Here is a 224,853-nt window from a genome sequence, read left to right on the forward strand (position 1 = left end):
AATCTCCAGAATCTTTCTAAAAGGGGAGCTGTTCCCGCGCATCGATTAGATAGGGGAGTTCCTCGCGGGTCGAGCTGGTGCTTTCCAGTACAAATTCCACCCTGCGATTAAGACTGCGGCCTTCGTCCGTGTCGTTGGGGCCAAGGGGGCGCTGCGCGCCGTACCCCACCGCCGAAAGGCGCTCGATATCCACCAGTTCTTCCTGTATGAAAAATTTCAGGACACTTACGGCGCGCATCACGGAGAGATCCCAGTTGGACATCCCCTCGCTGCGAACGGGAGTATCGTCGGTGTGTCCTTCGATGCGCAGATTAAAAGGCAGCGGTTCGACCATGGCCGCCACCTTGCGCAGCACGGGATAGGCTTCGGTTCGCACCGTGGTGCTGCCGGGGGCGAACAGCACCGCGTCATTGACCCGCAGCACCACCGCGCCGCGATCTTTGACCAGGGTGATGTCGCGATCGAGCTTGAGACGCTGCAACTGCACAATAAGCCGCTTGTACACGCGTGAGGTGTAATCGTCCATAATGGGAAGAAATTCCACCACCCGCGGCTGGTCCACCGAGGTTTCCGTCTGGCTGCTCAACACCCCGAACGCCCCCTTGAGGGAACCCATCACTTCCTTGAACTTCATCTTGTCGAGCTGAGCCATGGACAACAGCAGAACAAAAAATGTCAGCAGAAGGGTGACCATGTCGCTGTAGGTCACCATCCACAAAGGAGCGCCCGCCGCGGCTTTTTTCTTCTTTTTTTTCGGTCCGCCGTTGTTCTCTTCAGACACGGTCTACCCCTTTTTCTTGTTGAAGAAACTGGCCCGATACTTGGGTGCGACAAAGGCGTGCAGCTTCTGCTCCATGATGCGTGGATTTTCCCCGGCGAGAATCGACTTCATCCCTTCGGAGATCAGAGTTTTCTTGAGAATCTCTGACTGGCTGCGATTTCTGAGCTTTCCGGAAACCGGCAGAAAGAAGACGTTGGCCATCACCGCGCCATAGAAGGTCGTCAGCAAAGCCATAGCCATCGCGGGGCCGATGGTGGAGGGATCATTCATGGTCTGCAGCATCTGCACAAGACCGATCAGAGTCCCGATCATCCCCATGGCTGGAGCGTAAGTGCCCATGGCCACAAAAATGTCCGCTCCCTCCTCGTGGCGCTCCATGATGTATTCGATCTCCCGGTCGAGCATCTCCTTCATGGCCTCCGGCTCTTGTCCGTCAACCGCCATCTGCACCCCTTTGATGAAAAAGGGATCCTTGATCTCAGAAATCACCGACTGCAGGGAGAGAATCCCCTCCTTGCGCGCCTTGTTGGAGTAACGGATCAAGGCGTCGATGGTGTCGGAGGGCTTCTCCTCTTTGTGGAAAAAAGCCTTTTTCAAGACCCCGAACGCCCGGGAGACCTCCTTGAAGGGATAGTGCACCAGCGTTGCGCCGAGGGTTCCACCGCTTACGACAATAAGGGCAGCAAAATCGATGAAAATCGTGATGCCGCTGCCGGACATGATCGCCATGATCATCAGTCCAAACGCAGCGATAATGCCGACAATGGTAGAAAGGTCCATGTGGGAAAACCTCGAGTTGGTCGTTTTCACGCAGCGCCGGGCATCTCAGGCGCCCGGCAGTCATTGATTGAGCAAATGCTGTGCCATGAATGATTATTTTTTAAAGAGATCAAAAACAGAGGGCGGACGCAGTCCGCCCCTACAATCGCCGTCCCCCGTAGGGGCGCATTGCATGCGCCCAGACCCAGGCCAGAATAACCACCACCAGTAGGGGCGAGGCGCTGCCTCGCCCGGGCGACCCACCGGGTCGCCCCTACGGGAAAATATTTCCACAACCGAATGGACCCAGGGGCAACCATGCCGCCCCATCACCGCCCGCAGGTGTCAAAAAAAGGGCCGTCCCTTCGGGAACGGCCCTCTATGTCAACTCCTTGACTCCTGCTTAACGCTTGAGGTTTATCAGTTCGGCCAGCAGCTCGTCGGTCGTGGTAATAATCTTCGAGTTGGCCTGGAAGCCGCGCTGGGTGGTGATCATCTTGACGAACTCCTGCGCCAGGTCGACGTTGGACTGCTCCAGGGCATTGGTGAAGATCTTGCCCAGCTCAGAACCCGGTACGCCAGTGCGAATATCGCCCGAAGCGTCAGTCGCCTCATAAAGGTTGCTGCCCGCCTTAGCCAATCCACCGGGGTTAGGAAACTTGGCCAGGGCGATCTGGCTGACTTTCATCCGCTCACCGTTGGAATAGTTGGCGGTCACCACGCCATCGCCACCAATAGCAATTTTGACCAGCGAACCGGCCCCATAACCGTCCTGGCCCTGGGAGATGACGATAGAATCACTGCTATATTGGGTCGTATTAAAAGAGAGGTCGATATTCTGAATATCTGCACCATTGTCCCATTCCAGGGCACCGGGGATAGTCGCGCCTGTTGCTCCCGCAAGCAGCTTCCCATTGATGTCAAACTGCAGAGTCCCGCTACCTACTAGCTCAAGAGCCCCTGGAGTCCCGCCAACAAGTTCGCCCCCATCGACTACCGTATTCCAATCCCACTCATTAGGGTTAGCATCAGACTTGGTAAAATAGGTCGTGACGAGATGAGTATTCCCTAACGAGTCATAAACCCGTGTGGAATTAGCATAATTTGAGCTTCCAACGGGGTCGGTCACATCAAATCCCCCCACAATGCCTTCAGCATTGGAGTCAAGATTTGTGGTCATGTTTATATTGGCGGTCTGCCGCGCCGGGATCAGAGTGCCAATATCTACCTGAATATCGGTGGGATCCCCCGCGGACAGGGTGCCATCATCCTGGAATGCCTTACCCTGTACGCGCAACCCTTCCGGATTGACAAGGTAACCGTTTTCATTGAAACGGAAGGCCCCCGCACGGGTATAAAAGGTTTCCTGTGAATCATCTGGCTTTACAATGAAAAAACCATCCCCCTCGATAGCCAGGTCGGTATTCGATTCAGTATTCTCAAAAGTTCCTTGACTGAAGATATTATCGACGATGGAAAGCTGAACACCGCGACCAACCTGTGAGGAGCCGCCGGAGCCGGAAATACTGGCCGACAACAGGTCGGAAAAAACCGTACGGCTCGACTTGAAGCCGACGGTATTGGTGTTGGCGATATTGTTGCCGAGTACGCTCATGGCGTTGCCGTTGGTGTTGAGGCCGGATACGCCGGTGTAGAGTGCGCTGTTGATACCCATGTGCTTTATCCTCCGTGGTGAGGGGCCGCCTCTGTCGGTCGGCGGCCCGCGAACCTCCTCGGTGAGGACCGGTTCGGTTGGTTATTATCGGCTTTGGGCTTTGGGCTTTGGGCTTATGCCTTCAGCCTTATGCCTTCAGCCTGCTATTATGCGATCACTGCGCTGTCGATGTTGGTGAAGACATTGCCGCGCAGGCTGTCCTGGTCGACGACGGTGACGACGGTGTTGTTCTTGACGCTGACCACCAGGGCGTTGTCGTCGAGCATGACCAGTGAATCGCGGCCGCCTTTGCTCTGCACCGTGTCGACGGCGGTCTGCAGCCGCACCATGTCGGCGTCGCTGAAGCTGATGCCGCGGCTTTCCATGCGGGCTTGGGCGTGGCGGGAGAACTGCAGTTCACCCTTGCCCTTGAGCTGCCCCTGGAAAACCTCGTCAAAGGACGGCCCGGATGGCCGCTTTGCGCCCTGCGCCCCCGGCGGCGGGGTCTGCCGCACCGGCGGAGCGACCGGGGGATTATAGATCCCGAATTTATCCGTCATCGTCACATCTCCCTGACGCTGGCGATGTGGCCGAGCTGAAATTCGCCCGCGTCGGATACCAGCCAGTGGCCGTCTCCGCGCATGTCCACGCCGCGAATGGTGCTTTTCACCAGCGCCTCGGACGACAGGGTTTCATCCTGAGCGTTGAGAGCCTTGACCACCAGCTGATAATCCCCTTCAGGCAGAAGCTTGTCGTCAAGACCGATACCGTCCCAGTCGATGAAATGCTCTCCTGCGGCAGTTTTCTGCACCGGGATTGACGCCTTGTTGACGCCGTTGCCGTCGATCACATGCAGGCTGACATCGGACGCTTCACTTTCAAGCCGATATCCCAATTTCATCGGATCACCGCTGAAGCGGAATTTTCCGTTGTCGGCGACGACTTCCTTGCCGATCAGGGAGAGCGCGGAGAGTCGCTCCATTTCTCCGGAGCTGGTCACGACTTCTCCCAGGTTTTTGTTGACTTCAAAAAGCTGCTCCAGCGAACTGAATTGGGCCAACTGCGCGGTGAACTCGGTGGGATCCTCAGGGTTCATCGGATCCTGATTCTGCAGCTGGGTCACGAGCAGAAGAAGGAAATCCTCCTTACCCATGGTGCCGGCGCCCATGGCCTGGGCAAAAGAGCCGGAAGCAGCGGCTGCTGCGTTGGTTGTATCGGTTATGGCGGACATGAAGATGTCACCTCCCTTGCTTAAATGTGGACACTGATACCCTGGCCTGCGCTCCTGGCGGAGAGAGCCGCCTGCCGTTCGTGTTCAACCACCGCTTCAGAAACCACGGGGCCCTGACTGAAACGACGCCCGTGCTGTTGCTCCTGCGATCCCTGGCCAAACAGGGTGTCGCGCCCCCCCGACTGGCGGGAGTCGAGACTGACCTCCACATCGTCGAGCTGCAGCCCCTGCTGCGCAAAGGCTTCGCGCAGGCGCGGCATGTGACGTTCCAGAACTTCCTGCACCTGGGCCGTCTGGGCGTGGATATGGGCTTTGATGCCGCCCTTTTCCATCACCAGCTCCAGCCTGAGTTCACCAAGCTCTTCAGGGTGAAGGCGCAGTGTCATCTGGCTGCGGTCTCCGTTGGCCTGCAGGTTGATACTGCGGGCCACCTGATCGAGCAGTTGGTTTTCCTGCATCAGCAGCCCCGAAGGTGTCTGAAACATTCCCGGCGCGGCAGGCGTCGGACTGCTCATGGTGGTGGACCGCGTACTGTCGAGGGTGAATTGCACGCTCGATTCATTGCCGGCAGAGGTTGCTGAAGGCAGCGCGGATTCCCGCGGGAAAAAACCTTCAAAATCCCGTTGACCGGCATCGCCCATACTGCCGCCGCCCAATGCGGCCGTCGGCATGGCGGAAGGTTGAGATGCAACCATCTGCACCCGGGGCTGATCCCCCTGGTTCTGGCCTTCTGCCCGAGGCTGAAAACCGAACAATTCACTGAAGCGGCTTTCCAGGTTTGCCGAACTGCGTCCTGTACTTACTGAGCGTAATGAAGCCGCCTGGGAGTCATCCAGTACCTGCTGGGTGGTGCGCACCGATGCCAAAACGCTCTCATCGGCCTGGCCGCGCCCACGCCGTAAAGCCTGGGTCAGCAAAGCTTCGAGTTCTGTGCGGGCCGGCATTTCCCGCCGCGCAACAGCAGGTTCCGTTTCAACGGAACGTTTCTGCACCTCCACGTCAAGATCCTGGCCCTGTCCCTGTTGAGATTCCCTGAAAGCCTGTTGAGACTGTGCCTGCTGAGGTTGTACCTGCTGAGGCTGTACCTGCTGAGGCTGTACCTGCTGAGGCTGTACCTGTTGAGGCTGTAGCTGTCCCTGCTGAGCCTGACCTTGCCGCTCTCCAGCCAGGAATTCGCCGGCTTTCTGCGAAATCGGGGCATTTTCCGCCTTCACCTCCGCCGCTACAGCGAAGTTTTCCAGCAGCGCGATCAGTTCATCCGTGTCAAAACGCCTGTCACTCCAAGCGTTTTCGAGCTGCGCCGCGCCCTCTTCACCCTGCAGCCACTGCAGAAACTGCTGCTGCTTTTGCGGTTGGTCCAGCCCCAGAGCGTCGAAGAGTGCCGCCAACAGATCTTCAGCGGCTTCTCCGGAAGGGGGTTCATTCCAGCCCAGTTGCTGCAGTGCGGCGAGAAAACCTTCTGCGCCCGAGCCGTCACCGATCACAGATCCCTGCCCCGCACTGCGGGGCGCAAACATTTGCGCAAAGTCGATTCCAAGCATGTTCATCTCTTTTTCACCTCCTTTCGCTTTATTTTCGAGGGATTTACCCCTCACGCCCCACCAGCTATTCCGCCAGTGAGGAATAAGAAACTGTCAGATCTGCCGCCGTTTCACGCTCCATCTCTTGCAGGATCTTGCCGGCGGACTTGCCTCGCATCCCTTCGAGAATGGCCACCGCAAGATCCTTTTCCAGGGAGGCGATGACTTCAGCAGCTTTGAAGGGGTCCATCTTTTCGTACATTTTGCTCAGCTCTTTGGCTTTACGGACCTCAGTTTCGTCTTTTTCGGTCAGCATCTGCGCCAGTTCGGCGCGTCGCTGCTCCAGGTCAGCGAGTTTCTTATCGACCTCCTCGCGCAGAGTCTTTAGCTCCATTTCACGTTGGGCAACTTTTTGCTCACGCTCCTGAAGAAGCTGCCGCGCCTCGCGCAACTCGGCAAGAATCCGGCGTTCTTCCACCGTCGCAGCACTGACAGCCGTAGAGTTCTCGTCAGCCTGCCCGATACGGTCGGCGGAACCAACAAACAGGCACAAAAACAGCAGAAACAGAATTCGCTTGGTCATCAGAATCTCCGGTGAAACTGAACCGCAATCTCGTCCAGCACCGCCGTTTCGCGACGCTTGAGTTCCTGTTGAAACTGCAGATTCTTTTTCTCTTTGAGTTTTTCGAGCAGCTTTTTGTCCCTTGCGGCGTCAGCCAGGGTTTCGCGCTTGCGCACGATCTGGTCCCGCAGCCGGTCCATACGATCTGCCAGGTGAGCCAGCTGCTCGATCTTGGAACTGATGCGGTGGTGATAGAGCAGCAGTTCGTCGGTACTCACCCCCTGCTGTTGCCGCGCTTCAAGGTCGCGATACAAGGCGCCGAGATCCTGTTCCTTCACCTGGATTTCCTCCATCAACTCGGCCTCTTTCTGCAGGCAGCGCCCGAGATCCTGTTTCGCCTGATCTTCCAGGGTCTGACGGTAGTTGAGAACGGGCTGAAGCTTGAACTGGTTTTTCATCCTGCACCTCATCTGAAAGCAGATAGCCACGAAGGCTCTAAGATCTCTAAGAAAGTCGAAAAATCAGCGTACTCTTTGCTCCGCCGACAGCGGGGGAGCAATCTCGCTATGCTCCTCCCCCCAGCGGGGGGAGGTTGGGAGGGGGGGGAAGCCTGTCTCAAAGCACTCCGGAGCTGCTGCCCCTACAGCCCCCACCCTAGCCCTCCCCCGCTGGGAGGGGATCAATCATTGGCTTTCTTGGCGCTCTTAGCGACTTTGTGGCGAATTAAAGATTTTCCAATGCATTCACCGTTCCAAAATCCGCCGTTCTCTCTCAGCGCAGTTCTTTGCGGCGATCGAGGACCAGGCCGGCCATATCTTCCACCGCGTCTTCGAGGGCGACCTTTTCGTCCATGCCCTGGCGCAGAAAATCGGTGACGGCATCGATGCGGGTCAGGGTGTAGTCGATCTTGGGGTTGCTGCCCTTGGCGTAGGCTCCGATATTGATGAGGTCTTCGGCTTCCTTGTAGGTGGCGAGAATTTCGCGGATCTGGCCGGCGTACTTGGTATGCTCGGCAGAGACGATGTCACGCATGACGCGGCTGGCCGAGGTGAGAATGTCAATGGCGGGGTAATGGTTTTTGGCGGCAAGATCGCGCGACAGCACAATGTGTCCATCGAGGATGGAGCGTACCGAGTCGGCGATGGGTTCGTTCATATCATCGCCTTCCACCAACACGGTGTAGAGCCCGGTAATGCTGCCCTGGTTGCGGAATGAGCCGGCTCGTTCCAGAAGTTTGGGGAGGGTGGCGAATACCGACGGGGTGTATCCCTTGGTGGTGGGAGGTTCGCCGATGGCCAGCCCCACCTCGCGCATCGCCATGGCGAAGCGGGTGACCGAGTCCATCATCATCAGCACGTTGGCGCCACGGTTGCAGAAATACTCGGCGACAGTGGTGGCGACAAAAGCACCGCGCATGCGCAGCAGCGGCGACTGGTCGGACGTTGCGACCACAACGACGGAGCGGGCCAGTCCCTCCGGTCCCAGGTCGCGCTCCATGAACTCCATCACCTCGCGACCGCGTTCACCGATCAGGGCGATCACGTTGACATCGGCGCGGGCGTGTTTGGCCATGGTGCCCAGCAGCACGCTTTTGCCGACACCGGACCCGGCCATGATTCCCATCCGCTGCCCCTTGCCGCAGGTCAGCAGGGCGTTGATGGCGCGCACGCCGAGATCGAGAGGTTCTTCGATCTTCTTGCGGTGCATGGGCCCGGGGGGAAGACTGTAGAGGGGCAGCTCGCGCTCGGCAGAGAGGGGCGGACCGTCATCGATGGGTTCGCCCATGGGACCGATGACGCGCCCGAGAAGTTCCTCGCCCACCGGCAGGGTGGCGCTCGGACGGCGCACCCGGATCAGGCTGCCGGGACCCAAGCCGCGAAGATCACCCAGCGGCATGAGCAGCGCCTGAGAATCCCTGAATCCGACGATTTCCGCCGGCACCGGCTCACCGCCTCCCAGAGGGGAGAGCTCGCACAGGGTACCCACTGAAGCTTCCGGGCAGTAACCTTCGACAACCAGCCCGACGATACGGGTGACCTTGCCGAGCACCCGCACCGACGGCACTTCGCGGATGGCATTGAGCAGCGCATCCATCAGCTCTCCTCGAGATGCGCCAGCAGACTGCGGCGGATCTCTTCCAATCGACTGTCGAGGGTGGCGTCGACCTGGCCGAGCTGACTCTCCACCACGCACCCGCCGCGGGTAATGGCGGGGTCCGTTTCAAGGCGGATATTTTTCAGCCCGCTGATGGCCGCCATAAATAGCGGCTTATTGTCGGTGACCACCGCCAGATCGTCGGGATGCACCCTGACCTGGTATTCATCGGTCTTGAGTGCATGGTGCATGGCCTGCTTCAGTGTTTCGAGCACGAATTCGGGACGGGTCGCGATTTCCGCGCCGATGACCTGCTCGGCGATAGCCATCACCAGCCGCACCATATCTTCGGTGCTGCGCCGCAGAGTCCCTTCGCGCAGGCGGCTGATCTCCCGCAGGGCTTCGCCCAGGGCGTCGGCGGCACTGACCAGGTTGGCTCCAGCCTCGGCCAGCGCCTCTTCACGTCCACGCTGGTAGGCCTCGGCCAGCTGCTCCTCGCTGATGCCCTGCGCTGCGGCTGCGCCGCCGGAGTCTTCGCCGCGCGGCGTTTCCACCACCGGGGCCCGCGCCACCATGCTCTCCTGCACGAAAGGGGAACCCCCGTTTTCACCGCCGGCATCCTGTTCGGCAAAGTCGACAAATCGCAGCGCCTTGAGCTGGCAGGTATCATCGATACGGAAGACCCTAGACAAGGGCATCCTCCCCGCCGCGGCCCGGGATGACCAGCTGGCCCTCCTCTTCGAGCTTGAGCGCGACCTGCAGGATGGCCTGCTGCATGGCCTCGACCTCGGAAACCCGCACCGGGCCCATGGCTTCGAGATCCTCCTGGATCATCTCGGCAGCGCGCTGGGAGATGTTGTTGAAAATCTTGTCCTTGACGTCGTCGGAAGCGGTTTTGAGTGCCATGGTGAGGGTATCGTTGTTGACCTCGCGCAGCACCATCTGCAGGGAGCGATTGTCGAGCTGCACCAGGTCGTCGAAGGTGAACATCTTCTTGCGGATGGTTTCCGCCATCTCCGGGTCGGTCGCCTCGATGGAGGCGAGAATGGCCCGGTCGCCCCCCTTCTCCAGGCGCCCGAGCACCTCCACCACCTTGTCGATGCCGCCCACCTGCTTCTGCTCTTTGCTGACCACCACGCCGATCTCGCGCTGAAGCGCATCCTCGATCTGAGCGATGACTTCCGGAGAGACCCGGTCGATACAGGCGATGCGGTACATGACATCGGCCTGCAGGTCTTCGGGAAGTTGAGACACGATCCGTCCGGCATGCTCCGACTTCTGGGTCGAGAGGATCAGGGCGATAGTCTGGGGGTGCTCGCTTTCCAGCAGGCTGGCCACCATGCGCGGCTGCATCATGGAGATCGTCTCGAGCGGGCGCCCCTCGGTGCCGGCGTTGACCTGATCGAGCAGGCTCTCGGCCCTTTCGTCGTCGCCCGAACCACTAATGGCGCGGCGCACGAAATCGTGGCCGTTGACAAACAGGCCGACGCTTTTGGCCTGCACACGGCGGCACTCTTCCATCACCTCGCGGGCGATATCGGCCGGGACATGATCGATGGACATCATGGCGCGGCTGATCATGCGCACTTCGAGATCTTCGAGTTCGGCGAAAATAGCGGCGGTGGCTTCCTCGCCGAGGCACAGCAGCAGAATCGCTGCCTTTTCCACGCCGGATAATTTGGAATACTGCATCACATCAACCTGCCGGAGGGTCTGTTTACAATCAATTTTCCTTGAGCCAGGTCTTGATCACCTGCGCCGGGGTCGCCTTTCCGTTAAGCACTTCGCGGCGCATGGCCCGCATGGGATCCTTGCCTTTGGCTCCAGGCAGCATAGGAGTTTCATCCTCCATTTCCGACTCAAGCTCTTCGACGGTCTTGTAATGCTCGACCATCTGCGCCTCTTCCTTGATCGAGCGCACCATGGGGCGTATCAGCAGGAAGTAGAGCAGCGCTCCACCCAGAGCCAGCAGGGCGTATTTGATCAGCGGCCAGTACTGCCAGAGCAGATCGATGGGGCCGGTCTCCTCCACGGGGACGTCGATCATGCCGTTCTCGAAGGGCATCGAAACCACCTCGATCTGGTCGCCGCGTTCCAGGTCAAGTCCCAGGGCGCTGGCCACCATGTTGCGGATCGAGTTGAGATCGTTGTCATTGCGGGGAACCGTGGCAGGCCCTTCGGCAGCCGGCGGGGCCGGTTTTTCACCGACCAGTACAGCGACAGACAAATTCTTGACACCGCCGACGGCCCCGACCGTGCGACTGATGACCTTGCTGATTTCGTAATTGACGGTCTCTTCACTGCGGCTGGAGTTGTTGCCGCCGCCAAACCCCATCTCGCCGCCATCGAGGTTGGCTTTGACGCCGGGGACGCCGCCCACAGCCGCCGAATCACTCTGTTCTTCGGTCACCTGTTCACTGCGCACGGCGGAACGGTCGGGGTCAAAAATCTCTTCGGTCTTTTCCACCTGAGAAAAATCGAGCTCGGCGGTGATTTTCACCATGGAACCGCCGGGGCCCAGGGCACGGTCCAGCAGCGCCTGCGCGCGCTCTTCCAGGCGCCTTTCCACCTGTTGCTGATAATCGAGCATCCCCGGCGTCATGGGGCCGTTGAACCCTTCGTCGCGTCGCTGGGTCAGGGTGCGGCCGCTGGAATCGATGACGGTGACGTTTTCGGGATTCATCCCTTCAATACTGCTCGCCACCAGGTGCACAATCCCTTGAACCTGGTTGTCGCTGGGAGTACGCCCTGCTGCCAGCCTCAAAATGACTGAAGCGCTGGCTTCTTTCTGCTGTTCGCGAAACAGGCGCTTTTCCGGCAAAGCCAGGTGCACCCGCGCCCCTTCCACCAGGGAGAGGTTGGAAATGGTACGCGCCAGCTCGCCCTGCAGTGCACGCTGATAGTTAACCTTCTGGGCAAAGTCGGTCATGCCGAAGCTCTGCTTGTCGAAAAGCTCAAACCCGATGCCGCCGCCCTGGGGAATCCCTGAAGCGGCCAGCTCAAGACGGACTTCATACACCTTATCGGCGGGCATGTAGATGGATTTGCCGTTATCCTCAATACGGTAGGGCAGATTGTTCTCCTTGAGCCACCCCACCACCGCCCCTGCATCACTCGGATCGAGGTTGGAGTAAAGCAGGCGGTAATCGGCATCGCGCGCCGACCAGATCAGCACCCCGAACAGCACCAGGCTCAGCAGTCCCACGCCGAGAAAGCTCAGCTTGCGCTTGAGCGGCCACTGCTGAATGACTTCAAGCAGGTTTTTCGGCGGTTGTGGTTTCTTTTTTTCTTCTTCGGCCATCGGCCAGATACCTCATGTCAAAAATGTGGGATCGCTTCGCGCGCTAGACTGTCGGACGGTGGTCCTCATTACACCTGCATGCGCATGACTTCCTGGTAGGCGTCGGTGACCTTGTTGCGCATCTGCACCATCAACCGCAGGGAGATGTCGGCCTGCTCCATCGAGATCATCACCTCGTGAAGGTTCTTGGCCTGGCCGGTATGCAGACGCTCCACCTGCCGGTCCGCCTCGACCTGGGCGTTATTGACCTTCTGCATGGTGTCCTTGAGCATTTCGCCGAAGCCGGGGCCGCTGTTTTTCTGCGGCTCAAGGGCGGGCTGGTTGAGATTCCTGAGATGGGTCAGCAGTGTGATGTCGTTGGGCATAATGGGATCACTTTCCTATTTCAAGGGCCTTGAGCGCCATGCGCTTGGCCGATTGCACCACGGTGACGTTGGCTTCGTAGGCACTGGTCGCCGACATCATATCGACGATCTCGTCCATCACGTTGATGTTGGGCATGGCCACATACCCCTGCGGATCGGCGTCGGGGTGGGCGGGGTCATAGACCATGCGGGGCGCCCGCTCGTCTGCGCTGATGCGCTGCACCTGCACCCCCTGAACCGCCCCCTTGAGGTTGCTGTCCAGTTGTTTTTCAAAAGCCGTGCCTACCGGACGGAAAACCACATTTTTCTTTTTATAGGGTCCGCCTTCCGGGGTGCTGGTCGTCTCCACATTGGCCAGGTTCGAGCTGATGGTATTGAGTCGCATCCGCTGTGCCTTGAGGGCGGAGGCGCCGACTTTCATGCTGGTAAAGATATCCATGGCCTGCTCCTCCTTAACGGCCGTCCTGGGCCGCGTACTTGAGAAGGCCCATCTTTTTGTTGAGCATCTGCGCTGCGGCCTCGAAGAGAATCTGGTTTTCCGCCAGTCCGATCATCTCCTGGTCGAGATTGACATTGTTGCCGTCACCCAGACCCGAGCGGTCGGGGGTGCGCATCACTTTGCCCTGCACCTGGTCGAGGCCGCCGCCCACCGGCAGATGCTGCGGGTGCGTGGTGGCCATCCCCTGGCCATCGCGGCCCACCGCGCCGGCCAGCGCATCCTCGAACTGCAGACGCGCCGGTGCGTATCCCGGGGTCTGGGCATTGGCGATATTGGAGGCAATGACATCCTGGTTCTGCTGGCGCAGATCCATGACCTTCTGCAGCAATTGACCCGTTTTGTCGAAAATTCCCAGTGTCGACATATAAAAACTCCTTTGACCGGAAAAACCGACACGCATTTTGATCCCACCGTGTGTCGATATTTTGACTTTAAAGGGAGAGTGACATCAGTTCGAGCATCTCCCGTGCCATCTTTTGCCACTGCTCACTATTGGCCTCATCGACCAGTCGCTGAAAAAGGTTAAGCGCCTGCTCTTTGCGTCCCTGCTGCTGCATGATCTGCCCGATTCGATACAGGGCCTGGTCGGCGGTCTCCTCCACGGCAACAAGCTGTTGGAAATAGGGCAGCGCTTCCCCGGGACGGTTGGACCGCAGCAGCGATTCGGCCAGCAGCAGCAGATCCCCCGCATCATCTTCAAGATCGAGTTCCGGGGCCAGACGCATAAGAGCGCTGGCCGCATCCTCATAACGGTTGACCTCAAAGCAGAGGCGACCGGCCCACAGATCAAGTTCGGGAGAGGCGGGGCGACCGGTGGCAGAGAGGAGGTCGGCGGCCTGCTCCCGGCGATTCAGTTCCATCAGCGCCCGGGCTTCGAAAAGCAGAACCGAAGCGCGATCCTCTCCTTCGGGATATTCCCGGGCGTACTGCCGGGCGTATTCGACTGCCAGACCGTGCTGGCCGCTGAGAAAGAGAATTCGCACCAGCGGAAGATACAAACCCCGCTCGCGCCCCGGCACCCGGTTGTTGTCCAGCATGAAGAGGTAGACGCGAGAGGCGCGCTGCAAAAGAGCCATGTCGCCATAGGCGCCCGCCAACCGTTCCAGAAAATCCCAGCTGATGCGACGATCAAGCAGAATCCGCCGGTGGCGCTCCACCATCACCAGAGCCTGCAGATAGTCTTCGTCGGCAATCATGTCCTCAATGACCCCGGGCAGGATCTCGCCCAGCAGCGCTTCGGCATGGGGACGCAGATCTCCACTGAAATGGTTGCGGACAAAATCTTCCAGCACCGTCACGCAGCGCCTGTGATCGCGATTGAGGTACAGAGCCAGGGCCTGCTTAAAGCGCGCCTCTTCCCGCAGGGCCCGCTCGGAGAGATTCTCCGCATGGTGGCCGTAATCCATCACCGCCCAGGCCAGCACTTTTTCGCCGCCGTCGAGCACCGCCAGATCAATCTGGCGCACGGCAGCACGCTGCCCGCCTCGACTTTCGGGAAAAGCCACCAGGATCCGGTCAAGCAGGCGGCGTGCCCCTTCGATATCGTCCCGCCGCAAAGCAGCCTGCACCTGGGCAAAATAAGCGAGCCCTTCATCCGGATGACCGCTGATCAGCTGCGCCAGTCGGGCGTAGGCCTCCTCGGCTTTCAGGTAAGCACCGCCGCGGTAAAGAGCCCGGGCGAAATGCTCCAGTGCATTCGGGTCACGCAAAGGGCCATACTGCTCCTCCATCTCCGCAAAAATTTCTGCAGCCTCTTTATTACGTTCCAATCCGGACAAACTGCAGGCATACCCGAGGCGCCGCAGAGCATCTGTCGTTCCGCTCAGATTGAACGAAGACAGGGTTTCATGGGCCTGATCATATTTACCCTGCGCCAGAAGCAATTCTCCCCGCAACAACAACAGGCGCGGGAGAAGAAAATCGTCTGTCTCGATCTGAGACAACGCCTGCTCCACCTCGTAAAGCCCCAGATAGGGGTCGCCATTGACGGCATGGCAGTAGCCGGCAAGATAGCGCGCTCTCAGGCGTTGTGCGCTGTCCGGGTAGTTTTCCACGAAGCGGCGCAGGGTGGCGCCGGCTGCTTTGGGGCGACCATCGCGCAGCAGGGCCTCGGCATAAAACACCAGGAAAGCCTCGCGCACCGCACCTTCAAGAGGTTTATCCAGCAGCGTCGCGGCACTCTGGCGCGCCTTCGCCCAATCCCCTGCGTCCGCCTCTGCTCGCGCCTCATTTAATGCAGGCGGCAGAGCCTTGTCGTCCACCCCGGCGGGCAACTGCACCAGGGGCATGGACGGCAAGGAAAATCGTGGCGCCAGCTCGAAGGAAAAAGGCGTCTCCCATTCCTTGAAAAACCTTCGCCAATCTTCACTGTAGGGCGAACCGGTCGATTTGGTCACCGTCGCGCCGTCCGCCCCAGCCTGAGAAAAGCCCGTAGTCTGGTCGACAATGGCAAGACGCTGCCCCCTCCCCCGTTCCGACCAGTCGACATGCAGCTGGACCTGCCCTTGGCCTGAATCATACCGGACCCGGGCATCGGTTGGCGGACGGCGAAACAGAAAGGACACCATCAGACCTTCGCGCCGGCTGATCAGTAGAGTGCGAATGAGACTTTCATCTTCGGGCAACTGGCGGAAGCCAGCGGCCACTTCAGTGCCTGCAAGCATCACATCGACTCGCTGCCCCGAAACAACAACCTCTGGTCGAACCGGCCCGGAAAGATCCATAAAGATGCGGGCCTGCTGGCGGCTCTGCTCTTTCTGCATCCCCCTCAGCATGACCTCTTGCGCAGCTGCCGTGACAGGCAGCATAGTCAACCAGATCAACAGCCAGATCAGAACTCGAAATTGTTTTTTCAAAAAATCCACCCCCGAACACCTTCTCGCTAAAGAAATCCTTTTCACTTTTCATGATGCAGTGATCGCCAACCCGCCCTCAGAATCGACGGAAGCGAGTCAGCTGGGAAAGAATTAAAAGCGAATTCCATGCCAACCCATAATCAAGAAAAAAACCGCCACCTGTCGGCATTTTGACAGCCACCAGGATCGGAATTTTGAATCCGTGTGGAGTGACGGGTGAAGAGAAAGGGCAGGTTTTCACTGGCAGATCTGCTCCTCACGCCTCACACCTCACACCTCACCTCCCCTATTGGCCCGTTTTCTGCTTTCATCGACGTGCATAGCACATGACAGCATTGTAAAAAATAGTAATTAGGTATTGCTAATTATAAAAAATTTTATTAACCTGAAGCCGCAACCTTTCGAATCTCTGCCGGGGCAAGGCCCCTTCAACCCGTCGGCGCCTGCGCGCCGACGTATGCAAGGAAGCCGCACATGAGCAACATAAGCGACGATCAGATTGAAATTCTCCAGGAGTTTGTCACCGAAAGCCGGGACATGATCGAACAGCTCGAACCGACCATTATCGAGTTGGGGCAGAGCTGCCACGACGCCCAGTGCTGGGAAACCCTTGGATGCCCGCAAACCGACTGCGCGCGCCATGGAAAGCAGATGCAATACCCTTGCTGGCTGCAGATGGGGAATATCGGCGATGGCAACGGCAGCTGCATCTACACCGAATCGAAACAGGACTGTCTGCAGTGCCGGGTGTTCCAGATGATCAACGGCGACGGCCCCACCATGAACGCCATCTTCCGCCTGTTTCATTCCATGAAGGGCAGCGCCGGGTTTCTGGAACTCAACCACATTACCCGCGCGGCTCATACGGCGGAAAATCTGCTGGACCTGATCCGCAACGGCGGCGTGCGCATGGAAGCAGAGCATGTCAACCTGCTGTGCTCCGCCTGCGATTTCGCCAAGGACGCTCTCGACTTCGTCGATGCCAATTTCTCCGACGAGGGGATGGCCGAAGACGCCGAGAAAATCTCGTCGCGCCTTGAAGCCGCAATCAGCGAAGCGAAACAAAGCGCCGCCGAACAACCAGGTGCCTGTCCCCCGGCTCCTCAACAGGAAGCGCCCCCCGCTGATACGCAGGAGGCGCAAGACGAGGAAGTCCTCGATTTCGAACTCAACATCACCCCCGAAATGCTGGAGAAGTTCGTCCAGGAAGCGGATGAACTGCTGCAGAACGCCGAGCAGGATCTGCTCAAATGGGAGGAGATCCGCGACAATCCTGATATCATCGGCGCCCTGTTCCGCAACATTCACAGCTTCAAGGGCAACTGCGGCTTTTTCGGCTTCGCCGAGATGGAGCGACTCTCGCACCAGATGGAGACCATTCTCGATGCGGTCAAATCCGGCCGGGATTTCGGCTCCAAGCCCGGCGATCTGATGCTCAACCTGATCGACGTGCTGCGCGACGCCATCGACGATCTGCAGAAAGGGGGCGCAGGCAGCGTTGCCGACCTCGAGCGCCACCTGGAGGAGCTGGGCGCCATTCTGGAAAGCGGCATCGACCTGGAAACACCCGAGCGCAAAGAGGAACCTGCCGAAGAAACCCCACCGGCGCCGCCCGAGCCGAGCGGCACAGCACCGCCGGCGGAGGAGAAAAAAACGCCCGAAGCAGCAAAACCTGCGGCAAAGCCCGCCCCGGAAGCGAAAGCCCAGCCCCAGCAGGCCAAGCCGCCGGCCAAGGCCCAGGCGCCGGCGCGGCGCCAGGACATCCGCGTCGACCTGGAAAAGCTCGACAACCTGATCAACCTCATCGGCGAGATCGTCATCGCCGAGAACATGCTGATCCGCAATCCCGATCTCGACGGGCTTGAGCTGGAGAACTTCCAGAAAGCCGGCCAGCACATGAGCAAGCTGGTGCGCGAGCTTCAGGAGATGGCGATGGTGCTGCGCATGATCCCGGTTTCGGGCCTGTTCCGGCGCATGATTCGCCTGGTGCACGACATCTCGCTCAAAGCCGGCAAGAAAGTGGAACTCAAACTCTCCGGCGAAGAGACCGAGATGGACAAGACGGTCATCGAGACCATCACCGATCCGCTGGTGCACATCCTGCGCAATTCCTGCGATCACGGTATTGAGCCGCCGGAAGAACGCCTCAAGCTGGGCAAGCCGGAAAAAGGCGTGGTGCGCCTGTCAGCCTGCCATGAAGAGGGCGAGGTGTGGATCACCATCGAGGACGACGGACGCGGACTCGATCGGGACAAACTTCTGGCCAAGGCGATCAGTAAAGGCCTGGTGGAGGGCGACGGCTCCGACATGTCGGACAGGGCGATCTACAACCTGATTTTCGCCCCCGGCTTTTCTACCGCCGACAAGATCACCGACATCTCCGGCCGCGGCGTCGGCATGGACGTGGTGCGCCAGAACCTGGACAAAATCAAGGGACGGGTCGAGGTCAACAGCAAGCCCGGCAAAGGCACGCGCATCAATCTGCGCATCCCGCTGACGCTGGCCATCATCGACGGCATGCTGGTGCGCACCGGACAGACCAAGGCGATTCTGCCGACGCTGGCGATCTGCGAAGCGTTCAGGCCACGGGGAGATGCCCTGACCATTACCCCGGATGGCGACACCCTGATCCGGGTGAGGGAGAGCTTCTACCCCGTACTTCGCCTTTACGAAGTTCTGGGCAAGCAGCCCGATTCGGAACAGATCACAGATGGCATCCTGATCACCCTGGAGAACCAGGACAACCGCCTGTGCCTGCTGGTGGATGAAATTCTCGGCCAGCAGCAGACGGTCATCAAGGGTCTTTCCGACTACATCGGCTCGGTACGCGCCGTTTCGGGCTGCACCATCATGGGCAACGGCGAAGTCTGCCTGATTCTCGATGTAGGCAGTCTTATGGAGATCAGTCACGGCGAAAGTCTGGCCGGGGCCTGAAAGCAGACGTCGGACATGTAGCTGCGGCAACTTGAGGTTCTCCTCTTTATCAATAAAGTCCGGAAATCAATGAGCGATCACTCTCCCTGCGCCCCGGTACGGTCGAAAGACGCCGCCCCTGCCACGGGCGGCGCCATGACCATCGGCGACGAAGAATTCAATCTGCTGCGCCGGCTGATCAAAAGCCGCTTCGGCATCAACCTCACTGACCAGAAGCGCTCGCTGGTGGTGGGGCGGCTGCAGAAGCTGCTGCGCGGCGAGGGGTTCGTTAATTTCAAGCAGTACTACGAATACCTGGTCAACGATAAAAGCGAACGGGGTCTGAGCGAGCTGATCAATCGCATCTCGACCAACCACACGTATTTCAACCGGGAAAAGGCTCATTTCGATTTTTTTCAGCAGACCGCCCTGCCGGCGGTGGTCGAGATGATGCGCCGCCAGAACAACCGCGACCTGCGCATCTGGTGCGCGGGCTGCTCGTCGGGAGAAGAGCCCTACACCCTGCAGATGCTGATGATGGAACATTTCGGCAGCGAGTATTCGAAATGGGACGCCGGCATCCTGGCGACCGACATCTCCGAGCGGGTGCTCTCCATCGCCCGCGCCGGCATCTACCCGCAGGAGCGGGTGGCGCAGCTGCCGCAGCCGCTGCAGAATAAATATTTCCGCAAGCTGCCCGACGGCAATTGCCAGGTCACTGAAGCGGTGCGCAAAGAGATCGTTTACCGGCGCTTCAACCTGATGAACGAGAAATTCCCGTTCAAGAAACCGTTTCACATGGTCTTCTGTCGTAACGTCATGATTTACTTCGATCAGCAGACACGCGAGGGGCTGGTGCAGAGATTCAATCAATCCACTGTCAACGGGGGGTATCTGTTCATCGGGCATTCGGAAACCCTCGGCCGCAATCACGCACTGTACCGCTATGTGATGCCCGCCGTTTTCCAGAAAGGGGCCTGAGAACCCATGGCGATAAGAAAAGTCCGTGTTCTGATCGTCGATGACTCCGCTCTGGTGCGCCAGATCCTGACCCAGGGTCTGTCCGGCGATCCCAACATCGAAGTCGTCGGCTCCGCAGCCGATCCCTACCAGGCGCGCGACAAGATCGTCGCCCTCAAGCCCGACGTCCTCACCCTCGATGTCGAGATGCCGCGCATGGACGGGGTGGAGTTTCTGCGCCGCCTGATGCCGCAGCACCCCATGCCGGTAGTGATGGTCAGCTCGCTGACCCAGAAGGGCAAGCAGATCACCATCGACGCGCTGGAAGCCGGCGCGGTGGATTTCGTCGCCAAGCCGACCTCCGACGTGGCGCGCGGGCTGCAGGCAATGATGCTGGAGTTGCGGGTCAAGGTCAAAATCGCCTCGACCGCCAACGTCGAGCACTGGAAAAACCGCCCGCCCGCAGGCGCTCCCCGCCCCGCCGTGGTTTCCAGCGGCGCGCTGGCTGAATCGACCGACAAGGTTATCGCCATCGGAGCCTCAACAGGCGGCACCGAAGCGATCAAGAAAGTGATCACCCGTTTTCCCGCCACCTCACCCGGAGTCGTGATCGTACAGCACATGCCGGCCGGCTTTACCCGCATGTTCAGCGAACGCCTCAACCAGCTGTGCGCCATGGAGGTCAAGGAGGCCGAACACGGCGACCGCGTCATGTCGGGACGGATTCTGGTCGCACCCGGGGAAAAACAGATGCGGGTGATTCGCTCTGGCGGATTCTACCAGGTGCTGTGCGAGCCGGGGGAAAAGGTCAGCGGCCACTGCCCGTCGGTGGACGTGATGATGCACTCGGTGGCCAAGCATGTCGGCCGCAACGCCGTTGCCGCCATGCTCACCGGCATGGGCGCCGATGGTGCCGACGGCATGAGCGCCATGCGCAAGGCAGGCGCGCGCTGCATCGCACAGGACGAAGCCACCTCGGTGGTCTTCGGCATGCCCAAAGTGGCCTTTGAACGCGGCGGAGCCGAACGACTGCTGCCCATTGACGACATCGGGCCGGCCCTGCTGCGGCTGGTAACAGAGAAGCGCGCATGAGTCTACTTGTTCTCGGCATCGGCGACCTGGGCGCCACTAAAAACCGCGACGACCTGGTGAAGACCTACGCCCTAGGTTCCTGCGTGGCGGTCGTCATGCTCGACCCCAAAACGCGCACCGTCGGCATGGTGCACTGCGCCCTGCCCGAGGCTCGCATCAATCCGGACAAGGCCAAGGAGCGGCCCGGCTATTTCGCCGACACCGGCATCCCCATGCTGCTGCGCGAGATGGCCAAGCACGGCTGCGACCCCTCAGGGCGCGGCTTTATCGTGAAAATGGCGGGCGGCGCGCGGGTCATGGACCCCAACGACACCTTCAACATCGGCAAGCGCAACCATCTTGCGGCGCGCAAGGCTCTCTGGGCGCTCGGCCTGGGCGCAGTAGCCGAGGATGTGGGCGGCAATTTCAGCCGCACTGTCACCGTTACGGTGCGCAACGGCGAGGTGATGCTCTCCTCGCCGGGCCGCCCGAACTGGAAATTGTAAAGGGACGCTTATGGAACCGACTACGGACCGCAAAGCGATCATCGAAGCCATCCAGAAAGCGCCCATGCTCTCGCCCAACGCATCGCGGCTGCTGCAGGTCACCTCGACCAAAGATCACGAGATGGCCGAAGTGATCGAGATCGTCAAAACGGATGCCCACCTCACCGCGCGGGTGCTCAAGATCGTCAACTCGGCGGCGTTTGGGCTGCTTTACGAGATCACCTCCATCGAGCGCGCCGTCAATTACCTGGGCGAACGCATGGTGGTGGGGCTGGCCATCGGCGATTGCGCCTCGCAGCTTTTTCAAAAGCCCATGGAGGGCTACGACGGTGCCAGGGGCAGCCTGTGGCAGCATGATCTGCTCACGGCCATCGCCTCACGCGAGGTGGCAGCTTACTGTACCGTACCCCTCAACCGCGATTTGGCCTTTACTGCAGGGCTGCTGCACGACATCGGCAAAGCGCTGATCTCCGATTTTCTCAAGGGCACCGCGCCGGACATGCTGCGTGAAATCGAGGAATCGCTGCTCAACGACTATGTGGAAGGGGAACGCGAAACCCTCGGCATCGATCATCCCGAAGCCGGCGCGGTGCTGGCCGATGCATGGAAACTGCCGCCGGCGCTGATTTCAGCGATCCGCCACCATCATGCTCCACGTGAAGCCGCTGCTGAACACCAGGCGCTGACTTATGCCGTGCATCTCGGCGATATTGTCGCCATGATGGCCGGCTGCGGCACCGGCGCCGATACGCTGCGCTATCACATGGATGAGTCCTATACCAGGCTGTTCAAACTCGATCAGGACAGTCTGTACGGCATCATCCTGACCGCTAACGAAGAATTCGAAAAGATCACCACCTCAATGGCCGAACTCAAGGAGTAAATGGCGTGGATAGAATTATTATCGCCGACGACTCGGAAACAGCGCGCATGTTCATCAAACGCTGCCTGGAAATCATCGGCCTGCGCGATGCGCAGTTTCTCGAGGCCGCCAACGGACGCGACGCCCTGCAGCTGGCCAAGGAGCAGTTCGCGAAAGGAGAGCCGGTCGACCTGCTGGTCTCCGATCTCAACATGCCGGTCATGGACGGCGTGACCCTGCTCAAATGGGTCAAAACCAGCCCCAGGCTGGTGCAGCTGCCGGTGCTGATCATCACCAGCGCAGGTAACCCGGCCAAGGAGCAGGAGCTTATGGAGCAGGGCGCACTCGCCGTTCTCAACAAGCCGGTATCGCCCGCCAACCTGCTCAAGGCTCTCGGCTCCATGATCGACACGGAGGATGGCTATGCCTGAGGCTGCACCAAAACTGCAAAAGGCCATGGAGCAGGCGGTCACCACCACCCTGGAAAACATGGCGTTCATGGAAGCGCGCGCGCTGCATAAGGACCACGACTGCCTCGGCTCTTCCCCGGTTTACTGCGCCAACCTGCTGGTGCATGACCCCATTCAGGGGGAGCTGGTGATGATCATGTCTGAAGAGCTGCTTAAACAGATCGCCGGCAATATCTACGCCCTGCCGGAGGAAGAGCTAAACGACCGGATGCTCGCCGACCTTATGAGCGAGCTGCTCAATACCATCGCCGGCATTTTTCTGACCGAGTTGCTGCCGAGCGACCAGACCTTCGGTATAGGCCTGCCCTCCATCAGCCGCGACGAGTGCCATGAACTCGAACCACCGGTGGAGCGCTGGCATTTCCAGATCGACGGCCGACATTTCTGTTTCAGCGCCGGGGGCAGCGCCTGGCGGAAGTTTGAGGAAGAGAACTGAATCTATAAACTCTCCTCCCACCAGCGGGGAGGCTGGGAGGGGGTGAGCTTTCACAACAACCCCCACCCCGGCCCTCCCCCGCTGGGAGAGGGAGAAAATCAAAAACATAACTCACTGCAAGGAGGATAAAACCATGGCAGCTAAAGTACTGATTATCGACGATTCCAACACCATGCGTAAAATCGTGCAGCGCTCTCTGCGCCAGGCAGGCTTCGAATTCGAAAAGATCCTCGAAGCCGGTGACGGCCAGGAAGCTCTCGGCCTGCTTGAAAATGAAGAAGTCGATTTCATTCTCTCCGACATCAACATGCCCAACATGGACGGCATCGAGTTCCTGCGGCAGAAAAAGGACAACGCCGCCATCAAGGATATTCCGGTGGTCATGATCACCACCGAGGCGGGCAACGACATCCTGGGCGAAGCCAAGTCTCTTGGCGCCAAGGGCAGCATCAAAAAGCCCTTCACTGCGGACCAGGTTCAGGACGTTCTTGGCGAATTCCTCTGATACTGCGGGCGGCTGCCACTGCGGCGCCGTCTCTCATACCTCTCTAACAACAGGAGTCGACCTTGGATCTGGCAAAAATCATTACGGATGCCACCCAGGAAATTTTCGAGACCATGATCATGGTGGAGGTCACCCCCGGTGAGCCCAGCAGGGAAAACGGGCAGACGCACTACTGCACCGTGTCGGGCATGATCGGGCTGGCAGGGCTTTTCAAAGGGATGATCGCCATCCACGCCCCGGATGAAGTGGCCAAATCGATCACCTCGAATTTTCTCGGGATGGATGTGGACGAAGTCAACGAAGACGTCACCGACGCCATCGGCGAGCTGGCCAACATGCTGGCGGGCAACGCCAAAATGGCCCTCAGCCAGAACGGCAAGGACATCACCCTTTCGATCCCCTCCACCATCTCCGGTGAGGAATACACTATTAGCTGCGCCATCGACACCGATCGTGTCGTGATGCCGTTTACCATGGAGCAGGGCAAATTCGTGGTGGAACTGCAGGTCGAAAAGCAGGAGTAAGGCGGTGAACTCGACGCATCAGACAACCACTGAGCCGAACGCCGACAAGAGGATTGACAGAACGTGAACTATGGTCAGATAATCGCCGATGCTGTCACGGATGTTTTCTCCACCATGCTGATGATAGAGGTCAGCCCGCAGGACGCCTGTGATCAGTCCATGCTCTTCATCCCCGCCGGCGCCTCGGGAATGCTCGGTTTTTCCGGGGATGTGGCCGGGATGCTCACCATCCACTGTCCTGAGGCGGTGGCGCTGAGCATCACCTGCGGTTTTCTCGGCATGGAGGTAAGCGAGATCGGCGAAGAGGTCAAGGATGCCATCGGAGAACTGGTCAATATGGTGGCGGGCGGCCTCAAAGACGGCCTGGCCGGGCAGGAGCGCGACATCAAGCTCGCCATTCCCACCACCATCGCCGGCCGCTCCTTTCGCATCTCCTCGAAGAGCGACGTGGGGCATCTGTGCCTGCCTTTCGACATGGAAGCCGGGCGTTTTTACGTGGAATTGAAATATAAATAATCAGTGAAGATCCCGCCAGAGGGATCGGGAAAGTTGCGTGAAAAAAGCCGTCGTTGACAGCGTTCTCAAATCCGCGATCGGCAAGCTCGCCGAGGAGATTGCCGCCCTGCTCGGCGAGGAGTTCAAACTCTCCGAACCGAACATGGCCGCGCTTTCCAAGGAAGAGTTTTTTGAAACTCCGCGGGAGAAGTGCGCCCTCACCCGGCTGAAAACCAGCGGCGATGCTGAAGGCGAGGCGGCGGTCGTCCTGCCCCTCAAAGACGCCATTCTGCTGGGCGGCACTCTGATCATGCTGCCCGATGACGAGCTGGCGGAAAAAGTCAAAAATCCCGACCTCGCCGGTGAAGAGGGCGACGCCTTCGGCGAGATCGCCAACATCCTCGCCGGCTCTATCACCTCGACCTTCGAGGAGATGTTCCCCAAAAAACTTCACTTCGTTAAAAGCGCCTGCGAAAACCTGGTTCCCACCAAGGTCGACATGGACTCCGACCAGCCCTTTGCGCCAGGGCACTACCACGTCACCGCCAGCGGAATGACCCTGGCCGGCAAAAAGCTCGGCAATATTGAAATTGTGCTCCCTTTTGCCCTGCTCGGCATGGAGCCGCCGCAAGGGGAACAGACCAAAGCGAAAACTGAATCAGGGGATAAGGCGCCGGAGAAGAAAACGGCCGCAAGCACCAGCGAGGAATCAAGCGCCGAAGAGCGGCAGGCTGCCGCCCGGGTCACCTCAGAGGCGCTGTCGGAAGACCCCGGCGCGGACGAGGAGAAATCCGACGTAGCCGCAAAAGAGCAGAACGAGCCGGAGGAGGTCGCGAAGGAGGAAAAGGAGGAGACGGCAGAGAAGCCGCAGCCTTCAGCTGAAAAGCCCGAGGCGGAGAAGAAAAAAGGGGTGCCGCGCAAGGTCGTCGACAATGTCCTCGACAGCGTTTTCAAAGAGATCGCCAAAGATCTCAGCGACCTGATCGGCAAGACCCTCAAGTGTGCCGGCCCCTCTTATCAACCGCTGAGCAAAGAGGATTATCTCGCCCTGCCGCGCGACAAGGGCGCGATTTCATTTCTTGAAACCAGCGGCGACGCAAAGGGCAATGCCTTTCTCATCGTGCGACAGAAGGACGCCATTCTGTTTGGCGGCACCCTGGTCATGCTGCCGGAGGAGGAGCTGCGCGCCAAGGTCAAAGCCTGCGATTTCGACGGCGAGGAAGGCGATGCCTACGGTGAGGTGGCCAACATCATCGCCGGGTCTCTCGCCAAAGTCATCGGCGAGCAATATCCGCGCAAGCTGCACTTCAAGCGCACCAAGGTCGAACCTTTCATCCCCACCAAGATCGACCCCGGTGGCAACGAACCCTTCGCTCCCGGGGAATACTATCTCGGCACCTGCCAGATGGCCCTCGACGGCAAAGCCCTGGGGGAACTCGATCTGCTGTTTCCACTGGGGATCCTCGACGTTCACATCGAGCAAGAAAAGCCGGCAGAGGCAGCTGAAGACCAGGGAGAAGGGGCTGCCGCTAAATCGGTCGCCGGCGATGGCGGGAAGAAAGCCCGCCCCGCATCCACCAGTTCATCATCCATCAGCGCCGACGACCTGGCCGCCCTGCAGGCGGCCGCCACCACAGACGAAGATGACGACAACCGGCCTGCCACCGTTCTGGTTCTGGCCGATAACAATGAAGCGGCCGCCCCCTTCAATGACGTACTGGCAGAGCATGGAATCACGCACCAGAGCCTGAGCTTCAAGGACAATATCAAGCAGTCGGTGCAGGGCAGAAATGTGACGGGGATTTTCCTGGTGATGGAAGAAGTCGGTGAACAGGGGATGGCCACGGCCATCAAAATAAAATCGGCTTTAAAAACCGGCACTCCGCTGATCATGGCCGGCCCCGCCTGGACCCGCAGCGCGGTTCTGCAGGCGGTTCGCTACGGCGCCTGCGACATCCTGGTCACACCGGCCAACTCCGAAGAAATCAGCGAAAAAGTCAGCCGCCATTTCGGCACGGTAACAGCCACAGCGGCGGCTCTGTAGATCATCCGGAACTCGCCGTGCAGGGCACTATTCACTTTTGCGGCCGAGGCTTCTGAACAGGCTGTCGAGCTGCTTTTTTTTGATTTTTTCCAGCAGGGTGGTGCGCTTGAGGTTGAGCAGCGCCGCCGCTTCCTTCTTGTTGCCGCCGGTACGGCTGAGCGCCTGCAGGATCAGCCGATCCTCAAAATCACTCACCAGCGCGTTAAAGTCGGCTTGATCCTCCAGCGGTTCCGGAATCGGGACTCCTTCACCGCGCCCGCTCAGGGCGACAGCCTCCGAAGTCGTCACCGCTTCTGCGGCCTGCTCCTCGGCCAGAGCCTCAAGGTTGAGCCCTTCCCGGTATTTCTCAGGCAGGTCGGCGGCCCGCACCAATCCATCGGCATGCAGGATCGCCAGGCGCTGCACCAGGTTTTCCAGCTCGCGCACGTTTCCGGGCCAGGCATAATTTTTCAATGCCGCCATGGCATCGGCGGCAAACCCGGTCAGCCCGCGCTTGCGCCCCCGGTTGTATACCTGCATGAATTTTTCAATCAATAACGGGATGTCGTCCTTGCGGTCGCGCAGCGGCGGAATCTGCAGCGGCACCACGCTCAGACGATAATAAAGATCCTCGCGAAAGGAGCCGGTCCGCACCGCCTCTTCAAGGTTGCGATGGGTGGCGGCCACAATGCGGACATCGGCTTTAATCGGTTTCAGCCCGCCCACCGGTTCGAACTCTTTCTCCTGCAGCACACGCAGTAGCTTGGCCTGCAAAGCCGGCTTCATATCGCCGATTTCGTCGAGAAACAGTGTGCCGCCCTCGGCATACTGGATGCGCCCCTGCTTCGATTGGGCCGCACCTGTAAAGGCGCCCTTGATGTAGCCGAACAGTTCACTTTCCAGCAACTCATCGGGGATCGCCGCACAGTTGAGGGGCACGAAGTTCTTGCCGCTGCGGGGGCTGTAGGCATGAATCGCCTTGGCCACCATCTCCTTGCCGGTGCCGCTGTCGCCCTGGATCAGGACTGTGCTTTCGCCATCCTCCGCCACCCGCTCGACGATCTCGAACAACGACTGCATCTGTGAAGAGGCGCCGATGATGCCGTGGAATCCTTCAGTTTTGCGAATTTTGGGACCGCGTTTTTCCTTATGAATGGCCAGGTCGTGATGCTCGATACTGCGGGCCGCAACAATCACCGCCTCGTCATAATGGTAGGGTTTGTTGAGATAGAAAAGGGCGCCGGCCTGCAGCGCCTTGACCGCCGACTCACGATCGCCGACAGGCAAAGCGATCACCGAAACCACCTCGGGGTTGCGGCGCAGCACCTCCTTGATCAATACGATGCCACGTCCTTCGGGAAACAGGTCGGTCAGAAGAAGGGAAATATCCTGGCTGTCCAGCATAGAGAGCGCATCTTCCGGAGAGTCTGCCTCCAGAACGAGGCAGTCGATCTCCTTGCGCAACATAACCGCGAGTGCTTCGCGGTTACGGCAATCACCGTCGACGAGCAGAATGGAACGCAATGCTCTCTCCCTGTTTACATAAATGACAGGGCCGCGACCATCGAAAAACAGACGGGCGAACCCCACCCCTGCCCAAATAAAAGCAATCATTGCCGCCCTAAAAAGGCGGCCTGCCAACCCCTTTGGGGGCACTCGCAAAAACTCAGCGGATGGCTAAGCAAAAATTTCGTCCGACAAGGCTTGGTGGTTTTTCAAGGGCGAAGGCATACATCAGCGATGTCGAGGTCCTGAAAAAAACGCAGTAACGCCGTAGGGCGAACTTTTTCCGACGCCATCAACCCCTTGAAGACCGGGGGAAAACACCACGGCGCGAGAATAGCATGAAGTCATTCTCTATTTCAACGAAAGGTGTCGGGAAAATGACTTTTTCAGCCCCTGCCGCCGGTAAATACCGCCTGGTCCAGAGTGCCCCGTGCAGTGATATTGCGAAAAGCCGTCAAACGGATGGCCAGGATCACCGTCAACGCCGTGCCGGCAAAGATCGCGATCATAATGGCAATCTGGTACTTGATGGCGGTCATGGGATTGCCTCCGCCGAGAATCACGCCGGTCATCATCCCCGGCAGGGAAACCAGGCCGACCGTGGAAATGGTCGCCACCGTCGGCGCCAGCGCGGCCTGGCAGGCATCGCGCACAAAGGGCAGCAGCGCTTCCCTGAGATTGGCGCCCTGGGAAAGGCTGAGCAGGTAGGCTTTTTCCTCTTTTTTCAGCGACTCGTAGAAGGTCCTGATGCCGATGATATCTGCGCGCAGGCAGTTGCCGAGAATCATGCCACTGATCGGGATAAGATACTGGGCATCAAGGGCGGAAGGCCCTTTCAGCACCACGAAGGCAAAGACCAGCAGCGGCACAATCGTACCCGCCACCAGTGCGATGAACAGACCGAGCCCCAGTCGCCGGAAACGTAGCCGACAGCCATTGACGATGGAGACATCGGCCACCCCGATCATGATCAGAACCCAGGCGCCGGTCAGCCAGAGATTGTTCAGATCGAAGATGAACTGCAGGTAAAAACCGACGAACAGCAGCTGCACCGTCATGCGCACCACCGCGACAAGAGTCTGCCCCATCATCGGCATGCGCAGCCATAACATGATTCCCAGTGGAATCGCCAGCATCAGGTAAGCTGACATCAGTCGCAGGGGGGTGATATCGATAATGCTCATGACGCGTCCCCTGTCAGGTTCTGCTGCATCCCGGACAATTCGATCAGGTCGTCGGCCGCCTCGATCCATTCCCGGTCGTGGGTTACGGACAACAGGGTCAGATTCTCCCTTGAAGAGAGAAGATCGATGACCGCCTGCTTGGCACCCTGGTCCAGCGCTGAGGACGCTTCATCCAAAAGAAGGATCTCGCGCTCAAGCAGCAGCGCACTGATCAGGGCGACGCGCTGCTTCTCGCCGCCGGAAAGCGAGGTGATGTCCTTGTCCAGCAGATGCCCGGGCAGATAGAGCTTCTCCATCAACTCAGGGGCACGCTCCATGTTGTCCTTCAGATGGCGGTTGTTCTTGAAAGTGAAAGGGTGGTTCAGGATCTGGCGCACCGTGCCTTCCCCCAGTTCCGGTTCCTGCGACACATAGGCCATGCGGGTGCGAAGTCGCCACACTGAGGAGGCGGTAAGCTCCTCTCCGAAAATACGGATGCTCCCTTCAGTCGGCGCGACAAATCCCAGCAGCGCCAGCAGCAGCGTTGATTTGCCGCTGCCCGACGGACCCACCAGGGTCGCTTTGCGCCCCCTTGCAAGACGCAGGCTGAGGTCTGAAAGAATCGTCTGGCCGCCCACCTGCACGCTCAGACGATCAATGTCGATCGCGATTTGTTCCACACGAGTCTCCCTGACAGCGGCTTTGCGGCGACCATCCCAACGCTCGCTTCCTTTCTCACAACACATTTCGTGATACCATAAGAACTTGAAAAATGCTAATTTCTTAAACTTCGATTTTGTATCGCCAGGAAGGAGTCAAAGCACGCGCCAAGGCTCAACAAAGGAGACCTCAGGATGACGGGCAGCAAAGCATTTAAATTCGAATCAATTGCTCTAGGTTTAATTTTCTTTCTCACCATCTCCCTCGCCGGATGCGGCACCCTCATCTATCCCGAACGCCGCGGGCAGAGCGGCGGACGCATCGACCCGGCAATCGCCATCCTCGATGGAGTCGGCCTGCTGGTGTTCCTGATCCCCGGCATGATCGCTTTTGCCGTCGATTTCGCTACCGGCGCCATCTACCTGCCCGGCTCATCCCACGCTGCGCTGGACGGCGACAAGATGACCATTATCGAACTTCCGGACTCGGACATGTCGCCTGAAGCCCTGCGGGAGATTATTGAAGAGCGAACCGGGTATCCCATCTCCTTTCACCATCCGCAACTAGAAGCGTACCGTGTCGAGAATGCGGAGGATATCAGGGTGCGGCTCGGGGTGAACTGAAAAAACCTGAACCGCAGAGACCGCGGAGGGCGCGGAGAAAAGCTTTTCAACACCAAGTCACCAAGAATGGCACTAAGACACCAAGAAAATCTTTTTTTTGCTATGAAAGCGCTAAAATTTAGGGGCGTGGAGGAAATCATGGGAAGGAAAAATCATACCAGGTTCTGCTTGCTGCTGCAGGCTTTCTCCTTTAGTATACATGTATAGCAAAGGAGGATACAATGCTTGCACTACGCCTTCCTGAAGACATTGAACGCCGCCTGGAGGCGCTGGCAAAACGCTCAGGCCGCTCCAAATCCTTTTACGCCCGCGAGGCCATCCTCGAACATCTCGATGACCTCGAGGCCGCCTATCTTTCCGACGAAATTCTCCAGCGCGTCGAAAACGGCACGGAACCAACCTACACCCTCGACGAACTGGAGCGTCAACTTGGCCTGGCGGATTGAAATTACGCGCACCGCCCGCAAACAGCTGACCAAACTCGATCGCCAGATCCAGGTCGATATTCTACGCTATCTGCGGGAGAAGATCGCAACCGATGATGATCCGCGCCGCTATGGCGGGCCTTTGAGAAGAGACCTCGCCGGGCGGTGGAAATACCGCGTCGGGAGCTATCGGCTGATCTGCGAAATTCAGGATGAAAAAATTCTGGTCCTTGTACTGATGGTCGGACACCGTGGGAAAATTTATGAAAGAACCTGACCCGCGGATTATACGACCTTGCCGAAGAAGGGAAACCCGCATGTTCAACAAAGTCCCCCGTGCAGAACTCGATGACCGCATGCAGCGCCTGCGCGCCCGCCTCGACCGTGACAGCCCCGACTGGCGTCTGCTGATCGTTGTCAGCAAGATCAACCAGTTCTACCTCACGGGGACCATGCAGGACGGCATGGTGATCATTCCCCGCGACGGTGAAGCGACTTATTGGGTGCGGCGCAGCCTGCAGCGGGCGCAGGACGAGTCGGAATTCGGTGATATCCGCCCGATGGGCAGCTTCCGCGACGCGGCCGCCGCTCTTTCACGATCGCCAGAGACGGTTCATCTCGAAACCGAGCGGGTACCGCTTGCGGCCTGGCAGCGCATCAATAAACACTTCCAATTCAAGCAGGTTGCAAACGCCGACCTTTCCCTGTCCGCCACCCGCGCGGTAAAAAGCCTTTATGAGCTGGAAAGAATGGAGGAAGCGGGACGCATCCACCAACGGGTTTTGGAAGAACGGGTCCCCGAGCTGCTACAGGAGGGGATCAGCGAAGCCGAATTCGGCGCGCGCCTCTTCCCGGTGCTGGTCGAGGAAGGACACCACGGCATCGCCCGCTTCGGCATGTTCGAGACGGAGATTCTGCTCGGCCACATCTGCTTCGGCGAAAGCTCCATCTACCCCACCTCTTTCGATGGCCCCGGCGGCAACTACGGCATGAGTCCGGCAGTGCCGCTGCTCGGCAGCCGGCAGCGCACCCTGAAACCGGGCGACCTTGTGTTTGTCGACATCGGCTGCGGCGTCGACGGTTACCATACTGATAAAACTCTAACCTATATCTTCAAAGGCGACCTGCCGCCGAATGCCGTTGCCGCCCATCAGCGCTGCGTCGCCATCCAGAACGGCACCGCCGCCCTGCTCAAGCCCGGCGCGGTGCCGGAGGAGATCTACGACACCATCACCCGTGACCTGGACGCAGACTTTCTCGACAACTTCATGGGCTTCGGCGACCGCCAGGCGCGCTTTCTAGGTCACGGCATCGGCCTGCACATCGATGAATGGCCGGTGATCGCCAAAAGCTTCGACGAACCGCTGCAGGAGAACATGGTGCTGGCCATCGAGCCGAAAAAAGGGATTGCCGGCATCGGCATGGTCGGCACGGAAAATACCTTTGTCGTCACACCGCGGGGCGGACGCTGCCTGACCGGCAATCACCCGGGACTGCTGGCGGTGGGATAAAAAAGGGATATAAAAAAGGGGACAGGCTGATATTCCGAAATAAAAATCAGCCTGTACCCTTTTTCTCTTTTGCTTCTGCTATCCACACCGCATCGTCTTCTTGCCTTCCTCGAAAAGTACTTCCACCTTGCGCGCACCCACGACCCGCTGAACCAGCCCCAGCCCGAAAACGGGATGATTGATCAGGGATTTGACCTTGTAGGCGCCCGTCATCGAATAATCGCGCGCCGCATCGCTGTTCATCGCCGGCCGCAGAGTTTCCCATTCCTTGCGCTCGGCCACTCTCGGATCGGCTTTTTTGCGTACTGACGGCTTCTTGGGCACACTGGGCGGACGATACTTGTGCTGACGCTCGCATTGGCCGCACTGCACCTTAAGAGGAGCCTCCTCCAGCAGAGTCACGATAACGTGCTCGGTATTTGCACGGCACTTGGTACAGCGCGCTTCGATGGGTTGACCAACAGCAATCTTTTTGTTCGGCATGGTACTTCTCCCTTGCTTTAAAAACTGGCCGGAAATTGTCCGGAAAACCAGGGAGATCGCTGGAATGCTCGGGCAAAATCGACGGTAAGCAGGCCGGGTTAAACCGATCTGCGGCGAGATATTCTTCCCAGTGCGAAAACGGCATCTCCACGAGGGAAGATCTCAACGGTGGCTGGGGGCGGGGTAACGGCAGGTGAATGCAATATTTTCTTATTATACACGAGGCGGGAGATAAAAGATAGCTCGCATAAGGGGACGCTGGTAACTTATGTAACTTTTGTCCCATCCCCTATTGCCCGCCTCTTGCGGATCGCTTTGATGACCGCAACGTGCGTGCGGCCGCTCATCCTTCCCAACTCCGTCAACGTAGCCCCGGCTTCTTTTTGCGCACGATCGAAAAATTGCGCTCGAGCGGCGCTTGCCCGTCTGCTGCGACCCGCGCCAAGGATTTCAGCCACCGCAACCCCTGTGCAGACCGACACTTGCGTCAAAATATCCTCAACCGTAATTTTCCCCTCGCTCTTTTCCAGCTTCTGACGCGCAAGAACCGCAGCCGTGAAGGCTTTGCCGCCCAGGATTCTGGCATCTCCACCGCCACCCGTCTGATTGACTCCGTGGGCGTGACCTAATTCCGACCGCTGTCCCTGCCCGATTCCGTCGGCGATAAAATCGCGGTAGGCAGCTACAGCCCGGCCAGGTTTCACAGAAAAACGTGACAGAACCTCCTCGACCTCCTGCCTCACCCGCATTCTCTGCCCAACCAAAGCGCCATGCCCGGCATAGGGGTAGCGCTCCAATTCCTCAAGACTTTCGACAGCACCTGCGCGGACCGGGTTAAGGTGAATGTACCGGACAAGTTCCAGAAAATACGTCTCTTCGTCAACGACGAGGCTTTTGTACCGGTTCTGAAAAAGATGGCCCTGCCGGTTGTGCCGAAGGTTGAACCGAACCGCATGGCCAGTCAGCAGACAGCGCATCATCGTGGACAAAGCCGTATCGGTCGGCTGAAGGAGCAGATGGAGGTGATTGGACAGAAGTGCCCAGGCATAAAGACGTGGCGCGTTAGGTTGGGCAAGAAGGTCGCTGAGTCGATCGAGGAAATTCTCGCGATCGGTTTTATCACGAAAGATCTCGCACCCCTCAATGCCTCGAGCCATGACGTGATGGAATAAGCCTGGGGCATGGATTCTCGGTTGTCGTGGCATGATTTCCCTCTAATTGCATAAAAATACAAAAAGTTACAAAAGTTACCTGCGTCCCGGGTGGTTCTGGTGGCTCATTATTCGGCCACCCACACCCGTTCCAGTTTCTGCTTCTCGGAGTCGTATCTGTAGACAAGGATCCCGTCACCGTATTGCTGCCCCATCACGAGGATGCCGGCCTCGGGGGCGGTGTCCATGGCGGCGTTGCGCACATAATCGCGCACCGCAGGCAGAGGGTTGCGGCCCAAATAGAGGTATTTCAGGGGCAGGGGGTTGTCGACGTGAAAAAGAACGGCGTAGGGGGAATTGGTGAGGAAGCGGAGATAGTGGTGCTGGTCGATGAATTTGATGGCGAGAGTGGCTTCGTTTCTGCCACCCAAATCTTCAGGGGTGGGAATAAGGCCACGCTTGTCACGTGTCCATTTTTCATAGTCCTCGGTGTTGTTTCTATTGAGGATTCCATGGTATAGGCTTGCGACTTGGTGAAGGAGTTTACCGGATTCGGCACTCCAGACAAATGACGAACCGCCCTCACATCCACTGACGACATATTGTCCATCGGGGCTCATGGTCGCGTTGGTTTTGGCAGAGTTGCCAGGCAACTTAAACAGCGGTTGGCCGGACGGCATTTCCCACACAACCACACCGGCATAATTGGAAAAGATCTGTTCGGGCTCAATTGGCGGTGTCTTTTGGATTGACTTATTATCTCGGGTGTCAAGGCCGCTTCCTGAAGACAACAGAAATTCCGCATCAGGTGACATGGTGAGGTTGAGAAGCTTGCCAGTGCCATAAAAGCTCGGTGAAGTGCCATCTTGCTTGATGGGCTGTAAATTTTCGCCATTGCCTGAAAAGACATTCCAATTGGCATCGCTGGCAACATACCTTTTGAGATCGGCACTCAATACATGGCCGTAAGTAGAAAAGTTCTCGAAAGATTTTAGAATTTCCCTGCCAAGGTTTTGGACATAAATCACATCATCGAGATCCTGCCAGATAAAAACATCTCGACCTTTCACGAAATAAGCGCTGTAGATATTGGAGTTTTCCGCGATCACTTCTTTGGTGCGGTTTTCAATATCCCAAAGGATCAAGCGGTTATCCTGATGAGAACTCACGGCATATCTGCCGTCCGCCGAAACACTCACCACCATGGGGATTGAAGGTGTTTCTTTAGACGCCAGAGTGTCCGGTTCACCTGGGCGACAACCTGTCAATTGCAAAAGCAGATAGATTGCAATCCAAACGCAGAAACGAATCATCAATACACTCCAAAACCTGTTGAATCGAGCAACAGAGTCATAATCCGGTCCTTGTAGACCTTCTCAAGCAGCAACTCACTCGGGACCTTCATCCCGGAATGATCGAACAACCAACGACTTTGGTTTACCGGGATCAGCTTGCCTTTGTCTCTCATATCCCTGACAAACAAATCCTTATCCATCTCAGGCCCCCCATACCCCATGGCCGGGCGCGGCAGCTTGATTTCATAATCAACGTGGGCCAGCGCCCGGAAGGTTTTCATGGCATCATCGGCGATTTCGCGGGTGATGCGGCGCAGGTAAAGCAGCGGCCCCAGAGCCGGCAGCAGATATTCATGGCGCTTGGGCACCAGGTGATCGGTAAAGAGGCCGTTGGTATCCTGGGCGATCTGCTCGTGCAGGGCTTGCTCGATTTTAGGCAGGTTATCCACAGTCAGGTTGTGCAAATAATGGGCGGGAACGCACCATGGCGCAAACATCATTTGCGTGACCGGCACGCCCGCCTGAGTCGCAACGCGATAAATCCCGCCGACCAAGCCGCTTGCCGCCTCGATCCCCTGATCCGCCGAGCGATTCTGATGCAGAGAGCCATCATCACGGTAGGGTCCCAGGATATTGTCCTGGTCGGAATAGAGCACCACGATCTTGCGCGCGGCGCGATGGGCGTGGATGAAGTTCCAGTTGCGCAGTACGCTGGTATCCCCGCCTGGGTCGTTGGACAGGGCCGTATCGGGCACAGCGGGTTGCCACATGAAGGCATGGGCGATGCACTCCCGGCGTCCGGGCATCTGCCCGAGGAGGTTCATGGCGACCAGCAGCACGCGATTGCCGAGGCTGTGCGCAATGACATTAACTGCGATACCTTCGCCAACCAGTTGATCGATCAGCCCGGCCAGGGCAAAGCCGGCCTGGTTGGCGTTGGTTTCGGCGGCCATGTAATCGAGATCGAAAACATCGCCGGACCAGGCCAGGTGAATCATTCGCGTGTATTTTTGATAATCGCTGCGGTCGAACTGCCCGGTGGCGCGGTTGAGGTTGTCTTCCATGTGAAGAAACCAGCTGTGGGCGCCGCCTCCATTGAGGCGCTTCAGGTCGATATCCGCATACAGATCGGGATGCCGTTCATGCCAGCGGCGATATTGGCCGTCGAGCAGTTTCTGATCACGGTAGGTGGTGGCGCACGTTTCGCCGTAGGCAAGGCGCACCGGCTTGGTCTGGTCGCGCAGGATGTCGTGATGCCAATCCCTGATTTCGACATTCCGGGCAAAAGTACCATAGGGCACGCTGAAGCCGTGAACGAAGAGGGTCGCGTTGTTGCCGTTCTGTCGGAAATAACGGATCTCATCTTCACTGAGCAGGTCTCGGGCATTGGGATCGGCTGCCGTCGAGCGGTCTTCGCGCACATTGACGACAACCGGCGGGGCAAGCTGTCGGGATTCAAGGTGATACTCGTTCAGAAGGCGCCCGGAGCGCCACAGCAGGTCGGAGCTTGGAGACATGCAGTGAAGAGACATGTTTACTCCTGTGCCTCGAAAAGGATCGCATCGCTTGCGCCGAGCAGCTGCCAGGGCCCGACAACAGCCTCATCAAAGCAGAGTTCACCCTGATGAATCTGCGTGGTCTGGCGCTGCCCGAAGCCATCGACAAGATGGTACTCGCGGCCCTCGGCAAGAGGCCGCCCTTGCCAATCCCTGGGGGTGAAATGGAGTCTTGTCGTCAGATGCAGGCTTGGGGAATTTTCGGAATGAATGTCGCCCACCCTGACATCGAAGAGATAGGTCAGGGGGCTGGGATCAAGGGCATTGGCGTCATGAATCAGATCGTCCTGCACCTGCGCCCCTGAACGACTCCAGGACAGGCGGTAGTGACCGAATCCATCGTCAAGCAGACAGTGCAACGCATCAATCTGCCGAAGCGAACCCTCTGCATCGCGTTCAAAAACGCGAACCTGGGCCGTTTCGCCACCCTGGAAGTTCTTGACTGTGAAGAAAAGATCAATCTCGCCGTCGCGCACGCTGAAGGTCGCTTCGGGTCCGTTGACGGCGAGCTTCTGGCCGCGCTGCATGTCGAAACACAGACGCCCTGCGCTGGTCATCTCCAGATTGCGTCCGGCATCAAGCTGCAGATTTTGCGTGGCTCTGTGCTGGTGATCGGTGTGAGCCTGATGGTGGATCTCGGGGCGCGGCGGCTGAGGCGGGCGCCATTGCGTTTCACGGGGGATCAGGGTGGTTTCGCATTGCAGGGCCAGATCGCCACCGGCAGCCTGCTCCCCAGCGCGCTGACTCATCCGCAGACTCAAGGCGCTGACCAGGTAATCGCCGCTGTACTGGGATGAGAGCCGCGCGGCATCCAGGCATAACACCTGTCCCGCACTTAAGTCTGCCACTTCCGCCTGGGCATGCAGTTCAAAGGAGTGCGCTCTCGATTCTTCAGCCGCGATACGCGCCAAATGCTGCGCTTCATCGAGATGATCGGCACCTGCGGCATAGCGGTAATGACGCAAGCGAGCGTTTTTGCCGCCTCCCGCCTGGGCATGCAGCGCCTGGGAGGGCTGCTGTCGGCTTTTTTCCTGCACTTCAAACTGATCGGCCACAAGCCTTCGGCGCACCTGCAGCGCACGGATGCCGCAGCTCTCGGGTTCCATCCCCCCGCCGGGCCGATATTGCAGCGGCGCACCGCAGCGCTCGGGAAGCTGCGCATTATGGTCACTGAAAAAGAGCTGCTCGCCATCGGCATCCGCCTCACTCCAGAAGAAGATCCCTTCCCTGGCCAGCAGGCGGGAGAGAAACTCAAAATCGCTTTCATTGACCTGCAGGCTCCAGGGGCGCACCGGATAATGGCGACTCAAACGCAGGCACAGGCGATCCTCTGCAATGCCGTGCCCCACCAGAACCGTCTCAATGATCTGCGGCACGCTCTGGTGCAGAAAGATGCGTGTATCGTGCTGCAGCCGCAGCCGCGCAAGAGCCGATTCCACGGTGAGTCTGAAGCAGCCACGGCCATCCGGGTGGGGATTTTGCTGTTCGAGGGCGGTGACAATACCGGCGATGGTGCGCGAGCATCCGTCGCAGCCGGTGAGGATGATTCGTGCCGGCAAGTCGAGAAGTTCGGTAGAGTGAAAACCGGGCGGGGCAAGAATATCGAGTATGTAGCGAAAAGGCTGGGATAGCCCCTCTGTACCCGACAGGGACAGAGCAGGCAGTTCAAGACCGCCCACCTCGACCGACAGGCGGGCGGCGTTAAAGATCGGTGACATGCGGTTCCCCCTCCAGGGATCAAACCATTTCAGTAAAAATCAGAGCAATCAGCGCACAAGGCCTCATTAATACCTTTGCAACGCGATAAAATCAAGAATTTTACTTATAAAGAGGGGAAAACAAGGTGCAACTGGCAAAGGGTTCAAGCAACGAGTAAACAACGTCATGCCCTTGCATGCCCTTGGGTAAAAATTCAAAGAGGCTCTGCAATAGCATAAAAAACCAAAAAATTCAGCTAATTATCAAAGATCGAACAACAAATTGCGATTGTAAACTCACGGATTCAGGGATAAGTGTCCTATAACCGGCGAAAAGTTACAAAAGTTACCTGCGTCCCTGGTGGTTCCTTGGGCTTTGGGCGTCCCGCGTCCCGTGTTTTTACCCCACTTTCTTGTTGGGCGGAGGTTCACTTCTGCGACTGCGGTCGCCGAGCACAACCACCGACGAGCTGCCTTGCTGGCGGCGGTCAGCCTCGACCAGAAAGTTCTGGTAGTTGGGATCCTTGAGATCTGGAGGGAGGTACTCAGGAACAATCTTGCGGAGCAGAGAACGGACGCGGGTCAGATCCAGCGCGCGTTCGGCCTGGTAAAGCTCCTCAATGAGGGCGGCCAACCTTTCCGAATTGCAGAAAGCGGCGCGGGCGACGCGGATCTTCTCATGGGCGGTCTGCGTGATGCCTTCGCCCGACAGCAGCAGTTCCTCGAAAAGCTTCTCCCCAGGGCGCAGACCGGTAAATTCGATGTCGATGTCTTCGTAGGGCGTCAACCCTGACAGGCGAATCAGCTGCTCTGCCAGATGCAGAATCTTCACCGGCTCTCCCATATCGAGCAGGAAAATTTCGCCGCCCTTGCCCATACTGCCGGCCTGCAGTACCAACTGAGTCGCCTCGGGAATAGTCATAAAAAAACGCGTCACTTCAGGATGCGTGACCTTGACCGGCCCGCCGGCGGCAATCTGAGCCTTGAAGATAGGGACCACGCTACCGGCGCTGGCCAGCACATTGCCGAAACGCACCGTCACGAAATTTGTCTTGCTGCGCCGGCTGAGGTCCTGAACATACAACTCGGCCGCGCGCTTAGTCGCCCCCATGATATTGGTCGGATTAACCGCTTTATCCGTGGACACCATCACAAAATTTTCCGCCTTGAACGCATGGGCGGCATCAGCCACGACCTTGGTGCCGCGCACATTGTTGTTGGCGGCTTCCGCCGGGTTGTGCTCCATCATCGGCACATGCTTATAGGCCGCAGCGTGAAAAACAACCTGCGGCTGAAACTCGTCAAAGATCGCCTCAACCCGGGCCCGGTAACGCACATCGCCGATAATGGCCACGATAGGGACATCAGGAAACTTTTCCGCCAGTTCCTTTTCGATGAAAAACAAGGGCGATTCGGCATTGTCGAACAGAATCAACTTCGATGGCTGAAAGCGCGCAACCTGCCGGCAGAGTTCACTGCCAATGCTGCCCGCACCCCCAGTCACCAGCACATGCTTGCCTTTAAGGAAACTTCTGACCCGCTCGACCTCGATCTGCACGGGTTCTCGCCCCAGAAGGTCTTCCACATCCACCGGACGAACCTGCTGTATCGTTACCCGCCCCTCTATCAGGTCTCCCACGCCAGGCAGGGTTTTAACAGTAACACCCGCTCCCTGGCACTGCTCGAGGATAGGCCGCAACTGCCGCCTGGTTGCCGAAGGGATCGCAATAATGACTTCTTTGACCTGGTGCATACGGCACAGGGTCTTTAAATCCTCCTGGCCGCCTAGAACGGGTATCCCTTGAAACCGCCTGCTCCTTTTTTCGGGATCATCATCAATAAGACCGACCACCGTTTTGCTGATATTGGGATTGTTGCGAAACTCACGCACCAGCATCTGACCGGCATTCCCGGCGCCGACAATCAGCACGCGATCACGATCTTTCAAATGGCGGTTCAGGGAGGGGAAATAATTCTCGCGGAACGCGCGCGTCAAAAACCGCACGCCACAGGACAGCAGAAAACAGAAGACCCCGTCCAGAATCAGAACCGACCGCGGCACTCCGGGCAAACCCTGGACAAAGACGACATAGAGCATAAAGGCCAGAGACGCCACGGCATTGGCTTTGAATACATCGATCACATCAGACAGAGAGACATAGCGCCACCAGCCGTGGCTTAAGCCGAAGCGCCAGAAGACAATGGTCTTGATGATCAGAAGCGGGACAAGAAGCTCAGAGAAAACGCGCCACTGTTCTGGTGGTATTCTGAAGTCGAAACGCAGCAGGAAAGCGAAGAGAAAAGAAGTGAAAATAATAGCGGCCTTAAGGCCGAGGATGATCAAACGACGCTTCTGCAAAACCCAACACCCCTCTTTAACATCAATCCAAAAAAGCTCGCGCCCCTGTGCTCACAGGGAAAAATACATGAAATATTATATTTTCTGCAGGATCTGTGAAGGAAAAACCTTCAGGAATCCAACGCTTAGAATAAACACAAAAAAGAAATCTGTCCACCGTTAAATTAGGGGGCGGATGAGGTCGCGATCGACGCGGCAACCCGCGCTTCGCCTCGCAGGCGGGCCCACAAAAGCCCAAGCCTCTCCCAAACAGCATGCTCGCTCATCTGCACATATCGCGACTGCGGCAGCCGAGCCCCCACATGGCTTTCGGAACGCCCGGCATCCACCAGAAAATCAGCAGGTCCCGGCAGCACATGAATTCCTTGCGATTGCAGTAAATTGACTGCACGCTGCAGATGAAAAGCAGAAGAGACCAGCAGCACAGTCTCGCCCTGCGGTATCAACTCCCCAAGGGCTTGCGCCTCCTCTGCCGTCGTTCGAGGCTTGGGCAGTATCACCATACGTTCCTCCGCCACCCCCCACTGCCGCGCCTGCCGAGCCATCAATTCGGCCATGGAGCAGCCTTTCGAGCCGCCGCTCATGACCAGTCGCGCTTCCGGCAAAGACTGCAACCAGTCGACACCAGCAGCCAGACGCGCCAGCGATGCCCGGGAAAGTACCGGAGTCGCCCCGGAAGGGGACGGCTGCAGACACCCGCCGCCCAGCACGGCCACCCATTGCGCCGAGGCCACGGCATCCTGCGTCGGCGGCTCAAAGGCAACCTCCAACGGTAACAGCAGCCGTTCGGGCAGCCAGGGCGTAGAGACCAGCAAAAGCAGCACAATCCCCACGGCCAGAACGCCCCGTCCCACAGCGAGCCAACGGCGCCTCATGGTCAACAGTAAGCCCATAAAGAGGATAAGGATGACGATGGAAAGGGGCATGAGCAGCCCACCGATCAACTTAGTTAAAAACATGGGGAAGTCTCAGGAAGGGACGCGGAACGCGGAACGCGAGACGAGGGACGAGGAATTCAAAGGCATTAAAATTCTCAGAAAAGCTTTTTGATTTTCCATCTGCGTAAATCAGCCTTTATCTGCGTTCAATAAAAAAGTTCTTAAAAATCCTGGTGAACGCAGATAAGAGCGGATGAACGCGGATAAAATCATAAGTCTGAATCCTCCGCTACCGCCGAAACCATAAACAACACACGAAAATGTGAGTCGCGCCTTTGACCTTCGCGTCCCGCAACCCTCGTCCCGCGTCCCTCGGTTATAAGATCTTCGCGTCCCTCATCTTTTCACCACTCGATCGCCAGCCCCCTTGCCGGTGACGGTCTGTATGATATACGCGAAATACTTGCCGACAGTCAGATCTTTAATCATTCTCGCATCGGTTTCCGCCAGCAGTTCCGGCGTCGACATGTCGATCCCGTTGACCTGCGCCAGCCCGGTGATTCCCGGGCGTACGTCGAACACCCCACGACGGGCGCGCTCTTCGATCAGCTCTTGCTGATTGAACAGGCAGGGCCGCGGGCCGACCAGGCTCATCTCCCCTTTAAGGACATTCCACAACTGTGGCAGCTCATCGAGTTTGGTGCGCCGCAGAAAATGCCCAAGCGGGGTAATCGCCGAAGCGCTGGCCAGATGGCTGGCAACGGAAGCCGTATCGGGTTTCATGGTGCGAAATTTAACCAGCACAAAAGGCTTCTGATCCCGTCCGACGCGCTCCTGGCGAAAGACAGGTGAGCCTGTGTCGAAAAAACCGATCAGGGTGATGAAAGCCAGGACGGGAAAGCCAACGATCAGACCAAAAGCCGAGAACATAACGTCAAATAAACGTAAAAGAAAATTCTGCATCAAACCCCTCACTTGGGAATAAATCTTGTCTCATATAAAAGCGCATAGTTAAGAAGAAATTAAAAATCCGCATTCTATTCCGAATTACAGTTTGATTCAATGGAAAAATGTTGAGGGGCGCGGGGCGAGGAACGAGGAATTCAAAATCATCAAGGTTTTCGCGTCCCGCAAACTGCGTCCCGCGTCCCTGGTTTTTAAGATCTTCGCGTTCCTATCCAAGTCGTTTAGCGATCCAGCCAGGGTTACGCCGGCAGTCAAGGACTGCACGCACACGAATGACGTCATCCTGGTCGATCCGATAATATACGGCGTAGGGGAATCTTTTTGCCAGCAGCCGATAATAGCCCTGATAAACAGTATGCACACCACCGTACAAACGAAGAGATTGAATATCTGACCACAAAGAGTCCAGGAAATACTCTCCCAAACCCGTTGACTGCCGCTCATAGAAGCGGTATCCGTCAACCAGATCTCCGATGGCTTCTGAAAGGACTTGCAATTTCACTTGAGCAGGTCACGCACGGCTTGCTTGGCATCCGCTATATCAAGAAATTGCGCTTTTCCTTCAGCAACCCGCTGCTCCCGCTCCCGCAAAACATCTCCATGCCAATCCGGCGAAGGAACGCTCTCCGGTTCCCTGGTAAGATCATTCCAGATTGTTTCTATCAACTGGAGTTTCTCTGATGCGGTCATCCGATCCAACGGAAGTGCAACATTCATCGCGCATTCTCCTGTTTTTAGTTGGCATACCTATCAATGGCAGAATATCACCCTATAACATTTCGGACAACTCAGGCGGGCAGCATCACGCCAAGAATCGCCAACAGGGGGGAAAGAAAAGAGGCGAGGAACGCGGAAGTCAAAGGCTTTAGAAATCCTCGGGGGTATTTTGATTTTCCATCTGCGTAAATCCGCCGTTATCTGCGTTCAACAGGATTTTTCGGTTTTTTTGTGATGAACGCAGTAGAGTCATAAATCCGGATTTTTGCGACCACATCCCCAAAGACAACGCAAGAAAATGCAAATCAAGCCTTTGACCTTCGCGTTCCGCAACCCTCGTCCCTGGTTCCACGTCCCTATTCCACAGCCCTCCGCAATCCCTCCTCCACACTCACCGGCGGCGTCCACCCCAACACCTTACGCGCTTTGGAAATATCCACCTGCAGGTTTCCACACAGACGCTGCGCCATGGCCTCCTTGCCGAAAAGGCGGGCACCGACCTTGAGAACCGACATGGGAACCGGAATCAGGCGCGCTGGTTTGTTCATGGCCTGCCCGACGCGACGCAGCAGTTCGGTGGTGGAGAGGTCTTCGCCGTCGGCAACGAGGAAGGTCTGGTTGGCGGCGGCGGGGTGGTCGATGCAGGTGATGATGAAGTCAACGAGGTTGTCGAGGGCGACCAGGCTGCGCTGGTTGTGGATGGAGCCGAGGGGCAGGGGGATGCCTTTGTTGACCCAACGAACCATGCTTGCAAAATTGCCTTTGACGCCAGGTCCGTACACCAGAGGGGGGCGGATGATGACAACCTCCAGCCCGGTTTCTTCCGCCACACTGCGCAGGCCTTCTTCCGCTTCATGTTTAGAGATGCCGTAGGGATCCTGAGGATGGGGTGTATCCTGTTCGGTGAAACAATGGGCCATCCCCTCTCCCAGCGGGAGAGGGTTAGGGTGAGGGAGAGTTTCTTCGCCGTTGACCTTGACGGTGCTGATAAAGACGAAGCGCTTGACGCCGGCTGAAGCAGCTTGCCGGGCGAAGTTAAGGGTACCATCAACATTGACGCGACGGAATTCAGCTAGAGGGTCACTGGCGGTGTCTTCCATGATATGAACACGGGCAGCTAAATGGACAACGGTGTCAACACCGTTCAGCGCCTGCCCCCAATCTGTGTCGGGCCCGATATCGCCAACCACAACTGAATTTGCCGTGGATGACGGCTGGCGAACCGCACAGCGCACATCACGCCCTTCTGCCAGCAACCGAGAGCAAAGTCCACGACCGACAAAGCCTGTAGCACCGGTGATTAAAATAACAGACATAACTCCATCCTTATTGCGTTGTGACAGCAGGCAGCAGAGCCTCACGCCCATTCGCTTCACTCACTCAAGCTGCGAAGGCGCAGAGAAAGCAAAGATTAAGTGGTGCCCTTTAGAATTGCGAGATTTGTTACCGATTGACATCGGAAAACACTATTTGTAAAATCAACTTATCACTCACACAAGGAAAATACCTAATGGACCTTACACTTTTCTTCCAGGAACAACAAAAGCTCCTCAAACAGGTCACTCTTGAGCCTAAGCGCTATCTCTATTCTCTCATTGATTGGAACCAGCGCCTCATCGGTATCATCGGCCAGCGCGGGGTCGGCAAAACAACCCTGATGCTGCAAGCCCTCAAAGAACAATACGGATCAAGTGATCAGGCCCTCTATATTAGTGTTGATAACCCGTTTTTCAAAACTATTTCGTTGTACGAATTTGCCATCCACTTCGAGCAGCTAGGCGGGGAAACTCTTTTTATTGATGAGGTTCATAAGTATTCGGAATGGTCCAGTCATTTAAAAGCCATTTATGACGGTACCCAGCTCAACGTTATTTTTTCCGGCTCATCCATGCTGCAAATTCACGCACAAGAAGCAGATCTTTCACGGCGTGCCATCATCTATCACCTCGCCAACCTCTCGTTTCGTGAATACCTTTGGCTCTCCGGAAACGGCCAATTTGCGGCAACAACACTGTCAGAACTCCTACATAACCACGTTGCTATTGCCAGCAACATCGCCGATCAGATCAAACCCCTCAAACACTTTCAGGACTATCTCGTGTGCGGCTGTTACCCGTTTATTAGCGAAGGGGCAGATACCTATCACATCAAACTGATCAGCATCGTCAACCAGATCCTTGAAAGCGACCTCCCTTACGTGACCCAGGTTCCCATAACACAAATAGACAAATTAAAGAAATTGCTCTACCTGCTCTCCGAATCAGCCCCCTTTGAACCCAATATCAGCAAACTCTCTGCCATGACGGACATTTCCCGAGTAACAATGGGAGACTACCTGCGCTATCTGGAGCATGCATCATTGCTTATCCGTATTCCCGGCAGCAACAAAGGTACCGGCAGAATCAGAAAGCCCGAAAAAATTTATCTTTACAACACCAACCTAGCCAATGCCATCAACAAAACACCCCACACCGGCACCAGCAGGGAAACTTTTTTTGTCAACCAGATCAGAAGCAGCTATTACAACAGCAGAAAACTCGTTGACAATTCCATCGTCCTTGGCCTGACAGGTGACTTTCTGGTAGACGGGACTTATACCATCGAGGTAGGAGGAAAAAATAAGGGGTTTGAGCAGATAAAAGGTATTGATAACGCTTATCTTGCCGTTGACAATATGGAGATAGGATTCAAAAACAAAATCCCTCTTTGGCTTTTCGGATTCTTATATTGATGATGCAGTCCATAGCAATCCTTAAGCAGGTGCCCTGAAGCACGATCAAACATCTATGCAACGCAATCTTTAAGTGGGTGTCCAATAGATCGCTATAGATCCGCTGGTGCAGATTGAAAATTTCTTTTCTTCCCCCCTTCAGCCTTGTGTTATTCTGTCTCTGTGGCTCAAATAAGGAGAAAACGATGGACCCACTCATCGAAGCCCACAGGCAAGAGATTCTCCGCCTGGCCAGAAAGCGAGGCGCAGAGCGTATCCGTGTTTTCGGCTCTATGGCAGCGGATCGCGCGACGGAGACCAGCGACATCGATTTTCTGGTCGAAATGCAAAAGGGAAAATCAGCTTTCGCACTTGGCGGTCTTCTTAAAGATCTCGAAGATGTCCTGGGCAGACCGGTCGACATGACAACTCCGAACGCCCTGCATCCCGCGATCCGCGACAAAATACTTCGAGAAGCTGTCGAGTTATGACCGACGCGGAACGCGATCAAGTCTACATTACGCACATGCTCGAATGTATAGAGCGCATCGAGCAGTACGCAACAGACACTGACAAAGAACGATTTCTCAAAGACACCCTGGTTCAGGATGCCACCCTGCGCGTCCTGCAGGTCATGGCTGAATCAAGTCAGCGGCTATCGGCCGAGGCAAAAGATTCTCATCCAGAGATTGACTGGCGCGGCATTTCCGGTTTCCGCGATATCCTTGTCCATGATTACCTTGGCGGAATCGACCTGGATCTGATATGGGCGGTCATCGAGACCGAACTGCCACAACTCAAAAAAACTCTCCTACAAATGCGTTGAAAATGATTCCACAACATCGTAAAGAATCCACGCCCACAGGACGTGGCTTTGTAGTTCGCCCCCCATAGGGGGGCTGGCCCTGCCCCCAAGGGGGCGGGCTGAAGTTGTGCCGCGGTCCTGTCCTCAATCTCCCAACTGAAGTTGCTCCATTTGCCGCTCTTGCTTGTCCTGATAGCGGACATACTTGCGTATCATGTCCGCATCCATGCCGACGGTATCAACGCAATAGCCCTTGGCCCAAAAGTGGTTGCCCCAATAGGGTTTCTTCCGCAAATGCCGAAACTGCTGAAACAGTTTCATCGACGTCTGCCCTTTTAACCGCCCCAGAAAGTTCGAGATCGACACCTTGGGCGGGATCATCACAACCAGATGGACATGATCGGGCTGAACATTCAACTCCACGACTTCACAACCGGAATAGCCACATATCGCATGAATACCTGATTCAACGGCCTCTTTCACTTTTCCCTGCAAAATCCGAAACCGGTACTTTGGGACCCAAACGATGTGATACTGGCAGTGCCATATCGAGTGTGATAACTTACGAAATCGGCTGCTCACTGTTTTCTCCTTTCTTTTCGATGTTGCGGCACAACTCGAAAGAAAGAATAACAGTGAGCGGCTTTCAGCCATACCCATTCGGGACCGGCGTAGCCAGTCCACATCACCACACCCACAGGGTGTGGGTTTCTACTTCAAACTAAAAGTAACATTATTGGGCACGTTGTAGAATTCCCTGAATAACACTGGCCAGACAGTGGACCGAAGATTTGGACAACTTGTTTAATGCCTTAAAGGGTGAGCCTCATTCACCCCGTGAAGTAAACGAGTAAACAACGTCCCCTGGGTCTTCCCCGGCTTTGTGTTATCATTCCTGTTGTTCCTTGACATGGTAACCACCAGTTTTCGGCGCACCCACAAATTCAATCAAACCCGCGTCGCGCAGTTCCTTGATCCAGCGTTCAAGCGTCCTCTGCGCCAGGTTCAAAGAAACGGCAATGTCATTGGCTTTGGCCCCCGGGTTACGCCTGATATATTCAAGCACATCTCTTACTCCGCCACTTACTCCGCCACTTACTCCGCCACTTACTCCGCCACTTACTCCGCCACTTACTCCGCCACTTACTCCCTCAACCTGCCGAAAGGTAACCAAAACGCCGCCGCCAACCTCCTCAACATTAAAATCCAACTCAGGATATTCCCGCAATTCCTTACGGATACGGATAAATCCACTTCCGTATTTCTCAATATTATTGGTGAGGTAGAAGGCTTCGGCGATCAGTTTGTTCCGGGTGCGTGACTGGTAGGAGTCGGTTTGCAGATCTTCAATGGTCAAGCCACCATAGAGCGTACCCGGACTGAAGAGGGTGATTCGATCGTCAAAAATTTTGATTTGGATATCGGAAGAATTACCGTAATCGCGATGCACTACGGCATTCAGAAGCGCTTCGCGCAGGGCCGGAAGCGGATAGGCGAAACGTTCCTTGCGCTGAAGGCCGCCATCGAAGGAGAACGCCACGCTGATGTGCGAAACGATGAATTTCATCGCCTGCTCGACCGCCTCGAACAGAGTATCGGTGATCTGGCGGTCGTCAATGATCATGCTCGGCGTCTTAAAGCGACCAATGTGGATATGGTGACGCAAAGGATTTTCAGCGAACAGCAGGAGGGCACCCCAGGTCGGCCGATTGTTCACGATAAATTTGAGCTTTTCCAGCGCCAGAAACGGAGAGCTATCCAGCATGAAGCGACCGGATTGATTGACCTTTTCGATAAAGGATTCAATCTTGCCAAGGGAAAGTTCATCCAGGCAAGCCTTAGGCGCTTCGTGGGCATCCCAGGATAGCTGCAACGACTGCATGTACAGGTCGGTAATTTCTGAAAGAGACAGTTGATGATTGGACGAGGCGATGCGTTTGAAATATTTTCCCCGGGTATTGACCGGCTTGACCGGATACTCACCCACGGTAATCATCACAATCGCTTTCCCCTCAAGGTCAATGGCCTCCAAATCTGGAATCACCATAGGGCTGGTCGCCGATTTGATCTGGCCCAGCCAATGGTTGAGCGTTTCCTTGCCCAGGGTTACACCACGCACCGCACCGTTATCCGCAACCCCGACAAAAACGCTCCCACCTCGTGAATTGGCGAAGGCAACGACCGTTTCGATGGTTTCGCGATCAAAGGACGCCTTGAATTCAAGGGCTGTAGATTCACCCTTTTTCAGCAAAGCAGCAATATCTTCAAGCTTTTTCATCGGGAAGCTCGCCAATCACCAGCCAAAAATCGTTACGAAAAACCAATTTCCATCCGCCCTTCAATCCAAAATCCAAAATGCCCCGTCCGCTTTCTCTTTTCGCCTTTGCGGCTTTGCGTGACAACGTTTTTCCTGGCTCAGCCCTCATCACCGCACCACAATTTGCTGAAAGACCAGACTCAGGAAAAAAGCCCAACTCACGCTGGTCAGAGTGCCGACCAGAAAATATTCGGCGAACGCCGTGCTGCCTTTTTCGCCTTTCATTTCCGGATGCCTGACAATCGATTTTGCCGCAAGCAGGAAACCGATCAGCTCAAATCGTCCGACCATCACGGCAACAAACACAAGGGCACGTTCGAGGATGCCGATATAACGCCCAGCCCTGGGCTATGCCCGGACGATCCGAATCGTCCAAAAATATGCCGCCCCTCCCCACAGTGTCACCACTCAAAGGGTGACCCGACAAAGGTCACCGTCTAAAGGTTGACATGGCGAGTGTCAACCTTTAGACGGTGACAAAGCTTTGATTATAAAGTCCATTCCACGGGAAAACTCATCCCAGTATGCGGCGCGCAGCCGCTTTTCAACACCCTGTTTCGTAATCCTTAATTCTTTCCCAATCGTTTCATATGTTTGATGTTGCAGGCGATATCGAATCGTCTCGCACTGAAGCGCAGTCCAGCGGGTCTCAATCGCCCTTGCCCACCGTCAGTTCGCCGATGCCGATGGCGGAACGAAAGGAAGGGGCGGGGCTGAGGCCGGAGGTACACAGCAGAGTACGCATCAGAACGACAAATGCATAAGCATCCTGTGGCCTTTGCAAAACGAACTGGAATTCGTCCCCTTGCACGACACTGAAGCTAAGAGGCGCATAAACCGCCTCGGGCAAAATCTCTCCAGCGGCCGCGGCAGCCTCTTTCAGCGCCTGATCCAGTCGTTGCCTTTGGTCACGCACTTAAGGCGCTAAGGCGCCAAGACAGGCTTTAGTTGAACGCAGATAAACCCTGACAACCCCGGATAAAAACGAAAAATTTGTCTTTAAACCCTTGAATTCATGCTTTTCCCTCAGCGTTCATCCCATTCATCAGCATTCAGAAAAATGCTTTGTGTTTCGAATAACCAGGTCGATCACCCTAATCCGTTCAACGGGAGAAGGTTTTTCCATTTCCTGAGCCAAATCCAACTTGGTGGGCATCCCCTGCTATACCTATACACCTTAACCTGGCCCCTCACTTGGGCAACGGAGTTGGTAATATCAGTCTGCTTCACAAAAATCCTTTAAATTCTATTGTTCGGGGAGTGGGAAACCCTACTTCCTACTCCCCATGAAAAAACATTCGTCCCTTTGCCGTTAGAATATATTTCTGGTCGGCTGCACGGGGCTTTTCAGGGTTCGTCATTGCCACCAGCCCGGCTTCCAGCGCGGGCCGCAAATATTCACTCCTGAAATGTTCCCGGTGCTGCAAATGCAATATATTCTGCAGCTCACGACGAGTTCTAGGCCGATCCAGGACTTTCAAGAGACGTATGACTTGCTCGGTAACTTGCTCGGTAACTTGCTCGGTAACTTGCTCGGTGACTTGCTCGGTGACTTGCTCGGCAGCATGGCGTAACTCAACCTTGAAAAACTCGCCCATCTCTTCAACAGCAACAGCAAGACCTGGATAATCCGCCAAGGCCTCTCTGATTCTCACAAAACCCGTGCCGTAGCGTTCGATGTCGCCAATCAGGTAGAACATTTCCGCCAGCAATCGGTTGCGCAAAGACGAGACATAATCATTCCGCTGCAGATCCTCGACACGCAAACGGCCGTACAGCTTGCCGGGATTGGAAATTGTAATTCGATCATCAAAAACCTTGATGATGATATCCGACGGGCTCTTGTAATCACGGTGCACCACCGCGTTTAAAACCAGTTCGCGCAGCGCCTCCAGCGGATACTGCCAGCGTTCAATCCGTTCGCGACTTCCATTAAAGGAATAAGAAAGGTTGATATGTTTCTTGATAAAGGTCAGCGCCTCATCGACAGCGACAAACAACGGCGACTTGATAACGATGTCGTCGATGATGGTCGCCTCTGATTTGAAACGGCCGATACGAATCGTGAAGTCAGGGTCGCCAAAGAGAAGGTTGCCGGCAATGGTGACTTTGCCGTCGCGGATGAGTTTAAGCTTAGCCAGGTTTGTAAACAAATCATCCTGGAGTGTCACCCGTCCTCGGCTGTTGACCCGCTCAAAAAAACGATTCAGCAAGGAAGGATCAAGGTCTGTCAAGGTTGCATGAGTGAGGCAAGCGTCATAGGAAACAGACAGTGACTGCTGCTGCAGATCCACGATCTCTTCCAGAGCCATGACGTGGTTGCTGTTATGCACCCTTCTGTAATAGCGATTTTTGTAGGAAACAGGCTTTATCGGGTATTCGCCAACCTCAAAAACAAGTACGGGCTTGCCTCCGCGCTTCTCGATCAGTACTTTGGGGATCAACTGCGGGTAAGTGGCATTCTTGATTTCGTTGACATAGCGTTGAACGGTTTCCGGACCGATATCCACTCCACAGGGCTTTTCATCATCCTCCATCCCGACAATGACCACACCACCATCGGTATTGGCGAATGCCACCAGCGACACGACAACCACTTTTCCGAAGCGCCGTTTGTATTCCGTTGTGAGGGACTCGGGCATAAATCAACCAAAAGTTGGCGAGAAAACATTGGTTTGAGCATCCGTTAGCCGGGAAAACCTATCGCGGACTCAAAATATAGGATGTCGCACAATGAAGCAAGTCCTTACAGGCTTTTCCGACGGATCAGGAGGCGCCAAGATTCAGCGCATCATACTACGGCGTGCATGGGCAACAACAAGTGACCGATGGTGGGGGGAGAGCACGACGAAACGTTCCCGCGTAGGACACCACGAACAAACAGCTATGCAACGCGGCCGAACACAGATCGGGCTTGCCCGACACCACGCAGATACCGGCACTGTCGCTGCTCGGCCAGCGCGGTCAGATGTTGCGCAGTCCCCACGGCACTACCGAAACCGCTCAGAAATTGATCGGCGGTTGCGAAAAAGGTGTCAAAATCAATGTTCAGGCGCGAGAGGATGGCAGGAGTGGTTTCGGGGATAAAACCGCGCTTGGCGGGATGGACGGCGCGTCCGAGCGCATCGACTAACTCCAGGTAGTCAGGCAAAGTAAAGGGAATGGCGCCGTCAACCTGGACCGACGGAGAAAAATCCAGCAACGGGGCCGGCTCAAGCTGGCGCAGTTCGCTTTCGGGACGGACGTGCTCTTGTCTGCGGCGCAGATCGGCGGCGGCTTTACGGACCTGCGCCGCAGGCGGCGTTCTTTTTTCCGCGGGGGAGGCCTCTTCTTCTGCCGTTTTAGGAAAAAGATCGGCAATGCGCCGGCGCACGGAGGTATGAGCGCTTTCTTCGGGCGTTTGCGCAAGTCCTGCGCGCACAGGGTTGAGATCGACATACGCCATGGCGGTCAGCAAGGCTTGATCGTCAAGCAGCGCTTGACTTTTGAAGCGCCCCTCCCAAAACCGACCAGTCACCCCGTCTTCAGCATTGGCCATGCGGGCAATGGTCTCATTGAGCACCCGCATAAACCAGGACAGGTCGTGAAGACGCTTGCGATAGGTCTCGGCCAGCGCAGCGATGTTTGACAACTCTGTAGCGCTGAGGGTGTCGCGCTCAGTGCCCAAATATTTCTGAACCAGCCCAGGCCCGGAAAATATTCGAGTCCACCGCGCTAGAACCTCCTCATCGCCCCACCCCGCTGCGCGCTCGGCATCGATGCGCACAACAATATGGTAGTGATTGCTCATAACGGCGTAGGCCGCCACATCGATGGCGAAAATCGAGGAGAGTTCGCAAATGCGGCTCTCGATCCAGCCGCGGCGATGTTCAAAGTTCTTTCCAGAGGAATAATCTTCCCCACACAGGTACGCACGGCGCACACAACGCGAGACAACGTGGTACCACGGCGTGTCGGAGAGGCTCACAAGGTTTGATCGGGGCATTGTCATGAAAAGAACCCTACTTGAGTTTAGGGGGAGTGTCAATCTTTAAGTGGGTGTCCTATAGATCTATAGGTGTCCTATAGATCTATAAACAACCGAAAACACACCCCTACCCCCAAACCTCGTCATGGCTCAGTGCTTCGCTGGGGTCGAAATCTTTTTCCCGCTCCGCAGCGAACTCTGCCAGCGCCCTGTCCTCACGCAGCTCGAGCGCTTCTTTCACCAGGTCGCGCATCAACATGGACATGGATACCCCTTCGTTTTCAGCCAGGTCATGAAGAGCGTTATAAACAGGTTTTTCCAAAACGACGTTGACTCTCGGATTTTTCGCGGGCATGTCGCACCTCCTTTTCACAAGTGTGTCACTAGTGCGGCATGAGGTCAATTGAAGATTGAAGGGGTGATCTCATCAGCCATTGCGAGTCCTTACTAGGCTGAAGGCTGAGGGCTGAAGGGAACCCCAGGTTCAAAATGTCTGCCCCCCATGGCGGCCACCAAACCCAAAGACGACACATGAAAATGCGAGTCGCACCTTTGACCTTCGCGCCCCTCGTCCCGAGTTTCGCGCCTCTCTGTCATCCCCCCGGAAAGTAAACGAGTAAACAACGTCCCCTGGGTCGGCCTTTAAGAATCTTTAAGTGGGTGTCCTATAGTGTCAAAAGAGTCTCATCCAGAGATTGACTGGCGCGGCCCTGCAAATGCGTTGAAAATGATTCCACAACATCCCAAAGGTAATATCGCTGGGCACGCCGGAGAATTCCTTGAATAACAATGGCCAGGCTGAGGGCCTCCTCGCAGTTTAATAACCCGCTTCTTTCTGATGCCTGAATGCCAGCACATAAACAACATCTGCGAGGTTATCGTAACGATAGAGCGCAACATACCCGGAATCACCAAATTCGATGAGCAACTCGCGTAAATCGAGGTCATCACCGAGCGGGCGGCCGATTTCAGGCTGTGAGATCAGCAGATCAAAGCGCTCGCGTATGGCAAGGGCGGCATGCGTCACAGCTTCGGGTGATTTGTTCATCAAGAAGCGCCGACACCGCTTTAATCCTCGGGCAGCACCCTCTGTGATAACTACTCGTGGCAATCAGGCAGCTCCGTTTCGTCTTCCGATCCCCAACGGCCCAACCAATCGCGCACCTCATCGCCGGTCAGGTGGCGACCGGTTTCCTGATAAGCACTCCAGGACGCATAAGCCTCCTGCTTAAAGCTCTCGCGCGCCTCTTCCCGCGCCACATACTGCTCGATGGCCTCACGCATAATCCAGTGAGATGATCGGCGACGGCGCTGCGCAAGGGAACGTATCCGCGCCCTGAGGTCATCATCAATCTTTATAGAGGTCGCCATGATTCTCTCCCTTATCAAGAAGTAATACCTTTTGATAAGGTAACATTATCCTCGACTTGAGTCGATCGCTATTCTCAAATTGAAGCTCGCCCCCACATAGCTTTCAACTCTTCCCCTCCACCACCCTCCTCAACCCCTCATCCACACTCACCGGCCACCCCAGAACCTCGCGCGCCTTGGAAATATCCACCGAGCAAACAACGTCCCTTGGATCTTCCAAGGTTTGATCGGGGCATTGTCATGAAAAGAACCCTACTTGAGTTTAAAGGGAGTGTCAATCTTTAAGTGGGTGTCCTTTAGAGTCGCATTTAGAGTCGCAGACAACCTGTTTAATGCCTTAAAGGGTGAGCCTCATTCACCCCGGGAAGTAAACGAGTAAACAACGTCCCCTGGGTCTTCCTGTAAACAGGTTTTTCCAAAACGACGTTGACTCTCGGATTTTTCGCGGGCATGTCGCACCTCCTTTTCACAAGTGTGTCACTAGTGCGGCATGAGGTCAATTGAAGATTGAAGGGGTGATCTCATCAGCCATTGCGAGTCCTTACCAGGCTGAAGGCTGAGGGCTGAAGGGAACCCCAGGTTCAAAATGTCTGCCCCCCATGGCGGCCACCAAACCCAAAGACGACACATGAAAATGCGAGTCGCACCTTTGACCTTCGCGCCCCTCGTCCCGAGTTTCGCGCCTCTCTGTCATCCCCCCGGAAAGTAAACGAGTAAACAACGTCCCCTGGGTCTTCCTATCGCGGACTCAAAATATAGGATGTCGCACAATGAAGCAAGTCCTTACAGGCTTTCTGGCAAGGCAAATTTGTTCTAATTGCATCCAGCAGCCGAGCGCCTGCTCCTTGTATTATCGGTCATTCGCAGGTAGTCGAAGACGGCGCGGGGGTTCATGGCGAGCATCCTCATTTTCTGCGCAACGCTGCCGACGCTTTTTGATTTAATCAGACCGACCGCGAAGCGTCGGAGCCGGGTGATGTTTTCCGGCCCATGGCCGGTGCGTATCCGGCTTCGGTCTTCGTCGTAATTCCAGTCAATGATGTAGTGGCAGCTGTTTTCTATGCACCAGTGGTTGCGATTAGTCTTGAGGATGCGCTGGGCGTCGGCCTGCTGCGGTGTGTGGCTGGTGATTCCGTAAACGGTTTCGGTTGAGACTTTCCCGCTCTTTTTGTTGACCCTTTCGCGTTCGACCATGAAAGCCTGACCGACGTGAGGAAAGTCGAGATAGTCGTTGAGCTCGGCGGTGACCCAGATCCTCCGCGTCTCGATCCGGCCATGGTCGGAGTCGACGGTGACAGCGTGAGGTTCTTGGCGGCCATGAAAATACAGGGTGAGGTCTTCGAGAAGCCGGGGCTGATTGCCTTTGACGGTGAAATGGTAATGGGCCTGCCTGTCTTCGACCAGGTAGCGGGCCAATCGGCGTTGCGTCAATAGGGCGTCGGCGCTGATGGTCTTGCCTTCGATGCTGATCGCCTCGAGCAAGGGGATGGCCATTTTGATTTCGTTCGTTTGCTTGACCTCGTCGCTGCCATCGTCTATCGGCAGGAGGCCGACTTTTTTTGGGTGTGGCAGGTTTTGGTCTCGTGGCCGATCGCGCTCATGATATGCGTCTTGCGGCCTTGCTCGTCGGTGGCGTTGCACATGGTCTTGCCGTCAATGGCGAGGCTTTCATCCGCGCCTGCGTAAGCCTCGTTCCAACGTTGAAAGCTGCGGTCGAGATGATCCGGATCGACCCTGATGAGGATATCGCGGATGATGTATTCGCTCGGGACAAGGTACTGCCCTTGTTTTTTACGGCATCCGAAGCGCTCGCGCGCCTTGGGGCCAAGACTTTTGGCCCAATCGGAAATCGCCTTGTACCCGCGCATCCCGCAAAGCGTCGCCCCGGCGGCAATGGCCAAAACGGTGGACAGCCGGTGGCGTTTCCCTGCGGCGCGGCGCGGGTCGGGGATGTCGGTGAAAAACTCTGGCAAGGATCGCATTTGATTGGCTGTCAACAACATTTTCACGTCTCCTGGACAATAGGGCGCCCCAAGCAGGGGGCGGGACAAGAGCGATTGGGCATTGGACTGCAGCGCACGAACAAACACCATCTTCGGGGACTGTGCGAGGTTGCTATAACCTTGACGGGTTCGGCGAAATCCCTTGGTCTGACCCAGGCATAGCCAATTGGCCGCCTTGTAAACCGTGCCTTGATAGCGCTGCGGATCGACAAAGGTCTCCATCAGCACAAGCGGATGGCCAAAGCGCTCCAGCCAGTCGCGCTGGATTCTTTGTTCGCACAGCGCCAAGACGCGCGAGCCCAGATTGGGCAAATGCCACTGCGGCAGGATCAGAAAACGGCTATTGTTGGCAACCAGCTTCAAGCGGTCATATTGGCGCCGATGATCCCAGCCAATCCACTGGTCGCGAACGGCGCACTTCAAGGCCGCAGCGGAAAAGCTCAGCAAAGCGACCCACTGCTGGCGCAATATGGCAACGTACCAGAGGGTTTCGCCGATCTTGGGCAGATCTCCCAGATAATGATGCGCTTGCATTGTCTCCCGATATCGGTCCTCCTCGAGGGCTGAAACGGGTCGTACATGGATTTCTTTCAGATTCACGACAGGGTCTCCAAGGGCAAAGGACGAACCCTTTATACCCCATCGGAGAACAAATGACCAGAACTTTATGCTGGGGCAAGGCTTAGAGCGTGTTCCCGGGAGGGAACAAATTCGCCCTGGCCCTGATTGCAAGGCAAATTTGTTCTAATTGCATCCAGCAGCCGAGCGCCTGCTCCTTGTATTATCGGTCATTCGCAGGTAGTCGAAGACGGCGCGGGGGTTCATGGCGAGCATCCTCATTTTCTGCGCAACGCTGCCGACGCTTTTTGATTTAATCAGACCGACCGCGAAGCGTCGGAGCCGGGTGATGTTTTCCGGCCCATGGCCGGTGCGTATCCGGCTTCGGTCTTCGTCGTAATTCCAGTCAATGATGTAGTGGCAGCTGTTTTCTATGCACCAGTGGTTGCGATTAGTCTTGAGGATGCGCTGGGCGTCGGCCTGCTGCGGTGTGTGGCTGGTGATTCCGTAAACGGTTTCGGTTGAGACTTTCCCGCTCTTTTTGTTGACCCTTTCGCGTTCGACCATGAAAGCCTGACCGACGTGAGGAAAGTCGAGATAGTCGTTGAGCTCGGCGGTGACCCAGATCCTCCGCGTCTCGATCCGGCCATGGTCGGAGTCGACGGTGACAGCGTGAGGTTCTTGGCGGCCATGAAAATACAGGGTGAGGTCTTCGAGAAGCCGGGGCTGATTGCCTTTGACGGTGAAATGGTAATGGGCCTGCCTGTCTTCGACCAGGTAGCGGGCCAATCGGCGTTGCGTCAATAGGGCGTCGGCGCTGATGGTCTTGCCTTCGATGCTGATCGCCTCGAGCAAGGGGATGGCCATTTTGATTTCGTTCGTTTGCTTGACCTCGTCGCTGCCATCGTCTATCGGCAGGAGGCCGACTTTTTTTGGGTGTGGCAGGTTTTGGTCTCGTGGCCGATCGCGCTCATGATATGCGTCTTGCGGCCTTGCTCGTCGGTGGCGTTGCACATGGTCTTGCCGTCGATGGCGAGGCTTTCATCCGCGCCTGCGTAAGCCTCGTTCCAACGTTGAAAGCTGCGGTCGAGATGATCCGGATCGACCCTGATGAGGATATCGCGGATGATGTATTCGCTCGGGACAAGGTACTGCCCTTGTTTTTTACGGCATCCGAAGCGCTCGCGCGCCTTGGGGCCAAGACTTTTGGCCCAATCGGAAATCGCCTTGTACCCGCGCATCCCGCAAAGCGTCGCCCCGGCGGCAATGGCCAAAACGGTGGACAGCCGGTGGCGTTTCCCTGCGGCGCGGCGCGGGTCGGGGATGTCGGTGAAAAACTCTGGCAAGGATCGCATTTGATTGGCTGTCAACAACATTTTCACGTCTCCTGGACAATAGGGCGCCCCAAGCAGGGGGCGGGACAAGAGCGATTGGGCATTGGACTGCAGCGCACGAACAAACACCATCTTCGGGGACTGTGCGAGGTTGCTATAACCTTGACGGGTTCGGCGAAATCCCTTGGTCTGACCCAGGCATAGCCAATTGGCCGCCTTGTAAACCGTGCCTTGATAGCGCTGCGGATCGACAAAGGTCTCCATCAGCACAAGCGGATGGCCAAAGCGCTCCAGCCAGTCGCGCTGGATTCTTTGTTCGCACAGCGCCAAGACGCGCGAGCCCAGATTGGGCAAATGCCACTGCGGCAGGATCAAAAAACGGCTATTGTTGGCAACCAGCTTCAAGCGGTCATATTGGCGCCGATGATCCCAGCCAATCCACTGGTCGCGAACGGCGCACTTCAAGGCCGCAGCGGAAAAGCTCAGCAAAGCGACCCACTGCTGGCGCAATATGGCAACGTACCAGAGGGTTTCGCCGATCTTGGGCAGATCTCCCAGATAATGATGCGCTTGCATTGTCTCCCGATATCGGTCCTCCTCGAGGGCTGAAACGGGTCGTACATGGATTTCTTTCAGATTCACGACAGGGTCTCCAAGGGCAAAGGACGAACCCTTTATACCCCATCGGAGAACAAATGACCAGAACTTTATGCTGGGGCAAGGCTTAGAGCGTGTTCCCGGGAGGGAACAAATTCGCCCTGGGCTTTCTGGATATTCGACAAACCGAGTGAGCCGGAACAGCCACGGCCCGAATCACACCATTTGACAGCGTTGTGTGGGCTTGAGCAGGGCACACCCCGGACAAAGTAGGGTTGTATCGATCCGGAATATCGGAGGGAGCTTGGAGGCGCCGGCTGGCCTGGCTTGCGAAATGCAACGGGCGGCGCCTTGCGGCTGTCTGCGTGGGGGCACTGAGACGATCGAGCCAAAAAGGGAATGCAGGGATGGGGCGATGGAAGTGGGGTGGCTGGCGGATTGGGACTATTCCTTAATCGCCCCGTACTTGCGCAGGATATCCGTTGTGGTTATGCTCTCCGGCACTCCTCGCGGTCTGACCACCGTTCTGCCGCAGAGAATGACGAGCTCATAGACCTCGAAGATGGCATAGCGCCCCTCGTCGAAGACAATGACCTTGTTGCCGTTGTCTTGACGGACCTGCTGCCGGTACTTGCGGATGCCGGTTTGCTCCCCGGCGCGCTCTTTTTTGTCCTGCTGCTCCAGCCAGGTGCGAAACGCCGTGGAGAGCGCCATGGTGAGCAGGGTGAGGTAGACATGAGCCCGAAACGCCCTGGCGGTATTCTTTGCCGGCCGCTCGATGAACCATGCCTGCTTCGCCTCCCGGAACAGGGCGTTCTCCATCTCGCTTCTGCGGTCGTAGCGATCGTAGGCACAAAGCGGCTTGGCGACCGCAGCGTTGGTGAGAATCACCATGGTGTCGCAACCGGGGTTGTTTCGGCAGTAGGGATCATCCACGACCACCACCGCGTTGATCGGATTGGCCGAGAAGTTTGCGGCATGTTCGTGGGAGCCGCTGCCGTGCTCGCCATAGAAGCCGGCCGAGGTGAGTCCGTCGATCCCGACCGCCTCCCAGCGATCGACCACGCTGGTCTTGTTCTTGCCGTGCCCGACCGAGCGGGTCTTCTGCCGGCTCTGGCGGACCCCGTTTGCAGCGCAGGCCAGGGCATCGGCATAGACCGCCATGTTCTTCTTGGCCGGGACATAGAAGTGGATCCCCTGCTGGTGCAGCCACCACCAGAAGGCGCCATCGGTAAACCCCCGGTCAAAGGCCAGCGACGACAAGGTGGCCTGCCCGCCGAGATTGCTCAGAGCCTGGGCGACCACCTCCCGGGCCAGGGTCACATCGGCGGTCTCGATGGTGGCAAAGCGCAGGGCCAGCGGCAAGCCGCTGACCGGCTCCCAGATCACCCAGATCTTGAACCCGAAGACCCGTTCCAGCACCTTCTTGATGCGCCCCTTGCGCAGGCGCAGCGTCGGCGGCTTCTCCTTGGAGACCATGCCGCAGCCCTCACAGCGCTGAGTCGACTGGATTTCCGAAGCATCGAGTGTCGCATGCACGGTCTTGGGAAAGAACGAACGAGCGGCCAGCACCGCCACCACCGTGTTGAAGAGCCTCTCCAGCGCGGAAGCCGCAATCGCTTGGATGTAGGTGGCAATCGAATCGGCGCAGACCGGGCCACGGATCGGGCTGCCCGGCTCGCTCTGTCCGGAGCCGTCCGGGCTATCGGCAGCCTCCGGGGAGGTCTCGGCGGTGGGCTTTTTACGCCCCCGCAGGCTCGTCCCCTCCAGAATCTCCCGGCCGTTGAACCCCACCAGGCGCATCAATGCCTGCGAGTGCAGAACCACCGGTTCGATGTGCCAATAGAACGCCAGGCCCGCGACGATGCGCATCAGATAGATGAGGATGACCGCAGGAAAGCGGACGGTCGTCGGGCGGCTGGAGACTTTCGGGTCAAGCTCCAGCAGGCGAGGCATGACCCCGATCTCTTCGAGGAAATAGAAGAACTCGTCGAAGAAGCCGGCGTCACTGAGGTGATAAACCTCCGGCACGTCCTTACCCGCCGCCAGATCCAGGGCAATGCCGGCCTGGTCTTTGGCGGCGGTCTGAAAGGAGAGTCGACGGGCGATATTTCTGGAAGCACGGTCGTGTAGGTTCATGGTTGGAACGCTAGCAGAAAATGGCGCGAAAAGCAAATCGGCAACATGCGTAAGTGGTTGTTTTTAAAAGATAAAACTGCTTCGAAATTCATGATCTGAGCGGTTTTTGGGCGAAACGCGCGAGGGGGATCGTGCGAGGCATCCAGGAGGGCCTACAGGGGAGCCCGGGGGTCGAGAAGGGCAATCCTGAAGGGCGCGGCGAAGAAGGCAAATTTTCGAAAAATGGCCCCTTCCCGGCCCGGTGTTGGATTTTTTTTTTGGATTCTGGTTGTCCGCTTACTCAAACGTGGATTAGGCAGACCGGGATAAGGCGTCAGCCGCCCCAGGCATGCTACGAGGTTTGCTGCTGGGTCGGGTTGCCGGAAACGCTTCGCTTATTCCGGCCTAAATTCCTGGAGCCGTGTAAATAACCAGTTTGGATTTTGTGTGCCGCTCTGGTTGAGCCAGTCCAGGGGCGGGCGAGTTTATCGAATATCCAGAGGCTTTTCCGACGGATCAGGAGGCGCCAAGATTCAGCGCATCATACTACGGCGTGCATGGGCAACAACAAGTGACCGATGGTGGGGGGAGAGCACGACGAAACGTTCCCGCGTAGGACACCACGAACAAACAGCTATGCAACGCGGCCGAACACAGATCGGGCTTGCCCGACACCACGCAGATACCGGCACTGTCGCTGCTCGGCCAGCGCGGTCAGATGTTGCGCAGTCCCCACGGCACTACCGAAACCGCTCAGAAATTGATCGGCGGTTGCGAAAAAGGTGTCAAAATCAATGTTCAGGCGCGAGAGGATGGCAGGAGTGGTTTCGGGGATAAAACCGCGCTTGGCGGGATGGACGGCGCGTCCGAGCGCATCGACTAACTCCAGGTAGTCAGGCAAAGTAAAGGGAATGGCGCCGTCAACCTGGACCGACGGAGAAAAATCCAGCAACGGGGCCGGCTCAAGCTGGCGCAGTTCGCTTTCGGGACGGACGTGCTCTTGTCTGCGGCGCAGATCGGCGGCGGCTTTACGGACCTGCGCCGCAGGCGGCGTTCTTTTTTCCGCGGGGGAGGCCTCTTCTTCTGCCGTTTTAGGAAAAAGATCGGCAATGCGCCGGCGCACGGAGGTATGAGCGCTTTCTTCGGGCGTTTGCGCAAGTCCTGCGCGCACAGGGTTGAGATCGACATACGCCATGGCGGTCAGCAAGGCTTGATCGTCAAGCAGCGCTTGACTTTTGAAGCGCCCCTCCCAAAACCGACCAGTCACCCCGTCTTCAGCATTGGCCATGCGGGCAATGGTCTCATTGAGCACCCGCATAAACCAGGACAGGTCGTGAAGACGCTTGCGATAGGTCTCGGCCAGCGCAGCGATGTTTGACAACTCTGTAGCGCTGAGGGTGTCGCGCTCAGTGCCCAAATATTTCTGAACCAGCCCAGGCCCGGAAAATATTCGAGTCCACCGCGCTAGAACCTCCTCATCGCCCCACCCCGCTGCGCGCTCGGCATCGATGCGCACAACAATATGGTAGTGATTGCTCATAACGGCGTAGGCCGCCACATCGATGGCGAAAATCGAGGAGAGTTCGCAAATGCGGCTCTCGATCCAGCCGCGGCGATGTTCAAAGTTCTTTCCAGAGGAATAATCTTCCCCACACAGGTACGCACGGCGCACACAACGCGAGACAACGTGGTACCACGGCGTGTCGGAGAGGCTCACAAGGTTTGATCGGGGCATTGTCATGAAAAGAACCCTACTTGGGAGTGTCAATCTTTAAGTGGGTGTCCTATAGAGTCGCATAGGGGGAGTGTCAATCTTTAAGTGGGTGTCATTTAGAGTCGCCATTAAAATCTTTAAGTGGGTGTCCTATAGATCCGCTGAATAACACTGGCCAGACAGTGGACCGAAGATTTGGACAACCTGTTTAATGCCTTAAAGGGTGAGCCTCATTCACCCCGGGAAGTAAACGAGTAAACAACGTCCCCAGGGTCTTCGTTGTCATGAAAAGAACCCTACTTGAGTTTAGGGGGAGTGTCAATCTTTAAGTGGGTGTCCTTTCAATCTTTACAAGGGAACGTATCCGCGCCCTGAGGTCATCATCAATCTTTATAGAGGTCGCCATGATTCTCTCCCTTATCAAGAAGTAATACCTTTTGATAAGGTAACATTATCCTCGACTTGAGTCGATCGCTATTCTCAAATTGAAGCTCGCCCCCACATAGCTTTCAACTCTTCCCCTCCACCACCCTCCTCAACCCCTCATCCACACTCACCGGCCACCCCAGAACCTCGCGCGCCTTGGAAATATCCACCGAGCAAACAACGTCCCTTGGATCTTCTCTAATCACTGGCGCTTTTCCATCAAAGGATAGACTTCCTTGCGGTGGCAGATGCCGAGGATAAGAATTTCGTCTCCCTCAACTTTGAACACGATCCGGTAATCCCCAACCCTGAGCTCCCAGTAGCCCCTAAGGGTTTTTCGCAGGGGTTCGCCATACTCCTGTGGAGCCACCATGAGGCGGGCCTCAACAGCCTTCCTTATGCGCTGGCGTATATCACCATTCAGCTTGGGAATATCGCGGGCCTTCACCTGGGGGTGGTAAACAACCGAAAACACACCCCTACCCCCAAACCTCGTCATGGCTCAGTGCTTCGCTGGGGTCGAAATCTTTTTCCCGCTCCGCAGCGAACTCTGCCAGCGCCCTGTCCTCACGCAGCTCGAGCGCTTCTTTCACCAGGTCGCGCATCAACATGGACATGGATACCCCTTCGTTTTCAGCCAGGTCATGAAGAGCGTTATAAACAGGTTTTTCCAAAACGACGTTGACTCTCGGATTTTTCGCGGGCATGTCGCACCTCCTTTTCACAAGTGTGTCACTAGTGCGGCATGAGGTCAATTGAAGATTGAAGGGGTGATCTCATCAGCCATTGCGAGTCCTTACCAGGCTGAAGGCTGAGGGCTGAAGGGAACCCCAGGTTCAAAATGTCTGCCCCCCATGGCGGCCACCAAACCCAAAGACGACACATGAAAATGCGAGTCGCACCTTTGACCTTCGCGCCCCTCGTCCCGAGTTTCGCGCCTCTCTGTCATCCCCCCGGAAAGTAAACGAGTAAACAACGTCCCCTGGGTCGTCCCGGAAAGTAAACGAGTAAACAACGTCCCCGGGGTCTGACAAATTTATGGATGACTGGTGCAAGCGAACCATGCGCTCGCGGATCGATCCGATGAAGAAGGTCGCCCGGATGCTGCGCTCTCACCGGGGCCTGATTCTCAACTATTTCCGGGCCAAAGAGCAGATTGCCTTGGGTGCCGTGGAGGGTCTCAACAACAAGGCGAAAGTGACCACGAAAAAAGCCTACGGTTTCAAAAGCTTTGAAGTCATAAAACTTGCGCTATATCATACACTTGGTGACCTGCCTGAACCTGTGGTCACCCATAGATTCTGCGGGTGAACCAATAAACGATTCAGCAAGGAAGGATCAAGGTCTGCCAAGGTTGTATGAGAGAGGCAATCGTCATAGGAAACAGACAGTGACTGCTGCTGCAGATCCACGATCTCTTCCAGAGCCATGACGTGGTTGCTGTTATGCACCCTTCTATAATAGCGATTTTTGTATCAAACAGGCTTTACCGGGACATCACCTTTTCTAGAAAGCGTTCAGCCAGAATTCTATAGTCGCGGTTTTCAAGGATCCATCTATGTCCTTTTTGCCCCATCGATTCTCGTTCATCAACCGATAGCTCCTTCATCTTTTTTATGCACTTGCACAAACTTTCTGGATCTTCGGCGTTACAATTGTAGCCAGCACCGCTCTCGCTGACTATTTCACCTGGAGCCTCAATAGCCGATATCACGGTCTTACCAGCCAGCAAATAATCATTTATTTTTGTTGGACTTACACCAAAACGAAAGAGAGGTTGTTTTTGTAAGCCGACATATGCCACATCTAACAAATCAAGAAACCCCTGAACTTGTTCCTTAGCTACAGAATCAAAAAAAAGAACCTGTTCTTTTAAATCTTTCTTATCTACATACATCTGTAAGTTCTTTTTTTCTGCCCCATCTCCAAGCAAAGCAACACAAATATCTGAATCTGCACATTGCTCAAGAGCTTTTACCAAAGTATGTAGTGAATTGGCTAAACCTATACGACCACAGTAACCTACTATAAACTTACCGTCTTTTTTCTTAGCTTCCAGGATACGTTTAATTTTACCATCCAAGTCAATTTTTGTTTTTGCTTCACCTAAATCCACACCATTAGGGATAAAAACGAACTTATCTGGCGCCATGCCATGTTGCAACATATAAGATTTTGCTCCGGGAAGAACACTGACAATTTTATCAGAATGACGGTATGCGTAATCTTCAGAGAATTGCATCATCCTAATAAATGGATTCCTAGCAGATGTCCCACCTAGCTCAATAAGTGTTAATGGCCAAAGATCACGAATTTCAAAGACCAGTCTGGCCGAGCTTTTTTTTGCCAAAGATTGAGAAGGAAAAATGCTGAAGGGATGGTGGCTGGAAGAAATAACAAGATCTAACTTTCCAAGCTTCTTACGTAAAAAAGGGGAATATGAGGCAATGGTAAAAGCGATAATATTAAGCACACGGCCTACGCGGCCAGCAGCGTTATACCTAGGAACCTTAAGCCATATATAACGGATTCCATCAATTCTTTCTTCACTTATTTGGCTATCCGGTTGTTGAAATCGCGTGTGAGCATAAGAGGCCGCAACAACCGTTACTTGGTGGCCCAACCGCACCCATTCGCGAGCCAGGTAATAATGACCGTAGACCATGCCGTGACGGGGCGATCCGGCAAAGTGCGCAATAAATACAATATTCATCAAATTCCTACTTGAAAGTTCATAATATGATCGAAAAGAAACCATAGATGAAAAGAATTATTACGAAAAAGCAAGCACTTCAACAATCTTATCAGCCGCTTTACCGCCCCCATAGAGTTCTTGGGTGTCCTGCACCTCACGGCCAAAGTTGGTTTTTACAGCCTCGATTATTTTTCGACTATCCGCCCCAACCAATTGGTTTGCGCCAATCGCCACCAATTCAACCCATTCGGTTTGATCACGCATGGTGACGCAGGGCTTTCCGAAGAAAAAGGCCTCTTTTTGAACCCCACCACTATCGGTGAGTACCAATTGGCAATGGTCCAGCAACCAGACCATTTCAAAATATCCGACAGGATCGATCAAATGCGCCTTCAGTTCCAGACCATGTTGAGCAATGAGTTTACGGGTACGTGGGTGCAGCGGCAAAACCACCGGCACCAGAGTCCCGTGAATCTGATTCAACGCAGCCACAATGGCAGCCAGGCGCTCGGGGTAGTCGGTGTTTTCGGCACGGTGAAGAGTAGCCAGAACAAATCTTTCGGGCAAATCCCCCGCAGGCGGTTCGGCCTTTTCTGTAAATAGCAGTGCTGAGTCCTGCATCACATCGCCCACCTGCAATACCTGAACGGGTTTGTTGGCAAAGCCTTCATTGTTCAGGTTCTGTACCGCGGCATCTGTTGGGCAGAAAAGCAGATCGCTGACCTGATCGGTGAGGATACGGTTGATCTCTTCAGGCATTTGCATGTTAAAGCTGCGTAGCCCCGCCTCGACGTGGGCAACAGGGACATGCAGCTTGGCCGCTGCCAGTGCTCCGGCCAGGGTTGAGTTGGTATCACCGTATACCAGCACTCGATCCGGCTTGTGCGCCAGCAAGGCCTTTTCAATCTCTTTCAGCATACGGCCGGTCATTTCACCGTGCCTGCCACCGTGAATATCCAGTTGGAAATCAGGGCGTGGAATATTCAACTGATTAAAGAAAATATCCGACATATTGGCATCAAAATGCTGGCCGGTGTGTAGCAGAATTTCTTCTAAACCATCGGTTTGCTGGATAGCCCGAGACACCACGCTGGCCTTGATAAACTGCGGCCGCGCTCCGATGACGGTTAGTATTTTTTTCACTATCCCTATCCCTTCAAAATTTGTTGGTAAAAATCCAAAAGTTTTTTCTCTTCAGCCTGCCAGTTGTATTTGTCTTCTATCGCGCGTCGGCCATTTTCTCCCATTTTCCGCGCTTCTTCTGGGTGCATTACCAGATAATCAATGGCCTCGGCTATAGATTTGGCATCAAGGGGGTCAACCAACAACCCACATTGATTACCTTCGATAATCTGACGCCATAAAGGAAAATCAGAAGCAATGACAGGAATTCCTGCACTCATGTACTCAAACATTTTATTAGGCTGAGCATCGAGGTGATTTGGCAATGGATGAAAAGTGACAACCCCGGCAACCGAACGCGATAAAACATCTCGCACACCGGCACGATTGACAAAACCATGGGCTTTTACCCTTTTCCAGCCAGGAGAATTTTTGACAGCATCCTCAGTGGTGGGGTTACCAAACTGACCACAAAGGTTCAGGGTGAAATCTGATTGCACCAACCCCATGGCATCGACCACCTCATGTATTCCTCGAATCTTTGCAATTCCTCCGACATAACACACTTCCGGTTGCTTATCGTCCCAAGAGGTCTGGCTCTCAAGTTCAGGCAACAGAGGAAAGTTGTTGATATCAACGGTTACAGGATTTATAGGCAAAAACTTGTCACGAATAAATGGTGTCGCGGCAATAATGCCATCCAGCTTGCGAGAGGTCCACTTTTCATATATGGCATAAATCTTTGAAATGATTTTAAGAGCTGTTTTATTCAGGTAGTGCTTACTCAACAGTTGCCGCGGAACATCCTCGTGCGAATCGAAGATCACCTTTTTACCTGCGTGTTTCAGTTTTATACCTATGGGAATCAACTCAGGGTCGTGCAAATGATAAAGATCGGCATTAAGCTCCAATGCTTTTTTATAGACACGCGCAGGTGCATTGCGGATACGATCCAGTCGACCCTTAGAGGCGCCAACATCATAAAAATGCACGCCATCACATGCTTCATCACCATTACCATCGGCTACCACCAAGGAAACGGTAAAACCTTGGTCAGCCAGCGACGTGCACTCTTTCAAAAAAATACGCGTGTCATAGCGGCTGTGAACAGAAGTTAGGTGAACAATATGGATCATCGTTGCGCTCTATTTTTTAAACGGAAATAGGCTTTCCCTGCAAAGGCAAACAGGCGTGTCCAAAGGTTCCCAAGGCCTTTCTCCCAAGCGTTGATAGTCTTTTCAATTTCAGGATCATTTACCCGCGCATTCAGCCACTTTAGCTGAGTTATTTGTAAGTTGTGATAGGAAGGCGTACAGAAATTGAGACCCTTTGCTTTTATCCTATCTTCATATAACGACCACCGTCCATGACACCAAATATCTATGTTTGTACAAACAGACAAAGATAGTTGGCGAAACAGGTCTTTATGTCGTTTGCTCTCAGTTATCTCAGCATACTCACCTAACCCAATTAAGGCATATAGAAATCCATTCAGCACATGAGTTGGATTTCTGGAGGGATACTCTTCTACGAAGAGTGAACCATCAGGCAGAAGAGACTGCACACCACCAGATCCAATACGAACAAAGAGAGGCTCCAATGAGAGCTTTGCATGTTTTAGATACTTTTCATCCCCTGTAATTTTATATGCTCTGATAAGGACACTAGCCGCCTCACCTTGCGCCATACTGGATATCCAAGGCGCTTTCAGATCAGACCAATCAAAGTGATACTCATAACGGGCATCCTCTATACCTAAAAACCAATCTGCGCATTTTAGGAAAATTTCGAAGCAGCTATCATAATTGTACAATGCATAACAATTAAAGTTGGCCAACGCGTAGGCTGCGATTCGGGTTGGATTATATTGCTTACCTACAGATTGATATAAACGATATGGCACACCATCTTTATCCTGAGGATGGTAATAAAAGCTTTCATCTTCTAATGTAAATCCCAAATCCAACGGATAAGGATAACCATTTCCAATACTAAGTTGAGAAAAGTCGTTTGTTGAAAAAAGATATTTCAATATATCTTTATATACTTTTGTGTAGAGCACTATAGATTCCTTTTAAAACTTTCTCCTGCTCTTCCCAGCAATATTTTTTTCGGGCGGCGAAAACATTCTGCTGAATGGCTGTGTAATTTTGTTTTAGAGAGGCCTCAACGGCTTTCCTAAAGCCTTCCACTGTGTTTTCTTGCGCAACAATGCCCACGCCCTCTGTTTCTACCAAACGCTTCATCTCAAACAGATTGGAGGTTAATACAGGCAAACCTGCCATCAAATATTCAAATATCTTATTAGGCGAACAATAACGATGATTTAGGCAAGTATCTTCATAAAACAAAATCCCATAATCAGCCGAACTAGTATAATTCAAGAGCACATCAGGGCTAACTGCAGGATAGAAAAAAATAGTATTGTGCTGTTCTGTTTTTTTTTGAATTAGGTTTTCAAGCGGTCCATAGCCCATGCACACTAATACGTTTTTATCCGATTCAAAACCTGAAAAGGATTCCAGCAACAGTTCAATGCCACGGCCACCTTTTAGACCACCTTGATATAAAAATATCACCTGGTCCGACCGGATACCTAAAGTATCTCTAAAAATATTATTTTTTGGCTGTTCATAATAAGCGGGACAATTCAATACCAACCCCGGCTTAAATATTTTATAAAGTTTGACATACTCATTAGCAATAGAATTGCTTACTGTGGTGATTTTTGCTGTGAAAGGAATAAAAAGGCGCTCCATCACTTTTTTTACAAATTTTTCAAAGCCGCTAAGGCCATCCATTTCAGTTTCATACTCATGACAGTCATAGACAATTTTTACATTTTTGTTCAAGATTTTTATCAGAACACCAATAGGTAGTGCATTAAGGTCATTGCAATGGACGATATCAACATTCCTATATCTCCATACTGCTCGAAACACGAATTCAACATATTTTAAAATCTGAATTGGCCTCCACTTGGGCCAAGGGCGCGAAATCAACTTAAGGCGGTGGGTTTTAACACCTTGAATAGAATCATGCTCTGACAGCCCAATATTATGCATTGCGACTACAGTAGGGTCATATCCAAAATGTAAAAGAGATTTGGATATCTTCAGGACTCGACTGTCATTGGTGAAGTCATTCAAAACAACGTTAGCAATTTTTTTCATTTACTAAATCCAAAAGGCTTAGATATAAAACCAAAGGTAAACCAAAGAACAGCCCAAGAGACACCTGTTGCCAGATTTGCAAAAAAAAGAATGTATAAGAAGATAAAGATCGAATAAAGCGCAATCATGCTTGACTGATAACCATATAAACACCCACCACTAACCCGACTACTTTCATGGCATAACTGCATCAGGACACTGGCGAACAGGGCTAATACAATTGTCAATCCAACCAAACCCAAGTTCGCCATTACATAGGGAAAGAAGCTATGCAGGGTGCGGCCAGAATCACCAGTTGTGAGGTAGGCCACGTTGATATTCCCTAGAAAAGGCGAATAACTCATCTGATTCGCGCCGGTTTCTAACAAAATTTCTATACGGCTGAGCAAGGAAGTGTTGCTGCCCGAACCGAAACCCAATAAACGCAAACTGGTAAGATCAAAGCCTGTTGCCCTAATGATAAGCACCAAGTGCGCAACAAAAAGGGCGAGCGCCACAACAGGCATTAGAGTGAGCTGCTTAACCAAGCGCTTCGACCAAGGTAGTGCTAACCTTTGCTTAAGATAGTTAAGCCAGATTGTCTTTTTGGGCAATATAAGGTTCATCACCAATGTGATGAGATACACACCCAGAATCACCGCTGTCGCGCTATTTGAGCCAAAGAGCTGGGATGAGACCAAAGCCATGAATGTTGATAAGGTGTAAACCCCAAGCCAAAAAAAGCAACTGGCAATGCGAACAACCTGCCCAATGCGCTTCAAAACCAGTTGAAGGTAAATAAAAGAGAAGATGATGCACAATATGGATAAAAAATTACCAGATCTTTGGTAGGAACCATCCACATCCAGCAGATAGAAGAGGTGCGGGTGCAAGCGTTGTGAAAAATTATAAAGTACCCACACCATCAAAGAGGCAAAAAGCATTATCACAAACTTGACAGCAAATAGTCTGTTACTGGGGGTCAAAATACTCTGGTAGCTCAAACCTAAAAAAGCACCTAATAGGTAAAACAGTAGCATACCACCGGTTGTTGCTATGGTGATTTGCTTTAGGTACTCCATATCACCCAGATCAATGATAATTCGGATCGCTACCCAAACTATCAACAGCAGGAACAGCATCAAGTGAAATCGAATATAGAGTTTTTTCTTTAGCCATATACACAAAAAAAGCAAGCTGGACAACCCGACATAAGCAGCCAACAAAGGCAAAGCGGTTCCAATTTCGCCCACATTGACAATATTAACATTCAGATAAACAAACAAGGCGAGTAATTGGAAACTTGCAAGCAGCAAAAGCGGTTTTGGGTATTTAATCCTTCCAATCTGCACGGTTCATTCATCCAATTTACGGCTCGTCAGCAGAATCTGTGTTGACGATCAGGTTTCAGAAACTTGCCAAGTTCGTGACATAAGTCATTTTCCATGGATTTTTATATAGTCTCAGTCAGCTTATCAGAGTGGCTAAACCCGGCACACTCCTTTTTCAGGCAAGATACAGCCTGTTATAGCGTTTTCAACTTTTTTACGAATGACCGATATAAAATTCCCTAAATCTTGGGATATAAAACACCAGCAACAACAAAATCGACACCACTAACGCAGGATAAAGCCCCCAATAGGAGAAAGACAGTACAGCAGATATTAAAGCAACCCCTACTTTAATTACTTCGGTTAAAATAACTAAAGAAAAAGATTTAAATTTAGCCCCAGATAAAAAAATAATACTATAACAATAAGAAATGTAGCAGAACGCACTAACAAGCGAAAAAGCTATTAATGTCCCCATAAAATCCAAATAGATGTAGCCTAGAAATACTACGGATAGTCTCACTAAGAACATACTGACTTGAAAAAAAAATCCAAGCCTTTCTTTTTCAAGAACAAAGTAAACGACACTTAGTGGTGAACTAATAAACTGGAAAAGAATCCAGGGTGTCATCCATCGCGCAATATCACCAGCCAATCGCCAGTCAGTGCCAAATACCAATCCAAATATTTCTGGAGCCAATAACATAAAAGCAGCGGCAGCTGGCAGTGAAACCTTTAGAAGACCCTCGGCAGCCTTCTCTACCTGAGTAGAAAAACCACCGCTTTGTTTTGCTTTTGCTAAATCAGAGAAATACACCTGTCCGATTGCACCACCTAAAACTGTCATGGGCAACCTAAGAATACGACTTGCCAAAGCATAAAGCCCTGCAGCACCTGCACTAAACAAGGCAGCAAACATGAGGGGCGGGAGCTGTGTACCTGCAGCATTAAACAACCCCGACCAAGTAGAAAATAGCGGGAACTGTTTATAGCGTTTGGCTGCTAGCCAGACGCCACCCCAAGACCAAGTGTTAAATTCTTGATGTTTTATAGCTGACCTGGCTAGTCGTAGGCTACCCATCCCCTGCCCACCTGCTTGACCAAACAGCAGTGCAAGACCACCCAGCTTATAACCGAAAAGCTGAACAGCCAAGGTTGCCAAGGTTTGGCTGATGCGAGTCCTGGCGATATCGCCGAAGGCTTTCGTGCGCACTGCCCAGTAGTTGAAGACCTTGTAAATGCCGGACAACAACACGCCGATAGGCAGTAGCCAAACAAATTGTGCCAGCTTAGGCGTATCCAGCGCATGAGCTATTTGTTGACCAGCAAGCAACACCATCAACACGGAAATACCTGTCATCAGCAGCACAACCAACAAGCTGAGTACAAGCACATTAGCGGCTTCAGTGTTACTTTCAGGCAGGGGAATCGCTAGCTCATAACGTAAACTGGCAATAACAGCAAACAGTGCCAACAAACCGGAATAAACGGCCAGTAAACCAAAGTCTTCCGGGGTATAAAGACGCGTCAGCAGTGGCGAAGCTAGCACCATAAGTGCTTGGGCACCTGTGGTTCCTCCCACCAACACACTCACCGAACGCGCAAATTTATTTTTTGGCAGGAGCCTTCTGACGCCCTCTCTAGCTCTAGCTATCAAGCACTGCCACACTTACAGCCTCTACAACCTTCACCTGGTCCCCTTCCTCAACGTACGGCCCCATGGGCAAGCTCACAATCCGTTGCGCCACATTTTCCGCCACAGGAAAATTCCCCGCCTTGTACCCCAAGCCCGCATAAGCCGTCTGCAAGTGGAGAGGTTTCGGATAATAAACCGCCGTCGGCACGCCAGCTTTCGCCAGGTGCTTCTGCAGATTGTCACGCTTTTCTTTGCTCGCCGTCAGAACTGAATACTGCGCCCAGGCGCTAGTGTGATCGTCAGGGATAAAAGGAGCTAAGACCCGTTGATTGTTAATCGTTGATCGTTGATCGATTAAATCGGCAAGCAGTTGTTTGTATGTGGCAGCTGCTTTTTGGCGTGCTCCAATTTCATCTGGGAAAATGTCGAGCTTAGGGAGTAAAATAGCGGCTTGGAGGGTGTCAAGGCGGCCGTTGATGCCGATGCGGACGTTGTCGTATTTGTCACCCCCCTTGCCGTGGATGCGGATGGAGCGCAGGGTTTCGGCCAGGGTATCATCGCTGGTAAATACCGCGCCACCGTCGCCATAGCATCCGAGCGGCTTGGCCGGGAAAAAGCTGGTGCAGGCGAGGGTGCTGAGGTTGCAGCTTTTGCGGCCTTTGTAGGTTGCACCGAAGGATTGGGCAGCGTCTTCGATCACTGTGATCGGGTGAGGAGCAACGGCCTCGGCAATTGCATCCATATCTGCGGGCAAGCCAAACAAACTCACCGGGATGATGGCGCGAGTATTTTCGGTGATGACAGCCGCAATTTTGCTGGGGTCAATGTTGAATGTACGCGGGTCGATATCGACAAAGACCGGGGTCGCGCCCACCAAGGATATCACCTCGCCGGTGGCGACAAAAGTGAAGGGACTTGTGATCACTTCATCTCCGGGGCCGATGCCCAGGGACATTAATGCCATCAGCAAGGCGTCGGTTCCGCTGGCGCAACTAATGCAATGTTTTGCACCGGTGAAAGAAGCAAGCTTCTCTTCCAGTTCAAAAACCTCCGGCCCCATGATGTACTGTCCGTGGTCCAGCACCCGCTTGATTGCAGCGTCGATCTGTGGACGGATACGATCCTGTTGCGTTTTGAGGTCAACAAAAGGAATGTCTGTCATTTTTTGTCCTTCTTATATTCACTGTAGGAACTTTGGCCAACTGACAGATCTTGCGGCAACGGCTCATCCTCAGCAACATCCAGGCAACGCAGCCGACCTTGCAGTTCCTGGTAGCGCAGACCGCTTTCCGGGCAAACCATGACGCCATTCTGATTGGAACCTTTCAGGACGTGCCCATGGCGGCTCATCCAGCCCTTTTGCTTTGCCGGAACGCCCAGCATAAGGGCATAGTCGGGAACATCGGCATGAACCACGGCACCCGCGCCAATAAAGGCGTAACGGCCGACAGTTATACCGCAAACGATCGTAGCGTTTGCGCCGATGGAGCATCCACGCCTCAGCAGGGTTTTTTCGTACAGAGAACGGCGAAGGACCTGCGAGCGCGGGTTGGTGACATTGGTCAAAACGCAGGAGGGGCCGAGAAAAACATCGTCCTCGATCTCCACTCCTTCATAGATGGAGATGTTGTTCTGAACTTTGACATTATTACCGATCCTTACCCGCGGCCCCACCATGCAGTTCTGCCCAAAAGAGCAGCCATCGCCAATTTCACATTCCGGGAGCACATGACAAAAATGCCAGATTTTGGTATTGGCGCCGATAGACACATTATCATCAATGTAAGAGGATTCGTGAACGAAAGCGCTCTGTGCTATTTTTTTCATTTTTCGACCTTTCGGCAGAACGGATGGTAATCACCAGTCGGTCCTACAGGTTCAAAATGACGAAAGTCATGCACTATCTGGATACAATCGCGCACTTCTTCCATACCAAACCCGTTTCCGGCAAGGATCTCTTCGTAACTGCGGGTATGCAGATCAGTAAACCCGCCGGAAAATTCAAAGTCATCTCCATCAACGGTAATAGAGCGGAAGGTGGTCTGTCCGTTGGCCGTTGCAATCTCCGGAAGATACTCAGCACTTACACTTAAAAACCACCGCACGCGGGCATGTTCAAGCTCAAGGTAGCCTGCAGCCACGTCGGGGTTGCGGATATGGCAGACATTTTTCTGCACGGGGCCAAAGACATAAGCGAGCATATCGAAGAAATGAACACCGATATTGGTGGCAACGCCACCTGATTTGTGCTCATCCCCTTTCCAACTGATATGGTACCAGCGTCCTCTTGAAGTAAGGTATGTGAGATCGACATCGAAAATTTTGCCGGGGTTGGTCTTCAACTGGTCTTCCACAGACTTCTTCAGGGCAATAATGCTGGGATGAAGCCGCAACTGCAGGATAGTATTAACTTTCCGGCCGCTTTCCTGCTCGATCTCCTGCAGGGCATCGATATTCCAGGGGTTCAGCACCAAAGGCTTTTCACAGATTGCGTCGGCATGCGTTCGCAGAGCGAAGCGAATATGCGCATCGTGCAGGTAATTGGGCGAGCAGATGCTGACATAGCTGACCTCTTTGCCGGCATTTTCCCTGCGCAACTTTTCAACATGACGATCGAAGCGCTCAAACTCTATAAAAAAGTTGGCTTGCGGGAAGAATGAATCCATGATCCCAACAGAATCACTCTTATCAACTGCAGCGACCAGATTATGACCGGTATCCTTGATCGCTTTCATGTGGCGAGGGGCAATATAGCCGCCGGCCCCTATCATGGCGAAGTTTTTTTGACTCATTCAACAATACTCCAAAAAGTTCGGCAAAGATCAGGGAGGTTGTTTGCTCGTGTGTTATTATACGACGCTAACACGCCAATTCTTCAACACTATTAACGAAACCAACATTTTATGTAATTCAACCAATTTTGTCTATCGGGAAATCTTAAACCCTCGGGACGCGGGACGAGGGATGAGGGACGCGGAAACCTTAAAACCCTGGGGCGCGGTGCGCGGGATTCGGGTCGCGAGGATCTTAAAGTTTTTGACTTTCTCGCCCCTCGTCCCGCGTTCCGCGTTCCGCGTCCCTTCGCCTCAAAATCCTGGTGAACGCAGATAAAGGCGGATTTACGCAGATGAGAACATTAAAACCAAATCTCAGGATAACACCTCAAAACCATGAAGTTTTTTTGGATACACCGTGCATTTTTATCAGTTTTATGCCTTTGACCTCATCTGCGTGCATCCGCTCTTATCTGCGTTCAAAAAAATGACCTTAAAGATCTTGAAAATCCTGGTGAACGCGGATAAAGGCGGATTTACGCAGATGAGAACCTTTCAAGCATGACACGCATTAAACATGGCCTCAATCAACCAAACAATCAGGGCTTTTCCAGAAAACAACTGATTTTATCATAAATTGCTTTTACAGCTTGCCGATACCGCGCGATGTCGCTCGGCAAAGGCCGGCCATGAGGCAACAGGCCGAAGTCCGAGGGGTAGCGGGCTTCAAGGTAAACCGTACTCAATTCGCCAAGAACGTCCTCATCACGGCCTTGCGGGGTCGGACCAAGCCAACCGTCTGTTTCTACTACACAATAAACCAAAAAAGACCGCCATTTCGGCCTTAAAGGCCCCATTTCCCCATCAAAATCAAGACCATCTCTCGCCCGTTCGCTGCGCTCTCTCCAGAGAGCAAAGCCGCTGAAGGAAATCCAATCCCAAGGTCGTGCAAACAATACAGGGAATTATCATTATGCGTTCAGCCGCTCGGGTAGCAAATCTGTAACAAGATGGTAGATTTCCTGCGCTGCAGAAAAAGCCTCCTGGTACTCCTCCAATTCTGGCTCAATATAATCACCCGGATAACGAAAGGCGACAGCTAATGGGGTCAGGATTCGTCCTGCCTGACGACAGGCAAGAAACCCCGTCTCGATTTCAGCGGCCTGGGATATCAGCACATCCAGATCGTGAGTTTTTTCAAAACGAATATCGTGAAAGACGAGAAATCCCTTGATGGCTTTCTCGCCCGCCTGCTGGCAATGATAAGCAGCGGTGTCCAGCAAAGGTGCAGGACCCTGCGCCAATTGCCGCGCTGAAAGGAGGTCCCTTTTGGCCTTAATGAGCCAGCCCTTTGTGAGATCGTCCTTAATGGCGTTCATAGAGAATTCGGCCTTCTTCCAACACCTGGCTTTCGAGGGAAGCGCGCACAGTGCGAAACCTCTCCACTTCACGGCGCGTTTTTACTAGAACATCTTTGGAAACCCCCATACCCTCAAGACAGGCCAAAGCACGGCGCATCCTCGCCAAGGGCCTCTCCTTACTGTCGGGAACGACAACGAATAAATCTATATCACTGTCTTCGGTAGGTGCCCCCCAGGCTTGAGAACCGAAAAGGATCACTTGGTCGGGGTTGAATTCCGCAACCAGCCGGCTGGTCATTTCTTTAAGCAGTTCTTCGTTGGCGTTTTTCATAAGTGGACCCATTGGGGACGTTGGGGACGACAGCAGGGACGTTGTTTACTCGTCAACCAAAGCGCCCGTCACTCGAATGAAGTCGACATCATCATAGGGGCCGCCGATAGATATCTTTTCGATGGCCTACCCGAATCACTTCGACAACAAGGACATCTTTCACGATGTTGTAAACGCAATAATTCTGGCAACAGCTTCCTTTGGCGGCTTTCGTAGCTCTTTCTGCGCCGACTGTTTCCAGACGATTTTATATGAGGCCATCTTTTTTCAGCTCTTCAACCACCTTTTCATGGGACACCGTCGGCTCCTTGCGCCTGTCAGCAACAGCTGCCAAGTCTTCGATGTCCTCAAGCAGTGCCTGAAAATCTACCAGCGGCAGGATGACAGAAAACCCGCTCCCCGGCTTCGTTGGTCACATATTGAGCATGCAGCTCTTTCAGGTCAACCATCGACTCACCTCTCACGGATTGTTATCAGAAACAAATGTGCTCAGCCTTCTTTTTTTTCAACGGAAAATCACCAGGGGCGCTGTTTACTTGTCAACCAGGTCAGCGATTGCGTTATGGAACTATCTTCTATAGATATGCCGTCTATGCCCTACGCGCAAGACGACAATGTCTTCACCCTCGATGTCAAAAATAACCCGATAATCACCCACCCTGAACCGATAGGTTCCGAGCTCAGCATTGGTTAACGGCTTGGCATGCCCCAAAGGATCAGCTTCGAACCGCAAAAGGGCTTTGCCAATGCGGGTTTTTACCTGCGGCTCAAGTTTTTGAATATCCTTAAAAGCTCGGTGGGTGTAAACAAGCCGGTAGCTCACGACCCGAAAACATCATTGTGACTTGCGACCTTACCTGCCTTGTATTCAGCCCTGGCTTCCCGAATATTGGTTAGATATTCCGGGCAGGTGGCAGCAAGCAGATCTTCAATGAATTCTTCCCGATCCTGCTTTTTCATTTTTTTAACCGCGTCGATAATTTCCTGTCGGTCAACTTCCATCTTCAAGGCCGTAGACATTAACGACTCCTTCCTTTGTGGGACCCATTGGGGACGTTGTTTACTTGTCAACCAGATTATCTTCCAGCCACCAACGCGTATCAGTCACTCCCCGCCTTCCTTCTCCCTCACCCGCCACCCTTTCCGATGCGCCTCGGTGTCGCGGCGGTGGGCGGCGAGGTCAGCGGCGACTGCAGTAACTCTCTGATCGATCTTGCCTATGTCCACCTTCAACTCAGATCGTGTTTCTTCCAGCTTTTCTGCCAGCATCTGCTGCCCTTCGACCACCAAGTTGAGTTTATGCTGGAAATCTTCGCGCTGAACGCCTATCTGGTGTCGGAACTCCTCGACAATCTCGCTGCGGAGTTGCGTCAGTTCCTGGCCGAGCTCAGCCCGGAAACGGCCCATCATGCCGCCCATCATTTCTTCGATTCGTCGAAACTCTCTTTCTTCCATGTCGCCTCCCCCCTCCTGAAGCCCCTGACCCTTGGGGTCGGACCAAGCCAACCGTCTGTTTATACAATTCAATAAACCAAAAAACCCTAACATTTCGGCCTTAAAAGCCCCATTTCCCCATCAAAATCAAGACGCTCTCAAGACGCAAAGAACGCGGAGAAAAACTTTTTGGTGAACGCAGATAAAGGCGGATTTACGCAGATGAAAACATTTAAACCAAATCTCAGGATAACACCTCAAAACCCTGAAACTTTAGCTGGGTACACGTTGCGAATTTATCGGTTTTATGCCTTTGACCTTATCTGCGTGCATCCGCTCTTATCTGCGTTCAAAAAAATGACCTTAAAGGTCTTTAAAATCCTGGTGAACGCGGATAAAGGCGGATTTACGCAGATGAGAACCTTTCAAGCATGACACGCATTAAACATGTCGTCAATCGACCAAACAATCAGGGCTTTTCCAGAAAACAACTGATTTTATCGTAGATTGCTTTTACGGCTTGCCGATACCGCGCGATATCGCTCGGCAAAGGCCAGCCATGAGGCAACAGGCCGAAGTCCGAGGGGTAGCGCGGGCTTCAAGGTAAACCGTACTCAATTCGCCAAGAACGTAAGAGCCCAAGGGGACGGTCTTGACTAATTGACTTAACGCAACAATTCGACGGTGGCACTGCTTACCTGCGAGAGCATCAACATATCAGTCACTCCCCTCCGTCCTCACGCACCCGCCACCCCTTCCGGTGCGCTTCGGTGTCAGCCCGGTGCTCGGTGAGATCAGCGGCGATTTGGTCGACCTTCTTTTCCAACCCGCCGATCCGCAGATCAAGCCGCGCCTCGACCACTGTCAGCCGGTGGTCAATTCCGTCCATGCGCTCATCCAGACGGGTCTCCAGGCGATCCATTTTCTGGGACAACATCTGTTGTCCTTCGCCCAGCAAGTCAAGCTTGTCTCCCAGAGATTCCTCCAGCGTGCCGATCCGCTGCGCCAGCAACTCATCGATCCGCCTCAACAATACTTCAGACATTTTCACCCTCCGCTTCGTTCGTCATTACAATTCGCCTAGAATTATTCGACAAGGGATCAGGCCAAGCGAACCAACGGTTTTACATTACAATCAACCGGCAAAGACCGCTATTTCGGCCTTATAAGCCCCATTTCAACATCAAAACCAAGACTGTCTCACGCCCGCTCGCTGTGCTCTCTCAAGACGCAAAGAACGCGGAGAAAACCTTTTGTTGAACGCAGATAAAAGCGGATGGAAGAAACCATAGAGAAACCATAGGGACGTTGTTTACTCGTCAACCAAAGCACCCGTCACTCGAATGAAGTCGACATTGTTATAGGGACCGCCGATAGATATCTTTTCGATGGCCTACCCGAATCACTTCGACAACAAGGGCATCTTTCACGATGTTGTAAACGCAATAATTCTGGCAACAGCTTCCTTTGGATGGACAGGGACGCTGTTTATTTGTTGACGCATTTCCAGTGATCCAACCTTGAAAACTTTTTCCATGCGACGGAAACACCAATACTTCAGCCCCATTAACAAAACATCCATTCTATGTGATCCAACCAATTCTGTCTATCGGGAAATCTTAAACCCTCGGGACGCGGGACGAGGGATGCGGGACGCGAAGACCTTAAAGACTTTGACTTTCTCGTTCCTCGTCCCGCGTACCGCGTCCCTTCGCCTCAAAATCCTGGTGAACGCAGATAAAGGCGGATTTGCGCAGATGGAAACATTACAATCAAAACAAAGGCGAACCAATAAAGTGGATGCGGGCAGCTGTCAATGTCTGACTCTCTTTTCGCGACAGCTTCTGAGCCGCAAATGAAATTGGACGGTCACCAGGCATCAGTTCCCGCGGCAAAATAAATCGACTCCAACCCGGTCGATATGTTCTTTGAATGCCGCGTCCTGCAAAAAGTGATACCCGACAAGATCCACAAAATAGGGCAATGTACTGTCATCCAGAGCGCTTTTAATGCGACGGATGACGTCTTCGCTCTTCAACCTGTCCATAATCGCCAGATCGATATCGCTGCCGGCGGCAAATGTTCCTTTGGCACGGCTTCCAAAAACGACAACCGTTTTGACCTCTGGATATTGGTCAAAAATTTCTCGCAGCGTCTGCATATCCCTTGCGGTGAGGCCAAACCGGTTTTTATCAGGCAAACTCATCGTAAGCTCTCGTCCTTTAAAAACTGGTACAGCTTTTTCAGGGCAACAAATGTTTGTTCACGCAGAATCTTTTCTGACCGTTCAAATTTTTCACCACTGTAATCGTGGGACAGTTCGTTTCTTATCTCAAGGCCGTCAATCAGCTCCTGGGCGTAAGAGATGTATTCTCCCTGCTGGGCCATGCGCAGGGTATCTTTGGGGGACGGTTTAAAAACAAAACCTTTTTCCTGTAAAAAGTCTTTTAATACCTTCCAGGCTAGATCAAGGGTAAACTCAAAGCGCTGGATCAGACCATTACGCTCCAGCTCATTCAAATTTTCCTGATTGATGGCTTCTTCAAGACGCAGATAGGCTTTCTCATAATTTGCGAACCTCTGTTGCCAACGAATATCTTTTTCGTCCATCACATTGTCCTCTTGAACATCCAGTTTTTGCATCGCTTCCGATAAGGGAGACTCATGCTTTTAGGACACATTCAACTGACTGTTTCACAGTAAAGATAACCGAAAATCCCCGCCATTTTGACTGTAAAAGTTCCATTTCACTGGCAAGATCAAGTCGGTCTCACGCTCTTATCCGCTCTTATCTGCGTTCAAGAAAATAATTTTTAAGATCTTAAAATCCTGGTGAACGCAGATAAAGGCGGATTCTCGCTGATGAGAATCTTTCAAACATGACACGCATTAAACATGTCCTCAATCGACCAAATAATCAGGGCTTTTCCAGAAAACAACTGATTTTATCGTAAATTGCTTTGACGGCTTGCCGATACCGCGCGATGTCGCTCGGCAAAGGCCGGCCATGAGGCAACAGGCCTAAATCCGAGGGGTAGCGGGCTTCAAGGTAAACCGTACTCAATTCGCCAAGAACGTCCTCATCACATTCGACCGCAACGCAACCCTGAACCAACTCGTTTAAGCGGACAAGGTCATGGGTGCGTGGCACTTTTTGCCCGTGTGCTTCCAATACCGCCTTAAGACTTTTTTCGGCACATTGCTGGGCATGGAAAGCAGCGATACTGGTCAAGTCGTCATCATCGGCGAGCTTTTCGACAGCGAGCAAATCTTCACGGGCCTTGGCCAACCATTCGTGCGCAGCGGCATTCATAGTAGCTCTTGCCCTCCCTCTCTAAGTTCTCGACTGAACGAGCTGTTAATCTCAATAAATTTTTGCCACTCCTTTTTGCTGTAAACCAAAAGATCCAGCGGCACGTCCCGATTTATATCAGCCACGCACTTTCGTACTTTTGATACGTTTTGCATCCTTTCGGCAAATGTGGTGGGCAACGTCTCATCATCAAGCACGACAACCAGATCGATATCACTGTCGGCATCAGGTGTCCCCCAAGCGTGGGACCCAAAAAGGATAACCTTATGAGGCCGTAATTGTCTTAGTCGGTTTTTTAAACGATCAATTATTTCTTCATGCTCAGGGTTCATCTGAACCTCCATCATGGTGAACACAGATGAAAACCATTAATTCTAATCATCGCCCTTCTCGCAGGGTCGGACCAAGACAACTGCTCGTTTCCAGGACACATTCACCCTTCTCGCAGGGTCGGACCAAGACAACTGCTCGTTTCCAGGACACATTCACCCCGAAGGCACCCTCGATTTTGCCTTAAAAGCCCCCTTTGACCAGCAAGATCAAAGCCACCTCACGCCCGGTCGCTACGCTCTCTCAAGCCGCAAAGAACGCGAAGACCTTAAAGACTTTGACTTTCTCGTCCCGCGTCCCTCCGCCTAAAAATCCAGGTGAACGCTGCCAAAGGCAGATTTATGCGGATGAAAACCCAATCGGCCCCTTGTGAAAAGCTCTTTTCATAAGTTTTTTTCTATAGCCTGGATAGCTTCGTAGAGCGTTGGCAAATCCTCCTGGACGACATTCCACACTATTTCTAAATCGACCCCGAAATATTCGTGGATGAGGAGGTTTCGAAAATCTTTGATGTCTTGCCATGCAATATGCGGGTAAGCCTTCTTGATCGAATCACCTAGTTTGCCGACAGCTTCGCCGATGATCTGGAATTCCCGAATAACAGCCGAGTGCCGCATGCGATCATTTTTAAAGGCATCGTAAGTGACGCCCTGCGTGTATGAAAGGATGGCTTCGGCAGCCTCTTTCATGTCGCGAAGGTATAATGACTCGGTGCGCTTAGACATAAACAATCTCTTTTTCAACGAGCTTTCTCGCCTCAGATTTTAACGCACTCTCGATCCCCAAATCGACCTTCCTGCCTAGTTCGTTTTCCAGGTGCCGCTTAAACGCCAAGAAGTTATGCAGATTTTTTTTCTCGGGCTCCATTTCGATCGCAATGTCGATATCGCTTCCTTCGGTCTGCTCGTTTCGGGCGTAACTTCCAAATATACCTATTTTATAAACTCCGTATTTTTCGTGAAAATCCTGTTTGTGAAGCTTGAAAAACGCAAGAATTTGATCTTCGTTTTTAACTGGCATGGGATCTCTCCTTTTCCCATGAGAGCGCTGATTATATTCCCAAAATCTGATTTTGACTTGCCCCTCAAAACCTTTATATTCTCGTAATAAGTCTTTTTCTGGTTCACGCTTTTGGCCCTATCTGCGCTCGAGAAGAGTGCGCACGCCCTCATAAACGGACTTTGCATAATCGGAAAACTTTTCGGCATCTGCCAAAGAGGGGCGGCCGCTCGGCAGCAGCCCCAACTCACCGGGATACCGAGCTTCAATATAAAGGGAGTCCAGGGTTTTCAGCAACGCAAGATCCATTTCCTGGCCTAGCACGTCTTCTATTCCGCCATATAATGTGATTAGATTGTGAATTTTTCGAGATTCAATCCCATGTTCTTCATACACTGCCTTAAAAACCTTCTCAATGCACTGCTGGGCATGAAAAGCAGTGATATGGGATAGGTGGGCTTCGCCGAGAATCTTTTCGATAACATCAAGATCGTCTTTGGCGGCTCGCAGCCATTCTTCAGTGAGCTTTTTCATACAAAACTTTTCCTTCGGAAGTAATTTTCCTGGAAAACATGCTTTGCATCTCGACGAATTTCCGGTGCATGGCTTTGGTATGAACAATCAGGTCAACCGGAATCTTTTTTTCAATGTCGATGATCGTGTTGGCGACTCGAAGATAAATGGCATTTTTCTCGGCAAAATTCGCTGGCAGGTAATCATCTTCCGTGACAACCAGCAAATCGATATCGCTTTCCGGGCCTGGATTCCCATACGCATGCGACCCAAACAGAATAATTTTATAGGGGTCAGCGTTCTTAAGCTTTTCGACCAATTGTTTTTTTAGAGCGTCAGTCAGCATCACTCTACCCTCCCAAACCAAGGGACGCGGAAATCTTTAAGGTTCTGACCCATCCCCTGAATCCCTTTTATCTCTGCAGAATATGCTTCTCTTTGCGCCTTGGCGGCTTTGCGTGAGGGCGTTTTCAAAAGCTGTCTCTCGCCCGGTCGCTGCGGTCTCTCAATCAGCCAAAAGATAACAGAGAGTTATTCGTCACAGCCGGTATCCAGCAACCTTTTGCCATGAACAACGGCAACAATGGTCACCACCGTCTCTTCGACCTGATAAATAATCCGGTAGTTGAATGCGAAAACTTCACGAAAAGCGAAATCCCTCATTTCAGGGACAACACGCCCCGTCATGGGAAACTGTACCAGATTCCTGGTCGCAGCGACGATCCTGGCGACAACGGTTCGCGCATAAAAAGGAGAGTCCTGCTCTATATATTCAGCAATCCCCTCCACGTCGGACAACGCCTGCGGGGACCATACTATTCGGTGAGCCACTTTTTCAAGCGGAGCTCCGCCTCCTCTTGGGAATAGGTTCCTTCTTCTTCGGCTACCCTCAGGCTATGTTTGATTTTTTCTAAAACATAAAGATGGTACTGAACATCTTCCAGCGAACAATTTTCGGGAAGCCGGTTGAGAAGGTCTCTGACCTCGTCTTTGGCGGTGTTCATTGTCGGTTATCCTTTCACAAATGAGAGGATGAACAGGGACGCTGTTTACTTGTTGACACATTTCCAGCAATCAAACTCCAAAAACTTTTTCCATGCACTGAAACATCAATTCTTCAGCCCCATTAACAAAACAACCATTTTATGTGATCCAACCAATTCTGTCTATCGGGGAAATTTTAAAACCCGGGGACGCGAAGACCTTAAAGACCTTGACTTTCTCGTTCCTCGTTCCGCGTCCCACGTTCCTCACCTTCCCTATATCTTATAATACCCCCGATACCATTCCACAAACCGCTCAACCCCTTCATCAATCGGCGTCGCGGGCTTGAAGCCGACATCCTGCACCAGGTCTTCTACATCGGCGTAGGTGGCGGGGACGTCTCCGGGTTGAATCGGCAGGAGGTTTTTCTGCGCTTTTTTGCCCAGGGCTTGTTCCAGGGTTTCGATGAGGTGCATCAGCTCGACCGGGCTGTTGTTGCCGATGTTGTAGTTGCGGTAGGGGGCGGCGCTGGTGCCGGGATCGGGGGTGTCGCTCGACCAGTCCGGGTTTGGGGTCGCGGTGTTGTCCGTCACGCGGACGACGCCTTCGACGATGTCGTCGATGTAGGTGAAGTCGCGCCGCATTTTACCGTAGTTGAAGACGTCGATGGGGCGATCTTCAAGGATGGCCTTGGTAAACAGGAACAGCGCCATGTCGGGGCGCCCCCAGGGGCCGTAGACGGTGAAGAAACGCAGCCCCGTGGTCGGCAGCCGGTAGAGGTGACTGTAGGTGTGCGCCATCAGCTCGTTGGCTTTTTTGGTAGCGGCGTAAAGCGAGACGGGATGGTCGACGTTGTGGTGAATGGAAAAGGGCATGCGCGTGTTGGCGCCGTAAACCGAGGAGGAGGAGGCGAACACCAGGTGCTGCACATCGTTGTGGCGGCAACCTTCGAGAATGTTCATAAAACCCACCAGGTTGCTGTCGACGTAGGCGTGGGGATTCTCCAGGGAGTAGCGCACCCCCGCCTGGGCGGCGAGGTTGACCACCTTGTCGAAACGCTCTGCGACAAAAAGCTTTTCCATGCCGGCGCGGTCTTCCAGGCTCATCTGCACAAAGCGAAAACCGGGCTGGCCGTCAAGCTGCGCGAGACGGGCCTGCTTGAGACTGACCTCGTAGTAATCGTTGAGGTTGTCGAGGCCGACGACCTGGTCGCCGCGGGCGAGGAGGCGGTTGGTAAGGTGGAATCCGATAAAGCCGGCAGCACCGGTGACGAGAATTTTGGACATTTGGGGGCTCCTTAGGAGATGGGACGCGGAACGCGAAAATCTTAAAGCTTTTGACCTTCTCGTTCCTCGTCCCGCGTCCCGCGTCCCTTTTTTTTCAAGACCTCAACCTCAAATTCGCCTTAATCTGCTCCCAGCGCTGCCGGTCTTCTCCCTCGAGATTGCGACCGAATTCGCGCATGAAGGCGACGAGCACGGAGAGGAAACCGACCGCAAAGGTGGCGAGGAGGACCATGAGGGCACGCTTGGGCTTGCTTTTGCGGTCGGGGGGAAAGGCTTCGTCAAGAACCTGAAAACGTGACGTATTTTTGGCCTCTTCGATCTTGGCCACTTCCAGCTGCCTGGTGAGCAGCTCGTAGAGCGTCTCCTGAACTTTGAAGTCGCGCATCAGACGGACATACTGCAGGCCTAGCTCGGGGACTTCGGAGGTGGAGATAAAGATATCTTCCGGCACGCGCTGGCCCTCGGGGGATTCCTCCAGGCGGCGGATCTGCTCCTTGAGCTGGGCAATACTTTCGCGCAGGGACTTGACCTGGGGGTTCTGTTCGGTCTGGTAGGAGAGCGCAACGCCGAGTTCCACTTCGCGGCTGGCGAGCTGCCCCCTCAGGCGGGAGATGGCTTCGATGATGGTCTGGACCTGCTCGTCGATCTTGATCGCCTTGTTTTCCTGCTGGAAATTCTTCAGGCGCTCTTCCGCGGTGATCAGGTCGGTTTCGACGACCGCAAGGCGCCCCTCAAGAAATTGGCGTTCACGCCCGGCGCTGTCGAGGTTAAGGCGCACATTGAGGGCCTTGAGCTCTTCCACGTAGGCGTTGGCCATATCGGAGGCCAGCCTCGGATCCTCATCATCGACGCTGATAGTGAGAATCCCGTCGGTCTTGCCAACGTTGAACTGGGCCTTGTCATTGAGGTTTTTATAGGCATCGGACCGGGTTTCCCACTCGAACCGCTCCATCAGGTCGAAGCGTTCGATAATGCGGTCGGCAATGGCGCGGCTCTGCAACATGCCGACATAAAGTTCCCCGGAACCGCCCCCGGCACTGATCCCGGCCATGGCCGCCAGCCCGCCCATATTGCCGAGCATGGAACTCAGCCCGCTGCTTTCTTTCTGCGGCGGCAGCAGCCGCGCGTTGGCGGTAAAGATGTTGGGCAGCGTCAGCGTGTAAATGCAGGCCAGGATAAAAGTCACGGCACAGGAACCGATAATCAGCCATTTATTCCTGACCAGCACCAGCAGCAGGTCGAGGAGGTTGATTTCGTCGTCTGGTTCGGGTGGGGCCAGGTCAGGGGTACTCTTAAAGTTTTTTTGATCTTCGGTCATGATGTTCTCGTGAGGGACGCGGGACGAGGGACGAGGAACGCGGAGGTCAAGGGCGTTAAGCGCTTGGTGCCTCGGGTTTCTCCCTTCGCATCACGGATTTCTGTTCTTTTTCGCTCGGATTAAGCCACCGAGCATAGAGGATATGGCCTCTGTTTCACTAATCCATTTTTTTCCCGTTTCTTTTTCAATGTAGGCGATATCCATGCCGATATAAATCTGAGTTCGTAACTCTCCGCATGAACCTTTTGAGTAAAGAAGAAATTTTACACACTCCGCCCGCGAAACTCGCTCCATGCCTTCGGCAATATTGGAGGGGATCGACAATCCGGATCGAGTAATCTGATCTTTGAAACCGTAGTCCTTCAGGCCGCTCAATTCTTTGTAAATATCAGCACTCAAACGGGCAGACCTTTTCCAAACTTCCAGATCCTCGAACCGCAACAATCACTCCATTTGAAATCAGGGACGAGGAACGCGGGACGCGAAAATCTTAAAGATTTTGACTTCCGCGTTCCTCGTTCCGCGTCACGCGTCACCGGGTTTAAGGTTTTCGCGTCCCTCGTCCCGCGTCCCGCATCCCGGCCTCTAAAATGACGCCACCGCGGCGGCGCCGAGGGCCATCTGGTAGATGATCTGGGTCAGGTCTTTGACTTCGCGCATGATATCGGTGCGCTCGTACTTTTCGGGGACCAGGATGGTGTCTCCGGGGTAGATCTGGGTGTTGTTGAAACCGCCGAGTACCCAGCGGAAGTTTTCGCGGTCCCAGCCGAGGCCGGCGCCGGCCTGCTGCTTGCTGTAGACGGTGCCGTCGGCACGCACGATGTACATTTCATCGCTGTCGGCGTTTTTCCTCGTGCCGCCGACCTTGTTCATGTAATAGGACACGGTCTTGCCGGGTGCGAATGCCAGGGTGGTCTGGTTGTAGACCTGGCCGAGCACGCTGACGGTTTTGGGATTGGCCGGGATGATGAGTGTATCGCCGTCTTTCAGCTCGATGTCGGCAGCACTGCCGCGCAGGGTGTCGAGGGGCGCGAGGTTGACCACCATGCGGCCGGTCACAGGCAGGTTCTTGAGCTTCTCTACCATCTGCTGGCGGGCGTTAAGCAGCGTCTCCGCCGACTTGATCTCTTCTGCGCTGAGCGCTCCGCTGGCGATATCGGAGGAGGCACGCAGGATCTCCTGCTCCTGCTCCAGGATGAGGGCATCGAAACGCTCGCGCTGGGTCTCGCGTACCTCTTCGCGGGTGAAGGTGGCGCCACGCAGATAAGCGCCCTCGGTAAATCCGCCGGCCCGCTCGATCAGAGAGGCGAGAGTTTCACCCTTGGCAATGGGGTATTGCCCCGGGAAACGGACTTCCCCCTGCAGTTCGACCACCGGCTTTTCGGCAAATTCCGGAATGCTGCGCACAAACAGGTGGTCATCGGGATGCAGCAACAGGTTGTGCTTGGGATCGCCTTCAAGGGCCGCCTGCAGGTTGATGGTCTGTCGGCTGGAGCGCATCCCTTCGGGAGCCGGTTCGAAGCGGGTCAGCTCCGCTTCCTGGAGGAAAGCGCCGCGGGCGACGTTGCCGCCTTCGATGACCAGGTCACGCACCCGCATCTCGTCAAAATAGCGGAAGGTGCCGGCCTCGCGCACCGCACCGGAGATTCTGACCGAGGCGGTATCTTCCATCTCCTCGCGGGAGAAAATCCGCACTTCGTCGTGGGCGCGCAGCTCGATGTTATCCTGCGGGTCGCCGGCCAGTGCACGGGCCAGGTTGACCGTCATCTTTTCAGGGGTGTACAGCGGCGGCGTCAGGCGCAGGATTTCAGCCGCCCCGGGATAATAATAGGGGAGCAGATTGTCATAGCGCACCAGCAGCTCGGACAGGCGCATCCCCTCGTGCAGCTGATAAAAGCCTGGGCGGGCGACAAACCCTTCAAGCCTCACGTAGCGGTTTTTCGCGGGAGAGATGGAATGGACCTGCACCAGGTCGCGATCCTGCATGGCGAACTCGAAGGGATCGATGTCGAGCCCGGTGGTATCAAGGTCAAGATCAATAACCTTGCGCCCCTGATGAGCAAGAACGCGCTCGATCTGGATTTTTTTGAGGTAGGCGGTGGACTGCAGACCGCCTGCCATCTGGAGCAGGTGGCGCAGCGTTTCGCCTTCCCTGAGTTCGTAAATGGCGGGGCGGCGCACATCTCCGGCGATACCGACCTGCGCGGACGCGATCGGCACATGAATAGTGTCGCCGGAACGAAGGCGCAGATCCTGCTTGCGATCGCCCGCCATGAAGAAATCGTAGAAATCAACATGGGCCATTGTCTGCCCCCCCCTCACCAGCTGCACGTCGCGCAGGCTGCCGTTGCGGCTGGGGCCGCCGGCCTGTGTCAGGGCATTGAGAATGGTGGACATGGAACTGACCGTGTAAGTTCCCGGATTTTCAACTTCCCCGACCAGGAAAACCTGGATGGAGCGCAGGCTGCCCATGGTGACGTTGATTTCAAAGTTACTGAAATATTTCGCCACCTGCCGCCGCAATGTTTCGCGCGCTTCGGCAAAGGTCTGCCCCCACAGGTTGACGGCACCGACGCGCGGCAGAGTCAGGCTGCCGCTGCGGTCAACAGTCACCTCGTAGTGCCCCTCAACGCCCCCCCACAAGTCGATGACCAGAGTGTCGCCGGGGCCGACTACGTAATCGGGACCGACCGGCGCCATGGGGTCAGGCAGAAAGGCAGCGTCATCCGTTTGGAAAAAATCGAAGCCGAACTGCTTTAGATCGCGATCAATGTCGCCGCCCTTGAGATCACGCGGCATCCAGGAAGAACGGCGCTGGTCCGTAAGTTCGAGAATCCGGCGACGCTCTTCCGCGTCGAGGGATTCAAGATAAAGCTGCTGGCGTCTTTCATCGAGCAGGTCGAACATCATGACTTTGTCGCGCAACGGCCATTCCGGCTCGCCTTCCTCTTTCGTCATCAGTTCAGCAAATATCTCTTTTCTACGCTGCTCTTCCTCCTGCTCCAAAGGGTCGGTGAGCGGTGTCGGGCGAGGCCCGCCGATGCGTCCTAAAGCTTCACCCAAAGGAACCGGTCCGCGTTGGAAAAGGGTCTCAACACGCGAGGGCTCCCGTTCTTTCCGCTCCTCCACTTGCGCCGGCGTCCGTGCATCCCGCGACGCTTCAGATGCGGCACCCCGCCGAGAGCTCTCGTCGCGTTGGTTTTCTCCGTTCACAGAATCTCGCCCAGCGGACGGCAATAGGGAACGAGTGTCGCGAGGAGCTTCTCTGGAGGCGTCAATCCGCCTCTGAAGGTCATCCCGATCAGCGGCTGCTGCCAGGGAAGGCGAAAAAAAACAGAACAGAAGGACCGCCAGGGTCAAAGGGAGAAAAAATTTCCGGGTGCTCATAAGCTCAAATCCACAGTCAGAAATGCCAGATGAAAGGTCTCGTCGCGTCCGGCGACAAACTCGAAGTTTTCTACGAAATCCACGGCATAGCGCCCACTGATGCGCAGCAGGCGGGAGGGCTGCCAGGCGATCTCCAACGCGGGCTGAAGGTGTTTTTCCCAAACGGGCTGATCGGCCCCGCGACGCTGGTAGTCCAGCTCGAGGCCCAGGGTCCACCCTTTGGGGAAATAAATGGATAATTCTGAGAAGAGGTCGGTGGCGCCGCCGCCCACATGGTGCCCCATGACGCGCTCGTCATAAGTATATCCCGAGCGATAAACAGAGTGGCGGTACCAGACGGAGTTCCGCCCTCTTTTTACCGTCAGGTCGGCGTATTCCAGTCGCAGGCTGGCACGCCCGCTGGGCTCAATCCGGGGCAGATACAGGCCGAGAAGCCAGGCTTTCTGGCTGATAAACCCGCCGGCCTCATCCTCGCCGCCCAGCTCGCCGTAGATCTCGGCGTTATAGGCAAAGGGCAGCAGAATCCGGCCGTCGAGGGCGGCGACGGAGTTGCTCGAATCCTCCTCGCCCTCGAGGTTTTTGCCGCCAAGGATGGTGATAAATTCGTCCAGGTCGATGCTGGGGCGCCCTTTGCCGCCGAACATGACGGTGCGCGAAGCGCCCAGCTCCACCCACGGCAACGGGCGGAAGTTAACCCGAGCACCGCCGAAATAAGGATCGGAGACGGTCCGGTTGTCATCAAGGCGGCTCCAGAAAACATCAAACCGAAAAGGCCCCAGGTACTTGAAAACCCACGGAAGCAGGGTCGGCGAAGGGTTGGTGATGCGCAGCATATCCTGCGGCTTGGCGTTGTTGGTCAACACCAGCGAACCATGGCGCCCCTGTCCCCACCACAGGGATTGACGGCCCACCGAAATCTCCAGCGGCCCCAGGGCCAGGGCGGCCTTACCTTCCAGCAGGCGCGAAGAGGTGCCCTCGTTGTCAAACTCAAACAACGGGCTGGCGGACAGCAGAAAACGGCTCCCTAAACGGGCCTCGCTGGCAAAGGAAACCAATCCGGCGCCATCCTCTTCCTGAGTGAGCCCGTCCCGATTGTAATCCAGGGCGAACTGGCGCGCATCGGAGCGAGGAAGAAAGGATGGATCACCGCTGCGATATCCCCCCTGAAGCCTCATGGAACGCAGCGGCTTTAAATAACTGCCGGTTGCAATATCCCCGGAGAGTTCCCGCAGCTCCGTGTCGAACTCGCGCCGCAATACATCCAGCAACTCCCGAGCAACCGGCGTGGCGGCAGTACGTTCGGAATTCTCCGCAGAACGAACCAGGCGGGCCGCCGCCAGGCGGGTGTAAGGGCGACTGCCTTGAAGGGAGGTCTCTATGTGACCGAGCCCTTCAAGCTTGTCGAGGGCGGGATAGATCCAGCTATCCAGGGGGATATTTGCAGAGGCCGTGGCAGCATGAACGGAGCCGGCGCAGAAAACCAAGGCAACCGTCAGCAGACATAAAACTTTTTTCACAACAAATAACCTTGCAGGATTTGGTGGTTCGTGGCAAGAAGGCGGAATGGAGTCACATTAAACAAACATAAAGTCTTTCTCAGAAGAGAAATAAGCTAGCAGACACTACAGTTCGTGTCAACGTCATTTTGCTTCGCAAATCCGGCGATTTTTTGCAGGAGATGCCGGAACTTACGCAAGGAGAAGATCTACCGTGCACCCTGCTTTCACACTCCACCATCACGGCGCCCGCGACGGGGTGACCGGATCCTGCCATGAGCTGCGCCTGGACGGTGGCGCGGGCATCCTGATCGACTGTGGCCTTTTTCAGGGCCGAGATGAGCGGGAACGGGGCGACGAGCGGCCGGAGATCGATTTTGAGATTGGGCATCTCAAGACGCTGGTGGTCACCCATGTGCATATCGATCATGTGGGGCGAATTCCTCACCTGTTGGCGGCGGGGTTCGACGGCCCGATCCTGTGCAGTGAGCCGTCGGCGGTGCTGCTGCCGCTGGTGCTGGAGGATGCGGTCAAGATCGGCTTTACCCGCGACCGGCGCCTGGTGGAGAAGTTCATCGCCCACATCAAAAAGCGCATCGTCGCCCTGCCCTACGGTCAATGGCACCCGATTGAGACCGGCACGGATGCGCCGAAACTTGCGATCAAACTGAACCCGGCCGGCCACATTCTCGGCTCGGCCTACGTCACCTGTCGCATCCAACCGGGGCTTTCCACCACAAACAACGGACAGCGGACAAAGGACAACCGCTACATCATCTTTTCCGGCGATCTGGGCGCCCCCTACACGCCGCTGCTGCCGACGCCGAAAGCGCCGTACCGGGCCGACCTGCTGGTTCTGGAGACCACCTACGGCGACCGGGTGCACGAGGGACGCAGGGAACGCCGCCAGCGCTTGCGGGAGGTGGTGGAGCGGGCGCTGGCGGATCGCGGGGTGATCCTGGTGCCGGCGTTCAGCATCGGCCGTACCCAGGAACTCCTATACGAGCTGGAGGAGATCATCCATCGCAACCGTGCGCGTTTTGCGGCCAAGGGGCTGCCGTGGGAGGAATTGGAGATCATCGTTGATTCTCCGTTGGCGTCCCGCTTTACCGAGGCCTACCGCGAGCTGCGCCCGTTCTGGGATGCGGAGGCGCGCGCCAGGGTGCGGGAGGGGCGTCATCCGCTGGCCTTCGAGCAGCTGACCACCGTAGACAGCCATTCGGATCATATGCACACGGTGAACTATCTGAAAAAACACCTGCGCCCCTGTATCGTCATTGCAGCCAGCGGTATGTGTGCCGGTGGGCGCATCGTCAATTACCTGAAAGCGCTGCTGGAGGAAGAGACTACCGATGTGCTGTTCGTCGGCTATCAGGCGGCGGGGACGCCGGGGCGCGACATCCAGAAATACGGCCCACGCAGCGGCTACGTGGTGCTGGACGGGCGCCGCTACGACATCCGCGCGCAGGTTCACACGCTGAGCGGCTACTCGGCCCACGCCGACCGCAAGGATCTCGTCAATTTCGTGCGCCGTATGCGCCACAGACCGCAGAAGGTGCGGCTGGTGCATGGCGAGGCAGAGGCGAAGGCGGCGCTGGCACGGGAGCTGGAGGCGTTGGGCGTCGATGTGGATTAAAAGCTGGCGGTAAAAACCGCCCCCCCTCCCAACCTCCCCCCGCTGGGGGGAGGAGAAAGCATTTCCCACATTGACCGGCCACATCTCACTCTTTATAATGTCAGAAAAAGTCAACGACATTCAAGGAGAGTTTCCATGTCTCAAATCACTGCCCGCCTCCCCGATGAAACGGTTTCTGCACTTGACCGCGCGGCGAAGAGTCTGCACCGCACTCGCGCCGACATCATCCGTCACGCCATCGAAGCGTACCTGGAGGACTTCGATGACCTGAGCCTGGCTGTGGAACGCTTGCGCGACCCCTGCGACGAAACCGTGAACTGGCAAGAGGCACGCCGTGCACTACTCGCTGACGATTAAGAGAAGTGCCCTCAAAGAAATGCAGGCACTGCCCAAGGCGGATCGCACCCGACTCGTGGCAGCGATCGACGCACTGGCTGAAAATCCTCACATCGGCAAACTGCTCAAAGGAAATCTTTCCGGTCTGCGGCGCCTTCGCGTGGGGGCATATCGGGTGGTGTACGAAATCAACGAGGATCAGGTCAGAATTCTCGTGCTGCGCGTGGCTCATCGCAAAGAAGTTTACCGATAGAGGAGGACCTTCCCCCCTCCCAACCTCCCCCCGCTGGGGGGAGGAGCAGATCCTTCCCCCTCTCCCAGCGGGAGAGGGTTGGGGTGAGGGAGTCGAAGGGAGAGGGTTGGGGTGAGGGAGTCCAAGGGAGAGGGTTGGGGTGAGGGAGCGAGGAGCTAAGTTAAATGACTCTGGAGAAGCTTGCGCAGCACTGAAGAAATCCGCCCCCGATCGGCGCCCACAAGTGCCCCGGCTTTTCTCAGGACAAGTTTCTCATCCAGAGTAAAGAGCTTCATCCTGACGATGGAGGGAGCCGGCAGGCCGGCTGCATCCAGATCCTCGATTTCAACATCGAGAGGCCAGTCGGAATTTCTGGCGCTGGTAATCATTGCCATGACCGCCTGGCCGACCGGCCGGTTAAATATCGCGGCATCAGATAGAATCAGCGCCGGACGCCGTTTTGTGGTCGCACGGTCGGTAAAAGGAAAAGGCACGACCACGACATCGAATGCCTCATAGATCATGATAGGCCTCTTCATCCGCGGAGGATTCCCATTCGGTCAGCGTGCCTTCCAGCGCCTGAGTAAAGGCCAGATCAACGGGGCGGGCCTTGCGCAGGGTGATGTGATCGTTTTCAATGTCGAAAGCGATGGCATCACCGGCGTCCAGTTGCAGAGCACGACGGACGGGTTCGGGAATGGTCGCCTGGTATTTTGAGGTTAGCTTGCTGGTCGATGTCTGCATTGTTGAACCTCCATAGAAGAAGGTGCGTTCCAAGGAACACACAGGTCATACTACCATTACCTCGGCCGTTGGGCAAACCTCCCCCCTCCCAACCTCCCCCCGCTGGGAGGAGGAGCAAACCTTTCCCCCTCTCCCAGCGGGAGAGGGTTGGGGTGAGGGAGCGCAAGTGAGAGGCGCGGAGTGAGGGAAAATACCGACTTATGCGTTGAAGATTACTCATTTTGCCGCTACTATTGAGTGGTTTCGCCGAATCCGGCCCTTCGCCCACAAAGAATCCACCATCTGCTCTGACTCATATCGAGGTTTTTTCATGATTGTCCCCGTCATCCTGTCCGGCGGAGCCGGAACCCGTCTATGGCCCCTGTCACGCGAACTTTATCCTAAACAACTGCTGCCGCTGGTGGGCGATCACACGATGCTGCAGGAAACGGTTCTGCGCCTTGACGGGCTGGCTGATCTGACGGCACCGCTGGTGGTATGCAACGAGGCCCACCGCTTCATGGTGGCGGAGCAGCTGCGCCAGGCCGGACACCCCGCCTCCACCATTATTCTGGAGCCGGTAGGGCGCAACACCGCACCGGCTGCCGCTGTCGCGGCCCTGCGCGCCATGGCTGAAGGCGATGACCCGCTGCTGCTGGTGCTGCCGGCCGACCATGTGATCGAGCGGCCGGAGGCGCTGCGGCAGGCGGTCAGCCTTGGGGTCTCGGCGGCGGAGGAAGGGCGGCTGTTGACTTTCGGCATCGTGCCGACCGCGCCGGAGACGGGGTATGGGTATATCAGGGCAAACAACGAACAACGGACGGCGGACAACGGCCAGGTCTTCCCCGTCGCCCAGTTCGTCGAAAAACCCGACCGGGCCACCGCGGAACAATACCTGGCCGCTGGCGACTACTACTGGAACAGCGGCATGTTTCTATTCAAAGCGTCGAGCTTTCTGCGCGAATTGGTAAAATTCGCGCCGGAGATGATCGCGTGCTGTCGGGAAGCGCTGGATAAGGCGCAGATCGATCTCGATTTCACCCGACTCGATGCCGAGGCCTTTGCGGCTTGTCCGAGCAATTCCATCGACTATGCGGTGATGGAGAAGACGGCCGATGCAGCGGTCATTCCCCTCGATGCCGGTTGGAATGACGTGGGCTCCTGGTCGGCGTTGTGGGATGTGGGCCGCCAGGACGAGAACGGCAATGTCACCAAGGGCGATGTTTTGACAGAGAATAGCCACAACTGCTACCTGCACGCCGAACAGCGCCTGGTGGCGGCGGTGGGGCTGGAGAATCACGTTGTGGTCGAAACCGCAGATGCGGTGCTGGTCGCCCCGCGCGACCGGGTGCAGGACGTCAAGGCGATCGTGCAGCAGCTCAAAGCGCGCGGCCGCGATGAAGCACTGCTGCACCGCCGCGTCAACCGCCCCTGGGGCGCCTACGAGGGGCTGGTGAGCGATGCGCGCTTCCAGGTCAAGCGCATTACCGTCGCACCGGAAGCGAGTCTGTCGCTGCAGCTGCACCACCACCGCGCCGAACACTGGATCGTGGTCAAGGGCACGGCACGTGTAACCCGCGGCGAGGAGACCTTCCTGCTGTCGGAGAATGAATCGACCTACATCCCGCTGGGAGTCCATCACCGCCTGGAAAATCCGGGCAAGATCCCGCTGGAGATGATCGAGGTGCAGAGCGGGAGCTATCTGGGCGAGGATGATATTGTGCGATTTGAGGATCATTACGGACGAGGATAAAAGGGTTTCCACAATGAATTTGACTTGCTTTAAAGCCTACGACATCCGCGGACGCCTGCCGGATGAGTTGAATGAGGAGATTGCCTGGCGGATTGGGCGGGCTTATGCTGAATTTCTGCGGCCGCAGAAGGTGGTGGTCGGGCGTGATGTGCGGCATTCGAGTGCGGGGTTGAGCGAGGCTCTTTGCCGGGGGTTGACCGAGGGCGGAGCGGATGTGCACGACATCGGCCTGTGCGGGACCGAGGAAGTCTATTTTGCGACGTTTCATGGCGAGATGGATGGCGGCATTATGGTGACCGCCAGCCACAACCCCATGGACTACAATGGCCTGAAGCTGGTGCGGGAGGGGGCGCGGCCCATCAGCGGCGACAGCGGCCTGAACGATATCCGCAGATTGGCGGAAGAGGCTGATTTTAAGGCTCCGGAAAAAACGGGCACGGTGCATGAGTACGACGTGAAAGGCTCTTATATCCGTCATCTGCTCGGATATATCGATTTGCCGACGCTCAGGCCGGTGAAGGTGGTGGTCAATGCGGGCAACGGCTGCGCCGGCCCGGTTCTCGACCTGCTGGAGGCGCAGCTGCCCTTCGAGATAATCAAGGTGCACCACCAGCCCGACGGCAGCTTCCCCCACGGCATCCCCAACCCGCTGCTGCCGGAGAATCGTGCCGCGACGGCGGAGGCGGTGCGTACCCATGGCGCCATTGTCGGTCTGGCGTGGGACGGCGATTTCGACCGCTGCTTCTTCTTCGATGAAAACGGCGACTTCGTCGAGGGCTACTATATCGTCGGCCTGCTGGCGGCCAACATCCTGCAGAAAGTTCCTGGCGCCCGCATCATTCACGACCCGCGCCTGACCTGGAATACGATCGAGGTGGTGCGCGAGGCGGGTGGCGAGCCGGTCATGAGCAAGACAGGCCACGCTTTCATCAAGGAGCGCATGCGCAAAGAGGACGCGGTGTACGGCGGCGAGATGAGCGCCCATCACTATTTCCGTCATTTCGCCTACTGCGACAGCGGCATGATCCCCTGGCTGCTGGTGCTGGAACTGATGTGCCGCGAGCAGAAGACGTTGTCGCAGCTGGTCGGCGAGCGCATGGCGCGTTTCCCGGCGAGCGGCGAGATCAACCGCACCGTGCAGGATCCGGCGGCGGTTATAGCTGCTGTGGAAAAAACCTACGCGGACGAGGCCCTGGAGATCGACCACACCGACGGTCTGGCAATGGAATTCGATCAGTGGCGCTTCAACCTGCGCATGTCCAACACGGAGCCGGTACTGCGTCTGAACGTGGAAAGCCGCGGCGATGAAAAGCTGATGCGGGAGAAGACGGAGGCGCTGCTGGCGATGGTGAGTGGGGAGAAGTAGAGAAGCGCTCGCTGGTTACCGCTGTGCTGCGTTCCGCTCCCCCTCCCAACCTCCCCCCGCTGGGGGGAGGAGCTAAGAAACAAACCGCTCCCTGCCGAAAGGGGGAGGAGTTATAAGTGTCCCCTCTCCCAGCGGGAGGGTCAGGGTGGGGGAGGATCGTTTTTCCCCGTTCAAGGAGATCTGCAAATGGCATCACGCGATGAACTTGTAAAAGAACTGGCGGAGGATGTACAGCGGCGCTTCCGTGCCAGCGTCCCGCTCGACCAGGCACCGTCCGGCGAGCTCAACAGCTACTTGGCCGAGCGGGTCGGGGCGATGATTGAAAAGCTGCCCGACCCCTATCAGACCCTGATTGCCGACTGGGAAGGAGAGGCGCATCAGCTCGACCTGGCCTGGTGGGAGAGCGAACCGACCCCGCGCCAGATCGTTCTCGGCCTGGCTGCCGCCATCCTTGAGCGCGAGACGCGCGAGTATCTTGACCTGCCTCGTTAGACCCGTGAAGGGTGAGGTGTTAGGAGTGAGGAGGTAAAACCCTTTCTTTTCGCGCCTCACTCCTTACCCCTCACTCCTCACGCCCCTTCTATCACTACCCCTTTAAATTCACGACAAGCTGGTATACTAAGCTAATGAGGGTGCTGAATCGGCCCTCGTTGACACCAGAAAGGGGGTTTATTGATGAACAAGAATATCGGCAAATTCGGCATCGGCGGTAAACGCAAGCGTACTCCCACCAGCGAAGATCCCTATATGCCTGCAGAGGGACACAAGGAACCGGCTATCTGCGAGAGCTGCCAGGCACTCTATCGCAACAAGCGCTGGTATCTTGACCCCGCTGAAGCGAAAAAGGCTTTGAGCGACAGCAGTGTGAATCGCGTGACCTGCCCCGCCTGCCGCAAGATCGCAGAGCACTATCCCGAGGGGATTGTCACTCTGAGCGGCAGCTACCTCTGGAACCATGAGGAGGAGATCCGCAACATTCTGCGCAACGAAGAAAGCAAAGCGGTCTCAAAAAATCCCCTGGAGCGCATTATGCGCATGGAACGGGAGGGGGATGATCTGGTGATCGAGACCACGGAGGAAAAACTGGCCGAGCACTTGGGGCGCGCCCTGCACAGCGCGCATCAGGGTGAGCTTTCGGTGGACTGGACCGAAGACCACAATATCTGCCGGGTGCAGTGGCGGCGGGGCTGAACCGGCCCGATCGTGAATCGTCACCGACAGATTGAACACACCGCTGACCTCGGCCTGGAGATCTGGGGCGATTCCCGCAGCGAACTTTTTGCCCAGGCCGCCTGTGCGCTGCGCGAGGTAATCGTTGCCGAGGCGCCGGTGAACCCTCGCGAGACACAGGAGATCGAAGTCAGCGGCTCCGATGATGCCGAGCTGCTGGTGGCCTGGCTGTCGGAGCTGCTGTTTCTGTTCGAGTGCCGGGGATTTCTGCCGTCCGAGTGCAAACTGGAGTTCGGCGAAAATTGCCTGCGCGCACAGGTCAAAGGCGAACCGTTCGACCCGCAGCGCCACCCGCTGGAGCGTGAAATCAAGGCGATCACGCATCATCAGGTGCTGGTGGAGGAGAAGGACGGGCAGTGGCATGCGCGGGTTTATGTCGATATATAATTCAAAAATCCAAAAAGATTGAACCACGGAGAGCACAGAGGTCACAGAGGAAAGTCTGAGAAAAAAATCTTTCTTTTCTGATTTTAGTTCTTCTGTGTTTTTACCCTAATCTCTTTTGTTTTCTCCGTGTGCTCTGTGCTCTCTGTGGTTCAAAAAAAAGGTTTTCCTCCATGCCCATCAAGCTCCAACAGATCGACCCCTGCCGCTGGCGCATCCCTCGTGAGGGGAAGATGCGTGTCGAGGGGCTGGTGTTTGCCGATCGGGCCATGATCGAGGTGCTGCAGAAAGAGCAGGCGCTGGAGCAGGTGCGCAATGTGGCGACGCTACCGGGCATTGTCGGCCGCTCCATCGCTATGCCCGATATCCACTGGGGCTACGGCTTCCCCATCGGCGGGGTGGCGGCGTTTGATCCGGAGGATGGCGGCGTGGTGTCTCCGGGAGGGGTCGGCTACGATATCAACTGCGGGGTCCGACTGCTGCGCAGCGAGCTGGAAGCGGAGGAGATCCGACCTCACCTCAAGGAGCTGGCTGATGCCCTGTTCCGCAATGTGCCCTCCGGGGTCGGCTCTCATCGCCGCGACTTGAGCCTGGCACCGCATGAAACACGCAAGGTGTTGGAGCAGGGTGCGGCCTGGGCGGTGAAAAACGGTTTCGGTTCGGCGCAGGATCTCGATCACATCGAGGAGCGCGGCACCATCGCCGGCGCCGACCCGGAGGTTGTTTCCGAGCGTGCGCTGGAGCGCGGACGCAACCAGCTCGGTACGCTGGGCTCCGGCAATCATTTTCTTGAAGTGCAGCGGGTCGACGAGGTGCTTGATTCCGAGGCTGCAAACGCTCTGGGGCTTTTCCAGGACCAGGTGACGGTCTCCATCCACACGGGCAGCCGTGGGCTGGGCTACCAGGTGTGCGACGATCATCTCAAGATGATGCTGCGCGCGGCGGCCAAATACGGCATCGAGCTGCCGGACCGCCAGCTGTGCTGCGCGCCGCTGGAGAGCCCCGAAGGGCGGCAATACCTGGCGGCAATGGCCGGCGCGGCCAACTTTGCCTTTGCCAACCGCCAGCTCATCACGCACTGGGTGCGTGAAACCTTCGAGCAGGTGCTGCGCACCGGGCCGTCACAGCTGCGCATGAGCCTGATCTACGATGTGTGCCACAACATCGCCAAGTGGGAAACGCATCAGGTTGAGGGCCGGGCGCGGCGATTGTGCGTGCATCGCAAGGGGGCTACGCGGGCCTTTCCGCCGGGACACCCCGAGACGCCGGAACTCTACCGCGAGGTGGGCCAGCCGGTGCTGATCCCCGGCGATATGGGGCGCTGCTCCTACGTGCTGGTGGGCACTGAAGATGCGTTCAACGAGACGTTCGGCTCGACCTGCCATGGGGCTGGGCGGGTGCTGTCACGCCACGCCGCCAGGAAACTGGCCCGCAGACGCGACATCCCGGCCGATCTGGCTGCAAAGGGGATCCTGATCCGCGCGGCCGGGCGCGCCACCATGGCGGAGGAAATCTCCGAGGCGTACAAGGATGTCTCGGAGGTGGTGGAAGTGGTGCGTCGCGCCGGGATCGGCCGCATTGTGGCGCGGCTGGTGCCGATGGCGGTGGTGAAGGGGTGAGGAATTGTTGGGGACGCCTGAAGCCGGGCGGTGAGGAGGGCCTGCGCCAAGGGACGCTTTAACCCATCCCTGGGTGCTTGACTGCCGCCGTCCTGGCGGCAGACACCCTTGGCGCAGGCCCTCCTCACCACCCTTTATTTGAATTGTTTTGTGGGTTTCTGATTTTTCGGTCTGAGTAGGTTCTTATTTTAATTTTTGGCAAGGAGCGTGCGATGAATGTTTTTTTAACGGGAGCTACGGGATTTGTCGGCAAGAGAATGCTGCATCGTCTGCTGCAGGACGGCCATGTGGTGCGCTGTCTGGTGCGCTCGGGGTCGGAGAAGAAGCTGCCCGTTGAGAAAAACGTCGAAGCGCGCCTTGGCGATGCGACCGATCCTGCGACTCTGGAAGGGATCATGGAAGGCTGCGATGCCGTCATCCATCTTGTCGGGATCATCCGTGAATTTCCCTCGCGCGGCGTCACTTTCGAAAAGCTGCACGTGGAAGCGGCCCGCAACATGGTCAATGCGGCCAAAGCCCAGGGGATCAAGCGCTACATCCAGATGAGCGCCAACGGCACCCGCCCCGACGCTCATACCGACTACCATAAAACCAAATGGCGCGCAGAAGAGACGGTGCGTCAATCCGGTCTCAACTGGACGATTTTCCGCCCTTCAATGATCTTCGGACCCGAGGATGAATTCATCAATGAGCTGGCGTCGATCATGCGCAAAACACCGGTGGTGCCCGTTTTCGGCGACGGAAACTACCGTCTGGCGCCGGTGGCGGTGGAGGATGTTGCCGAGTGTTTCTGCCAGGCATTGCAGAAAGAGGAAACTATCGGCCAGACGTATGCTGTCTGCGGCCCGCAGGATTACAGCTACGACGAGCTTCTTGACGAAATCGGCCAGGCGCTGGACAAAAAATCGGTGCGAAAACTGCACCAGCCTTTATGCCTGATCAAGCCGGTGATTGCCCTGATGGAGAACTTCTCCGCCTTCCCCATCACCACCACCCAGCTCAACATGCTGGTCGAAGGCAATGTCTGCGATGCCGAAGAGATGAAAAAGGTGCGGGAGGTCTTTGAATACACGCCTAAAGAGCTGCCGGGGGGGATCCGGGAGTATCTGCGATAGTCTTTGGGCGTTTCGAAACCAAGGATCTGAACCACAGAGGACACAGAGAGCACAGAGGAAAACACGAGAGCAGGGTTTAAAACCAAAAAAGATGGGTTCTCAGATTTTTCTCTGTGCTCTCCGCGATCTCTGTGGTTCAAGCTTTGAACTTTACTTTTAAGAAGACGGCCCCAGGAAGGCTTTTCCAGGTCTGCCGGCATTCATTGACACAGTGACACACTAGTGGCACACTGACGGTATGCCAAAAGATAATCTTTCACAAAAAGGTGCTGACATGCCTGCTAAAAATCCAAGAGTCAATGTTGTCCTGGAACAACCTGTTTACAATACCCTCCATGATCTTGCTGAAACTCAGGGTGTTTCCATGTCCATGCTGATGCGTGACCTTGTCAAAGAGGCTCTTGAGCTGCATGAAGATCGTGCATTGACGGTATTTGCTACAGAACGGGAAAAAGATTTCCAATCCTTCGAAGCCTTAAGTCATGACGAGACATGGGGCTGAAGTGACTTTCACGGTTATCTACCATCCCGAAGTTAAAAACCGCGACATCCCAAAGCTTAACGGGGATATCCGTTTGCGCATCAGAAAAGCCATCGAATCCCGGCTTATGGTCGCGCCGCAGGAATATGGCGAGCCTCTGCGCAAAACCTTGAAAGGCTATTGGAAACTCAGGATCGGAGACTACCGGGTTGTTTTCCGGGTCGATCATCATCAGATTCTTGTCCTTGGGATCTGCCACCGGAAAGAAATCTACCCCTTGATGGAAAAACGCCAGTAAATAAAATTGATGGCGTCGCAAAAAGTCCGTCCTACGGCGTTACGGCGTTTTTTCAGGACCTCGACATACCTGATGTATGCCTTCGCCCCTGAAAAACCACCAGGCCTTGTAGGACGAAATTTTTGCTTAGCCATCCTCTGGTTTTTTGCGAGTGCGTCAAAATTCACTTGCGAGGGGATACGGGAGTATCTGCGATAGTCTTTGGTTGTTTCGATACCAAGGATCTGAACCACAGAGGACACAGAGAGCACAGAGGAAACCACGAGATTAAGGTTTAAAACCAAAAAGATGGGTTCTCAGATTTTTCTCCGTGTTCTCCGTGATCTCTGTGGTTCCAAGATTCTGTGTTCAATGTTTGTGTAGTTCAAAATCCGAAGTGTTTGAAATCCACCCCCATCCGCGCGATAATGGCTTCCTTTCATTGAGACCCGGGATCGGGTGACGAGGAGCCTGTTTTGATCGAGACTTTTCTGGCGGCGCAGGCCTGCGCGCTGATGCGCGAGGCCATTGCCGAAGCGCGCGGCAACGAGGTTTTTTTTCTCGGCCACACCGACGCCGAACGGCGCGTGGTGTCGGTGGAGGTGCTGGCGCGCGGCAGCCAGGATGCGGTGCCGGCCATCATGCAGTTGTGCACCCATGGTGACGTGGTGCTGCACAACCACCCCTCCGGCGTGCTGCAGCCGTCCAATGCCGACATCGAAGTCGCCTCCCGCCTTGGCGCCCTCGGAGTCGGCTTTTATATTGTCGACAACCCGGTGAGCGACCTCTACCGGGTGGTGGAGGCGTTTGCGCCGCGGGAGCGGCATCAGCTCGACCCCGCACGCATTGCGGAGATTCTGGCCGAGGGCGGCCAGGTGGCGCAGCGCCTGCCCGGCTGGGAAGAACGCCCGGAGCAGCTGCGCATGGCCTTTGCGGTGAGCGAGGCGTTCAACCTCAATCAGCTGGCGGTGATCGAAGCGGGCACCGGCACCGGCAAGAGCCTGGCCTACCTGGTTCCGGCCGCGCTGTGGGCGGTGCGCAACGAAGAGCGGGTGGTGATCTCCACCAACACCATCAACCTGCAGGAGCAGCTGATCCGCAAGGATATCCCCTTTCTGCAGCGCTCGACCGATCTTGAGTTCCACGCCGTGCTGGTCAAGGGACGCGGCAACTACCTGTGCCTGCGGCGCAGCGAAACGGCTCACACTGAACCGGGCCTGTTCGATGCCGAGCACCTCGGTGAGCTGCGCGCCATCCTCGACTGGGCCGAACATACACGCGACGGCTCGCGCGAGGATCTGCCCTTTATCCCGAAAGAATCACTTTGGGAGGAGGTGCGCTGCGAAATTGATCAGTGCGCCCGGGTGCGCTGCCCTCATTACAGCCGCTGCTTTTTTCATCGCGCGCGGCGCGCGGCGGCGGCTGCCGACCTGCTGGTGGTCAACCACGCCCTGCTTTTAAGCGATCTGGCCCTGCGCCAGCAGACCGACAATTACACCGCCGCGGCGGTGCTGCCCCCCTTCGACCGCATCATCCTCGACGAAGCTCATCACCTGGAGGATGTGGCGACGCGCTTTTTCTCCTCCCAGGTCACCCGCTTTACCTTCTCGCGCCTGATGGGCCGCCTGCGCCACCCGCGCAAGGCGGAGCGGGGCCTGCTGCCGCGCTTCATGTCCCAGCTTTCCAAGGAGCTGCCTGACAGCGAAGATGAACTCTACCGCACCCTGCATGAACAGGTCGATGCACTGACGGTGGCACGCCAGACACTGCTCGATCAGGCGGTGGAGACGCTGGAGGAAGCGGGCGAAGCGCTGGTTCAGTCCGCCGCCGGCAGAAACGAGGGGGGCGAGCTGAAGCTGCGGTTGATCCCCTCGTTTACCGGAGGCCGCCTGTGGGCGCAGTTCCAACCCCGGCTGCGGGCGCTGGCCAATGAAAGTGCGCTCTTTGCCAAACAGCTGCGGGCGCTGCTCAAGACCTGCAACGCGCTGCCGGAGAAAACAGCCGACAAGATGCTCTCCACCCTGGTGGAGCTGCGCGGCTGTGCGGCGCGCTGCGAAGGAATCAGCGCCGATCTCGACCTGTTTATCGCGGCCGATGCCGGGCTATGTTCCTGGTTCGAAGTGGCACGGCGGCGTGTCGGCCGGGGAGAGATGCTGGTCACCCGTTTATGCACCGCGCCGCTGGAAGTGGCTGAAAATCTCGACGAAGCTGTATATCAGCGGTTCCGCACGGTGGTGATGACCAGCGCCACGCTGGCTGTGGGCGAATCCTTTGCCTATCTGCGCGAACGGGTCGGGCTGGATCGTGCCGAGAAGGAGCGGCTGCGCGAATTGCAGCTTCCCGCGCCCTTTGACTACCGCGAACAGGCGCTGGTGGCGGTGCCCACCGATCTGCCGGAGCCGGGGCGCCCGGGCTTTGCCGAGCAGGCGCGGGATCTGATCGAGCGCTGCATCCTGGCGGCCGGCGGGCGCACCTTCGTGCTGTTCACCGCCTATGGCCTGCTGCGACGGCTGCACGGTGAACTTGCGCCGGTGCTCGGGGCGCGCGGCTATCACTGCCTGCGCCAGGGTGAGGCCAATCGCCATCGCCTGCTGAAGCAATTCGCCGACGAGGATTCAAGTGTGCTGTTCGCCACCGATTCCTTCTGGGAGGGGGTGGATGTGCCGGGGCGCTCCCTGGAACAGGTGATCATCACCCGCCTGCCCTTTCGCGTACCGACCGAACCGGTGCTTGAAGCGCGCGCCGAAGCAATCGCCCAGCGCGGGGGAGATCCCTTTATGAGCTATACCGTGCCGCAGGCGGTCATCAAGTTCAAGCAGGGGTTCGGCCGTTTGATCCGCCATCGCGATGATCGCGGCGTGGTGCTGATCCTGGACAGCCGGGTGGTGAAAAAGGGCTATGGACGCGCGTTCCTGCGCTCGCTGCCGGATGTTCCTGTGACCGCAGCAGGGTCGGCTGAAGTGCAGGAGGCAATCGCCCGATTCTTTGCCGCACACCCTGCCGAGGCAGGATAACCCCATGAAAGCCGCATCGCGGACGCCAGAGTCCCGCCGCTGGAACCGGCGCATCCTGCTGCGCTACACTCTCCTCCAACTGCCGGCATTGGCTCTGCTGATTGCAGTTCTGTGGCTGCTGGCCACCTGGTTCGACCTGCCGCGCTTGTGGCTGGGGCTGGTGGCAATCATCTGGATCATCAAAGACATTGTCCTGTTTCCCCTGGTATGGCGCGCCTACGATCCTGAACCACACCCGCGGGGCAACACGTTGGTTGGCAGCACCGGGATAGTGGTTCGGGAGCTGACCCCGGTAGGCGTTGTCGATATCCATGGCGAACTGTGGCGTGCCCGGGCCGTGGACACAGACCGATTGGGGGAAGGCGCCAGGGTTCGTGTCGCGGCGATGCACGGACTGCTCCTGGAGGTCGTTTCGGAGCCACCATCTGTCCAGAAAGGCCCCAGTCATACCATTGCGCCGAACGAGAAAACGGGCATTCCACACCACTCCCGCCTGATTCTTAAATGATAACCACTATTTGATTGACGAATAAGCCTCATTTAATTACCTTGAAGGTTAGTCGTCATTCTCAATCCTAATATGAGGAGCCGGGTGTGAGCCAAGAGCAATTCCCAGAGAAAAGAGCCCAGAAACGCAGAAACACACTCTATTATCTGGAGGTCTTCAACCTCGAGACTGCCGAGTTGCTCGGCCGCCTGGTCGATATCACCACCGAGGGGATGATGCTTCTATGTGAAAAGCCCCTCACTCCCAACACCACTTATGCCTGCCGCATGCGCCTGCCCTCCGAAATCCTGGGCCGCACCAACATCATCTGCGATGCCACCTGCGTCTGGCAGCGCCGGGCTGCCAACAATGACTTTTACGAGGCCGGCTTCAAATCGCTGATCGCCGATCCGGGCGACATCGACGCCATCGAGATGCTGATTCAGCATTTTGCGTTCAAGGATCTCTAATTTCTGAGCCGGACAAACCGCAGAAATCTGCTACCCTTTACCCTTGTCTGAATTGCTCGATTCAGGCAAAGTCCCCGGAATTCATTCTCGTTCAGATGCAGCTGGCCAGCATGGGAACTACGATTCCGCGAGACGAATAGATACAATCAGATTTTGTGGTGACCATGAACTCAGCAGAGACCTCAAACACCTCGTTTTTTCAGCGACACCGCACTCTGATCGATCACGTGGCCCCTTTCGCGGCCTGGTTGATCCTGATGGAAGCCCTGCCCCGCACCGCCGGGGGCTATGCCCTGCGCACTCTTGTCTGTGCCGGGCTTTTTTTGTGGCTGCGCCCCTGGCGGCACTATGATGCATTTCAACTGCGCCATCTTCCGCCGGCGCTGCTGACAGGGATCGTCGTATGGGCCGTGTGGATTCTGCCTGAACTCTCTTTCTGGCGTGAGTGGCCGGGCTGGATCGAATTTTACAACCGCTGGGGCATTCTGCCGCCCTGGGAGACTTACCGCGCACCTGCGGCAAGTTTTTATGCCCCCGAGGCAGCCGGCTGGTCGTTGACGCTGGTGCGTCTGGCGGGTTCGGCGCTGGTGATCGCGGTGATCGAGGAGTATTTCTGGCGCGGCTTTCTGTACCGCTGGCTGATGGAGCGCGACTTTTCCCAGGTGGCGCTGGATCGCTTTGCTCTGGGCGCTTTTGCCCTGACGGCACTGCTGTTCGGCTTGGAACACAACCGCTGGCTGGTGGGGATCATCGCCGGCCTCGCGTATGGAGCGCTGGTACTGCGCACCCGCGATCTGCATGCCGCCGTCGTCGCTCATGTGGTGACCAATCTGCTGCTGGGGCTGTATGTCCTGTCTGCCGGGGCCTATGGGTTCTGGTAGGTTTCCTTCTCCTTTTCAGCGTCGGGGAGCCACTTTTTCTCCTCACTCTTTACACCTCACTCCTCACGGATTCAGATTAAAATAGTCTCGACTGCTTGACAGCCTGATCGCGGTGCGTATAATTATGACCGCTTTGGTTATATTTATATCTCTGTCGATCACTGGAAATTTCCCACATCGGGGATACAATCTGATTGGCGACTTTTATCGGAAAAGGAAGGCTTTGCCCATGCTGAAAAAAATCTGCCTTTTCTACTACGACGGCTTTCGTTCCATGCGCCTGGGGCGCACTCTATGGAAGCTGCTTGCGATCAAGCTGCTGATCATGTTCGGCGTGCTCAAGTTGTTTTTCTTTCCCAACTTTCTCAATACGGAATTCGAAACCGATGCGCAGCGCGCCGACCATGTCCTGTCCAACCTGACACAGGCGCCATCGTCACAACCTTGAACCCGGAGCAGCCTCCCAGAGGCGCTCCCCCAACCTACTGCCATGGAGGTCATCGTGCTCGAGAGCATTGACTGGAGTCAGGTCAACTGGTCGCGCGGCCAGTTCGCCCTGACCGCCATGTATCACTGGATTTTTGTGCCCCTGACATTGGGGCTGTCGTTTCTGCTGGCTTTTTTCGAGTCGATCTATGTCAAGACCGGCGATGAACGCTGGAAGGCGCTGACCAAGTTCTGGATGAAGCTCTTCGCCATCAATTTTGCGATTGGTGTGGCGACCGGCCTGATTCTGGAATTCCAGTTCGGCACCAACTGGTCAAACTATTCGTGGATGGTCGGGGATATCTTCGGGGCGCCGCTGGCGATCGAGGGAATCTTCGCCTTTTTCCTCGAAGCCACCTTCTTTGCCGTCATGTTCTTCGGCTGGGACCGGGTTTCAAAAAAATTCCACCTGTTTTCCACCTGGATGGTGGCAATCGGTGCCAATCTTTCGGCGCTGTGGATCCTGGTGGCCAACGGCTGGATGCAGAACCCGGTGGGAATGGTGTTCAATCCGGATACGGCACGCTTTGAAATGGAGAATTTCTGGGCGGTGCTCGGCTCACCTTCAGCGCTGAGCCGCTTTACCCACGCCACCTCTTCCGGTTTTGTGCTGGCGGCGTTGTTCGTGGTGGCGGTCTCCTGCTGGTTCCTGCTGCGTGACCGTCATAAGCTGCTGGCCAAGCGCAGCATTGTGGTGGCTTGCGTGTTCGGCTTCATCTCCTCGGTCTACCTGGCCGGGTCAGGGGACGAGTCGGGGCACATCGTCGCCCAGGCGCAGCCCATGAAGCTGGCGGCCATCGAAGGGCTCTATGACGGCGAGGTCGGCAGCGGCCTCAACGTCTTCGGCATCCTGCGTGGCGACAAGCAACTTGATGACGATCAATCGCCCCACTACTTCGCGCTGGAAATCCCCTACGCCCTGTCATTTCTTGCCAACCGCGACATCAACAGCTTCGTGCCCGGGCTGCGGGACCTGGTGCGCGGCAACGAAGAGCACGGCATCATTAGTGTCGAGCAGAAAATGCAGAACGGGCGCCAGGCGGTGAGTGCTCTTGCAGCCTATAAAGCAGCGCGCAAGAACGGCGACGAGGGTGCGGCTCAGACGGCATTGCGCGACTTCCGCGCCCACGAACAGCACCTGGGCTACGGCTATCTCACCCATCCCGAGCAGGCCGTTCCGCCGGTTGCACTCAACTTCTACAGCTTCCGCATCATGGTGGCGCTGGGGTTTTTCTTCCCGCTGCTGTTTGCGGTGCTGTTCTACTACACCCTCAAGAGCCGCCTGGCCCATACCCCCTGGCTTCTCTGGCTGGGCGTTTTCTCTCTCTTTCTTGGATATCTGGCCTCGCAGACCGGCTGGATCGTCGCCGAGGTGGGGCGCCAGCCCTGGGCGATTCAGGGGATGCTGCCGGTCGGGGTCGCCACATCGAACCTGACCACCGGCGCGGTGCAGACCACGTTCTGGATGTTTGCGGTACTGTTCACCATTCTGCTCATCGCTGAAATTCGCATCATGACCCGGCAGATCAGCCTGGGCCCGGAGGAGGAATGACATGATAGGCAATCTTGACCATGCAACCCTGCAGCACCTCTGGTGGCTGATTGTCTCTGTAGTGGGGGCACTGTTTGTTTTCCTGACTTTCGTTCAGGGAGGGCAGACGCTGCTGCTCACCACCGCGCATGATGATGTGGAGAAGAAGCTGATAGTCAACTCCCTGGGGCGTAAGTGGGAGCTGACGTTTACCACCCTGGTTCTTTTCGGTGGCGCATTGTTTGCGGCCTTTCCCCTGTTCTATGCCACCAGCTTTGGCGGCGCCTACTGGGTGTGGATGCTGATTCTTGCCACCTTCGTGCTGCAGGCCGTAAGCTATGAATTCCGCACCAAGCCTGGCAATCTGCTGGGAGCGCGTACCTACGAAGCCTTCATGTTTATCAATGGTAGCGTCGGGCTGCTGCTGGTGGGAGCGGCCCTCGGCACTTTTTTTACCGGCGCCAGCTTCACACTCGATGATTACAACCGGGTGACCTGGCTGCATTCGCTGCGCGGACTTGAGGCGGCCTTCTCTCTGTTCAACCTGAGCATGGGACTGTTCCTGGTTTTTCTGGCCCGGGTCCTGGGAGCACTGTATCTGTGCAACCATATCCGGCATGAAGATCTGCATGAACGTCTGCGACGTGCCGTGGTGATCAACATGGTCATCGCCCTGCCTTTCCTGCTCTATGTGCTGGTGCGGTTGGTGACCATGGACGGCTTCGCGGTTGATCCGGCCAGTGGGCAGGTGACGGTCGAATCGTTCAAATATCTGAAGAACCTGCTGGGTATGCCGGTGGTGCTGATCATGCTGGTTGCGGGTCTGCTGCTGGTGATCGCCGGTGTTGTCATGACGGGGAAGGGGCGCAGCACACGCGGCATCTGGCCGGCCGGCGTCGGTACGGTATTGACGGCTCTGTCACTGCTGCTGACCGCAGGGTTCCATGGCAGCGCCTTTTATCCCTCGGCGGTCGATCCGGCCAGCAGCCTGACCATCTTCAACGCTTCCAGCAGTCACTTTACCCTGACGGCCATGAGTTATGTGGCATTGGCGGTCCCCTTCGTGCTGGCCTATATTGCCTGCGTGTGGCGCATGATGGATCGGCGCAAGTTCACCACCGACGATCTTGAAAGTGAAAATGCCAAAAATCTCTACTGATCGATTTTTAGAATAATTAAGATAAGGAGTCATTTCCATGAGCTATGTGCTGGTTTTCGGCTGGTTCGGCGTCATCATCCTCTCTTATTTTCTTGCGCTGTGGGCTCTGCGCAAAACGGATCTACTCTAACCCGGATGAATATTCCGGGCTAAAAGTCAGCCTCCCCCTCCCTATCACAGGGGTGGGGGAGGCGTTTTTCATTCGCATTCAAATCCTCCCCCTTGCTCGAAACCCCTCGGATGTGCTTTACTTTCATAAGAAATCCTCAGGTCCGAAGGCTGCAGTCGAAAACCACAGCCTGATCCCCATGGACTGATTTTGCAACCAACTGTGATTCACTCTCGCACCCTCCTCTAGATGCAGGTGAATCCCTTCGAAGAGAAAAAGCGCACTCCAAATGACCCGTATGACAAGAAAATTACTCCTGGTTCTGCTTCTGCCCCTGCTCCTGCTTCCGACGGCAGGTACAGCCTTTGTCGGTTCCGAGGCAGATTCAGAGTCCTTCGATCTCAACCGGGCACGGCTTCTGAGCTTTGTCATCCGCCAGCAGCTGGTGAGCCATCATTACAGCCACAAGCCGCTGGACGACCAGCTCTCCAAAGATGCCTTCACCCTGTTTCTCAAGCAGATCGACTCACAGAAACGCTTTCTGCTGCAGGAAGATGTGCGCCGCCTGGAAAAATTTGAGACCCGCATCGACGATGAGCTGGCCAGCAGCCAGGTCCGGCTGCCCCAGGTGGCGGCCAAAACCATGGAGCAGCGTGTGACGGATGTCCGCGAGATGGTTTTCTCCCTGCTGGACGACGGATTCGATCTGCGCCGCGAAGAGCGGCTGGAAACAGACCCGGACAAGATCAAATACTGCGAAACACCTGCGGAGCTACGGGATCGCTGGCGCAAAATCCTCAAGCTGCAGGTGATCAACCGCCTGATTGCGCTGGAGGAGAACGCGGCCTCGGAAGATGAAGAGGCGACCCGTGACGAGAAGGCTCTGCTGGCGGAAGCGCTCGACAAGGTGCGCAACAACCAGGAGCACCTTTTCAACCAGTTGCAGGAGAATCGCCGCCAGGATTATTTCGACGTCTATTTCAACGCGGTGGCGAGCGCTTTCGACCCGCACTCCAGTTACCTTCCTCCCATGACCAAAGAGGACTTCGACATCAGCATGCGCGGCTCACTCGAAGGAATCGGCGCCACGCTGCGCGAGGAAGAAGGCTTTATCAAAGTGGTGCGCATCATTCCCGGCAGCGCCGCCTACCGCCAGGGGCAGCTTGAAGCCGAAGACACCATCCTTGCCGTCGGTGAAGGCAAAGACGACGCCGTCGATGTCGTCGACATGCGCCTTCGGGATGCCGTCCGGTTGATTCGCGGCAAAAAGGGCACCGAGGTCCGCCTGCATGTCCGGAAACCCGATGGACAAAGGGTGGTCATTCCCATCGTGCGCGATGTGGTGCAGATCGAGGAGACATTCGTCAAATCGGCTGTGCTCCCCCTCCCCGACAAGGAGAGATCCTACGGCTACATCAGAATTCCCAGCTTCTACCGCGATTTCGAGGGCGGCATGAACGGCGGCGGGAGAAACTCCACCGATGACACGCGCAAAGAGCTTGAACGCCTGGGCGAGGCCGGCATCGAAGGGCTGGTGCTGGACCTGCGCAACAATGGCGGCGGCGCATTGGCTGATGCCGTTTCGGTGGCCGGACTGTTCATCGAGGGGGGGCCGGTCGTCCAGGTCAAGAACGCGGATGGCAAGATCGAAACCCTCGCCGACAAGGATGAAAGCGTCGCTTACGACGGCCCGCTGGTGGTGCTGGTCAATAAATTCAGCGCCTCGGCGTCTGAAATTCTCGCCGGTGCGCTGCAGGACTATGACCGGGCGGTCATCATCGGCAGCGAACACACCCATGGCAAAGGGACGGTGCAGGCGGTCATCGACCTCGACCGCAGCCTGCCCTTTCCCAATATGGATAAGTACCGCCCGCTGGGCGCGATGAAGGTCACCATCCAGAAATTCTACCGCATCAGTGGTGATTCGACCCAGTATCGCGGCGTCGTTCCCGACATTGTCCTGCCCGACCGCCTGCGTCATGTGGAAAGCGGAGAACAGTACCTTGAGCACTCCCTGCCCTGGGACCAGGTCCCATCCGCCGATTTCTCCACCTGGCCCGCCTCCCCTCCCGTGCAGAAACTTGAGGAGCGCAGCCTGGCACGCGTGGCCGAAAACGAAAAACTGACCGAAATTGCCCGCGAGGCCGAACGTGTCCGTGAGCGCATGGCCGACACCACCTATCCTCTGCACATCGACCAGGCCCGTGAACGTCATCAACAGATGCAGAACGAGCGGGAAAACCGCCCCTTCCATGGCATGGCTCCGGTACACGATGAAGAAGGCACTGGGGACCGCGACCTCTCTGAGGAGGAGCGAAAGGCACTGTGGGCGGAAAATACAGCGGAAGATCCTTACGTCATTGAGGCCGTCTCTATTTTGCAGGATTTTCGCCGCCTGAAAGACCTGACAGGCGATCTCGCTGAGAAGGCGACCACTGCCGCGACCCCCTGATCCTATATTTATACTTTCTCTTTCTTACAGGGTCGGCATCATGATTCTCTGCTCCACCCCGAACCGCCAATCGCGCCTCGAAACCAATGCCCCGGTACGCTTCGGACGCAACGAGCAACTCACGCAGGGCGGAGTGGCACTAGATCTAAGTATCGGCGGAATGTATCTTCAATCCAACACCCTGTATGCCGCTGCGACACGTCTTCTGATCGAATTTCGCCTCCCCTCCTGCCATGAACCGATTCGCTGCCGGGCACGGGTTGCGTGGTGCAACCGTGCGGAGAATGCCCCTAAACCCTCCTTTCCCCCAGGGATGGGATTGCAGTTCATTGATCTGCCCCCCATTCACCGCGAAGCGATCATGGCTCATTTAAACGAAATCGAATCCGCCACTTATCACTGACTCCGCCGCTGTTGGTGAATGCTCGAAAACCTTGATCGCGCCAAAAGATTCTTGACAAGGGAAAAGTGGCTGTGTTAGCTATTCCCTGTTTTGCCGCACGGCAAACATTTTTTTATTTCAACCTCACCTTGTATACAGTACGTCGTCCCTTCAGGACGGCTTCCGCAAAACCAAGCATTTGACGAGGTATTTCGGTGATCAGTCTCGATTGGACCCTGTTCCTGCAATTCGGCAATTTCATTATCCTACTGGTTCTCCTTCATTTTCTCCTCTACCGCCCCTTGTTGCGGATTATGGAGGAGAGGCGCCAGGCTACGGAAGGCGGACACGAGCGTGCCCGAGAACTCGAGGACGAAATTCAGTCCAGAATGAAGGCGTATCGCGATAAACTTCACGAAGCCAAAACCAGAGCCAGTGAAGAGCGCGCCGCCATGCGGACCGCTGCGGCCGAAGAAGAGGGGCGCATCCTGGGCGAAGCACAGAAGAAATCTTCAGCACAGATCAAAAGCGTACGCGATCAGGTCGCCAAGCAAGCCGAAGAAGCCCGCAAAGGACTGCGCAGCGAGGCGGAAGACCTGGCCAAGCAAGTGGCATCAAAAGTCTTAGGTAGGAGTCTGTAATTCCATGGGTATGAGAACTTTGCGCGCAACCGCCGTTGCCGTCCTGACCCTCACCGTCGTTCTCGCTGCAGCTTCGGCCATGGCCGCAGGCGGCGGTCATCACGCCGACAGCGGCGTTTTGCTGAAAGACTTCATCTTCCGCGTTCTGAACTTCGCGGTGGTGGTCGGCATCCTCGTGTACTTTGTCACCAAGCCGATCAAGCGCGGCCTGGCAAGCCGTCGCGAGAGCCTGGAAAAGGCACTGGAAGAGGCGGAGAAGGCTCGTCGCGAGGCGGAAGCCAAGTACGCCGAATACGAGGCCAAGCTCAAGGATGCCTCTGAAGAGATCGCCGCGATCGAAGAGGAAATCCGCCGCGAAGGCGAACTCGAGCGTGAGCGTATTATCGCCAACGCACGGGAGATGGCAGAGAAAATGGTCAAGGATTCTGAGAGGGCCGCAACGCAGGAGGTCGCCAAGGCAACCCGCGAACTGCGTGAAGAAGCAGCCTCCCTGGCGATCTCCCTGGCGCGCGAGATGTTGAAGAAGAATTTCACTGACGCCGACCAGAAGCGTCTGGTTGACGAATACATGCAGAAAATGCAGAAGGCGGGAGAATTAAGTTGAGTGTCAACGCGATTTCCAAAAGATATGCCCGCGCCCTGGTTGAAATAGGGACCGAGCAGAAGAAGGTGGAACAATTTGCGGATGAACTGGACGGCATTCTCGCCGCCTTTTCCGAAGAGAAAAATCTGCGGCTGGTGCTCACCAGCCCGACCTTTCCCTTCGAGAAACGCTCCGCGATCCTGACCGAAGTAGCCAAAAAGCTCAAACTTTCGGCCCCGATCAGAAACTTCCTGGGTCTGCTTCTTGAAAAAGGACGCCTCCAGGTACTGCCGCAAATCGTCGCCGAATACCGGCGCTTCGCAGACGAGCTTTCCGGCATTCTGCGCGCACAGGTGGCGGCCGCATCGGCCCTGGACGAAGAACAGATCAAGGTTATCCGCGCCGGACTTGAAAAGCAGACCGGCAAAAAAGTCATTCTGGACACCAAGGTCAACCCCGAGCTGATCGGCGGGCTCAAAGCCGAAATCGGGGGTCGGGTTTTCGATGGCAGCCTCAGCACGCAACTGAAAAGAATTGAAGATACATTAACGAAGGGGTGAAAAGGTCATTATGCAAATCAAAGCGGAAGAAATCAGCGCGATCATCAAAAAGCAGATCAAGAATTTCGGCCGGGAGGTCGAGGTCAGCGAAACCGGTACGGTCATCACCATTGGTGACGGTATTGCCCGCATCCACGGTCTCGACAAGGCCATGGCCGGCGAGCTGCTCGAATTCCCCGGCGGTGTCATGGGCATGGTTCTCAACCTGGAAGAGGACAATGTCGGCGCCGCGATTTTTGGTGATTACGAGCACATCAAAGAAGGCTCGATCGTCAAGCGTACGGAAAAAATCGTGCAGGTTCCTGTCGGCGAGGCGCTGGTCGGCCGTGTAGTCAACGGTATCGGCATCCCTATCGACGGAAAAGGCGAGATCAAGACGGACGAGGCACGCCAGGTCGAAGTTAAAGCCCCCGGCATCGTTGCCCGAAAATCGGTTCATGAGCCGCTGCAGACCGGCCTTAAAGCGATCGACTCGATGGTTCCCATCGGCCGCGGTCAGCGCGAGCTGATCATTGGTGACCGCCAGACCGGCAAGACTGCCGTCGCCGTTGACGCCATCATCAACCAGAAGGGTCAGGACTGCATCTGTATTTATGTCGCCATCGGCCAGAAGCGCTCCACTGTGGCCCAGGTGGTCGACAAGCTCAAGCAGCACGGCGCCATGGACTACACCATTGTCGTTGCGGCAACGGCTTCCGAACCCGCCCCGCTGCAGTTTATCGCACCCTACACCGGCGTCACCATGGGCGAGTATTTTCGCGACAACGCCAAGCACGCGGTCATCATTTATGACGACCTTTCGAAGCAGGCCGTCGCCTATCGCCAGCTTTCTCTGCTGCTGCGTCGTCCGCCGGGACGCGAGGCTTTCCCCGGCGACGTTTTCTATCTTCACAGCCGCCTGCTCGAACGTGCCGCCAAGCTCAACGATGATCTGGGCGCCGGTTCCCTGACTGCGCTGCCGATCATTGAAACCCAGGCCGGTGACGTTTCGGCGTACATTCCGACCAACGTCATTTCGATCACCGACGGCCAGATCTTCCTTGAGACCGACCTGTTCTACTCCGGTGTGCGTCCCGCCATCAATGTCGGCCTCTCGGTTTCCCGTGTCGGCGGCTCGGCCCAGATCAAAGCCATGAAGCAGGTGGCCGGTACGCTGCGTCTCGCCCTGGCTCAGTACCGCGAGATGGCGGCGTTCGCCCAGTTCGGCTCTGACCTTGATGCTGCAACTCAGCGTCAGCTCAATCGCGGCGCGCGCCTGGTGGAAATCCTCAAGCAGGGCCAGTATCAGCCGCTGCCGGTCGAAAAACAGGTTCTGATCATCTATGCCGCCAACAATGGCTTTATTGACGAATACCCGGTCAACGAAATTCAGCGCTACGAAAGCGAACTTTACACTTTCATTGAATCGAAGCATGCGCAGCTGCTCGAGGATATCCGCGTCAAGAAGGCGTTGGACGATGAACTCGAGGGGCGCATCAAGTCGGCTCTGGATGAATTCAAGGGACAGTTCGTCGCTGCCTAGTCACGACGGGAAGGTCAGGATAAATGGCGAATCTAAAGGAAATCAAGAAACGAATCGGCACGGTCAAGAACACCCGCCAGATTACCAAGGCGATGAAAATGGTGTCCGCGGCCAAGCTGCGCCGAGCACAGGATGCGGTGGTGGCGGCACGCCCCTACGCGGACAAAATGTCCAACGTGCTTGCCAGCCTGGCCATGCGCGAGGATTCCGAGTCGCACCCGTTGCTGCTGCAGCGGGAAAAAAAACGGGCGCTCGTTGTCCTGATGACGGCGGATCGCGGTCTGTGCGGCGGTTTCAACGCAAATATCAGCAAGACAGCGGAACGCTTCATCCGCAAAAATGAGGAAGACTTCGAGCAGGTCGACCTGATGATTATCGGCCGCAAGGGCAATGAGTATCTCAAACGCCGCCCCGGCATGAACATTGTCAAGGTGCATGAAAACATCATGGGGTCGGTCTCCTACAGTACCGCTGCGCTGCTCGGCCAGGAGATTGTCAACCAATACCAGGAAGAAACATATGATGTCGTCTACCTGGCCTATAACGCGTTTCGCAGCGCCATCAGCCAGGAGCCGACACTCACCCAGGTTCTTCCGGTGGTGCCCCGCGAAACCGTCGGCGAAGAAACGGTGACCGATTATCTATACGAGCCCCACCGCAGCGAAGTTCTTGAACAGCTTCTACCCAAGAACGTGGAGGTTCAGATCTTCCGCGCCCTGCTCGAGTCAGTGGCTTCGGAACATGGAGCCCGCATGAGCGCCATGGACAGTGCCAGCAAGAATGCCTCCGAGATGATCGGCCGGCTGACTCTGCAATATAACCGGGCCCGCCAGGCAGCCATCACCAAAGAATTGATGGAAATCATCTCTGGCGCCGAGTCTATCAAGTAAACGGAATACCCCTTCACCGCCGCGGTGAAATAAAGGAGGAACGGTTCATCATGAATAAAGGGAAAATCATCCAGGTCATCGGTCCCGTCGTCGACGTGGAATTCGAGCCCGGCAAGCTGCCTGAAATCTATCACGCTCTCAAGGTTTCCAACCCCTCCATCTCCAACGAGGAGTGGAACCTGGTCATCGAAGTCGCTCAGCATCTCGGCGAAAACACCGTGCGCGCTATCGCCATGGACTCCACAGAAGGTCTGGTACGCGGCCAGGAGGTCCTTGACACCGGCAAGCAAATCGTCATGCCAGTCGGCCGTAAATGCCTCGGACGCATCCTCAATGTCGTCGGCGAACCGGTCGATGAGGCAGGTCCGGTTGGTGCTGAGACTGAATGGGAAATCCATCGCCCCGCGCCTGACTTTGTCAGCCAATCGACGACCGTTGAAGCCTTTGAAACTGGAATCAAAGTCGTTGATCTGCTCGCGCCTTACTCCCGTGGCGGTAAAATCGGCCTTTTCGGCGGCGCCGGCGTCGGCAAAACCGTTCTGATTATGGAATTGATCCATAACATCGCCAAGCAGCACGGCGGCTTCTCCGTGTTTGCCGGGGTCGGTGAGCGGACTCGCGAAGGCAACGACCTGTGGCACGAGATGAAAGACTCCGGTGTTCTCGACAAAGCGGCCCTGATTTACGGGCAGATGAACGAGCCACCCGGGGCACGTGCCCGCGTCGCCATTTCCGCCCTGACTGTTGCGGAATATTTCCGTGACGAAGAAAACCAGGACGTGCTGCTGTTCGTTGACAATATCTTCCGTTTTACCCAGGCGGGTTCGGAAGTTTCCGCGCTGCTCGGGCGCATTCCCTCTGCGGTCGGTTATCAGCCCACGTTGGCCACAGAGATGGGTGAGCTGCAGGAGCGGATCACCACCACCGACAAGGGTTCGATTACCTCGGTGCAAGCCATTTATGTTCCTGCAGACGACTTGACCGACCCCGCCCCGGCAACTGCCTTTGCCCACTTGGACGCCACTACGGTTCTTTCGCGCCAGATTGCTGAGCTCGGCATCTATCCGGCTGTCGACCCGCTGGACTCCACCAGCCGGATTCTCGATCCCCAGGTGGTGGGCGAAGAGCACTACAAGATTGCACGCGATGTCCAGATCATTCTGCAGCGCTACAAGGATCTGCAGGATATCATCGCTATTCTCGGGATGGACGAACTGTCCGAGGATGACAAGTTGATTGTTGCCCGCGCCCGCAAAATTCAGCGCTTCCTGTCCCAGCCTTTCCATGTCGCTGAAATCTTTACCGGGTCACCCGGCAAGTACGTGGAACTCAAGGACACCATTCGCGGCTTCCAGGAGATCGTCGAAGGCAAGCACGACAACCTGCCGGAGCAGGCCTTCTACCTGGTCGGTACCATCGAGGAAGCGATCGAAAAGGCCAAGAAGCTGGCCGCGTAACATCCAGATAATGAAGCAGGTGGGGAGTATTTATTCTCCCCACCCCTTCCGGAAAAGGGCATTCGCTCATGGCAGAGAAGTTGAAAATCGACCTGGTCACCCCTTACCGCCGCGTGCTTTCGGAGGAAGTGGATGAAATCACTGCTCCCGGTCTGGTGGGTGAATTCGGGATCCTTCCCTCTCATACCCCGTTGCTGACCACCCTGCGCATCGGTGAACTCAGCTACCGCAAAGGCGGCGAAACCTTTCACATTGCGGTCAACTGGGGGTATGTCGAGGTAGAAAACGACCATGTCACGATTCTGGTCGAAACCGCAGAACCCTCGGACGAAATTGACCTGGAGCGGGCCAAGCAGGCTCTCGGCCGCGCCGAAGAAGCATTGAAAAAGCTCTCGCCCGAAGACAAGGAATTCGCCATCATGAAAGCCGCATTGGATCGGGCCCTGGTCCGTATTCAAGTAGCAGGCCGCGGCGGCCGCTGATTTTTCACTTTACGGCTCCATCCGTATTCCTCCTCATACAAAAAAGGCAGCCTCTCACAGGGCTGCCTTTTTTGTATGTTTTCAAAGTTTCTGTCTTCGGATTTCAATCAACGGCCTGCTCAGTGAGCAGTTGCGACATTTTTCCCTCGACAAGGGAAAGGTGGTCCTGCATGGCCTGGCGAGCCTGCTCGGGTTGTCCATCGGCAATGGCCTGGTAAATGGCCCGATGCTGCTCGAGCAGCAATTCCACCATCCCCTCTTTGCGGTAGAATTCCGTCAACGCCACCTGGACCGTTTTATGAAAGAGTGAATGAATGGTGTTGAGCACATGCATCTGCAGGGTATTGTGAGTGGCTGCAGTAATGGCATAATGAAATCGTGAATCAACTTCGGCATCCCATCCGCCACGGGCCGCCTGAGTTTTCATTATAGAAAGGAGCTCCCCCAACCTTTCTACCTCAACGGAGGTGGCGCGCTTGGCGGCAAGGTAGGACGCCCAGGTCTCGAGTCCCATCCGGACTTCGACAAGGGCATGGAGCATCGCCGGATTTTCTTCGACCATCGTGGTCAGCGGATCGCTGAGAGCTCCGGCGGTCAAGGAGCGTACATAGGTCCCACCTCCCTGGCGCGCTTCGAGAAGGCCCATGGCATCAAGAACCATGATGGCCTCACGCACGGAAGGTCGACTGACCCCAAGCATCTGTGCAAGTTCCCGCTCAGAGGGGATGCGGTCGCCGGGTTTGAGATCACCGGAGGTGATCAGATTCTTGATTTGTGAGACAATCTCTTCGGAAATCTTTTTGGGCCGAATCGGCTTGAATACATTGGTCATGCCATAACCCCGTCTGGCTTGGTGGTAAGACCACACTTTACCAACAAAACGATGAGAAGATCAATCAATTCCATATGCCGGAGACCAACTCTTTCACAGCCATGAGACCCGCACAGGATCGGTGCATACTGCATCTGGATATGGACGCTTTCTACGCCTCGGTCGAGCAGCATGATCAACCTCATCTGCGCGGCAAGCCGGTGATCGTTGGGGGGAACCGTCGACGTGGGGTGGTATGTGCGGCTTCTTATGAGGCGCGCGCGTTCGGGGTTCATTCGGCCATGCCGATGGCTCAAGCGGTTCAACTCTGTCCCAAGGCGGAGGTCCTGCCGGTGCGCATGGAACGCTACCGCCAGGCCAGTCGGATCGTATTTGCTATTTTTGCACAATTCACCGACCAGATCGAACCCCTGTCGGTCGATGAAGCCTTTCTCGACGTCACCGGCAGCAGGGCGCTGTTTGGCAGTGGGGTCGAAATCGCACAACAGATCCGCCACCGGGTTCGGGTTGAGACCGGGTTGGCCGTCAGTGCCGGGATCGCCCCCAATAAATTCCTGGCCAAACTGGCTTCAGAGGCAGCTAAACCCGATGGCCTGAAAGAGATTACCACCGCGCAGGCCGATGACTTCCTGCTGTCTCTGCCCGTTTCTGCGCTTTGGGGCGTCGGCCGCACGTCAGAAGAGAAGCTTGCTACTTACGGAATCTCCACTGTCGCCGGCTTGAGAACGCTCTCCCTTGAGGCGCTCAGGAAACATTTCGGCAAGAACGGAGCGCGTCTCTATGAACTGTGCCGCGGGATCGATTCCCGCCCCGTCCGGAGTGACGAAGAGATTAAATCGGTCGGACATGAAGACACGTTTGAATTCGATCTGTTCGACCCGGATGAGATCCGCCGGCAGCTTTTGTCCTTGAGCGAAAGGGTCGCTTCCCGTCTGCGCCGCAAAGAGTTACAGGGGAGTCGGGTGACGCTCAAGGTGAAATATGCAGATTTCACGACAATCACAAAATCAAAAACACTGGACATGGGGATCAGCAACGGAAGCGCCATATTTCGAGAGGCGACGGAATTAATAGGAAAAACGGACTGCAGCAGACCAATCCGTTTACTCGGGATTACCCTCTCAACTCTCGAACCCCTGGGAAGTGGCCAGAGCGACCTTTTCGGGGACAAAAACCGGGAGCGCCTTGGCCGCCTCGACCAGGCGGTCGACAGACTTCAGCGGAAATACGGTGCAAACGGCGTGCTCAAGGGCTCCCTGCTCAAGGACGATTCCACCCGCTGAACGACGGTCTCATCTCTGTCCGTGAACCTGCCTCTCAAACATTGATGGCTAAGCCATCTTCTGAATTTTTGCGAGTGCGTCAACATTGGAAGGATATAAATCTTTTTTCACCTCTCTCCGGGAAAAGCCTTGACAGAAATTGTATACTGTATACAATTTGGCAAGTCCAATGTGGGGAGAACACAGGTGAAAAAAAAACCGATCGAGCGACACCAGACCCTGCGGGAGAAAATTCTTGAAACGATTCGCGATGCTATCCTGTGCGGCGTCCTGAAGCCTGGTGAAAAAGTGGCCGAGCCAGAACTGGCGGAGCGTTTCGGCATCAGTCGCACGCCCATCAGGGAAGCCTTCCGGCAGTTGGAATCCGAGGGGTACCTGACCGTCATTCCCCGCAGGGGGGCGGTAGTGACCGCGCTTTCGGAGCGTGATGTCAAGGAGTTTTATGCCATCAAGGCAATCCTTGAAGGCTACGCTGCGCGAATGGCGGCCAAAAATCTGTCGGACAGAGACATCGATCGGCTGGAATCAATCAACGATAAGCTGCAGCAGCTCGCCAACGAAGGGGACGTCAAGACCTTCTACCGGGTGCACAATGAATTCCACGAACTGTTCATCCGTGCCGCCGGCAATGAAAAACTTGCGGAACTGATCAATCAGCTGGTCATGAAATTCAACCGTCCCCGCCTGGCCAGCCTATCACTGCCCGGCCGCATGCAGATCTCGGTGGATGAGCACCGCAAAATCATCGAGGCCTTCAAGCGACGCAATCCGGATGAGGCCGACAACCTGGTCCGCAAAACGGCCAGTATCGGCGGACAGCTCCTGATCCAGAGCATGGCCCGGGAAGAAGGGCGCGAACCCACCGAAAAATCAGTCCTCGACCAGATGGTCGACATCTGACCTTCGTCCCGTCAACCCGCCTCTCACCGGCGGGTTTTTTATTTCCAGTCATGGCGATCAGTTTGTCTTCCTAAGGAGTGCTGCATTTTCCATTGAATTACGCTTCACCTTGCCCCGCGGGTGAGATTATGTCATAGTCTATGACAATTTTCACCAAGGAGAAATGCTATGCGGTTCATTGTTTTACTCACCACCTGCCTGTGCCTTTCAGCTTCGCTTGCAGCGGCAGACAGCATCGATCTGGGCTTCAACGACGACAGCTTCCAGCTCGGCTATGCCCACGGCCTGGTCCGCGATGAATACGGCGCCACCTCGGTCAATGCCCGCTTTCTCTACAACGACGAGGAAGAAACCTTCCTGGGTAGCCTCGGCCTTGACTTCACCGGCGAGCCGGGCAACATCCCCGGCCTCGAGCTGGGCGTCGGCGGCAAGCTCTACGGCGGCAACACCAACGACAACATTGATTTTCTCAATCTGGGCGTCGGCGCCCGAGCCACCTATGCCCCGCCGCGCCTTGGCGGCCTTGGCGTGGACGGGCGCTTCGTCTACGCTCCTAAAATTTTCTCTTTCCTTGACTCCGACCGCCTGACGGAAAGTGAGGTCCGCCTGACCTACGCCGCCGTACCTCGCGTCAAGGTCTATGTCGGCTACCAGAATGTGCGGCTCAAGCCGGACGACGGCAGCACCCGTACCATTGATGAAAGCATTCGGATCGGATTTATCGGTTATTTCTGAATCGTCTGCCTGGAGGTGTTGAGATGCGTCTTCCCTCGGTTTTAATTGTTCTGACGGCGGCCCTTTTGCAGGCGGGCTGCCCTCCACTCCCGCAAGCTGCGCCGGAATCCGGCCAACCTGCCGATCCGGAAGCAAGTCTCTACGGCTGCTCTGCTGAGTAGAAAAGTACGGTGAAGGACCGGAGGGACAAAGGGTGCGAGGGAGGTTTCAGTTGCGCAGCTTGTAGCCGCGCCCGATCAGCCAGGCAGCCCAGCCGAACAGAACGACCGCCATGGCCACGGCCGCACCGAAAGCTGTCCCGAAAGCGATATCGCCTTCTCCCAGCAGGGCATAACGGAACCCTTCGATCAGGTAGAACAGCGGGTTGAGACGGGAAAGCCCCTCCCAGGGAGCCGGCAGAATCGAAATCGGGTAGAACACGCCGCCCAGATAGATCAACGGCAGGATCAGGAAGTTGTTGAACATGGAGAGGGCGTCGAAAGTGTTGGCGTAAAGCGCGGCGATGATGCCGAACTGGGCAAACAGGAAGCTCGCCAGCAGCGCCATGGCTATCGCCCCGACCGGATTGATCCAGGGCAGCGGCACAAAGAAGATCGATATGCCCCATACGGCAACCCCCACCAGCAGACCGCGCAGCATGGACGCAAGGGTATAGGCGAAGATAAACTGGGTGGCGGTGATCGGTGTCACCAGCAGATCAAGGATGTTACCGATATAGCGCGCCACAAACAGCGACGAGGACGCGTTGGCAAAAGAGTTGTTGATCACCCCCATCAGGATCAGCCCCGGCACCACGAACTGCGCATAGCTGAACCCCTCCACCACCGCGATGCGCTCTCCCAGCGTGGCGCCGAACACGAACAGGTACAACGAGGCGGTAATGATCGGCGTCAGCAGGGTCTGCGCCGACACCTTGCAGAAACGCCACACCTCGCGCCGCAGCAGGGTCCAGAAAGGCCGCCAGGAATTCCACGCGGGCGCCTGCTCTTCACTCATGCCTTCACCTCGCGCCCGCCGCGTTCCATTCCAGTCAATTCGATGAAAATCTCCTCCAGGCCGGCACGGCGTACTTCCAGATCGACAATCGGCAGATTGAGCCGATGCAACTTGGCCAGCAACTCGATAACAGTCATGTCCTTCGGCAGGGGGATGCTCAGGACAGCATGCTCAGGGCGGCACTCGGCGCCAAGGCGGGTCAGCTCGGCCGGCATCGTGTCGAGGGGGCGCTGCAGATGCAGCACCACCGTGCGTCCATCGAGGCACGCCAGCAGGTCCGAGGTGCGCTCCAGCGCCACCAGCCGGCCGTGGTTCATAATGGCGAGGCGCGCGCACATCGCTTCGGCTTCTTCCAGGTAATGGGTGGTGAGTAGCACGGTGGTTCCGTCGCGATTTATTTCTCGCACGAAGTCCCACAGGGTACGCCGCAGCTCGACATCGACACCGGCGGTCGGCTCATCGAGAATCAGCAGCCGCGGACGATGGATCAGAGCCTTAGCCACCATGAAGCGCCGCTTGAGCCCGCCCGAGAGCTTCATCATCGGCTTTCCCAGGTGGGGACCAAGCCCCAGCCGTTCGATCAGCAGGTTTCGCCAGGCAGGGTCATCGGCGACCCCGTAATAACCGGAATGAAACTGAAGCGCCTGGCCGATGGTAAAAAAATTGTCGGTTACGATCTCCTGATGCATGACCCCGGTCAGGCGCCGGGTGGTACGGTAATCGCTGCGGGTGTCGTGACCGAACACCTCGATGTGTCCGGCACTCGGCCGGGTAACGCCCGCCACCATATTGATGGTCGTGCTTTTACCGGCGCCATTGGGGCCAAGCAGCCCGAAAATCTCTCCGGGCGCGATGCGAAATGACAGATCGCGCACCACCTCGACGCCGTCGAAGGATTTATGCAGCCCTTTGATTTCAAGTGCGTCTGGCATCAAGCGTCTGCCTGGCCGTCTTCTTCGGCCGCCTCCTCATCTTCCTCGCGCCGCTTCTTGCCTGTGAAGCGAACGATCCACACGCTGGCCTCGTACAAAATCACAAACGGCACCGCCAGCGCCGTCTGGGAAAAAATATCCGGCGGAGTCAGCATCGCCCCCAGGGCAAACGCCACCAGCAGCGCATACTTGCGGTTGCGGTGCAGCCAGTGATGGTCGACAACGCCCATGCGGCCGAGAAAAAACATCAGGATCGGCAGTTCGAAAACCAGGCCGAAGGCCAGCAGCAGCTTGGCGGAGATGCTCAGGTAGGCGCCCATGGAGAGCATCGCCTCCACATCGCCGCCAAGGCCGAATTCAATGAGAAACTTGAAGATCTGCGGAAAAACCAGGAAAAAACCGAAATAGGTGCCGGCGGCGAAACATAGGAAACTTGCCCCCACAAAGGGCACCGCAAAGCGTTTCTCATGGGAATAAAGACCGGGCGCGACAAACGCCCAGATCTGCCACAGGATAATCGGCAGCGCCACCAGCAGGCCGGCCAGGGCCGCAACTTTGAGATAGGTGAAAAACGGCTCGGTGGCCGTGATAAAGACCAGCTTGTGCCCCTCGGGAAGCGCCTGACGCACCGGGTCGGCGATAAAGCCGAAGAGCTTTTCGGCAAAAGCGTAACTGCCCAGAAAACACACCAGCCAGGCGCCGGCAGAGATCATCAGACGCTTGCGCAGTTCCTCAAGATGAGCCGTAAACGGCAGGTCTTCCCCGATGGACTCACTGTTTGCCATCACGAACCTCCCGGCCGGCATCTTCGCCGGCGGCCTGTTCTGCAGCGGCAACCTGCTCTTCTTCCGATTTAGAAGCAAAAGACTCTTCAGGTGCGGCTCCCTTCCCCTCGGCTTGCGCGCCCGGAACCTTTATTTTGCCTTCGCGCTGCAGGCGCTCGCGGGTTTCAGCTACCTGGGACTCGGTATTGATGGTGTTCTTGAGGTCCTCCGTGGCACGCTTGAACTCAGCCATTCCACGCCCCAGGGCTTTGGCCACATCGGGCAGTTTCTTGGGACCGATTACGATAAGCGCCAGACCGAGAATAAGCAGTAATTCCGGCATACCGATTCCGAACATAGGGTGAGAACCTCTCGCGTGTCAGGGGGGAAACCCAATAGGAAGATGTCGAAAAAAGACGAGAATAGCGCTAACGGCGCCGAACTGTCAAGCCGGAAAGGGCAGATAAAGGTTTGACATATCAAGGGTTTTACTCTAGTATACCGCATCTATTTCCTTCACACGGAAGGCGTGCTTATGAACCAGGAAGAAATCAAACAGGAAATCAAGCGTCTTGCGCGCGAGCGCAACGCCCTGATTCTGGCCCATAACTATCAACGTGACGAAGTGCAGGAGATCGCCGACACCACCGGCGACTCGCTCGGTCTGTCCATGGAAGCGGCGCGCACCGACCGCGAAGTGATCGTTTTCTGCGGCGTGCATTTCATGGCCGAAAGCGCAGCGATCCTCGCGCCCGACAAGATCGTGCTGCTTCCCCGCGCCGATGCCGGTTGCCCGATGGCGGACATGGTGACCGCCGAAGGGCTCAAGGATCTTAAAGCGAAGCATCCTGAAGCGGTCGTGGTCACCTACGTCAACTCCAGTGCCGCCGTCAAAGCCGAGAGCGACATCTGCTGCACCAGCTCCAACGCCGTCAACGTGGCACGCTCCATCGACGCCGACGAACTGCTGCTGGTGCCCGACCGCAACCTCGGCCGCTACATTGCCAAGCACATCGACAAGAAGTGCCATTTCTGGGAAGGCTACTGTCCGACCCACGATCGACTCAAGGTAGAGGAGGTCAAGCGCGCCCTGGAGGAAAACCCAGACGCGGTCTTCATGGCTCACCCCGAGTGCACCCCTGAGATCCTTGCGCTGGCCCACCATATCTGCTCGACCAGCGGCATGTATGAATATGCGCGCACCAATCCGGCTAAAAATTTCATCGTCGGCACCGAGATGGGCATTCTCTACCGCCTGCGCAAGGAAAATCCCGACAAGGAATTCATCCTGCCCAGCGTCAGCCTCATCTGCCCCAACATGAAACTGACTTCACTGGAAGACATCCTGCACAGTCTGCAGAATATGAGTCCCGAAATTACCGTCGAGCCCGATATCCGAGCACGGGCCAAGCAGGCTCTCGACCGCATGCTCGCTGTGCCGCGCGACTGAAACACAACCCAACGCGACAACTTTCCAGGGGCGTGCCACGGCACGCCCTTACTTGTTTGGACATGGATTCAGCCAACGAAACCGCCCATATCTCTCACGCCACCAGTCGCTCTCTGCTGCAACAGGTGCGCGAAGGCGCGCGGCGTATAGAAATCCAGGGGCTGACCGGCTCCTGCGATGCCTTTCTGCTGGCCGCACTGCTGCGCGAAACCACCGAACCCCTCTACATCCTCACGCCAGACGAGAGCAGCGCCGAGCGACTGGCCGGCGATCTTGCCTTTTACTGGGAACAGCCCGAGCAGATCTGTCTCTTTCCGCAGTGGGAAGTCACCCCTTTTGAACCCCTCTCCCCCCATCCCGAAGTGGAAGCACGCCGCATCGCCACCCTGGCCGCCATGCTCGACGGCAGCGCCCGGGCGGTGATTCTGCCGGTCCGCGCCGCCATGCAGCGCGTGATCCCACGTACTATCCTCCAAGATCTGAGCCTGAGTCTGAAGGTTGAGGATGAATACGAGCGCTCCCCCCTTCTGCACCGCCTGCACGAGCTGGGCTACCAATCGGTGCCGCTGGTGGAAGATCGCGGCACTTTCGCTGTACGGGGCGATATCATCGACGTCTTCCCGCCGACCCATGACATGCCCTTGCGGCTGGAATTTTTCGGCGATTTCATCGAGCGCATCCGCCCCTTCGATCCCGCCGACCAGCGCTCGCGCGAGGAAGAGATCAAAGAATTCACCCTGCTGCCGGCACGGGAGATGGTTCTGGCTGGCTCGCACTGGGACCGGTTCACGCGCCGCTTCAAGGAGCGCTGCGATGCCCTCGACCTGCCGCGTCCCCAACGGGAACAACGCCTCGAGGCGCTGCGCGAAGGGCTTCTGGCCCCGGGGAGCCACTTTCTGCTGCCCCTCAACTACGAAGGGCTCGACACTTTTTTCGATTACGCCGGCACCGGGCGCTGGACGATCGTTGAACCGGCCCGCCTTGAACAGGAGTCCGACAGCTTCGCCGCCGAAACACTCAACGGTGAACAGCGGGCGATCGACAAGGGAGAGCCTTACGGCAGCTGCCGGGAACTCTACCTGTCCAGCAGTGAACTGGAAGCGCATCTTTCCCGGGCACCGTCTCGCCTCGACCTGGTGGCGCTGCAGGTCTATCGACTCGAGGACGAGCGCCCCAGCCTTCATTTCGACGTCCAGGGCAATGGCGATCTGCGCGCCGCCCTCAAAGCCGAAGGGGGCACCCTGCCGCCGCTGGTGGAGAGGTTGCGCCAGTGGCGTAATGAGGGCTGGCGCGTCCTGCTGGTCTGTCACCAGCGCGGCCAGGCCGAACGACTGCAGGATCTTCTCGAACCGCACGGCGCATCACCACCTTTTGATCCGGATGCGCGTTTCGGCGAGGCACGCAAGGGGCAGGCGCTGCTGGTGCTTGGGGACCTGTCCGCCGGCTTCCGCCTGCCGGATGAGCGCCTGGCCGTCATTACCGAGGAGGATATCTTCGGAGTCCGGACGCGCCGCCGGGGCCGGGCCGGGGCCAAGGCGCGGGCCATGCTCTCCTCGCTGGCCGAAATCAAGGAAGGCGACTTCATCGTGCACACCGACCACGGCGTCGGCATCTATCGCGGCCTGCGCCATCTTGCCCTGGGAGATGTCGAGGGCGATTTCATGCACCTTGAATATGCCGGCGGCGACAAGCTTTACCTGCCGGTGGATCGCATCGAAAAGGTGCAAAAGTATGTCGCCAGTGAAGGGCACGCGCCGCGTCTCGACAAAATGGGCGGCCAGGGGTGGGAAAAAGCCAAGCTGCGGGCGCGCGCCGCCGCCGAGGAACTGGCGCGGGAGCTGCTCAAGATCTACGCTCAGCGCGAGATGGCCAGCGCTTTCTCCTTCTCGCCGCCGGATCGCATGTATCGCGAATTCGAGGCGGCCTTCCCCTACGAGGAGACCCCCGACCAGGCCCAGGCCATCGAAGAAGTGCTGGCCGACATGCAGAATGAACGCCCCATGGATCGCATCGTGTGCGGCGATGTCGGCTATGGCAAAACCGAGGTCGCCATCCGCGCTGCCTTCAAAGCGGTGGAGGACGGCAAGCAGGCAGCGGTGCTGGTTCCCACAACGGTGCTGGCGCGCCAGCACTGGCAGACCTTTCGCGAACGTTTCTCCGATGCAGCCGTCACTGTTGAAATGGTCTCGCGCCTGCGCACCTCAGCCGACATCAAAAAAACCCTCGAGCGCGCCGCCGAAGGGAAGGTCGATATCCTGATCGGCACCCACCGCCTGCTGCAGCGCGATGTGCGCTTCAAGGATCTGGGTCTGCTCATTGTCGATGAGGAGCAGCGCTTCGGCGTCAGTCACAAGGAAAAACTCAAGAAGATGCGCGCCGCGGTCGACGTGCTGACCCTCACCGCCACCCCCATTCCGCGCACGCTGCACATGAGCCTCGCCGGTTTGCGCGACCTGTCTGTTATCGATACCGCGCCGGTGGACCGGCTGGCGGTGCGTACCTATGTCACCAAGTTCGACGATGATGTGATCGCCGAGGCGATCCGGCGCGAGCTGAGGCGTGGCGGCCAGGTCTTCTTCGTCCACAACCGGGTGCAGTCCATCAACGCCATGGCCGAATTCGTGCAGACCCTGGTCCCCGAAGCGCGGGTGGCGGTCGGACACGGGCAGATGGGGGAAAAACAGCTCGAACAGGTGATGCTCGACTTCATCGAAGGGCGCGCCAATGTGCTGGTGTGCAGCACCATCATCGAAAACGGCATCGACATCGCGCGGGCCAACACCATCATCATCAACCGTGCGGACTGCTTCGGGCTGGCGCAACTCTACCAGCTGCGCGGCCGGGTCGGACGTTCCAAGGTGCGCGCCTACGCCTACCTGCTCATCCCCGGCGAAGCCACCCTCACCCGCGAAGCCCGCGAGCGGCTGAAGGTCCTGCAGGACCTCTCCGACCTGGGGTCAGGCTTCCGTATCGCCAGCCACGACCTGGAGCTGCGTGGTGCAGGCGATCTGCTTGGCGGCAACCAATCCGGCCAGATCGCCGCCATCGGCTTCGAGATGTACAGCGACCTGCTGGAGGAAACCATCGCCGAACTCAAGGGGCTCGAGCGCGAACAGAAGATCGATCCGGAGATCAAACTGGGGCTGTCAGCTTTCCTGCCCGAAAAATACATGCCCGATCCCAACCAGCGTCTGGTATTCTATAAAAAACTGGCGGCCGCCGATGACGAACAGACCCTGTATGAGGTGGTCGATGAACTGCGCGACCGCTACGGGGAGCTGCCGGAGCCGGCCCAGGTGCTGCACGAGCAGATGAAACTGCGCGTGTTGATGAAACAGCTCAAAATCGAGCTGGCCGAATTTACCGGGCGACGCCTTATTTTTTCTTTTCATGCCGAAACTCCGGTCCCGCCGGAGAAGATCCTGGCAAGGCTCGATGACCCTGAACGCTACAGCTTCACTCCCGATTACCGGCTCAGCATCAACCTCGGCCGCATGTCGCGCGAGGATGTGCTGCAGGCGGCAAAAAAAGAATTGAAAGCATTTCTTTAGCTATGATAGTTTTTTTTCCAAGGCCTATGGACAGGGCAGTTTTTCATCGAAAATCCCGCATGTTTCGTTCGCTGCTTCAGATGTCGGCGCTGGTTGTGCTGATTGTGGCGAGCGGCCTGGCCGGATGCCGCAACCAGCCCGAATCATCCTCTCCGGTGCTGCTGCGAATCGACGACCGGGCTATGACGCTGGACGAATTCAATCATCGTTTCGCCCGCACACTCCCCCTGGATCACACCCTCGCCCAAAATGAAAAAGATGAGCTGCGGCGCTCCTTCCTGCGTCAGGTCATCGACCGGGAGTTGGCCCTGGCCGAAGCGCAACGCCGTGGAATCCGTGTCGAAGAGGCTGAGGTCGAAGCCGCCCTTGCCGAAATGCGCCGGGACTACCCCGACGGCAATTTCGACAGCATGCTTTCGCGCCGAAACCTCTCCCTTGAGGGGATCCGGGAGGATCTGGCGGAACAGCTGAAAATCGACAAGGTCCTCGAGCGGGAAGTGCATCTCAAAATCAAGGTCGAGGAACAGGAAATCGCCGATTATTATGCCACTCACCGCGATGAGTTCGTACGCCCTCTGCGTGTGCGGGCGCGCCAGATTCTGGTGGACAATGAGGAGCAGGGCGAAGAGATTCTCGCGCGCCTTCGCGACGGCGCCTCCTTTATCGAAATGGCGCAGCGCTTCTCCCTCTCCCCCGATGGGGACCAGGGGGGAGATCTCGGATTTTTTCCGCAGGGGGAAATGCCGAGCTCATTCGATGAAGTTGTGTTCGATTTGCCGCCGGGAGAACTGAGCCCGCTGATCAGCAGTGAATACGGCTATCATATTTTCCGCGTCGAGGAAGTGCGCCCCGCCCAGAATCTGACCCTGGAGCAGGCCGAGGAAGAAATTCGTGCACGCCTGCACCGCCAGAAGGAAGCAGCAGCCCGGCGCGCCTGGCTTCTTGAACTGGGGGCCCGCTCGGAGCTGGAGGTCAACTGGCCGCTGCTCTAATTTTCCCAGTCCTGTGCCTGTTGCTTTCTCCTCGAGCCAGGCCGACTTATCACCCGATAATGGATAATTCCGTATGACTTTTATGACACGCAACATGACGATATACTTTTTCTGGACGACCGTACTTATTTTTCTCACCGCCATGTGCGGCCAGGCCGAGGTCCTCAACAAGGTCGCGGCAGTGGTCAACAAGGACATTATCACCACCTACGAACTTGAACGCGAGGTTGCATCGGTTCTTGCGGGAGAGTCCGCCGCCGGACGCCCCTCGCCGGCGGATAACGATGCGTTGCGACAACAGGTTCTGGAGCAGCTGATCGAGCAGAAACTGGTCAACCAGCGGGTTCGCGAGCTGGGGCTGGAAGTCAGTGAAGCCGAGGTGGAAGAGGCGATCGATGATGTCGTCAGACAGAACAACATCAGCCGCGATCAGCTGCGACAGGCTTTGACCGCACAGAACCTGAGCTATAACGATTACCGGGAAAAACTGCGCCAGCAGATCCTGCGCTTCAAGCTCATCGGCCGCGAAGTTCAGAGTAAGGTCGAAGTTTCAGAGCGCGAGGTTCGCGATTATTTCCGTGAGAATATCGACAGCTTTCGCGGCGATCCCAACGTGAGCCTGTCCTACCTGCAATTTGCCATCCCCCGCGACTCCCTGATCGGCAATACCCAGGTGGAGGAGATCCGCGAACGCGCCCGGGAGGCTCTTGCCCTTCTGCGCCAGGGAGAGGATTTCTACTCGACGATTTTCGTCTACAGCACCGATGACAATGTCGACGGCGGGGATCTGGGCACCTTTACCCGGGAAGAACTGCGCCCCTCCTTCGCGCGCGCCATCGAAGGGCTGGAAGAGGGCGAAGTGACCGATCTGATCGAAACACCGGAAGGGCTTTTCATTCTCAGGGTGGAAGAGCGTCATCCCGGGCCGATCCGCCGCTTCGACACGGTGAAGGGCGAAATTCGCGAGCAGCTGTTGTCGCAGGAACGCGAACAACGCTTTCAGGAGTGGTTCCGCACCCTGAAGGAGAGCGCTCACATCGAGATCCGCATCTGACCCTCTTCATGAGGTGCCCGTGGCAAAACCTCTGATCATCACCATGGGAGATCCCACCGGGGTCGGCCCTGAAATCATCGTAAAAGCCCTGCTGGCCGGAAGCTTTGATGGGTTGTCTCATCCGCCGGTGGTAGCCGGCGACCCGCGCGTCCTGCAACAGGCCGCTGCAATTTTTAACCGGCAGGCGCAGATCAGAGCCGCCTCCGGGCTTGCGGACCAGGAAATCTGTATCGGCGAGAGAACACTGGCCGTGAAGACCCTGTCTCACTTCGATCCTCTGCCTGTTCCCGGACGGGCGCCCGAAGCTTCCCACGGCCGCGCCATGGCCGAGTATATCGAGTGGGCCTGTGCCCGCTGCCGCGACGGGAGTGCCGTCGGCATGGTGACTGCGCCCATCAGCAAGGCGGCCATCCGCGCGGCTGGTTACGATTTCCCCGGTCACACCGAACTGCTGGCTAAGCGCTGCGGTGTCGAGCGGGTCGTTATGATGCTCGCCGGCGCACGGCTGCGAGTTGCCCTGGTCACCACCCACCTGCCCCTGCGTTCTGTTCCGCAGGCGCTTTCCCAGCAGGAAATTTTCTCGACTCTGCGCATTACCGATTCCGACCTGACGCGCTATTTCGGGCTCAAAGCGCCGCGCCTCGCCGTAACGGCTCTCAATCCCCACGCTGGCGAGGGATGCCTGTTCGGCGATGAAGAGCAGCGCCTGATCGAACCAGCCATCAGAGAGGCGCAGGCGGCCGGCATCGATGCCCGAGGGCCTTTCAGTGCCGACACCCTCTTTCATTTTGCCGTTCAGGGCCGCTACGACGCGGTGGTATGCATGTATCACGACCAGGCCCTGATCCCCTTGAAACTGCTGCACTTCGATGACGGTGTCAACGTGACCCTGGGGCTTCCCATCGTGCGAACGTCCGTCGATCACGGCACCGCCCATGATATTGCCGGAACCGGCACGGCCAGCGCCGACAGCCTGGTCGCAGCCGTGCAGATGGCCGCTCGCATGGCCGACGAGGGATCATGAGCGAAACGACTTTCGGCACCGACGGCTGGCGTGGCATTATCGCGCGCGACTTTACCGTTGCGCGCCTGGTACAGGTCACATCGGCCATCATCCGTCACCTTCAGGATGACAATCTGGCCCGTCGGGGACTGGTCGTCGGCTACGACCGCCGTTTTCAATCGCACGCCTTCGCCGCGGAAGTCGCCGATACGGCCGCAGCTTGCGGCCTCAACGTCTGGCTGATGCAGGACTTCGCTCCGAGCCCGGCCGTTTCGTGGATGGTGCGGCACAAAAATGCCGGTGCCGGCATCGTGATCACCGCCTCGCACAACCCTCCCCAGTACAGCGGCCTCAAGCTCAAGGAGTATTTCGGCGGCAGCTCCCGGCCAGCCACCACCGAAAAAATCGAACATCTGCTGCGCCAGGCAGCGTTGCCCCATCGCGGCACCGCCCCAGGGCGCATCGAAACAATTGACGGACGCAGCGCTTATCAGGCAGCCCTGCGGGCATTCGTCAACGAGGGTCATCTTAGAGCAGCGGCCTGCCCCATCGGGCTCGACGTCATGCATGGCGCGACCGGCGATCTGCTCGCTGCTCTCCTGGCCGAGTTCGGTTTTGAAATCCGGCTCCTGCATGGCGAGGACAATCCTGGATTCGAGGGCATCAACCCCAATCCCATCGCTGGACATCTTGGCGAGTTGACTCAGCTCGTCAGATCAGGCGCGGCCAGTCTCGGCCTGGCCACCGATGGAGACGGCGACCGCCTGGCGGCCATCGATGAAAACGGTGAGTTTCTCGGTCCGCAGGAGTTGTTTCCCCTGCTTCTGCATCACCTGCTGGCCCAGCGCGGAGAGCAAGGACGCATCATCAAATCAACCTCAACCACCCGGATGATCGATCGGATCTGTGCCCACTATAATCTCCCGCTGACGGAGGTGGCTGTCGGTTTCAAACACGCATGCCAGGCCATCCTTGATGATCAGGTCCTGATGGCCGGTGAAGAAAGCGGCGCCCCCGGCATTCCCCGTCACCTCCCCGACCGCGACGGGCAGCTTGCCGCGCTGCTGCTGCTCGAATCCCTCGGCTGCACCAAACGTCCGCTGCATGAACTCAAGCACGAACTGCAACGGCAGTTCGGTCCCCTTTATTACCGTCAGCGCAACCTTCCCCTGCCCACAGTCTCGCCACAGGCATTGCCGCGGCATCTGGCATCCCTGCAGCCGTCATCCGTCGCCGGGCTGAAAGTGCAGGGCACCACGCGCATCGACGGCGTCAAATGGCACCTCGAAAACGAGGCGTGGCTGCTGTTGCGGCCCTCGGGAACCGAACCGCTGGTACGTCTTTATGCCGAAGCTCCTGCCGGGGACACCGCCGATGCCCTGCTGGACCATGGCCAGCAGATGCTGGAAGGATCGGGTCTCAGGCCGACATGATTAAATCAATCGTCATTCGCGGCGCCCGCGAACATAATCTGAAAAATATCGATGCGGACATCCCGCGTGAGCAACTGGTCGTGATTACCGGCGTTTCCGGTTCGGGCAAGTCGACGCTGGCGTTCGACACCATTTACGCCGAGGGGCAACGGCGTTATGTGGAAAGCCTGTCCGCCTACGCCCGGCAGTTCCTGGAACAGATGCAAAAACCCGATGTGGAGAGCATCGAGGGGCTTTCGCCCGCCATTGCTATCGACCAGAAATCAGGCTCGGCGAACCCACGCTCCACCGTCGGCACAGTCACCGAAATCCACGATTACCTGCGGCTGCTGTATGCGCGTGCCGGGACGGTTCACTGTCCTCAATGCGGCGGCGAAATCTCCGCGCGCACTATCGAGCAGATGGTTGATCGCATCCTGGATCTGCCTGAAAAAACCCGCCTGATGCTTCTGGCCCCTGTTGTGCGGAACCAGAAGGGGGATTTTCACAAAGAACTGGCGCAGCTTCGTGCGACAGGCTTCGTTCGCATCCGCATCGATGGCGAACTCTACGAACTTGCCCAGCCGCCGGCTTTGAAGAAGGGCGAAAAACACACGCTTGAGGTCGTCGTTGACCGGTTGGTGATCAAGGAAGGCATTGCCGGACGCCTGGCCGACTCCCTCGAAACCGCCCTGCGGTTGGCGGACGGAGTGGTGCGGGTGGAGCCCGTAGCAGCTCCCGGCGCCGACCAGGGGGAGACCGCCGAAGCCCTGGTCTTTTCCGAGCGCCACATCTGCGTAGCCTGCGGCATCGCCATGCCGGAGATCACGCCGCGTTCATTCTCCTTTAACAATCCGCAGGGCGCCTGCCCCGACTGCGGGGGATTGGGAACCCGCAAATATTTTGATCCCGAGCTTGTGGTGCCCAATCCTGACCTCTCCCTGCGTGAGGGCGCCATCGTCCCTTGGGAAAACCGTAGCGCCGTCTACTATCAACAGCTGCTCGAAGCGCTTTCGGAGCATTTCGCCTTTTCTGCCGGCACCCCCTTTTCGGAGCTTCCCGAGAATCTGCGCCAGGTGCTGCTGCACGGCTCCGGGGGTGAGAAGGTGCAATTTTTTTTCGAGCAGGGAGGGCGCAAACATCTTTACGCGAAGCCGTTCGAGGGGGTGATTCCGCACCTTCAGCGCCGCTATCGTGAAACCGACTCCGACAGCGTGCGCGAGAATCTCGAAAACTTCATGAGCGTCATGCCGTGCCCCACCTGCAAGGGAGCACGCCTGCGCCCCGATGCCCTGTGCGTCACCATCGGTTCAAAGACCATTCACCAGGTCTGCACCCTACCCCTTGCGGAAGCCGATCTTTTCTTCAGCGAGCTTCAGCTCTCGGCGCGCAAGGCTGAAATCGCCCGCCGCATCCTGGCTGAAATCAGGGCCCGCCTCGGTTTTCTCATCCGGGTCGGCCTTGATTACCTGACTCTTGAGCGCCGCGCAGACACCCTGTCCGGTGGAGAGGGGCAGCGCATCCGGCTGGCAACCCAGATCGGCTCCTCGCTCACGGGTGTTCTCTACATTCTCGATGAACCTTCCATCGGCCTGCACCAGCGTGACAATCAGCGGCTGCTCGAAACTCTGCGCCGCCTGCGGGATCTGGGCAATACGGTCCTGGTGGTGGAGCATGACGAAGAGACCATTCACGCTGCAGATTATGTCCTCGACATGGGACCGGGGGCGGGTGTCCGCGGTGGAGAGATTGTGGCCCAAGGAACGCCGCAGCAGATCATGGAACATCCCGATTCCCTGACCGGGCAATATCTCACCGGGCGGATTTCCATCGACCTGCCGCCGCGCCGCCGCGCCGCAGAGAGGTTCCTGACTCTTCGGGGAGCGCGGGAAAACAACCTGCGCAGCATCGATGTCAGCATTCCGCTGGGCTCCCTGACCTGTGTCACCGGCGTGTCCGGCTCCGGCAAGTCGACCCTGGTGATCGATACCCTCTTTCAGGCCCTGGTCCAGCGCCTGCGGCGCGGCAGGCAGAAGGCCGGCAAGGTTGATGAAATCCTCGGCTTGGAGCATCTTGATAAGGTCATCGATATCGACCAATCCGCCATCGGGCGCACGCCACGCAGCAATCCCGCCACCTACACCGGGGTTTTCGGCGATATCCGCGAGCTTTTCAGCCAGCTTCCCGAAGCCAAAGTGCGCGGCTACAAAGCGGGGCGCTTTTCCTTCAACGTCAAGGGGGGGCGCTGCGAGGCGTGCCAGGGCGATGGCACCATCAAGATCGAGATGCACTTCCTGCCCGATGTCTATGTGACCTGCGAGGTATGCAAGGGAGCGCGCTACAACCGTGAAACTCTTGAGGTCAGATACAAAGGGAAAAATATCGCCGAAATCCTCGATATGACCGTCAACCAGGCGTGCGCTTTCCTGGAGAATGTGCCGCGCATCCGTAACAAGCTTGAAACCCTGCGTGAGGTCGGCATCGGTTATGTGAAACTCGGGCAGAGCGCCACCACCCTCTCCGGCGGCGAAGCCCAGCGCATCAAGCTGGCACGGGAATTGTCGCGACGCGCCACAGGACGCACCATTTATATCCTCGATGAGCCGACCACCGGCCTGCATTTCGCGGATATCCACAAACTTCTCGAGGTCCTTCAGCGCCTGGTGGAAGAAGGCAACACGGTGGTGGTGATCGAACACAACCTTGACGTCATCAAAACCGCCGACTATGTCATCGACCTGGGACCCGAGGGAGGCCAGCACGGCGGAACCGTTGTCGCCTGCGGCACGCCCGAGGAGATCGCACGCGTGGAGGCGTCACACACCGGCCGTTATCTTCGCCCCTACCTTGACCAATAAAAAGCCTTCGCCTCGCCATGGTGTGTCACCCAGGCCTCACCGCCTGACCGAAATGTGGTCTTTTCACACACCAGGCGACAAAAAAGTGACCATTTTTCAACACATTTCGCGATCACTCAAATCCAGACTCCGTTCACCACAAAATTCATTTTTCACGGTCAGCCGCTGAAAATCTCTTTGCTTTTCAGAAAAACGCTGTAGGCTTTAAGCTTGCCTGAACCTCATTTCTGTCAACGCGGCACCGTTTTTGCTTTAAACTTGACAGCTCTTTGTGAATGTTCGCTCCACACGACATTTAACCTGCCACCAAAGAGGTCTGAATTTATGCTCAAGAAATTTCTGGCCCTTGCTCTTCTCCTGTTTTTCACCAGCGCCTGTGCGAACCAGCAAGCCCTTTTCGTTTCCCAACCGGAAGGCGCGGCGGTTTTCGTAGACGGAAAGTCCATCGGAAACACACCCTGCCGCTACGAATATAATCTGAGTGCGGGGCAGAAGCTGATGGTTACGGTGGAAAAGCCCGGCTATGAACCGATCTCCTACGCGGTGCGCGCCGACGAGGTGGATTCTGGAGAACGCAACAAGTGGCTGGCCGCCGGCGTCATCTGGAGTCCCCTGTGGCTGGGCACCCTGTTCACAAAAAAGCTCAAGGACTCCTACGAAATCGTTCTGCAGGAAGACCTTCCCCGCGTTACCGCAGGAGCAGGCGGCAGCAAAAACCGCTTTTAATCCCTCAGAGATCTCTCTCAGCAACAAAAAAGCGAATCTCTTTTCAAAGGTTCGCTTTTTTTACGCCTCACGCCTCACGCCTCACGCCTGGAGCGGCATGACCTGGTAAAGCAGCCGTCTGTTGATAATATAGTGGCTTTCACTGCTGTCGAAGGGGAAAAAATCCGGCGCAGCGTTGAGAAAATCCTTGAGTCGGCTCCTGTCCCGCGGCATCTCTACATGCAGCGTTCCCTCCAGGGTTTCTCCCCCGAAAAAAAACAGCCGGGCTGCTACCTTTTCTCCGAGCGAGGCCGTTTCTTCGTCTCCTCCAGAGCCTGCAGCATGACGTGCATGACTGACGGCTTCCTTGTTCACAAGCCGCAGGCTGCCGTCACGGTCGCGTAGCGGCAGAAAGGGCTCGATCTCCCGTAGCAACTCGAGAAGAGTCTGAGGACCGGCATGAGTATAGGCATGAGGCGCAAGGAAAACCGTGCCCTCAAGAACGATCCCGTCGGCGAGGAACAAAACCACTTCCTGCTCAATCTTGTCGAAGCGAAAATCACTCATGGAAAAACTCTCCCCCATTCTGCAGCGGTCTGTGGCGTTCAAATGATAAAAGAAATCTTAGTATGAATCCGGTTTGACGGCAACCCGCTTTTTACCCCGGCTCGGTGCGGATGCAGTTGACAATGCAGGGGTAATGATTACAATGAATTTGTTTGTAACCTCCACAGGGTTGATGTATTCCGGTGCCGCTCGCGGTGTTGCGGACCGTGGATTCAATCACTGGGTGAGCGAAATCTATCAGACAAAACCGTTTGGCGTCGTCTTCTCCCAGGCGCCCTTTTCCCGAGAGGAATGATTCCATGGCTGAATTAACCGGCAGCAAGACCGAAAAGAATCTCAAGGAAGCTTTTGCGGGCGAATCCCAGGCCAACCGTACCTACCTGGCTTTTGCCAAAAAAGCCGAGCAGGACGGCCACCCTCAGGTCGCCAAGCTGTTCCGTGCCGCCGCTGCGGCTGAAACCATCCACGCCCATGCACACCTGCGCGCCCTCAAGGGGATCGGCAGCACAGAAGAGAACCTCAAGGAGGCGGTCGGCGGCGAAACCCATGAGTTTACCGAGATGTACCCCAAGATGATTGAAGAAGCCGAAAAAGAGGGCTTCGCCGATGCCCTGCGCAGCTTCAAGCTTGCCAACCAGGTGGAGAAGGTGCATGCCGGACTCTACCAGGCAGCACTGGACAACCTCGGTAAAAACCCCGAGGTGGATTATTACGTCTGTTCAGTCTGCGGCCACACCATCGAGGGCGAACCGACCGGGCCCTGCGAAATCTGCGGAGCCGCCGCCAAAGCTTTTCAGAAGATCGACTGACCTTACCCCATAGACGCGACTACCCGAAACCGGGTCCCTGCGGGGGCCCGGTTTTTTTATTGGGATATCTCATGCACCCGTCGCAGTGCCGTGAGCTGTCAACCCTATTGCCGTTAGAAGAGGTGGATTTCATGGAAAAATGCCCTGTCTGCAAACAACCCCAGAAAGGTAAGTACTGGTGCAGCCATTGCAAGACGGTTTTCGTTTGCCCCAACCCCAACTGCGACACCCGGATCTCCAGCCGCGGGCTCGAGGCCTGTCCGCGCTGCGGCCTTTTATTCGCAGACTATATTGAAAAACGCAAAATGTACCGGATCTGCCCCAAGTGCAAAAAACGCCAGGGCCTGTCTGAAATTCAATGCAAATTCTGCAAATACTTTTTCAACTGCCCGACCTGCGGCCACCGTGTACCGTCAACCAGCATGCTGACCTGCCCCCGCTGCGCCACCAGCCTGAGGCGCTAGTGTCCCGTGCGGTTAGTTCCATTCATTAATTATGGCCCTTTTGCCCGCTGCCTTCGTTGCGCCTCCTCGGCTTAGCTTCGGCTAGGCCTGCGTCGGCGCGCCTTGCCAGCAGGCAAAATTGCTCAGAATTATCTAAATGAACTAACCGCACGGGACACTAGTGTCAGGACACAACCCATTTAATCTAGACCCAGCCTAATTATCTGGTATCATTGGAAAAGACATCCATCAGCTGCAGATCAACTGTCGGCGCGGGCGATCCACAATATTCCCCCGCGCCGCAAACTGAAGGGGCGCTTTTTGCTTGCAACCATCCTTTGGCTTATCCTGACCGGCATCGGCGTTTTTTCGGCGGGGCACGCGCTGCTCAACAAGCTCGATCCGCGAGCCGCCCTGGGCTGGATTGTGACCAACCTGGCCGTCCCCGGCATCGGGCCCCTCTTTTACTGGCTGTTCGGAGTCAACCGCATCCGTACGCGCGCCCGCGACTGGCAGACCCGCGGGCAGGGGCTGCCTTGGACCGAACCTGAGTTCTGCCCCTGGTCGCCCGAGATTGCAGAAACCCTCCCCTTCCGCCATGAGAATTTCCAGGCTCTGTTGAGTCTTTCCGACGCCGTCACCCGTCGCCCTCTCTGCCCCAGCAACCATGTCTCCGTGCTGTTCAATGGCGAACAGGCCTATCCCGCTATGCTTGACGCCATTCGCAACGCGCGTGAGAGCGTTCATCTGGCCACCTATATTTTCGAAAGCAACGCCGTGGGACGCGAATTCGCCGACGCCCTGCGCGCGGCCGCCGACCGGGGCGTTACGGTGCGGGTGCTGGTGGACGCGCTGGGCGAATGTTACTCCCTGCCCCTTGTCCGCAAATTATTACGCGGCTCAAAGGTCCATGTTGCACGCTTTCTACCCCCTTCCCTGTCGGGCCGGGGCATTTATTTCAACATGCGCAATCATCGCAAAATTCTGGTGGTGGATGATGAACTCGGATTTACCGGAGGGATGAATATCGGCGACCGCCACCTGGCAGCCGACACGCACAACAAGCACCGCGTGGTGGACATTCACTTTAAAATCGAAGGGCCTACAGTCGCCCATCTGCAGGACGCATTCCTGGAGGACTGGGGGTTTGCAACCCGCGAGCGGGTGACACCGTCACGCATTCCCGAAGCGGTCCCCCATGGCGAAGCCTTCTGCCGCGGGATCAGCGCCGGTCCCAACGAAGACTTTGAAAAGCTTCACTGGATCGTCATAGGTGCGCTCAACTGCGCGCGGGAGCGGGTCTGCATCATGACCCCCTATTTCATCCCCAACCGCGCGCTGGTCTCCGCTATCAACTCCGCTGCGTTGCGCGGCGTGAAGGTGGAGGTAATCCTGCCGCGACAGAACAACCTGCCCTTTGTCGGCTGGGCAGCAGAAGCCTACGTGTGGGAGTTGGCACGCTACGGTACGCGCATTTACTTCCAACCGCCGCCATTCGTTCACAGCAAGCTGCTGCTGGTGGATGATGACTATGCCCTGGTCGGGTCAGCCAATCTCGATCCGCGCAGCCTGCGCCTTAATTTCGAGTTCAATGTGGAAATCTATTCCAGCGCCCTGGTGAAACAACTTAAAGACCACTGCGACGCCACCATCAGAATTTCCGACCGCACCACGGTGTATGAAATAGACAGCCGCCCGTTGCTGCGGCGGCTGTGGACCAGTTTCTTCAAGCTGTTTTCTCCCTACCTTTAGGCGGCTGACCCGGATTAAGAGTCCTTCTCGCCCTTGCTTTCCTGCCCATTCTTCCGCACGGGAAGATCGCAGCTGTCCGACATTCAGGTAGGAACACCGAGGCGCGGCAGAATCCAGCGGTTGAGCACGAACCAAATAGCGACGACTCCCAGCAGAATCCATATTTCATTCATAAAAATCTCCTTTTGTTTCGCTTCACTTTATATCTATGTTTGAATGTTTGTCAAGCGCTTGACGATTGCCCTGGGCACGCTATAGTCCTGTGGCAGGACCACAAATCTAAGGGGGAGGCCTTTGGATCTTGAGAGAATGGTTTCTCTGCGTCCTTGCCTTGCCTCTCCGCGCCTCAGCGTTAAAAAGTCCAATGAAACCTATCAGGGAGAATTTATCATGAGTAAGCCGATGCAACGCAGGGATTTCATGGTACGCAGCGCATTGACCGCCGGAGGCGTGCTGCTGGCAGCCAATCAGGTGCTGGCGCAGAAAGAGAAGGACTTCCAGGGATATTACGATGTCGACAAGGAGCTGTTTGCCAACATCAATCGGGTCGCAAATCCCGAGGAAAAGACGACCCTGGAAAAAAAACATGCACCCGTCATCGAGGCGCCGGACAAAGTCAAATCCGGCGAACCTTTCGAGGTGACAGTCACCGTGGGTGAAATCGTGCATCCCATGGGAGCGACGCATTATATCCAGAGGGTACAGCTCTATGTGGGCAACGAGCCGGCGGGACGAGTCGATTTTTCACATCAGTTCAATGAGCCGCGTGCCCGCTTCACCCTCAAAACCGACAAGCCGGTCACGCTTGTGGTGCGTGAGTACTGCAACCTGCACGGCCTGTGGGAGAGCCGCAAGCAGATCGCCCTCGCCGACTGAAAAGCACTGCTTCAGATTGATCAGACCAGGAGGACAGGGCAGCGCACCTGGTGCAGCACGTAGTTGGTGACCGAGCCGAACAGCACGTCGCGGATCTCGCCGGCGTGGCTGCGGCCGATCACCAGCATCCCCACCTCTTCCTCTTCAGCCACCCGTGGAATGACTTTACGCGGGCTGCCCGTCTCAAGGCGGGTTCTGGCCTGCAGCCCTGCGGCGGTGACACGCTGCAGCTGCCTGGACAGAAAGTCCTCACCCGCCTGACGTGCCCGATCCCTGACCATATTGAGCTGAAAATCCGGGATCATCCGATACGCCAGCCGATCCACGTCGACCACGTGCAGCAGAATCAGCGGTGACGCGAAACGCGTCGGATGGGCCAGCACATAGTCGAGAGTGGCTTCCGCTGTGGGAGAATCGTCGAGGGGAATGAGAACTTTTGCATTCATGAATGAACTCCGGCAAAGATCAGCTTCCATAACCATACACCAGGCGCGGCAGCAGCAGCACCAGGTCGGGCCAGAAGGTCAGCAGCAGCAGGATGGCGATCTGGATCAGAAGAAAAGGCATGACGGCGCGCGAGACATACAGCAGGTTGCGATCCACGGTCGCGCCTGAAATGTACAGACTCACCCCCAAGGGCGGTGTGCAGTAGCCGATACCGAGATTGATGGTCATCAGCAGGCCGAAATGCATGGTGTCGATGCCGAATTTGGCCAGCAGCGGCAGAAAGATGGGCGTCAGGATCAGCGTCGCGGAGATGATGTCCATGAACATGCCGATCAGCAGAAGCAGCACGTTGACCGCCAGCAGAAAGACCCAGGGAGACTGAATGCTGGCCACCACCGCATTGGCGATCTTGTCGGGGAGCTGCTCAAACGTCAGATATTCTCCGAAAACCGATGCGCCGGCGACAATCACCAGCAATGTCGAGGAGGTCACAGCAGAAGAAACCACGACCTGCTTCACATCGCGCAGCTTGAGGTCGCGGTGGATCAATATTTCAACAAACAGGGCATAAAAACAGGCCACCACCGCCGCCTCGTTGGCGGTGAAAAACCCGGAATAAATCCCTCCGAAAATCAGAACCGGCAGAAAAAGCGCCCAGGCACTCTCGCGCATGACCTTGAAAGTTTCTTTCGCGCTCGGCCGCGGCGGCGGCTGCATCCCCTGCCGCTTGCAGACGATGTAGGCGTAGAGCGACATGGCCAGCATAATCAGCAAGCCGGGCAGAAACCCTGTCAGAAACAGCGACTCCAGGGCATCATTGGACACCATGGCGTAAAGAATCATGGCGATGGAGGGAGGAATGATGACGCCGAGGATGGGGGCGGTCGTCATGATCCCCACTGAAAACCGCTCGTCGTAGCCGTTTTTAACCAGCGCTGGAATCATGAAGCCGCCGATCGCCACCACCGTCGCCACGGTGGAACCGGAAATGGCGCCGAAAAAGCCGCAGGCGAGAATCCCCGCCATGGCCAGACCGCCGGGCAACCATCCCACCAGGCAGTTGGCCGCCTTGATCAGTTTTTCGACAATGCTGCCGGTGGTCATGATGTTGCCGCACAGCACGAAAAACAGCACCACGACCAGGGCGAACTTGTCCATGCTGCGATAGAGAACTTCAATGACAATCTGTGGATCGATGCCGACCAGCCACACCAGGCCGATCATGCCGGTGAAAAACAAAGCCATGAACACCGGTACCGTGGCACCAAGCAGACCAAGAAGAAGCGCAAGGATGATGAGATAGCCGCCTTCCATCAGAACCTCTCCCCGCGCCAGTCTTCCACCATCACCAGCAGGGTCCGGACAAACATCATCACGCCCATCAGCGGCAGCACGGCATAGAGAATCCACTCAGGCATCTGCAGGCTGGTTGTGCGTGCATATTCATCCTGGTAGATCAACCAGGTCATCTGCCCGCCAAGGTGGATCATCAGACCGCAGAACACCAGCACGACCAGATGGCTGACCAGGGTCAAAAAACGTTTGGTGACGGGAAAGAGCTGCGGGATGGCATCGATTCGGATCAGTGCGCGGGAGCGCACCGCGGCGACACAGCCGATATAGGTGGTAAAGTAGATGACCTTGCGCACCACCTCATCGGACCAGTAGAGGTTGATGTCGGCAGTGAATTTGCGTAGCAAGACATTGGCCATGGCGGTGCACAGCGCCACCATGACCGCCAGAAACAGCGACCACTCCTCCACAAACGCCAGAGTTCGGTCAATGATGCGGAAAACTTTTTTCAAAACGGACCTCAAAAAAGGACCGGGGGTCAGAGCCCCCGGTCACAGAAATTTCGGCCATTATATAGGAGGCTGTCGGATTTTGGAAGTCCGACAGCCTCCTAGAGTCGGACATCAGTTGCCAAGAGTCTCGCGAACCTTTTGAAGATAGTCGGGGCCGATGCGTTCGCCCCACTTGCTCACCACCGGTTCGGCCAGGTTGATAAGCCGTGCCTTGTCCTCTGCGGACAGGGGGTGAAAGCTGACTCCTGCTTCCCGCGCCAACGCGAGCTGTTCCTCATGCTGCCGGCGGGTCGCCTCGCGGGCTGCGGCGCTCTCCTCTGCAATCACATTCAGCAGAATCTCCTGCAGGTCCTGCGGCAGGCGATCAAACCAGCGCTTGTTCATCAGATGAACGAAAAGCCCCTGGGCATAGTTGAGTTCGGTGAAATGCTTGGCGATGGTGAACTTTTTTGTGATGTTGGAGACGATAGCGGTATGATCGAGGCCGTCGATCACCCCCGTCTGCAAGGCCTGCGGCACATCGGGCCAGGGCATGACGGTGAATTTCAATCCCCACGCCTTGTACAGATCGGTGTTGACCGGCGCCTGGGCTATGCGGAAATTAACTCCTTTAGCCTCGTCAAAGGTGCGCACCGGCACCGTTGTCGCCCAGCCGTACGGCCCGTAATTGGTGATATCTACGACCATGACCCCTTTGCCCAAGGCGCTGTCGCGAAACGGCTCCCACAGTTCGGGGGTGTTGCGGAACGCCTCGAGCTTGTCGAAGGTATCCACCACATAGGGAAGATTGACGATCCCGAGACGCTCTGCCACATTGGCGGCAGCCACCGAGGAGCTGAGCATGCCGTGCACCGCTCCGAGACGCAGCTTGCCGATCACATCGCGCTCGCCGCCCAGTTGCGCCAGCGGCCTGAAATCCACGAAAAGACGCCCGTCGGAGCGCTCCCACACCTTGTCGCGAATGCGGTAGCCTACAGCGACCCCCTCCATCGCCGGATGGGAGATGTTGGACAGGATATAGGTGTATTGCGCACCGCTCGGATCAAACGCAGGTCTCCACCCCGAAAGCGGATCGGTCTTCTCCTGGGCAAGCCCCCCCGATACGGAAGCAAAACAAAGGGCAAGAGTAAAAATCGACAGAACGAACCATCTTTTCACGTGCATTCTCCTTGGGTACGGCTTGTTGTGACTGGAAATAGAATAAGTTTACACAGAATAAAACAAACCCTGTTCTGAAAAAACCTTTTTCCATGTTGATTGACACTGCAAGCGCGTTAATTCAACCCTCCCGAAAAAACGTTCCATGGCGGCAAACCCAAAAAACAAAAAAGACCGCGGGGCTTTCAGGCCACCGCGGTCGATAATGATAAGTCAAAGAACTTGAACCACCCGTTCACTTCGTTCACTAGAGAACACAGAGGTCACCGAGACAAGAAGTGAGAATTTTTTATGGTTTTCTCTGTGCCATCCTCTGTGCACTCCGTGATCCCTGTGATGAAAGATTATTTTCTGAGGTTTCAATCTCCCAGACGCGTGCGGACTTTTTCCAGGTAATCCTCACCGATCTTCTTACCCCACTTTTCATATACCGGGGCAGCCAGCTCTTCAAGACGTTCGCGATCCTTTTTGGAAAGCTCGAAAAAAGTCACTCCGTTTTCACGCGCGGCGGCGATCTGCGCTTCCTGCTGAAGCTTGGTCAGGTTGCGGGCGCGGGCGCTTTCCTCGCGGATGGTGTCCAGCAGGATATTGCGCAGATCCTCCGGCAAGCGGTCAAGCCAGCGTCGGTTCATCAGGTGAATGTAAAGCCCCTGCGCATAGTCGACCTGGGTGAAATAACGGGCGATATTGAATTTACGGGTAATGCCGCACACGATAGGCGTGTGGTCCAGCCCGTCGATGACCCCGGTCTGCAAAGCCTGGGGCACATCAGGCCAGGGCATGACGGTAAACTTCATGCTCCACGCTTTATACAAATCGGTATTGACCGGTGCCTCGGCAATGCGGAAATTGACCTCGCGCGCTTCTTCGAGAGTCCTCACCGGGGAGGTGGAGGCCCAGCCGTAGCTGCCGTAGCCGGTAAAGTCCACCGCGGTCACCCCCTGGGGAGCGGCAGCCTGCGAAAAAGGCTCGAACAGCTCAGGATCGTTGCGGAAATTTTCCAACTTTTCAAAAGTATTGACCACGAAAGGAAGGTTGACGATGCCGAACCCCGGCGCCAGATTGGCAGCCGCCACCGATGAACAGAGCATTCCCTGTACCGCCCCCAGCTTGAGCTTCTGCAATACGTCGCGCTCGCCGCCCAATTGCGCCAGCGGACGAAAATCTACAAAGAGACGGCCGTTGGAGCGTTCCCACACTTTATCGCGGATATGATATCCAACCGCGATCCCCTCGATGGACGGATGGTCGACATTGGAGAGGATATAAGTGTACTCGGCACCGCTCGGATCGAAATCGGGCGTCCAGGAGGCAAGAGGGTCCGCTTCCGCACTCACCCCTGCAGGTGCGATAAAAACCATCAGAGCCAAAACGATCAACCAATTAAAGATTCTTCCTGACATGGGCAGCTCCTTTGCAGCACCGATCTTTTCGTGGTCTGAGGCCTGAATAACAGCGAATCAGGCCGCCTTGTCACACCAATTAATGCAACATAGTCCGTAACATGGCCGGGGTCAAGGGAGATTTCAGGAGAAAACGGGCACCCCGGGGCCGAAAGATTCAACAGTAAATAACCGGGAAACCCGTTGCATTCGCCAACCGCGACTGTATCTTTGGAGAAAGGGGAAAATCGGATGACTCATAAGGTTTTTTCAGAAAGGGGAGACCGCCATGATCATGACCATCAATCGACCATCAATCGACTTCTGCGACTGGTTGCGGGCGCTTTCGTGACGTTGACGGCGTTGCTGGCAGCAGTTCACAGCCCGCACTGGCTGTGGCTGACCGCCTTTGTCGGCCTCAACCTTGTTCAAAGCGCCTTTACCAACTGGTGCCCCATGATGGCGATCCTGCGCCGCACGGGCCACTAGTGTCCCGTGCGGTTAGTTCGTTTAGATAATTCTGAGCAATTTTGCCTGCTGGCAAGGCACGCCGACGCAGGCCTAGCCGAAGCTAAGCCGAGGAGGCGCAACGAAGGCAGCGGGCAAAAGGGCCATAATTAATGAATGGAACTAACCGCACGGGACACTAGAGTCGAAACTCCTCTGCCAGTGCGCGCAGTTCGTCGGTGAGGCGTTCCATCTCGCTGATACTGCGGATAATACCCGCCGCTTTTTCGGCATTGCGCCGCAGACGCTCCTCGGATCGCCCGAAATGCTCGGAGACCTTGTTGGAGACCTCCATCTGGTAGCGGGTGGATTCGGTAACTTTCTTGATCTGTTCCTCACGCTCGTTGAGGCTGCGATCAAACTCGTGGTTGGCGCGCACCTGCTCCTCCATGCCGCGGGCAATCTGGTCTGAGGCGCCTTTCATATCGTTGACTCCCGCCTCGATCTCCCGCAGGTCGCTCTGCTGTTTCTGCATGGCCATGGCCATGGATTTGACGGCATTGAGGTTCTTGCCCGCCTGGTCAAGAAGCCCCTGGGCGCGTTCGTTCTGCTCTCCGGTCAAGCGGGCGATCTGCTCGGACGCCCCGGCGGCGTCGACGGCACTGGCCATGATCTTGCGCAACGCCTCGCCGGTGGAGATGGAGAGTTTTTTGCCGGTCGCGATGCGCTTGGCGGTGGCGTCTACCGCCGCGGTCACTTCACGGGTATCGCCGCTGATACCACGCACGATGCGATGGATATCCTGGGCACTGGCGGTGGTGCGATCCGCCAGGTCGCGGATTTCCTCGGCCACCACCGAAAATCCTTTTCCTTCTTCACCGGCCTTGGCGGCGATGATCGCGGCATTGAAGGCCAGCAGCTCGGTGTCCGAAACCAGCTCTTTGATCACCTCGATAATCTTGGCCACCTCGCCGGTCTGCACCGAAAGCCTCTTCATAGCATCGGTGGCGCGGAGGCTCTCTTCCTCGATACGCTCCATCTCTTCAATGGAGGTTTTGACAACATCCAGGCCCTCCCGTGCGTCGTTTTTAACACGATCGGCCGCCTCGGAACTCGATGAAGCGCCCCAGCGGATTTTTTCCAGCGAATCTCCCAGAGTGTCAAGATCCTGAGTGGTATTGCCCACCGCGCTGATGACCTCATCGGCCTGACTCTGCACCTTGGCGATGCTGGTCGTCATCTGCTCGGTGATACGCGAGGTCTCCTGGAATTTGACCCGGGTGCGCTCCATGGCACCGGCCATCTCCTCCAGCGAAGCGGACAGCTCCCGCGAAAGAGCGGCTTCATCCTGAGAGCGGTGAGAGAGACTTTCGAGCTGCTCAAGAACCTGCTGCTGTTTCTCCATCATGCCAACGACATCCTTGTTGGAGGCGGTCGCCGCGGCCAGCCCCTCACGGGCACGGTCGGAGAGATAGCGGGTCGAATCGGCCAGGGTGCGAAAATGCGGGATCAGTTCATTGACGGCGCCGTAGGTGCCGCCCACCAGACGCTGAACACGTTCGACGGCATTCTCCTCCGCCAGAAGCAGGGTCTCAACCGACTCCCCGCCGGAGAACTCCATCGTTCCGGCAATATTCCCGAGCAACTGCAACTGAGAGCGCAGCTGCTTTTTAAGCGTGCCGCGCACGAAAAAAAAGCTCAGCGCACCGACAACGTAGCCCATACCCAGACAGAGGGCCCAGAACGCCGGGGAATAAGCAACCGATCCCAGCAGCGGCCGCGCCAGAAAGGGGAAAACGACGCCCGCCCCCAAGCCGGTTGCGTGAGTGAAAAGCATGACTTTCTTGATATAACTGAGATCCTGGGAACGTTGAGTGACCATGTTCGCCCCGCCTGAAGGTGTTAGATAGGATTAATTATCAGTTTTTTCTACCACATTCCTTGCAAAGGCGCAACCTGCAAAGAACATTTCAGCGCGCATTCTCCTGTGGTAGGATTCATTGCCATGACCGATTCGCTTCTTCTGTTCGATACCCACGTTCATCTCGATCACCCTGCAATGCGGGAGGATTTGGCGCGCCATATTGCCGAAGCCAACCGATGCGGCGTCACCCGCTTTCTGCTTCCGGGCGTGACGGATGAAAACTGGGACGGCCTGCTGGCGGCAACAACGGTCACCCGAGGGGCGCTCGCAGCGCCGGGGGTTCATCCGCAGGCTGCCCACCGATGGAATTCTGCCTGTGCACAACGGCTGTCCAGCCTGCTGGAACGCCCTGAGGTTGTCGCCATTGGAGAGATCGGCCTTGACGGCTATCCGGGCCTGCCGCCGATGGAAGTGCAGGAGCGAGCCTTTCGTGCCCAATTGCGGCTGGCCGTTGCAGTACAGCGGCCGGTCATTATTCACTGTCGCAAGGCCCTCGGACGGCTGTTCGAGATTCTCAAGGAGGAAAACGCAGCCGAAGTCGGAGGGATTCTGCATGCGTTTGCCGGCAGCGTCGAACTTGCACAGCAGGCCGTGAAGATGAACTTTGCCCTCGGGTTCGGCGGGGTGCTCACCTACCCCAACGCCCGCCGTGCCCCACAGGTTTTGTGCGAACTGCCGGCCGAATGGCTGGTGCTGGAAACGGATGCGCCCGACATGGCTCCCCACCCTCACCGCGGTGAAACCAACCGCCCGGCCTGGCTGAAGCTGATCGCGTGCAGGGCAGCCGAACTGCGCGGCTGGTCCCTTAAACAGACCGCCCGCATCACCACCGCCAATACCTGCCGTATCCTTAACCTGGATTATTCATGAAGCTTTGTCGCGAAACCGGCAAGTGTCCGTCAGATCAAGTCAAGCACAGGGAGTTGCCCTGCAGACGTACTCACAGTACGTCGAAGCGCAAGGAGCGAGCACGGCTTGAGATGGTGGGCAATTGCCGGTTACAGCCGAAGTTTCCATGGACAATCCAGGTTAATATTCAAGATGATGGAGTCGACCTGCATGGATGAACTCACCACCCAACCGCGCTTCGATCGCCTGCAGCGTCTGGTCGGCCACAAAGGACTCGAAACCCTTGCGGCAGCCCGCGTGGCCGTCTTCGGACTGGGCGGCGTCGGCAGCTATGCCGCAGAGGCTCTGGCGCGCGGCGGCGTCGGGCAGCTGACCCTGGTCGACTTCGACACCATTCACCCCTCCAACATCAACCGGCAGCTTCACGCTCTGGATGACACGATCGGCCGCCCCAAGGCGCTGGAGATGGCGGAGCGCTGCAGAAAGATCAATCCGGAGGCAGAGATCATCCCGGTGCAGGAATTTTTCCTGGAGAAAAACAGCGAACAGCTGCTGGAACCTCATTATGACTACGTTCTTGACTGCATCGATCACATCAGCGCAAAGCTGCACCTGATCGAGGAGTGCAAGCGCCGGAAACTGCCGATCATCTCCTCCATGGGGGCCGCCAACAAGCTCGACCCCACCTGCATCCATGTGGCCGACCTGTTCAAAACCCACAACTGTCGCCTGGCCCGCATCATACGCAAGAACCTGCGCAGGCGCGGCATTGAATCCGGAGTTCCGGTCGTCTATTCCACCGAGGAATTCCGCCCGCTGCAAGCCGGCCGCACCGCCGTCGCTGCCGCCGACGAGGAGCCCGCTGGTTACCAGGACCTGCGCGCGCCCCTGGGCAGCTCCTCCTATATCCCGCCCCTGTTCGGGCTCACCATGGCGGGCGAGGTGATCCGCACCCTGCTGGGAGAACAAAACTGATGGACATGCCTTTTGTTCTGCAGGCCGCAGCTCTTTTCCTGATCGGCGCCTTTACCGGTGTTATCAACGTACTGGCCGGCGGCGGCTCGCTGCTGACTCTGCCGATGCTGATCTTTCTCGGGTTGCCCGCCGGTGTCGCCAACGGCACGAACCGCGTCGGCATTCTGTGCCAGAGCATCACCGCCATCGGCGGTTTCCGCCGCAAAAAGATGCTGCCCACCGGGCTGGCCTTGCTGTGCACCCTGCCGGCGCTGGCGGGCAGCTACCTCGGCGCGCGCTGGGCGGTGGACATTGATGACCGCCTGTTCGAACAGATGCTGGCCGCCATCATGATCGGCATTCTGGTTTTCATGCTAGTCGACCCGGCAAAAAAAATGCGCGACAAACCCCTCCACATCACACGGCTGCGCGGTGCGTTCATCGTGGTGAGCTTTTTCTTCATCGGCATCTACGGCGGCTTCGTACAGGCGGGGGTGGGTTTTCTGATCATCACCGGCCTGCTCGCCCACGGCCTCGACCTGGTGCGCATCAACGCCATCAAGGTGTTCGTGGTGCTGGTTTTCACCGTACTGGCGCTGGCAGTGTTCGTGGTGCATGACCAGGTCAACTGGCCGCTAGGCCTCTCCCTCGGCGCCGGCAACGCCCTCGGCGGCTGGCTCGGCACGCGGCTGGCGATCAGCAAAGGGCACGACTGGACCAAAAAAGTCGTCTCGATCACCGTCTTCCTCTTCGCCCTCAAGCTGCTGCTCGGTTAATGAAGATTGACAGCAATCGGCTGTTGGGCTAATTTTTGAAAAATTTTTCAACGGAGAGGCGCAAAGAGGTCGCAGAGGCGGAGAGGATAAGGCGAGAAAACATCTCAAAAAAATGCATCAAAAAGACTAACGAAAAAGCACTCTTTCCCGTCCCCTGAAATCATACAACCTCTCCGTCTCCGCACCATCTCTGCGTCTCTGCGTTAAATCCTTGTCTTTTAATGTCGAATGAAGGGGAAATCCATGACTAAGAACGAGGTTGGCCGTCGTATCAAGGACTGGCCTGTGGAGGAGCGGCCGCGCGAGAAGCTGCTTGGCCGTGGCGCCCAGGCTTTGAGCGACGCCGAACTGCTGGCGCTGATCCTGCGCACCGGCGATGCCGGCAGCCGCACCAGCGCCCTGGATCACGCACGCCAGCTGCTCGCCACCTTCGACGGACTGCGGGGGTTGGCCGCAGCCGGAGTTTCGGAAATCTGCCGGCTGCGGGGGATTGGGCCGGCCAAGGCGGCAGAGATTCAAGCTGTTTTTGAAATCGCGCGCCGCTTCAGCGACGCGCGCATGCGCCCCGGCGACCGCTTCACCAGTTCCGCCGATGTCTACCACGCCTTCCACGAGCGGCTGCGCGATCACAAACGCGAAGTCTTCTACACGCTGCTGCTCGACAGCAAGAACCGCCTGATCCGGGAAATCCCTATTTCCGAAGGGAGCCTGACGGCCAGCATCGTTCACCCACGGGAGGTGTTCGCGCCGGTGATCCGCGAATCGGCCTCCGCCGTGCTTTTCGTTCATAACCACCCTTCCGGCGACCCTACTCCGAGCCGCGAGGATCTCGACATCACCAAACGGCTCAAAGAGGTGGGCGAACTGGTCGGCGTGCGGGTGCTCGACCACATCGTGGTGGGCAGTGGGCGCTATGTTTCGCTGGCCGACCGGGGACTTCTCTGATTCCAATTTCCGCCGCAGCACGGCCTGTGCTATCCTTGCGCCATAGTATCTAATATCCGCCGCGGGGTCGTCACTCCCATGCTGATCAGTTACAAAATCAAAAGATCAAGGAGCCATCGCATGAAATCCCTGCTGGTGCTTATTTTCACTTTTGTCCTGCTCAACCCTGTGCCTGCGGCCATCGGCGCCGAAGAAGGAAACGACGATCTTGCCGAGGCGCTCAAGGCCCTGAACGCAACCTTTCCAACCATGCCGGTAGAATCGATCCACACCACGCCCATCGACGGCGTATTTGAAGTGGTCACTCCCGACCGCGTGGTTTACTTCGCTCCCGAAGCGCAGCTACTGTTCCTGGGCGAGCTTTTCGACCCCAAGGGGCGCAGCCTCACCCGCGAGCGGCAGGCTCAGGCCATGGAGCAGCGCATCGAAGGGATCGATCTCGGCAAAGCCCTTAAAATCGGCACCGGGAAAAACACCGTGATCGAAGTGACTGACCCCGACTGCCCATTCTGCCGCAAAGGGAGCGAATTTCTGAGCCAGCGTGACGACGTCACCCGCTATATCTTCTTCCTCCCTCTGAAAATGCACCCCGAGGCGGATGAGAAAGTCCGCTTTATTCTCTCTGCCGATAATCCGGCCGACGCCTATGAGGATGTCATGGCCGGGCGCTATGACGATCAGCCGCTGCCGGAATACCAGGACAGCGGCCGCCTGGGTGAGCATCTGCAGGTGGTGCAGAAGCTCGGTGTACGCGGTACCCCCAAATACTGGATCAACGGCGAGTATCTCTCCGGCGCCGATCTCAAGCGCATGGGCGAACTGCTGGATGGCGCCGCCAACGGGGGCGAGACTGAATGAGTCGAGCATCGACCTCCCGCCGTGGATCTGATTCCAGGCCGGAGCTTCTTTCTCCCGCGGGCAGTTTGGAAGCCTTTTTCGCCGCCATGGAAAACGGCGCCGATGCGGTGTATTGCGGACTGCCTGAATTCAGCGCCCGGGCCAAGGCCAAAAATGTCACCTTCGACGATCTCGGCCACATGCTCGATTACGCCCACGAGCGCGACCGCAAGATCTACGTCACCCTCAATACGCTGATCAAGGAAGCCGAACTGCCGACCCTCGTCCGCACCCTGGCCGACCTCGAGCACCAGGGTGTGGATGCCGTCATCGTTCAGGATGCGGCGGTGTGGCGGCTGGCCCGCACCCATTTCCCCGGTCTGCGCCTGCACGCCTCGACCCAGATGACAATTCACAATGCGGCCGGAGTGCGCACCCTGGAAAAACTCGGGTTTTCCCGCGCGGTACTGGCGCGTGAGCTGACGCTGGAGGAGATCGCCGCCCTCCGCAAGCAGACCCGCCTCGAGCTGGAACATTTCGTCCATGGCGCCCTATGCTTCAGCTTCAGCGGCCAGTGCTACTTCTCCTCCTGGCTCGGCGGGCAGAGCGGCAACCGTGGTCGCTGCGCCCAGCCCTGCCGCCGGCGCTACCGCTATCAACAGCAGCAGGGTTATTATTTCTCGCCCAACGATCTGTGCGCCATCGACCTGCTGCCGGAGCTGATGGCTGCCGGGATCGGCAGCCTCAAAATCGAAGGGCGCATGAAAAGCGCCGAGTACGTGGCGGCAGTGGTTGGCGCCTACCGCCAGGTCATTGACGCCGCCCCCGCCCAACGCAAGGAGGCGGTCCGCGAAGCCAAACAGTCCCTCAAGCTCTCCTTCGGACGGCTGCCGACGCGCGGTTTTCTCACCGGCCCGCGCCCCACCGATATCGCGGTACCCTCGGTCAAAGGCGCCACCGGGCGCTTTCTGGGTGAAATCAGCGCCGCCGGCCGAAGCTCCATCACGTTCAAGACGCGCGACGCCCTGCATATCGGCGACCGGCTGCGGGTCCAGCCGCACAGCGACCAGGCCGGCACCGCCTTTACCGTCAAGACGCTGAGTATCGGCAAGCGCTCCGCCAAGCAGGCCCCCGGAGGCACCCTGGTCAATGTGCCCTCCCCCTTCGAGAATCGATTCAAAAAAGGCGACGCGGTGTTCAAGGTTTCTTCCCGAAAGGCATTTACCTTGAGTGACGCCGCATGCCGACGCCGCCTGAAGGGTGCGCCGCCTCGGCCGCTGCCGGTCTCCCTGTCCGTCAGATTACAGAACGGGCAGCTGCAGCTGAAAGCGCAAAGCGGCGAGGTTACCCTCGAGCGCTCTTTCGACGTCAGCTCGTTTGAGGCGCAGAACAATCCGCTCAACACCGAGACGCTCAAGGAAGTTTTCGCACGGGGAGGAGATACGCCGTTGGAATTGGCGGAGCTGCACACTGCCGATCTGCCGCCGGTCGTGATCCCGCCGCGGGAGCTCAAGGAAATCCGACGGACCTTCTACGGAGAACTGGCCGGGCTCATCGCCCGCGACCGGGAGCAGCAGCGCCGTTCACATCTGGAACAAGCCCAGGCCGCACTGCTGCCTGAAAAAGAAGCTGCGCCCGCCAAAAACGCACGGCTGACTGTCGCCCTGGGGTCTTTACGCGACCTTCACCTGCTCAACGATCCGGCGGTCGACCGGATCATCGTGCCGCTGGTCCCTCATCGCGCCGCGGATATCGCCGCCGGCGTCGCGAAACTGCGCAATCGCCGCGAGCAGGTGACCTGGGATCTGCCCTTTATCCTGTTCGATACAACCTGGCAGCAGGCCAGGGATGCGGTACACGCCTTGGTTTCTGCCGGCTTTCACTCTTTCCGGCTCAACAATCTCGGGCATTTTGAGCTGTTCAACGGGGTAAGGGAGCAGGAGACGTTGAAACTGACGGCCGGATACCGGCTGTTTTCTCTCAACACGCAGGCCGTCTCCGCCTGGAAGGATCTTGGGATCGGGGAAGTGACTCTCTACCCGGAGGATGACAGGGAGAACCTGGCCGCGCTGCTGCGCCGCGACACGGGGGTCGAGACCGCGATCACCGTTCATGGACAGATTCCGCTGATCACGTCCCGCATTCACATCAAGGGGGTGCGCTCGGACCGGCCGGTGGTCTCCGATCGCGACGAAAAATATATCGTCCAGAGCCGCGGGGGATTGACCACCATCAGCTCGGAAACGGACTTTTCACTGATCGGTCACCTGGCGGAGCTGCGCGCCACGGGGACGGAGCGCTTCGTGGTGGACCTCGCCCACGTCGGCGCCTTCTCCCCGCGCGGCAAGCAGATTCTGGCGGCCTATGCGGAAGATCGCCCGCCGGCACAGACGTCGAGTTTCAATTTCGAGCGGGAACTGGTCTAAGCAGCTGAGATTTCGCGGTAGAGAGTGTCGCGTTCGACCGGAACCCGATGGGCTTTGCGGATCAGGGCGCAGAGTTGCTCTTTCTGCATCGCCTGGGGCGAATCGGCGCCGGCGTCATGGCCAATCTTTTCCTCAACCACCGTGCCGTCGAGGTCGTTGACGCCGAAGGCCAGCGCCACCTGGGCGATCTTGAGGCCAAGCATCACCCAGTAGGCCTTGATGTGCTGAAAATTGTCGAGGTAGATGCGGCTGACAGCTAGGGTTTTAAGGGCATCGACGCCCCCGACCCCGCGTGCTCCCGGCACCCGCGTATTATCCGGCTGAAAAGCCAGCGGGATAAAGGCCTGAAAGCCGCCCGTGCGATCCTGCAGGGCCCGCAAACGGCTCATGTGGTCGACCCGATCGGCCAGGGTCTCCAGGTGGCCGAACAGCATGGTGGCGTTGCTTTTCAACCCGGCCTGATGAATCTGCTCGGTCACCTCCAGCCACCTTTCCCCTGAAATCTTCTCCGGACAGATGCGGTCGCGCACCTCCTGCCTGAAAATCTCGGCGCCGCCCCCCGGCAGAGAACCGAGGCCTGCCTCCTTGAGATCCTCCACCACTTGGACAATGGATTTGCCTGCCAGGCGGGCAAAATAATCGATCTCCACCGCCGTGAAGGCCTTGATGTGCAGGGTCGGTTCCGCGGTGTGAATGGCGGCGAGCATATCGAGGTAGAAGCCGTAGGGCAGCTCCGGATGCAGCCCGCCGACCATGTGGATCTCGGTCGCACCGGCGGCACGGGCCTCGGCGGCACGGGCCAGCATGTCATCGAGGCTCAGGGTGTAGCCGTCGTCCTCCCCCTCTTCCCGGCAGAAAGCGCAGAAGGTACAGCGGTTGACGCACAGGTTGGTGTAGTTGATGTGGCGATTGACATTGAAATACACCCTGTCGCCGTTTTTGCGCCGGTTGGCGAGCGCCGCCAACTCGCCCACCGCCAGCAGGTCATCATCCTCGAACAGCGCCAGCGCCTGTTCATCGCTGATACGCCCACCGCCTTCGATAATGTCGCGAATATTGTCGTACAAATTTTTTGTCATCTTGAAACCTGAATATTTAACGGAGAGGCGCAGAGGAAAAAGAGGCGGAGAGGGAGAGAAAGAGGGGCTATACGATTGCGGTTAGTTTAAAATAACGCCGCGAGCCGGGACCGGGGACACCCATGCCAAGGGACGCATGAACCCATCCCTGGGGCTTCTTGTCGCCATCCCTGGCGACAAAGACCCTTGGCATGGGTGTCCCCGATCCCTTGGTGTTGATGCTTTAATCTTCGATTTTCGCCTCTGCTTTTCTCTCCGTCTCTCTTTTCCTCCGCGCCTCTCCGTTGAATGAAGTTTTAAGACCGCATATTGACAAACTGCAGCTCAATCCCCAGGTCCTGCCCCTTGAGCAGGTCGATCACCTCGCGCAGGTCGTCGATCTTCTTACCGGTGACCCGCACCTGATCCTCCATGATCTGGGCCTGCACCTTGAGCTTGGTGTCCTTGATCAGCTTGACGATCTGCTTGCCCTTCTCCTTGTCGATCCCCTGCACGATGGCCAGCCGCTGGCGCACAGCGCCGTGGGAGGCGGGCTCTTTCTTGCCGGGATCGAGGCATTTGGGGGAAACGTTGCGGCGCACCAGCTTGCCTTTGAGGATGTCGATGATGGCCTGCAGCTTGTAGTCGTCGGCGGCCAGGATGGTGATGGCATCCTTGTCGAAGGTGATTTCGTTGTCGGAACCCTTGAAATCATAGCGCTGCGCCACTTCCTTGGTGGTCAGATTGACAGCGTTGTCGATCTCCTGCGGATCGACCTCGGATACGATATCGAAACTCGGCATGTCTCTTCTCCTGAAAAGCTAGTCTGAAAATCAGATCAGAACCCGGGCATATCTTCCGGGCGCACCACTTCAACGTCGGCGGGCAGGATGAAGTTGAAGAAGGAATCGCTCAGCCCGCGGTTGACCCGGATTCCGCTGAACTCGATCACGGTGGAATTGCCGTTGGGGTCGTGAACCGTGGTAGACAGAATCGGGAACAATTGCTCGTGGCGGACGCCTGAAGCCCCGGAGAGGTTGCGCTGGTCACTTACGACATCCTTGTCGACCACCATGCGCATGCTGGAGACGAGCTGTGAGACGCGACGCGGCTGCAGTTCCAGCACAAAGTTTCCTTCGGCATCGCGATTGGGCGACGCCCAGCGAATGGAAAAATCCCGTGACAGATTGCCCAGTCCGGTGAGAAAAGTGACCGGATTTTCCGCCGCCCGACCAGTGACCGAGGAGATGTCGGACTGAATCACCTGGTTGTTTTCCGGCAGATAGACCCACAGCGTCTCGCCGTCGCAGACGATCTCCTGCATCGTGGGCTGCCGGTATTCCCAGCGGAACATGGGATTGCTGCCTTCGCGGCTGACAGTCCGGTTGAACTTGAACCACACGGAACCGCGCCCCCGCTGCGCGCGGTCAAGAGAGGCAATGCGCGACTCCTGGAAGAAATCGGCTTCGAAATCGTAGATGGCCGCGGCGGGATCGGTTCCCTTGAAAGGGGTTTCCAGTGCGCTTACCACATCGCTGAGGGAAATGCTTTCTTCAGATGCGCCCCAGACGCTCATCGGCAGCAACAGGGCCGTGAGCAGCAGAGCCAGAATTCTGGACATAAAAAATCCTCCTTGTCTTTTTGGACCTAAGGAGGAGATTTTAAAACGGATGGCGTGTAAAAACGAGTCTTTTTTAAAATGCACCCGTTCAGCATGGGGTTCCAGCTCCCATGACAAGGGGCACTTTTCGCCATCTTCATAAAACCGCGCGACAATCGCGGGCGCGCAAGGTGCGGATGCGAACGTCCCCGGTACTCAGGTCGAACTCGGCGCTGCGGCCATGTTCACCGCCGGTGTCCTCTCCCACCAAGGGGATATTCAGCGCGGCCAGCGTTTCCCGTGCGGCACGTGCATTGCGCTCGCCGATCAGCTCGCGCGACGGAGGCTGAAGCGCGACGAACATGTTGGCGCCGCCCACCAGCTTGGCCACCAGCCGCTCACGCACGACCCCCATGCCGGCCAGCTCAACCAGCATCTGCTCTACGGCGGTTACGACAAATTTGGCGGGGCGCGTCGGCTCTTCGCCGGGACGCGGCTCAGGAAGGAGGGTGTGGGCCATGGCGCCGATCTTGGCCGTCGCATCGTAGAGGGTGATACCGAGGCAGGAACCGAGTCCATGGGTCACAAGCAGCCCAGGGGCGCGGGCACAGTGCATTTCGGCGATGCCGATCCGCAGCCGCTGGTTCATGAAAGCTCCTCCATCGCCTGGAAGATGGCACGCAGCGAGTCAGGGTCCGGCAACACGAAACAGTGACCGGTCACGGCATCCTGGTTCTGTCCGCCGCCATGAAACTGCGTTTCCAGCATCAGGGCCATATCGGTGGAGCCGCCGAGTTCGACCAGGACCTGATCGATCACGGCACCGGCCATATCGCACGCCATGGCGGGGACCGAGGGAATCAGAGACAGGTTGAGCATCTGCCCCAGGGCCGAAAGATAGGCCGATGCGACGATATTGCCCACCTCTTTCAGCGTTGAAATATCCATCTCGCTGAATTCACCTTCGCCGCAGCCCGGCCCCAGAAGCCCCGACAGCAGGCGCGAAGCACTGTCGCAGGGGAAGATCAGCAGCAGGCTGCCGCAGGCGTCGCCGAGAATGCGCAGAATGATCCCCACCACCGGCTTTTCCGCACCGCCGATCAGTTCGGGCACGGCGGAAAATTCCGTCACCGTAACACGCGGCACCTTCAGCATCACCGTTTCCCCCAACAGCTGAGACAGTGCGGTGGCGGCATGCCCCATGCCGATATTGCTGATCTCCTTGAGGGCGTCGGTCTGTCTCGCATTCAGCTGTTCGAACGTCATACGGAAGCTCCTGCACGCTGAGGTGGGGCCATCGCCCGGCCTTCAAGCATCTGGCGCGGATCGATGACAAACAGAATCCGGCCGTCACCGAGGATGCTGGCTCCGGTGACGCCTGTAATCTGGTTGAGAGGAAAATCCAGAGTCTTGACAAAGGCTTCGCGCTGGCCGGCCAGTGCGTCGACCACCAGGCCGATGCGGCGCCCGCGCATTTCAGTCACCACCACAGGGATGGAACCGCTCAGAGGGATGGTTTCAAGCTGCAGAATTTTACGCAGGGATAAAAGCGGCACGATTCCGTCATCGAGGCGCACCGCCAGCCGCTTGCCGCTGGATTGAATCTGGTCGCGGGGCAGGGTCAGCAGCCGCTGCACGCAGGTAATGGGCAATCCGACCACCTGTGTCCCGCAGCGCACCAGCAACAGCTGGATGATCGCCACCGACAGGGGCAGCTTGAGCTGGATGCGGGTTCCCTTGCCCGGTCGTGAAAAAATCTCCAATGTGCCACCGAAGCCCTCCACCACCGTTTTCACCACATCCATACCGACCCCGCGGCCTGAAATATCGGTGACCGCCTCTGCGGTGGAAAACCCGGGGCGGCAGACCAGCAGCAGCAGATCCGATTCCGGCAGCTGCCGCACCTGTTCGGTACTGAGCAGGCCGCGCTGCACCGCTTTTCTACGCACCGCTTCGGGATCGATGCCGCGTCCGTCATCCATCACATCCAGCACCACGAGATCCTTCTCGCGCCGCGCCTCGATGCGGACGCGACCACACTGCTCGATGCCGTGATCGACGGCATTGCGCACCATGTGCACCAGGGGATCGGCCAACTCTTCGAGAATCGCGCGATCAAGCTCGATCTCTTCGCCGCTCAGGGTGAAGGAAACCTGTTTGCCGCTTTTGCGTGCCAGATCGCGCACCACGCGGGGCAGATGGCCGGTGATGCTCTCCAGCGGCATCATGCGCACTTTAAGGATATGATGATGCAGGTCGGTCACCAGCCGCGCCATGCCGTCAATGCCGCCGCGCAGATCCTCCCAGTCATGGCTCTTCTGGGCGCTGTGCAGGCGGTGGCGTTGGGTGATCATTTCTCCGGCGAGGTTGATGAAATGGTCGAGAAGCTCGGTGCGCACCCGGACGGTGCGCGCCTGATCGGCTCGGCGCGAGGGGGCACGCCTGACCGGCGGCTTGTGAGGGGCGACCTGAAGGCGCCCGATCTCGGAATGACTTTTAAGAAGATCGCGCAGGGCAGAGTCGTCATCGCCGCTCTCCAGACGCACATCAACGCGGAAATGCGCTCCGCCATCCTGAAGGGATTTTTCATCGGGGGAACAGGCCAGAATGCGGCCGCGGGATTTGATGCGATTGAGCAGCAACAGCAGGCGGGCCGCCGGCATGGCTGTCTCGGGCGCAAGCTCGATCCGCACATCCCATTTCCTCAGGCTCCGCTCCTGCTCCGGCTCCGGCTCCGGAGTCTCTTTAGCGCTCCCCGGTACCGCTTTTCCCGTTCGCCCGGATTCAGGCTGAGCTTTTTCAGCACTTTCGCCGGCCTCCTTCTGACCAGGCGGCGAAATTTGCTGGGCATACACCTTTTCGTCAGGGTTGCCGCCGGTCTGCTCTGCGGACTGCAGTTCGGCAAGAAAATCACCGATCTCCCTCTCAGGCTGGTCGGCGTCCAGGTCGTTGATCAGCGATTCCAGCAGATCAAGGCCCTGCAGCAACCGGTCGACACGTGCGGGCGGCACCTCTCCCCCGGCACGACAGCGATCAAGCATATCTTCCAGGCCGTGCGCCAGCTCGGCGGTCCGGTCATACCCCATGGAGGCCGCCATCCCCTTGATGGAGTGTGCCTCGCGAAAAAGGGCTTCAACCGTCTGCACATCCCGGCTGTCATGCTCCAGGGCCACCAGCAGACGCCCCATTCCGGCGAGGTGCTCCCGTGCCTCGGAGAAGAAAAGAGCGCGATATTTGGACATGTCCATGCCGCGTCTCCCGCATCCGCCCTCAAGCGGCGCCAGTCACCCGTTTAACGGTTTCAAGCACCAGGTCATCCTTGAAGGGCTTGACGATAAAATCCCGTGCGCCGCTCTGCACCGCTTCCATCACCAGCTTCTCCTGCCCGAGCGCACTGCACATGACCACGCAGGCGGCCGGATCCTCGGTAACAATCTCTTTGAGGGCCTCGATGCCGCTTTTCTCCGGCATGACGATATCCATCATGACCAGCTCAGGGCGCAGGGTCCGGTACTTTTCCACAGCCTCGGCGCCGTCGCCGGCTTCCCCGACCACGGCAAAGCCCGCTCTCTCGAAAATACCCCTGAGCAAATTGCGCATGAACAGGGCGTCGTCAACTATCAGAACATTCATGGGCCGGTGTTCCTCCTCGAAGATTGGCGTCTTGTCTGAGGCTCGCCAGCAGGCGATCCGTATCCAGCAGATTGATCATGCGCCCCTGATGATCGAACACTCCACGAATGAAGGCCCGCGCATCCTCTTCGGATTCGCACGGCATCACCGCGTCATCCTCAAGGGGCACAATGCGTCCCACCCGGTCGACGGCCAGAGCCAGGCCGGCGCTTGGGGCGGACAGGACGATTACCCGGGGATCACGTTTCCCCCGTTCAAAACCCAGCCAGGCAGGCAGGTCGAGCACCACCACCACCCGGCCGTGAAAATTAATGGCGTGAGACAGGCAGCAGGGCGCACGCGGTACCGGATGAAGGCGCGGCGCGGCAACCACCTCCTGAACCTCGTCAATCTCCAGACCGTACCATTCTTCGCCCAGACCGAAAATCAGAATCTGCTGCGACGATGCCTGCATGTCATTGCTTCTCATCGCCAAGGCGGAAACGGCTCACCAGGCTGAGCAGATCTTCCGAGAGCGCAGAAAGATCCTGGGCGCTGTGGGCCATCTCTTCCATCGAAGCGGATTGCTCCTGGGTCGCCGCCGAGACCTGCTCCGTCGAGGCGGCGTTGTCTTCAGCCACCTTGGCGATCTCTTCAATGATTTTGACCATGTGTCGCGATCCTTCGGTCTGGCGCCCAGAAAGCTCCGCGATGCCGTCGGCCTTGGTCTGTGTGTCCACCGCGGTCTCGATGATTTCCGCAAAGGCCTTATCGGTAATGGTAATCGCCTTCTGGCCGGCATCGATGCGCTCGATGCTCTGCTTCATGGAGGATTGCACCCGTGTGCTCTCTTCACGAATGGTTTCAATCAAGCGGGTGATCTCCTGGGCGGAAGCCGCGCTGCTGTCGGCCAGCTTGCTGACCTCCTCGGCCACCACCGCGAAGCCGCGCCCGTATTCGCCGGCCCGTGCCGCCTCGATGGTCGCATTGAGAGCCAGCAGGTTGGTCTTCTCCGAGATCCCGGTAATCACTTCGGTAATCTGACCGATCTGGTTGACCATGGAGCTGAAATTGAGGATCTGGTCGCCGCTGCCGGCCACTTCGGCCAGCACCTGCTGCATGTTGTCGAGAGCGCTGCGGCTCATCTCGCCGCCATGCTGGGCGGTCAGAGAGGTGTCATTGGCCGAGGCCGCCACCTTCTGGGCAGAGGCGGCAACCTGATCGATGGCCAGTGCCATGTCGCGGATGACCTGGGTGGCTTTCTCCACCATCTCGGCCTGGTTCTCCGCGCCGCGGCTGATCTGCTCCGTGGCGCCGGCCACCTGATGGGCGGTCGCGCTCATCTGCTGGGAGGACGCCGAAAGCCCCTGCGCCGAATCGGACACCATCACCGCCGAAGAACGAATGCTGCCGACCAGTCGGCGCAGGCTGTCGCTGAGTTTCGAGAGCGAACCGGCCACATCGGCCGTCTCGTCCGGAAAATTATTGTGATGCAGTTCGACAGGCTGGCTCAGATCGCCCTGGCTGATGCGTTCCGCTGCACCGGTAAGGGCACCGATATTGGCGGTAAAGGCCTTGGAAAAGATCGAGCCCAGCACCAGGCCGATCAGCAGTGCCCCCGTCGTGGTTACCAGATCCTGCCACCCTTGCGGAACGCCAAGTCGCGGCACCAGCGCATCGAGGGCGACCGTAGAGGCCACCACGATGATGAACCCCATGATAAATTTGTAGGCAATTTCTATCCGCATCGCTTCACTCCTTGCTCCTCATTCCTCTCCCCTCACCGCTCTGCGCAGCCACGCTTGAAAAAAATGCGCTCCGCCGGATTGTGCACCGTGAACTGCTCCCGGCTCGAACCGCTGAGAGTTTCCGCCCGTCCAAGCACGAGAACCCCATTCTCGGGCAGCGCCGCGGCAAACCTTTCCAGCACCCGCGCCTGGTCCGGACGCGAAAAGTAAATCAGCACATTGCGGCACAGGATCAGGTCCGCCTCGGAATAAGGCTCATCACTGAGCACATTGTGGGTGCAGAATTTCACCTTGCTGCGCAGCCGCTCATTGATTCGCCACCGTCCCTCTTCGAGGCTGAAATGCCTGTCACGCAACTCATCCGGTACATGGGTCAGGCGAGGGCCGTCGAACAGGCCCTCCCGTGCTTTTTCCAGCACCACCGGGGTGATGTCGCACGCCAGAATACTGTAACGCATGCGGGGCGGCACCAGTTGCTCCATCAGCAGGGCGACGGAATAGGGTTCCTCACCACCGGCACAGCCGACGCTCCACACCCGCAGTTCGCGCTGCCCTTCTCGCCGCAGGCGGCGGAACATTTCCGGCACGACCTCCTCGCGAAGCACATCAAACGTACTGGGATTGCGGAAGAACTGGGACACATGAATCGTCATCGCCGACATGAGGGCGGTAACTTCCTCTTCGTCCACCGCCAGCAGATCGAGATAGGCGCGCGCCTGCTGAAAGCCGCGCGCACGCACGCGCCCCGCGATGCGACGGCGGATGCAGGCATCCTTGTACATCCCGAGATCGAACTGGCGCTTCTGCAACAGAACCTGCCGCACCTCCTCCAGTGTCTGCTCGTCGACATCAGCCCCGACAAAGAGATGCCGGGCAAGACGATCTTCCCTGGGTGCCGGCTCCGGTAAATCAATCTTCATAACAATTCTCACCTTAAAATGGGCTTAATTTTTAAAGCAAGAATTGGGCCGATGCGGGAGACAGAACGGGAAAGGGGACAGACAAGGAAGGGAAGAGGCTTTGGGCGTGCCTGAAGCCTTATGCCCAAAGCCTTAAGCCAAATGTTTTTTACGCAAAATGATCGAAGCCTGAGCGGGTGGGCATGCGGAGGGTCCCCTGTGCGTCCACGATGCGCAATCCGTCGGTGGAGACCGTGATTTGGCCGATTTCTGTGAGCGGCAGATCGGGGGTGGCGAGGGCACGCACCGCTTCTGCATGCTGGGGGGGAGAGGTAAAGAGCAGCTCGTAATCTTCGCCGCCGGTCAGGGCGAGATCGTTCACTTCCGGCTGGTGCTGCTGAAATTCAAGAAACGCGGGAGAAAGGGGCAGCAGGTCGCGGCGCAAGACAGCCCCGCAGCCTGACGCGTCAAGAATATGACCCAGGTCGGAGAAAAGCCCGTCGGAAATATCGATCATGGCCGAAGCGAACCGCTGCGCGGCCAGGGTACGGCCAAGCTCGACCCGCGCCCGCGGATCGTGGTGGCGGCGGAGGCATTCTTCGGGGGGCTGACGGCCCGCCAGGAGTTCACGCAGGGCCAGGGCGCTGTCGCCCAGGGTGCCCGAAACCCACACCAGGTCGCCGGGACGCGCCCCGTCCCGGGTGACCTGCAGCCCATCGGGCACCGCTCCCTCCACCGTGACGCTGATAAACAGGCCGCGCGGTGAACGGCAGGTGTCGCCACCGGCCAGCACGGCACCGTAATCGCGGCAGGCCGAAAGCACGCCTTCGGTAAAACGGTCCAGATCCTCAAGAGAGAGGTCGGCGGGGATGCCGAGCGCCAGGAAGAGTGACAAGGGCTGTCCTCCCATGGCCGCCACATCGCTGACATTGACACTGACGCTTTTCCGTCCCAGGTCATGCATGTCGATCCAGGCAGTGCGGAAATGCACGTCCTCGATCAGCAGGTCGGTGGAAGTCAGCAGCAGCTCTCCCGCCGGGACTCGTGCCACCGCGCAGTCGTCGCCGATGCCCCGCACCAGCGCGCCGTTTGGATCACAGCGGCGGCGCAAGCGCTCGATGAACTCAAACTCCCCCAGTCCGCCAGGACTCATACCTCATCCACCAGGGCGTGTTCAAGAACCTCTTCGATGTTGCGCACCAGGACCAGGCGGACCTTGCGGCGCAGATGAGGGGGCAGCTCGTCTATATCCTTTTCGTTGCGGGCAGGCACCAACACTTTTTTCACATGGTGGCGTACCGCCGCCAGGACCTTTTCCTTGAGCCCGCCGACGGGAAGCACCTTGCCCCGCAGGGTAATCTCGCCCGTCATGGCGACATCTTTATCGACCGGTTTGCGGGTGAGGGCCGAGATCATGGCCGTCACCATGGTGACACCGGCCGAAGGCCCGTCCTTGGGGATCGCTCCCGCCGGGACATGCACATGCAGGTCGTGGGTCTCGAAGTAATCTGGGGCAATCCCCAGTTCGTCGGCGTGAGCGCGCGCATAGGAGAGGGCTGCCTGGGCGCTCTCCTTCATCACCTCACCCAGATGTCCGGTCAGGGTCAGGGCACCCTTGCCCTTCATGGTGTTAACCTCGACAAGAAGCACCTCGCCGCCGACTTCAGTCCAGGCCAGGCCCGTCACCACCCCAATCTCGTTCTTTTCGCGCTCTTCTTCCGGCAGGAAGCGCGGGGCGCCGAGAAAGCGCGCCACCGCTGTTTCGCTGACGGTGACAGGTTTTTTGCGCCGCCCTTCGGCGAACTGCCGGGCGATCTTGCGGCAGATGCTGCCGATCTCCCGCTCGAGGTTACGCAGACCGGCTTCGGCCGTGTACTCGGTAATCAATTTGAGAAGAGCGTTTTTGGAAAAACGCGCCTGGTTCTCTTTCAGGCCGTTGGCCTCGCGCTGGCGCGGGATCAGATAGCGCTCGGCGATATGCAGCTTCTCCTCGGCGGAATAGCCTGACAGCCGAATGACCTCCATGCGGTCCTTGAGCGCCGAAGGCACCGGGTCCATGATGTTGGCGGTCGCGATGAACATCACGTTGGACAGGTCGAAGGGCAGATTGATGTAGTGGTCCGAGAAGGCATAGTTCTGCTCGGGATCGAGCACTTCGAGCAGCGCCGACGAGGGATCACCACGGAAATCGGCGCCGATCTTGTCGATCTCGTCAAGCATGAAGACCGGATTGTTGGTGCCGCACTGTTTGATCCCCTGAATGATGCGCCCCGGAAGCGCGCCGATGTAGGTACGGCGATGGCCGCGGATTTCCGCCTCGTCGCGCATGCCGCCGAGAGAGATGCGCATGAACTTGCGTCCCAGGGCGCGGGCGATGGAGCGCCCAAGACTGGTTTTACCCACGCCGGGCGGACCGACAAAACACAGGATCGGCCCCTTCATCTCTTTTTTGAGCTTGCGCACCGCGAGAAATTCGAGGATGCGTTCCTTGACTTTTTCCAGGTTGTAGTGATCTTCATCGAGCACGCCCCCTGCCTTGACCAGGTCGAGGTTGTCGCGCGTGCTTTTCTTCCACGGCAGCTCCACCAGCCATTCCAGGTAGGTGCGCTGCATGGAGTATTCGGCCGATTCGACGTGCATGGATTCCAGGCGGCGCAGTTGCTTTTCGGCCTCTTCACGCGCTTCTTTCGGCAAGCCGGCTTTCTTGAGTTTTTCACTCAGCTCGGCCACGTCCTGGGCGCGCTGGTCGGTATCCCCGAGTTCCGCCTGGATGGCGCGCAACTGCTCGCGCAGGAAATATTCCCGCTGGCTCTTGCCCATCTCCTCCTTGGCCTGGGTCTGGATCTCGGCCTGCATGGAGAGCAGCTCCAGTTCACGGGCAAGAATGTCCTTGATCCGCCGCAGGCGCTGCAGCGGATCGAGGATTTCCAGCACCTCCTGCGCCTCGACCACCTTGATCCCGACGTTGCTGGCGATAACGTCGGCCAGGCTGCCGGCATCCTCCATGTTCTCCACCACCACCATCACTTCGGGCGACACTTCGCGCCCGAGATTGACCGCCTGGGTCAACTGGTTGCGGACAGTGCGCATCAGGGCCTCGGTTTCCAGTGAAGAATCGACCTCCGGCTCTTCAAGTCTTTCCACATTGACACGGAACAGGGACTCCTGCTCGGTGAAGCCTGTAATGCGGGCGCGGCTCAGCCCCTGCACCAGAATCTTGACCCGTCCATCGGGCAGTTTGAGCATGCGCATGATCAGCGCAATCGTGCCGACGCCGTGGATATCGTCGACTTCCGGCTCTTCCTCGGCGAATTCGCGCTGAGCGGCGAGCATGATCAGGCGATCGCCGGCCAGCGCCTCCTCCACCGCCGCTATGGATTTCTCCCGGCCGACGAACAGCGGCAGAATCATATAGGGAAAGACCACCACGTCGCGCACCGGCAACAGCGGCAGGGTTTCAGGGATTACGATATCCTGTTGTTCAATCTTGTTTTTCAAAAAAAATTATCCTCCGGAGGACAGGGCCTGAAAAGAGTCCGTCCATGTTTTTGCCTATAAATGAATCCTGTCCCCCTGTTATGTCAAGAGGGAGTTGGGAACTCACCAAAAAAAGGCGGCCTCCCGCGTGGAAAGGCCGCCCCGTTGCTGTGATGTGATTCGTTCTGAGCGGAAGCCGCAATCAGCGCCGGGGTCCGGCCTGGGTGAAATCGAAGTCGTCGCTGTCCTTGATGTACTTCTTGAAATTGTCGATGAACATCCCGGCCAACCGGTTGGCGCTGTTATCGAAGTCTTCCTTGTTGGGCCAGGCATTGCGGGGATTGAGCAGCGCGCTGTCGACCCCCGGCAGAGCCTTGGGGATGTTCAGGCGGAACCAGCGGGTCTGCTCGAACTCGGCTTTTTCGATGCTGCCGTCGAGAATCGCGTTGACGCAGGCGCGGGTCGCCTTGATGCTCATGCGTTTGCCGACGCCGTAGCCGCCGCCGACCCATCCGGTATTGACCAGGTAGGCGTTGACATTGTGCTTCTCCATCTTTTCGCCCAGCAGCTTGGCATAGACGGTGGGGGGCAGCGGCAGAAAGGCTTCCCCGAAGCAGGCGGAGAAGGTCGCCTGCGGCTCGGTCACACCGCGTTCGGTACCGGCCACCTTGGCGGTATAGCCGCTCAGGAAGTAGTACATGGCCTGCTCTTTGGTCAGCTTGCTGACCGGGGGCAGTACGCCGAAGGCATCGCAGGTCAGGAAGATGATGTTTTTAGGATGATCCCCCTTGAGGCTCGGCTCGTGGTTTTCGATATGCTCGATGGGATAGGAAACGCGGGTGTTTTCCGTTTTGGAGCTGTCATCAAAATCGATCACGCCGTCGTCATTGGACACCACGTTCTCGAGCAGTGCGTTGCGGCGGATGGCGTTGTAGATCTCCGGCTCGCTCTCTTTCGAAAGGTTGATGCACTTGGCGTAGCAGCCGCCTTCGAAGTTGAAAATCCCGTCATCGTCCCAGCCGTGCTCGTCGTCGCCGATCAGCTTGCGCGAGGCATCGGTGGAGAGGGTGGTTTTGCCGGTGCCGGACAGGCCGAAGAACAGGCACACATCGCCGTCCTTGCCCACGTTGGCCGAGCAGTGCATGGAGAGGATCCCCTGCAGCGGCAGCCAGTAGTTCATCATGGTGAAGATGCCTTTTTTCATCTCACCGCCGTACCAGGTGCCGCCGATGATCGCCACATCCTTTTCGATGTTGAAGCTGACGAACACCTCGGAATTGAGGCCGTGGCGCTCCCAGTCGGCGTTGACCAGGTTGCTGGCGTTGTAGACGGTGAAGTCGGGCTTGAAATTCTTCAGCTCCTCTTCACTGGGGCGGATGAACATGTTCTTGACGAAATGAGACTGCCAGGCGAACTCGGTGATGAAACGCACCGCCTTGCGGGTTTTTTCGTTGGCGCCGCAGAAACCGTCGGTGACATAAAGATTTTTACCGTCGAGGTAGCTGGTCACCTCGCCGTAGAGTTCGTCGAAAACTTCGGGAGCCATGGGCTGGTTGATTTTGCCCCAGGCGATATGTTCGAAGGAAGGCTTCTGATGGACGAAATACTTGTCCTTGGGGGAGCGGCCGGTGAACTTGCCCGTGTCCACCATCATGGTACCGTTGGCGGCAACCCGCCCCTCCTCGTTGCGTGTCTCGTGCTCGAACAGCTCATCGTAGCCCAGGTTGTGGTAGATCTCGCCCACGCTGTTCAATCCCAACTCCTGCGCACTGACCTCTGCCTTGCCTGCGTTGTCCATGATGCTGACGCCTCCTGTCGGATGATCTTTTCAGATTTTTTTTCGCAGCCCCATCCGCGCACCGATACCGTGAATGGTCTTTTGCCACGTCTGTCACAGAAATGTGACTCTAACAAATTCAATCAAAATAAAAAAGCCCAAAGTGGTGGTAAAAAGCATCGCCAAAACAGGGGCAAGGGCAGATTTTCATAAACGATGAAAAGCATCTCGGGAGGGAAGTTCGTCCGCCTTCAAAGAAGTGAAACATCGGCCGTTCCAAACCTGCAGATCCGCAAGCACGCCGTCGGCCACGCGGGGCAGCGCCGCACTGACCTCGGGTGTCATTTCCAACCGCATTTCAATACAACCCGGCTGCACTCCCCACAACACCACCTCCTGCGGCAGATCGCCCTGCAGCTCGGCCACGGCGAGCAGATCCTTGAGCCCCATCTGGTGCACCGACAGCTTGTCGGCAAAGGCGCGCGGCACCTCATCGCCTGCCAGCCGGAACACCTCTCCCGGTTCAGCGCCCATATCCACCGCATCAACAAGAAGCAGGCGCGCGACCCCTTCAAAGCGCGGCAGCAGGTCGAGGCCCAGGGTTCCGCCATCGATCACCTCGACATCGGGATCGAAAACATACCTCTCCCGCAGGTACTCCACCACCTTGCCCCCGATCGCATCGTCAGCCATCAGGGCATTGCCCAAACCCAGTACCAGAATCGACATATTTCAGAGTTCCTCGGGATCGATATACTTGGATCCGCTGAACATGCTGCTGATGGTGCCGTTGGTTTCTTTGACGTCCATCAGCCAGGCGCTGTAGATGTGATTGATGACAAACCCGATCAAAAGCCACATGATGAAATGATGCCCCAGGCGCAGGTACGGCGCGCCGGGCCAGACCAGCATCCAGCCGAACAGCGTATCCCACAGCCCGCCCGGGGCAAACTGGCCGTAAAGGGCGAAGCCGCTGGCAATCTGCACAAAATACAGGGTAAACACCAGGGCATAAGCCAGGCAGGCCAGGGCGTTGTGACCGACCTCGTAAGGGATCTGCTTGCCGGTAAAGGTGTAATAGCGAAAAAATTTCATGGCGTTGGCGCGACCCTTCTGCGTCGCCCAGGGAAAAAACATGCGCCAGGAGGCATACGGGTTGCCGATCAGAAACCACAGTGCGCGAATCACCACCGAGACGGCAAACAGGTAAGCGAAAGCGAAGTGGAGAAAGCGCATCCAGCCCATGATCCAGGTGCCCTCGCCGGCACTCAAAAAGGGGTGGCCGATATAGAATCCGGTCAAGCTCAGGGCGGTGATGCTCACCACATTGAGCCAGTGCGACAGGCGAACCGGAAATTCCCATACATAGCGGATTTCTAGCATACGACCTCCTCGGCCTACACGACGCGGACGTTAACCACCTCATTCCCCCTGCCATCGAGCACATGCACCGCGCAGGCCAGGCAGGGATCGAAGGAGTGGATGGTGCGCAGGATCTCCAGCGGCTGTTCCTCGTTGGCGATGGGGGTGCCGATCAAAGCGGCTTCGTAGGGGCCGATCTGCCCCTTGGCGTCGCGCGGCCCGGCGTTCCAGGTGGAGGGCACGACGGCCTGGAAGTTGGCGATGGCGCCGTTTTCGATGCGCAGCCAATGCCCCAGCGCTCCACGCGGCGCCTCATGGAAGCCGTAGCCGAACACCTCTTTCGGCCAGGTTGAGGGCTCCCAGCGTTCTGCGTTATGCGTTTCGAGAATGCCGCGGCCCATGTTGTCGGCCAGCTGATCGAGCCAGGTTTCGGCTTTCTGCGCCAGCAGCAGGGTCTCCATGCCGCGCGCCGCGGTGCGCCCCAGGGTCGAGAACAGCACCTCGGCACCGACGTTGAGCTTGTTGAGGACAAAGTGAACGATCTCCTGCACCTGCGGCTGTCCGGCGGCGTAGGCCGTCACCATGCGGGCCAGCGGCCCCACCTCCATGGGCTGATCGTCGTAACGCGGTGCCTTGACCCAGCTGTATTTCGCTTCCGTATCGAGAAAATCGTAGGGCGGCTTGGGGCCGGTGTAGTTGGGCACCGTCTCCCCTTTAAACGGATGCAGGCCGCGCTGGTCGCCATCGGCGTATTCGTACCAGGAGCGGGTGACATATTCGGCGATCTTTTCCTGGTCCACCGGCAGTACCCGCGTGAGATCCCGCCCCATGACAATGCCTCGCGGCATGAAAAAGCTGTCCGGCCCGCCGTTTTCGCGGTCGGGATAATCGCCGTAGCAGAGGAAGTTGCCGACGCCGCCCCCCACCTGCGCCCAATCGGTATAGAACGACGCTATCGCCAGCAGATCGGGGATATAGGCCTGCTCGGTGAAGGCGCGCGCCTTGCGGAAGAATTTGCGCAGCTGCGCGATCTTGTCGGCGTTGAGGGCATTCTGGCTGTCGGGATCAATGGGGATCGCCATGCCGCCCACCAGGAAGGTCTGCGGATGCGGGTTTTTCGAGCCGAGGATGGCGTGGATCTTGATGATCTCCTTCTGCAGGTCGAGTGCATCGAGATAATGGGCCACCGCCATCAGGTTGGCTTCCGGGGGCAGCTTGTAGGCCGAATGCCCCCAGTAGGCGTTCTGGAACGGCCCCAGCCGTCCCGTGCCGGCAAAAGCCTTGATCTTGTCCTGCACGGTTTTGAAGTAGGCGGTGCTGGAACGCGGATAGTCGGAGATGGACTGGGCCAACCTGCTGGTAGCGGCCGGGTCCGCCGACAGGGCGCTGACGATATCGACCCAGTCGAGGGCATGCAGGTGATAGAAGTGAACGATGTGATCCTGGATGTTCTGCGCCGCCATGATCAGGTTGCGGATCAGGCGGGCATTGTCCGGCACCTGGATGCCGAGAGCATGCTCCACCGCACGGATACTGGCCATGGAGTGCACGGTGGTGCACACCCCGCAGAAACGCTGGGTGAAATGATGGGCGTCACGGGGGTCGCGCCCCTTGAGGATGGTTTCGATACCGCGGAACGCCGTGGAAGAACTCCAGGCATCGACAATGCGGCCGTTTTCGATACGGGCCTCGATGCGCAGGTGCCCCTCGATGCGGGTAATGGGATCAACAACAATTTTGCGCGACATCGATCAATCCTCCTTGATAATCTTTTCGGCTTCGTGTTGGTCCGTTTTGCGGAATGCGCTCACTACGCCGTGCGCACCGAACGCCAGCGCCGTCGCCGCCGCCAGACCGAGGCCGATCTTGTCAGCGGTCGCTTCAATGCCGAAACCGGGCACATTGGGCAGGCGCCGGTAGAAGGGCGTCATGCTGTCCCAGAATCCCGGCTCGGAGCAGCCGATGCAGCCATGCCCTGCCATCACCGGCCAGCTCAGGCCGTCGTTGTAGCGCACCGTCGGGCAGTTGTGCCAGGTCTCGGGGCCTTTGCAGCCCAGCTTGTACAGGCACCACCCCTGGCGATGGCCGTAATCGCCGAAGGTTTCGGCATACTGGCCGGCATCGAAATGCCCGCGCCGCTCACAGTTGTCGTGAATGCGCTTGCCGTAGGCGAAGCGGGGGCGGCCGAAACGGTCCGCCGCCGGCAGACGGCCGAAAGTGAGAAAATGAACCAGGGCTGCCGACAGGTTGGCGGCATTGACCGGGCAACCGGGCAGGTTGAGAACCGTCGCGTTGGGCACCACTTCCTTGACGGAACGCGCCTCGGTGGGGTTGGGCGCCGCCGCCGGCAGTCCACCGAAGGTGGCGCAGGTTCCCACGGCGATGGTGGCCAGGGCGTTGCCGCACACCTTGCGGGTGATCTCTTCGGCACTCTGCCCGGCGACAGTGCAGTAGGCACCGCTCTTACCGGTGGGGATCGATCCCTCAACGATGGCGATATAGCGCCCTTTGTACTTCTCCATGGCCTGATGCCTGGCTTCTTCCGCCTGGTGTCCGGCGGCGGCCATGACGATCTCGGCGTACTCGAGGGAGATGGTGTCGAGGATGATCTGCACGGCGGTCGGTGCGCTGGAGCGCAGGAAGGCCTCCGAGTCGCCACTGCAGCTCTGGAATTCCAGCCAGATCACCGGCGGGCGGGTATCGTCCTGTTCCAGCGCCGCGGCGATGCGCGGCATGAAGGTCACGGGGAGGGCCAGGGTGGCGGCCATGGTGGAGCAGAAGGTGAGAAAATCGCGGCGACTCACGCCCCGCGCCTCCCATGTGCGCAACGTCTCTTCGGGAATGGCCGCCATCGCGGATTCGGCCTCTGTCTGCCGGCTCATGAATGCGCCTCCTTGGGTTTGGAGCTTGACAAGCTGATCGCAAGTTCAAAACGCTGTTTATCTTAGTTGCCGAAACTAAAGGCGACTGTACATTAAATTCAAGGAAATCAGGGGTATTCTTCGCTCAAAACGCTATAATTCTAACACCCTTCAAGACAGCCGCAAGCAGAGCTGAAAAAATAATGGCGTTAAATTGACAGGAATCCAGCCCTAAGCTCCCCCCTCCCAACCTCCCCCCGCTGGGAGGAGGAGCAAAAAGCCCCCTCTCCCAGCGGGAGAAGGCGGGGGGTGAGGGAGGTGTCGCCCAATGCCCAAAGCCTTAAGCCCTGCATACAGAAAAAGCCCCCCAAAACGGGAGGCTTCTTCAATTACAAAGTGTGACCAGCGTAAAATAAAACCTACTGCAGCTCGTAAACCACCACGCCGCTGCGCCCCTCGGTGGTGAAGCCGGGGCGGCTGAAGGTCACGGTCATCGCGACCTCCAACTGGCCGTCATGATCGACATCCGCCACCTGAAAATCAGCCATGTAACCCTGCTGCTCCTGGGTATGCCAGAGTTCGCGCAGGGTATTGCCGTCCCACTGCAGGGCGGTCAGGCGGCTTGGGCCCAGCTCGCGGAAACGGTCGGTAATCTTCCACCCCTTGTTGAGGGGCACCAGGATTTCCCCGTCGGGGCCCATGGCAAGATTCGCCTTGATGAACACGGCGCGTGGTTCATTCGACATTCCAGCTGAAGAATCAGACCGCTCGAAAAACACTTCGCTGCCGCCGTAATCGCTGCTGCTCTGCCACAACACTTCACCGTTCGAGTTCAGAACCTGGAGTGTGCCGGTGCGATTGAGATAGGCAAAGAGCGTTCCGCGGGCCTCATCCACAAACGGGACAAAGCCGAACAGGCTGACCGGAGACGGTACATCCACGGAGCGGCCTTCCACCAGGCGATCCTGCTGAACGTTCACACGAAACAGAGGTCCATCAAAATCGTTATTAAGCCCTCCCATGCGCTGCGCCAGCAGAATCCGTCCCTCACCGGGCCAGTCCACGCTCCGCAGAAACCAGGGGATCTGCTTTTCCGCCAGCCGCAGCTTTCCCTTTTCCATGACCAGCCGTCGTGAAGACGGACGCGCGCTTTCGGTGCCGTTGCGCACGGCAGTAACATAAAGCTCGGCGCGACCGTCGCCATCGACATCGATCGCATCCAGGGCGAGGCTCTTTTCCATGGCATCGAAAGTGATTTCATCCACAGGAACGAAGGTGCGATCTTCGACACGCCCCACCACAAGGGATTCCTTGAAAAGAACCGCCAGTTCAGGGCGTCCGTCGCCGTTCAGGTCACCGACCGCCATCGCCAGGGCACGGCCCTTCAACTCGGCGGCATTCCAGACCCCTTCATAATACTGTTCCTGCCTGCGGATGATACCGCCGCTGACCACTTCCGGCACAGAGGCAATGATGCCGCTGGTCTCGGCAGCGGCTTTTGCAGCCGGGGGCGTCGATACGGCAGGTTGCGACGAGGGCGCAGCAATGGGTGGCGCGGCAGGGACCTGCCGGGGGGCGGCCGCATAGGTATGGATCACCTCACCGCCGGGGCCCAGCACGGAAAGCTGCCCGCCGGAAAGCACAAACGCCAGATGGGCGCCGGTCTTCAGGGGGGCGCTCGGCGTGGCCGGCCGCGCACTCTGGGCGGCGTCGTAGCTCTGCCATTCAAGGGCCGGCAGCGCGGCGCGCAATTTCTGCTGAAACTCCTCGCCGACACCTTCGTAATCCCAGAAGACGGCAGAGGTCTGCTCATAGCGCCGGATCTTGTCGCCGCGCTTGATCTCGCCGCCCTCTCCCACCGGCACCGCATAACTGTAGCCGGACTTGATGCGCGTCACCCGCAGCACCGCCTTGGCCTCGTCCAAGGTGCCCAGCACCTCGCCGCTGACCGGGTGCACGATGCGCTCGCCCGACTGCACCACCGCGAACAGGTCGCCCGGCACCACGCCGCGCGAAGCGTCGAGGTCGATCAGGTATTCACCGCCCACCGGCATGATCACCACGCCGGAGAGCGGCTCGAAATCTTCTTTGATCTTCTCTTCCCACTGTGCCAGGGCCGGACCCGCCGCCAGCAACAGCAGGACCATCCCCATCAACCAACCAACATGGCGCATATTTTTCACAAAAAGAATCCTCCTGAAACAGAATGGTTCATGCAGGGTTCACACTATAGCAGAAAAAGCTTTATGACTCTATCGATTGATAACCAAACGGGAATCAATATTGAACGGTTTCGCAACGGGTAAAGACAAAGTTTTCACGGAACAGAAAAGGCCGGGACGAAGCCCGGCCTTTTCTGTTCTACAGTGTGACGTGCGCCAAGATTAGAAAGGCACGTTAACCATCAGGGTGGTGGTCCACACGTCATCGGGGTCTGCACCATCCTTGTCGAGAGCAGTTTTGTCATAGAAGTCGCCGAGAATGGCGTAGGCGCCGCGCAGGCTCACATCAAACTTGTCGGCAAACTTCTTGCCGATCTTGCCGGCAATTTCGTAACCGAGGGTGCTGCCTTCACGCTTGGCGGCACCATCAGGATTGTCGTCAGCGGCGAAGAAGGCACCCGCGCCGAAACCGGCATAGGTGTCCATCGGCAGGTTCTTGAAGTTACCGGAGAATACCAGGCCATGCAGACCGTAACCGCCTTCGACCGAGTCATAAATGGCGAAACGGTTTTTATTCACGTTGTTGACAAATGCGTCCACCAGGAAGATGCTCAGGTTTTCACCGGTGAATTCATAGTTGCCGTGGGACATGAAGAAGCGGTCAAGATCGTCTTCGTCATCGTCGGGGCTGAAGTACATGTAGCGCAGGCCGAGATCGCCGTTCTGAACGACCATGTTGCCCTTGACGCTGGCAGCCCAGGCCTGACTGTCGACATCCTTGCCGGTCGTACCGTTAAGTACTTCACCGTCCTGATACAGGATCCAGCCCTGCAGGCCAAGATTGCCGAAACGATAGTCGCCATACAGGCCGGCCCACCACAGTTCGGCGTCAAGGTTGGGACCTTCGTTCATGGCATTTTTGGCGAAGTCGGTGGTAGCGCCGAAACCATTGTCACTGTTGTTGTCGTAATAGTAAACGGCTACGCCAGCTTTGGCGTAATCGCCATACTTATGGGACACGTCAACGCCATAGAAATCGGTGTCGTCCCACTTGAAGGCATCATCCCCTTCCGACCACTTGGAGTAGATCAGGGAGTAGTCAAGGACACCGACTTTGCCGCTCAGGTTGATGGCCGCCATGTCGTTGAAAAAGACGACGCCGTCGAAGGAGTCTTTGATCCCTTGAATACCCAAGCGCAGATTGGAGTTGGCATCAGGTATCTTGAAATCGACAAAAATGTTTTTAGTTTCGATGTTGACGCCATCTGCACCGACCATACCACCACCGCCATGGGAGTGAGTATCACCTGCAGAGTCTTCTGCAAAAGCTTTTCCGGCTGAACCCCAAGTCGTATCAACCTCACCATAATAAACAAAGCTGACGTAATCGTTAAGGGTGTAGCCCAGTTTGGCGCGGAAGCGCTGGTCGATAACACTCATAGTGTCGGAGTCATCCTGACCGGCCAATCCGCCGCCAGCATTCACAGTCCGAATATTCTGCAGATATCCCTGGGTACGGAAGTACCCACCCAATGTAAACTCGGCCAGGGCGGGGGTGGCCATTGCCACGACAGCCGCCAGGGCAATCAGTATTCTTACGCTCTTACTCACTTTGACCTCCTGAATACAATAAAAAAATCGTTTTTTTTTCAGGCTGGCGATGCCAGCCGGCCCTTACGCCCGAAGCGTATTACTCGTGAGCCATCGGAGTTTCGAACTCATACCCGCAGGCGGGGCATTTGACGCGAACCTGTTTTTCGTCCTTCTTCATCCCGGCGCAAGCGCCCAGGGACAGGGCCAGCATGGCCACCATAACCAGAGTCATCAGCTTTTTCATTGTTTCACCTCCTCTCGTTGTCATGTCAGGATCAGTCAAGATCTCCCCGTCGGGAACCTTGAAGAAAAACATGTGTCTTTAAAATCCTCTACAAAATAGGTGCCAACAATCACCATTTTATGGTACGCCGCTCATATCCTGCTAAACACCTGAAAAACAGTCTTATTTTCTGAAACAGGGTTTTCCGCCGCGTCGCGCCTGCTGGCCTGCTGTTGAGTCCGCGCCACAGTGCTGTTGTTCAAATGCCACAAAGTTACACATCTCTGCGCAGCAGCTGAGAGCGAAAAACCATTTCAGGAACCCTCCTCTTCGATCGCCGCTTCCTTCACCAGGCTGCGCAGTTCATCGCTGGGGAGCTGCCCACCGTCGCGCAGCACCTTGAAGTCGCGGTCGATAACCAGCACGCGCGGAATAAGGTACACATTGTATGCACGATAGGCCTGACCGTTATCGACCAGGGGAACGAAGGTCATGCCGTATTCTCTGTCACCCAGGTATTTACGCACCATTTTCTCGGAGTCCTGCACAAAGACGTCGATGACAACGGCATCATGTTCCGACAGATAACGGTCGTTCGCCAGAAAGGTTTCGGTTTGCTGCTTGCAGGTGGGGCACCAGGTCGTAGCCAGCTTGAGGATGATCACACGCCCTTTGAAATCGGAGAGAGAGACCTCTTCACCGTCAAGGGAGGTCAGGGTGAAATCAGGCGGGGTGTCGCCAACGCCCAGGGAGAAAGCGGCGCCGGGCATCAGCATAACGAGGACGGAGAAAAAAAAGGACAACAGAAGGGCTTTTTTCATCATGAAATCCAAGTCGCCGGGCTGAGGTTGCTTCATAAAAACAGACATGAACCAGCCGGGGGCTGAAACTGCAAAACGGCATTTAGTAAAATAACCGAATTCTCAGTCTAGCGGATCAGCGTCCGACGTCAACCGCATAAAAACAGAGTTTTGTTTTAAAATTTTACTGACCTAGATTTTATCATTTTCACTCGGTTGTCAACCAAAAAAAATCGCAAGTAAATTCAGTCACCTGCGAACTAAAAACCGTATCATTTCTACAAAACGTTGTTTGTTTAAACTGGTTTAGCGGTCAAAATCAGCGCTTTTTTTAGTGGTCCCCCGGTTGGCACAGTTCGGTCAGCACACCTCCCGTCGCCTTGGGGTGCAGAAAGGCGATGGATGTGCCGTGAGCGCCGCGCCTCGGTGTCTCGTCGATCAGGCGCACGCCGGAGTCGCGCAGATCGGTCAGCGCTTTTTCGATATCATCGACTTCATAGGCCAGGTGATGAATCCCCTCGCCGTTCTTCTCGATGAACTTGGCCACCGGCGAATCGTCGGAGGTCGGCTCGAGCAGTTCCACCCGGCTTTCCCCAACCGCAAAAAACGCCACCCGCACCTTCTGCTCCGCCACCTCCTCAGTCCCCTCGAAGGCCATGCCGAGAACGTCGCAGTAGAAAGGTGTGGAAGCGTCGAGGCTTTTAACGGCGATACCGATATGGTTGATTTTTTTGGTCATTTGTTTAGGTCTCCTTTTTAAAAAACTCAACGCAGAGGCGGAGAGGAATTATAAGCACGGAGAGAAAAGCTGAAAATCATTTCGCTCCTTTGCAAGCAATTTAACGCAAAGACGGGGAGGAGTAAAAGCGCGGTGAGAAAAACCAAATCATGAATCGGGAAAATTGTTGACCAGGCGGTGGAAACCGTTTTTCAGGTAGCGTTCGCCAAAATTGATCACAAGCCCTAACGGTCGCTGGGTCAGTCGTAAATAAGTCAGCAATTGTGCCGCGAAAATCGGGTTGAATTTCTCTACGCTTTTTATCTCAAGGATGATGCTGTTTTCAACCATCAGGTCAAGCACCAAGGGGTGCTTGATAGCCTGGCCCTTGTAACTGACAGGAATTGAAACCTGCCGCTCGACGGAAAGTCCTCGAATCCTCATTTCGTGAACAAAAGCTTCCTCATAGATACTTTCAAGCAAGCCTGGCCCACCCAATACGCGATGAACCTCCATGGCCGCATCCAGCAGAATTCCGCTCAAACGATTCAACCACGCCGCTCTCTCTGCGCCTTTCTCCAAATCTCTCCGCCTCTCCGTTGAAAAATTCAATGCCTTTTAAACGCCTCCAGCAACCGCCTGGACGCCGCGCCGGGGGTGGTGATGCCCTGGGCGACGGCTTCGCGGATGGTGGGGAGCAGGTTTTCGACGCGGGGGTCGCGGAGGAAGAGGTCTTTGAGGTCGTCCATGAGCAGCGACCACATCCAGTCGAGGCTCTGGGTGCTGCGGCGCTTTTCAAAGTGGCCGTTTTTCTTCATGGTGGCGCGGAAGCCATCGATGGTCTGCCACACCTCGCCGATCCCCTCCCCCTTCAGGGCGCTGCACAGCAGGACCGGCACCTGCCAGTCGGGGCTGCGCGGCTGCAGGATATGCAGGGCGTTGAGGTACTGGCGGCGCGCCAGGTCGGCTTTGGGGCGGTTGTCCCCTTCGGCCTTGTTGATGACGATGGCGTCGGCGATCTCCATGACCCCTTTCTTGATCCCCTGCAGCTCGTCGCCCGCACCGGGGAGTTGCAGCAGCAGGAAGAAGTCGACCATGGAGGCGACGGTGATTTCGGACTGGCCGACGCCGACCGTCTCGACAATGATCACGTCATAGCCGGCCGCCTCGCACACCAGCATGGTCTCGCGGGTCTTGCGAGCCACGCCGCCGAGGGTCTCGCCGGCGGGAGAAGGGCGGATAAAGGCATTGGGGTCGCGGGCCAGATCCTCCATGCGGGTCTTGTCGCCGAGGATGCTGCCGCCCGAGATGCGCGAACTCGGGTCGACCGCCAGCACCGCGAGCCGATGACCTTGGGCGGTCAGGTGACGTCCAAAGGTTTCGATGAAGGTGCTTTTGCCGACCCCGGGCACGCCGGAGATACCGATGCGGATGGAGTTTCCGGTATCGGGCAGGAGTTCGTCGAGGAGGGTCGTCGCCGCGCGGGAGTGATCGAGGTTGCGGCTCTCTACCAAAGTAATGGCTTTGGCCAGCGCGCGGATGTTGCCCGCCCGCACGCCGGCCGCCAGATCATCAAGTTTGAACACGTTTATGGACCCCGTTTGCTCAGCGGCGCTTTTCTTCGATGGCTTCCAGGGTCTGAACCGCCGAGACGGAGATCGGCGTACCGGGGCCGAAAATCTTGGCTGCCCCGGCGGCAAACAGCATGTCATAGTCGGCGCGCGGAATCACGCCGCCGCAGACCACGGCGATATCGTCCGCACCGAGTTTTTTCAATTCCGCCACCAGCTGCGGCACCAGAGTCTTGTGCCCGGCGGCGAGGCTCGATACGCCAACCACGTGGACATCGTTTTCCACCGCCATCCTGGCCGCCTCTTCCGGAGTCTGGAACAGGGGGCCGACATCGACGTCGAAACCGGCATCAGCGTAGGCAGAAGCCACCACCTTGGCGCCGCGGTCATGACCGTCCTGCCCCATCTTGGCGATCAGGATGCGGGGACGGCGCCCCTCCTTTTCGGTGAAGGCCTCGACGGCCTTTTTCACCGCTTCGAAATCCTTGTCGTTCTGCACCACTTCTCCATAAGCTCCCGAAACGAGTTTGATCTCGGCGCGGTGGCGACCAAAGACCTTTTCCATGGCGTCGGAAATCTCTCCCACGGTGGCACGATGGCGGGCCGCCTCCACGCACAGCCCGAGCAGATTCTCCTTATCACTCTCGCAGGCGCGGGTGATGGCGTCAAGGGCCTTGCGGCAGGCATCCTCATCGCGCGTGGAGCGGATCTTCTCCAGCCGCCGGATCTGTGATTCGCGCACTGCGGCGTTGTCCACGTCGAGGGTTTCGATGGGCGATTCCTTGTCCACCTTGTACTTGTTGACGCCGACGATCACGTCGCGCCCCGAGTCGATGGCCGCCTGCTTGCGCGCCGCCGATTCTTCAATGCGCAGCTTGGGCATCCCCGATTCGATGGCCTTGGTCATGCCCCCCAGGTCCTCGATCTCCTTGAGGATCACGCGGGCTTCGTCGATCAGCGATGCGGTCAGCGATTCCACATAGTAGGAGCCGCCGAGGGGATCGACCACGTTGGTGATTCCGGTCTCCTCCTGGATCACCAGCTGGGTGTTGCGGGCGATGCGCGCGCTGTGGTCGGTCGGCAGGGCGATCGCCTCGTCGAGAGCGTTGGTATGCAGCGACTGGGTGCCGCCCAGCACCGCCGCCAGCGCCTCGAGAGTGGTGCGGATGACGTTGTTGTAGGGATCCTGCTCGGTCAGCGACCAGCCCGAGGTCTGGCAGTGGGTGCGCAGCATGGAGGATTTGGGGTTCTTCGGGTTGAAGCGGCTCATCAGCTCCGACCACAGGAAGCGCGCGGCGCGCAGCTTGGCCGCTTCCATGAAGAAGTTCATGCCGATGCCGAAGAAAAACGACAGCCGCGGCGCGAAGGAGTCGATGTCGAGCCCGCGGTCAAGAGCCGACTTGACATACTCGAGGCCGTCGCTCAGGGTGAAGGCCAGCTCCAGCACGTTGTTGGCGCCGGCTTCCTGAATGTGGTAGCCGGAGATGGAGATGGAGTTGAAGCGCGGCATGTGCTTCGAGGTGTACTCGATGATGTCGGCCACGATGCGCATGGAGGGCTCGGGCGGGTAGATGTAGGTGTTGCGCACCATGAATTCTTTGAGGATGTCATTCTGGATGGTGCCGGAGAGTTTCTCCTGGGAGACGCCCTGCTCCTCGGCGGCGACGATGTAGTTGGCCATGATGGGCAGCACCGCGCCGTTCATGGTCATCGACACCGACACCTGGTCAAGCGGGATGCCGTCGAAGAGGATCTTCATATCCTCCACCGAATCGATGGCCACCCCGGCCTTGCCCACATCGCCCTCGACGCGCGGATGGTCCGAGTCGTAACCGCGATGGGTGGCCAGGTCGAAGGCCACCGACAGCCCCTGCTGGCCGGCGGCGAGGTTGCGGCGGTAGAAGGCGTTGGATTCCTCGGCGGTGGAGAAGCCGGCGTACTGTCGTACCGTCCAGGGGCGGCCGGCGTACATGGTCGCCATGGGGCCGCGCACGTAAGGGGGCAGGCCCGGCAGGGAATCAGGCGCTTCGAGCTTTTCCAGGTCAGCCATGGTATAAAGGGGCTTGACCGTGATCCCTTCAGGGGTGTCCCATTTGAAATCGGACAGGTCGTCGGTCTTCTTCTCCTTCTTCGCCTGAGCTTCCCAATCGCTCAGGGTTTTCTTCTCGTAAAAACTCATCTCGGAAACCTCGTTATTGGGGTTGCGGGGAATAGTTTAGCCACGAAGACGCTAAGAGCGCTAAGAAAGTCAAAAATCTTAACGGAGAGACGCGGAGTTTCGCCCCTCCCCCCAGCGGGGGGAGGTTGGGAGGGGGGAGCTTGAGCTGCGGCCCCAACAGCCCCCACCCTGACCCTCCCCCGCTGGGGGAGGGGAAATTCTTTTTGATTTTCTTGGTGTCTTCGCGTCCTGGTGGCGAAAAGACCTTTATCGCGTCACCACCGCCAGCACTTCCACCTCGCTGCCCTCGGCAGCCAGCAGCCGGTGGCGGACGTCGGAATCAAAATAAACCGCGTCGCCTTCATCGAGTTCGATGCGCTGCTCGTCGAGGATCAGTTCGGCCTGTCCTTTGAGGATCAGCAGGAACTCCTCGCCCTCGTGGCTGTAGAGGTTCTCCTCGGCGGCGCGTTCCTTGACGGTCAGCATGAAGGGTTCCATCTTCTTGTTGCGCTTGCGGAAAGAGAGGGCCTCGTAGGTGTATCCATGGCCGGTGCCGGCCTTGCTGATGACGCGCGACACCACGCGGCGTTCGCCGCGGCGCACCACCTCGAATTTGCTCTCAACCTCTTCCTCATCGAAGAACAGGCCCATTTTGACATCGAAAAAACGGGCGATCTTCGACAGGGTCGCAATGGGGGGCGAGACATTGTTGTTTTCGATCTGCGAAATCAGCGCAGGGGAAAAGCCCGTTTCGTTGGCCACCTGCTGCAGGGTAAGTTTGCGCGCTTTTCGCAATTTTTTGATTTTTTCACCGATATTGTAATCCATAGTCGTTGCCCCACAAATAAAACCCTTTTTTATTTGTGGCCCGGTATAGCGGAAATGGTAAAAATTGTCAACAGCTATTTTTATTGGGAATAAAAAGATTTATCAATAATAAACCCCATTTTTTCAATACTTAACTTCGGACCGCTGTCAGGCTTCATTTCCATCCCCCCTTTCTCCAGGTTAGAGCCCGCACAGGCTTAAGGTTGACTTACAGCGCCAAATCTCTTATCTTTTTCATGCCTGAAGCGCTGCAGTCCATGTGCTTCAGAGCCATTTCCGCGCCGCATCTGCATGGCGCGCTGAGAACGCAGGAGTTCATGAAAGACCCTCAGCAAGAACTTAACTCTTTTGAGTACCCCGTCGGCTTCCAACCCTGGAGTGACGCCCTCACCGGCCGCAAAACACCGCAGCAGGAGGGCTATACCTACCACCTGCTGGAAAATTCCCGTGATGCGTTTCGCTTCCATGCGGTGCTGAACGCCTCGCGTGTCGCGTCCCTGTTTCACGAGTTCGCGCGTTTTCTCGGGGACGAAGCCTTCTTTATCCTGGAATTCTACGAGGACCAGGTCGGCTCAACCCGCCCTGCGGACAGTACTGACCGCCCCCTGCCGACTATTTTCTACTCCCCCTATATGCCGGTGACGGAGGTCATCGAGATGGTCACACCGTACCTGCCGCGCCTGGTCCATGATGGATTCGTCGGTTTCGGACTGGCCAACAATCGCGAGGGGATGGAGCTGTTTTATTCCGAGGAGAAAGTCATCACCTGCTTCACCGGCAACCACCTGCGGGTGATGGACCTGTTTTCCCGCCTCGGCCTGCAGCACGACCCCGAGCTGCTGTTCCCGACCGATTTCGGTCATGATCACCTGTCGCTGCTGTGGCATCCGCGGGAGCATCTACCCAAGCCGCTGCGTGAACTCGACGAGAAAGCGCTCGATTATGTCCATTTCTGCCGCGATCTGACCGAAGATCTCGACATGTACCCGGTAGAGGAAAGCCTGAGTTTTTTCCTGTCTAAACGCGATCAGGACATTATCGAGGGGATTCTGCTGCGGCACGAAGAATACGCCGAGTTTGCCGAGGACGATTTCGGCAACCTGCTGTTCGACTGGAACGACTTCGTTCTCGAGTGCGAGGGCGGATTTACCGGGGATCTCTGGGAATATCAGCAGGGACTCCAGCTGCGCGACATGATCCAGTATGTCATCGACGAATCGCCGGAGGTTCAACGGGAGAAGATTATCGACATCATCGGCGAAACCGATGAACGTTTCAAAAAGATCCTCACCGACCGCCGCAAGCGCCTTGCCCATGCCCCACCGGAAGGGAACCAGCACGAACGGTTCTGGTATCACGGCATCGTTCGCAACGCGGGGGCAGAATTGCGCCGCGATCTGATTCGCAGCGGCTGGTATCACAACTGAATTCCAATTTTCGCTGCCGCTCCGGATCCGATTTCACAGTCCGTCACCTTTCTCTTCTGTTGATCATTGACCATGATTCTGCTTCTAGCCGCGACCTCTGTTGAAACTTCCTTCTGGCGCTCCGCACTGCCGCGGCGCCCGGAACTGCCCGGAGGTTTCTACGCTTTTCGCGGCGAGGTCAAAGGGCAGGAACTCGTTCTGGTTCTCACTGGAGTCGGCAAGGCCAATGCGGCGTCGGCCTGTACCGCTGCGCTGATGACCTACCGCCCCGAACTGGTCATCAACTTCGGCTGCGCGGGAGCTTTCCCCCAGGCAGAGCTGGCGCTTGGCGACCTGGTGCTGGCCACGGAGGAGATATGCGGGGACGAAGGTGTCGCAACCCGTGAATCTTTCATGGATCTTGAAAAACTCGGACTGCCGCTGCTCGAGGGGCAGGTCCCTCCCCTTTTCAACCGTTTGGCATTATCCAAAGCCTGGCTAAGCAGGGCTGGCAGCGCTCTCTCCGCCACATGTTCCCGGCGCCGCGGTCAATGGCGCAGCGGCCCAGTCGTCACGGTCTCCACCGGCTCGGGAAACCGGGAAGACAGCGATAAAATCTGGCATCGAACCGGCGCCCTGTGCGAAAACATGGAAGGTTCCGCCATCGCGCTGGTCTGCCGCCGCTTCGGAATCGACCTGGTGGAAATTCGCGGCATCTCCAATTGGACCGGCGACCGCGATCCGGCCGCCTGGGACCTGCCGGTTGCCTGTTCGGCCGCCGAGGAAGCCTGCAACAGCCTCATCGCGCAAATCTCCCGCCAGGAGCCGTCCCCATGAAGATACTGACCCTGGGTTACTCCCCCTGCCCCAACGACACCTTTATCTTCCATGCCCTGGTGCATGGGCATGTGGCCATCCCCGGCGTTCAAATCCGGGAGCGGCTCGAAGACGTGGAAACACTCAATCAGCTTGCCCGCAACGCGGTGCTCGATCTGACCAAAATCAGCTACCACGCCCTGGGACACCTGCGCGAAAACTACGCCCTGCTGCGCAGCGGCGGCGCGCTGGGGCGCGGCTGCGGACCGCTGGTCATTGCCGCCGAACCGGCCAATATGGACGATCTGCGCGGAAAACGCATCGCCATCCCCGGCCTGCTCACCACCGCCAACCTGTTGCTGCAGCTTTACGGCGAAGGGTTTGACAATGTCGTCGTCATGCGTTTCGACCAGATCATGCCGGCGGTCTGCTCAGGAGAGGTGGATGCGGGTGTCATCATCCACGAATCCCGCTTCACCTATGCAAAGCACGGCCTGCGGAAGATCCTTGACCTGGGAGACTGGTGGGAGAAGACCAGCGGATTGCCGATTCCGCTCGGCGGAATCCTTGCCCGCCGCGATCTCGGTCCGGAACTGATCGGCAAGCTCGACCAGGCGGTTCACGACAGCCTGGTCTACGCCTACGCCCACCCCGGAGAAGCCCGCTCCTACATCCGGCAGCACGCCCAGGAGCTTGAGGACGAGGTGATCGACAATCACATTGAGCTCTACGTCAACGACTTCTCCCTCAACCTTGGCTGCGAAGGCGAACAGGCCGTTTCCGAAATCCTTGGGCGAGCCGAGGCGCGCGGTTTGATTCCGGCCTGCACCCTGCCCCTGTTTCTTTCGTAGGGGCGACCCGCCGGGTCGCCCTGGGCGAGGCACCGCCTCGCCCCTGCACCCCGCCAGAAGACTCTTTTCCCTTGAATTTTATGCCAATACAGAGTTTTGAGATCGGAATCTGAAAAGTTTTTTCGATTTTTTTCTTTTTTTTGCTTTTTTTTTCTCCCTCATTTTTCAAATGATGGTCTATTTCCAACATCAACACAATTTCATGTGATTCAGGGAGTTTCAGCGCTTTTTTATCGCTCCTCCGCTTAAGCCTCATCTTTCCGAATTAAACCATCGGTCTACCACGCAAAACAGAAACCACCGTAACACCTTGTTTTATTTATGTTTTTGAAATTCCCCCCCCTTGCTTTAAAAAATTTTGATCCTATAATAGAGCATATAAGCCTTATCGCGAACACACCTGAAAGGAGTATGGGTCATGAAATGCCCCGTCTGCAAAACTTACCAACAGAATGAACTCGATCTTCATGCCGATGGATTCTACGAGGACATCGTCGAGTGCGGCATTTGCGGAACCGTATGGTCAGTCAATCACGGTCTGGTTGAAATCGTTAAGGACAGCCAGCAGAATTCGTTCCTTGAAGCACAAAGCGAGTGCGTTGAAGGTGACGATTACAACTACGTCGCCGCTTAGGGGTCACTTGGGCACCCCTGCCCTGCCGACAGACTGCGCGGCCCATCGAATTTCATTTTTTAACCTGATAACACAAAGCCCCCCGCAAACATTCGTTGCGGGGGGCTTTGTGTTTTTCCCGGTCCTGCTGGGCTGAAACCAGCTATCGTCTACAGAACGCCCTTGAGATATTCACTGGTGCGTGTACGCCGCTCGCGCTCGATCTGCTTGGGATCGATTTCATCGAACTTCTCGTCCGGCGTCACCTTGAACAGCGGCTGGCCCTTCTTGACGATGGTGCCGTCGCCGCCTTCCACCAGGATTTTGTCGATGGTGCCGGAGAACTGCGCCCGTACCGTGTTGAACATCTTCATGACCTCGATGATATAGAGCGGCTGGCCTTTTTCAAAATGCATCCCTTCGCTGACAAAGGCAGGCAGGCCAGGTGCTTCCTGGGCGTAGTACATACCGCCACACATGGCTACGATCTCGTCGTCCTTAGTCGCCGGCGGCGGAGCCAGAACCTTCTTCATGCGCGCCTGCAGGTCGGGATCGGTCAGGTAATCGGGTATGGTGACCTCGAGATCTTCTTCCACGCGGAAGTCGTAGAAGCTGGTATTTTCGGCAATCAGGAACAGAATGCCGAGGATTTCATTGCCGGCCTCGAAGCCGAAATGGGACGCCTGAACCTGCTGCCACTCTTCCTCGCTGAACCCTTGCGGAGCGCTGTCCTGCTTCAGGATTTCATCAAGCTTGAAGTAGTTATCCTTCTCCAGGCCGAACTTCTCGCGCAGGGCGGCATAGAAGCGCAGGGCACGCTTGAGCAGAGCATCGTCATGATCCCAGATGATTTCAGCCGCCGGTTCGTGTTCGCGGTAGTTCATGTTGAGGTAGTTATAAGTCTCCTCAAGGATGACCAGCGGGTTGCGCAGCCACACCACCTTGCCGTTCTCGATGCTGTGGTTCTTGCGGTTGAGGCTCAGCCAGCCGGACAGCAGATGCGGATCGTCAAGGAGCCGCTCGATAGGCCGTGTCAACAGGGTGCCCTTGCGATCAAGCACCTCGGACATGGTCTTGAGGGCATCGGGGTCATCGGCGCAGCACTCCGCCATCATACGACCGTAATGCTTCTTCATCTCCAGAAAGGCAAAGACCGGATCGATTTTGTTGGCTTCTTCCTTGAGCGTGCCGACCAGGGTCAGATAGGGCACCACGAACCGGGTGGTCGGCTTGGCCATGACATTCTGGCCGATGAACCAGTTGACCAGCCCGTAGTGGAATTCCAGATTGGTGGCCAGGTCGGTGCCGCGCAGAGTGGTACGGCACAGAACCTCTGACAATTTGAGGAAGCTGTCGAGGCGATCCTCTCCTTTGGTCAGCAGCAGGGCGATATTGGAGTCATAGGCACCGGCAACGCGGTAGTTCATGAACATACCGGTGTCGGGATTGACCAGGCAGATCCCCTGATCGTCACGGATTTCACCCTCAATAGGCTTAGACCAGTAACGGATCATGCCGCCGGCGTGAGGCGAGAGAGAGGCATCGGTCGCGTTGAGGCGCGCTTCCACCCCGGCATTGAAGCGCAGGATGCGCTCGGGCTTGGGCAGCCGCTCCTTGTGGCGGGCCAGCAGCGCCATGGCTTCCACCAGCGATTCAACAATAAAGTAATCGTTCTCATCGTCGGGATTGGTGAACTTGAGGCTGTAGCACAGCTCGGTCACGCGGTGCTCCACCTGGATGCGGGTGTTGACCTCCATGAAATAATGGCGATCGCGGTCGACGATGCACTCGAAGGTCGAAGCCGAATCCAGCCCGACCGCCTGCCCGAAGCGCGCCGACTGCTCTTCCATGCGCTTGAGCACTTCCAGATCGGTCTCCAGGGCCTTTGCTTCCGCATCGCGACCTTCCGAGCGGGCCTTTTCAATGGCCGCGGCAAGCCCTTCCTGGGTCACTGAAATTTCAAGCAGCTTCTGCTCATGCATCTGCAGGGAGCAGTCACGCCCACCGAGAGAAACACACCACTCGCCGTTACCGAGCAGCTGAATTTCGTTGTGGCGGGTCTGCTCGATATTCAGCTCGATCAACACGTTCTTGTTGTCGCCGACCGCATTAGCCTTGACTTCGTTGAGCACTTCGCGCACCAGGCCGGGAGCATCGGCTGCTGCCTTGGCGATCTGCTCATCAGTTGGCTCCTTGATCGTCAAAAGAGAGCCGCCGAGAATGCGCTGCCCCTTGCCACCGCCGCCGCCGATCGCCTTGAGGCGCACCCGGGCACGGGGATAGTTTTTGAACATCTCCGTGACTTCTGCCTGCACCTGGGCGGACAACTCCTCAATGGAGAACAGGTCGATCCCCTTCTGGTAGGAGGCCATCAGGATATGGTCGGCCAGGTCTTCCAGGGAAAGGCTTTCATCCTTGAGCACTTTAGGATCGCAGTCGAGCCCTTCAGCATCCACCAGCGCCACCAGCGCCTGGCGGCTGGGGTGCTTTTTGACCAGGGTGCGGGCGGTGACATTGTCGATGCCGGGCGTGACGCTGACGCCGACCTTGAGGGCGGTGCGCTTGGCTTCGTCTTTCTTGCCGGCGCTGGCCTGTGTGCGGGCGTTGGGACCGATGAACTTGAGGCCGGCCTTTTCAATAGCACCGACGAATTCTTCATCCTCGGCCATGAAGCCGTAGCCGGCGAAAATCGAATCGTAGCCGTTGTCCTTGGCGATCTGAATGATCTGATGAATGCGCTCGACGCGCTCTTCCTTGGTGGCCCCGGTGTAGTCGGGCACCCGATGCACGTGATCGGGGTTGGGCATCATGCGCAGCTCCGGCGCCAGCGCATTGGGATAGACAATGGAGTCTTTTTCCGACAGCAGGATGCCGAAATGGGTAATCCCCATCTCCTGGTAGACGTCCATCGCCTCCTTGCGGATCGGTCCGCGGCAGACGATGAGCGGTTTGAGGTCTTCGCAGGAAAAGGAGCGGACCCACTCGGATGATGACCGGCTCAGGCGGCGGTCGCGGTGGATCAGCGGATTGTTTGTGTAATAATCAACAGTCTGTGCCATGGGTCTGATCTCCAAATCAAAGCCTTGATTAGCTTTCACAATTCATGCCTCTAAGAAATGCTTAGTGGAATTCGCGCTGCACGCCCTGCCAGGGGCCGGGCTTGTAATGACGCAGCAGGAACTGCATATTCTCGCCGAGCACCTTGCGCAGGTCGGTCGGCATCACCAGCGAGGAGATCGACCCCAGGGCAAGCCCCTCTTTCGGGTTCATCAACTCTTTCTCGTAGCGCATATTAAGTTCAGCCTCCTTGGCCTTGAGCCAGTCGGCCGCCTCTTGTTCCGCATCCTTCTTGGCTTCGTCACCGTCCATTCCAGCTGAAACGCGGGTTTTTACCCCCTCTTTGATCATGCCGGGCACCGCGCCGCGCAGCTTGCGCAGTTCGCCCTTGTAAACAAACTCCTTACCCGCCGGGCCCATAACCGCCAGACGCGTCGTGGGAAGCGCCAGCACCAGGTCGGCGCCGGTGGGATAGTTGTTGTAGGAGGCATAGGCGCCGCCGAAGGCATTACGCAGAATCAACAGGATGCGCGGTGTGCGCACGTCGATGATCGCATCGAGCATTGAGCGCCCGGCCTGGACGATGCCACGCGTTTCCTGCTCGCGACCCGGCAGGAAGCCGGTGGTGTCTTCCATGAAAATCAGCGGGATGTTGTAGATATTGCAGAACCGCACAAAGCGCGCGATCTTGTTGGCGGAGTCGCAGTCGATCTGACCGGAGCCGACCGCCGAATTGTTGGCCACGAAACCGACCACGTTGCCGCCCAGACGCCCGAAGGCGGTGACCGCCTCGCGGGCCCGCTCTGGCTGAACTTCGAAATAGTCGCCGTGGTCACACACCTGCTGGATGATCAGCGAGACGTCAAAGGGGGTATTGAAGCCGGTGGGCGAATTGAACGCTTTCTTGAGCAGCGTATTGATCTCCCAGGTTTTGCGCTCCAACGGATCACTGGTGGGCTGGTATTGCGGCGCAACGCTGTTGTTGTCGGGCAGGTAGCTCAGCAGGCGCACGGCGGTGCGCAGGGCCGCCACTTCGTCATTGACGGTCAGATCGACGACACCCGACTGACCATGCACCTTGGGACCGCCCAGCTCTTCGGGGGTGATGTCCTCACCCAATACCGATTTGACGACGCCGGGCCCGGTGAGGCCGAAAAAGGTGTCATTGGGCTGGATCAGGAAGCTGCCCTGGCGCGGCAGGTAACTGCCGCCGCCGGCATTGAAGCCGAACATGCACATGATGGAGGGAACCACGCCGCTGATCTTGCGCAGGGCGGTGAAGGCCTCGGCGTATCCGTCAAGACCGCCGACGCCGGCGGGAACAAAAGCCCCGGCCGAATCGTTCATGCCGATCAGAGGAATCCCCTTCTCACCGCACATCTGAAAAAGGCGCGCCAGCTTCTTGCCGTTGGTGGCGTCAATGGACCCGGCGCGCACGGTGAAATCATGGCCATAAAGGGCGACATCGCGGCCGTTGATATTGAGAATCGCAGTGACCAGGGACGCTCCGTCGAGATTCTTGCCCCAGTTCTGAAACAGCACATTGGGTTCATTCTCGGTCAGCACCTTGATGCGCTCCCATACGGTCATGCGCTTCTTGAAGTGCTGCTTTTCAATCTGGCCGATGGCGACCGACTTGATCGGGCGCTGAATCAGCTCATGGCCTTCACGCATCGCCTCTTCATAAGGCCCGGTGGCGCCGGAAATTTCTCCCGGGATGTTGAACTCGACCACTTCGGCCGGCTCGAAAGGATTTTCCAATGATGGTTTAATCGCTTTTTTGGACATTGCAGCCATCCTCTGAGATTTTGAGAATTAAATGGCGCGCGACGGGCAAAATCCCAGAACGCGACAAAAGAGCACCGGCGCGAACGGCCTCATCAACAACAATCCGAGCGCCCCGGCGGAAAAGGAAAACATATCCTATAAATTAAAGTCAGTGATGCGATGACACGCGAATGCATGGAAGAAAGGACCGTCTCATTCAAGCGTTCCTCCCTGCAATAATAAAACTATATTCTATTATCGGGCCGGTATAGCGAAAATGGTAAAAATTGTCAACAGGAATTTTTACCCAAGGTAAAAAGATTTATCAAAAATAAACGTAAAATCAGGAACCTGGGGCGTTACAAATGAAATCTGGGGTATACAGGGAGGGAAAACCAGGTTTGATGAGAAAAACGGCGCTTCACCAAAAATGAGTAAAAAAAAGCGGCCTGCGAAAGGGCAAGCCGCCTGTTAAAAAATAGCGTGTGTAAATCAGTCCGTTTCAGCCTGGGTCATATGGACCTGCTTGAGGAAGCGCGCATCGATGGCTGCGGCCAACTGCTCCAGCACCTCGTCAGATGCGGGAGAATCAATGGAAAGCACCACCATCGCCTCGCCGGCTTTGGCGCGGCGCCCCAGGTTCATGTTGCCGATATTCACTCCTTCGGCACCAAGAATCGTCCCGATCTTGCCAATCAACCCGGGGCGGTCTTCGTAGTTCATAACGAGCATATACGGCTCGGGGGTAAAATCGGTCTGGAAATCGCGCATCTTGACAATTTTCGGCTTGCCCTCGAACAGGGTGCCCGCCATGCTGCGCTGCCCTTCCGGCGTCTGAACCGACAGAGAGATCATATCCGAGAAGGATTCCGCTTCCGTCGTGCGTGTCTCCTCGATTGCAATTCCCATGTTGCGCGCCACCAGTCGTGCGTTGACCATATTGACTTCAGTTTCGGTCGCCCGGTTGAGCAAAGCCGCCAGTCCGGCAACGGTGAGAGGGGCACAGTCGTAGCGTGCGATCTTGCCGTAATAGGAGAACGTGATTTTTTCCGGGTTGGCGGGCGCAAGCTGACTGAGAAATTCTCCCATCTGGCTGATCAGGCCGATAAAGGGGCGCATGTGCTCCATCAGGTCGGGATCGAAGCGCGGGATGTTGACCGCGTTTTCCATGGGACGGCCATCGAGATAGTGGATAATCTCGCGGCTGACGTCCACCGCCACGTTTTTCTGCGCTTCAAAGGTATTGGCTCCCAGATGCGGGGTGACCACCATGCGTTCGTGGCCGATCAGGCGGCGCAGCACGTCACTGGTCGGCGGCTCCTCACTCCAGACATCAAACGCCGCGCCGGTGACGCGTCCGCTGTCCAGCGCATCAAGCATCGCCGCTTCGTCGATGATGCCTCCGCGAGCGCAGTTAACAACAATCACGCCGTTTTTCATCCCCTCGAAATGTTCGGCGCCGATCATGCCGCGGGTTTCATCGTTCAAAGGGGTATGAACGGAGATAACATCGGCATAACGCACGATATCTTCGAGAGAGACAAGCTTGACGCCGAAATCCTCCGCCCGTTTTTCCGAAATGTAGGGGTCATAGGTCAGCACCTCCATCTCAAAGGCCTTGGCGCGCAGGGCGACACGGCCGCCGACCTTGCCGAGGCCGATGATGCCGAGGGTGCGCCCCTTGAGTTCGTGCCCGGTGAAGGGTGCGCGCTTCCATTCGCCGCTTTTGAGGCTGGGGTTGGCCTGGGTAATGTTGCGGCACAGCGACAGCAGCAGCGCCATGGTGTGCTCAGCGGCGGAATTGACGTTGCCGTAAGGTGCATTGACGACAATGATCCCCTGCTTGCTGGCGGCATCGACTTCCACGTTGTCGATGCCGACCCCGGCACGGGCGATGATCTTGAGATTTTTTGCATGCCGGATCAGGGCGGAATCGACCCGGGTGCCGCTGCGGGTGATGATCGCCTCGTAGTCGCCGATAATGCGGTGCAACTCCTCCACGGCCAGCCCGAGCTTGACATCAACTTGAATGCGGGGATCTTCCTGAAGAGGCTGCAACCCTTCCGGGGAAATCTCATCGGTAATCAGAACTTTCATCTCATAACCTCGTTTTCTGGCGTCAGGGCTGGCAGACTGCCGGAGACGCCGATCTCGCCGGGCCCGCCGAAACGGGCAGGGTCCGCCGGAAGTGCAGAAGTTTAGAATGTTTACATCACAGTGTCAACGCCGTTGAGCCCTCGCTCAACCGGGAAGAATTCCCCGTGAAATCATGGCCGGAAAAGGGCCTTCGGCCAGCGACTTCCTACTTGATGACCTTGAGGTGGGACGCCGGGTCATCGGAAGCCGGCTTCTGTTTGTCCTCGGAAGGGGAATCCTTTTGCTCCGCGTCCTGTTCCTGGGGCGGATCGAGTCGGGGCAGAGTGCCATCGTCCGCCATGCGCTGAATGGATTCGGCAATTCCCAGGCACTGCTTCATGCAGACCCGCCGCGCCGGGCAGCTCGTGCAATCCGCCTCGCCTCCGGCCACCCGCAGAGCGTGAATGACCAGTTCGACACTTTCGACCTTATTCAGGGGAATAAAAAACATTTGTCTGTCCGTTGTCCGTAGTTTATGGTCCGCGGCCTGACAGCAACAGGTGCCATCTGCGGCGGAGCGAGACGCCCCGCCGGGCGCGTCTCGCTCTTGTCCCGGAATGATTACAGCTTCTTGCCCGCCACTTTGGCGAATTCAGCCAGTTTTTTCATCATCGCGGCAAAATCGGCCGGTCGCAGGGATTGAGGACCATCGCTGGCGGCGGTTTCGGGATGAGGATGAACTTCGACAATCAGGCCGTCGGCACCGGCCGCCACTGCGGCATAGCACATGGAGGGGACCAGTGAAGCGTGACCGGTAGCATGGGACGGGTCGATGAGAACCGGCAGATGGGTCTGTTCCTTGAGAACCGGCACCGCTGAAATATCGAGGGTGTTGCGGGTAGCGGTCTCGAAGGTGCGGATGCCGCGCTCGCACAGAATGACCCGCTGGTTGCCCTCGGACAGGATGTATTCGGCACTCATCAGGAATTCCTGGACGGTGGAGGCCATGCCGCGCTTGAGCAGCACCGGCTTGCCGAGCTGCCCCAGCATCTTGAGCAGGGCGAAGTTCTGGATGTTGCGCGCACCGACCTGCATAATGTCGGCATAGCGCCCCACCAGCTCCACATCACGGGGATTGACCACCTCGGTGACGATAGGCAGCCCGGTTGCCTCCCGCGCCAACGCCAGCAGCTTGAGGCCGTCCTCTTCCATCCCCTGGAAGGAATAGGGGCTGGTACGCGGTTTGAACGCCCCACCGCGCAGCACCTTGGCGCCGGCCGCTTTGACGGCATGGGCCGTTTCAAGAATCTGCTCTTCGCTCTCCACCGAACAGGGACCGGCCATGACGATCAACTCGTCTCCACCAACGCTCAAACCGGGAGCGATCTCGACCGCGCTCGGCTCGGGGCGGACTTCCCGGCTGGCCAGCTTGTAGGGTTTGAGAATCGGCACGACATTTTCAACTCCGGGCATGGATTCGATCTGCTGCAGAATCTCCTTGCCCCGCTCATCGCCCACGGCGCCAATCACGTTGCGGGTTTCACCATGGATGACGTGGGGTTTGTACCCCAATGCCTGGATGCGTTTTTTGACCTCGGCCAGTTCACTTTTACCGGCCCCTTTTTTCATGACGATGATCATTGTGTTGTTTCCTTTCCACTCAGGTCAGGGTTGGAGGCGAAATGCCCGTAACGACGACAGGCCGCCCGGTGCTCCCGGCGGCCTGTCCTGATCTGAATGTGACAAGGAAAAACCATGGGAGACCCGGTTGAGTCTGCCCATGGTTTGAATCCGGCTGATTGTCAGAATGCGCTCAAATCAGACCTTTCCCCTAGGCAGACGGCTGAAAATAAAAGCCGGTCCAAAAGAAAAAGCCGAAAAAGAAAGCGGGAGCGAAACGCACGTGACAACCCCGGTTGTTGAATGATTTTTTCGAATTTAACTCCAACGCGGCTGCAACGCAAGTACAAATTGGAAAAATTCCTGCACCACTGCTTGCCGCATGAGGTCGCAACGTCCATGACAAGGGACACTTTTCGCCATCCCTGGCCGTTTGATTGGCGCCCTCCCTGGCGCCAAACACCCTTGTCATGGACGTTGCGACCTCATACGGAACGGTAAAAGATGACACTTTTCACAATGAATCAATGAAATGGCGCACCCAGCGATGCACGTTATTGCGCTGCACCGACGCGCGCAGGCGGCGCATGCGGTCGCGCCGTTCTTCCGCCCCCATGTGATAGGCGCGATGGATGGCGTCGGCGGTGCCGTCGATATCATAGGGGTTGACCAGCAGGGCCGCACGGCCGAGTTGCTCCGCCGCACCGGCAAACTCACTCAGGATCAGCACCCCGTTGCCGTCCACGGATGCCGCGCAGTATTCCTTGGCCACCAGGTTCATGCCGTCGCGCAGAGGGGTGATCAGGGCGATCTCCGCTGCACGGTAATGGGCCAGCAGCTGCTCGCGTGGCAGGGAGCGGAAGATGTAATGGATCGGCACCCAGCCCGGTTCACCGTACTGGGCATTGATACGCCCGGCCAGCTGATCGAGTTCTTCTTTGAGCTTCTGGTATTCAGGCACCTGGGTGCGGCTGGGCACCACCACCTGCAACAAAGTGATGTTGCGGTGCAGCTCGGGATATTTTTCAAGCAGCCGTTCAAACGCCAGAATCCGCTCCGGAATCCCCTTGGTGTAGTCGAGCCGATCCACCCCCAGCACCAGTTGTCGGCGGGACAACTTTTCATGCAGGTACCAGGCGGCATCGGCGACCTCTTTGCTGCGCGCCTGCCGGTTGAATTCGTTGAAATCGATGCTGATGGGGAAATGCCCCACCTTCACCGAGCGTCCGTCCTCGTGCAGGGTCGAAGTCCGACGGCGGATATCGGCCTTCATGTTGGGAATCATCTCGCGGACGCACTGCACGAAGTTACGGCGGTCGCGTAGCGTCTGAAACCCCACCAGGTCGTAGCTGAGCAGCCCCTGCATGATTTCGTTCTTCCACGGCAGGCGCCGGAACATATCGGGAGCCGGAAACGGGATATGAAGAAAGAACGCCAGGGGATTTTTCACTTTGAGTTCCCGCAGCCGCACTCCCATCAGGGTGAGCTGGTAATCCTGCACCCAGATAAGGTCGTTGTCACCCACCGTTCCGGCGGTCACATCGGCAAAGCGGCGATTAACCTCAACGTAGGTGCGCCAGTGGTCGGGGTTGAACTGGCAGTGGCCGAGCAGGTCGTGAAACAGGGGCCACAGCGTCATGTTGGAGAAACCTTCGTAATATTCCCGAACCTCCTCCTGAGACAGAGGAACGGTGGCAAGGGAATAACCCTGCTTGTCGGCAAAACCTTCCAGGAGAGAGTCCAGCGGTGCCTCTTCGCCGCAGCCGGGCCAGCCGATCCACATTCCTTGATGATGCTTAAGCACTGGCGCAAGGGCCGTAACCAGGCCGCCGGCCCCCGCCGTCAGCTGCCACTGCCCCTGGTCATCCCGGTCGACGGCGATGGGAAGGCGGTTGGATACGGCAATCAGGCGTCTCTGCTGCTTTTCACTCATTACACAACCTCTCTTTGCTCACCAGAAAAAGCCCTTGAAAATATCCATACACTATGTCGATATTGATCTTACCAAAGCCTGGGGCTTTGGCAATCTCAAGGCAGAACAACCAGTTAGGGAATACAGCCCTCCTGCTTATCTGATCACCGCAAGCCCATGCACCGCCCACGACTGTTTTCGCTGCGAGGATTTTTTGCCTTGACAGCCCCGATCCTTTGCCGTATATACATGGGCTCACTTGCCCAGGTAGCTCAGTCGGTAGAGCAGAGGACTGAAAATCCTCGTGTCGGCAGTTCGATTCTGTCCCTGGGCACCAGTAAAATCAAAGGCTTACAGCATAACGCTGTGAGCCTTTTTTGTTAGACTGTCTTTGACGTAACAACTTACGTAACAACTTTTGATTTTCTTCTCTGTTGTAACGCGACGCTTGATTTGGCACCAATTGACGCTTGATTTGGCACCAAAAACAACAAGCCCAAAATTCGTCTGGCATCCTCCTTGCTTTGTGGGTATGCTTCGCGAAACAAAAACCCGCTTCAATACACTTAAATCTCGCCTTTAAAGGCTAGCAGTTTCCCCCGCAAATTAAACGTATCGGCATGCCGCGCGTGCCCCTCCCACGATGCGATCACCGCTTCGATGTTGTCGCGCACGGGGAGGCCTTCGGCCTTTCGTCGCTGGATGCTGCGCAGTTTGCGCTTCATGCGGCGCACGCTGTCTTTTCTGAGTTTTCGGTGGGTGGGCCAGATGCGGTAGCCGAGAAAGTCGAGGGGCCTGCCGCCGCCGATGGAGACGGGGTAGACTTGCGTCTTGCCGTTGGTGCGCAGGGCGAGCGTGTCCCAGAGGAAGGCCTCGATGATTTTGCGCACGGCGTGCAGGTGGGCCTTGGCGTGGTGGATGACGCAGAAATCGTCCATGTATCTTAGATATCTGCCCTCGCGAAGCTCGTGCTTGGCGAACTGGTCGAGGTCGTGCAGGTAGACGTTGGCGAAGAGCTGGCTCGTCAGGTTGCCGATGGGGACGCCGCGCGGAAAGGGGTCGTGCGGATCGGCGGTGCTGTCGACGATCTCGTCGATGAGCCACAGGGTGTCGGCGCAGGCGATGCGCCGTCGAAGCTGCGCCTTGAGTACCTTGTGGGCGATGCTGGGGAAGTATTTGGTGATATCGGCCTTGAGCACATAGATGCAGCCGTACTCGCGCTTGACCTCGCGCATGAAGGCCTGGGCGCGGTCGGCCCCGGCGTGCGCTCCCTTGCCTGGACGGCAGGCGTAGGTATCACGGATGAAGCGATTTTCCCAGATCGGCTCGATGGCGGCGACCAGGGCGTGTTGCACAATGCGGTCTTTTAGCGGCAGGGCGGCAACGATGCGCTCCTTGGGCTCAAAGATGCGAAAGGTGCGGTATGGTCCGGTGCGGTAGCTTTTCCAGACCAGGCTGTTCTGGATCTCGATCAGGTGAGATTCCAGATTACTCTCAAAAGCCAACACATCGCCCTGCATGCGCCTGCCCCTGACAACGCGCAGCCACGCCTGGTAGAGCGACTCGAAGGTGATAATTTCCGGGAAAAGGTGCTTGTAGGTTTTTGCCATTCCTGGCGGCCCTTTATTTGCGGCCAGGGCGAAGGGTCTCCCTTTGGGATACTGTCTCGCCCTGGCCTGTTCATGTTTTTCGGCGCTTGGCCGAGGGGTCACGGGTCCTTTCGAAAGTGCGCTGGACGGTGCCCCTTAAGGCGCCGACTTCTGGCTATCTTCGAGAGCGGGGCGGAACCCGATGTTCGTGTTCGCGTTCGAACGCTCATTGTTCAGGTTCAGGGCGAAAGACCCGGCATTCGCACCATTGTTCCAGTTGCCGCCACGGATCGGCAGACGCTCACGCCTCATGTTTACCCGCGCCCCTGTTGGTGCTTTTAAACCAACCTCCCACCATGCGGCCGACTTCGTCGAGCAGGCGGCTCCAGACCTCGTACTTCTTGAACGGGAGATATTCAAGCTGCATTGCCACCCTCACCTGCGAGCGCAGCAGGTCGAGTTCGGCGTCGAGGTCCTGCATGGTGGTCTTTTTGTAGTAGCGACGATTGCAGATAATGATCAGGCGCAAAAGGCTCCACATACTCTGACGGATTTCCTGCGACAGCACGTGCCGCTCGGCCTTAGGAAACTGCCGAAGCGCCCCATACCCGTAGGTGATCATGTCTTCGCACTTACGCCGGATCTTCAAGTCGTCCACAAAAACCCTCATCAAAAAGGGCAAGGCGGGCTATCGCCCGCCCCACCAGAACACAGAAAACAGATTACAGAACGAAAGCGGGGCGGAACCCGAGGAGCGTGAGCGCGAGCGAACGCTCATAGCTCAGGTTCAGGGCGAAAGACCCGGCAAGCGCACCATTGTGCCAGCTGCCGCCACGGAGCGGCAGACGCTCACCAGCGTTGTTGACGTAGAGGTTGCCCCGCGCCATGTCGGTGGCGTGGGGGAAGAGGCCGAGGGCCTTGGTGAGATCGGGGGCCGCCGTCCCGGCAGCAGCAAGAACGTCCTTGTATTGCGTATTTACGCTTGCCGTAGCTGTAACCACCTTGGCGAGCTTGACGCCGCTGTCGGAGTTGTATTTCAGGGTGTTGGCCGTCCCCGGCGCCACTAGGGTGCCGTCTTCCAGGATCGCCTGCCAGGCGCTCGACCCTGCAGCAGTGCTCAGGGTGTTGTCGGCAGCGTTGTTGTCGGCGATCACCTGAATCTCGCCGTCCACCAAACGCATGCCGCGCTGCCACTCCCATACGTTTCCGACCAGGTCGGCGATGCCGCTTGGCTCGCCGTTGTGCCGCCACGATGCGGGGCCTGCGCCGGTCAGGGTGCGGGCAGTACCGGAGGCGAGACCGGGGTTGGCGCCGTCCTGCCGGGGGGCGGTTTCAAAGGTGGCGACGTAGTCGCGCCCATAGTTGGTGTTGCCACGTATTGTGTCAGGCCCGAACTGCTTGTGGGTGAGCAGGGCAATGGCGGCCCATTCAGCATTGGTCATCAGATGCCAGCCGGCCCCCTTGATGCTGCAGCGCGCGTCCGCCGTATCAAAATCGATGCTCGCCGCTGGATCGCGGCCGGGGAGCGACAGGGCGCGGCTGTCGTGAATGACGGCCGGATACTGCCCGACCCAGATCTCGCTCTTAGTCGTTCCGTTGACGATAAAGGCCGGGTGTGGCACAGCGGCCCAGGAGGGGTCGATGGTGTCGAGGGTGAACATGGGGATACGACACATGTGGCTCGGGTACCCCTTGTCGTCATACATGACGGTGACCTGGCCGCCGGTGGCGGCTTCGACGGATTGGCGCAGGGAGTCCTTAATGCTGATGATCATACTCATGGCGGTCTATTCTCCTTCAGTTGCGGGGGCGGCAGGGAGCGCCCACAGGTTGATACGGATCAGGTGATAATCGACGGGGGCGCGCTCCAACGTGGTGACGGGCTCTCCGGTTTCGGGGTCGTTTTCGCCGGTTTTGACCTCGACAAGGCGCGCCGGAGGCAGCATGACGTTGGCGACATACCACCCGGCCCCCTGGCCTTCGACGACGCACCCCTTGTCGCACAGGGAAAGATCGATGGTAACCTCCACGTCGCTTTGGCGTGCGGGGATATCGATGGCATAGTCGCCGATGATGAGGGTGCCGCCCTCAAGGGCGACCGGGGCGTGATTTCCTTGGGTCATGATGGTGATTTGCACGATGATATCTCCTTATCCTGCGGGGTTGAGCAGAGTCCAGCGCACGCGGACATTGTCCGCGCCACCACGAATTCTGATCCGGAATCCGTTCTGCTGCCGCTCTGCGATCTCCAGTTGCCCCACAGCCCCCGGATCGGTGGCCGACTCCACCATGAGATCGACGGCGTAGTCGGGGGCGTTCGGCATCGGTGCCGGCAGCGGCACATAGACATCCTGCACGGTGCCGATAACCCAGCCGTTGTAGTCCTGGACGGTGCGACGGTCGGTCAGGGTAACGGCCGCCAGGTTGTTGGTGGTGTCCCCTGCGGGGATGCTGAGCTCGTAGAGGAGCAGGCCGGTGTCGGGGACCGTCTCGCCGACATTGACGCGATAAATTCCCCCATCAAAGACGAGGTAGGCGAAGTACGTCTTGGTCGCCGTGCCGGGGTTGGTCGGCACACTCACGTGATAGTCGTCGTCGACGAGGGTGCGCACGGCGCCGTCCGACCAGGCGCGGCTGACCCCGGAGCCGACGGTGCCGGTGGCCGAGAGGTGCAGAGCGCGGATGTCGGCCTTGGTCAGCACCATCCCCGAGATGACCCACTTGTTCTTGAGAACCACCGTCCCTTGCGCCAGCGCCCGCTTGCGCAGGTGCTCGATGCTCTGCGCGTTGACGCCGGAAATAGAGAGGGCCTGCGCAATGGCGGCGACGATGGCGTTTTGTGCTTCAGTGTCAACCCCTTCGGCGAGGGCTTGCAGCTCATCGACCCTGTCTTTTAAGTACCGCGTGCGGTTGCCGAGCTGTTTCCCCTGCACGTTGCTGATGCCGTTGGGGCCGCCGACAACCGGATCGGTGGTCTCTATCTGGTAAATGCCAGGCTCCCAAGTATTTTGTTCTGCAAGGTTTGCCATTGTGTTTTTCCTTTCCGTGGCGGTTAGTGATCAATTAAAAGCTGATAGTCCAGGTTCCCGACAGGCTGATATCCGACTCTTTTTCGATGACGCCGCGCACCTTGCGTGAATAGAGCGTCCCGTCGGAACAGATCAGGCCAAACTCGCGGATCGCCTTGCCGTTGGCCTCAGATGTCGCCAGCGTCCAGGCAAAGCGCACCTGGCCAGTGGCCGGATAGGTTCTTGCCCCGATGTTTTTCTCGTAGGCGCCAGAGAGGCCGGTGTCGTTGGGGCTTGCTACTGTGGAGCCCGTGCCAAAGCCTATCTTGGTAATAATTTTCCCGCCACCATCACCGCCAATCAATCGCGCGTGGGCGTCTCTGGCTCCATTGACGATCAGGTTTTTATCCTCAAACTCGTCAATCAGTCTGCCATCGCGGAAAACCTGCACTCGCAGGGTGCCGACCGGGGCAGCGGCGCTATCTTTTAACTCCATGGCTATTGCTCCTTATGCTGATAGGTGTTCGGTATTGCTGGCGGCGTGGTGCCGTAATCCATTGTGGTGGTGGCGGCCATTGTGGCGCACCTGGCGAGTCAAGGTGATGGCCATCACGTCTTGCGGCGTAGTACCCGGGGTGCCGTAACGCCCCGACCCGTCATACACGCTGAGGCCATCGGCCAGGGGGGCTCCCTTGCTCCAGCTGTCGGCGGCGGCAAGTTCTAGCGCGCCCAGCTCAAAAGCGCTGCGCTCGTTGTCGTGCAGAGATCCAGTCACATCCCAGAGGCTGTATTTGCTCTGGCCGCTGTAGCCCTGCTCTGCGTCGTAGCGCCAGGTGCCATCAAAGCCAACCGGATCAAACCCCTCGATAAGCCGCGCCTGGTCATGCTGAATCTGGCCGCCATAGGTCAGGCCGAAGTGGGCCTCTTCTTCAAGGGCCGGGCTAACCGTCGTGGTGGTAGCTTCACCCTGTGGCAGCTCATCGGCTAGCTCGGCCGAAAACCTCACTTCGCGCAGATGGCGACTCACCGGCTTGGCCATATCGATCAGGGCCGCCATGCGTGAGCGGGCACCGGCATCAACCCCTTCGTATTCACCAAGATCGACCAGCACATCAAAGAGCGCCCAGCGGCTGCCGCCAAAATAGGTTTCCTCGCCGCTGTAGAGCTGGGTGCCGTCGTGGGTCAGTTGGGGCAGGCCCTCACTGACCGTGGCTTCGGCATAACCGGCACTGCGCAGGGCTTCGCGTACCGCCCAGACCGTCCCTTTGCGGCGGTGGATAGCAATGCTTTCGGCAATCACTGAGCGCTTAACATCAACGCTCCAATTGCTGTCCCAGACATCGACCGACAGCGCCCAGGCCAGCCAGGGCAGCGCATCAGCAGGACAAGTTTGTGGGTTCCAGAGGTCGCCCACCGGAACCGGTATCTCTGTAGTCCGGGCCGTGGCCGCCTCAAGGGCGCGCTCGGCAGCGGTGGTGTTGGGTGGTAGCAGCGTATTACTCACCACGACCCTCCACGACCACGATGATATCGGTACACCAGGCCGCTTGCTGCGGAGATATCACCAGATCGGCCAAAGGAGAGATCAGCCGCACGCGCTGCACACCAGGCTGGTGGAGGGCCGCATAAACGCCGGACAGGGTCACGTCGCGACCCAGGCGGTGTGTCTGGGTCGCGTAGTTTTGCGCTGCGGCCAGGGCCTCCTGACGCACCGTCTCGGCGTCCGGCCCCTGATGGAGGGTCAGGGCTGCTTGAATTGTGTAGTTAACAATCTGGGCTGTCTGCACCGTAACCCCGTCGCACAAAGGGCGCACCGTCTCGGCGGACAGGGCAGCGTCAACTGCGGCCAGCAGGGAGTCGCTTGCAGTTCCGCCACCGACAGTGCTCAATACGGTAACCAATACCTCTCCGGGAGATGGCGAATAAACACCGACATCCTTGACCTGCGGGTCAGCGGTCATGCCGTGGTATTGATAAGCTCCCCGGCTGCCGGCGCTGGTCCAACTCTCCGGTGCCAGCTGCACCCGCCGGCGCAGAGCAGTATCGCTCTCATAGGTGGGGGCAACCGGCGGCACGGCGGCGGGGTCACCGGGGTCGACCACCAGGCGCTGCACACCATAAAGGGCGGCGAGCTGATCAAGATCGCTGCTCTCGGCATAGGCCAGCATCACCGACCGCGCGGCGTCATTGACGCGCTGGCGCAACAGCAGTTCCCGGTAGGCAGCGACCTCCAGAATCTTGTAGGCCGGGTCGCTCTCGACCAGGGCGTCAAACTGCGGGTCACGGCTGCGCAGATCGGCCAGCATGGCGGCAAGAATCTGCTCAAAATCAAGGGGCTCGACTACCTGTGGGGCGGGCAGCAGGGTCAAATCGATCGGGGTGCCGACAGTCTCACTCATAAAATAATCCCTTCCAGGGTCACGGGTTTGCCGGTCGGGCGATAGCGGCCGCTGATCGTCAGGCTGATGTGGCCACCGGCGCCGATGGTGTCGTAGCGCACCTCATCCAGAGCAAAGCGCGGCTCCCACCTGGCCAGGGCTTCGGCGGTGGCGGCGTAGAGCTCGACCATCAGCCCCTGAGTCGTCGGGCGGTCGACCAGGCGCAGCAGGCGGCTGCCGTAATCGCGGCGCATCACACGGCTGCCCAGCGGCGTGGTGAGAATATCGCGGATACTCTGGCGCAGATGGTCAAGCCCGTCGATGGCCTTGCCGGTGTCGGCGTTGATGCCTCTCATAATGCCTCCGGGGTCTCGGCTTCGATGCTGCAACGATAGCCGCCGTCATTCAGGGTGTGGTCAACGCTGATCAGGCTCCACTCGCCCGCTAGCCCCTCGCGCCCATCGGTTATCGTCAGGCGCGCTTCGGCCAGCAGGTTGGCAGCGCCGGGGCCGCTGGCGCGCAGCACGGCGGCCCCGCGCAGGGTAGCCGCCAGGCGGCTCTGGGCGGCGGCGGTGGCGGCAGCAGCATCGGGATAGGCGCGGCGCACGGTCAGCACCGGCTCACCCTCGCCGACAGTCACCGGAGTGCGCTCGGCGCTGCCCTGATCATGCCAGTAGGTGGTGACAGCGGCATATTTGCCGCGCTCGGCCATGGTGACCTCGTAATCGGTTAATGATTCGCGGGTCCAGGTGATATGTGCCAGCGGTTCCCCGGCGGCGCTACGGGCTTGGGCGCGGGGCACAAACAGCAAGCGCCCACCGGCGGCCTTGGCCACGGCGTCGTATTCTCTGGCCAGGCGGGTCAGCAGGTGCAGGTCGCTCTCGGTCTGGTCGATGTGCGGCAGGGTGATGCCGGCCAGCTCGTCCGCAATCGAGGGAATAAAACCATGCTCCCCGGCGATGGTCGTGACCAGGTCGCCGATGGTGGTATTTAGCGGCCAGCTACGCTCTTGCGGGGCGCGGAGCGCCTGGCCCAGATCGGCGGCGCGGGCGCGGATAATCAGGGTATCCGGTGGCCCGGAAATAGACACCTCGTCGACAACCCAGCGGCCCATGGCGACCAGGCCGGTTTCGCGGTAGCCTAAAGCGACCTCCAACACCGCACCGGTGCGGGGCAACGCGATATGGGGGGCGCGATCATCGAGGCGGATTTCGCAGGAGTCGCTTTCCAGCCCCGCCTCATCGCGCAGACGCAGTTCTAAAAAACGCTCACGGATGATCGCGGTGATGTCCTGGTTGTCGGCTTCGATGCGGAAATCAGGGGTCATATCAGTCCCACAGTCTGATGATCTTGGTGGTGGTGGCGGCGGGGATCTCGGGCAATCTGATCACCAGCCCTGCCTGGTACACCGGGCCGATAGCGGCCAGATGGCGGTTAGCTTCGAGTACCAGCTCAACGACCTTGCCACTGCGGCCATAATGGCGGTGGCAGATATCGTCGAGCATATCGCCGTCGCGGGTGCGGTATCTGGTGGCGCTCATGGCTGGTCCTCCCCGTAGCGTAGCAAGCGCAGGCGAAATTCGATTTTGTACGGGTCGCCATTGCGGGCAAATAGGGTCTGGGTTTCTTCGATGCGCTCGATGCACCACAGCCCCCAGATTTTGCCGCGGCCGTCGCTGAGCATCAGCGCAGTGCCCTGGCCTGCCAGGTTGCGCATACGGTCAAGCTGGTTCAGGCCTCCGGCAAAGTGCGGATGGATAATGCCATCAAGATCAAGGCTTTCGGTTCCGACCCCGACAAACTGCGTGGCCGGGGCGCGACCGATCCGCTGCTGTTGTGGCCAGCGGTATTCGGCGCTGCGGCGCAACTGTTGATAAGCGGCTGACGGCAGAGCAAAGCGATAATCCCCCAGGGCCATCATGATCTCAGTCATAGAGCGCCCCCCGCTGACGTGCCGCCTGGCTGCGCTCCCGCTCTTTAAGTTGGCGCTCAACCTCGGCGGCGATCTCTTTAGCGTCCATGCCGGGGGTGGCGTTGATGACGATCTCGTAGCGCTCGTTGTGGTTGATCACCTGTTCCCGCGCCTGAGTTGTTGGGGCAATAGTCGCTGCAAGCCTGGCGTCGGCAGCGGACTGCTGCTGTTCGTGTCTCCCGCCCCGAGCGTCAACCATGGCCAGACCTTGGGTTTCGGGCAGCTCGACCGGCTGAACAACGGGACTGACGCTGGCAAAGCCTTGGGTTTCGGGCAGCTCGACCGGCTGAACAACGGGACTGACGCTGGCAAAGCCTTGGGTTTCGGGCAGCTCGACCGGCTGAACAACGGGACTGACGCTGGCAAAGCCTTGGGTTTCGTGGACTTCTGGTGGTGCAGCAGCGACCGGAGCGGCGAGGTTTGCGCCCAGGGCGACGGTGGCAGCGGCTTTGCGAGTGCGCCCGAAAAAACGGCGCTTTTCTTTTTCCGGCTCGGCGCTTGATTCTGGCTCCTGGTCGTCTTTTTTGCCGCCGAACAGGTCACCAACAAACCCGGTCAGTTTTTCGCCTGCCTTAAAAAGCAGCCCCAGGGGCGACTTTTCCCAGATGCTGATCAAAAAACCGACGCCATCTTTAAACAGGGATTTAATGCCGTCCCAAAGACCGCTAAAAAAGCCCTTGATCGGCTCCCAATACGCAATCACCAGGCCCGCAGCCAGGGCAATACCGGCTATTGCCAGGCCGATGGGGTTGCTCATCACCGCCAACCCCATCACCCGAAAGCCGGTGGCAATAGCGGTAGTCGCTGTGGTGACTATCGCGCTGCCAATCGCCCAGGCCTTTTGAGCGGCAGCCAGGCCCCAGGTTTTCAGGGTCGCAAAATGCAGCGACTTTCCCACCCAGGCCATTGCCAGAGCGACCTTGGGGGACGCCGCCAGCGTGGCGTAGTAAGCGGCCTGCATACCAAGCCAGCCGCCCTTAAGCCATAAAACCCCGACGGTTAGCGCCTTGGCGGCGGCCAGCACCCCGATAAGCCCAACCACCAGCCCCACCGTTGTACCGGTGGTGCGGGGGAATTTCTCGCTAAGCCACTGCAGACCGAGCGCGACCTTGCCGATCGCACCGGCCACCGCCTCCGCTGCCGGATAGAGAGTTGTGCCGACGGTCGCTGACAGATTCTGCATCTGCTGGCCCAGTAACTCAAAGCCCCGGCCGCGCTGCATGCGCTTGGCCATTTCTTCGGTCTTTTCCAGACCACCGGTCAGTGACTTTTCAATTTCTGCCGCGCCGTCACGCAAGGCGCCGCGCCGAGCCAGGAGCAAATCAACCAGCTCCGTGGCTTCCTTGGTGCCAAAAGCCGCGCGCAGGTCATCCTTGGCGGCCTGGTCCATCACGCCACCGTAGGCGTCGTTGATTTGGTCGAGGATTTCAGGCACCGACTTGAGCATGCCGGTCTGCTCGTTAACAAAATCAAGGCCGAGCTTTTCCCCGGCGCCACTGGCCGAGGCCAGAAACGCGTTGAATTTGGTTGCCGCCTCACTGCCGCTCATGGTGCGCTGTAACTCACCCAGCACCGCCAGTTGCTCGGAAAACGCATAGCCTGCGGTGGTCGCGGTCGCTCCCAGGCTTGAGAGCGCCTGGCTCATCTGTGCGCCGTCGGTCCGAAAGGCCTGGACGCTGGCAGAGATCCCGGCTGAAAAGTATTTACCGAACTCAATGTCGCGCTCTTCCGCCGACAGCGACTGCCAGCCGGTGATCACCTGCTCGCCAAAACTGTTGAACTGATCGCGATAAATGCCGTAGCCCTTGGCGAACAGGTTGGTCATTTCCGCCGTGGTGCTTTTGGTTGCTGCTGCGGTTAACGCCGCGATACGGGTGAACTCCCCTACCGCCACATCGCCCAGGCTTGAAATACCGCTCTTAACGTCGTAGCTGGCGCGGACAAAGTCGCTGACACTGGTGCCCGCCCAGGCATTGGAAAACGCCTCGCCAACACGGGTGATGCTGTCGATCCCGGAATCATCAATCCCCAGTGAGGCAATTTCGCCCTGTGCCTTCAAGACGTCGCCGCGCGCACTGACCAGCTTGCCGATGGAATACATGGACGCGGCAATGCCCACCAGCGAAGAGCGCGCCTCGCCCAGCGCTTGACGGTTGGCGTCGATCTTGATGCGCACGCTCGATTGCTTTTTCAAGTTGAGCAGGGTAGAATTAAGCCTGCGGCTGGAGGTATCCAGATCCCGCACGTCCACCCCGGCGCGCTGCAACGACGCCGCCAGCTCACGCAGGCGGGCGCTGTTGCCTTGGGCGTCTTTTGATAATTTTTTAAACTCGGCAATTTCCAGCTTGGTGCCGTTCAGCCCATCAATCGCGGCACTGATCTGCTCAAGCGAGCGATAAGCCCCGCCCATCGCTGCCGAATAGGAGGAGCCCAGTGTCGCGCCGATCGTTAAACCAATCGCCAGGCTTTTACTCATCGCTGTGCGCCTTGTTTGCTACCATTGCCATCGTCCTTTGGTTGCTGCACGGGGTTGAGGTGCGTGGTGCTACGCCGCTGACCAACGGGCTTGCCGCCGCCTTTATTGCTGTTTTTGTTTTCCCTGCCGTGCGGGCCCTGATCCGCTGCGCGGCCTACTTCTTCCGGTAAAAATCCTTCGCCTCGCCCAACCAGGCGAGCAGCTCCTCTGCGGTTAAATCCAGCAGCTCATCAAGCCCCCAGCGCGTGGCGCTGTTCAATGCCAGCACCGCGCGTCGGGCGCTGGCCGGGGTCAGGACAAAAAACCGCTGTACACTTCCTGGATGGCGCGGTAGTCGGCCAGATCCAGCTCCTCAATGACTGCCGGGGCGACTTCGCACAGGTTGGCGAACAGCCGCACTTCTTTTTCTGCGTTGTTGGCGCCCCCCTTTTCGGCGGCCAGCTGGTCGCGGACCCGGGGTCTGCGCAGGTTCAGCTCCAGGATTTCCTCACCACCGATGGTGACCGGGTGCTTTAATTTCACCGTTTCCATGATAGTTCTCCTAAGGGCGCCCGGATCGCCGGGACCCCTCTTTGTTAGATGCCAAGGTTGGCGCGGGTTGCGGCCATCTGATCAACGCCGCCGATCACCCGGCGCATGGCCATAATGTCGATATCGTGCAGCACTTCGCCGGCCTGCGTGTATTTGTAGGCGCGCAGGGAGACAACGGCCTTCAGGGTGGCCTTTTCACCTGCCTTCCAGCTGCCGTGCTCCAGTTCGCGGATCTTGCCGACCAGGTTGATCACCACCGGCACATTGTCGCCGTCTTCGCTTTCGGCGGAGCCACGCAGGGTCAAAGGCGTGGTGTTGCCGGGGGCCAGCCCGAACAGCTTGATCACCTCGCGGTCGTACTTGGTCAGGGTGAACTCGCACTCCATTTTTTCCATGCCCATCTCGACATCCACAGGGGCGTCCATGCCGCCGCCGCGAAATTCCTCGGTCAGCATGGTCAGCTTGGGTGGGGTGAGCTCCTCGACGTCTCCGGCATAACCACGACCGTCAACGAACAGGCTGAAATTGCGTAGAATATGGCTCAGCATCGTTTTTTATCTCCTTAGACAATCTGCTCGAAATAGTCATTGACCATGCGGCTGCGGAAGGTCACCCGCTCGGCCGGGGCCGGTGGGGTAAAGTCGAAGTCAAAGAACACCTTGCCTGCCGCCAGGTTCGACGGCGTGTTCAGTTCACTGTCGGCCCAGCACTTGCCACCCAGAATCGCGCCCAGGGTGGTCAGGTAGCTCAGGTAGTTGTTGACCCCTTCGACCACATCCTCCAGGTAGGTCTTGGTGATGTTGCGGTCAACGGCCCACAGGTGGGCGCGCAGCAGGCTCTCGTTGATCATGTCGGCGGTGCGCACCACGTTGATAAAGGCCCACTTGGGGTCGCTCGACAGGGTGCGGTTGCCCCACAGTCGGTAGCCGTCCTGTCGGATGATCGTCGCGATGTTCTGCTCGTTAAGCAGGTTGGCGCGGGCATCGGCGTCGCCCAGGGTAAAGTCGATCGGGCGGGTGGTGCCGACAATGCCGTACATTTCGCGGTTGGAGGGGCTCCACCAGAAGCCGCGCTCGGCGTCCGATTTGGCGATCATTCCGGCCACCCGGGCGCTGGCAGGCTCAATCGCCACCTCGCCATCAGCAAACACCTTGACGCCGGGGTCAACCAGATAGACGCGGCGACTGCCGAAATCCGCCGCATAGGTGATGGCATCGGCGTCGTTGGTGTCGGGGCCGTCGGCAATAATCACGGCGCGCAATCGGTCGGCAATGCCCAGCAGCTCCGCCACCACCGGGTTGGCCAGAAACTGCCCCGACGTGACCGGGTCTTCCGGGCGATGACTGGTAAAGCCTGGCGCGCACAAGATGCGCGGAGCAAAGCCAAGGACGCTCTCGGCGGCCAAAAAGGCGTGAACGCCGGTGTAGGCGCCGGTTTCCACATCAACGCCACCAGTCACGTTACTGATCGTCGCGGCAAGGTCCAGCCCCTCGTCGACCCGTACCACAACAACAACCGCCCCAGCCTGGTCAAAGATGCCGTCAATAGCGTCGGGCAGGGTTCCGTTGCCGGCACCGACCGTATCGAGGGCAGCGGCTTCAAGGCGATTTCCGGCAATCATCACCGGGGTGTTCAGCGGAAACTTCGCGGCGTCGGCGTCGGGGGCGGTACCGATCAGGCCGATAACGCTACTGCGAACGGTTTGAATCGGGCGCGGGCCGTAGTCAATTTCTACAACCTCAACCCCGTGTAAAAACGATGGCATGGCTTATTTCTCCTTGCTGGTTCTGGGTTTGGCTTCCACTTTGACCGGCTCGATCTTCCCTGCCAGCACCAGATATTTGGCTTGGCGTGGGTTGAGCTTAACGGTCTGGCCCTGCGCCACCTGCGACCCATCGGCCATGGAAACATTCCTCTTCGCGATATAGCTCTGCTGTTCTGGCATGATCCTTCTCCTTTAGTAGACTTTGCCTGTATGCTCACCATCCGGCGCACCGCCGGTGGTCTCAACCACAGCGTTTGCCTGAATCTCGTCAATAATCCCCTGGCACAGCGCCTCCAGCACCTTGCGCCGGTACGCGGCAACAGCGCCACCGTCGTTGCTTTGGTGAGCCGGTACGGCAGCCATCCGCGCCTCGACAAAGTCGGCCATGCTCTGCTTGGTCAGCCCCATCAGAAACTCTCCTGAACTGTTGCGCTGATGTGAGGGTGCGGCTTGCCGGTAAAGGCGCAGATACAATCGCCCTGGACCGCCCCCTTGAGCTGGCCGCTGCCACCATCGATGTCGACCTTGTTCTTGCTGATCAGCGTCGTCTTTCCCGCGACGTTGATGTCGGCATTGCCGCCGACGTCAATCAAGGTCTGACCGGCGGTGTTGATGTGCAACTGGCCGGCGGCGCGGTCGTACTGCACAAAGCCGCCGTCAGCAAAGTCAATGCGGCGCACCGTTTCGCGGTCACCATTGGCCGGGTGCGCTGCCTGGTAAATCGCCGGGAGCACCAGGCCTTGGGCCAGGTCGCCGCAGGGGGCCAGCAGCAGAACTTGTTCGCCGACCTCGGGTGCCCACCAGTCGCGGTCGTTGCTTGCGCGGCGAGTCAGCCAGGGAAGCCAGGTGGTCAGCAGGTTGCCCGATTTGACCCGCACTTTTGCGGCGGGTGCGTCGAGTTCAGCCACCGTGCCGACGCGCAACAGGTTGGCAACCATGCGCTCCAGCTCACTGACGCGGTAGTTCAGCGGCTCGTTCATCAGTCGCTGCCTCCCAGCTTGATATAGTCGTCCTCGTGGGGCTCGCCGATTTCCGGTGCAAAGCCGACGTAGAGCTCGGAGGGCAGCACGCCTTCTCCGGCCCAGATATCGGCCCCCAGGCGCACCCGCTGTTCCCAGGTCACAGCCCACAGCGCAACGCCCGCCTTGTCGAACTCGGCCCCGTACAGGTTGTCGAGTCGGGTCACGCTGGCCGCGCTGCAGCCGGTCTGCCCGAAGCGCGCCCCCTCCACCTCGGCCAGCACACCTTCGGCCAGCTCCAGCGCATCCATGCCGCGCTCGTTGCGGCCTCCCGCGTGCCGCGTCAGGCAGTAAGCGCTGTAGCGGCACAGAAAGTCGTATTCGCCGTTGCCGTGCTCGCTGCCCCGGGTCGCACCCAGGCAGGCCACCAGCACCGCAGGCGCCGCCAGGCTGCCCCGCGACAGCTCCCCGCCGGAGAACTCCCCCGCGTACAGGTCGCAAGTGCGAAGACCGGGCAGGGCTGTTTTCAGGTGCGCCACGGCGGCGCGCTGCAGCTGGTTGGGAGTCGTCACTTAATAGCCTCCGCCGTCAAAAACCGAGCGCCCCGGCTTGAACTCGGCAGCGTAGGTGTCGTCACCTGCAGCCTCCTGCGCCTGATCGTCCACGCCAAGGCTGACCTTGCCGCCGGCGATCTCGCGCAGCAGCCTGCGGGCCTCATCGGCCTGCTTGCTCCAGCGCTCGTCGTGTGTGTCGGAATCGGTGGCCAGCACGTCGCGGGCCAGAATGCACGCCAGGCGCGTCAGAGTCAGCGGCACGGTGGAAAGCGGCAGCTCGTAGCGCGGCGCCAGATACATATCGATTTCAGCCGAAGCGTCCGCAATCGCCGCGTCGATCACGGCGGAATCGATAATCCCCGCGCCGTCGCGGTCGGTGAGCTGCACCAGCAGCTGCTCGCCGAATCTCTCTATCATCTGTGCCTGGGTGCAATACATCGGTTACTCCTTCTTTGCCCCGCCGGCCTTCTTGCCGCCCTTGGCCTTGCCACCCTCGACCCCGGCCTCAACTTCGAGCATCGGCTCGTTGAAAAGCACCTCCAGCTCTTTCTCGCTGAAGTGATCATCGGCGTATTCGGTCGGCTGCTTGCTGTGGGCGACGCCGCAGCGGCGGAAACCGTCGCGCCTGGCAGTAATGCGAATCATAAAAACCTCCGGCAAAAGGGGAGCGGGCACGCGGCCCGCGCCCCTTATCTCAGGTTGACGTCAGCGCCTTAGTCCAGCCAGGGCACTTCGAGCAGCTCGACGCGGTTGAAGTTGATGTTGCTGTCGCCGCCGTTGATCAGCTGAGCTTGCAGGATCTTGCGCGCCGCACTGGCGTTGCTCGAGCCCACCACCAGAAGGTTGGGCTTGACGCCCAGGGGCTTGCCGTGGTCGCCCTTGAAGGCGCTCAGGGCGTCGTAGGCGGCTTCGAAATTCGCGGCACTGAGAACCGCTTTGCTGCCAAACGCCATCTGCCAGAAGCCGAAGCCCACGTTCTTGCGGTCATCGACGCCGTAGATCAGCTCGTTGCGGTTAAACACGTTGTCGTCTTCAGGCTTGTCCTTGTTGACGAACTGCGGCTCCTTGCGCATCTGCAGAATCAGCGGCTTCAAGGGCCGGCGGGTGTCGAGCAGAAACCAGGGGTTCTCGGCACCGGCCTGCACGTTGCTCACGCTGGCGGTGCTGCCGTCGGCCTGGATCACCGGGTGATCGGTGTCGAAGAAATACTGGCCGTCGTAGCATTCGGTGGCGAAGCCGGACGCCAGCAGGTCAAACACCAGCTGATCGGGGTGCTCTCCGGCTGACTGGCCGAGCATCTCCATCATCGGCGAATACACGCCGTACTGGTCGTCTTCGACCTTTTCGCGCGGCACGCCCACGGTCAGCTCGAACTTCTTGTTCTTGATGCTGTAATCGTGCTGCTGCAGGTTGTGAATGTGCCGGTCGCCGACCCATTCGCGCATGCCGGGGATATCGCCCAGCCAGCCGTAATCCTCCGCGCCGGTGGTCGACGGCACGCGGGTGGCCACCTTGTTCCACATGGGCGCGACGCCGCCGAAGCCGCGCTGGAAGGCGGCGTTGAAGGCGCGGAACAGAATAGAAAGATTGCCGCTGTTGATGATCATGTGAAAGCTCCTTTATCTCGACTTAAATGGTTGATTATCGAAGATCGACCCAGACGCCCTGGGCGTCGACGTCGAAAACCTTGCCGGCCACAGACAGCGTGCCGGTGCCATCGGTCTTGGCGACCGTCTCGTCGTCCGCGATGTAGCAGTCGGTGCCGATGTCGGCAGTAGCAACGGGGTCGGTGCTGCTGTTGGCGAAGCGGAAAATGCCGCGCTCGATGCGCACATCGGCCGCGTCGTCTGCGCCTGCGCTGTTGTCGACCGTCTCGGCGCAGCGCCCCACGCCGAGCAGCGTGGTGGCGGCAGCTCCGGGGGTGGCGCGGCCGTTGGCGTCGCGGGCGACCATAGCGCCTGCGAAAAAGATTTTGGCGGCAGCGGCCTTGAGCGTAAGCTGGTCGCCGCTGCGGCGGGCGGTGTCTCGTTCGGCGGTCAGAGCCATAAGGTTTCTCCTCTATCCTTGGGAAAAGATTGTGGCGGTTATTCCGCCGGGTTGGCTTTGCGGTAGTCCTCGGCGCTGATACCCAGGTTGCGGCACACGGCCAGCTCTTCTTCGGTCAGGCTGTCTGCATCGCCGCCCTCGGGAGCTTTGCCCCCGGTCTGGGTGCCGCCCTTAAGTGCTGCGATCGCAGGGGTCTTCTCGAGATACCCCTTAAGCGCCGCGACATCTTTGTTGCCCAGCTCTTTCGCCCAGTCTTTCTGGGCGGGCAGCAGCTTGCCGTCGGCGATACCTTTGTCCACCAGGGCGGTCACTTCGCCGCTGGTCTGCTGCGCTTTCAGCGCGGCCACCTCGGTCTTGAGCGACTCGAAGATCTCCATCGGCACGAACTTGGCCGGGTCGGGCTTGGCGGCTTTAAGCGCCGCAATCTCATCATCCTTGCCCTTGGCCGCATCCGCCTTGGCTTTGAGTGCGGTCATGGCGCTTTTGATCTGCTCGTCGCTCGCGTCTTCGGCAAGCCCCAACAGCGCAATCAACTCTTCTCGGTTCATGGTGTGCTCCTCTTCTGTGGTTGAAAACTTCGCGGCGGCCCGGGCCGCCAGGTCACTATGGCCGTCCAGGGCCGGGTAGTTGGTCAAAGCGGCCATCAGCAGCTGCGTGACGGTGCCGCTTTGCCGGTCGTATCTGAAAACGGGAGAGATATAGCGGTACTCGCCGGCCTCGATCAGCGCCCGGGCACGTTCGGTCCAGCGCACATCGGTGGCGTAGAGCCCATCGCCCTCGCGCCATTCGAGGCGCTTGAACCAACCGGCCGCAGGCGCGGGCTTGCCGTTGTTCTCGGCGTTGAGGGTCTGGTGTTCGTAGTCGATGACAAAGTCGCCCCGGGCGGCTTCGGCCTGGGCGATGAGCCGCGCGGCGGCCGCAGCGTCGACCTTCCAGCTTTCGACGTCACCGGGGCGGCCATCTCTGGCGCGGAACTCTCCAGCCGGCACCAGCATGATTTCGGTCGGCACGCCGCCGGTCAGTTCGGACACGCAGGCGGCAATGGCAATGCGGTGTTTTTTGATCATCCTCGTCCCTCCATGGGCCGCTTTTGCTTTTGCGGGTCAGTGGTCTGAATCAGAACCGTTTTTAAACCCTTTTTAAAATCCTCTGTATTGAACGATCTTTGCTTCCCCGTACGTTGGGGTGGTCGCGACCCTTTAAAGCCGTTACAGGGCAAATTTCGCGTTCAGCCTTCCAGCGCCTGCGCCATGTGTTCCTCCACCAGGCGCAGCACCTCGGTCTCATCGCCGCGCGAAAGTCCCAGAAAGGGCCGTTCCGGAATGTTCGCTTCGTCGCGCCCGAACTGATGCGTCGCGCCGTAGATCCGGTCGGTGCCGAACACCAGCTCTTTCGCGCTGGCCTGGTAGCGCAGCGTGCCCGCCAAAAGATCATCGAGCACCAGGACCTTGCCTTTATTGCGCTTCTTGCGCTTTTTGTACTGCGGCGACAGCGGCTCCCAGGGGTCACCTTCCGGGCTCTGCTGCTCCTTGAACCTCTCGTCGTGGGCCAGCAGCAGGTATCCGCCGATATCGCGAAAGACCGGCGCGAGGTTGCCCGCCTTTTGCTCCAGTCTCTCCAGCGCCGCCTTGACCTCCTCGATCCCGCTGACTTCGACGTTGAACTTCGCACCGGCCACTACCGCCTCCGCCCGTCGGTCTCACTACGCAGCCGCGCGGCAATGTCGGCCGGCAGCGCAGCGATCTTCTCGTCGATAAATCCGGCCCGGTTCTCTCCTGGCCGATATTCAAAGCCCGGATCGATGCCGTGCGGCACCTTGACGGTGCGCGGGCTTGGGCCGCGCACGCCGACGGTCTTTTCCTCCCACTCGACCGGCGGGGCGCTCTGGGCCACATCCAGCCCCATGCGCCGGGCGTCGGCTTCGCTGATCATGCGCTTTTTGCACTTGCAGCCCCAGCCGTTCTGCGGGGTGTGGGTGTCCCACCAGGGGTCATCGAGCGGCAGCACCAGCCCATCCCAGGCCAGATGCTCCGGGCGCGGGTCTTCGCTGCCGCCGTGGCGGTACAGGCCATAGGGCCTGCGGCGCCTCAGCTCCGGGTCGGCCATCTGCGCTTCGCGCCCGGCGTGATAGCTCTGCCGCAGGTTCGTTTCAAAGATCACCCGGGTGCGCCAGTTGCGCCCTCCGGTGTAGCTCCAGCCGCGTCGCTCGACGATCTCGTCAAAGTCGCGGCGAAACTCCTCCAGGGTGGTGCCTTCAGCGATCGCCTTATCCACCGCTGCGCGCAGATCGGCCAGCAGGTCCGCCTTGGCCGCGCCGGCCACCATGAAGGCGTGGTTGTGCTCTGCGGCATACACATCCGTCCAAACCGCCGTGAGCTGCGGATACTTGCGGCGGAAGAACGCGATCTGCTCCGCAAAAGGCAGGCTGCCGTATTCAGCCATCCTAGAGATCCTCCAGAATCTCGTAACGCCCGGCCAGGGCCGCAGCGGCCAGGGCCTGCGCCATCGCATCGGCCAGCGCGGCCGAGTCCATCTCGGGCCAGGCCTCGATCAGCGAGTCGCGCAGCTCCTCGAGAGAGCTCGCCTGCTCCACCTTGCGGCGGATCACCTCGACCATGTCTTCGACCGGCTTGCGCGCTTCACGCTCGAGCCGGGCGATCTGCTGCGCCTGTGGGTCATCGGCTTCACTCTGCCCTTTAAGCGCCGCAAGCGCGGTCAGAGACTCGGGCGGGGCGGGTTTGACGCTTCGCTGCAAAACCTCTTCTCCTTCTTCGGCCTGCGGGATGCGGGTCTTTTCATGCAGCCACCAGGAGGGGATCTTGGCGCCCAGGTCGACAAACACCGGCAGGCTCTCCGAGAGCAGCTTGAAATCCTCGGTGTCGCCGGGGTCGAGAAAGAACCTCGGCGCGCGGCGGCGGTCTTCGATGCCGAAGTTGAGCGCGGCCATCGGCCACAGGATGTCGCGGCAGATGGTGCCGGCGTACTGGCGCGCGTCGGAGCGCAGCAGGCTCTGCTGGCTGCGCTCGTGCACGTTGCCCAGCGCGTTGGTATTGGTGCCCTCGCCGGTGCCGCTGGTCAGTGTGGAGCCCAGAATCGCCTTGCCCTTGGCCCGTTCGCACCAACGCATCATGGACTCGAACAGGTCGGACTTGCCGTTTGCCGCCTCTTTGAACTCGATCTGCATCCCTTCGGGGATGATGCCGGCGGCGCGGTGGCCAAGCGTTGTGACCGCCCGCAGCAGCGTTGCCCTCTCTTTCGAGGTGGCGTTGCGCGGATAGGTGCCGATGCGCGCGGGCAGACCGTAGATTTCGAGCAGCTCGGCCAGATCGCCCAGTGCGTAGTTCTGAAACAGGTAGGGCCAGGCCAGCACCCGGAGCAGGCCGGACCTTGACACATAGCCCGCCTTGGCGCGGTGGCGGTGCTGTACCCAACCCAGTGGCCACAGCGGCGCACCGGTTGCCGAGTTGTCGCGCAGGCGCAGCTCCTGCTGGTTGTCGAGCGGCAGGCGAAACCACGAATGCGGCCGAAAGATCGGCTGCTCGATAATGCGCCGGCCGCCGTCGATCGACCAGGGCAGCTCCAGGTTGGCCCAGCCGTGGCCGATGCCCGAGCCCATTTCGATAATCAGATCTTCGACCTCAATGCCGCTGAACACATCGGCGCAGAATTCCGCCGCCTTTTTCTCCTGGGCGTTTGCGCCGTCGGGTGCCACGATCTGCCATTCCATTTCGGCGGCGAGCTGGCGGCGCTTACCCAGGTCTGCGGCGATCTGCGGGTCTTTCTCCTCCATGTCGTCGAACAGCTCGTGCTGCGCCTTGATGTCGCCGCGCTCGGCGTCTTCGAGAATGCGGTAGAGCCGGGCAGGGGTCAGGCCCTTGCTGGGGTGCTCGGCGAATTCGCGCTTGAGCATGCCGATGCGCGATTCGTTGTCGGTCTGCTGCTCTTTGAGCGCGTCGGTTTCATCTGCGCCGAACAGCCGTTTCACGAGGCTTTTGACACTCACCATGCACCTCCTATGGCCTCGGCCAGGTCGTCATTGTTATCGTCCTCGTCGGCCGAGCCGTTCCAGCCGCTGTTCGATCCGGGGGCGGCGGTAAAGTCGATCTCTACCGCCTCCATCAGGCTTGCGTAGTACGCCATGGCAATGGCGATGGCGGCGTCGCCGTGGCGGTTCTTGCTGTCGCCGGTCTTGCCCTCCGGAAGCCTCGGGATGCCTTTGACTACCTGCAGCGCCCGCAGGTCATCGAGCACCTCGCGGTCGCGGGGGATCGAGAGCAGATCATCCTCGAAAGCCGCCTTGAGCTTTGGCATGTTCTCCAGGTACCAGCCTTGTGAGAGCATCACCGCTTCGATGCGCCCCGCGCCGTAGCGGTAGGCGGTCTGCTCGGCCAGGTATTGCCCGTTTCCGCGCGCATCGAGTGCGCCGGCCTGCAGTCGCGGCAGGCGGTCGGCGATGTAGTTGAGCACCTGCTCCTGTTGCTTGAACGGCACGTTGCGCAGCTCGACCAGGAACGGCACAAACCGCGAGAGGTCGCGGCGGATGGCGATCGGGGCGATCACCGTCAGGTCGCCAGAGCGCCCGAAGTCTTCCCCGAAAGCGTGCGGGTCGCCCGGGTCAAGGGCGGTGAGGTGCGGCAGCAGCTCTTTCTCGCACCAGTCGCGCATCTCGGCTTCGCGCAGATGTTCCGGCCAGCCGTTGAATTCGGCCGATCCCTCGAAACGCAAGACCGGTGCTTCGCCCATGCGCGACTCGATCAGCGCGCGCGACAGGTAGGCCCCGCCGCCGCTCTTGGGCACGCAGTAATATTCCTCCAGCGCGTCTTCGCGGGTGGCGGTGTCGCGCAGCAGGTTGTTTTTCCATTCGTCTTCGGCCGCCTGGCTCCAGTCGGTGCCGCGCACCTGGCAGATGCGCTTGTACAGACCGTCGCGGCAGGCGTCGTCGAGAGTAATGCGGTGCACGCTGTAGCGTTTCTTACCGGCGCGGCTGTCCTGAATGATCTCGTTGAACAGGTTCTCCACGCCGTTGTGGGTGCTGATCAGCCGCACCTTTGCGCCCCACATGGTCAGCGCCAGCGCCGCTTTGAGCACTTCGGCCAGCTGCTCGTGGAAGGCGGCCTCGTCGATGGTGACGTTGCCCTGCCGGCCGCGCATGTTCGAGGGCCTGGAGGAAAGCGCCTGAATCTTGAACCCGCTGGTAAAGCGGATGGTGTAGGTGAGGATGTCTTTGTCCTCGTCTTCGAGGATCTCTTCCTGGATCTCGCTGGCGGCCCGATTGAACGCCTTTGCCCACATGGCGCAGGCGTCGATAAACTCGATCGCCATCTCCTTATTGGAGCCGACGTAAAAATGATTGGTGCCGCCTGCCGCTTTCGACGCGCTTGCGGAGAGAACCGCGTCCGCCGCTTCGGCCCAGGTCAGACCGGTCCGGCGGCTTTTCTCGGCGATTTTGAGCTGCGATTCATCGGCAACCCAGCGCCGCTGGTAGGGCAGCAAAATGCTTTCGGGCGTCTCGCTCATGCAGTCCCCAGAATCTCGCGTTTGATCGCCTCGATCGAATCGCGGCTCATGCCCTGGTTGGCCAGGGTCTTCTCCGTCACGTCGGCCGCGGCCTCGGCGGCCTGCCTGCGGATCTCTGCCTCGCGCTTGACGTTGAGGTTTGCGGCCTGTTCAAGACGCTGTGTGGTCAGCGCCAGGTCTTTAAGCATGCCGACCACCGCCGGGGCGTTCTCAGGGTCGACCCCGCCGCGCTTGAGCATGCGGGTCAGGTCGAAGGAGAGGCTGCGCAGGATCTCGTTGACCAGGCTGCCGACCTGCCCCTGGGGCGCGGCTCCGAGCTTGCCGATCCACACTTCGGCGATTTCGCGCGACTCGCGCAGCTCCTTGCCGATCTCCTCCATCTCAAGCGCGTAGCGGTTGACTGCGCTTTTACTCAGCCTCTCCGGCGTCCCGTCGGGCAGATCGGCGCGGGTGCGCAAATCTTCGAGCATGGCGTTGATGCGCCTCACCGCTTCGAGCTGCGTGACGCGGCGATCGGCGAGCAGCTCGTTGAGCTGGGCGCGGATATCGTCTGGCAAAAGGTCAATGCTCGACTGCTGGCGCTTTTTGCGCGTGCGGCCCATGGGTTACGCCC

At 57.7% G+C, this 224,853-nt stretch carries 232 protein-coding genes, 1 tRNA gene and 1 pseudogene (1 of these 234 running past the window's edge); 77 read left to right on the forward strand and 157 right to left on the reverse strand.

Translation table 11 applies throughout. The features are described from left to right. Positions 1-16 precede the first annotated feature (16 nt). From GSUB_RS14965 to GSUB_RS15040, 16 genes are all read right to left on the reverse strand, one after another. On the reverse strand, positions 17-781 hold the full coding sequence (locus GSUB_RS14965; protein ID WP_040201519.1) for an OmpA/MotB family protein: 765 nt from the start codon (positions 779-781) through the stop codon (positions 17-19). Positions 782-784: 3 nt separating this feature from the next. Further along, a complete protein-coding gene (locus GSUB_RS14970; RefSeq protein WP_040201520.1) occupies positions 785-1,561 on the reverse strand; it encodes a motility protein A in 777 nt (258 codons plus the stop codon). A 382-nt stretch (positions 1,562-1,943) separates the two neighbouring features. Further along, a complete protein-coding gene (flgF, locus tag GSUB_RS14975) occupies positions 1,944-3,215 on the reverse strand; it encodes a flagellar basal-body rod protein FlgF (protein ID WP_040201521.1) in 1,272 nt (423 codons plus the stop codon). Positions 3,216-3,361: 146 nt separating this feature from the next. Continuing rightward, entirely contained in the window at positions 3,362-3,754 is a 393-nt protein-coding gene (locus tag GSUB_RS14980; RefSeq protein ID WP_040201522.1) for a TIGR02530 family flagellar biosynthesis protein, read from the reverse strand. 2 nt (positions 3,755-3,756) lie between these two features. Further along, positions 3,757-4,425 carry a flagellar hook assembly protein FlgD gene (locus tag GSUB_RS14985; protein ID WP_040201523.1) on the reverse strand — a complete coding sequence of 223 codons (669 nt, stop codon included), beginning with the start codon at positions 4,423-4,425 and terminating at the stop codon, positions 3,757-3,759. Positions 4,426-4,445: 20 nt separating this feature from the next. Continuing rightward, positions 4,446-5,972: a flagellar hook-length control protein FliK gene (locus tag GSUB_RS14990; RefSeq protein ID WP_040201524.1), complete on the reverse strand. Its 1,527-nt coding sequence runs from the start codon at positions 5,970-5,972 to the stop codon at positions 4,446-4,448. 58 nt (positions 5,973-6,030) lie between these two features. Then, complete coding sequence (locus tag GSUB_RS14995) at positions 6,031-6,528, reverse strand: MotE family protein (RefSeq protein WP_052464983.1); 498 nt, start codon at positions 6,526-6,528, stop codon at positions 6,031-6,033. Continuing rightward, positions 6,528-6,965 (reverse strand): flagellar export protein FliJ, encoded by a 438-nt coding sequence (gene fliJ, locus GSUB_RS18245; protein WP_052464984.1) that lies wholly within the window; start codon positions 6,963-6,965, stop codon positions 6,528-6,530. The genes GSUB_RS14995 and fliJ overlap by 1 nt, the downstream gene beginning before the upstream one ends. Before the next feature lie 313 nt (positions 6,966-7,278). Continuing rightward, positions 7,279-8,601: a FliI/YscN family ATPase gene (locus tag GSUB_RS15005; RefSeq protein ID WP_040201526.1), complete on the reverse strand. Its 1,323-nt coding sequence runs from the start codon at positions 8,599-8,601 to the stop codon at positions 7,279-7,281. Continuing rightward, the gene (locus GSUB_RS15010) at positions 8,601-9,293 is read right to left on the reverse strand and encodes a FliH/SctL family protein (protein WP_158414099.1); all 693 of its coding nucleotides are present in this window, start codon (positions 9,291-9,293) and stop codon (positions 8,601-8,603) included. The genes GSUB_RS15005 and GSUB_RS15010 overlap by 1 nt, the downstream gene beginning before the upstream one ends. Next, the gene (gene fliG / locus GSUB_RS15015; protein WP_040201529.1) at positions 9,286-10,293 is read right to left on the reverse strand and encodes a flagellar motor switch protein FliG; all 1,008 of its coding nucleotides are present in this window, start codon (positions 10,291-10,293) and stop codon (positions 9,286-9,288) included. The genes GSUB_RS15010 and fliG overlap by 8 nt, the downstream gene beginning before the upstream one ends. 31 nt (positions 10,294-10,324) lie before the next feature. Then, positions 10,325-11,902, reverse strand: coding sequence for a flagellar basal-body MS-ring/collar protein FliF (fliF, locus tag GSUB_RS15020; RefSeq protein ID WP_040201530.1), 1,578 nt, complete (start codon positions 11,900-11,902; stop codon positions 10,325-10,327). A gap of 68 nt (positions 11,903-11,970) precedes the next feature. After that, positions 11,971-12,267, reverse strand: a complete 297-nt coding sequence (fliE, locus tag GSUB_RS15025) for a flagellar hook-basal body complex protein FliE (RefSeq protein ID WP_040201531.1) — start codon at positions 12,265-12,267, stop codon at positions 11,971-11,973. A gap of 7 nt (positions 12,268-12,274) precedes the next feature. Continuing rightward, a complete protein-coding gene (gene flgC, locus GSUB_RS15030) occupies positions 12,275-12,706 on the reverse strand; it encodes a flagellar basal body rod protein FlgC (RefSeq protein WP_040201532.1) in 432 nt (143 codons plus the stop codon). A gap of 13 nt (positions 12,707-12,719) precedes the next feature. Continuing rightward, complete coding sequence (flgB, locus tag GSUB_RS15035; protein ID WP_040201534.1) at positions 12,720-13,130, reverse strand: flagellar basal body rod protein FlgB; 411 nt, start codon at positions 13,128-13,130, stop codon at positions 12,720-12,722. A gap of 67 nt (positions 13,131-13,197) precedes the next feature. Beyond that, a complete protein-coding gene (locus tag GSUB_RS15040) occupies positions 13,198-15,621 on the reverse strand; it encodes a tetratricopeptide repeat protein (protein ID WP_144402043.1) in 2,424 nt (807 codons plus the stop codon). Between the two features lie 474 nt (positions 15,622-16,095). On the opposite strand from GSUB_RS15040, the gene GSUB_RS15045 reads away from it, so the two are divergent. The 11 genes from GSUB_RS15045 (at position 16,096) to GSUB_RS15095 (ending at position 26,407) form a co-directional block, all read left to right on the forward strand. Continuing rightward, on the forward strand, positions 16,096-18,555 hold the full coding sequence (locus GSUB_RS15045) for a chemotaxis protein CheA (RefSeq protein WP_040201537.1): 2,460 nt from the start codon (positions 16,096-16,098) through the stop codon (positions 18,553-18,555). 135 nt (positions 18,556-18,690) lie between these two features. Then, positions 18,691-19,515, forward strand: coding sequence for a CheR family methyltransferase (locus GSUB_RS15050; protein WP_040202677.1), 825 nt, complete (start codon positions 18,691-18,693; stop codon positions 19,513-19,515). Between the two features lie 6 nt (positions 19,516-19,521). After that, entirely contained in the window at positions 19,522-20,586 is a 1,065-nt protein-coding gene (locus GSUB_RS15055) for a protein-glutamate methylesterase/protein-glutamine glutaminase (protein ID WP_040201538.1), read from the forward strand. Further along, the gene (locus GSUB_RS15060) at positions 20,583-21,071 is read left to right on the forward strand and encodes a chemotaxis protein CheD (protein ID WP_040201539.1); all 489 of its coding nucleotides are present in this window, start codon (positions 20,583-20,585) and stop codon (positions 21,069-21,071) included. Before GSUB_RS15055 ends, GSUB_RS15060 begins: the two co-directional genes overlap by 4 nt. A 10-nt stretch (positions 21,072-21,081) precedes the next feature. Next, entirely contained in the window at positions 21,082-21,954 is an 873-nt protein-coding gene (locus GSUB_RS15065) for an HDOD domain-containing protein (protein WP_052464985.1), read from the forward strand. Between the two features lie 5 nt (positions 21,955-21,959). Next, a complete protein-coding gene (locus GSUB_RS15070) occupies positions 21,960-22,364 on the forward strand; it encodes a response regulator (protein ID WP_040201540.1) in 405 nt (134 codons plus the stop codon). Next, entirely contained in the window at positions 22,357-22,839 is a 483-nt protein-coding gene (locus tag GSUB_RS15075) for a chemotaxis protein CheX (protein ID WP_040201542.1), read from the forward strand. The genes GSUB_RS15070 and GSUB_RS15075 overlap by 8 nt, the downstream gene beginning before the upstream one ends. Positions 22,840-22,972: 133 nt before the next feature. Further along, a complete protein-coding gene (locus GSUB_RS15080; protein ID WP_040201543.1) occupies positions 22,973-23,344 on the forward strand; it encodes a response regulator in 372 nt (123 codons plus the stop codon). Positions 23,345-23,406: 62 nt separating this feature from the next. Further along, positions 23,407-23,868 carry a chemotaxis protein CheX gene (locus tag GSUB_RS15085; protein ID WP_040201544.1) on the forward strand — a complete coding sequence of 154 codons (462 nt, stop codon included), beginning with the start codon at positions 23,407-23,409 and terminating at the stop codon, positions 23,866-23,868. 63 nt (positions 23,869-23,931) lie between these two features. Continuing rightward, the gene (locus tag GSUB_RS15090) at positions 23,932-24,384 is read left to right on the forward strand and encodes a chemotaxis protein CheX (protein ID WP_040201545.1); all 453 of its coding nucleotides are present in this window, start codon (positions 23,932-23,934) and stop codon (positions 24,382-24,384) included. A 37-nt stretch (positions 24,385-24,421) separates the two neighbouring features. Then, on the forward strand, positions 24,422-26,407 hold the full coding sequence (locus GSUB_RS15095) for a hypothetical protein (RefSeq protein WP_040201546.1): 1,986 nt from the start codon (positions 24,422-24,424) through the stop codon (positions 26,405-26,407). A 27-nt stretch (positions 26,408-26,434) separates the two neighbouring features. Here the strand turns inward: GSUB_RS15095 and GSUB_RS15100 are convergent, their stop codons facing one another. The 3 genes from GSUB_RS15100 to GSUB_RS15110 all read right to left on the reverse strand — a co-directional run bounded on the left by GSUB_RS15100 (position 26,435) and on the right by GSUB_RS15110 (position 29,735). Further along, complete coding sequence (locus GSUB_RS15100) at positions 26,435-27,910, reverse strand: sigma-54-dependent transcriptional regulator (protein WP_040202680.1); 1,476 nt, start codon at positions 27,908-27,910, stop codon at positions 26,435-26,437. 368 nt (positions 27,911-28,278) lie between these two features. Further along, positions 28,279-29,076, reverse strand: coding sequence for an ABC transporter permease (locus GSUB_RS15105; RefSeq protein ID WP_040201548.1), 798 nt, complete (start codon positions 29,074-29,076; stop codon positions 28,279-28,281). After that, positions 29,073-29,735 (reverse strand): ABC transporter ATP-binding protein, encoded by a 663-nt coding sequence (locus tag GSUB_RS15110; RefSeq protein ID WP_052464986.1) that lies wholly within the window; start codon positions 29,733-29,735, stop codon positions 29,073-29,075. The genes GSUB_RS15105 and GSUB_RS15110 overlap by 4 nt, the downstream gene beginning before the upstream one ends. A gap of 174 nt (positions 29,736-29,909) precedes the next feature. Here GSUB_RS15110 and GSUB_RS19675 point away from each other — a divergent pair, with 174 nt between their 5' ends. The 4 genes from GSUB_RS19675 to GSUB_RS15130 all read left to right on the forward strand — a co-directional run bounded on the left by GSUB_RS19675 (position 29,910) and on the right by GSUB_RS15130 (position 32,274). After that, positions 29,910-30,338: a hypothetical protein gene (locus tag GSUB_RS19675; RefSeq protein ID WP_052464987.1), complete on the forward strand. Its 429-nt coding sequence runs from the start codon at positions 29,910-29,912 to the stop codon at positions 30,336-30,338. A gap of 221 nt (positions 30,339-30,559) precedes the next feature. Beyond that, the gene (relB, locus tag GSUB_RS15120; RefSeq protein WP_040201549.1) at positions 30,560-30,784 is read left to right on the forward strand and encodes a type II toxin-antitoxin system RelB family antitoxin; all 225 of its coding nucleotides are present in this window, start codon (positions 30,560-30,562) and stop codon (positions 30,782-30,784) included. After that, positions 30,768-31,040 carry a type II toxin-antitoxin system RelE family toxin gene (locus GSUB_RS15125; RefSeq protein WP_040201550.1) on the forward strand — a complete coding sequence of 91 codons (273 nt, stop codon included), beginning with the start codon at positions 30,768-30,770 and terminating at the stop codon, positions 31,038-31,040. Before relB ends, GSUB_RS15125 begins: the two co-directional genes overlap by 17 nt. A 40-nt stretch (positions 31,041-31,080) precedes the next feature. Next, positions 31,081-32,274, forward strand: a complete 1,194-nt coding sequence (locus GSUB_RS15130; protein WP_040201551.1) for a M24 family metallopeptidase — start codon at positions 31,081-31,083, stop codon at positions 32,272-32,274. 78 nt (positions 32,275-32,352) lie between these two features. On the opposite strand, the gene GSUB_RS15135 is transcribed toward GSUB_RS15130, so the two are convergent. From GSUB_RS15135 to GSUB_RS15185, 11 genes are all read right to left on the reverse strand, one after another. After that, a complete protein-coding gene (locus GSUB_RS15135) occupies positions 32,353-32,757 on the reverse strand; it encodes a hypothetical protein (protein WP_040201552.1) in 405 nt (134 codons plus the stop codon). A gap of 266 nt (positions 32,758-33,023) precedes the next feature. Then, positions 33,024-33,962: a transposase gene (locus GSUB_RS15140; protein ID WP_040201554.1), complete on the reverse strand. Its 939-nt coding sequence runs from the start codon at positions 33,960-33,962 to the stop codon at positions 33,024-33,026. A gap of 74 nt (positions 33,963-34,036) precedes the next feature. Continuing rightward, on the reverse strand, positions 34,037-35,221 hold the full coding sequence (locus GSUB_RS15145; RefSeq protein ID WP_144402044.1) for a WD40 repeat domain-containing protein: 1,185 nt from the start codon (positions 35,219-35,221) through the stop codon (positions 34,037-34,039). After that, complete coding sequence (locus tag GSUB_RS15150; protein WP_040201555.1) at positions 35,221-36,735, reverse strand: alpha/beta hydrolase; 1,515 nt, start codon at positions 36,733-36,735, stop codon at positions 35,221-35,223. Before GSUB_RS15150 ends, GSUB_RS15145 begins: the two co-directional genes overlap by 1 nt. 2 nt (positions 36,736-36,737) lie before the next feature. Continuing rightward, on the reverse strand, positions 36,738-38,477 hold the full coding sequence (locus tag GSUB_RS15155; protein ID WP_040201556.1) for a type VI secretion system Vgr family protein: 1,740 nt from the start codon (positions 38,475-38,477) through the stop codon (positions 36,738-36,740). 379 nt (positions 38,478-38,856) lie between these two features. Next, on the reverse strand, positions 38,857-40,815 hold the full coding sequence (locus tag GSUB_RS15160; protein WP_052464989.1) for a polysaccharide biosynthesis protein: 1,959 nt from the start codon (positions 40,813-40,815) through the stop codon (positions 38,857-38,859). 164 nt (positions 40,816-40,979) lie between these two features. Then, positions 40,980-41,774 carry an ElyC/SanA/YdcF family protein gene (locus tag GSUB_RS15165; protein ID WP_084212151.1) on the reverse strand — a complete coding sequence of 265 codons (795 nt, stop codon included), beginning with the start codon at positions 41,772-41,774 and terminating at the stop codon, positions 40,980-40,982. Between the two features lie 315 nt (positions 41,775-42,089). Next, complete coding sequence (locus GSUB_RS15170) at positions 42,090-42,656, reverse strand: sugar transferase (RefSeq protein WP_040201560.1); 567 nt, start codon at positions 42,654-42,656, stop codon at positions 42,090-42,092. Positions 42,657-42,867: 211 nt separating this feature from the next. Beyond that, entirely contained in the window at positions 42,868-43,161 is a 294-nt protein-coding gene (locus tag GSUB_RS18780) for a type II toxin-antitoxin system RelE/ParE family toxin (protein WP_084212153.1), read from the reverse strand. Continuing rightward, positions 43,158-43,376 carry an addiction module protein gene (locus GSUB_RS15180; protein ID WP_040201562.1) on the reverse strand — a complete coding sequence of 73 codons (219 nt, stop codon included), beginning with the start codon at positions 43,374-43,376 and terminating at the stop codon, positions 43,158-43,160. The genes GSUB_RS18780 and GSUB_RS15180 overlap by 4 nt, the downstream gene beginning before the upstream one ends. Before the next feature lie 356 nt (positions 43,377-43,732). After that, the gene (locus GSUB_RS15185; RefSeq protein ID WP_040201563.1) at positions 43,733-44,692 is read right to left on the reverse strand and encodes a UDP-glucose 4-epimerase family protein; all 960 of its coding nucleotides are present in this window, start codon (positions 44,690-44,692) and stop codon (positions 43,733-43,735) included. A 194-nt stretch (positions 44,693-44,886) separates the two neighbouring features. Between GSUB_RS15185 and GSUB_RS15190 the strand changes: the two genes are divergently transcribed. The 3 genes from GSUB_RS15190 to GSUB_RS15200 all read left to right on the forward strand — a co-directional run bounded on the left by GSUB_RS15190 (position 44,887) and on the right by GSUB_RS15200 (position 46,912). Further along, positions 44,887-46,107, forward strand: coding sequence for an ATP-binding protein (locus tag GSUB_RS15190; RefSeq protein WP_040201565.1), 1,221 nt, complete (start codon positions 44,887-44,889; stop codon positions 46,105-46,107). A 185-nt stretch (positions 46,108-46,292) separates the two neighbouring features. Further along, positions 46,293-46,577 (forward strand): nucleotidyltransferase family protein, encoded by a 285-nt coding sequence (locus GSUB_RS15195; RefSeq protein WP_040201567.1) that lies wholly within the window; start codon positions 46,293-46,295, stop codon positions 46,575-46,577. Next, positions 46,574-46,912 (forward strand): HepT-like ribonuclease domain-containing protein, encoded by a 339-nt coding sequence (locus GSUB_RS15200; RefSeq protein ID WP_040201568.1) that lies wholly within the window; start codon positions 46,574-46,576, stop codon positions 46,910-46,912. Before GSUB_RS15195 ends, GSUB_RS15200 begins: the two co-directional genes overlap by 4 nt. 123 nt (positions 46,913-47,035) lie before the next feature. Here GSUB_RS15200 and tnpA read toward each other — a convergent pair whose 3' ends face one another. From tnpA to GSUB_RS15285, 18 genes are all read right to left on the reverse strand, one after another. Further along, positions 47,036-47,473, reverse strand: coding sequence for an IS200/IS605 family transposase (gene tnpA / locus GSUB_RS15205; RefSeq protein ID WP_040198735.1), 438 nt, complete (start codon positions 47,471-47,473; stop codon positions 47,036-47,038). Between the two features lie 307 nt (positions 47,474-47,780). Beyond that, positions 47,781-49,169 (reverse strand): RNA-binding domain-containing protein, encoded by a 1,389-nt coding sequence (locus GSUB_RS15210; RefSeq protein ID WP_040201570.1) that lies wholly within the window; start codon positions 49,167-49,169, stop codon positions 47,781-47,783. Then, the gene (locus GSUB_RS19430; protein ID WP_158414100.1) at positions 49,156-49,293 is read right to left on the reverse strand and encodes a hypothetical protein; all 138 of its coding nucleotides are present in this window, start codon (positions 49,291-49,293) and stop codon (positions 49,156-49,158) included. Before GSUB_RS19430 ends, GSUB_RS15210 begins: the two co-directional genes overlap by 14 nt. Before the next feature lie 23 nt (positions 49,294-49,316). Beyond that, complete coding sequence (locus GSUB_RS15215) at positions 49,317-49,514, reverse strand: hypothetical protein (RefSeq protein ID WP_052464990.1); 198 nt, start codon at positions 49,512-49,514, stop codon at positions 49,317-49,319. A 343-nt stretch (positions 49,515-49,857) separates the two neighbouring features. Next, on the reverse strand, positions 49,858-50,124 hold the full coding sequence (locus GSUB_RS15220) for a hypothetical protein (protein WP_144402046.1): 267 nt from the start codon (positions 50,122-50,124) through the stop codon (positions 49,858-49,860). A gap of 361 nt (positions 50,125-50,485) precedes the next feature. Then, positions 50,486-51,850 (reverse strand): Fic family protein, encoded by a 1,365-nt coding sequence (locus GSUB_RS15225; RefSeq protein ID WP_040201573.1) that lies wholly within the window; start codon positions 51,848-51,850, stop codon positions 50,486-50,488. A gap of 242 nt (positions 51,851-52,092) precedes the next feature. Then, positions 52,093-53,199 carry a transposase gene (locus tag GSUB_RS15230; protein WP_040201574.1) on the reverse strand — a complete coding sequence of 369 codons (1,107 nt, stop codon included), beginning with the start codon at positions 53,197-53,199 and terminating at the stop codon, positions 52,093-52,095. 103 nt (positions 53,200-53,302) lie between these two features. Next, positions 53,303-53,530: a ribbon-helix-helix domain-containing protein gene (locus GSUB_RS15235; protein ID WP_040201575.1), complete on the reverse strand. Its 228-nt coding sequence runs from the start codon at positions 53,528-53,530 to the stop codon at positions 53,303-53,305. A gap of 462 nt (positions 53,531-53,992) precedes the next feature. After that, a complete protein-coding gene (locus GSUB_RS15240) occupies positions 53,993-54,286 on the reverse strand; it encodes a type II toxin-antitoxin system RelE/ParE family toxin (RefSeq protein WP_040201576.1) in 294 nt (97 codons plus the stop codon). Next, a complete protein-coding gene (locus GSUB_RS15245; RefSeq protein WP_040201577.1) occupies positions 54,274-54,546 on the reverse strand; it encodes a CopG family ribbon-helix-helix protein in 273 nt (90 codons plus the stop codon). Before GSUB_RS15245 ends, GSUB_RS15240 begins: the two co-directional genes overlap by 13 nt. A gap of 813 nt (positions 54,547-55,359) precedes the next feature. Continuing rightward, a complete protein-coding gene (locus GSUB_RS15250; RefSeq protein ID WP_040199265.1) occupies positions 55,360-56,040 on the reverse strand; it encodes an ISAs1 family transposase in 681 nt (226 codons plus the stop codon). Between the two features lie 41 nt (positions 56,041-56,081). Continuing rightward, positions 56,082-57,083: a Druantia anti-phage system protein DruA gene (locus tag GSUB_RS18250; protein ID WP_052464442.1), complete on the reverse strand. Its 1,002-nt coding sequence runs from the start codon at positions 57,081-57,083 to the stop codon at positions 56,082-56,084. A gap of 210 nt (positions 57,084-57,293) precedes the next feature. After that, complete coding sequence (locus GSUB_RS15260; RefSeq protein ID WP_040199265.1) at positions 57,294-57,974, reverse strand: ISAs1 family transposase; 681 nt, start codon at positions 57,972-57,974, stop codon at positions 57,294-57,296. 41 nt (positions 57,975-58,015) lie between these two features. After that, positions 58,016-59,017, reverse strand: a complete 1,002-nt coding sequence (locus GSUB_RS18255; RefSeq protein WP_052464442.1) for a Druantia anti-phage system protein DruA — start codon at positions 59,015-59,017, stop codon at positions 58,016-58,018. A gap of 465 nt (positions 59,018-59,482) precedes the next feature. Next, positions 59,483-61,177 (reverse strand): transposase, encoded by a 1,695-nt coding sequence (locus GSUB_RS15270; RefSeq protein ID WP_040201013.1) that lies wholly within the window; start codon positions 61,175-61,177, stop codon positions 59,483-59,485. Positions 61,178-61,790: 613 nt separating this feature from the next. Further along, complete coding sequence (locus tag GSUB_RS15275) at positions 61,791-62,897, reverse strand: transposase (protein ID WP_040201574.1); 1,107 nt, start codon at positions 62,895-62,897, stop codon at positions 61,791-61,793. A gap of 601 nt (positions 62,898-63,498) precedes the next feature. Next, positions 63,499-63,771: a type II toxin-antitoxin system RelE family toxin gene (locus tag GSUB_RS15280; protein WP_235269848.1), complete on the reverse strand. Its 273-nt coding sequence runs from the start codon at positions 63,769-63,771 to the stop codon at positions 63,499-63,501. A gap of 4 nt (positions 63,772-63,775) precedes the next feature. Then, the gene (locus GSUB_RS15285; protein WP_040201575.1) at positions 63,776-64,003 is read right to left on the reverse strand and encodes a ribbon-helix-helix domain-containing protein; all 228 of its coding nucleotides are present in this window, start codon (positions 64,001-64,003) and stop codon (positions 63,776-63,778) included. A 325-nt stretch (positions 64,004-64,328) separates the two neighbouring features. Here GSUB_RS15285 and GSUB_RS15290 point away from each other — a divergent pair. Beyond that, positions 64,329-64,607 (forward strand): annotated as a pseudogene (locus tag GSUB_RS15290) (transposase); the annotation flags it as partial. Between the two features lie 175 nt (positions 64,608-64,782). Here GSUB_RS15290 and GSUB_RS18785 read toward each other — a convergent pair. The 16 genes from GSUB_RS18785 to GSUB_RS15365 all read right to left on the reverse strand — a co-directional run bounded on the left by GSUB_RS18785 (position 64,783) and on the right by GSUB_RS15365 (position 79,153). Next, on the reverse strand, positions 64,783-66,009 hold the full coding sequence (locus tag GSUB_RS18785) for a glycosyltransferase family 4 protein (protein ID WP_040201581.1): 1,227 nt from the start codon (positions 66,007-66,009) through the stop codon (positions 64,783-64,785). 60 nt (positions 66,010-66,069) lie between these two features. Then, the gene (wecB, locus tag GSUB_RS15300; RefSeq protein WP_040201583.1) at positions 66,070-67,134 is read right to left on the reverse strand and encodes a non-hydrolyzing UDP-N-acetylglucosamine 2-epimerase; all 1,065 of its coding nucleotides are present in this window, start codon (positions 67,132-67,134) and stop codon (positions 66,070-66,072) included. Between the two features lie 5 nt (positions 67,135-67,139). Next, entirely contained in the window at positions 67,140-68,249 is a 1,110-nt protein-coding gene (locus GSUB_RS15305; RefSeq protein WP_084212156.1) for a glycosyltransferase family 4 protein, read from the reverse strand. Further along, on the reverse strand, positions 68,246-69,175 hold the full coding sequence (locus GSUB_RS15310; protein ID WP_040201584.1) for a D-glucuronyl C5-epimerase family protein: 930 nt from the start codon (positions 69,173-69,175) through the stop codon (positions 68,246-68,248). Before GSUB_RS15310 ends, GSUB_RS15305 begins: the two co-directional genes overlap by 4 nt. Then, entirely contained in the window at positions 69,153-70,286 is a 1,134-nt protein-coding gene (locus GSUB_RS15315) for a glycosyltransferase (RefSeq protein WP_040201585.1), read from the reverse strand. Before GSUB_RS15315 ends, GSUB_RS15310 begins: the two co-directional genes overlap by 23 nt. Further along, positions 70,283-71,617 carry a hypothetical protein gene (locus GSUB_RS15320; RefSeq protein WP_200890156.1) on the reverse strand — a complete coding sequence of 445 codons (1,335 nt, stop codon included), beginning with the start codon at positions 71,615-71,617 and terminating at the stop codon, positions 70,283-70,285. Before GSUB_RS15320 ends, GSUB_RS15315 begins: the two co-directional genes overlap by 4 nt. Positions 71,618-71,810: 193 nt before the next feature. Beyond that, the gene (locus GSUB_RS15325; RefSeq protein WP_337833180.1) at positions 71,811-73,265 is read right to left on the reverse strand and encodes a lipopolysaccharide biosynthesis protein; all 1,455 of its coding nucleotides are present in this window, start codon (positions 73,263-73,265) and stop codon (positions 71,811-71,813) included. Then, a complete protein-coding gene (locus GSUB_RS15330; protein ID WP_040201587.1) occupies positions 73,243-74,394 on the reverse strand; it encodes a DegT/DnrJ/EryC1/StrS family aminotransferase in 1,152 nt (383 codons plus the stop codon). Before GSUB_RS15330 ends, GSUB_RS15325 begins: the two co-directional genes overlap by 23 nt. Further along, positions 74,391-75,059: an acyltransferase gene (locus GSUB_RS15335; RefSeq protein ID WP_040201588.1), complete on the reverse strand. Its 669-nt coding sequence runs from the start codon at positions 75,057-75,059 to the stop codon at positions 74,391-74,393. Before GSUB_RS15335 ends, GSUB_RS15330 begins: the two co-directional genes overlap by 4 nt. Next, entirely contained in the window at positions 75,056-76,024 is a 969-nt protein-coding gene (locus GSUB_RS15340) for a Gfo/Idh/MocA family protein (RefSeq protein WP_040201589.1), read from the reverse strand. The genes GSUB_RS15335 and GSUB_RS15340 overlap by 4 nt, the downstream gene beginning before the upstream one ends. A 581-nt stretch (positions 76,025-76,605) precedes the next feature. After that, a complete protein-coding gene (locus GSUB_RS19185; RefSeq protein ID WP_144402047.1) occupies positions 76,606-76,962 on the reverse strand; it encodes a hypothetical protein in 357 nt (118 codons plus the stop codon). 15 nt (positions 76,963-76,977) lie between these two features. Beyond that, on the reverse strand, positions 76,978-77,385 hold the full coding sequence (locus tag GSUB_RS15345; RefSeq protein ID WP_040201591.1) for a HEPN domain-containing protein: 408 nt from the start codon (positions 77,383-77,385) through the stop codon (positions 76,978-76,980). Further along, positions 77,372-77,698: a nucleotidyltransferase domain-containing protein gene (locus GSUB_RS15350; protein WP_040200269.1), complete on the reverse strand. Its 327-nt coding sequence runs from the start codon at positions 77,696-77,698 to the stop codon at positions 77,372-77,374. The genes GSUB_RS15345 and GSUB_RS15350 overlap by 14 nt, the downstream gene beginning before the upstream one ends. 568 nt (positions 77,699-78,266) lie before the next feature. After that, positions 78,267-78,521, reverse strand: a complete 255-nt coding sequence (locus GSUB_RS20135) for a type II toxin-antitoxin system RelE family toxin (protein ID WP_084212157.1) — start codon at positions 78,519-78,521, stop codon at positions 78,267-78,269. Next, complete coding sequence (locus GSUB_RS15360; RefSeq protein ID WP_040201593.1) at positions 78,518-78,718, reverse strand: hypothetical protein; 201 nt, start codon at positions 78,716-78,718, stop codon at positions 78,518-78,520. Before GSUB_RS15360 ends, GSUB_RS20135 begins: the two co-directional genes overlap by 4 nt. A gap of 84 nt (positions 78,719-78,802) precedes the next feature. Continuing rightward, positions 78,803-79,153, reverse strand: a complete 351-nt coding sequence (locus GSUB_RS15365; RefSeq protein ID WP_052464994.1) for a hypothetical protein — start codon at positions 79,151-79,153, stop codon at positions 78,803-78,805. 171 nt (positions 79,154-79,324) lie between these two features. Between GSUB_RS15365 and GSUB_RS15370 the strand changes: the two genes are divergently transcribed. Then, complete coding sequence (locus GSUB_RS15370; RefSeq protein WP_144402048.1) at positions 79,325-79,567, forward strand: hypothetical protein; 243 nt, start codon at positions 79,325-79,327, stop codon at positions 79,565-79,567. Between the two features lie 286 nt (positions 79,568-79,853). Here the strand turns inward: GSUB_RS15370 and GSUB_RS15375 are convergent, their stop codons facing one another. From GSUB_RS15375 to GSUB_RS15450, 16 genes are all read right to left on the reverse strand, one after another. Further along, positions 79,854-80,177 (reverse strand): hypothetical protein, encoded by a 324-nt coding sequence (locus tag GSUB_RS15375; RefSeq protein ID WP_052464995.1) that lies wholly within the window; start codon positions 80,175-80,177, stop codon positions 79,854-79,856. An 834-nt stretch (positions 80,178-81,011) separates the two neighbouring features. Next, entirely contained in the window at positions 81,012-81,338 is a 327-nt protein-coding gene (locus GSUB_RS15380; RefSeq protein WP_040200282.1) for a nucleotidyltransferase domain-containing protein, read from the reverse strand. Beyond that, positions 81,335-81,775 (reverse strand): HI0074 family nucleotidyltransferase substrate-binding subunit, encoded by a 441-nt coding sequence (locus GSUB_RS15385; protein ID WP_052464996.1) that lies wholly within the window; start codon positions 81,773-81,775, stop codon positions 81,335-81,337. Before GSUB_RS15385 ends, GSUB_RS15380 begins: the two co-directional genes overlap by 4 nt. A 274-nt stretch (positions 81,776-82,049) precedes the next feature. Further along, positions 82,050-82,445 carry a HEPN domain-containing protein gene (locus GSUB_RS15390; protein WP_052464997.1) on the reverse strand — a complete coding sequence of 132 codons (396 nt, stop codon included), beginning with the start codon at positions 82,443-82,445 and terminating at the stop codon, positions 82,050-82,052. Beyond that, complete coding sequence (locus tag GSUB_RS15395) at positions 82,442-82,777, reverse strand: nucleotidyltransferase domain-containing protein (protein ID WP_052464998.1); 336 nt, start codon at positions 82,775-82,777, stop codon at positions 82,442-82,444. The genes GSUB_RS15390 and GSUB_RS15395 overlap by 4 nt, the downstream gene beginning before the upstream one ends. A 381-nt stretch (positions 82,778-83,158) precedes the next feature. Next, positions 83,159-83,500 carry a HepT-like ribonuclease domain-containing protein gene (locus GSUB_RS15400; RefSeq protein WP_040201597.1) on the reverse strand — a complete coding sequence of 114 codons (342 nt, stop codon included), beginning with the start codon at positions 83,498-83,500 and terminating at the stop codon, positions 83,159-83,161. Continuing rightward, complete coding sequence (locus GSUB_RS15405; protein ID WP_040201598.1) at positions 83,493-83,795, reverse strand: nucleotidyltransferase family protein; 303 nt, start codon at positions 83,793-83,795, stop codon at positions 83,493-83,495. The genes GSUB_RS15400 and GSUB_RS15405 overlap by 8 nt, the downstream gene beginning before the upstream one ends. 117 nt (positions 83,796-83,912) lie before the next feature. After that, entirely contained in the window at positions 83,913-84,308 is a 396-nt protein-coding gene (locus GSUB_RS15410; RefSeq protein ID WP_040201600.1) for a HEPN domain-containing protein, read from the reverse strand. Continuing rightward, positions 84,292-84,633: a nucleotidyltransferase domain-containing protein gene (locus GSUB_RS15415; protein WP_040201602.1), complete on the reverse strand. Its 342-nt coding sequence runs from the start codon at positions 84,631-84,633 to the stop codon at positions 84,292-84,294. Before GSUB_RS15415 ends, GSUB_RS15410 begins: the two co-directional genes overlap by 17 nt. Before the next feature lie 185 nt (positions 84,634-84,818). Further along, complete coding sequence (locus GSUB_RS15420) at positions 84,819-85,118, reverse strand: type II toxin-antitoxin system RelE/ParE family toxin (protein ID WP_040201603.1); 300 nt, start codon at positions 85,116-85,118, stop codon at positions 84,819-84,821. Then, the gene (locus GSUB_RS15425) at positions 85,103-85,291 is read right to left on the reverse strand and encodes a hypothetical protein (RefSeq protein WP_040201604.1); all 189 of its coding nucleotides are present in this window, start codon (positions 85,289-85,291) and stop codon (positions 85,103-85,105) included. The genes GSUB_RS15420 and GSUB_RS15425 overlap by 16 nt, the downstream gene beginning before the upstream one ends. A gap of 255 nt (positions 85,292-85,546) precedes the next feature. Further along, positions 85,547-86,557, reverse strand: a complete 1,011-nt coding sequence (locus tag GSUB_RS15430) for an NAD-dependent epimerase (protein WP_040201606.1) — start codon at positions 86,555-86,557, stop codon at positions 85,547-85,549. Positions 86,558-86,651: 94 nt separating this feature from the next. Next, positions 86,652-87,875, reverse strand: a complete 1,224-nt coding sequence (locus GSUB_RS15435; RefSeq protein WP_040201608.1) for a GumC family protein — start codon at positions 87,873-87,875, stop codon at positions 86,652-86,654. 90 nt (positions 87,876-87,965) lie between these two features. After that, positions 87,966-88,316, reverse strand: coding sequence for a four helix bundle protein (locus GSUB_RS15440; RefSeq protein WP_040201609.1), 351 nt, complete (start codon positions 88,314-88,316; stop codon positions 87,966-87,968). Positions 88,317-88,460: 144 nt separating this feature from the next. Next, positions 88,461-91,088 (reverse strand): SLBB domain-containing protein, encoded by a 2,628-nt coding sequence (locus GSUB_RS15445; RefSeq protein ID WP_158414101.1) that lies wholly within the window; start codon positions 91,086-91,088, stop codon positions 88,461-88,463. Between the two features lie 170 nt (positions 91,089-91,258). Further along, positions 91,259-92,779: a capsule assembly Wzi family protein gene (locus tag GSUB_RS15450; protein ID WP_040201610.1), complete on the reverse strand. Its 1,521-nt coding sequence runs from the start codon at positions 92,777-92,779 to the stop codon at positions 91,259-91,261. Between the two features lie 193 nt (positions 92,780-92,972). On the opposite strand from GSUB_RS15450, the gene GSUB_RS15455 reads away from it, so the two are divergent. The 3 genes from GSUB_RS15455 (at position 92,973) to GSUB_RS15465 (ending at position 94,983) form a co-directional block, all read left to right on the forward strand. Continuing rightward, on the forward strand, positions 92,973-94,394 hold the full coding sequence (locus GSUB_RS15455) for an MBL fold metallo-hydrolase RNA specificity domain-containing protein (protein ID WP_040201612.1): 1,422 nt from the start codon (positions 92,973-92,975) through the stop codon (positions 94,392-94,394). 135 nt (positions 94,395-94,529) lie between these two features. Continuing rightward, the gene (locus GSUB_RS15460; RefSeq protein ID WP_040201613.1) at positions 94,530-94,751 is read left to right on the forward strand and encodes a ribbon-helix-helix protein, CopG family; all 222 of its coding nucleotides are present in this window, start codon (positions 94,530-94,532) and stop codon (positions 94,749-94,751) included. Further along, positions 94,729-94,983, forward strand: coding sequence for a type II toxin-antitoxin system RelE family toxin (locus GSUB_RS15465; protein WP_040201614.1), 255 nt, complete (start codon positions 94,729-94,731; stop codon positions 94,981-94,983). Before GSUB_RS15460 ends, GSUB_RS15465 begins: the two co-directional genes overlap by 23 nt. Before the next feature lie 155 nt (positions 94,984-95,138). On the opposite strand, the gene GSUB_RS15470 is transcribed toward GSUB_RS15465, so the two are convergent. Next, entirely contained in the window at positions 95,139-95,486 is a 348-nt protein-coding gene (locus GSUB_RS15470) for a type II toxin-antitoxin system PemK/MazF family toxin (protein WP_040201616.1), read from the reverse strand. Further along, positions 95,476-95,706 carry an AbrB/MazE/SpoVT family DNA-binding domain-containing protein gene (locus GSUB_RS15475; protein WP_040201618.1) on the reverse strand — a complete coding sequence of 77 codons (231 nt, stop codon included), beginning with the start codon at positions 95,704-95,706 and terminating at the stop codon, positions 95,476-95,478. Before GSUB_RS15475 ends, GSUB_RS15470 begins: the two co-directional genes overlap by 11 nt. Positions 95,707-96,016: 310 nt before the next feature. On the opposite strand from GSUB_RS15475, the gene GSUB_RS15480 reads away from it, so the two are divergent. The 25 genes from GSUB_RS15480 to GSUB_RS15600 all read left to right on the forward strand — a co-directional run bounded on the left by GSUB_RS15480 (position 96,017) and on the right by GSUB_RS15600 (position 121,016). Further along, the gene (locus GSUB_RS15480; protein WP_040201620.1) at positions 96,017-97,438 is read left to right on the forward strand and encodes a mannose-1-phosphate guanylyltransferase/mannose-6-phosphate isomerase; all 1,422 of its coding nucleotides are present in this window, start codon (positions 96,017-96,019) and stop codon (positions 97,436-97,438) included. Between the two features lie 13 nt (positions 97,439-97,451). Beyond that, on the forward strand, positions 97,452-98,804 hold the full coding sequence (locus GSUB_RS15485; protein ID WP_040201621.1) for a phosphohexomutase domain-containing protein: 1,353 nt from the start codon (positions 97,452-97,454) through the stop codon (positions 98,802-98,804). A gap of 186 nt (positions 98,805-98,990) precedes the next feature. Further along, a complete protein-coding gene (locus tag GSUB_RS15490) occupies positions 98,991-99,296 on the forward strand; it encodes a hypothetical protein (RefSeq protein ID WP_040201622.1) in 306 nt (101 codons plus the stop codon). Positions 99,297-99,479: 183 nt separating this feature from the next. Further along, the gene (locus GSUB_RS15495) at positions 99,480-99,995 is read left to right on the forward strand and encodes a BCAM0308 family protein (RefSeq protein ID WP_040201624.1); all 516 of its coding nucleotides are present in this window, start codon (positions 99,480-99,482) and stop codon (positions 99,993-99,995) included. Positions 99,996-100,007: 12 nt separating this feature from the next. Then, positions 100,008-100,421, forward strand: a complete 414-nt coding sequence (locus GSUB_RS15500; RefSeq protein ID WP_040201625.1) for an archease — start codon at positions 100,008-100,010, stop codon at positions 100,419-100,421. 170 nt (positions 100,422-100,591) lie between these two features. Next, positions 100,592-102,037, forward strand: coding sequence for an RtcB family protein (locus tag GSUB_RS15505; protein ID WP_040201626.1), 1,446 nt, complete (start codon positions 100,592-100,594; stop codon positions 102,035-102,037). A 212-nt stretch (positions 102,038-102,249) separates the two neighbouring features. Then, entirely contained in the window at positions 102,250-103,152 is a 903-nt protein-coding gene (locus GSUB_RS15510; protein WP_040201628.1) for a complex I NDUFA9 subunit family protein, read from the forward strand. 238 nt (positions 103,153-103,390) lie between these two features. Beyond that, positions 103,391-103,654: a ribbon-helix-helix domain-containing protein gene (locus tag GSUB_RS15515; RefSeq protein ID WP_235269849.1), complete on the forward strand. Its 264-nt coding sequence runs from the start codon at positions 103,391-103,393 to the stop codon at positions 103,652-103,654. Then, on the forward strand, positions 103,635-103,931 hold the full coding sequence (locus GSUB_RS15520) for a type II toxin-antitoxin system RelE family toxin (RefSeq protein ID WP_040201630.1): 297 nt from the start codon (positions 103,635-103,637) through the stop codon (positions 103,929-103,931). The genes GSUB_RS15515 and GSUB_RS15520 overlap by 20 nt, the downstream gene beginning before the upstream one ends. 455 nt (positions 103,932-104,386) lie before the next feature. Beyond that, positions 104,387-106,924, forward strand: coding sequence for a helicase C-terminal domain-containing protein (locus GSUB_RS15525; RefSeq protein ID WP_235269850.1), 2,538 nt, complete (start codon positions 104,387-104,389; stop codon positions 106,922-106,924). A 4-nt stretch (positions 106,925-106,928) separates the two neighbouring features. Beyond that, positions 106,929-107,432, forward strand: a complete 504-nt coding sequence (locus GSUB_RS15530; RefSeq protein WP_040201632.1) for an NfeD family protein — start codon at positions 106,929-106,931, stop codon at positions 107,430-107,432. Between the two features lie 86 nt (positions 107,433-107,518). Then, a complete protein-coding gene (locus tag GSUB_RS15535) occupies positions 107,519-107,881 on the forward strand; it encodes a PilZ domain-containing protein (protein WP_040201634.1) in 363 nt (120 codons plus the stop codon). A gap of 164 nt (positions 107,882-108,045) precedes the next feature. Further along, the gene (locus GSUB_RS18265) at positions 108,046-108,762 is read left to right on the forward strand and encodes a CAAX prenyl protease-related protein (protein WP_052465000.1); all 717 of its coding nucleotides are present in this window, start codon (positions 108,046-108,048) and stop codon (positions 108,760-108,762) included. Between the two features lie 229 nt (positions 108,763-108,991). Next, the gene (locus GSUB_RS15545) at positions 108,992-109,210 is read left to right on the forward strand and encodes a DUF4492 domain-containing protein (protein ID WP_040201635.1); all 219 of its coding nucleotides are present in this window, start codon (positions 108,992-108,994) and stop codon (positions 109,208-109,210) included. A 54-nt stretch (positions 109,211-109,264) separates the two neighbouring features. Continuing rightward, positions 109,265-110,800: a cytochrome ubiquinol oxidase subunit I gene (locus GSUB_RS15550; RefSeq protein ID WP_084212225.1), complete on the forward strand. Its 1,536-nt coding sequence runs from the start codon at positions 109,265-109,267 to the stop codon at positions 110,798-110,800. A gap of 1 nt (position 110,801) precedes the next feature. Next, positions 110,802-111,938: a cytochrome d ubiquinol oxidase subunit II gene (cydB, locus tag GSUB_RS15555; protein ID WP_040201637.1), complete on the forward strand. Its 1,137-nt coding sequence runs from the start codon at positions 110,802-110,804 to the stop codon at positions 111,936-111,938. Between the two features lie 407 nt (positions 111,939-112,345). Then, complete coding sequence (locus tag GSUB_RS15560; protein ID WP_158414102.1) at positions 112,346-114,499, forward strand: carboxy terminal-processing peptidase; 2,154 nt, start codon at positions 112,346-112,348, stop codon at positions 114,497-114,499. 40 nt (positions 114,500-114,539) lie between these two features. Further along, positions 114,540-114,902 carry a PilZ domain-containing protein gene (locus tag GSUB_RS15565; RefSeq protein ID WP_040201640.1) on the forward strand — a complete coding sequence of 121 codons (363 nt, stop codon included), beginning with the start codon at positions 114,540-114,542 and terminating at the stop codon, positions 114,900-114,902. Positions 114,903-115,096: 194 nt separating this feature from the next. Then, on the forward strand, positions 115,097-115,522 hold the full coding sequence (locus GSUB_RS15570; protein WP_040201641.1) for a F0F1 ATP synthase subunit B: 426 nt from the start codon (positions 115,097-115,099) through the stop codon (positions 115,520-115,522). Between the two features lie 4 nt (positions 115,523-115,526). Continuing rightward, entirely contained in the window at positions 115,527-116,126 is a 600-nt protein-coding gene (atpF, locus tag GSUB_RS15575) for a F0F1 ATP synthase subunit B (RefSeq protein ID WP_235269851.1), read from the forward strand. Next, positions 116,123-116,665, forward strand: coding sequence for a F0F1 ATP synthase subunit delta (locus GSUB_RS15580; RefSeq protein ID WP_040201643.1), 543 nt, complete (start codon positions 116,123-116,125; stop codon positions 116,663-116,665). The genes atpF and GSUB_RS15580 overlap by 4 nt, the downstream gene beginning before the upstream one ends. 10 nt (positions 116,666-116,675) lie before the next feature. Further along, the gene (gene atpA / locus GSUB_RS15585; RefSeq protein WP_040201644.1) at positions 116,676-118,187 is read left to right on the forward strand and encodes a F0F1 ATP synthase subunit alpha; all 1,512 of its coding nucleotides are present in this window, start codon (positions 116,676-116,678) and stop codon (positions 118,185-118,187) included. A 23-nt stretch (positions 118,188-118,210) separates the two neighbouring features. Beyond that, the gene (gene atpG / locus GSUB_RS15590; protein ID WP_040201645.1) at positions 118,211-119,077 is read left to right on the forward strand and encodes an ATP synthase F1 subunit gamma; all 867 of its coding nucleotides are present in this window, start codon (positions 118,211-118,213) and stop codon (positions 119,075-119,077) included. Between the two features lie 50 nt (positions 119,078-119,127). Beyond that, positions 119,128-120,534: a F0F1 ATP synthase subunit beta gene (gene atpD / locus GSUB_RS15595; protein ID WP_040201647.1), complete on the forward strand. Its 1,407-nt coding sequence runs from the start codon at positions 119,128-119,130 to the stop codon at positions 120,532-120,534. A 68-nt stretch (positions 120,535-120,602) separates the two neighbouring features. After that, on the forward strand, positions 120,603-121,016 hold the full coding sequence (locus GSUB_RS15600) for a F0F1 ATP synthase subunit epsilon (protein WP_040201650.1): 414 nt from the start codon (positions 120,603-120,605) through the stop codon (positions 121,014-121,016). A 103-nt stretch (positions 121,017-121,119) separates the two neighbouring features. Here GSUB_RS15600 and GSUB_RS15605 read toward each other — a convergent pair whose 3' ends face one another. Beyond that, positions 121,120-121,848, reverse strand: a complete 729-nt coding sequence (locus GSUB_RS15605) for a FadR/GntR family transcriptional regulator (protein ID WP_040201652.1) — start codon at positions 121,846-121,848, stop codon at positions 121,120-121,122. A 74-nt stretch (positions 121,849-121,922) separates the two neighbouring features. Between GSUB_RS15605 and dinB the strand changes: the two genes are divergently transcribed. The 3 genes from dinB (at position 121,923) to GSUB_RS15620 (ending at position 124,766) form a co-directional block, all read left to right on the forward strand. Continuing rightward, complete coding sequence (gene dinB / locus GSUB_RS15610; protein ID WP_084212161.1) at positions 121,923-123,131, forward strand: DNA polymerase IV; 1,209 nt, start codon at positions 121,923-121,925, stop codon at positions 123,129-123,131. Between the two features lie 186 nt (positions 123,132-123,317). Continuing rightward, a complete protein-coding gene (locus GSUB_RS15615) occupies positions 123,318-124,031 on the forward strand; it encodes a GntR family transcriptional regulator (protein ID WP_040201653.1) in 714 nt (237 codons plus the stop codon). 168 nt (positions 124,032-124,199) lie between these two features. Next, a complete protein-coding gene (locus GSUB_RS15620; RefSeq protein WP_040201654.1) occupies positions 124,200-124,766 on the forward strand; it encodes a YfaZ family outer membrane protein in 567 nt (188 codons plus the stop codon). 207 nt (positions 124,767-124,973) lie between these two features. Here GSUB_RS15620 and GSUB_RS15625 read toward each other — a convergent pair whose 3' ends face one another. From GSUB_RS15625 to GSUB_RS15640, 4 genes are read right to left on the reverse strand one after another with little or no spacing between them, the layout of a single operon-like run. Next, positions 124,974-125,762, reverse strand: coding sequence for an ABC transporter permease (locus tag GSUB_RS15625; protein WP_040201656.1), 789 nt, complete (start codon positions 125,760-125,762; stop codon positions 124,974-124,976). Next, positions 125,759-126,694 carry an ABC transporter ATP-binding protein gene (locus GSUB_RS15630; protein ID WP_040201657.1) on the reverse strand — a complete coding sequence of 312 codons (936 nt, stop codon included), beginning with the start codon at positions 126,692-126,694 and terminating at the stop codon, positions 125,759-125,761. The genes GSUB_RS15625 and GSUB_RS15630 overlap by 4 nt, the downstream gene beginning before the upstream one ends. Beyond that, a complete protein-coding gene (gene tatC, locus GSUB_RS15635) occupies positions 126,694-127,479 on the reverse strand; it encodes a twin-arginine translocase subunit TatC (protein ID WP_040201659.1) in 786 nt (261 codons plus the stop codon). The genes GSUB_RS15630 and tatC overlap by 1 nt, the downstream gene beginning before the upstream one ends. Next, the gene (locus tag GSUB_RS15640) at positions 127,466-127,801 is read right to left on the reverse strand and encodes a twin-arginine translocase TatA/TatE family subunit (protein ID WP_235269852.1); all 336 of its coding nucleotides are present in this window, start codon (positions 127,799-127,801) and stop codon (positions 127,466-127,468) included. Before GSUB_RS15640 ends, tatC begins: the two co-directional genes overlap by 14 nt. 192 nt (positions 127,802-127,993) lie before the next feature. On the opposite strand from GSUB_RS15640, the gene nadA reads away from it, so the two are divergent. The 8 genes from nadA to GSUB_RS15680 all read left to right on the forward strand — a co-directional run bounded on the left by nadA (position 127,994) and on the right by GSUB_RS15680 (position 140,504). Continuing rightward, a complete protein-coding gene (gene nadA, locus GSUB_RS15645; RefSeq protein ID WP_040201662.1) occupies positions 127,994-128,908 on the forward strand; it encodes a quinolinate synthase NadA in 915 nt (304 codons plus the stop codon). A 62-nt stretch (positions 128,909-128,970) separates the two neighbouring features. Then, entirely contained in the window at positions 128,971-132,459 is a 3,489-nt protein-coding gene (gene mfd, locus GSUB_RS15650) for a transcription-repair coupling factor (protein WP_052465003.1), read from the forward strand. A gap of 59 nt (positions 132,460-132,518) precedes the next feature. Beyond that, the gene (locus GSUB_RS15655; RefSeq protein WP_040201664.1) at positions 132,519-133,451 is read left to right on the forward strand and encodes a peptidylprolyl isomerase; all 933 of its coding nucleotides are present in this window, start codon (positions 132,519-132,521) and stop codon (positions 133,449-133,451) included. Positions 133,452-133,524: 73 nt separating this feature from the next. Beyond that, on the forward strand, positions 133,525-134,505 hold the full coding sequence (locus GSUB_RS15660) for a SurA N-terminal domain-containing protein (RefSeq protein WP_040201665.1): 981 nt from the start codon (positions 133,525-133,527) through the stop codon (positions 134,503-134,505). Between the two features lie 19 nt (positions 134,506-134,524). Then, positions 134,525-135,529, forward strand: a complete 1,005-nt coding sequence (pdxA, locus tag GSUB_RS15665; protein WP_144402049.1) for a 4-hydroxythreonine-4-phosphate dehydrogenase PdxA — start codon at positions 134,525-134,527, stop codon at positions 135,527-135,529. Next, positions 135,526-136,941 (forward strand): phosphohexomutase domain-containing protein, encoded by a 1,416-nt coding sequence (locus tag GSUB_RS15670; RefSeq protein ID WP_040201668.1) that lies wholly within the window; start codon positions 135,526-135,528, stop codon positions 136,939-136,941. The genes pdxA and GSUB_RS15670 overlap by 4 nt, the downstream gene beginning before the upstream one ends. Beyond that, positions 136,938-139,778, forward strand: a complete 2,841-nt coding sequence (gene uvrA / locus GSUB_RS15675; protein ID WP_040201669.1) for an excinuclease ABC subunit UvrA — start codon at positions 136,938-136,940, stop codon at positions 139,776-139,778. Before GSUB_RS15670 ends, uvrA begins: the two co-directional genes overlap by 4 nt. A 324-nt stretch (positions 139,779-140,102) precedes the next feature. Further along, a complete protein-coding gene (locus tag GSUB_RS15680) occupies positions 140,103-140,504 on the forward strand; it encodes a PEGA domain-containing protein (RefSeq protein WP_040201670.1) in 402 nt (133 codons plus the stop codon). 81 nt (positions 140,505-140,585) lie between these two features. Here GSUB_RS15680 and GSUB_RS15685 read toward each other — a convergent pair whose 3' ends face one another. Then, the gene (locus GSUB_RS15685; protein WP_040201672.1) at positions 140,586-141,050 is read right to left on the reverse strand and encodes a hypothetical protein; all 465 of its coding nucleotides are present in this window, start codon (positions 141,048-141,050) and stop codon (positions 140,586-140,588) included. A 142-nt stretch (positions 141,051-141,192) separates the two neighbouring features. Between GSUB_RS15685 and GSUB_RS19435 the strand changes: the two genes are divergently transcribed. The 5 genes from GSUB_RS19435 to GSUB_RS15705 all read left to right on the forward strand — a co-directional run bounded on the left by GSUB_RS19435 (position 141,193) and on the right by GSUB_RS15705 (position 144,930). After that, positions 141,193-141,345, forward strand: coding sequence for a hypothetical protein (locus GSUB_RS19435; protein WP_158414103.1), 153 nt, complete (start codon positions 141,193-141,195; stop codon positions 141,343-141,345). Positions 141,346-141,349: 4 nt separating this feature from the next. Then, complete coding sequence (locus GSUB_RS15690; protein ID WP_040201673.1) at positions 141,350-141,859, forward strand: rubrerythrin family protein; 510 nt, start codon at positions 141,350-141,352, stop codon at positions 141,857-141,859. Between the two features lie 131 nt (positions 141,860-141,990). Then, a complete protein-coding gene (locus tag GSUB_RS15695) occupies positions 141,991-142,323 on the forward strand; it encodes a hypothetical protein (protein ID WP_040201674.1) in 333 nt (110 codons plus the stop codon). A 300-nt stretch (positions 142,324-142,623) separates the two neighbouring features. Continuing rightward, the gene (cls, locus tag GSUB_RS15700) at positions 142,624-144,054 is read left to right on the forward strand and encodes a cardiolipin synthase (protein ID WP_052465004.1); all 1,431 of its coding nucleotides are present in this window, start codon (positions 142,624-142,626) and stop codon (positions 144,052-144,054) included. A gap of 390 nt (positions 144,055-144,444) precedes the next feature. Continuing rightward, positions 144,445-144,930: a class II SORL domain-containing protein gene (locus GSUB_RS15705; RefSeq protein WP_235269853.1), complete on the forward strand. Its 486-nt coding sequence runs from the start codon at positions 144,445-144,447 to the stop codon at positions 144,928-144,930. Between the two features lie 20 nt (positions 144,931-144,950). Here GSUB_RS15705 and GSUB_RS15710 read toward each other — a convergent pair whose 3' ends face one another. From GSUB_RS15710 to GSUB_RS15730, 5 genes are all read right to left on the reverse strand, one after another. Next, a complete protein-coding gene (locus GSUB_RS15710) occupies positions 144,951-145,376 on the reverse strand; it encodes a universal stress protein (RefSeq protein WP_040201675.1) in 426 nt (141 codons plus the stop codon). Positions 145,377-145,395: 19 nt separating this feature from the next. Continuing rightward, positions 145,396-146,691, reverse strand: a complete 1,296-nt coding sequence (locus GSUB_RS15715) for a TRAP transporter large permease (RefSeq protein ID WP_040201676.1) — start codon at positions 146,689-146,691, stop codon at positions 145,396-145,398. Further along, positions 146,691-147,182 (reverse strand): TRAP transporter small permease, encoded by a 492-nt coding sequence (locus GSUB_RS15720; RefSeq protein WP_040201677.1) that lies wholly within the window; start codon positions 147,180-147,182, stop codon positions 146,691-146,693. The genes GSUB_RS15715 and GSUB_RS15720 overlap by 1 nt, the downstream gene beginning before the upstream one ends. Before the next feature lie 111 nt (positions 147,183-147,293). Then, entirely contained in the window at positions 147,294-148,346 is a 1,053-nt protein-coding gene (locus GSUB_RS15725; RefSeq protein WP_040201678.1) for a TRAP transporter substrate-binding protein, read from the reverse strand. Between the two features lie 353 nt (positions 148,347-148,699). Further along, complete coding sequence (locus GSUB_RS15730) at positions 148,700-149,743, reverse strand: TRAP transporter substrate-binding protein (RefSeq protein ID WP_040201679.1); 1,044 nt, start codon at positions 149,741-149,743, stop codon at positions 148,700-148,702. A gap of 231 nt (positions 149,744-149,974) precedes the next feature. Between GSUB_RS15730 and GSUB_RS15735 the strand changes: the two genes are divergently transcribed. Further along, the gene (locus tag GSUB_RS15735) at positions 149,975-150,211 is read left to right on the forward strand and encodes a YgaP family membrane protein (RefSeq protein ID WP_040201680.1); all 237 of its coding nucleotides are present in this window, start codon (positions 149,975-149,977) and stop codon (positions 150,209-150,211) included. 157 nt (positions 150,212-150,368) lie between these two features. On the opposite strand, the gene GSUB_RS15740 is transcribed toward GSUB_RS15735, so the two are convergent. Next, positions 150,369-152,051 carry a methyl-accepting chemotaxis protein gene (locus GSUB_RS15740; RefSeq protein WP_040201681.1) on the reverse strand — a complete coding sequence of 561 codons (1,683 nt, stop codon included), beginning with the start codon at positions 152,049-152,051 and terminating at the stop codon, positions 150,369-150,371. A 123-nt stretch (positions 152,052-152,174) separates the two neighbouring features. On the opposite strand from GSUB_RS15740, the gene GSUB_RS15745 reads away from it, so the two are divergent. From GSUB_RS15745 to GSUB_RS15770, 6 genes are all read left to right on the forward strand, one after another. Then, the gene (locus GSUB_RS15745) at positions 152,175-152,963 is read left to right on the forward strand and encodes a TatD family hydrolase (protein ID WP_040201682.1); all 789 of its coding nucleotides are present in this window, start codon (positions 152,175-152,177) and stop codon (positions 152,961-152,963) included. Between the two features lie 189 nt (positions 152,964-153,152). Beyond that, complete coding sequence (locus GSUB_RS15750) at positions 153,153-153,917, forward strand: tRNA threonylcarbamoyladenosine dehydratase (protein ID WP_040201683.1); 765 nt, start codon at positions 153,153-153,155, stop codon at positions 153,915-153,917. Then, the gene (locus GSUB_RS15755) at positions 153,917-154,672 is read left to right on the forward strand and encodes a sulfite exporter TauE/SafE family protein (RefSeq protein WP_040201684.1); all 756 of its coding nucleotides are present in this window, start codon (positions 153,917-153,919) and stop codon (positions 154,670-154,672) included. The genes GSUB_RS15750 and GSUB_RS15755 overlap by 1 nt, the downstream gene beginning before the upstream one ends. 243 nt (positions 154,673-154,915) lie before the next feature. Continuing rightward, positions 154,916-155,617, forward strand: coding sequence for a RadC family protein (gene radC, locus GSUB_RS15760; RefSeq protein WP_040201685.1), 702 nt, complete (start codon positions 154,916-154,918; stop codon positions 155,615-155,617). 120 nt (positions 155,618-155,737) lie between these two features. Beyond that, entirely contained in the window at positions 155,738-156,475 is a 738-nt protein-coding gene (locus GSUB_RS15765; protein WP_052465005.1) for a DsbC family protein, read from the forward strand. Beyond that, positions 156,472-158,880 carry a U32 family peptidase gene (locus tag GSUB_RS15770; RefSeq protein WP_040201686.1) on the forward strand — a complete coding sequence of 803 codons (2,409 nt, stop codon included), beginning with the start codon at positions 156,472-156,474 and terminating at the stop codon, positions 158,878-158,880. Before GSUB_RS15765 ends, GSUB_RS15770 begins: the two co-directional genes overlap by 4 nt. Here GSUB_RS15770 and mqnE read toward each other — a convergent pair. The 26 genes from mqnE to GSUB_RS15905 form a co-directional block, all read right to left on the reverse strand. Continuing rightward, entirely contained in the window at positions 158,877-159,959 is a 1,083-nt protein-coding gene (mqnE, locus tag GSUB_RS15775) for an aminofutalosine synthase MqnE (RefSeq protein WP_040201687.1), read from the reverse strand. The genes GSUB_RS15770 and mqnE overlap by 4 nt on opposite strands. 296 nt (positions 159,960-160,255) lie before the next feature. Next, positions 160,256-160,741, reverse strand: coding sequence for a YajQ family cyclic di-GMP-binding protein (locus tag GSUB_RS15780; protein WP_040201688.1), 486 nt, complete (start codon positions 160,739-160,741; stop codon positions 160,256-160,258). A 35-nt stretch (positions 160,742-160,776) separates the two neighbouring features. After that, positions 160,777-161,559: a LolA family protein gene (locus tag GSUB_RS15785; RefSeq protein ID WP_040201689.1), complete on the reverse strand. Its 783-nt coding sequence runs from the start codon at positions 161,557-161,559 to the stop codon at positions 160,777-160,779. A gap of 136 nt (positions 161,560-161,695) precedes the next feature. Then, positions 161,696-162,187 carry a chemotaxis protein CheD gene (locus tag GSUB_RS15790; protein WP_040201690.1) on the reverse strand — a complete coding sequence of 164 codons (492 nt, stop codon included), beginning with the start codon at positions 162,185-162,187 and terminating at the stop codon, positions 161,696-161,698. After that, on the reverse strand, positions 162,184-162,804 hold the full coding sequence (locus GSUB_RS15795) for a chemotaxis protein CheC (protein ID WP_040201691.1): 621 nt from the start codon (positions 162,802-162,804) through the stop codon (positions 162,184-162,186). Before GSUB_RS15795 ends, GSUB_RS15790 begins: the two co-directional genes overlap by 4 nt. Continuing rightward, positions 162,801-164,786 carry a chemotaxis protein CheA gene (locus GSUB_RS15800; RefSeq protein ID WP_040201692.1) on the reverse strand — a complete coding sequence of 662 codons (1,986 nt, stop codon included), beginning with the start codon at positions 164,784-164,786 and terminating at the stop codon, positions 162,801-162,803. Before GSUB_RS15800 ends, GSUB_RS15795 begins: the two co-directional genes overlap by 4 nt. Before the next feature lie 22 nt (positions 164,787-164,808). Further along, positions 164,809-165,171: a response regulator gene (locus GSUB_RS15805; RefSeq protein ID WP_040201694.1), complete on the reverse strand. Its 363-nt coding sequence runs from the start codon at positions 165,169-165,171 to the stop codon at positions 164,809-164,811. Beyond that, on the reverse strand, positions 165,152-165,625 hold the full coding sequence (locus GSUB_RS15810) for a chemotaxis protein CheW (RefSeq protein ID WP_040201695.1): 474 nt from the start codon (positions 165,623-165,625) through the stop codon (positions 165,152-165,154). Before GSUB_RS15810 ends, GSUB_RS15805 begins: the two co-directional genes overlap by 20 nt. Before the next feature lies 1 nt (position 165,626). Then, positions 165,627-166,898: a methyl-accepting chemotaxis protein gene (locus tag GSUB_RS15815; RefSeq protein ID WP_040201696.1), complete on the reverse strand. Its 1,272-nt coding sequence runs from the start codon at positions 166,896-166,898 to the stop codon at positions 165,627-165,629. 32 nt (positions 166,899-166,930) lie between these two features. Beyond that, entirely contained in the window at positions 166,931-167,818 is an 888-nt protein-coding gene (locus GSUB_RS15820; RefSeq protein ID WP_040201697.1) for a CheR family methyltransferase, read from the reverse strand. Positions 167,819-167,966: 148 nt separating this feature from the next. After that, on the reverse strand, positions 167,967-168,950 hold the full coding sequence (gene thiL / locus GSUB_RS15825) for a thiamine-phosphate kinase (protein ID WP_040201698.1): 984 nt from the start codon (positions 168,948-168,950) through the stop codon (positions 167,967-167,969). After that, entirely contained in the window at positions 168,947-171,295 is a 2,349-nt protein-coding gene (gene lon, locus GSUB_RS15830; RefSeq protein WP_040201699.1) for an endopeptidase La, read from the reverse strand. Before lon ends, thiL begins: the two co-directional genes overlap by 4 nt. A gap of 181 nt (positions 171,296-171,476) precedes the next feature. Further along, entirely contained in the window at positions 171,477-173,072 is a 1,596-nt protein-coding gene (gene pckA, locus GSUB_RS15835) for a phosphoenolpyruvate carboxykinase (ATP) (RefSeq protein WP_040201700.1), read from the reverse strand. A 186-nt stretch (positions 173,073-173,258) separates the two neighbouring features. Next, positions 173,259-173,780 carry a HyaD/HybD family hydrogenase maturation endopeptidase gene (locus GSUB_RS15840; protein ID WP_084212165.1) on the reverse strand — a complete coding sequence of 174 codons (522 nt, stop codon included), beginning with the start codon at positions 173,778-173,780 and terminating at the stop codon, positions 173,259-173,261. Between the two features lie 3 nt (positions 173,781-173,783). After that, entirely contained in the window at positions 173,784-174,434 is a 651-nt protein-coding gene (gene cybH, locus GSUB_RS15845) for a Ni/Fe-hydrogenase, b-type cytochrome subunit (protein ID WP_040201701.1), read from the reverse strand. Between the two features lie 14 nt (positions 174,435-174,448). Then, entirely contained in the window at positions 174,449-176,161 is a 1,713-nt protein-coding gene (locus GSUB_RS15850) for a nickel-dependent hydrogenase large subunit (RefSeq protein ID WP_040201702.1), read from the reverse strand. A 3-nt stretch (positions 176,162-176,164) separates the two neighbouring features. Further along, positions 176,165-177,265 carry a hydrogenase small subunit gene (locus GSUB_RS15855; protein ID WP_040202705.1) on the reverse strand — a complete coding sequence of 367 codons (1,101 nt, stop codon included), beginning with the start codon at positions 177,263-177,265 and terminating at the stop codon, positions 176,165-176,167. 428 nt (positions 177,266-177,693) lie between these two features. Next, positions 177,694-179,448, reverse strand: coding sequence for an FG-GAP repeat domain-containing protein (locus GSUB_RS15860; protein WP_235269960.1), 1,755 nt, complete (start codon positions 179,446-179,448; stop codon positions 177,694-177,696). A 210-nt stretch (positions 179,449-179,658) separates the two neighbouring features. Next, positions 179,659-181,047 carry a hypothetical protein gene (locus GSUB_RS15870; RefSeq protein WP_040201705.1) on the reverse strand — a complete coding sequence of 463 codons (1,389 nt, stop codon included), beginning with the start codon at positions 181,045-181,047 and terminating at the stop codon, positions 179,659-179,661. A 79-nt stretch (positions 181,048-181,126) separates the two neighbouring features. After that, a complete protein-coding gene (locus GSUB_RS19440; RefSeq protein WP_158414104.1) occupies positions 181,127-181,273 on the reverse strand; it encodes a hypothetical protein in 147 nt (48 codons plus the stop codon). 293 nt (positions 181,274-181,566) lie between these two features. Further along, a complete protein-coding gene (locus GSUB_RS15880) occupies positions 181,567-182,076 on the reverse strand; it encodes a TlpA family protein disulfide reductase (RefSeq protein ID WP_158414105.1) in 510 nt (169 codons plus the stop codon). Between the two features lie 307 nt (positions 182,077-182,383). Then, a complete protein-coding gene (mce, locus tag GSUB_RS15885; protein WP_040201708.1) occupies positions 182,384-182,791 on the reverse strand; it encodes a methylmalonyl-CoA epimerase in 408 nt (135 codons plus the stop codon). A 147-nt stretch (positions 182,792-182,938) separates the two neighbouring features. Next, on the reverse strand, positions 182,939-183,313 hold the full coding sequence (locus GSUB_RS15890) for a GxxExxY protein (RefSeq protein WP_200890158.1): 375 nt from the start codon (positions 183,311-183,313) through the stop codon (positions 182,939-182,941). Positions 183,314-183,378: 65 nt separating this feature from the next. After that, complete coding sequence (gene meaB / locus GSUB_RS15895) at positions 183,379-184,356, reverse strand: methylmalonyl Co-A mutase-associated GTPase MeaB (RefSeq protein ID WP_052465007.1); 978 nt, start codon at positions 184,354-184,356, stop codon at positions 183,379-183,381. A gap of 19 nt (positions 184,357-184,375) precedes the next feature. Then, entirely contained in the window at positions 184,376-186,520 is a 2,145-nt protein-coding gene (scpA, locus tag GSUB_RS15900; protein WP_040201710.1) for a methylmalonyl-CoA mutase, read from the reverse strand. Between the two features lie 246 nt (positions 186,521-186,766). Beyond that, positions 186,767-187,327 (reverse strand): helix-turn-helix domain-containing protein, encoded by a 561-nt coding sequence (locus tag GSUB_RS15905; protein ID WP_040201711.1) that lies wholly within the window; start codon positions 187,325-187,327, stop codon positions 186,767-186,769. 317 nt (positions 187,328-187,644) lie between these two features. Between GSUB_RS15905 and GSUB_RS15910 the strand changes: the two genes are divergently transcribed. The 4 genes from GSUB_RS15910 to GSUB_RS15925 all read left to right on the forward strand — a co-directional run bounded on the left by GSUB_RS15910 (position 187,645) and on the right by GSUB_RS15925 (position 191,034). Beyond that, positions 187,645-188,754, forward strand: coding sequence for a hypothetical protein (locus GSUB_RS15910; protein WP_158414106.1), 1,110 nt, complete (start codon positions 187,645-187,647; stop codon positions 188,752-188,754). Between the two features lie 72 nt (positions 188,755-188,826). Further along, positions 188,827-189,570: a futalosine hydrolase gene (gene mqnB, locus GSUB_RS15915; RefSeq protein ID WP_052465008.1), complete on the forward strand. Its 744-nt coding sequence runs from the start codon at positions 188,827-188,829 to the stop codon at positions 189,568-189,570. Next, on the forward strand, positions 189,567-190,400 hold the full coding sequence (locus GSUB_RS15920; protein ID WP_040201713.1) for a menaquinone biosynthesis family protein: 834 nt from the start codon (positions 189,567-189,569) through the stop codon (positions 190,398-190,400). The genes mqnB and GSUB_RS15920 overlap by 4 nt, the downstream gene beginning before the upstream one ends. Before the next feature lie 418 nt (positions 190,401-190,818). Next, positions 190,819-191,034 carry a hypothetical protein gene (locus GSUB_RS15925; RefSeq protein WP_040201714.1) on the forward strand — a complete coding sequence of 72 codons (216 nt, stop codon included), beginning with the start codon at positions 190,819-190,821 and terminating at the stop codon, positions 191,032-191,034. A gap of 149 nt (positions 191,035-191,183) precedes the next feature. Here GSUB_RS15925 and GSUB_RS15930 read toward each other — a convergent pair whose 3' ends face one another. The 6 genes from GSUB_RS15930 to GSUB_RS15955 form a co-directional block, all read right to left on the reverse strand. Beyond that, on the reverse strand, positions 191,184-194,072 hold the full coding sequence (locus GSUB_RS15930) for an ATP-binding protein (RefSeq protein WP_040201716.1): 2,889 nt from the start codon (positions 194,070-194,072) through the stop codon (positions 191,184-191,186). A gap of 61 nt (positions 194,073-194,133) precedes the next feature. Then, positions 194,134-195,858, reverse strand: a complete 1,725-nt coding sequence (locus GSUB_RS15935) for an acyl-CoA carboxylase subunit beta (RefSeq protein ID WP_040201717.1) — start codon at positions 195,856-195,858, stop codon at positions 194,134-194,136. Positions 195,859-196,329: 471 nt separating this feature from the next. Next, a complete protein-coding gene (gene serA / locus GSUB_RS15940) occupies positions 196,330-197,934 on the reverse strand; it encodes a phosphoglycerate dehydrogenase (RefSeq protein WP_040201719.1) in 1,605 nt (534 codons plus the stop codon). A 205-nt stretch (positions 197,935-198,139) separates the two neighbouring features. Beyond that, positions 198,140-198,424: a hypothetical protein gene (locus GSUB_RS15945; RefSeq protein ID WP_052465009.1), complete on the reverse strand. Its 285-nt coding sequence runs from the start codon at positions 198,422-198,424 to the stop codon at positions 198,140-198,142. A gap of 110 nt (positions 198,425-198,534) precedes the next feature. Further along, complete coding sequence (aroF, locus tag GSUB_RS15950; RefSeq protein WP_040201721.1) at positions 198,535-199,554, reverse strand: 3-deoxy-7-phosphoheptulonate synthase; 1,020 nt, start codon at positions 199,552-199,554, stop codon at positions 198,535-198,537. Positions 199,555-200,047: 493 nt separating this feature from the next. Beyond that, on the reverse strand, positions 200,048-201,466 hold the full coding sequence (locus GSUB_RS15955) for an alpha,alpha-trehalose-phosphate synthase (UDP-forming) (protein ID WP_040201723.1): 1,419 nt from the start codon (positions 201,464-201,466) through the stop codon (positions 200,048-200,050). Between the two features lie 240 nt (positions 201,467-201,706). Here GSUB_RS15955 and GSUB_RS15965 point away from each other — a divergent pair. Beyond that, positions 201,707-201,782 (forward strand) — tRNA-Phe (locus GSUB_RS15965). 229 nt (positions 201,783-202,011) lie between these two features. Here the strand turns inward: GSUB_RS15965 and GSUB_RS15970 are convergent. From GSUB_RS15970 to GSUB_RS18275, 13 genes are all read right to left on the reverse strand, one after another. After that, positions 202,012-203,157, reverse strand: a complete 1,146-nt coding sequence (locus GSUB_RS15970) for an RNA-directed DNA polymerase (RefSeq protein ID WP_200890159.1) — start codon at positions 203,155-203,157, stop codon at positions 202,012-202,014. A 178-nt stretch (positions 203,158-203,335) separates the two neighbouring features. Beyond that, entirely contained in the window at positions 203,336-203,692 is a 357-nt protein-coding gene (gene avd / locus GSUB_RS15975; protein WP_040201727.1) for a diversity-generating retroelement protein Avd, read from the reverse strand. A 64-nt stretch (positions 203,693-203,756) separates the two neighbouring features. Next, positions 203,757-204,815, reverse strand: a complete 1,059-nt coding sequence (locus GSUB_RS15980) for an SUMF1/EgtB/PvdO family nonheme iron enzyme (protein ID WP_040201729.1) — start codon at positions 204,813-204,815, stop codon at positions 203,757-203,759. Between the two features lie 6 nt (positions 204,816-204,821). Beyond that, entirely contained in the window at positions 204,822-205,172 is a 351-nt protein-coding gene (locus GSUB_RS15985) for a hypothetical protein (protein WP_040201731.1), read from the reverse strand. Positions 205,173-205,184: 12 nt separating this feature from the next. Beyond that, positions 205,185-206,063 carry a hypothetical protein gene (locus GSUB_RS15990; RefSeq protein WP_040201732.1) on the reverse strand — a complete coding sequence of 293 codons (879 nt, stop codon included), beginning with the start codon at positions 206,061-206,063 and terminating at the stop codon, positions 205,185-205,187. A 34-nt stretch (positions 206,064-206,097) separates the two neighbouring features. Then, the gene (locus tag GSUB_RS15995) at positions 206,098-206,538 is read right to left on the reverse strand and encodes a hypothetical protein (RefSeq protein ID WP_040201733.1); all 441 of its coding nucleotides are present in this window, start codon (positions 206,536-206,538) and stop codon (positions 206,098-206,100) included. A 12-nt stretch (positions 206,539-206,550) separates the two neighbouring features. After that, entirely contained in the window at positions 206,551-207,546 is a 996-nt protein-coding gene (locus tag GSUB_RS18270) for a phage tail protein I (RefSeq protein WP_052465010.1), read from the reverse strand. Continuing rightward, the gene (locus GSUB_RS16005) at positions 207,539-208,441 is read right to left on the reverse strand and encodes a baseplate assembly protein (protein ID WP_040201734.1); all 903 of its coding nucleotides are present in this window, start codon (positions 208,439-208,441) and stop codon (positions 207,539-207,541) included. Before GSUB_RS16005 ends, GSUB_RS18270 begins: the two co-directional genes overlap by 8 nt. After that, the gene (locus GSUB_RS16010) at positions 208,438-208,776 is read right to left on the reverse strand and encodes a GPW/gp25 family protein (RefSeq protein WP_040201735.1); all 339 of its coding nucleotides are present in this window, start codon (positions 208,774-208,776) and stop codon (positions 208,438-208,440) included. The genes GSUB_RS16005 and GSUB_RS16010 overlap by 4 nt, the downstream gene beginning before the upstream one ends. Continuing rightward, the gene (locus GSUB_RS16015) at positions 208,773-209,747 is read right to left on the reverse strand and encodes a contractile injection system protein, VgrG/Pvc8 family (RefSeq protein ID WP_040201736.1); all 975 of its coding nucleotides are present in this window, start codon (positions 209,745-209,747) and stop codon (positions 208,773-208,775) included. The genes GSUB_RS16010 and GSUB_RS16015 overlap by 4 nt, the downstream gene beginning before the upstream one ends. Before the next feature lies 1 nt (position 209,748). Next, positions 209,749-209,961, reverse strand: coding sequence for a tail protein X (locus GSUB_RS16020; protein WP_040201738.1), 213 nt, complete (start codon positions 209,959-209,961; stop codon positions 209,749-209,751). After that, positions 209,958-210,353 (reverse strand): phage tail protein, encoded by a 396-nt coding sequence (locus GSUB_RS16025; protein ID WP_040201739.1) that lies wholly within the window; start codon positions 210,351-210,353, stop codon positions 209,958-209,960. Before GSUB_RS16025 ends, GSUB_RS16020 begins: the two co-directional genes overlap by 4 nt. Beyond that, the gene (locus tag GSUB_RS18275) at positions 210,346-212,868 is read right to left on the reverse strand and encodes a phage tail tape measure protein (RefSeq protein ID WP_052465011.1); all 2,523 of its coding nucleotides are present in this window, start codon (positions 212,866-212,868) and stop codon (positions 210,346-210,348) included. Before GSUB_RS18275 ends, GSUB_RS16025 begins: the two co-directional genes overlap by 8 nt. An 11-nt stretch (positions 212,869-212,879) precedes the next feature. Here GSUB_RS18275 and GSUB_RS19445 point away from each other — a divergent pair, with 11 nt between their 5' ends. Next, positions 212,880-213,038, forward strand: coding sequence for a hypothetical protein (locus GSUB_RS19445; protein WP_158414107.1), 159 nt, complete (start codon positions 212,880-212,882; stop codon positions 213,036-213,038). 121 nt (positions 213,039-213,159) lie between these two features. On the opposite strand, the gene GSUB_RS16035 is transcribed toward GSUB_RS19445, so the two are convergent. From GSUB_RS16035 to GSUB_RS16115, 18 genes are all read right to left on the reverse strand, one after another. Then, positions 213,160-213,399 carry a phage tail assembly protein gene (locus GSUB_RS16035; protein ID WP_040201740.1) on the reverse strand — a complete coding sequence of 80 codons (240 nt, stop codon included), beginning with the start codon at positions 213,397-213,399 and terminating at the stop codon, positions 213,160-213,162. A gap of 44 nt (positions 213,400-213,443) precedes the next feature. Further along, positions 213,444-213,947, reverse strand: a complete 504-nt coding sequence (locus GSUB_RS16040) for a phage major tail tube protein (protein WP_040201742.1) — start codon at positions 213,945-213,947, stop codon at positions 213,444-213,446. Between the two features lie 14 nt (positions 213,948-213,961). Then, positions 213,962-215,164: a phage tail sheath subtilisin-like domain-containing protein gene (locus GSUB_RS16045; RefSeq protein ID WP_040201743.1), complete on the reverse strand. Its 1,203-nt coding sequence runs from the start codon at positions 215,162-215,164 to the stop codon at positions 213,962-213,964. Between the two features lie 3 nt (positions 215,165-215,167). Next, entirely contained in the window at positions 215,168-215,344 is a 177-nt protein-coding gene (locus GSUB_RS19450; protein WP_158414108.1) for a hypothetical protein, read from the reverse strand. 12 nt (positions 215,345-215,356) lie between these two features. Next, positions 215,357-215,572, reverse strand: coding sequence for a hypothetical protein (locus tag GSUB_RS16050; protein WP_040201744.1), 216 nt, complete (start codon positions 215,570-215,572; stop codon positions 215,357-215,359). Continuing rightward, positions 215,572-216,144 carry a phage baseplate assembly protein V gene (locus GSUB_RS16055; protein ID WP_052465012.1) on the reverse strand — a complete coding sequence of 191 codons (573 nt, stop codon included), beginning with the start codon at positions 216,142-216,144 and terminating at the stop codon, positions 215,572-215,574. Before GSUB_RS16055 ends, GSUB_RS16050 begins: the two co-directional genes overlap by 1 nt. After that, positions 216,144-216,695 carry a hypothetical protein gene (locus tag GSUB_RS18280; RefSeq protein WP_052465013.1) on the reverse strand — a complete coding sequence of 184 codons (552 nt, stop codon included), beginning with the start codon at positions 216,693-216,695 and terminating at the stop codon, positions 216,144-216,146. Before GSUB_RS18280 ends, GSUB_RS16055 begins: the two co-directional genes overlap by 1 nt. Next, positions 216,696-217,115 carry a gp436 family protein gene (locus tag GSUB_RS16065; protein WP_040201745.1) on the reverse strand — a complete coding sequence of 140 codons (420 nt, stop codon included), beginning with the start codon at positions 217,113-217,115 and terminating at the stop codon, positions 216,696-216,698. A 3-nt stretch (positions 217,116-217,118) separates the two neighbouring features. Beyond that, positions 217,119-217,322, reverse strand: a complete 204-nt coding sequence (locus tag GSUB_RS16070) for an HI1506-related protein (RefSeq protein ID WP_040201746.1) — start codon at positions 217,320-217,322, stop codon at positions 217,119-217,121. 68 nt (positions 217,323-217,390) lie between these two features. Then, positions 217,391-218,284, reverse strand: a complete 894-nt coding sequence (locus tag GSUB_RS16075) for a Mu-like prophage major head subunit gpT family protein (protein ID WP_040201748.1) — start codon at positions 218,282-218,284, stop codon at positions 217,391-217,393. 34 nt (positions 218,285-218,318) lie between these two features. Continuing rightward, positions 218,319-218,723, reverse strand: a complete 405-nt coding sequence (locus GSUB_RS16080) for a hypothetical protein (protein ID WP_040201750.1) — start codon at positions 218,721-218,723, stop codon at positions 218,319-218,321. A gap of 38 nt (positions 218,724-218,761) precedes the next feature. Continuing rightward, complete coding sequence (locus GSUB_RS16085; protein WP_040201751.1) at positions 218,762-219,790, reverse strand: phage protease; 1,029 nt, start codon at positions 219,788-219,790, stop codon at positions 218,762-218,764. A 161-nt stretch (positions 219,791-219,951) separates the two neighbouring features. Next, positions 219,952-220,401, reverse strand: coding sequence for a phage virion morphogenesis protein (locus GSUB_RS16090; RefSeq protein ID WP_040201752.1), 450 nt, complete (start codon positions 220,399-220,401; stop codon positions 219,952-219,954). Next, a complete protein-coding gene (locus GSUB_RS16095; protein ID WP_052465014.1) occupies positions 220,401-221,165 on the reverse strand; it encodes a phage head morphogenesis protein in 765 nt (254 codons plus the stop codon). Before GSUB_RS16095 ends, GSUB_RS16090 begins: the two co-directional genes overlap by 1 nt. A gap of 1 nt (position 221,166) precedes the next feature. Further along, entirely contained in the window at positions 221,167-222,729 is a 1,563-nt protein-coding gene (locus GSUB_RS16100) for a DUF935 domain-containing protein (RefSeq protein WP_052465015.1), read from the reverse strand. Then, on the reverse strand, positions 222,723-224,240 hold the full coding sequence (locus GSUB_RS16105; protein ID WP_040201753.1) for a hypothetical protein: 1,518 nt from the start codon (positions 224,238-224,240) through the stop codon (positions 222,723-222,725). The genes GSUB_RS16100 and GSUB_RS16105 overlap by 7 nt, the downstream gene beginning before the upstream one ends. Next, entirely contained in the window at positions 224,237-224,842 is a 606-nt protein-coding gene (locus tag GSUB_RS16110) for a DUF3486 family protein (RefSeq protein ID WP_040201754.1), read from the reverse strand. The genes GSUB_RS16105 and GSUB_RS16110 overlap by 4 nt, the downstream gene beginning before the upstream one ends. Positions 224,843-224,845: 3 nt before the next feature. After that, positions 224,846-224,853, reverse strand: partial view of a VpaChn25_0724 family phage protein gene (locus GSUB_RS16115; protein ID WP_040201755.1) — the end only. It continues 289 nt past the right edge of the window; 8 of the gene's 297 nt are visible here — the last part of the coding sequence; its start codon lies off the right edge, out of view; it ends in the stop codon at positions 224,846-224,848.

It is taken from the genome of Geoalkalibacter subterraneus, assembly GCF_000827125.1.
GTDB classification, from domain to species: Bacteria; Desulfobacterota; Desulfuromonadia; order Desulfuromonadales; family Geoalkalibacteraceae; genus Geoalkalibacter_A; species Geoalkalibacter_A subterraneus.

What these genes read in the sequence shown, in the direction of transcription:
- GSUB_RS14970 (WP_040201520.1), bottom strand. Translation starts at nt 1,561, where the DNA reads ATGGACCTTTCTACCATTGTCGGCATTATCGCTGCGTTTGGACTGATG.
- flgF (WP_040201521.1), bottom strand. Translation starts at nt 3,215, where the DNA reads ATGGGTATCAACAGCGCACTCTACACCGGCGTATCCGGCCTCAACACC.
- GSUB_RS14980 (WP_040201522.1), bottom strand. Translation starts at nt 3,754, where the DNA reads ATGACGGATAAATTCGGGATCTATAATCCCCCGGTCGCTCCGCCGGTG.
- GSUB_RS14985 (WP_040201523.1), bottom strand. Translation starts at nt 4,425, where the DNA reads ATGTCCGCCATAACCGATACAACCAACGCAGCAGCCGCTGCTTCCGGC.
- GSUB_RS14990 (WP_040201524.1), bottom strand. Translation starts at nt 5,972, where the DNA reads ATGAACATGCTTGGAATCGACTTTGCGCAAATGTTTGCGCCCCGCAGT.
- GSUB_RS14995 (WP_052464983.1), bottom strand. Translation starts at nt 6,528, where the DNA reads ATGACCAAGCGAATTCTGTTTCTGCTGTTTTTGTGCCTGTTTGTTGGT.
- fliJ (WP_052464984.1), bottom strand. Translation starts at nt 6,965, where the DNA reads ATGAAAAACCAGTTCAAGCTTCAGCCCGTTCTCAACTACCGTCAGACC.
- GSUB_RS15005 (WP_040201526.1), bottom strand. Translation starts at nt 8,601, where the DNA reads ATGGATGCGCTGCTCAATGCCATCCGCGAAGTGCCGTCGGTGCGGGTG.
- fliG (WP_040201529.1), bottom strand. Translation starts at nt 10,293, where the DNA reads ATGCAGTATTCCAAATTATCCGGCGTGGAAAAGGCAGCGATTCTGCTG.
- fliF (WP_040201530.1), bottom strand. Translation starts at nt 11,902, where the DNA reads ATGGCCGAAGAAGAAAAAAAGAAACCACAACCGCCGAAAAACCTGCTT.
- fliE (WP_040201531.1), bottom strand. Translation starts at nt 12,267, where the DNA reads ATGCCCAACGACATCACACTGCTGACCCATCTCAGGAATCTCAACCAG.
- flgC (WP_040201532.1), bottom strand. Translation starts at nt 12,706, where the DNA reads ATGGATATCTTTACCAGCATGAAAGTCGGCGCCTCCGCCCTCAAGGCA.
- flgB (WP_040201534.1), bottom strand. Translation starts at nt 13,130, where the DNA reads ATGTCGACACTGGGAATTTTCGACAAAACGGGTCAATTGCTGCAGAAG.
- GSUB_RS15045 (WP_040201537.1), top strand. Translation starts at nt 16,096, where the DNA reads ATGAGCAACATAAGCGACGATCAGATTGAAATTCTCCAGGAGTTTGTC.
- GSUB_RS15050 (WP_040202677.1), top strand. Translation starts at nt 18,691, where the DNA reads ATGACCATCGGCGACGAAGAATTCAATCTGCTGCGCCGGCTGATCAAA.
- GSUB_RS15055 (WP_040201538.1), top strand. Translation starts at nt 19,522, where the DNA reads ATGGCGATAAGAAAAGTCCGTGTTCTGATCGTCGATGACTCCGCTCTG.
- GSUB_RS15060 (WP_040201539.1), top strand. Translation starts at nt 20,583, where the DNA reads ATGAGTCTACTTGTTCTCGGCATCGGCGACCTGGGCGCCACTAAAAAC.
- GSUB_RS15065 (WP_052464985.1), top strand. Translation starts at nt 21,082, where the DNA reads ATGGAACCGACTACGGACCGCAAAGCGATCATCGAAGCCATCCAGAAA.
- GSUB_RS15075 (WP_040201542.1), top strand. Translation starts at nt 22,357, where the DNA reads ATGCCTGAGGCTGCACCAAAACTGCAAAAGGCCATGGAGCAGGCGGTC.
- GSUB_RS15080 (WP_040201543.1), top strand. Translation starts at nt 22,973, where the DNA reads ATGGCAGCTAAAGTACTGATTATCGACGATTCCAACACCATGCGTAAA.
- GSUB_RS15105 (WP_040201548.1), bottom strand. Translation starts at nt 29,076, where the DNA reads ATGAGCATTATCGATATCACCCCCCTGCGACTGATGTCAGCTTACCTG.
- GSUB_RS19675 (WP_052464987.1), top strand. Translation starts at nt 29,910, where the DNA reads ATGACGGGCAGCAAAGCATTTAAATTCGAATCAATTGCTCTAGGTTTA.
- relB (WP_040201549.1), top strand. Translation starts at nt 30,560, where the DNA reads ATGCTTGCACTACGCCTTCCTGAAGACATTGAACGCCGCCTGGAGGCG.
- GSUB_RS15130 (WP_040201551.1), top strand. Translation starts at nt 31,081, where the DNA reads ATGTTCAACAAAGTCCCCCGTGCAGAACTCGATGACCGCATGCAGCGC.
- GSUB_RS15135 (WP_040201552.1), bottom strand. Translation starts at nt 32,757, where the DNA reads ATGCCGAACAAAAAGATTGCTGTTGGTCAACCCATCGAAGCGCGCTGT.
- GSUB_RS15140 (WP_040201554.1), bottom strand. Translation starts at nt 33,962, where the DNA reads ATGCCACGACAACCGAGAATCCATGCCCCAGGCTTATTCCATCACGTC.
- GSUB_RS15145 (WP_144402044.1), bottom strand. Translation starts at nt 35,221, where the DNA reads ATGATTCGTTTCTGCGTTTGGATTGCAATCTATCTGCTTTTGCAATTG.
- GSUB_RS15150 (WP_040201555.1), bottom strand. Translation starts at nt 36,735, where the DNA reads ATGTCTCTTCACTGCATGTCTCCAAGCTCCGACCTGCTGTGGCGCTCC.
- GSUB_RS15155 (WP_040201556.1), bottom strand. Translation starts at nt 38,477, where the DNA reads ATGTCACCGATCTTTAACGCCGCCCGCCTGTCGGTCGAGGTGGGCGGT.
- GSUB_RS15165 (WP_084212151.1), bottom strand. Translation starts at nt 41,774, where the DNA reads ATGTTTTTAACTAAGTTGATCGGTGGGCTGCTCATGCCCCTTTCCATC.
- GSUB_RS15170 (WP_040201560.1), bottom strand. Translation starts at nt 42,656, where the DNA reads ATGCAGAATTTTCTTTTACGTTTATTTGACGTTATGTTCTCGGCTTTT.
- GSUB_RS15180 (WP_040201562.1), bottom strand. Translation starts at nt 43,376, where the DNA reads ATGAATGTTGCACTTCCGTTGGATCGGATGACCGCATCAGAGAAACTC.
- GSUB_RS15185 (WP_040201563.1), bottom strand. Translation starts at nt 44,692, where the DNA reads ATGTCTGTTATTTTAATCACCGGTGCTACAGGCTTTGTCGGTCGTGGA.
- GSUB_RS15190 (WP_040201565.1), top strand. Translation starts at nt 44,887, where the DNA reads ATGGACCTTACACTTTTCTTCCAGGAACAACAAAAGCTCCTCAAACAG.
- GSUB_RS15195 (WP_040201567.1), top strand. Translation starts at nt 46,293, where the DNA reads ATGGACCCACTCATCGAAGCCCACAGGCAAGAGATTCTCCGCCTGGCC.
- GSUB_RS15200 (WP_040201568.1), top strand. Translation starts at nt 46,574, where the DNA reads ATGACCGACGCGGAACGCGATCAAGTCTACATTACGCACATGCTCGAA.
- GSUB_RS15210 (WP_040201570.1), bottom strand. Translation starts at nt 49,169, where the DNA reads ATGAAAAAGCTTGAAGATATTGCTGCTTTGCTGAAAAAGGGTGAATCT.
- GSUB_RS15225 (WP_040201573.1), bottom strand. Translation starts at nt 51,850, where the DNA reads ATGCCCGAGTCCCTCACAACGGAATACAAACGGCGCTTCGGAAAAGTG.
- GSUB_RS15230 (WP_040201574.1), bottom strand. Translation starts at nt 53,199, where the DNA reads ATGACAATGCCCCGATCAAACCTTGTGAGCCTCTCCGACACGCCGTGG.
- GSUB_RS15235 (WP_040201575.1), bottom strand. Translation starts at nt 53,530, where the DNA reads ATGCCCGCGAAAAATCCGAGAGTCAACGTCGTTTTGGAAAAACCTGTT.
- GSUB_RS15245 (WP_040201577.1), bottom strand. Translation starts at nt 54,546, where the DNA reads ATGGCGACCTCTATAAAGATTGATGATGACCTCAGGGCGCGGATACGT.
- GSUB_RS15250 (WP_040199265.1), bottom strand. Translation starts at nt 56,040, where the DNA reads ATGGCCATCCCCTTGCTCGAGGCGATCAGCATCGAAGGCAAGACCATC.
- GSUB_RS18250 (WP_052464442.1), bottom strand. Translation starts at nt 57,083, where the DNA reads ATGCAAGCGCATCATTATCTGGGAGATCTGCCCAAGATCGGCGAAACC.
- GSUB_RS15260 (WP_040199265.1), bottom strand. Translation starts at nt 57,974, where the DNA reads ATGGCCATCCCCTTGCTCGAGGCGATCAGCATCGAAGGCAAGACCATC.
- GSUB_RS18255 (WP_052464442.1), bottom strand. Translation starts at nt 59,017, where the DNA reads ATGCAAGCGCATCATTATCTGGGAGATCTGCCCAAGATCGGCGAAACC.
- GSUB_RS15270 (WP_040201013.1), bottom strand. Translation starts at nt 61,177, where the DNA reads ATGAACCTACACGACCGTGCTTCCAGAAATATCGCCCGTCGACTCTCC.
- GSUB_RS15275 (WP_040201574.1), bottom strand. Translation starts at nt 62,897, where the DNA reads ATGACAATGCCCCGATCAAACCTTGTGAGCCTCTCCGACACGCCGTGG.
- GSUB_RS15285 (WP_040201575.1), bottom strand. Translation starts at nt 64,003, where the DNA reads ATGCCCGCGAAAAATCCGAGAGTCAACGTCGTTTTGGAAAAACCTGTT.
- GSUB_RS18785 (WP_040201581.1), bottom strand. Translation starts at nt 66,009, where the DNA reads ATGAATATTGTATTTATTGCGCACTTTGCCGGATCGCCCCGTCACGGC.
- GSUB_RS15305 (WP_084212156.1), bottom strand. Translation starts at nt 68,249, where the DNA reads ATGATCCATATTGTTCACCTAACTTCTGTTCACAGCCGCTATGACACG.
- GSUB_RS15315 (WP_040201585.1), bottom strand. Translation starts at nt 70,286, where the DNA reads ATGAAAAAAATTGCTAACGTTGTTTTGAATGACTTCACCAATGACAGT.
- GSUB_RS15330 (WP_040201587.1), bottom strand. Translation starts at nt 74,394, where the DNA reads ATGACAGACATTCCTTTTGTTGACCTCAAAACGCAACAGGATCGTATC.
- GSUB_RS15335 (WP_040201588.1), bottom strand. Translation starts at nt 75,059, where the DNA reads ATGAAAAAAATAGCACAGAGCGCTTTCGTTCACGAATCCTCTTACATT.
- GSUB_RS15340 (WP_040201589.1), bottom strand. Translation starts at nt 76,024, where the DNA reads ATGAGTCAAAAAAACTTCGCCATGATAGGGGCCGGCGGCTATATTGCC.
- GSUB_RS15345 (WP_040201591.1), bottom strand. Translation starts at nt 77,385, where the DNA reads ATGAACGCCATTAAGGACGATCTCACAAAGGGCTGGCTCATTAAGGCC.
- GSUB_RS15350 (WP_040200269.1), bottom strand. Translation starts at nt 77,698, where the DNA reads ATGAAAAACGCCAACGAAGAACTGCTTAAAGAAATGACCAGCCGGCTG.
- GSUB_RS15360 (WP_040201593.1), bottom strand. Translation starts at nt 78,718, where the DNA reads ATGTCTACGGCCTTGAAGATGGAAGTTGACCGACAGGAAATTATCGAC.
- GSUB_RS15365 (WP_052464994.1), bottom strand. Translation starts at nt 79,153, where the DNA reads ATGGAAGAAAGAGAGTTTCGACGAATCGAAGAAATGATGGGCGGCATG.
- GSUB_RS15375 (WP_052464995.1), bottom strand. Translation starts at nt 80,177, where the DNA reads ATGTCTGAAGTATTGTTGAGGCGGATCGATGAGTTGCTGGCGCAGCGG.
- GSUB_RS15380 (WP_040200282.1), bottom strand. Translation starts at nt 81,338, where the DNA reads ATGAGTTTGCCTGATAAAAACCGGTTTGGCCTCACCGCAAGGGATATG.
- GSUB_RS15385 (WP_052464996.1), bottom strand. Translation starts at nt 81,775, where the DNA reads ATGCAAAAACTGGATGTTCAAGAGGACAATGTGATGGACGAAAAAGAT.
- GSUB_RS15390 (WP_052464997.1), bottom strand. Translation starts at nt 82,445, where the DNA reads ATGAATGCCGCTGCGCACGAATGGTTGGCCAAGGCCCGTGAAGATTTG.
- GSUB_RS15395 (WP_052464998.1), bottom strand. Translation starts at nt 82,777, where the DNA reads ATGAACCCTGAGCATGAAGAAATAATTGATCGTTTAAAAAACCGACTA.
- GSUB_RS15400 (WP_040201597.1), bottom strand. Translation starts at nt 83,500, where the DNA reads ATGTCTAAGCGCACCGAGTCATTATACCTTCGCGACATGAAAGAGGCT.
- GSUB_RS15405 (WP_040201598.1), bottom strand. Translation starts at nt 83,795, where the DNA reads ATGCCAGTTAAAAACGAAGATCAAATTCTTGCGTTTTTCAAGCTTCAC.
- GSUB_RS15410 (WP_040201600.1), bottom strand. Translation starts at nt 84,308, where the DNA reads ATGAAAAAGCTCACTGAAGAATGGCTGCGAGCCGCCAAAGACGATCTT.
- GSUB_RS15415 (WP_040201602.1), bottom strand. Translation starts at nt 84,633, where the DNA reads ATGCTGACTGACGCTCTAAAAAAACAATTGGTCGAAAAGCTTAAGAAC.
- GSUB_RS15425 (WP_040201604.1), bottom strand. Translation starts at nt 85,291, where the DNA reads ATGAACACCGCCAAAGACGAGGTCAGAGACCTTCTCAACCGGCTTCCC.
- GSUB_RS15430 (WP_040201606.1), bottom strand. Translation starts at nt 86,557, where the DNA reads ATGTCCAAAATTCTCGTCACCGGTGCTGCCGGCTTTATCGGATTCCAC.
- GSUB_RS15435 (WP_040201608.1), bottom strand. Translation starts at nt 87,875, where the DNA reads ATGACCGAAGATCAAAAAAACTTTAAGAGTACCCCTGACCTGGCCCCA.
- GSUB_RS15460 (WP_040201613.1), top strand. Translation starts at nt 94,530, where the DNA reads ATGTCTCAAATCACTGCCCGCCTCCCCGATGAAACGGTTTCTGCACTT.
- GSUB_RS15470 (WP_040201616.1), bottom strand. Translation starts at nt 95,486, where the DNA reads ATGATCTATGAGGCATTCGATGTCGTGGTCGTGCCTTTTCCTTTTACC.
- GSUB_RS15475 (WP_040201618.1), bottom strand. Translation starts at nt 95,706, where the DNA reads ATGCAGACATCGACCAGCAAGCTAACCTCAAAATACCAGGCGACCATT.
- GSUB_RS15480 (WP_040201620.1), top strand. Translation starts at nt 96,017, where the DNA reads ATGATTGTCCCCGTCATCCTGTCCGGCGGAGCCGGAACCCGTCTATGG.
- GSUB_RS15485 (WP_040201621.1), top strand. Translation starts at nt 97,452, where the DNA reads ATGAATTTGACTTGCTTTAAAGCCTACGACATCCGCGGACGCCTGCCG.
- GSUB_RS15490 (WP_040201622.1), top strand. Translation starts at nt 98,991, where the DNA reads ATGGCATCACGCGATGAACTTGTAAAAGAACTGGCGGAGGATGTACAG.
- GSUB_RS15495 (WP_040201624.1), top strand. Translation starts at nt 99,480, where the DNA reads ATGAACAAGAATATCGGCAAATTCGGCATCGGCGGTAAACGCAAGCGT.
- GSUB_RS15505 (WP_040201626.1), top strand. Translation starts at nt 100,592, where the DNA reads ATGCCCATCAAGCTCCAACAGATCGACCCCTGCCGCTGGCGCATCCCT.
- GSUB_RS15510 (WP_040201628.1), top strand. Translation starts at nt 102,250, where the DNA reads ATGAATGTTTTTTTAACGGGAGCTACGGGATTTGTCGGCAAGAGAATG.
- GSUB_RS15515 (WP_235269849.1), top strand. Translation starts at nt 103,391, where the DNA reads ATGCCAAAAGATAATCTTTCACAAAAAGGTGCTGACATGCCTGCTAAA.
- GSUB_RS15520 (WP_040201630.1), top strand. Translation starts at nt 103,635, where the DNA reads ATGACGAGACATGGGGCTGAAGTGACTTTCACGGTTATCTACCATCCC.
- GSUB_RS15530 (WP_040201632.1), top strand. Translation starts at nt 106,929, where the DNA reads ATGAAAGCCGCATCGCGGACGCCAGAGTCCCGCCGCTGGAACCGGCGC.
- GSUB_RS18265 (WP_052465000.1), top strand. Translation starts at nt 108,046, where the DNA reads ATGAACTCAGCAGAGACCTCAAACACCTCGTTTTTTCAGCGACACCGC.
- GSUB_RS15545 (WP_040201635.1), top strand. Translation starts at nt 108,992, where the DNA reads ATGCTGAAAAAAATCTGCCTTTTCTACTACGACGGCTTTCGTTCCATG.
- cydB (WP_040201637.1), top strand. Translation starts at nt 110,802, where the DNA reads ATGATAGGCAATCTTGACCATGCAACCCTGCAGCACCTCTGGTGGCTG.
- GSUB_RS15560 (WP_158414102.1), top strand. Translation starts at nt 112,346, where the DNA reads ATGACAAGAAAATTACTCCTGGTTCTGCTTCTGCCCCTGCTCCTGCTT.
- GSUB_RS15565 (WP_040201640.1), top strand. Translation starts at nt 114,540, where the DNA reads ATGATTCTCTGCTCCACCCCGAACCGCCAATCGCGCCTCGAAACCAAT.
- atpF (WP_235269851.1), top strand. Translation starts at nt 115,527, where the DNA reads ATGGGTATGAGAACTTTGCGCGCAACCGCCGTTGCCGTCCTGACCCTC.
- atpA (WP_040201644.1), top strand. Translation starts at nt 116,676, where the DNA reads ATGCAAATCAAAGCGGAAGAAATCAGCGCGATCATCAAAAAGCAGATC.
- atpG (WP_040201645.1), top strand. Translation starts at nt 118,211, where the DNA reads ATGGCGAATCTAAAGGAAATCAAGAAACGAATCGGCACGGTCAAGAAC.
- atpD (WP_040201647.1), top strand. Translation starts at nt 119,128, where the DNA reads ATGAATAAAGGGAAAATCATCCAGGTCATCGGTCCCGTCGTCGACGTG.
- GSUB_RS15600 (WP_040201650.1), top strand. Translation starts at nt 120,603, where the DNA reads ATGGCAGAGAAGTTGAAAATCGACCTGGTCACCCCTTACCGCCGCGTG.
- GSUB_RS15605 (WP_040201652.1), bottom strand. Translation starts at nt 121,848, where the DNA reads ATGACCAATGTATTCAAGCCGATTCGGCCCAAAAAGATTTCCGAAGAG.
- dinB (WP_084212161.1), top strand. Translation starts at nt 121,923, where the DNA reads ATGCCGGAGACCAACTCTTTCACAGCCATGAGACCCGCACAGGATCGG.
- GSUB_RS15620 (WP_040201654.1), top strand. Translation starts at nt 124,200, where the DNA reads ATGCGGTTCATTGTTTTACTCACCACCTGCCTGTGCCTTTCAGCTTCG.
- GSUB_RS15625 (WP_040201656.1), bottom strand. Translation starts at nt 125,762, where the DNA reads ATGAGTGAAGAGCAGGCGCCCGCGTGGAATTCCTGGCGGCCTTTCTGG.
- GSUB_RS15630 (WP_040201657.1), bottom strand. Translation starts at nt 126,694, where the DNA reads ATGCCAGACGCACTTGAAATCAAAGGGCTGCATAAATCCTTCGACGGC.
- tatC (WP_040201659.1), bottom strand. Translation starts at nt 127,479, where the DNA reads ATGGCAAACAGTGAGTCCATCGGGGAAGACCTGCCGTTTACGGCTCAT.
- GSUB_RS15640 (WP_235269852.1), bottom strand. Translation starts at nt 127,801, where the DNA reads ATGCCGGAATTACTGCTTATTCTCGGTCTGGCGCTTATCGTAATCGGT.
- nadA (WP_040201662.1), top strand. Translation starts at nt 127,994, where the DNA reads ATGAACCAGGAAGAAATCAAACAGGAAATCAAGCGTCTTGCGCGCGAG.
- mfd (WP_052465003.1), top strand. Translation starts at nt 128,971, where the DNA reads ATGGATTCAGCCAACGAAACCGCCCATATCTCTCACGCCACCAGTCGC.
- GSUB_RS15655 (WP_040201664.1), top strand. Translation starts at nt 132,519, where the DNA reads ATGTTTCGTTCGCTGCTTCAGATGTCGGCGCTGGTTGTGCTGATTGTG.
- GSUB_RS15660 (WP_040201665.1), top strand. Translation starts at nt 133,525, where the DNA reads ATGACTTTTATGACACGCAACATGACGATATACTTTTTCTGGACGACC.
- GSUB_RS15670 (WP_040201668.1), top strand. Translation starts at nt 135,526, where the DNA reads ATGAGCGAAACGACTTTCGGCACCGACGGCTGGCGTGGCATTATCGCG.
- uvrA (WP_040201669.1), top strand. Translation starts at nt 136,938, where the DNA reads ATGATTAAATCAATCGTCATTCGCGGCGCCCGCGAACATAATCTGAAA.
- GSUB_RS15680 (WP_040201670.1), top strand. Translation starts at nt 140,103, where the DNA reads ATGCTCAAGAAATTTCTGGCCCTTGCTCTTCTCCTGTTTTTCACCAGC.
- GSUB_RS15685 (WP_040201672.1), bottom strand. Translation starts at nt 141,050, where the DNA reads ATGAGTGATTTTCGCTTCGACAAGATTGAGCAGGAAGTGGTTTTGTTC.
- GSUB_RS19435 (WP_158414103.1), top strand. Translation starts at nt 141,193, where the DNA reads ATGAATTTGTTTGTAACCTCCACAGGGTTGATGTATTCCGGTGCCGCT.
- GSUB_RS15690 (WP_040201673.1), top strand. Translation starts at nt 141,350, where the DNA reads ATGGCTGAATTAACCGGCAGCAAGACCGAAAAGAATCTCAAGGAAGCT.
- GSUB_RS15695 (WP_040201674.1), top strand. Translation starts at nt 141,991, where the DNA reads ATGGAAAAATGCCCTGTCTGCAAACAACCCCAGAAAGGTAAGTACTGG.
- GSUB_RS15705 (WP_235269853.1), top strand. Translation starts at nt 144,445, where the DNA reads ATGAGTAAGCCGATGCAACGCAGGGATTTCATGGTACGCAGCGCATTG.
- GSUB_RS15710 (WP_040201675.1), bottom strand. Translation starts at nt 145,376, where the DNA reads ATGAATGCAAAAGTTCTCATTCCCCTCGACGATTCTCCCACAGCGGAA.
- GSUB_RS15715 (WP_040201676.1), bottom strand. Translation starts at nt 146,691, where the DNA reads ATGGAAGGCGGCTATCTCATCATCCTTGCGCTTCTTCTTGGTCTGCTT.
- GSUB_RS15725 (WP_040201678.1), bottom strand. Translation starts at nt 148,346, where the DNA reads ATGCACGTGAAAAGATGGTTCGTTCTGTCGATTTTTACTCTTGCCCTT.
- GSUB_RS15730 (WP_040201679.1), bottom strand. Translation starts at nt 149,743, where the DNA reads ATGTCAGGAAGAATCTTTAATTGGTTGATCGTTTTGGCTCTGATGGTT.
- GSUB_RS15735 (WP_040201680.1), top strand. Translation starts at nt 149,975, where the DNA reads ATGACTCATAAGGTTTTTTCAGAAAGGGGAGACCGCCATGATCATGAC.
- GSUB_RS15740 (WP_040201681.1), bottom strand. Translation starts at nt 152,051, where the DNA reads ATGGTCACTCAACGTTCCCAGGATCTCAGTTATATCAAGAAAGTCATG.
- GSUB_RS15745 (WP_040201682.1), top strand. Translation starts at nt 152,175, where the DNA reads ATGACCGATTCGCTTCTTCTGTTCGATACCCACGTTCATCTCGATCAC.
- GSUB_RS15750 (WP_040201683.1), top strand. Translation starts at nt 153,153, where the DNA reads ATGGATGAACTCACCACCCAACCGCGCTTCGATCGCCTGCAGCGTCTG.
- GSUB_RS15755 (WP_040201684.1), top strand. Translation starts at nt 153,917, where the DNA reads ATGGACATGCCTTTTGTTCTGCAGGCCGCAGCTCTTTTCCTGATCGGC.
- radC (WP_040201685.1), top strand. Translation starts at nt 154,916, where the DNA reads ATGACTAAGAACGAGGTTGGCCGTCGTATCAAGGACTGGCCTGTGGAG.
- GSUB_RS15765 (WP_052465005.1), top strand. Translation starts at nt 155,738, where the DNA reads ATGAAATCCCTGCTGGTGCTTATTTTCACTTTTGTCCTGCTCAACCCT.
- GSUB_RS15770 (WP_040201686.1), top strand. Translation starts at nt 156,472, where the DNA reads ATGAGTCGAGCATCGACCTCCCGCCGTGGATCTGATTCCAGGCCGGAG.
- mqnE (WP_040201687.1), bottom strand. Translation starts at nt 159,959, where the DNA reads ATGACAAAAAATTTGTACGACAATATTCGCGACATTATCGAAGGCGGT.
- GSUB_RS15780 (WP_040201688.1), bottom strand. Translation starts at nt 160,741, where the DNA reads ATGCCGAGTTTCGATATCGTATCCGAGGTCGATCCGCAGGAGATCGAC.
- GSUB_RS15785 (WP_040201689.1), bottom strand. Translation starts at nt 161,559, where the DNA reads ATGTCCAGAATTCTGGCTCTGCTGCTCACGGCCCTGTTGCTGCCGATG.
- GSUB_RS15790 (WP_040201690.1), bottom strand. Translation starts at nt 162,187, where the DNA reads ATGAACCAGCGGCTGCGGATCGGCATCGCCGAAATGCACTGTGCCCGC.
- GSUB_RS15795 (WP_040201691.1), bottom strand. Translation starts at nt 162,804, where the DNA reads ATGACGTTCGAACAGCTGAATGCGAGACAGACCGACGCCCTCAAGGAG.
- GSUB_RS15800 (WP_040201692.1), bottom strand. Translation starts at nt 164,786, where the DNA reads ATGGACATGTCCAAATATCGCGCTCTTTTCTTCTCCGAGGCACGGGAG.
- GSUB_RS15805 (WP_040201694.1), bottom strand. Translation starts at nt 165,171, where the DNA reads ATGAATGTTCTGATAGTTGACGACGCCCTGTTCATGCGCAATTTGCTC.
- GSUB_RS15810 (WP_040201695.1), bottom strand. Translation starts at nt 165,625, where the DNA reads ATGCAGGCATCGTCGCAGCAGATTCTGATTTTCGGTCTGGGCGAAGAA.
- GSUB_RS15815 (WP_040201696.1), bottom strand. Translation starts at nt 166,898, where the DNA reads ATGCGGATAGAAATTGCCTACAAATTTATCATGGGGTTCATCATCGTG.
- GSUB_RS15820 (WP_040201697.1), bottom strand. Translation starts at nt 167,818, where the DNA reads ATGAAGATTGATTTACCGGAGCCGGCACCCAGGGAAGATCGTCTTGCC.
- thiL (WP_040201698.1), bottom strand. Translation starts at nt 168,950, where the DNA reads ATGAGTCCTGGCGGACTGGGGGAGTTTGAGTTCATCGAGCGCTTGCGC.
- pckA (WP_040201700.1), bottom strand. Translation starts at nt 173,072, where the DNA reads ATGGACAACGCAGGCAAGGCAGAGGTCAGTGCGCAGGAGTTGGGATTG.
- GSUB_RS15840 (WP_084212165.1), bottom strand. Translation starts at nt 173,780, where the DNA reads ATGTCGATTCTGGTACTGGGTTTGGGCAATGCCCTGATGGCTGACGAT.
- cybH (WP_040201701.1), bottom strand. Translation starts at nt 174,434, where the DNA reads ATGCTAGAAATCCGCTATGTATGGGAATTTCCGGTTCGCCTGTCGCAC.
- GSUB_RS15850 (WP_040201702.1), bottom strand. Translation starts at nt 176,161, where the DNA reads ATGTCGCGCAAAATTGTTGTTGATCCCATTACCCGCATCGAGGGGCAC.
- GSUB_RS15855 (WP_040202705.1), bottom strand. Translation starts at nt 177,265, where the DNA reads ATGGCGGCCATTCCCGAAGAGACGTTGCGCACATGGGAGGCGCGGGGC.
- GSUB_RS15860 (WP_235269960.1), bottom strand. Translation starts at nt 179,448, where the DNA reads ATGCGCCATGTTGGTTGGTTGATGGGGATGGTCCTGCTGTTGCTGGCG.
- GSUB_RS19440 (WP_158414104.1), bottom strand. Translation starts at nt 181,273, where the DNA reads ATGAAAAAGCTGATGACTCTGGTTATGGTGGCCATGCTGGCCCTGTCC.
- GSUB_RS15880 (WP_158414105.1), bottom strand. Translation starts at nt 182,076, where the DNA reads ATGATGAAAAAAGCCCTTCTGTTGTCCTTTTTTTTCTCCGTCCTCGTT.
- mce (WP_040201708.1), bottom strand. Translation starts at nt 182,791, where the DNA reads ATGACCAAAAAAATCAACCATATCGGTATCGCCGTTAAAAGCCTCGAC.
- scpA (WP_040201710.1), bottom strand. Translation starts at nt 186,520, where the DNA reads ATGAGTTTTTACGAGAAGAAAACCCTGAGCGATTGGGAAGCTCAGGCG.
- GSUB_RS15905 (WP_040201711.1), bottom strand. Translation starts at nt 187,327, where the DNA reads ATGGATTACAATATCGGTGAAAAAATCAAAAAATTGCGAAAAGCGCGC.
- GSUB_RS15910 (WP_158414106.1), top strand. Translation starts at nt 187,645, where the DNA reads ATGAAAGACCCTCAGCAAGAACTTAACTCTTTTGAGTACCCCGTCGGC.
- mqnB (WP_052465008.1), top strand. Translation starts at nt 188,827, where the DNA reads ATGATTCTGCTTCTAGCCGCGACCTCTGTTGAAACTTCCTTCTGGCGC.
- GSUB_RS15920 (WP_040201713.1), top strand. Translation starts at nt 189,567, where the DNA reads ATGAAGATACTGACCCTGGGTTACTCCCCCTGCCCCAACGACACCTTT.
- GSUB_RS15925 (WP_040201714.1), top strand. Translation starts at nt 190,819, where the DNA reads ATGAAATGCCCCGTCTGCAAAACTTACCAACAGAATGAACTCGATCTT.
- GSUB_RS15930 (WP_040201716.1), bottom strand. Translation starts at nt 194,072, where the DNA reads ATGGCACAGACTGTTGATTATTACACAAACAATCCGCTGATCCACCGC.
- GSUB_RS15935 (WP_040201717.1), bottom strand. Translation starts at nt 195,858, where the DNA reads ATGTCCAAAAAAGCGATTAAACCATCATTGGAAAATCCTTTCGAGCCG.
- serA (WP_040201719.1), bottom strand. Translation starts at nt 197,934, where the DNA reads ATGAAAGTTCTGATTACCGATGAGATTTCCCCGGAAGGGTTGCAGCCT.
- GSUB_RS15945 (WP_052465009.1), bottom strand. Translation starts at nt 198,424, where the DNA reads ATGTTTTTTATTCCCCTGAATAAGGTCGAAAGTGTCGAACTGGTCATT.
- aroF (WP_040201721.1), bottom strand. Translation starts at nt 199,554, where the DNA reads ATGATCATCGTCATGAAAAAAGGGGCCGGTAAAAGTGAACTGGCCGAG.
- GSUB_RS15955 (WP_040201723.1), bottom strand. Translation starts at nt 201,466, where the DNA reads ATGAGTGAAAAGCAGCAGAGACGCCTGATTGCCGTATCCAACCGCCTT.
- GSUB_RS15980 (WP_040201729.1), bottom strand. Translation starts at nt 204,815, where the DNA reads ATGAGTATGATCATCAGCATTAAGGACTCCCTGCGCCAATCCGTCGAA.
- GSUB_RS15990 (WP_040201732.1), bottom strand. Translation starts at nt 206,063, where the DNA reads ATGGCAAACCTTGCAGAACAAAATACTTGGGAGCCTGGCATTTACCAG.
- GSUB_RS15995 (WP_040201733.1), bottom strand. Translation starts at nt 206,538, where the DNA reads ATGGAGTTAAAAGATAGCGCCGCTGCCCCGGTCGGCACCCTGCGAGTG.
- GSUB_RS16005 (WP_040201734.1), bottom strand. Translation starts at nt 208,441, where the DNA reads ATGAGTGAGACTGTCGGCACCCCGATCGATTTGACCCTGCTGCCCGCC.
- GSUB_RS16010 (WP_040201735.1), bottom strand. Translation starts at nt 208,776, where the DNA reads ATGAGAGGCATCAACGCCGACACCGGCAAGGCCATCGACGGGCTTGAC.
- GSUB_RS16015 (WP_040201736.1), bottom strand. Translation starts at nt 209,747, where the DNA reads ATGACCCCTGATTTCCGCATCGAAGCCGACAACCAGGACATCACCGCG.
- GSUB_RS16020 (WP_040201738.1), bottom strand. Translation starts at nt 209,961, where the DNA reads ATGAGCGCCACCAGATACCGCACCCGCGACGGCGATATGCTCGACGAT.
- GSUB_RS16025 (WP_040201739.1), bottom strand. Translation starts at nt 210,353, where the DNA reads ATGACTGAGATCATGATGGCCCTGGGGGATTATCGCTTTGCTCTGCCG.
- GSUB_RS18275 (WP_052465011.1), bottom strand. Translation starts at nt 212,868, where the DNA reads ATGAGTAAAAGCCTGGCGATTGGTTTAACGATCGGCGCGACACTGGGC.
- GSUB_RS16035 (WP_040201740.1), bottom strand. Translation starts at nt 213,399, where the DNA reads ATGGAAACGGTGAAATTAAAGCACCCGGTCACCATCGGTGGTGAGGAA.
- GSUB_RS16040 (WP_040201742.1), bottom strand. Translation starts at nt 213,947, where the DNA reads ATGCTGAGCCATATTCTACGCAATTTCAGCCTGTTCGTTGACGGTCGT.
- GSUB_RS16045 (WP_040201743.1), bottom strand. Translation starts at nt 215,164, where the DNA reads ATGCCATCGTTTTTACACGGGGTTGAGGTTGTAGAAATTGACTACGGC.
- GSUB_RS19450 (WP_158414108.1), bottom strand. Translation starts at nt 215,344, where the DNA reads ATGCCAGAACAGCAGAGCTATATCGCGAAGAGGAATGTTTCCATGGCC.
- GSUB_RS16050 (WP_040201744.1), bottom strand. Translation starts at nt 215,572, where the DNA reads ATGGGGCTGACCAAGCAGAGCATGGCCGACTTTGTCGAGGCGCGGATG.
- GSUB_RS16055 (WP_052465012.1), bottom strand. Translation starts at nt 216,144, where the DNA reads ATGAACGAGCCGCTGAACTACCGCGTCAGTGAGCTGGAGCGCATGGTT.
- GSUB_RS16065 (WP_040201745.1), bottom strand. Translation starts at nt 217,115, where the DNA reads ATGTATTGCACCCAGGCACAGATGATAGAGAGATTCGGCGAGCAGCTG.
- GSUB_RS16070 (WP_040201746.1), bottom strand. Translation starts at nt 217,322, where the DNA reads ATGATTCGCATTACTGCCAGGCGCGACGGTTTCCGCCGCTGCGGCGTC.
- GSUB_RS16075 (WP_040201748.1), bottom strand. Translation starts at nt 218,284, where the DNA reads ATGATCATCAACAGCGGCAATCTTTCTATTCTGTTCCGCGCCTTCAAC.
- GSUB_RS16080 (WP_040201750.1), bottom strand. Translation starts at nt 218,723, where the DNA reads ATGGCTCTGACCGCCGAACGAGACACCGCCCGCCGCAGCGGCGACCAG.
- GSUB_RS16085 (WP_040201751.1), bottom strand. Translation starts at nt 219,790, where the DNA reads ATGATCAAAAAACACCGCATTGCCATTGCCGCCTGCGTGTCCGAACTG.
- GSUB_RS16095 (WP_052465014.1), bottom strand. Translation starts at nt 221,165, where the DNA reads ATGGCTGAATACGGCAGCCTGCCTTTTGCGGAGCAGATCGCGTTCTTC.
- GSUB_RS16100 (WP_052465015.1), bottom strand. Translation starts at nt 222,729, where the DNA reads ATGGTGAGTGTCAAAAGCCTCGTGAAACGGCTGTTCGGCGCAGATGAA.
- GSUB_RS16105 (WP_040201753.1), bottom strand. Translation starts at nt 224,240, where the DNA reads ATGAGCGAGACGCCCGAAAGCATTTTGCTGCCCTACCAGCGGCGCTGG.
- GSUB_RS16110 (WP_040201754.1), bottom strand. Translation starts at nt 224,842, where the DNA reads ATGGGCCGCACGCGCAAAAAGCGCCAGCAGTCGAGCATTGACCTTTTG.